Genomic DNA, 227693 nt, shown 5'->3' on the forward strand with positions numbered 1-227693 from the left:
ATCCTCTCTGCCCTGGTTCGGCGACTTGGCCATCAGGTTGTTGAGGCCAGGGACGGCGTAGAGGCGGTTGGCATGTTCTGTGACCATCAGCCGGATATCGTCCTGCTGGATGCGCTGATGCCCAGAATGGATGGCATGGAGGCGGCCCGGCAGATCAAGGCCCTGGCCGGTGAACGTCTGGTCCCCCTGATTTTCCTGAGTTCCCTGTCCGATGCCACTGAGCTGGCCCGTTGCCTGGAGGCTGGGGGCGACGATTTTCTGGTGAAACCCTATAACCGGGTGATCCTGGAAGCCAAGATCAATGCCTTCAATCGCATGCGCAAGATGCACCAGGTGTTATCAGACCAGCGGGACCAGATCCGCCGGCAGCACGAACAACTGGTCGAGGAACAGATGGTCGCCCGGCGGGTATTCGACAACGTTGCCCATACCGGATGCCTGAATGCACCCCATATCCGCTACCACGCTTCCCCGCTGTCTGTCTTCAATGGCGACGTACTGTTTGCTGCGGAACGTCCCGGGGGCGGTACGTTGATCTTTCTGGGAGATTTCACTGGCCATGGCTTGCCTGCGGCCATCGGCGCCATGCCCGTTGCCGAGATTTTCTACGGCATGGCAACCAAGGGGTTTGGCGCGGCGGACATTCTCTCTGAGATCAATCGAAAGCTGAAGAAGATCCTGCCGGTGGGGATGTTCTGTTGTGGGGCCATGCTCGATGCTGATTTCAAGCTGGGCCAGCTGCGCGCCTGGAATGGCGGATTGCCGGATGGCTGGTTGGTGCGTGCCAATGGCAAACACCTGACCATCCCCTCCCGGCATTTGCCGTTGGGGGTCCAGGCCCCCGATCAGTTCCAGGCCTCCATGACGGTGCTGCCTGTGCAACCTGGTGATCAGGTTGTCATCATGACCGATGGCTTCTCGGAGTCACGGAATGTCCGGGGTGAGCAATTCGGGGAAGCAGGCGTGCACCGGGTTCTGGCGGATCTTGAGCCACCAAAGGAGCCCTTTGATGCGCTGATGGAGCACATTCGCATGTTCACCGGAAAACCGGATGCCGCGGATGATCTGACGCTGTGTGTGCTGGAAATCATTCATCACGAACAGCTCCAGGCACGGACTGACCGGGCGCCGGAATCGGCGCTGTCAGGGCCGGTCGACTGGCACTGTGTCTATGAGGTACGAGAGCGAACGCTAGCAGATTTCAACCCGCTACCCCTACTGCTCCACATTTGTATGGAGGTCCCTGGTCTTCGTCGCAAGAGCGGTGAGGTTTACACCCTGTTGTCCGAGCTCTACAACAACGCCCTGGAACACGGCGTGCTCGAACTGCCGTCGGATTGGAAAACATCCCCCGACGGATTTGGTCACTATTACAAGGAAAGAAGACGTCGACTGGCCCATACCAACGGCCACTATATCCGGTTTGCCCTGAGCCACCAGCCCACGGATACCGGCGGTCGGTTGCATGTGGTTTGTGAGGATAGCGGGCAGGGCTTTGATTTTGAGAGTTATTCTGAGAAGGTGTTGGAACAGAGGTTGCCTCCCGGTACACGTTACGCGGGCCGCGGCCTTGAATTATTGCGCCGGATGACCCGGCAGCTGAGGGTGCATGGGCGCGGCAATCATGTAGAAATCGTTTATGATTGGGAGTCAACCGCACTCGCCGACAATGCGCCTTCCGGCCACAACGATACGCAGAGGATTGCAGATGACTGACAAACCACATCTTGACGAAGAGGCGTTGGCTGAATTGCAGGATGTCATGGAAGATGAGTTTGAAGTATTGATTCAGACCTATCTGGCAGACTCGCGAACGCGCCTGGACAGCCTCAGACAGACCCTGGAAGCAGGCGACGCCGATGCCTTTGCCAAAACCGCCCATAGTTTCAAGGGCAGCTGTATCAATATCGGTGCGCCGTGTCTCGGGGCATTGTGTATGGAGGCTGAGCAGGCGGGTAAGGCTGGCAACCTGGATGCGGCAGAGCCCATTGTCAAAGCCATAGAAGTGGAATTCTCTGAGGTGACCACACGGCTGAATTCCTTTGGTGAATCAACCTGACACCTGTTCTGGCATCGCTTTTGCAATCTTCTGCTCAGAGCCCGATTGCGGGCAATACAGGTTGATAAAGCGGCAAGAGGTTGCCATGCAGCAGATGATTCTTCCCCAGGCGCCAGCGCCGGGGGCACAGAAGGACACAGCGACCAACAAACCGGCGAGCAATCGGGATTCCGGCTCTGAATCTCGGTTTGACGAGGTCTCCCGCGCGGAAAGGAAGCGCCTGGACCAAAAGCAGGCAGACCGTCAGGACCAGAGCCGAGCGGTTCAGGACAAGCGCGAAGCCCGGCGTGCCGACAAGAAAGACGCCAATGCGCCCAAAGAGTCCACTGCCTCGGAAAGTGCCGATAAGCCGGGCGCCCCGGTTACAGCGGGTAAAGAGCCTGGTTCACAGCGCACGGCGGCCGAACAGGACGATCCTGCCCAGATTGATACAGTGACCATGACCTTCGCCAGTCTGCAGTCCTTGCTAACGCCCGCAGGCAATGCCTTGCCGGCTACGGATGCCGATCCCCTGATGAACCCCGCCCTGATGCCGATGGCTGGCATGCAAGGCGCCATCAATGGCCAGAACGGACAACAAGGCCCGGCTACCGCCACCATGAATCTGAGTACGCAACTAACTGACCTGTTGTCGGCCGGCGTGGCCGGTGAAAGTACAAGACCGGTTGATCCCGCCAACCTGTTGTCGGCCCCCAAATTCCAGGCAGCCCTCGAGGTTGCTTCACAACAGGCGGCGCAGCCCGCACGGCTGGCGGCAGAGGCTGCTGTGCCCCTGAAGGGATATGCCACATCGGTAGAAGTGCCCGTGGGGCAGGCGGAATGGGGCGACAAGGTGATGGGCAAGCTCAGCTGGCTGACCGCCCGAAACATGTCTGTGGCAGAAATTCACCTGACGCCGCCGGATATGGGACCGATGGAGGTAAAGGTTCGGGTACAGAATGACCAGGCCAACATCACCGTGCATGCCGCCAACCCGGTTGTACGGGAGCAGCTGGAACTCAACTCCCACAGGCTGCGGGATATGCTGGGGGAGCAGGGTTTGTCTCTGAGTCAGTTTGATGTTTCCGACCAGCCCGGCAGGCAGGGTGGTGAGCAGGGAGATGGTTCCGGAGAGCATGCGTCGGCTGGCGAAAGTGGCGGGCCGTTGACCGGAGATACTGATGAGTCCCTGCAAGAGATGGCTGGCCTCGACCTGGCCTGGAAGGGTGAGGTGGATGTGTTTGCCTGATCTTGTTCGTTTTCTGACCGCTTTGCGTTAACTCTCCAATCCTCTTTGCCCATCCCCTCCGGCAACGCTAAACTGCGGTTCTGAACCGGGGGGGATGGGAGTTCTGGCCCGCCCCTTGCATTAATCATGGAAAGTCAGGTGCAGATTGCCTGACTGACAAAAATCTGACAAAGCGGACATTATGGCTGAGAACACTGCTGCACCGGCACCCGCCAAGAAAGGTAAACTGAAGCTCATCATCATGCTGGTGGTGATCATTGTTCTGGCAGTTGCGCTTTCGGTCGCTGGAACGCTCTGGTTCCTGGGGGGAGGCCTTCCAGGTGGCGGAGAGGGAGAGCAGCAGGCCTCTCCGGCAGAGCCGGCCTTTGTCGCCAGCAGCTATATTGACCTGGAGCGCCCTCTGGTGACGACAGTTCAGGCCCAGGGGCGCCAGCGTTATGCCCAGGTTCACCTGTCACTCGAAGCGTCGGACCCAGCCGCCCTGGCCGCGGCGGAAACACACATGCCGTTGATTCGCAGCCAGTTGGTGATGGTTCTGGGGAACAGTGAATTCAATGAGCTGCAAACGCCGGAAGGGCGGTCAGCCCTTGCCGAGCAGCTGCTAACGACCGTTAATCAGGTGCTTGAGGAAGAAGGCGAGCCGTCGATCAAGCGGGTGCTATTCAGAAACTTTGTAGTGCAATAGGTACCCGATCGGGTAAACGAATCTCAGGGCAGGGTCAGGTATGCAGGATTTATTGTCACAGGACGAAATTGATGCGCTTCTCCACGGTGTGGATGACGGTGACATAGATACCTATGAAGAGACTGATGAAACCGGCGTAAAGACCTACGACCTGGCCAGTCAGGACCGTATCGTCCGTGGCCGTATGCCCACCCTTGAGATGATCAACGAGCGGTTTGCCCGCTACACCCGTATCAGCCTGTTCAACCTTTTACGCCGGAATGCTGACGTCTCCACCGGTGGCGTGCAGATCATGAAGTTCGGTGAATATATTCACACCCTGTATGTGCCCACCAGTCTCAACCTGTGCAAGGTGCGCCCACTGCGTGGCACCTCGCTGTTCGTTCTGGACGCCAAGCTGGTGTTCAAGCTGGTGGATAACTTCTTCGGCGGGGAGGGCAGGCACGCCAAGATCGAGGGCCGTGAATTCACGCCCACCGAAACCCGTATTGTCCAGATGGTTCTGAACCAGGTTTTCCACGACATGAAAGAAGCCTGGCATGCGGTCCTGCAGGTGGAATTCGAATACCTGAGCTCGGAAGTGAATCCGGCGATGGCCAATATTGTCAGCCCGAGCGAAGTGGTGGTGGTCAGTACCTTCCATATCGAACTGGATGGCGGTGGTGGTGAGCTGCACTTTGCTTTGCCCTATTCCATGATTGAGCCCATTCGGGATGTGCTGGATGCCGGGGTGCAGAGCGATATCGACGATGTTGATGAGCGGTGGGTTAATGCCCTGCAGGAAGACATCAAGGAAGTGAATGTTCCGATCAATACAACGGTTTGCCGGCGCAGGATATCACTTAGGGATATTGCCAGGATGAAGGCCGGGGATGTGATCCCTGTAGAAGTGCCCGAGCATTTGACGGTTACCGCCAATGGAATTCCGATCTACAAGGCCACACTGGGAACCCGAGACGGAAAGCTGGCGCTGAGAATTCATGAGCGGGCGACATTGCCCAAAGTAAAGAAACAACTGAAGGTGGGACGCAATGGCTGAGGACGACAAGAAAGACGATAAGGAGCTCAGCGAGGACGAAAAGCTGGCTGCTGAGTGGGAAGCTGCCATGGAGGAAACCGGCGGTTCTGAAGAGAGCGATGCGGATGGCCGTGAGGACGAATGGGCAGCCGCGATGGCCGAAGCCGAGGGAGCCGATGAGCCCGGGCAGGATGTCCGTGCCGCCCCGATGGAAGAATTCCCTGACGACGCAGGTATGGGTGGTAGCGGGGAAGCTCCGGATATCGACGTTATCCTCGATATTCCAGTGACCATCTCCATGGAAGTGGGCAACACCCAGATTCCAATCCGCAACCTGCTGCAGCTTAACCAGGGCTCTGTGATTGAGCTGGACAGACTGGCGGGTGAGCCGCTGGATGTGCTGGTGAATGGCACCTTGATTGCCCACGGCGAGGTTGTGATGGTGAATGAAAAGTTCGGTATCCGCCTGACCGATGTGATCAGCCCGGGTGAGCGCATCAAACGGTTGCAGAAGTAACATGGTGCGACTTCTGAACGGCCTGGTGCCCCTTATTTTTGCTGTTCCAGCATTCGCCGAGGAGGCCAGTGCACCGGCTCGGGACGCTGGCCGAAACGCGCCGGATACTCTGGGGACCATTGTCAGCCTGGGCCTTGGGTTGCTGGCGGTTGTCGCGGTGATCTACGGCTGTGCCTGGCTGATCCGGCGTATGAACGGCATGACCGGCATGAATAACAACGCGATCAAGGTGGTCTCTGTGCTGGCCATTGGGGCCCGGGAGCGGATTGCCCTGGTGGAGGTGGGTGGCCAACAAATATTGCTGGGTATTACCCCTTCCACCATTCGAACCCTGCAGGTGTTCGACCACCCGGTTGTGGATTCCGCCAACCCTCCCACCGGTGAGTTTGCCCGCCGGTTACAGGGCATGATCGGCAAGTCCTGGTCGGCACCGGAAAGGAAAGACTGACGCTATGACCGTGGCTCTGCTCAAACGCTGTCTGCCATTGCTTTTGCTGTTCCCCGGGTTGTTGCTGGCGCCTGCGGCTTTTGCCGACCTGCCAGGCATTCCGGCCTTTACGGTGCAGCCTGGAGAAAACGGAACCGAGGAATACTCGGTCACCCTGCAAATCCTGGCGTTGATGACAGCACTGACCTTCCTGCCCGCCATGTTGATGATGATGACATCGTTCACCCGCATCATCGTGGTCTTCGCCATTCTCCGGCAGGCCCTGGGTTTGCAGGCAACGCCATCCAACCAGATTCTGCTGGGTTTGGCACTGTTCCTGAGTATTTTTATCATGAAGCCAGTGCTGGAAGAAGCCAACCGGGTGGGGTTGCAGCCCTATATGCAGGAGGAGGTCACCTCCCTGGAAGCCGTGGAGCTGGCCAGCCAGCCGTTCCGCCGGTTCATGCTGGAGCAGACGCGGGAGTCTGATCTCGCGTTGTTTATGCGCATCGCGGATGTGCAGTATGAAACCCCCGAAGACGTTTCCTTCTGGGTGCTGATGCCGGCGTTTGTGACCAGTGAACTCAAGACAGCGTTTCAGATCGGGTTTATTCTGTTCATACCCTTTCTTATCATCGATATGGTGGTGGCCAGTGTTCTGATGGCCATGGGTATGATGATGCTGTCGCCCATCATCATCTCTTTGCCATTTAAAATCATGCTCTTTGTTCTGGTGGATGGCTGGGCCCTGATCATGGGTACCCTTGCCGCCAGTTACGGGATATAGGAGGCCAGCCATGACCCCAGAGACCGTGATCGACATTCTGCGCGAAGCGCTCTGGATGATCGTGTTGCTTGCCGCCGTCATTATCGGGCCGGGTCTGGTGATCGGTCTGGTGGTGAGTACCTTCCAGGCAGCTACCCAGATCAACGAGCAGACCCTGAGCTTTCTACCTCGCCTGTTGGTCACACTGATAGTGATCATTGCGCTCGGCCCGTGGATGCTGACCCTGCTGCTCGATCATGCCAATCGCCTGATATCCAGCATCCCTTTCCTGATCGGCTGACGGGATGGTACCGGCGGAGTTCAGTGCAGACCTGATTGGCCAATGGGTGGGCCAGCACCTGTGGCCGCTGTTCCGGCTGGCCAGTTTCCTGATGGTTATCCCTATCTTTGGCACCCAGCTGGTGCCCGCACGGGTGCGTCTCGGGCTGGCCCTGCTGATGACTGTCCTCATTGCCCCGTTGATTCCCGAAGTTCCCCAGGTTGAGGCGTTCAGTGCGGATGCCGTGGTGATCACCCTGCAGCAAATCCTGATCGGCGTTGGGCTGGGGTTTGCGCTGACCGCCCTGTGGCAGCTTTTCGTGATTGCCGGCCAGATGATCGCCATGCAGATGGGTCTTGGTTTTGCCTCCATGATGGACCCGGCCAATGGCGTCAACGTGCCGGTACTGGCGCAAATCTACACCATCACCATCACTCTGTTGTTTCTCGCCATGAACGGACACCTGGTGGCGTTCGAAGTGTTCATTGAGAGCTTCTACATCATGCCCATTGGCATGGAGGGGCTTGGCCAGGCGGGCGTGTGGGATCTTGCCCACCGGATCAGCTGGATGTTTGTGTCGGCCATTCTTCTGGCACTGCCCGCCGTCACTGCCGTGTTCATCGTCAATATCTCCTTTGGCGTGATGACCCGCGCCGCTCCGCAGATGAATATCTTTGCCCTCGGTTTCCCCATTGGCCTGATTTTTGGATTGTTTGCTATCTGGGTGCTGCACGCCAATTTTCTGCCGCACTTTGAGCAGTACACCCGGGAAACCTTTGATTTTATGCGGCAGCTGCAGGGGCAACCATAGCCATGGCTGAAGAGAACGATAACAGCCAGGAGAAAACCGAAGAGCCGACCCCCCGACGACTTGAGAAAGCCAAGGAGGACGGCCAGACTGCTCGTTCGAAAGAGCTGGCCACCATGTCGGTGTTACTGGCCGGTGCTGGCGGCCTTCTGATGTTTGGAGGCAGTCTTGGGGCAACCCTTGAGAGCATCATGCGGGATGCCTTTGTGATTGAGCGCGCCGCGATCTACGACACCCGCCACATGAGTGTTCAACTCATACTTTCTGCCAAGGCAGCTGCCTTTGCCTTGTCTCCCATTCTGATCATGCTCTTGGTGGCGGCCATCGCAGGCTCTATTGGCATTGGTGGTTTGTTGTTCAGCGCCAAGGCGATTGCCCCGAAAGGCAGCCGGATGAATCCCATCAAGGGTCTGGGGCGGATGTTCTCGATGCGTTCCCTCATTGAGCTGGTCAAGGCCATTGCCAAGGTGGGGTTGGTGCTTTCGGTGGCCATTCTGATTCTCAACCTGCGCACTGAGGACCTGCTTGCGATCGCTGAAGAGCCGGTTATTCCGGCCATGGCCCATGTGGTCTGGACCTTGGGCTGGAGCTTCTTTTTCCTGTCCTGTGCCACCATCATCATTGCCATGATTGATGTGCCGTTTCAGATCTACGATCACCAGAAGAAGCTGCGTATGACCAAGCAGGAGGTGAAGGACGAGTACAAGGACACCGAGGGTAAGCCAGAGGTAAAGGGCAAGATTCGCCAACTGCAGCGTGAGATGGCCCAGCGCCGGATGATGCAGGATGTGCCGACAGCGGATGTGGTGATTACCAACCCGACCCATTATGCGGTGGCGTTAAAGTACAACCAGGATTCGATGGGCGCGCCGGTGGTGGTGGCCAAGGGGGCGGATGAGATTGCCTTCAAGATTATGGAGATTGCCCGTGAGCACAAGGTAGAGATCCTGCGGACGCCGCCGCTGACCCGGGCGGTGTATCACAACACCGATGTGGGGCAGGAGATTCCCGATGGTTTGTATATGGCCATTGCTCAGGTGTTGGCTTATGTGTTTCAGCTTCGGCAGTTCCGCAAGGGGCGCGGGGCAAAACCGGGCATGCCTGATTTTCCGATTCCGCCGGAGATGCGGCGCGATATTTAGATCTTGGAGTTTGGCTCTGATTGTAGCCTGATGGTTTGGTGCGGCGAGCCGTCGGCATGGCCTCCCAAAAAACGCTACGAGCTCATCCATGAGCGCTTCGCTCCGGCCCTCCATGGCCTACGAGATTTTTGGGAGGCCATGCCGACGGCTCGCGACCGAATTGGCCAGTATAGGAATCAGAGCGTTCGTGAATTGAATCGGACAACGCCGGGATGGAAATCCGGCGGCTGTTAGGGGAGAGAGGTCAGGCCGAGCTCGTGTCGACCTGACCGGTTTCATTTACTAAGCCTTGGGCTCCTGAATTCGCTTACCCCAGGCTTCTTTCTCGCCTGGCAGGATCAGGTTCAAGGCGATCGCGACAACCGCGCACAGAGCAATACCTTCCAGCGTACCAACCACCATGTTGCCGATGCCGAACACCAGGGTCACGCCTACGATCACCAGGTTACGGGACTGGGACAGGTCTACCTGGTGGCGGATCAGGGTGTTCAGGCCGACCACGGCGATGGAGCCAAACAGCAGGCACAGGATGCCGCCCATAACCGGAACCGGAATGGTCTGCAGGGCTGCACCGAACTTGCCGACGAAGGCCAGGACGATGGCGGTACCGGCGGCCCACCACATGACTTTCGGGTTGAAGTTGCGGGTCAGCATCACGGCGCCGGTGACTTCAGAGTAGGTGGTGTTGGGTGGCCCACCGAGCATGGAGGCGGCGCTGGTGGCCAGGCCGTCGCCCAGCAGGGTGCGGTGCAGGCCGGGCTTTTGCAGGTAGTTTTTGCGGGTGACGTTGCCGATGGCCAGTACGTCGCCGATGTGTTCAATGGCCGGGGCGATGGCGACCGGGATCATGAACAGGATGGCGCCCCAGCTGAAGGCGGGTGCGACGAAGTTGGGAACGGCAAACCACGGGGCCTCCTGGACCGGGGTGGTGTCTACAATGCCGGCGAACCAGGACAGGATGTAGCCAACGATCACCCCGAACATGATCGGGATGAGCCGGAAGATGCCCTTGGCCCAGACCGACATGACGATGGTGACGGCCAGGGAGATCATGGCGATGACAATGGCGGTGTTGTAGGGCACCAGTTCGGCGGCGCCGTCTCCGGTGCGGCCAGAGGCCATATGCACCGCCACCGATGCCAGTCCCAGGCCGATGGTCATAATCACCGGGGCGATGACCACAGGCGGCAGCAGGCGGGTGACAAAGCCCGTGCCCCTTGCCCGCACGGCGCCGGCTAGGATGATGTACAGGATGCCGGCCGCCATCAGGCCCCCAAGAGTTTCTTCCAGCCCGAAGCGGCCTTTGGCGGCGATGATTGGTGCGATAAAGGCAAAGGATGAGGCCAGGAAGATGGGGATCTGGCCGCCGGTGACCACGTGGAAGATCAGGGTGCCGACGCCGGCAGTAAACAACGCGACGTTGGGGTCCAGCCCGGTGATCAGGGGCATCAATACCAGGGCGCCGAAGGCGACCAGTAGCATCTGGGAGCCGGCTAGTGCCTGCTTCCATACGGGTTCATTGGTGTGTTCCTGCATGCTCAGACGTCCTTCTGCTTGGTGCCGAAGATCTTGTCACCGGCATCGCCCAGGCCAGGCAGGATGTAGCCTTTTTCGTTCAGGCGCTCATCAACAGAAGCGGTGTAGATGGAAACGTCCGGGTGTTTCTCCAGTACTTTCTCGATACCCTCCGGGGCAGCCACCAGCACCAGGGCCCGAATTTCGGTGCTGCCGGCTTTCTTGAGCAGGTCGATGGTGGAGATCATGGAGCCACCGGTGGCCAGCATCGGGTCGATGATCAGGGCCATACGCTGGTCCAGCTCGCCCACCAGCTTTTCCAGATAGGTTTCAGCTTCCAGGGTGTCTTCGTTACGGATCTGGCCTACCACGCTCACTCGTGCCACCGGGATCAGGCTCAGCACGCCGTCGAGCATGCCCAGGCCAGCGCGCAGAATCGGCACGATGGTGACTTTCTTGCCGTGAATCTGTTCCACGGTCACCGGCCCGGCCCAGCCATCAATGGTCTTTTCCTGCAGGTTGAAGTCTTTGGTCGCCTCGTAGGTCAGAAGCGCGCCAACTTCCTGTGCCAGTTCACGAAAATTCTTGGTGCTGATGTCTGCGCGGCGCATCAGGCCGAGTTTGTGGCGGATCAGGGGGTGCTTCACTTCGTGGATCGGCATTGGGGTCACCTGTGTGTTCGAATGTTCGGGCTTGGATTCGGATGCAATAAATGGCGCAAGGATACCGTATCTGGGCGCCTGCGTCAGGCGCTGGTCGTGCCGTAAATATCAAAAATTGTAAGGCCTGGTACGGTTCTTGCGATGACTCTCCCAGATTGGCGCGCCGCGTCAGATTTTCGACCCTGACAGTTCCGGAAAGCACGGCAGAGCGGAGAAGTATCCAGCATGGACAGAGCGTTAGTTCTGAGTAACGTCAAAACCCTGACGCGGGGCAGTATCGGTATTCCGCTGATGCTGATGGGCTTGTTGGGTATGATGATCCTGCCCATGCCGGCCTTCCTGCTGGATGTGTTCTTTACCTTCAACATCACTTTGTCCATCGTCATCCTGCTGGTGTGTGTGTACGCGCTTCGGCCCATGGAGTTTGCGTCGTTCCCGACGGTACTGCTGGTTGCCACGCTCCTGCGCCTGGGGTTGAACGTGGCCTCTACCCGGATTGTCCTGCTCAACGGTCACGAAGGTGGCGATGCCGCCGGTAAGGTGATCGAATCGTTCGGTGAGGTACTGATCGGCGGTAACTACGCCGTTGGTCTGGTGGTGTTTGCCATCCTGATGATCATCAACTTCCTGGTAGTGACCAAGGGCGCCGGCCGGGTGTCGGAAGTCAGTGCCCGCTTTACCCTGGACGCCATGCCCGGCAAACAGATGGCCATTGATGCGGATTTGAACGCGGGCCTGATCAACCAGGACGAGGCCAAAAGCCGCCGTTCGGAGATTGCCCAGGAAGCGGATTTCTATGGGTCCATGGATGGTGCGTCCAAGTTTGTGAAGGGCGATGCCATTGCGGGGTTGCTGATTCTTGCGATCAATATCATCGGTGGTATCTCGATCGGCATGCTCCAGCATGGCCTGGACTTTGGCCTGGCGATGCAGCGGTACGCGCTGCTGACCATCGGTGACGGCCTGGTTGCCCAGATTCCATCACTGTTGCTGTCTACTTCCGCTGCCATCATGGTAACGCGGGTAACGGCCAGCCAGGACATGGGCGGGCAGATCATTCATCAGATGTTCAACGCGCCGAAGGCCATCGGTATTGCCGCCGTCATCCTGATTATCCTGGGCCTGATTCCGGGCATGCCCCATGTTGCCTTCCTTGGATTGGGCAGCCTTGCGGCCGGTGCGGCCTGGCTGATCTGGAAAAAGCAAAGCCAGACTGTGGAAGAAGAGGGCGTTTACGCCGGTCGTGGCGGCATGGCTGGTGGAGCGCCCCGTGCCGGTGGCGAGGTGGTTCAGGATCGGTCCGGCGCAGAAGGACAGGCGCTGCCGGCGCCCGGTGAAACCCGGGAGCTGGGCTGGGATGATGTGGCGACCGTTGACATCGTTGGTCTGGAAGTGGGCTACCGGCTGATTCCTCTGGTCGATAAATCCCAGGGCGGGCAGCTGCTCAGTCGCATCAAGGGGGTTCGCAAAAAACTGTCTCAGGATCTGGGTTTCCTGATGCCGTCAGTGCACATTCGGGACAATCTGGACCTGATGCCAAACGTCTATCGCATTACCCTGATGGGTGTGACCATTGCCGAGGCGGAGATTCACCCGGAACGTGAGCTGGCCATTGATCCGGGCCAGGTGTTCGGCAAGGTGGAAGGCATTGCCGGCAAAGACCCGGCCTTCGGCCTGGATGCCATCTGGATTGAGCCTGACAAGAAAGACCAGGCCCAGACTCTGGGCTACACCGTGGTGGATGCCAGCACGGTGGTGGCTACCCACCTTAACCAGATTCTGCAAAAGCACGCCCATGAACTTATCGGCCATGAAGAGGCCCAGAAGTGGCTGGACCAGTTGGAGAAAATGGCTCCGAAACTGGCTGAGGAGCTGGTGCCTACGACGATCTCCGTGAGCGTCCTGTTGCGGGTGCTTCAGAATCTGCTCCGGGAAGAAGTGCCGGTCAGGGATATGCGCTCCATTGCCGAAGCCATCGTTAACGTCCACCCCAGAAGCCAGGACCCGAAACTGTTGACCACCCTGGCTCGGCAGGCGTTGCGCCGAATGATCGTTCAAAGCATCTGTGGCAACGACACCGAGATACCGGTGATCACTCTGGATCCAGACCTGGAACAGTTGTTGCTTAAGTCAGTACAACAGAGTCAACAATCCGGCGGACAGGACGATATTGGCCTGGTGCTTGAGCCCAATATGGTGGAAAAGCTGCAGCGGTCCCTTCAGGACAGTGTTCAGCGCCAGGAAATGCTGGGCAAGCCGGCGATTCTTCTGGTTTCCGGGCCCTTGCGGCCAGTGCTGGCAAAGTTTGCCAGTTATGGGGTAGAGCGTTTGCATGTGCTCTCGTACCAGGAAATTCCGGATAACAAACAGATCACGATAGTCGCCTCTGTTGGTCAGTAAGGCCGGCAGGGCAAGGCGAACACCCGATTCGGGCACGCCGGTGGAGGATGAAGCGCTATGAAAGTACAACGGTTTTTTGCAAAGACCATGGCCGAAGCCCTGAAACAGGTCAGTCATGAGATGGGACCGGATGCCGTTATTTTGTCCAATCGCCGGGTGGACGGAGGCGTCGAAATTGTGACGGCCCTGGACTATGACGAAAATATGGCACGCCAGCGCCTTGGCGAGAAAGCGGCACAGGCCACCAACGGCTCGCGCCTGGCGGAGCTGCAGGCAGACCAGCATCGTCGGCTGGAAGAAGAGTTGAACCGATCACGCAGTCGCATTCGCGAAGTGCGGGAGAAGCGGGCGGGTGTCGGCGCGGAATATGATCGTGCACCGGCTGACGATCGGCCGGCTGCCGACTGGTCAGGTGAGTTGGCCGGGGGGTCGACCTCGGTGGGCAATGCAGGTGGCCGGCCAGCGGCGGGCTACTCGGATGAGTTGGCGAGCATGAGAGCGGAAATCAACTCCCTGAGAGAGATGGTCAGCGGCCGTACCTCGGTACCCGAGAAGCCTGCAGTCGCGGCATCCAATGCAGTTCAGCAGAGGCTTGCCGAGCGGCTGCAGGAATTTGGTCTGGGCGCGGAGCTGGCAACCTCTCTGTCCCGTCAGCATCGTGCCGGCAGGTTGGAAGACGGTTGGAAGCAATCCCTGAAGATGCTGGCCACCGGCGTACGTACCGCTCGGGAAGACTGGCTTGAGGCCGGCGGCGTCTATGCGCTGGTGGGGCCAACCGGGTCTGGGAAGACCACCACCATTGGCAAGCTGGCAGCCCAATATGTACTGGAGCATGGGCCGGATTCCCTGGCGTTGGTCACCACCGATCGCTACCGGGTGGCAGCCCATGAACAGCTATTCGTGTTTGGCCGTATTCTCAATGTGCCGGTCCGGGTTGTGGACGAGAGTCATTCCCTGGATGACATTCTGGACGAATTGTCAGATCGGCACCTGGTTCTGATTGATACCGCCGGGCTGACCAGCTCGGATCGCGGTTATCAGGAACAGCTGGCGGAGTTGGCCCGGAGCGATCACAATATCCGTACCCATCTGGTCGTGTCTGCCACCAGCCAGCCGCGCATCATGAAATCCGTGTGGCATTGCTATAAGATGGCAAACCTTGCAGGCTGCGTCATGACCAAGATTGACGAAGCGCTGACACTGGGTGAGTCTTTGGGCTTTGTCATGGAAACCGGCCTGCCAGTGGCGTGGTATACCGATGGCCAGAAGATTCCCGAAGACCTGCACTGGGCCGAGGCCATTCCTCTGGTGCGGTTGGGCGTAGAACGCCTGAAAACAATGCAGCACGGCCAGGCCGTTGCAGAAGGGGCCTGAGGCCCGGTGGTACAGCCGGTGCGCTGCCGTTTGTGCCCACACAAGAACGCAGTAAGAGACTGATAACAGTATGAGCAGACCACATCCGGTTCAGGTGATTGCGGTTACCGGCGGCAAGGGCGGTGTCGGCAAGAGTAATGTGTCCGTCAACCTCGGTATCGCGCTGGCCCAGAAAGGCCGGCGGGTGGTGTTGCTGGATGCGGACCTTGGCCTTGCCAATATCGACGTGCTGTTGGGCATTACCGCCAATCGCAATCTGCAGGATGTGCTCAGTGGCGAGTGCGACCTCAAGGACGTTCTGGTCAACGGCCCGGGTGGTATCAAGATTGTTCCCGCATCGTCCGGCACCCAGCGTATGACCCAGTTGAGCCCGATGGAACATGCGGGGCTGATCAACGCCTTCAGCGAGCTGGGTGACCAGATTGATGTGCTGATTGTTGACACCGCAGCCGGTATTTCCGAGTCCGTCGTCAGTTTCCTGCGGGCCTCCCAGGAATTGCTGCTGGTGGTGTGCGATGAGCCTACCTCGATTACCGACGCCTATGCCCTGATCAAGCTGATGAATCGCGACTACGGTACCAACCGTTTCCGTATTCTGGCGAATCAGGTGCGAAATGAGCAGGAAGGTCGGCATCTGTATGAAAAACTGACCCGTGTCACCGAGCGTTTCCTTGATGTAGCACTACAATATGTAGGTATCGTGCCTTACGACGAAGCCGTCAAAAAAGCCGTTCAGCGGCAGCGGGCCGTTCTGGATGCCTATCCACGGGCCAAGGCGTCGCTGGCGATCCGTGCCCTGGCAGAGAAAGTGGACAGCTGGCCGCTGCCATCATCGCCAAGAGGGCATCTGGAGTTTTTCGTGGAGCGGCTCGTCGAAGTCTGATCTGAATCCAGTCCTATAAGAAAACCGGATACATGACATTGGCGAAAAACCTGGGAATCTACCATCAGGCTGGCGCAAAAGGTCCCTCTCAGCTGATTGAGGAGCATGCGCCGCTGGTCAAGAAAATCGCCCTACACTTGATGGCCCGTTTGCCGGCCTCGGTTCAGCTTGAAGATCTTATGCAGGCGGGCATGATCGGCCTGCTGGAAGCTGCGCAACGCTATTCCACCGGCAAGGGTGCCACCTTTGAAACCTACGCAGGTATTCGTATCCGCGGTGCCATGGTGGATGAAATCCGCAAGGGCGACTGGGTTCCCCGCTCCGTTCACCGCAATGCCCGCCGTATCGCGGCAGCCATCAAGACGGTTGAAGACCGCACCGGGCGCGAGGCCCAGGATGTTGATGTTGCCGAAGAGCTGGGCATTGACCTGTCGGAATATCATGCCTCCCTGGCAGACGCCAACAGTGGCCGACTTTTTAGCCTTGATGAGCTCAATGAATCCGGGGAGCTGCCGATAGAAGAAACAGAGGCCAGCGATAATCCCCTGGATGGCATTGCATCAAATGCATTCCAGAAAAGCCTGGCAGAGGCAATTGAGGAGCTTCCTGAGCGAGAAAAGCTGGTGTTGAGCCTCTACTACCAGGAAGAGCTCAACCTGAAGGAAATTGGCGCGGTGCTTGGCGTCAGCGAGAGCCGGGTCAGCCAGATTCATAGCCAGGCGGCCCTTCGTCTCAGGGGACGGTTGTCCGATTGGCGGGAAGACGAGCCAGAATAAACCGGGCCGGCGCTGACCGCGCGGCGCGTAACTGTGTAGATTTTGGTAACCGGCGCTTTACAACGCGGCCAAACAACACACAATAAGCGGTTAAAGCAGCGGCCTGCTAGACTTTCAAAAGGCTTAATGAAATCCGGGTGTTACTGACTGGAGGTCCCATTGGACAAAAACATGAAAATTCTCATTGTGGATGACTTTTCCACAATGCGGCGAATCATCAAGAATCTGCTGCGCGATCTTGGCTTCACCAATACGGATGAAGCGGACGATGGCAACACTGCCTTGCCCATGCTCAGGAGCGGCAAGTACGACTTCCTGGTGACCGACTGGAACATGCCAGGCATGTCGGGTTTTGATCTGCTCAAGGCGGTGCGGGCAGACGAGAACCTGAAGAACCTGCCGGTGCTGATGGTAACTGCGGAGGCCAAGCGTGACCAGATTGTGGCGGCGGCCCAGGCCGGCGTTAACGGGTACGTCGTCAAACCCTTTACCGCTGCCGTTCTCAAGGAAAAGATTGAGAAGATCTTCGAGCGAATCCAGTAACCAGAGGTCGGATGGCTGTCATGACTGACAAGAACGAGAACCATCAGGGCCTCGACCCGGAGGTAACCGAAAAGCTCCAGCAGCAGAGTTCGGAGTTGGCCGAATGTATCAGTTCCGGTAACTACGCCCGGGCAATGTCGGTGATCAACGAGCTAAGTGAAGTTCGCGACCAGAGCCTCTATCGGGAAGTGGGGCGGTTGACCCGGAGCCTGCACGAGGCTATCCGGAATTTTCAGATAGACGCCCGCAGTGCCGAGCAGAAAGAAGCCTTGTCCAAGATGTCCGATGCCTCGGATCGGCTGGCCTACGTTGTCCAGATGACCAGCCAGGCGGCCAATCGCACCATGGACCTGGTCGAAGAAAGCATGCCGGTGGCGCACACCATGCGCGACGAAGCGACCGCCCTGCGAGACGAATGGCAGCGGTTGCGCCGTCGGGAAATGGAGCCGGCAGAATTCCGGGAACTGTACGGCCGCATTGATCGCTTCTTTGCGGGCCTGGCCACAGATTCCGATACCCTGTACAGCAATCTGTCTGAAATCCTTCTGGCCCAGGACTTCCAGGATCTTACCGGGCAGGTTATCCAGAAAGTCACGGCCCTTGTGAAAGAAGTCGAAGAGAACCTGCTTGGCCTGGTGGTGATGGCCAGCCACGTGGACCAGCTCACCGGCACCGTGCACCAGATTGAAGAAAAAGAAGAATCGGCCGAAAAAGGGGTAGGGCCTCAGATCAAGGCTGAGGAGCGTGATGATGTAGTTTCGGGGCAGGACGACGTTGATGACCTGTTATCCAGTCTCGGTTTCTGAACGATTATAGAGGGTGACGCATGGCGTTTGATGCCGACGAAGAGATCCTGCAGGACTTCCTGGTTGAGGCCGGCGAGATTCTCGAAAAGCTGTCCGAGCAGCTGGTAGATCTTGAGCAGCATCCGGATGACAGCAACCTGCTCAACGCCATCTTCCGTGGTTTCCACACGGTCAAGGGCGGTGCCGGGTTCCTGCAGCTCGAAGCGCTGGTCAACTGCTGTCACTCTGCGGAAAATGTGTTCGATATCCTTCGCAACCACAAGCGCAAGGTTACCTCCGAATTGATGGACGTGGTGCTGGAAGCCCTGGACCACGTCAACGCCATGTTTGATCAGGTTCGTAACCGTGAAGAGCCGACGCCGGCTCCGGACGAATTGATCGCCGCGCTGGATGAACTTGCCAAGCCGGAAGGCGACACGGCAGCGCCGGCAACGCCAACGCCAGAACCCGAACCTGCCGTGGGTGCCGGCAATGATTCCGGTGATATTACCGACGAAGAGTTTGAGCAACTGCTGGATGCCCTGGCCGATGAAAAAGGTGCGGAGCAACAGCCGGCGGCCGCACCGGAAAACACCTCTGCCAATGACGCCGGGTCAGACGGCGACGAGATCACCGACGACGAATTTGAAGCCCTGCTGGACCAGTTGCATGGCAAAGGCCAGTTTGCCGGCCCCCCGGTTGTTGATAACGACACCCCGCCGGAGCCGGAACCAGAAGAACCGGCAAAATCATCCACTGGTGATGATCTGATCACCGATGACGAGTTTGAAAACCTGCTGGATGAGCTGCACGGCAAAGGCAAGAGCCCTGGTGCAGCCCCCGCAGCGGAGACCAAACCTGAGCCTGCGGCCAAGCCTGAGCCAAAGAAGCCGGAGCCAAAACAACCGGAACCCGCCAAGCAGGAAGCCAAACCGGCAGCCCCCGCCGCCCCGGCAAGAGATGCGGCGCCCGCAGCCGAGACCACCGTGCGGGTGGATACCAAGCGCCTTGACGACATCATGAATATGGTGGGTGAGCTGGTGCTGGTCCGTAATCGCCTGCAGCGTCTGGGCTCCGAGAGCGAAGATGAACATATGCACAAGGCGGTCGCCAACCTCGACGTGGTGACCACCGATTTGCAGGCGGCGGTCATGCAGACTCGCATGCAACCGATCAAAAAGGTATTTGGGCGCTTCCCACGGGTGGTACGAGACCTGGCCCGAGGGCTGAAGAAAGAAATCAACCTGGTGATGCACGGGGAAGAAACCGACCTGGACAAGAACCTGGTCGAAGCGCTGTCCGACCCGCTGGTTCACCTGGTAAGAAACTCCGTTGATCATGGCATTGAAATGCCAGAGGTGCGGGAAAAGGCCGGTAAGCCCCGTGCTGGCACCGTTACCCTGTCAGCGGAACAGGAGGGGGATCATATCCTGCTTTCCATCTCTGACGATGGCGCGGGTATGAACCCTGATGTTCTGCGCCGAAAAGCGGTGGAGAAGGGGCTGTACGACCAGGATGCCGCAGATCGACTGACCGATAACGAGTGTTTTAACCTGATTTTTGCCGCTGGTTTCTCGACCAAGGAACAGATATCCGATGTGTCTGGCCGGGGCGTGGGCATGGACGTGGTGAAGACCAAGATCGGCCAACTTAACGGCCAGATCAACATCGTGTCTGAACAGGGCAAGGGCACCAGCATTATTATCAAGGTGCCGCTCACCCTGGCGATCATGCCTACGCTGATGATCATGCTGGGCGATCAGTCCTTCGCCTTGCCCCTGGTGAACGTGGTTGAAATTTTCCATCTGGATCTGTCGAAAACGAACATCGTCGATGGCCGGGAATGCATCGTGGTTCGTGACAAGGTATTCCCGCTGTTCCACATCAAGCGCTGGCTGGTACATGGCGCGGCTGGCCAGAAAGAGCCGGAAAACGCCCATGTGGTGATTGTGGCCATGGGTACAAAGCAGGTCGGGTTCGTGGTGGACCAGCTGATCGGCCAGGAAGAGGTGGTGATCAAGCCGCTGGGGCGGGCGTTACAGGGTACGCCCGGTATGGCCGGGGCCACCATCACCGGTGACGGCCGCATTGCCCTGATTATTGACGTACCCAGCCTTCTTCAACATTACGGTTAGCGGTGCCAGGGCAGACAACATGCAGGATTGTTTAGGAGAAATGGATGACAGTTTCTGTCCTGGTCGTTGATGATTCAGGGTTCTTTCGCAAACGGCTGACGGAAATCCTCACGGCCTCGGGGCAGATCGAGGTTGTTGGTGCGGCAACCAATGGCCGTGAAGGGGTGGAGCTGGCCGAAAAGCTGCGCCCTGATGTGATTACCATGGACTACGAAATGCCTGTGATGGATGGCATTTCGGCGGTTCGTGAAATCATGAAAAAGCACCCGACCCCGGTATTGATGTTCTCCTCTCTGACGTATGAGGGCGCGCGGGTTACTCTGGATGCCCTTGAAGCCGGGGCAGTGGACTTCCTGCCCAAGAACTTCGAGGAAATTGCCCGGGATACCAGCCAACTTCAGAAAATCCTCATCGATCGGATTCTTGACGTGGCCGGCAGCAAGCCCAGCGGTCGTTCTGCGGCTCCGGTTGCGCGCCCGGCAGCGCCGCGTCCCGGGGTTTCGCGCCCGGCTGCCCCGCAGCCTCCAGAGCGGCCCGCCAGACCGGTAACCCGCGACCGCTCAGCCCCGGTCCAGCCAGAGCCGACCCGCGAGCCGGAAACGCCAAGGCGGCCCTCCCGAAAAGCCGCACCAAGACACTACAGCGTGGTTGCAATTGGCACTTCCACAGGAGGACCGGTGGCGCTGCAGAAGGTCTTGACCGCACTGCCGGCGTCGTTCCCGGCTCCCATTGTGCTGGTGCAGCACATGCCTGCCAGTTTTACCCCGGCTTTTGCCGAGCGCCTGAACAAACTTTGCCGTATTCAGGTCAAGCAGGCAGAGGATGGCGATATCCTGAAGCCTGGTCATGCCCTGTTGGCGCCCGGCGGCAAGCAAATGATGATCGAAAATCGTGGCGGTCAGGCGAGAGTCAGGATCCTGCCGGGTGACGAACGGCTGAACTACAAACCCTGTGTGGATGTCACTTTCGGTTCTCTTGCCCGCAGCTTCCCGGGAAAAACCCTGGGCGTCATCCTGACGGGAATGGGAGCAGACGGTAAGGAAGGCTGCCGGATGATGAAGCAGTCCGGTTCGGTGGTCTGGTCCCAGGACGAGAAATCCTCGGTGATCTACGGCATGCCCATGGCCGTCGCCAAGGCCGGATTGAGTGACGAAATCCTGCCGCTTGATGAAGTGGGCCCCCGGCTGGTTGAAGGCGTGAGCTGATGGATATTCTGAGCCTGCTGGGCATCATCCTTGCCTTTGTAGCCATCCTGGGTGGCAATCTGCTCGAAGGTGGTGCCGTCGGCTCCCTGTTCAATGGGCCTGCCGGGCTGATCGTGGTTGGGGGCACACTGGCGGCCACCATTCTGCAAACCTCCTGGCCGATGCTCAAGCGTGCCATGGCGCAGATTCGCTGGGTGTTTGTGCCGCCCTACATCAGCCTGGAAGATGGTATTGGCAAGGTCATCGATTGGAGCGTCAAGGCTCGTAAGCAGGGTTTGCTGGGCCTTGAGGGTCTGGCAGAGCGAGAGCCGGAGAAATTTGCCCGCAAAGGGCTGCAGTTGCTGGTTGACGGCGCTGAGCCGGAAGCCATCCGCAGCATTATGGAAGTGGATCTGGAATCCCGTGAACAGCGGGATCTTGAGGCGGCGCGTATCTACGAAGCCATGGGTGGTTATTCGCCGACGATCGGTATCATCGGGGCGGTCATGGGCCTGATACAGGTAATGACCAACCTTGAAGACCCGCAGTCCCTGGGCAGCGGCATTGCCACCGCGTTCGTAGCCACCATCTACGGCGTGGCCCTGGCTAATCTGCTGTTTTTCCCTGTCGCCAACAAGTTGCGAAGTATCGTCAAGGAACGTACCCGCTACGAAGACATGATGATCGATGGCATCATCGCCATCGCTGAGGGTGAGAACCCGAAATCCATTGAACTGAGGCTGCGGGGCTTCCTGCAGTAATCAGGACGGAATAGCCTATGCGTCGGCGCAGACAACCCCAGGATGACCTGCACAACAAAGAGCGTTGGCTGATTTCCTACGCGGATTTCATCACGCTTCTGTTCGCTTTTTTTGTCGTCATGTACTCGGTGTCTTCGGTTAACGAGGGCAAATACAAAGTTCTGTCCGAAACCCTGACAGGCGTGTTTAACGCACCCCAGCGCTCGGTGCAGCCGGTCCAGGTGGGCGACCAGCCACTGCGGGTACGGACCAGTTCACCAGAAGACGTCATTCCCCCGCCAGTCACCGAAGCCCCTCGCAATCCTCAACTGGATGCCGAGAGCCGCACACAAGCCCTCAGAACCATGGCAGATCAACTGACTATGGAGTTTGATGAACTGATCAGTCAGGGCGTGGTCAGCCTGGAAACCAATGAACACTGGCTGGAGCTAAACCTGCCAAACAGCATGCTGTTCAGTAGTGGCGACGCCGAACCTCACTACGATGCGTTCCAGGTCATCGAAAAGATCGCGACAGTGCTTCGCAACCGCGATAACGCGGTCAAGGTGGAAGGGTTTACCGATAACCAGCCAATAAGAACCAGCCGGTTTCCATCCAACTGGGAGCTTTCCAGCGCCAGGGCATCGGCCGTGGCTCGTATGTTGATGATGGAAGGTGTAGAACCCGAACGCCTGGCCGCGGTTGGTTACGGCCAGTACCAGCCGGTGGCGAGAAACGATACCGAGGAAGGGCGGCGGCGTAATCGCCGGGTTGTACTTCTGATTTCCCGAGACGCCAGTATTCGTGGTGCCGTTCGCTGATCTGTCGGTGGCAGATGCGTATGGCCGAACTGGCACGCTTCCTGTATTACAGTCTTTTTATCATCCGGATCGGCAAAGGCTTGCCGCGTAAAACGGACAGCGGACAGTCAAGTTTCGGGTCCGCGTGCCGATATGGTCAGTAGCGGCCGGTATTTCTGTCGGGCATAGCCAAACTGGAGTAACAAGAGTGCGAATCTGGGCTGTAGCCAATCAAAAAGGTGGTGTAGGTAAGACAACCTCGGTGGTAGCCCTGGGCGGGTTGTTGGCCGAACGCGGCAAACGCGTGCTGGTGGTCGACCTTGACCCCCATGGCTCTCTGACCAGCTGGTTCGGGTATGACCCCGATTCGCTGGCGCACAGCGTATTCGATCTGTTCCAGCACCAGGGCAAGGTGCCGGAAGGCCTGCCTGCCCAGCTGATTACCGAGACCAGTTGTCCGAATCTGTCGTTGCTGCCGGCCAGCACAGCCCTGGCCACCCTTGAGCGTCGGATGATTGGCGTGGAGGGGATGGGGTTGATTGTTTCCCGGGCCCTGGCGCAACTCTGGGATGACTTTGATTACGTGATTCTGGACAACACCCCGTCGTTGGGCGTGCTGATGGTCAATGCCCTGGCGGCGGCCCAGCATCTGATCATTCCGGTACAGACCGAGTTTCTGGCGATCAAGGGCCTGGAGCGCATGCTGCACACCCTGCAAATGATCATGCGTTCCCAGAAGAACGAATTGGCGTACACCATTGTGCCCACGCTCTATGATCGCCGTACCCAGGCCTCAGTGAAGAGCCTGAATCTGTTGCGTAAAACCTACGGCGACAAGCTCTGGCGTTTTGCCATTCCGGTGGACACCAAGTTCCGGGATGCCAGCCAGGCCGGTGTTATTCCATCGGCACTGGATGCAGACACCCATGGCGTTCGAGCCTACCGGCATCTGCTTGACGATGTTCTGGCGTTAACCGCTACCGCGAAGGAGCGGCGGCATGGCTGACAAAAAAATGGCACAGCTGGCCACGCCCGATGCGGCGATCGCCAGCTACCTCGACGAACTTCTGCATACGGCAACCAGCAGCGCCCAGGTGCAAGAGCCTGAACAGGTTCAGCCGGCACCGGAACCGAAGAACGAAGCCAGAACCAGAGTCCGGGAAAAACCGGCGGAGATAGTAAAACCTGCCGAGATAGTAAAATCGGAGCCTGCCCCGGTTATCGAGAAGGCGCCGCCCGAGCCGCCAACCCGGCCAGATTGGTCCCATGGGCCGTTTGAGTGCCTGATTTTTACCGTGGCGGGGCTGCAGCTCGCGGTGCCTCTGGTGCTGCTTGGAGCCATTCATCGAATTGAAGAGGAAATCCGGCCAATTCCCGGCAGCCCCCGTTGGTATATGGGTATTCGCCCGGACCGGGATCATAACCTGCGGGTGGTAGACACCGCCGAGTGGATTATGGCGGGGCGGGTTCCAGCCGGTGCCCGTGATAATTATCGGTTTGTGATCCGTCTGGATGACAGCGATTGGGGGTTGGCCTGTGACGATGTTGCCCAGTCGTTCACCCTCAAGCCCGATGAGGTGCGCTGGCGCACCGCACGGAGCAAGCGGCCCTGGCTGGCGGGAACCGTGATTGATCACATGTGCGCGTTGATTGATGTCAGAACCATGGCTCACCTGTTGGTGAGGGCCGAGCGGGAGCACCATCTGGATCTGAGCTGAGGTGACCGCACAGGCGGAAACTGTACAAATTGGTTACTGAAAGAAACCGTGCAAGGCTGGCACGGTTTGTGCCCTTAACTATAGTATTGGGCACTGATGATGAATTTTTGACGATCAGGTTGCCCGCCGGGCAGCCGAGAAGGAGAGAGCGCTATGGCATCCCCGAGCGGACAAGTAAATCAGGCCCAGGATGATCAGGTACTGCAGTACGTGACCTTCCGCCTGGATGATGAGACCTATGGCATCAACGTGATGCAGATCCAGGAAGTACTGCGGTATACCGAGATTGCTCCGGTACCGGGTGCCCCGGATTACGTGCTGGGCATCATCAACCTGCGGGGCAACGTGGTTACGGTTATTGACACCCGTCGGCGCTTCGGCCTGGCGGACGCAGAAGTGACGGATGCCACGCGGATTGTAGTGATGGAATCCTCCAGCCAGGTCATGGGTATTCTGGTGGATTCAGTGGCGGAAGTGGTCTATCTCAAGGCCAGTGAAATTGAAACCGCACCGAACGTGGGTAACGAGGAAAGTGCCAAGTTTATCCAGGGCGTGTGCAACAAGAATGGCGAGCTGATTATTCTCGTCGAGTTCGACAAAATGTTGTCAGACCACGAGTGGGCTGAAATCGCATCGCTGTAAGGGCATCTCCTTCCAGCGCTCCCGATGGACGTCTTCCGTGGTGACACACAAGGGAGACGTCTGTCATGAGTTATACCATTCCTTCCTGGCTCCCCTGGGGCCTGACTGCAGTCGCGATTGTCCTGGTCCTGGTTCAGGGTGTCATCCACGGGCGTCAGATCAGCGCATTGCGAGCTTCAACAAAACAGCGATGCGACACCCTGGGCCGTGAATTGCACGCTACGACCAGCGGTAGCATGGGCGTCGGCCAGCGCCTGGTGGCCTGCGAAAGGCAACTGCACGAATTGCGTAACGCCCTGGATGAAATGCGCCAGAACGACCCACTGAGAATTTCCTACGACGAAGCAGCGCGCCTGGTTGATCTTGGTGCAGATATCGACGATCTTATGAATACGTGCGGAATATCCCGCCCCGAGGCCGAACTGGTGTCAGCACTGAAGAAACGTCAGGCGGCCTGATCCAAAGCTGTCACAGGCGCTGCTGAATGAAGAAACTCTACCCGAGAGCCGCCGAGGCTCTCAATGCTGTAGACCGGCGGGCGTTCGTCTCCGGTGTTGATATTGGCCCCTCGATTACTGGCCATTCCATTCCCAAAGAAGAAACCGTTGAACATCTGCTGGCACTTTGCCCGGAAATAGAGCCGGATCACGTGGTTATGCACATTGGCGGCGGGTCGGGCTACCTCACCGCCGTGCTCGCTGAACTTGCCTACCGTGTTCTTTACGTTGATCGCAATCCGGTTGTTGCCGAGAAGGCCAGAGAGCGTTTCACCCTCGGAGGTAAGCACAACGTCGAGGTGCTGGTTGCTGACGCGGGTAATGGGATAACAACCGACGAGCTATGTGACCTGATCCTGTGCACCACCTTTATTCCCGAGCCGGCGGCGATGGTGACCGTTTTGCGGGATGGTGGAAAACTGGTGTGCCTGGAAGGCCGGGCAGGCCCGGTGCCAAGCCTGGCCATGTTTCAGCGCAGTGGCACACGAATTGAGCGGGTTCGAACCCTGGGCTGGGTGGATTTCAATCGCAATGCCGAACAGATCCTGATTGATCTGGGGATTGTGGACGAAGCGGTTCTGGCGCAGGCCCGGGCGGAAGCGGCCGGGAAGAACGAACGCATTCTGGACGTGGTCCGGCGCAAGCTGAACCTGGAAGAGATTGATCTTTACCGGTCCCTGGCCCAACAACGGGGAATGACCTTCACGGATGCTGACGAAGTGCTCGGTAGCCTGCAAACCGAGCTGTTCAGACGGTTCTCCCGTACCTTCCTCGATCTTTCCCGGATGATCCCGGTGGCAGAGGAAGACGGTAGCCTGACGGTGGTCACCGATGACCCTGACGCCCACACCGATCAACTCGAGCGCCTGACACCCAGGCATCGGATCACCTGCCTGCTGGTCACGCCTACCGATTTCCGAAGGATCTGGTCAGCACTGGATTTGACCGTCAAAGGCAGCCGGTTTGTCGCAGAGCACGGCAAGACCGTTCCGGAAAACGAGAATGAACGCTCCCGGGACTTGCTGGGTGAGGATAAGGGTAACAACCGGAATATCAGCCCCTATCTGGTATCGGTGTATGAGGCCATCCTTCTGGATGCGGTCAGTGAGAAAGCCAGCGATATTCACATTGAGCAGTACGAAAACCGGGTTCGAATCCGGTTACGGGTGGATGGAGAGTTGCGCGACTTGCCGCAGTATCAGTTATCTGCCCGTGAAATCCGGGGTGTGATCAATGTGATCAAACTGCGGGCCGAACTCAATATTGCCGAACACCGTTTGCCCCAGGGCGGGCGTTCCCGATTGCAGCTGGGTAACACGTCCTACGACCTCAGAATCCAGACCCAGCCATCGCTGCATGGCGAAAATGCCGTCATTCGCTTATTGCCCCAGACCGGGCGGGCCATGACCATCGCCGAGCTCGGCATGTCTCCGGCCATTGGCAGCCGCTACCAACGGTTGCTGGATAACCCGGCGGGCCTGGTGCTGGTGGTCGGCCCGACTGGTTCGGGTAAATCCACAACCCTGTATGCCGGCTTGCAGACCCTTGCCGATGACGGCCGCCGTAAGGTGATCACGGTGGAAGATCCCATCGAGTATTCCATCGAGAACATCCAGCAAACCCGCGTGCGTGCGGACATTGGTTTCAGCTTCGCCGATGCCATGCGAGCGTTTGTGCGTGAAGACCCGGATGTCATTCTGGTGGGCGAAATCCGTGACCAGGAGACGGCTCTGGAAGCTATTCGAGCCTCCCAGACCGGGCATGTGGTGTTGTCGACGCTGCACTGTAATGATGCCGTAGATTCACTCCAGCGTCTTTACGATCTTGGGGTACACCCCAACTCCATTGCCGGCGAGCTGCTGGCGGTGATTGCCCAGCGCTTGGCCAAGCGCATCTGCAAACATTGCCGCAAGCCGGCCAAACCGGACCCTGCCATTATGGCCGAGGTGTTCCCGGATGGCGCCCCTGCGGACTTCCGCTGTTTCGAGGGTAAAGGCTGCGACAAATGCAACGGCCGTGGCACCCAGGGGCGGGTGGCCATTATTGAGTATATGGAAGTGGAATCCGATATCCGGAACGCCATCTCCAGCCAGCCACCTATCGGTGAGCTGCGTTGGCGGGCACTGGATGCCGGTCTGGTAACCATGCGGGACAGCGCGCTGGATCACGTTATTGAGGGGATCATCCCGTTGTCGGAGTTGCCTCGCATCATACCGAGAGAGCGAATGGCACCGGAAGTTCGCGGCGGTCGCAGGAGTATCGGATGAAACAGTACAAACAAGCAGCCCGCTCTGCCCAGCGGGAACCGGCCGAGGTGACCTACCGGGAAGAGCTCGAAAAACTGATCGCCATGGACCTGGGCCCTATTCCGCCTGGCTGGCAAATGTCTCCCCGTGGAGTGGAAAAATTCCTGCTGGGCGATGAGACGCTGGGCATCGAGCGCAAGTTCGTTGCCGATCGTGGTGTCGTGGTCCGTATTATTATTTCCCTGTGCACCAGCCGTGGTTGCTTGCTGGTTGGTGAGCCGGGAACGGCCAAGTCCTGGCTATCTGAGCTGTTGGCGGCAGCCATTTCCGGTAACTCCACGTTGACGCTTCAGGGCGGTGCCATCAGTCAGGTTAGCCAGCTGTTGTACAGCTGGAACGAAGCGATTCTGCACAGTGAAGGACCAACCCTGAACGCCCTGGTGCCAACACCATTGCTACGGGGCATGATGGAAGGGCGCCTGGTTCGCTTCGAAGAAATCGCCCGCTGCCCTCAGTCGTTGCAGGACGCCATACTGTCGGTATTGTCTGACCGGGTTGTGGTGATTCCGGAACTGGCCGGGGAGGAAGGGGTCATCCTGGCTCGGGAAGGGTTCAATCTGGTGGCTACCTCGAACAGCATCGATGAGGGCGTGCATAGTATGAGTGCCGCCCTCAAGCGCCGGATGGATTTCGAAGAAATCCGGCCTATCCGCCACCTGGCTGATGAAATGGACGTAGTCCTTCGTGAGGTGGCCAAGGCGAATCGGCGTGCCGGTGTCGAGGTGGCGCTGGATGAGCCAGTGGTTGAGGTGTTGGTGACGCTGTTTCACGAATTGCGCAACGGCCAGACCCTGGATGGACGAAGCACCGACCGCCTGGCGGGCGCCGCCCTTTCAACCGCCGAAGCTGTCTCGGTGGCCCACGCGGCCAGCCTGAATGCCTGGTACTACGGTGGCGGAGCCATGACCGTGGAGCACCTGATGCACCATATCATTGGTTCCGCACTCAAGGATCAGCCGGAAGACCGGCGGCGCCTAAAGCACTATTTCGAGACCGCAGTGGCGCCCCGCAAAGGGGATCATTGGCAGCAGGCCTGGGCCCTGCGCTCACTGATTAACTGAAGCGCTGCCCCCGATTGGCCGGGCGTCTCCGGGCGTCCGGCCCCGAATGTGAAACGCGAAAGCGAGTATTTCCGCAATCACCCGGTAAAGCTCTTCCGGGATTTCCTCGTTCAACGACAGTCTGGCGAGAATGCTGGCCAACTCGGCATTTTCATACAGCGGCACGTCGTGCTCCCTGGCGATGCGGATAATCTCTTCCGCCAGTTCCCAGGTCCCGGTTGCTGCGATAACCGGTGCCCGCTCGCCATCGTATTTCAGGGCGACGGCTGCCGGTATGGCTGTGTCAGTCTGTTTGTTCTTCATGCCTTGGTGTCCACCAGTCGGTGTTCCAGTCGGGTTTGTGTGCGCTGGGGGCTGCCGCGCCGGCAATCCAGGTCTTTTACCTCCAGCCCCAGGTCGGTCAGGCTCTGCCGAAGCAGCGGCAGTTCTTCGTGTACCTGGCGCAGGGTGCTCTGCTTTTCCGCCCACACCTGTGCACTGACCGATGGATACCGGAAAGAAACGTCGAAGTGAAGCGGCCCGGCTTCGTCCAGATCCATGGACAGCGCCAGCCGCCATTCGCTGACAGTGGCATGACCGGTGGCTTTGGCAGACGCCTCGTCCCTTTCATATTGTTCCAGCCGCAGTTGAGCCATTCGTGGTTCCTGATGCGGCGTCAGCCAGGGCAATTCGATCAGTAGCGTGTTGGTGGGTGTGCCGGGTTCGGCACCGGCCCTGGCAGTAAGCACCTGGCTATGGAGCTGATTGACGGTAATCCGGTTCAGCATGCCGGCCAGCAGGCGCAGGGCCTGTGCCACCGACAGCGGTTCGGCCGTGCTGGTTGATGAGGGGCCAGTGGTATTCGGGAATTGCAGAGGTGATTGAACCAGGTCGTGGCTGGCAAGCGGTGTCAGCCGATTGAAGTGTTCAGGCCCCTGGCCCTGTGCAGCCAGGAGTGCATCTGCAACCCGAGCCAGGGCCAGCTTCAGATCGGTCGGCGAACCCTGGGCCGGGCTGGAATGCAACAACCTGGATTCTGCGAAAACACCACTTTCGGTTAGCCATTGCCGGACCTGTTGGGCAATACCATCGGTCTTGCCCACGCCGGGTGCCAGGGCATCCGAGCGGGGCAGGCTGGCAAGCAGGTTCTGCAGTTGTTGCTGGGCCAGGGCAGGCAAGGGCTGGGTGGCATTTCCGGCCGGTGGTTGGCCAAGTTGTAGCGCAGGCTTCAATCCACTGGTCAGACTTTGCAGCAGTTGCCCGAGCCCGGCCTGCAAATTCTGTTGCCAGGGCAGCCTCTGGGCCAGTGCCCGCGCAATACTGGCATCTGGGCCCGGGGCCAGTTTGCCAAGCAGTCGCAGCTCGTTGCCGGCCCGCATCACCTTGATCAGATCGCCTGCGGACAGGCCTGCGGAATCCGGGCCGGTCGACACCGCCAGGGCACGGCCACGCAACTCCAGAAGCAGCTCATGGCCACCACCTTTCTGTTGAATAATGTCGGCCACACGGGCCAGGGCGGTTTCATTATTGCTGAGCCGGAGTTGCATTAGCTGCTGCTGTGCAGATTTGAGCGGGTCTGCCCGGGGCACAGACGTTGCACCGTCCCGAAGTTCAGGGGTAGCCTGCCCGGAGGAGCCCCGGGCCGCTGGCGCGTCCGGTGTTTTGACTGGAGGTTGTCCGCCGTTCAGCTTCATTGTCATGGATTTGATGTCGGGCAAGAGTATTCCGGTAACGCTTTCGTTATAATACGCCGCGCTGGCTGTGAATGCCGTGATTTCATGTTGGTACCTGCGTGACCTTCATCCATGCACCCGATGCCTGCTGCGCATCCTTCGTCCTGAAACGGGGCCACGATGTCCGAGCCGTTACTACAGGCGGTTGATCTCGAGTGTGAACGGGATGAGCGCCTGTTGTTCCAAAACCTGTCTTTCTCCATAGTGCCCGGTACGCTCACCCGTGTCGAGGGCCCCAATGGCTCAGGTAAAACCACTCTGCTACGTATTCTCGCGGGTTTGAATGATGCCTGGTCTGGAGACATTCTGTGGTGCGGGCAACCCCGGGGGCATGATCGCGAGTCGTTTCACCGAAACACCCTGTACCTGGGCCATCGGCCTGGTATCAAACCATTGCTGACGCCGATGGAAAACCTGCGGGCACTGATGGCGGGCCGTCGCCCGGTCAATGACGAGGTGTTGGCCCAGGCCCTGGCCGGCACTGGCCTGGCGGGCTATGAACATGTTCCCTGTCGCAACCTCTCGGCAGGTCAGCAGCGCCGGGTCGCGCTGGCCCGGTTGCTGATTGCTGACGAACCCCTGTGGTTGCTGGACGAAGTATTTACTGCCATCGACGCGGATGGCGTTCAGGCCATTGAAACCCTGCTCAGGCAGCGAGCGGCCGAGGGTGGCGCCATTCTGGTTACCACTCATCATGACCTTCAGGTTGAGGGGATGGGGCGTATTACCTTGGGTGGGGGGCAGTGTGATGAATAGCCCGGCTCACCCTTTGATAAAACCGGTGGAACAGGGCGTTGGGCCGCTCAGTGCCATGGTGGCGGTATTTGCTCGTGACGTCCGGGTTGCATTCCGGCAGCGGCAGGATTTGCTTAATCCTCTGTTGTTTTTCGTCATGGTTGTCACCCTGTTTCCCCTGGGCGTCAGCCCCGAGATAGGGTTTCTGAAACAGTCTGGAGCGGGCATTCTCTGGGTGGCAGCGTTGTTGTCGGTGTTGCTGTCCCTTGATCATCTGTTCCGGCACGACTTTGATGACGGTACCCTGGAGCAACTGGTGTTGCAGCCACAGCCTCTTTTCCTGCTCATCCTGGCAAAAACACTGGCGCACTGGATGCTTACCGGCCTGCCGCTGGTGGTGCTGACCCCGGTTTTGGGCGTTATGGTGCACCTGGACGGGAACTCTGTTGCAATTCTATGTCTAACGCTGCTGATCGGTACGCCGGTACTCAGCCTGATCGGCTCCATTGGTGCTGCGTTGACGCTGGGCCTACGCTCTGCGGGCGTGCTCTTGTCATTACTGATTATTCCGCTGTACATTCCCGTGCTGATTTTCGGTACCGGCACGGTGGCGGCAGCGGCTGAGGGTGCGCCGGTCGCCGGCTACCTGGCCCTGATGGGGGCATTTCTGGTGCTGGCCCTGACGCTGGCCCCGTTCGCGTCCGCGGCAGCGTTGCGGATAAGCATGTCCAACAGTTAAACGCCCCGGGTGCGCCCGCTGGCAAAATGAACAGTAAGACGGTGACCAACTGATGTGGCAATGGTTTCACAAATTGGGTTCCCCCAAGTGGTTTTTCGGGATTGCGACCCGGTTTATGCCCTGGCTCCTGGCCGGTGGCTTGCTCCTGCTGGCAGCGGGGCTGATTTGGGGCCTGGCGTTTGCACCCAAGGATTACCTGCAGGGCAATAGCTACCGGATTATCTTCATCCACGTGCCCAGTGCCTTCCTGGCTCAGTCCATCTACATTTCCATGGCGGTCGCGGCTGTCGTGACCCTGGTCTGGCGCATGAAGCTGGCGGATGTGTTTGTCAAAGCCATTGCGCCGGTTGGCCTGATCTTTACCTTTCTGTCCCTGTTTACCGGTGCGGTTTGGGGTAAGCCAACCTGGGGAACCTGGTGGGTGTGGGATGCCAGGCTCACCTCGATGCTGATACTGCTGTTCCTTTATGGCGGTGTTATTGCCCTGGACCGGGCGATCAACGATGAAAAATCTGCCGCCCGCGCCGTCGCCGTCCTGGTTCTGGTGGGGGTAGTGAATATCCCGATTATCAAATACTCCGTAGACTGGTGGAATACACTCCATCAGCCCGCCACGTTCAAACTGACCGAAAAGCCCTCCATGCCCATGGAAATGTGGGTGCCTTTGTTGCTTTCCGTTCTGGGGCTGTACCTGCTGTTTGGCTGGTTGGCCTGTATCCGGATGAAGACCGAGATTCTGATCCGCGAGCAGAGAACCCGGTGGGTAAAAGACATGGTACTGGCAGGAAGGAAATGACCGATGGCGTTTGATTCGTTCTCAGCATTTATTGCGATGGAAGGCCACGGACCCTACGTATGGGTATGTTATGCGGTCTTTGCCGTTCTGCTTGCCGGCTTGATGATCTGGTCGGTGAAACGAAATCAATCGGCCCTGGAAGATTGCCAGCGCAGACATGACACAGAAAGCCGGGCATCTGCCAAGGCAACGGGCAAAGCAGCGGCAAGCTTTACCCGAGTTGAAATTCCCCAAGACTGAAGAGCAGGTAATTCATGCATCCGATTCGTAAAAAGCGACTGACCATTGTGCTGTTCCTGGTGGCCGGGCTTGCCATCGCCGTTGGCCTGACTACCTATGCTTTGCGTCAGAATATCAATCTGTTCTACGACCCAAGTGAAATCGCTGATGGCAAGGCGCCGGTGGATGTCCGCATACGGGCTGGCGGCATGGTCGAAGAGGGCAGCGTGGTGCGTGATCCGGAGAGCTTGAAGGTGGAATTCCGGGTAACTGATTACTCCGCCTCCGTGGCCATGGAGTATGTGGGTATCCTGCCGGACCTGTTTGCTGAAGGTCAGGGCGTTGTTGCCATGGGGCGGCTCAACGCGGATGGCCGGTTTGTTGCTGACCAGGTGCTGGCCAAGCACGATGAGACCTATATGCCGCCGGAAGTAGCCGAGGCCCTGGAACGGGCTTCGAAAGGCAGGCACCAGGCTGCCGACGTAGAGAAAGCCGCGGAATCCACCGCTTACTAATCAACGACTCCGACCCCCTGTTGCTGGAGGAACCCGATGTATCCGGAACTCGGACAGCTTGCACTTATTATCGCGCTGCTGCTGGCAGTACTCCTTTCTGTTGTCCCGTTAGCCGGGGCATTGACTGGCCGTGACAGCCTGCAGGCGTTTGCCCGCCCTCTGTCGACCGGTATGTTTGTTTTTACCGGCCTGGCTTTTGCCGTTTTGACCCATGCGTTCATGGTGGATGACTTCTCGGTTGCCTATGTCGCCAACAACAGCAACAGCATGTTGCCCTGGTACTACAAGTTCAGTGCGGTTTGGGGTGGGCATGAGGGCTCCCTGCTGCTGTGGATTCTGATGCTGGCGGGCTGGACACTGGCCGTTGCGGTATTCAGCCGGAAGTTGCCGTCTACCATGGTGTCTCAGGTATTGTCGGTGATGGGCATGATCTGTGTCGGGTTCTTCCTGTTCATTATCGTTACCTCCAATCCGTTTGACCGACTTTTGCCGAACATTCCGGCTGATGGCAGCGATCTTAACCCGTTGCTGCAGGATATTGGTCTGATTCTTCACCCGCCCATGCTGTATATGGGATATGTGGGCTTCTCCGTTGCTTTTGCCTTTGCCATCGCGGCACTGATAAACGGTAAGCTGGATGCCGCCTGGGCCCGCTGGTCCCGCCCGTGGACCACGGTGGCCTGGGCGTTCCTGACCCTGGGGATCGCATTGGGAAGCTGGTGGGCCTATTACGAGCTTGGCTGGGGCGGCTGGTGGTTCTGGGACCCGGTTGAAAATGCCTCTCTGCTACCCTGGTTGTCCGGCACGGCGCTGATGCATTCGCTGGCGGTCACCGAAAAGCGCGGCGTGTTCAAAAGCTGGACCGTGCTTCTGGCCATCGTAACCTTCTCGCTGAGCTTGCTGGGTGCTTTCCTGGTCCGCTCCGGTGTGCTGACTTCGGTCCATTCCTTTGCCAATGATCCCGAGCGGGGTACGTTCCTGCTGGCCTTGCTGGGCATCACCGTGGTTGCCAGTCTGACTCTCTATGCCTTCCGGGCACCGGTGGTGCACGTTCGCTCCCGCTATGGCTCACTGTCACGGGAAATCTTTCTGCTGTTGAATAACGTGTTGCTGGTAGCGGCAACCATGCTGGTGGCGATCGGTACCCTGTACCCGCTGGTTCTGGATTACCTGAACCTGGGCAAGCTGTCGATCGGTGAACCGTTCTTCAACGCCACGTTTAGCCCTATGGCTGTGGCCACAGGCCTGTTGTTGGGCGCCGGGATCTTCTCACGCTGGAAGCGCACCGACGGTGGCTGGTTGGCCCGTAAGCTGCTCTGGCCCCTGGCGGTCAGTGTATTGGCGACCACCGCCGTTATGCTGGTGTATGGCAGCTTTGCCCCCTGGGCTTTTGCCGGTGTGTTCACCGCGGTTTGGGTGACCATGGCAACGGTTTGGGACCTCTGGGATAAATCAGCATCGAAGAACGGCCGCTGGCACGGTCTGAAGCGCCAGTCCCGCAGCTATTACGGCATGGTCTTCGGGCACCTTGGCCTGGCAATGGTCATTGCAGGGGCCACCGTGGTGTCCAACTATGGCATCGAGCGGGATGTACGCATGGTGCCAGGTGGTTCCGCTGAGGTCGGCGACTACACCGTGGTGTTCAACTACATCGGTGAGCGCCAGGGGCCAAACTTCAGGGCTGAGTATGGTGAGTTCGATGTGTTCCTGGATGGCAAGCAGGTTGCCAGCCTGCACCCCGAAAAGCGTCATTACCCGGTGGGCATGAGTGTGATGACCGAGGCGGCAATCGACGCCGGCCTGTTCCGCGATGTCTTTATTGCCATCGGTGAGCGCATCAGCGATGAAGCCTGGGCCATCCGCCTTCAGTACAAGCCTCTGGTTCGCTGGTTGTGGCTTGGCTCGTTGGTAATGGCCATCGGCGGCTTCCTGGCCATTTCGGACAAGCGGTACCGCATTCGGGTCCGCTCAGAGGCCAAAGACCCCGCATCGACTGGTGAAACCGGCGCTGCGGGCAGTAAGCCTGCGGGGGCCAACGCATGAGACGGGTAATGCTCTTCATGCCCCTGGTGGTTGCCCTGGTGGTGGGAATCTTGCTGGCCTCCGGCATTGGCAAGGATCCCTCGGAACTGGAGTCGGCCCTGATCGGCAAACCGGTACCGGAATTCAACCTGGAGAACCTTCGGGAGCCCGGGGAAATGCTGGACCAGTCCCTGTTTCAGGGCGAGGTTTCGTTGCTCAACGTCTGGGCAGAATGGTGCCCGGCATGCTGGGACGAGCATGAGGACCTGATGTGGCTGGCGAATGAGAAGGGCGTTCGTATTATCGGGTTGAACTACAAGGACCAGAAAGAAAATGCCTTCCGTTTTCTCGGCCGCCTGGGTGATCCCTATCACACCATCATTTTCGATCCACGGGGTAGCCTTGGCTTCGATCTGGGGGTGTACGGCGCCCCCGAAACCTTCGTGATCGACGCTCAGGGCGTGGTTCGTTACCGCCATGTGGGCGTGGTCAATGAGCGGGTGTGGGAAGAAATTCTGCTGCCTGTGGTCAACCAGGCCAGGGGGAATAGCTGATGCGTTCTATGCCGTTGATTCTGGTGATGCTGTTGGCGTTTGCACTCCCAGTATCTGCCGATGCGCCGGAATTCTACGATTTTGACACTCAGGCTGAGGAGCAGCGCTTCAGAAACCTGATTGCTGAATTGCGTTGCCCCAAATGCCAGAACCAGAACATAGCGGATTCCAATGCGCCTATCTCCAAGGATATGCGTGACCAGGTTTACCTGATGATGCAGGCTGGTGCCACCAATGACGAGATTGTTGGCTCACTGGTTGATCGCTTCGGTGAGTTCGTCAAATACAAACCGCCGGTTGATCGTCGAACCATCATACTTTGGGCATTTCCTGCCATTGCGGTGTTTGGTGGCCTGCTGATTGTCGCGGGTGTGGTGCTCAGGTCCCGGAGGCGGGATTCGAACGAGCCGCCACTGAGCCCGGAGGAAAAAGCACGAGTCGAACAGATGCTGGCTGACAAGGATCAGTCGTCACGTAGCTGATTCCGGTAATACATTTTCAACTGTGATGATATCTCCATGACCGAAACATTCTGGATTGCCGCAACGGTACTCATTCTCCTGGCTTTGGCGTTTGTACTGTACCCGGTCTTTTTTCATCGTTCGAAAGCAAGACTGGAAACCGATCTGAGAAACCAGAATCTGCTTGCCTATCGCAGCCGGCTGAAAGAGCTGGATAATGAGCATGAGGCGGGTATTCTCGATGACGAAACCTATGAACTGCTCAAAGACGAGCTGGCCGGTGCCATGCTGGATGACGTGCCGGAGAATGCGGTGCCGGAGAAACGCATTCCGGGGCGCAGAAGTGCGATGGTGGTGGGCTTGGCAACAGTCCTGTTGCTGCCTGCGGGTACGTTTCTGGCCTATGATCGCTGGGGAGCCATGGAGCAGCTTGAGCAGTACCTGACTATGCAGGAGATGAGCGCGTCTGATGGTGAGCAGGTGGCCCGGGTATCCGAACTGGCCGAGCAGTTGCGCACCCGACTGGAGGCCAATCCGGACAATGCTGACGGTTGGGCGATGCTGGGCCAGACCTACATGCGGATCGAACGCTATGAAGATGCGGCCCGAGCGTTCCAGCGGTTGGCGTCGGTTGTTGACGAAGACCCGGCATCCAGCGCAGTCGCCCATGGTCTTGCCGCACAGGCACTTTTCTTCACTACCCAGGGTGAGCTGACTCCGGAGGTACGGGAATCTATTGAGGCGGCGCAATCGCTCAACCCGGACGAAGTGAACTCTTTGGGATTGCTTGGCATCAGCGCGTTCAGTCGGCAGGATTATCAGGCGGCGATTGATTACTGGGAGCGGATTGTCGAGGTGGCGCCGGATCACCCACAGATTGCATCAATTCGCGGTGGCATTGACGAGTCCTATCGCCGCATGGGCCAGCAATCCCCGGCGTCAGAGCAAGCCTCCGAACCGGAGGCGGCCATTGGCCCGGGCGTATCTCTGCGGGTGTCCCTGGATAAGGAGCTGCAGGACCAGGTACCTGCCGATACTGCATTGTTCATTTTTGCCCGGTCAGCGGGCACCAGCCAGGGGGTACCGGTGGCGGTTGCCCGCCTGACCGCCGGTGCCTTGCCTGCAGATATCCGGCTGGATGATCGCTATGCGATGTCACCGGAAACCACCATTTCCGCCGAGCAGGACGTGGTGATTATTGCGCGCCTCAGTCGCAGCGGCAGTGTCAATCCGCAGCCAGGAGACTGGCAGGGCAGGGTAGAGGCCCAGGTGCTGTCATCGGATGCCCAAGGTGAGCCCGTTCAGCTGGTGATCAATCAGGAACTCACCAACTGATTCTTCGGATCCTCTGCGGCCGGCCCCGTCATTGTGACAGGCCGGCCGGATACAGTGGCGGCAAACCTGCTGTGTCGGTCGGGGCCACCTGACGGTTTCTCAGGTCTTCCAGGCATCTGGTCAGCTCTTTGGTCACCAGGTCGCCATGGGATGGTGAATGATTGGAGAACAGCCTTTCCTGAAATCGCCCGACCGCTTTCGCCAGGCCCGGGTCCCCGCTAAAGTCGATGACATCCTCCACAGTGACGAAACCCTGACCGGGAAATCGCAGTCTTGTCCATTTCACCATGAGCCCGGTGGTCTGGGCTGAGAGGCCATCAATGGCCGCCTTGAGCGTGGCGAAAGCCTGTTGTTCGCTTGCATCCTCCGGATGACTCTCGTGATGTGCTGGTGTATTCCGCTTGCGGGAATACCACCACAATCCTGCCGTGGCCAGCCACAAGACTGCCAGAACGAGGCTGGAGATGAACCAGGGTGACACCCCGGCCGCGCCAGATGGCATCGTCACGGTTGCCTCCGGCAGCGAGTCCGGCGTTGGTCCGGACTCCGATAAGGGCGCGGCGACCACGGCGCTTCCACCGGCGATGGCGTAATGGCGTGGTGGCAATTCCGCATATTCGAGCTCGTCGGTCTGGGTGTTCCACCAGGGGATACGGATTGCGGGCAGCACGGCTTCGCCGGATTGTACCGGCACCAGGGCAGAGACCTGCTGCAGGGTAGAGCGCAGGCCGTCTGTGGTGGTTTCCGTGTTTCTCAGTGGCTGTTCCGGGTAACTGCGGATGGCATCGGGTACCGCCTGGGGCAGTGCCGGCAGGGCTTCGGACGGCAGGCCAACGGCTTCCAGTGTCAGTTTTCGGTTCAGGTTGGCGCCCGCCTGAAGTTCACCGGAGGGTGGCAGTCCTTCATCGGTCAGGTTCAGTTGGCTGGCTGGCAGCCAGGTTTGATTGGCGGGATAGCTTTCGGGTACCGGCTTCACCCGCACGTCAAAGAGCTCCTGGCGGTCTCGCAGAAAGCGGAGCTGGCCGGAGGCGTCACGGGCTTGCCCTTCAAAACGGATCGGGGACAGCGTCAGTTCGCCCGGTTGTTGCGGGAAAATGGCATAGCGTCGCTCTACCACCCGGTAGCGAACCCCGTCGCGATAGCGAGAGTATTCCCGTTGTTTGCCCAGGGGCTCAATGATTGCATCGGGATGTTCGGGTTCCGACAGCTCGCCCCGTATCAGGTTTCCCGAGAAGAACAGCTGGATAGTCAGTACCAGTTGTTCCTGAACATACACTTCGGCTTTATCCGCTGCCAGCTCGATAAAGCTGTCCCTGGCAGCGGCGGGTTGATTGGGCGGGGTGCCGTCGGTTACCTCGACCGTGACCGGGGATGAGCTGGCGTCCTTGAAAGTCAGCTCAGGGATAGTCAGGGTGCCGGTGCGGGTGGGGGCCAGCTGGTAGGTCCAGGTGATCTCGCCGACCATTTCATTGTTGACCGTTTGCACGCTGTAGCGCTGATTCCGCGCAAGAATCTCGAAATCCGGTTCGACTTTCTCGATATCCGGTGATGGCAGCTGAGACAGATCGAAGTTGAACAGGTTGTTCAGGTTGATGTCGATTTTCATCGAGCCTTTGACCGTCAAGGTAAGCACTTCCCCCTGATACAGTCGGGTGCGATCTGGCTCCACCGATAGGGTGTCTGCCAGGGCCGGGGCGGCTATCAGCAAAACGAGTAGCCCAAGATGGCTGATGGTTGTGAGAAAGCGTTTTACCATGGTGTGTCGCCCTCGTCCGCTGTGGTCTGACGTTGTTGGTGTTGCTGCAGGAATTTGCGCTGCAGCAGTCCGCCGGGGTTGTCGGGTACGCGCCTGAGCCACTGTTCCTGGCCCTGGGTGAGCGGCTGTTCGGAGATGGCTGCCGGTGCCTCGGCGGTTTGCTCGCCGGTGTCCTGCTCTGTGTTCTCGGACGGTTCCTGCGGGTCGCCCTCGGCTGTGTCCGGTTCGGGCTCGCCATCGCTGTGATCGGTGTCATCGGGCTGATCAGCATCTGGCTGCCGGGATTGGCCTGGGTCATTGCCCTGATCGTTCTGTTCCGATTCTGAACCTTCGCCCTGCTGTGAATCCTGGCTCTGGTCACCGGAACTGTCTTGCTGGTCCTGATTATCCTGGCTCTGATCACCGTTTTGCGAACTTGAGTCCTGCTGTTGTTCCAACAACTGTTTGATCAGTTCATGGTTGGCCCGGGCATCTTCGAAGTCGGGCTGATCATTCAGGGCTTCTTGGTAGGCGTCGAGAGCCTGCTTCAGTTGCCCGGCCCGGGCCAGGGCATTGCCACGGTTGTAATGGCCAGCGGCGCCAGGTTGGTCTGCAAAGGCCTGGGCGGCGTCATCGAATCTTCCATCGCGGTACAGGGCGGAGCCCCGCCAGCCTGGTTTCTGGAGTAGATCAGCGGCCCGTGCCGGGTTCTGCTCGATCAACTCCGGACCTCTCTGGTCCTCTCGCTGCCAGAACCCGCCCCAGTCAAATGCCATGGCCGGGCGGGGAGTCAGGGCCAGGGGCAGTATGGCCAGTGCGCAGACGGCAAACGCCCCTTTTCTCCAGCCCAGCAGTAACAGGGGCAGTGCAAGCCACAACAACCAATAACCATCATCCTGCCAGCGGTTAACGGTCATACCATCCTCTCCCCGGGACCAGGCATCACTAACCTCGGGTTGCAATCGCAGTTGCCGGATGTCGGTGTCACCCAGAGTCAATTCGTGGCTGAAACCACGGTTTTCCCGGGCCAGTCTGGCAAGGCTGTCCGGATCGGCCCGGGTGATGACAATATTTCCGTTATCCCTGATGAAGCCTCGTTTGGCCAGGGGAATGGGACCACCCTCCCGGGAGCCCACTGCCAGGGTATTCAGGCTGTAAGGAGTGCCTTGCAACCGGGCGCGGATATCGCTGTGGTGGCGGGCCGGTACGTCATCAGTAATGAGCAGAATCCGACCTTGGCCCGGCGCCCCCTGTTCCAACAGCTCAACAGCGCGCCTGATTCCGAGGTCAGCCCGGTTGCCCTGGGCGGGCATAATGGTTGGCTCCAGCACGTTGAGCATGGCCTCGATGGTGCGGCGATCTTCGGTCAGAGGGGTCACGACATGGGCATCACCGGAATAGACCAACAGGCCGGTCAGGCCTCCTTCCCGGACACCAAGGATGTCCCGGATCTTGCGCTTGGCCAGAGTCAGACGGTCTGGTTCAACATCCGTGGCCAACATGGATAACGACAGGTCCAATACAATCACCAGGCTGTCTTCGGGCTGTTTCAACGGCGTTGGTGCCTGGCGCCAACTGGGGCCTGAAAGTGCTATCGACAGGGCGAGGATGCCGAGGCTGAGTGGCAGCAGGGGAGAGATGGTCCGGGCTCCGGGTTGCTGGCCCTGGCGACGGATCAATGGGTTCAGCAGCGCTGGCGGGATGTATTGCTCCCAGCCAGTAACGCCTTGCCGGAGCCGATGGCGCATCAGGTAAAGCAGGGGAATGGTCAGCGCCAGCAGTAGCCAAAGTGGGCGGATCAGGTGAAAATCAGCCATGGTCTGCCTCCTGATTATCCGCCTTGCGCCTTAGACCCGCGCCCAACCGTGTTGCCAAGAGGATAAGCCATAAGCCAATCGCTGCGCTGGCAGGCCAGACATAGAGTTCGGTGACGGGGCGATAGAATTGCCCCTCCTGTTCAATGGGCTCCAGTTGGTTGATGCTGTCGTAGATCATTTCGAGTTCCGGCAAGCTGCGGGCCCGGAAGTATCGCCCGCCGGTCATCTCGGCCATTCGGGTCAGCAGGTCTTCGTCCAGGTCGCGGGAGGGGTTGACCCGTCGGGTTCCCAGCAGTCCTCGCTGGACCATGGAATCCGCTCCGATGCCGACGGTATAGACTCTGACTCCGGCTGCCTGGGCAATCTCGGTGGCTTTGTCCGGCGTAATCTGGCCAGCTGTGTTGGCGCCGTCTGTCAGCATTACCACCACCCGTTGGTCCTGGGGTCGGTCACGCAGTCGTTTGACTGACAGTCCGATGGCATCGCCGATGGCGGTGGCCCTTCCGGCCATGCCTATGCCGGATTCATGCAACAAGGTGCGTACGGTTTCCCGGTCAAAGGTCAGGGGAGCCTGCACATAGGGTTCAGTACCGAACAGGATAAGCCCGAGCCGGTCACCCTCCCGGTGGTCAATAAACTCATCGAGTACTCGTTTTACCGCCTCCAGCCGATCGATGCCACGACCGTGCAGGACCATGTCTTTCTCATCCATACTCGGGGAGATGTCCACCACCAGCATCAGGTCGCGACCACTGACCGGCATCTGGATCTGCTCGCCAACATGCTGGGGCCTGGCGATGGCCACAACCAGACACAGCCAGGCCAGCAACAACAGTAGCTGCCGCCATCGCGGTGTTGCCTGACCACTGCTGCTGACGCCGGGCAACCCGGAAAGCCAATGGCCGACAGGAATCACCGGTGCGTCGCCAGCCTGCTTGCCATGCCGGCGGACCATCAGCAGTGCCGGTAGCAACGCCAGTAACAGAAGCCAGGGGTAGGCTAGGCTCATCATAACTGCGCCTCCAGCCATAGGGTGGCGAAATCCAGCGCCTGATGTGGGTTGGCCGTTGGGTTGGGTTGCCAGGTGCTGATCACCATGGCTTCCACCACTGGCCGAGAGGCAATCCGGTTGCTCGGCGCGGTTGCCAGCAAAAAGGCGATCCACTGCTCGCCAGACATGGCTTGCGGATTCTGTCCGGGGTGGCTCCGCCGCGCCACCCGCTTCAGCAATGCATTGAGTTCACTGAACCAGTCCGGGGTTTTGCTGGCACGGGCTTCAAGATCGGCCATCAGACGACGGGCTTCACGGCGCCATGCTGTATGTCGGCGTTGTCGGCGCCAAAGAATCACCGCGGCCACAAGGCCAGCGGCGCATAGCATCGCCAGAAGCCACCAGCCAGGTGCCGGCGGCCAGATTCCGCCCGTGTCCGGAAGGTGGATATCCCGTAGTTGGGCCAGTGGATCCTGTTCGTTCATCCGATACGACCTCCCGGACCCAGCAAGATACGCAGTGCGGCGGCAGGTTCCTGTTGAGTCAACACCGTGGCTGCCTGCACCCCGGAGGTGCGGAAGCAGTCGCCCAGTTGCTGTTCATGGGTGGCTACTTTTTCGCGCCATGCCCTCTGGAAGGCCGGGTTGGAGGCGTCGAACCAGATGGGGCCATCCGGGCCTGCAACGGCGAAACGCCCGCTAGTTGGTAACTCATTTTCCAGAGGGTCAAGAATACGGATGGCGCTGACGCTGTTGTGCCTGGCCAGTGCGCCCAACAGGCTGGTTGTTGTGTCTGTTACCGTCATGAAATCGCTGATCACAAAAATCCGACTGCCGGTATGGGCCACCCGGCGGGCCTCTGCCAGTGCGGTATCAAGCCGGTGTTCGTTAGCGGCGGACGGGGCGGGCGGTGAGTCCGACCGGTGCTGCAGGCCGGCCAGCTGGTCCAGCAGGCGCAGTACCGACTTCTGACGCCGTGCCGGGCGCAGTACTTCCAGTTTCTCGCTGTTGAACACCAGCCCACCTACCTGGTCGCCGGCCCACAACGCCAGCCAGGAGAGCAATGCTGTGAGCTGGGCACAACGTACCTGCTTATAGGCGCCGGCACTGGCGAAAAACAGGGTTGGGCCCAGGTCAGCGATCAACAGAACCGGTCGCTCCCGTTCTTCTTCGTACAGTTTGGTATGGGGAGCCTGACGCCGGGCGGTTACCCGCCAGTCGATACTCCGGATGTCGTCCCCGGGCTGATACTGACGAACTTCGGAAAAGGTCATTCCACGGCCTCGCTGGCGAGATTGCCGGAGGCCAGACTGGCGGGACCGCACCGGCCGTGCCGAAGGCAGCTTCAGTGCCCGGGCGTCAGCCTGGAGCCGCACCAGCTCTTGCAAGGTGATGTGGGTGGCGGGAATTGCGTTAACCATGCTGTCGTTACTGCCTCCTGCTGCAGGTAACTTCAGGCTGTCACCGGAACCTGGTCAATCAGTCTCTGGAGCACGGTGTCTGCGGTCATGCCTTCAGCCTCGGCTTCAAAGGTCAGCAAAATCCGGTGCCGAAGCACATCAAAGGCCATGGTCCGAACATCGTCTGGTGTGACGTAATCCCTGCCGTCCAGCCAGGCCAGGGCGCGGGCGCAGCGGTCCAGCGCAATGGTGCCGCGGGGGCTGGCGCCGAACGCGGTCCAGCGGGCCAGTTCCGGGTCCAGGCTGGCGGCATCCCGGGTGGCAAGAATCAGGGCTAACAGGTACTGCTCGACCGGTTCTGCCATGTAGATGTCCGATACCGCCTGGCGTGCAGACATCACCTGATCCTCTGTTAGACGAATGTCTACGTTCGGGATTCCCTGACGGTAGTCGCTGCGAGCAAGGTGCAGAATCTGTCTCTCGGCATCGGCAGACGGGTAGTGAATCACCACATGCATCAGGAAACGGTCGAGTTGGGCTTCCGGCAGCGGGTAGGTGCCTTCCTGCTCGATCGGGTTCTGGGTGGCCATCACCATGAACAGTTTGGGTAATGCGAAGGTTTGCATGCCAACACTGATCTGGCGCTCACCCATGGCTTCCAGCAGGGCGGACTGAACCTTGGCTGGTGCGCGGTTGATTTCATCGGCCAGTACCAGGTTGTGAAAGATGGGCCCGCGCTGGAACTCGAACAGGCCCGTCTCAGCCCGATAGATCTCGCTGCCTGTGACGTCGGAGGGCAGTAGATCCGGGGTGAACTGGATACGGTGGAAATCACCCTCAAGGTGGTCGGAGAGTGCTTTTACGGCGGTGGTTTTGGCCAGGCCGGGGGCGCCTTCCACCAGTAAATGGCCATCAGCCAGCAAGGCAATCAGCAGCCGGTCTACCAGTTTCTCCTGGCCGATGATGCGTTTTGCCAGTTGCTCACGGAGGTCACCAAACGTTTGCTGTAACGACATGAAATTCTTTGCTCTTGGTTCTTGATAGTCCAGCGGGCGCGGGACGAAATTCTGCGTAAGTAGTTGCCGCAGTTTTGGTGTCTGGCCGGCAAAAATCAAGGGCTTGACTATGCTTATGTGACGATACCCTGATTACGTTTATTTCACACAAACCAGAGGTTGGATATGAATGCGCTGACAATCGCCAGCAAGGATCAGTTTTTTGAACAGTTGGCCGATGCGTTCTCAGAGAAGATTGCAAAGACCGAGGCGAAAAAGATCGCGGAATTCGCCCGACAGCATTATGCGCATGTTCCTCTAGAGGAATTGGTGAGTCGCCGGTTTTCAGATACCTATGGTGCGATGCTTGCGGCGTGGCAGTTTATCCAGAAACGTAATGCCGAGGCGACACCTGTTTCAGTATTCAATCCCGATCTGGAAAGCGACGGATGGCAGTCCACTCATACCGTCATTTTCATCCTGCACCCTGACATTCCGTTTCTGATCGATTCGCTACGAATTGCTATTAATCAGCGTGAGATCGGGACGCACTCCATTCAATATTCCATCCTGAATGTGCAGCGGGACAAGGATGGCAAGCTCAAGAAGTTGTTATCCACTAAAAAGGCGACGGCCGGTGCCGCCTACGAATCGTTTATTGTCCTCGAGATAGACCGGCACAGCGCGCCGGAAGATCTGCGTAACCTTGAGGATGCCCTGCAGAATGTGCTCCACGAAGTGCGGATTGCCGTGGAGGATTTTCCGGTTGTCAAAAACAAGGTGAGTGAGATTCTTTCCGAACTCGAGGCCACGACGGCTGGCATCAGTGACGAAGGAAAGCAGGAGGCGAAGGCCTTCCTGCAGTGGTTGGTGGAAGATCACTTTACGTTCCTGGGCTATGACGAGTATGACTTCGCGAAGGACAAACAGGGCATGGTGGTCCGCCGGGTTGAAAATTCGGAGCTGGGCATTCTGAGGGTCAACAACGAACGCCCTGACAAGGTTCGCCTGAATGAGCTGCCCCAGCGAACCCGGCACGAGATGACCCGCACGGACGATATTTTCATCTTTGCCAAGTCGGCACAGCGTTCCCGGGTACATCGCCCGGCGTACCCTGATTATATCGCGGTCAAGAAATTCAACAGCAAAGGTGAAGTGGTTGGTGAGCGCCGGTTCCTGGGGCTGTACACCGCCAGGGTATACAACGAGCGGCCCGATGAAATCCCCCTGCTGCGCCGCAAATTCCAGAGTGTCATGAAGCGCTCCGGTTTCCTGACCGATGACTACGCAGGCAAGGAGCTGGAGCAGATACTCACTCTGTATCCCCGAGACGAACTGTTCCAGATTGAAACCGATGAACTGTTGCGGGTGGCCAAGAATATCCTGTATATCCAGGAGCGCCGTCGAATTGAGCTGTTCATGCGCGAAGACGTCTACGGCCAGTTTGTGACCTGTCTGGCGTTCTTTCCCCGTGATATCTACAACACCGAGCTGCGCTTGAAGGTTGAGCAGGTACTGCTGGACCGGCTGGAAGCGGAAGACATCGAATTCGTTACCCACTTCTCCGAATCGGTGCTGGCCCGTGTACAGTTCACCATCCGGGTGCCGCAGGTTGAAAACCGGCAGCTGCCGCTGGCGGAAATCCGGGACAAGGTCATTGAACTGGCGCAATCCTGGCGTGATGGCCTGTATGAGGCGCTAAGTGAAGCCTACGGAGAGGAATACGGTAACGAGATGTACCGGGTCTGGGCCGGTGGCTTCCCAGCGAGCTATACCGATATGTTCTCTCCCCGGCGGGCGGCTATTGATTTGGAACACATTGTCGCCTCGGCCCGTAACGATGACCTGGCCATGAGTTTTTACCGGGCGCTGGAGGAAGACGAGAGCACCTTGCACTTCAAGCTGTTCTACCCGGATGAACCGCTGCCCCTCTCGGATGTGATGCCGATTTTCGACAATCTTGGCTTTCGTGTCATCGGAGAGCACCCTTTCGAGGTCATCGACCGTACCGGCAAGACGGTATGGATTCACGATTTCACCCTGCAGGCTCATTCCGGCAGCGTGGTCGACATTCATCGCATTCGCCCGATCTTCGAGGAGCTTTTCCGCCGGGTATGGCACGGTGAGGCGGAGAACGACGCCTTCAACCGGATGATGCTGTCGTCCTACATGAGCTGGAGGGAAATCGCGCTGTTGCGGACTTACGCCCGCTATATGCGCCAGATCCGCTTCTCCAATAGTCAGACCTTTATCTCCAACACCCTGGTGAACCACGTCAATCTGACCCGGACACTGCTGGAGTTGTTTGAGATCCGTTTCAATCCGGACCGGTTCCAGAGCCGGGGCAAGTGCGAGGCAGCTCAGCAGAAGCTGGAAATTGAGTTCAATGCCGGCCTTGATGAAGTTGAGAACCTCAGTGAAGACCGGGTGCTGCGGCTGTTCATGGAACTGATGCAGGCCACGTTACGCACCAATTATTACCAGCCGGATGCCGACGGTCAGCCGAAGCCGTACATCAGCGTGAAGTTTGACCCAACCCGGATACCGGACATGCCGTTGCCCATGCCCATGTTCGAGATCTTCGTGTACTCGCCGAGGGTTGAGGGTGTGCACTTGCGTGGCGGTAAAGTGGCCCGTGGTGGCCTGCGCTGGTCCGACCGTTTCGAGGACTATCGCACTGAGATCCTGGGCCTGGTCAAGGCCCAGCAGGTGAAGAATGCCGTCATCGTGCCTGTTGGCGCGAAAGGCGGTTTTGTGGCCAAGCGCCTGCCAGATCCTTCGGACCGCGAGGCGTTCCAGGCGGAGGGTATTGCTGCCTACAAAACATTCATTCGCGGGCTGCTGGATATCACTGACAATCTGGTGGATTCGGCCATTGAGCCGCCGCAGCGGGTGATCCGTCACGATGACGATGATCACTATCTGGTGGTTGCTGCGGACAAAGGCACGGCGACCTTCTCGGACATTGCCAACGGATTGGCGGCCGAATACGGCTTCTGGATGGGCGATGCGTTCGCCTCCGGCGGCAGTAATGGCTATGACCACAAGAAAATGGGCATCACTGCCCGGGGTGCCTGGGTGTCGGTTGAGCGGCACTTCCGCGAAATGGGCATCAACCCCGCGGTAGACGAATTTTCCGCCATTGGTATTGGCGACATGGCCGGCGACGTTTTCGGTAATGGATTGCTGTGCTCCGAGAAAACACGGCTGGTAGCGGCCTTCAACCACATTCACATTTTCATCGATCCCAACCCGGATGCTGAAAGGAGCTTCAAGGAGCGTAAGCGGCTGTTTGAGTTACCCCGTTCAGCCTGGACCGACTACGATGCCAAGCTGATTTCCAAGGGGGGTGGCGTATTCAGCCGGAGCGCCAAGTCCATTCCGGTCAGCCCGGAGATGAAAAAGCTGCTGGGTATCAAGGCCGACCGTGTTCCGCCCAATATGCTGATTAGCCACATTCTTAAGGCGGAAGTGGATCTGCTTTGGGTGGGTGGTATTGGCACCTATGTGAAATCTGCCTCTGAAAGTCACTCCGATGTAGGCGACAAAGCCAACGATGGCCTTCGGGTCAACGGCGGTGAGCTGCGCTGCAAGGTGGTCGGAGAGGGCGGTAACCTGGGCTTTACCCAGCTCGGGCGCATCGAGTACGCCTTGAAAGGCGGTCGGCTGAATACCGATTTCATCGATAATTCTGGCGGTGTGGATTGCTCGGACCATGAAGTGAACATGAAGATCCTGCTCAATCGTGCGGTCGCCATGGGCGATCTCACCGGCAAGCAGCGCAATATCATGCTCGAAGAAATGACCGACGATGTTTCCGCATTGGTGCTCAAGAATAACTACCGCCAGACCCAGGCCATCAGCATTGCCAGTATCGATACGGCGCCACGCCTGGAAGAGTATCGCCGGCTGATGAATACCTTCGAGGGGCAGGGCAAGCTGAACCGGGATCTGGAGTTTCTGCCGGACGACGAAGCGTTGTCCGAACGCAAACTGGCCAAGAAGGGTCTGACCCGACCTGAATTGTCGGTGCTGATTTCCTATGTCAAAGGCGACCTGAAGCAGACCTTGATTGACAGCGACCTGCCGGATGACCCGCTGCTGGCCGGGGAAATGTACAAGGTGTTCCCGAAGGAACTCACCAAGCGGTTTTCCTCGGAGCTTGGCGAGCACCAGTTGCGGCGGGAGATCATCGCAACGCAGATTGCCAACGATATGGTTAACCACATGGGTATCACCTTTGTCGAGCGGCTGAACCAGTCAACGGGCGCGGATGCGGCATCCATTGCCCTGGCCTGGATTATTGCCCGCGACGTCTTCCGCATTGACAACTGGTGGGACCGCATTGAAGCACTGGATTACCACGTGTCCGCCAGTTTGCAGATAGAACTGATGCAGGACCTGATGCGCCTGATGCGACGGGCTGTGCGCTGGCTGCTTCGCAATCGCCGCGCAGAGCTCAATATCCAGAGCCATATGGAACGCTTTGCCGACAGCGTCTGGGCGATTACGTCCAGCCTGCCAGAGTACCTGGGTGAACAGGCTTGTGCCGTCTGGGAAAAACGCCATTCGGACCTGGCCAGTGCGGGCCTGCCAAAAGACCTTGCCCAGGTACTGGCTGGTACCGGGTATCTGTACTCATCCCTGGGCATTATTGAAGCTCAGGAGGCAACCAGTATGCCACTCAAGACTGTGGCCAACCTCTACTACGACTTGGGTGAGCGGCTTGATCTGAACTGGTTCGCCAACTCCATTGCGGTGCTGACACCGAATTCCCATTGGCAGGCGCTGGCCCGTGAGAGCTTCCGGGAAGATCTGGATTGGCAGCAACGGGCCCTGACGACGGGCGTCCTTAAGCTGGCCAGAAAACCCGAGGATGTCATGGACAGTGTGGACGCCTGGCAGGTGAAGCATCAGCCCATGATTGATCGCTGGAAAGCCATGCTGGCCGAGCTGAAGAGTGCCCGGGAGCCCGAATACGCAATGTTTTCAGTGGCTTTGCGGGAGCTGTTGGACCTGGCCCAGAGCACCATGCATCAGTCGCCCGAAGACGCCAAGACCAACTGACTATTGCGTTATGCCGTTGATTCCCGTTCAATCCCGGGCGGGAATCAATGCCGGGAGACGTGTGAATGCCACACCTGCAACATTTATTGGAGAAAAACCGTGCCTGGGCAGACGGTATCAAAGCGGGCGATCCGAAGTTTTTCGAGCGCCTGAAAAACCAGCAGGCACCGGAATATCTCTGGATCGGGTGTGCAGACAGCCGGGTGCCGGCCAACCAGATTGTCGATCTTATGCCGGGGGAATTGTTCGTCCACCGCAATGTGGCGAACGTTGTGGTGCATACGGATTTTAATTGCCTGTCGGTGCTTCAGTTTGCGATTGACGTGCTGAAGGTCAAACACATCATGGTTGTTGGCCACTATGGTTGCGGTGGGGTGCGTGCAGCGCTGCTGAACGAGGGCTTCGGCCTAATTTCAAACTGGCTGCGCCATGTACAGGATGTTCGGGACCGCCACCAGTCCGTTCTGGATGCCTTGCCGACGGTTGAGGACCGGGTGGACCGCCTGTGCGAACTGAACGTGTTGGAACAAGTAGCCCACGTGTGCCAGAACAATATTCTCCTGGAGGCATGGCGCCGTGGCCAACCCCTGACCGTTCATGGATTTGTCTACGATGTGGCTGATGGCCTGCTGCGCGACATGGGGCTGGCGATCACCGGTGAAGAGGAGCGGGAGAAGGTTCGTCAGAAAAACCTTCAGGCGCTGGTGGAGCGACCCGTTCGGTCAGGTCGTCAAAAAACATGACACCTTAAATGTCAAAAAGTGTCAAAGAATCGTGACGAGCGTCACTTGTTGACCCTTGGCGTCATCACAGATGGTCACCCCTGTGTTTGGTACAGTAGTTACTGTAGTAATGAGGGAGGTGACCATGAAAGAACTGATGCAAAAGGCGCTGAGTGCAATCGAAGCTCGCAGAAACGCGGCCACGACCATGAGCAGTAATCGGCAGGACAGCAAGCGAAGCGAACCCCGCCCCCAGGAAGACTGGGGAATGTCACCGGAAGATGCACTGCGTGTCGGCACCGTTGCTCGATACAAGTAAGGCCTTCACCAGGTGCCCACTGGTGTTCTGATTTACTGCTCCGTTTCCCTTTCTGATAAAGCCCTGATGTGCCGCGATGGCAGACTCAGGGCTTTTTTCCGGTTAGCATAACGCCTTTTACGATCTCCAACGGGCTTGCTATCCATGTCTGCACTGACCAATACCCACGACGTTCTTCTTCGTAACCGCGATCTGTTACAGGGACGGCTTGCCTTACTGGGTGTTACCGAGCCTCTTGTATTGTCCCAATGTGGTGACAGTGGCCTGGCCATGAGTGAGCATGCGGGCGTATACAGCGCACTGGCACAGCGGTCTGGCTGGAAGGCCTGTTTTGGCTACGACACCGATGGTCTGGCCGCCGCAGATTACGACACGGTTGTGGTTTTTCTGCCCAAGGCCCGGGCGGAGCTGGCTTTGCGCCTGACAATGGCTCGGTTTCTGGGTTGTGAAGGCGCCAGGTTGGTGCTGATTGGCGAGAAGAAAGAAGGCATCGGTGGTGCGGTCAAACAGTTCAACGAAGTGGCTTCCGATACGGGCAAGGTGGACAGTGCCCGGCATTGTCAGGTCTGGGTCGGCACCAATAGTCAGCCCCTGTCGGTGTTTGATGTTCGTGAATGGATCAGCTGGAGCCAGCTCGAGTGTGCAGGCGTTGAAATCGCCGTGGCTGGACTGCCGGGGGTATTCAGTGAAGGGGAGCTGGATGCGGGCACGCGGATGCTGCTTGAAACCCTGGCGGAGTCGCCCTTGAAGGCTGAGCGCGTGCTCGACTTTGCCTGTGGCGCCGGCGTGATCGGTAGCTGGTTGCAGGGCTTTGCCAAACGGCAGGGGCGCTCACCGGTGACAGTGGACGGCGTGGATGTCCAGGCCCAGGCTGTGCTTTGTTCCGAAGCCACCTATGCCAGGGCAGGCCTGGATGGCCAGATCTACGCTGCCGACGGGCTTTCGACCCTTGAAGGGCGGTGGCAGGCGGTAGTGACCAATCCGCCGTTCCACAGCGGGGTCAAAACCGACACGTCCATGACCGAGCAGTTTCTCCGGGATGTGGCTGGTCACCTGGTGCCCGGAGGGGAGTTGCGACTGGTGGCAAACAGTTTCCTGCCCTATGAGGGCGACATCCAGCGGCATATCGGGCCGGTAGAGCGACTGGCTCAGGATCGTCGCTTTACGGTTTATCGGGCTTTTCGCCGCGCCAGTGCCGGGTTGCGCCCATAAAAAAAGCCCCTGGGGTAAGGGGCAAAAGTGTATCTCCGGAAAAGTGCCGTTCGTCCGGGCATGAAGAGCCGGACTACGTAACCGGAAAGGGTGTTCGGCGTGAACAGTTTTAACTTAGGATTATTTTCTAGAGTAAACAGCCTAAAACCGGTCATTTTCATCAAACCTGAAACAGAGTGCCCAAAATGACAACCGCAACGTTAGAGTTCTCTGCTGGTCAGCGAGTGCTCTGTCGCCCCGGCGTGAGTGACCCGAACTTACGTGCCTGGGATGCAGCGGATGAGCTGCTTCTGGATGAAGCCATACGCCGAGTGCACGCTAGCGATCGTGTATTGGTGGTGGATGACCAGTTTGGCGCACTTACGCTCGGGTTGTCTGACTACGCACCGGTATCGGTGGCAGACAGCGCAGTTCTTGAGGGTGCATTGAGCACTAACGCCCCTTTGAATCCGGGTATACCTTCCCCTGCACAGCTGGCCAGTTGGCTGAATCCACCGCAGGGGCCCTTTGACCTGATCGTCATGCGTGTGCCGCGTCAGAGTGAATACCTGGCGTGGCTGCTGCGCTGGGTGAATTCCGCACTGGCAGGCAATGGCTGCCTGCTTGCCGGGGGCATGATCAAGCACCTTCCAGATCGCAGTGTTGACGTATTTGCCGAAGCCATGCCCACCGAAGCCGTTCTGCCAGCCCGCAAAAAGGCGCGTGTTGTGGTCTGTCGCCGGGGAGAGGCAAGCCTGGCGGGCTGGTCAGGGCTCTGGAAAGGTTATTCCGTTCCGGACGTTCCAGTCGCCGTGGAGGCCATGCCTGCGGTGTTTGCCCGGGACCGTCTGGACATTGGTACCCGTGAATTGCTGCCACTTGTAGCCCCTGCCGTTGCCCGGCTCCCAAAGGGTGCCCGGATACTGGATTTGGCTTGCGGTAACGGTGTTCTGGGGTTGGCGGCACTGGCCTGCCGCGACGATATCCGTGTGGAATTTGCCGATGTGTCCGCCCAGGCTGTGGCGAGTGTACGGCATAATCTGATGCGTTGCGGGTTTGAAGCAAGGGCCAGCGTCTGCCATTCCGACGGCGTCGACAGGGGCGCGGGAAACTATCAGCTGATTCTGCTCAACCCGCCGTTTCATGAGGGTGGGGTAGTAGGCGATCACATCGCCTTGAGGCTATTCCGGGATGCTGCCCGGCACCTGGAACCCGAGGGCACCTTGTTGATGGTGGGGAATCGCCACCTGGGGTATCACCGCTCCCTGAAACGCTATTTCAGCAGTGTGGTACAGCGGGCGGCAAGCCCGCGTTTCGTCGTTTTTGAAGCCTGCCTGTGAACCCTCAGCTCCCGGCTGTCGGCGGCCGGTCGTAGCCGAGCCGGGCCAGGGTGTCTACGATGGTCTGGGTCTGGCTGTCTACCTCAATGTTCACCCTTTGCCCTTGCTCAGCGCTTCCGAACGTGGTGGCGCGCAGGGTTTCCGGGATCAGGTGCACGTTAAACCGGTTCTCCTGAACCTCGCCGATGGTCAGGCTGGCGCCGTTGATGGCGATATAGCCTTTCGGGAACACGTACTTTTGCCACTCTGAAGGAAGTTCGAACCACAACGTTACGTTATTCTCTGGCCGAACGATGTCCACCAGGGTAGCCGTGGTATGAATGTGGCCGCTGAGCAGGTGGCCGCCGATCTCATCGCCAATGCGAGCTGCCCGTTCAAAGTTTACTGTGTCTCCGGGGGATAGCTCCCCAAGTGTGGTCAGGCGCAGGGTTTCCTGCATGGCGTCAAAATAAAGGTGGGTTCCGTCCTGTCGAGTGACCGTCAGGCAGGTTCCGTTAATGGCAACCGACGCCCCGATGGTCACGCCTTCAACCCGTGCCCCTGGAAAGTCGACTACCAGAGTATTCAGGCCCGGTGATGCAATAATCTCGGTGACTTTGGCGATACCCTGAACAATACCGGTAAACATAGTGGTGCTCCTGAACCCTGATGTGATCGAGCAAGGATACCGGTGGCCGGTTCGGTTGCCAAGAAAGCCCGCTGAACAAGCGTCGGCAAACAGGACATTCAAGAAACAGTCGTATTGGCCGATACTTGCAAAAGGAACGAACCGATAAGGTGGCCTCATGGCTGAGCAAACAGCAAAGAACCTGACAGACGATGCCAACGCTCCGGGCGCGGTCCTGAGGCCGGGCCGTGCGGCTGATCCGGTGCCCGACGCTGCGGGGTCTGCCCTGAACTCGGCTCAGCGCACTGCGGCTCTGCAAGCATCAGAGGCGGCGCGGTCGGAGTCTGATCGAACCCCGGAGCCCGCCGAACAGGAGGGGGGTGATGAGCAGGACAACGAGGCGGGGCGCGAGTCACAGGGTGACATAGAGAAAGCGCTGGCGGAATCAAAGCAGCGCAAGCTAAGACTGATGCTGCGCCAGTGTGATCGGGTGCTGCTGATGGATTTCGACCTGTTGTCGATGTCTGACTGGCCAACCAACTATCAGATGGCTGCCGCCCGCCGGAGTCGCGACCTGTGGGTGTTCAGTGCACTGGTGGCCGCCACCATTTTTCTCTCCGGGCTCACCGGTTTCATCCCGGCCTGGATTGCCGGTGGTGGCTTTGGAGCCTTCGTTATCATCCTGTTGCTGGGAGTGCCGATCATCCGGCGGATCTACACTGAGAAGCCGTCCTATCTGGACCTTGTGGTTAAGCGGCAGCGCCTGCTGCGTGATGCCCGGAAGCACGTGGAGCATCTGGAAGGCAAGGAGGGGTTGGTTTGGCAATGCGCCAGGATGGCGGAGTATAACCCTGCACTGAAGCATCCCAGGTTCAGCGATATTATCCGCTTGAGTGAACAGCGGGTTCTGGCCAGGCAACTTGTCCGGCGGGAGTATGTGCGCCTGTATCTGATTTACATGCTGGAAGCAGAAAAGGCGTACAGCCGCGTTCAGCAGGCGTTTTTCGATGGTAATCAGGAAGCCATCGATAAGGGTTGGCAATCGGTTGCCGCGGTGCCGGCCGAGCGAACTTGACATGGCGGGTCTTCAAACGTATGTTTCAAACAGACGTTTGCTAGAGGCACTGAAAACAACATGGCGCAGTCTGATACCGTTGACCGCATACTCGACGCTGCTGAGGAGCTGTTTGCCGAGCGGGGGTTCTCCGAAACATCACTCCGGATGATCACCAGTAAGGCTAAAGTAAATCTGGCCGCTGTCAATTATCACTTTGGGTCTAAAAACGCGTTGATCCACGCGGTTTTTGCCCGATTTCTGACGCCATTTTCGGCGACTCTGGAAACCGCCTTCGACGACCTGGAAGAGCGGTGTGACGGCAATCCCCCCACGCTAAACCAGACCCTCTGGGCGCTCACTGAGAGTGCCATACGGATGCCCCAGCGCAATGAGCGTGGCATTTCCATCTTCATGCGCCTGTTGGGGCTGGCTTACACCCAGTCCCAGGGCCATCTGCGAAAGTTCCTGGAGCAGGAATACAGCCAGCCGTTTGGCCGGTTCATGCGACTGCTCAAAGAGGCTACGCCGGAACTCACCGCCGTTGACCGTTACTGGCGCATCCAGTTCATGCTGGGAGCCACGGCGTTCACCATGTCCAGCAGTGATGCTTTGCGGGATATCCTGCAGAACAAACTGGGTGTTGAAACCTCCGTGCAGGAGATTGCCGCCAGGCTGGTGCCATTCCTGGCAGCCGGCATGCAAGCGCCCGATAAATTGCTGACTCCGCCACCTGAGAGCAAAGTCTCTGTTGCCTGAGGTTCCCCGCCTCGGGTAGGCTTCCCTCTGGTTTTTAACCGGAGGGAGCCGTGCCCCCTGTACACACACCATCCAGCCTGATCTCGCACATTGAGATTTCCATCACCGACCAGACCCTGGTGCTGGTGGATTCCAGCGGGCAGGCGTTAGCCCGTTACCGGATATCCACTGCCCTGAATGGTCCCGGGGAGCGTAACGCCAGCGGTTGCACACCTCGCGGTGAACACTATGTGCGGGCCATGATCGGCCGCGGCCTGCCGCTGAACACGGTGTTTATCGCGCGCAGGCCCACCGGTGAGCGCTATTCGCCGGAGTTGGCCGCGGCGCACCCAGACCGGGACTGGATCCTGTCCCGAATTCTCTGGCTGTGCGGCCGTGAATGGGGGCGTAATCGTGGGCCAGGGGTCGATACGTTTCGCCGCTTTATCTACATCCATGGCACTCCGGATACCGAGCCTATGGGCGTTGCCCGCTCCCATGGATGCATTCGCATGCGCAATCAGGACGTTGCGGACCTGTTTGACCGCGTTGCGCCGGGCACACGGGTCTTGATTCTTTAATTACTGACGTTCAGAGGGATACGATGATCGGAGAAACATTAAGCATTTTGAACAGCTGGATAAAAGATTTCGGAATGCTTTCGGAAGGGTGGCGTGCCGGTATTCTGATCTTCATGCTGGTGTTTGCAACGGCCACTGCGGCATTCATTGCATCCCGCGTGATCGTTGCCCTGGAGAGCAAGTTCAGTGCCACCCGTAATCTCTGGGACGACGCTGTGCTCCATGCCGCCCGCAAGCCGGTTGTGGCGTTTATCTGGTTGCAGGGGGTCTATTGGGCAGCTGAGGTGGCCCATCACTTCTCCGATGCTGAAATCTTCAAGGCGAACGGTACGCTGTTGCAGATCGGATTTGTCTGGGTGTTGGTCTGGGCCATGCTCAGGCTGGTCAAAGAGGCAGAAAAGATTCTGATCTCGCCCATGAAAATGCGCAAACCGATGGACTACACCACGGTGAACGCAATCAGCAAACTGCTGAGGGCAGTGATCATCATCACGGCGGCTCTGACCGCATTGCAGACCCTGGGCTTCAGCATCTCCGGGGTTCTAGCCTTTGGTGGTGTGGGTGGCATCGCCGTGGGTTTTGCGGCGAAAGACCTGCTGGCCAACTTCTTCGGTGGCTTTATCATCCATCTGGACCGCCCCTTTAAAGTGGGCGACTGGGTGCGTTCCCCGGACAGGAATATTGAGGGTACGGTGGAGCACATCGGTTGGCGCCTGACGACCATTCGCACGTTCGACAAACGCCCGCTTTACGTTCCCAATGCGGCCTTCACTACCATTGCGGTGGAGAATCCATCCCGGATGACCAATCGCCGTATCTCGGAAACCATCGGTATTCGTTACGCAGACGTTCACGCCATGAAGAAAATCGTGGATGAAATACGTGACATGCTCAAGAGCCATGAGGATATTGCCGCCGATGAGACGCTGATTGTGAATTTTCTGGCCTTCAATGCGTCATCCCTCGACATCATGGTTTATACCTTTACCAAAACCACCCAATGGGTCCGGTTCCATGAGGTCAAAGAGGATGTTCTGCTGAAGATCAGTGACATTATTGAAAGCCATGGCGCCGAAGTGGCCTTCCCGACCCGCACACTGCACCTTCCCGATGGCGTGAGGGTTAGTGGCAATGACAGCGAGGAGTCGTCAGTATCCGAGCCGGGAAATGAGGATAATCGGGAGCAAAGCGCAGGCAAACAGGTGGAGAGCAAGAATGACAGCAGTCGCTGATAGCAAGCCGGTTGGTATCATTGGTGGAACCGGGCTGACCAGCCTCAGTGATCTCACCATTGTGGGTGAGGAAACCGTATCCACCCGCTGGGGGGAGCCGTCTTCCGCCCTGGTTCATGGCGTGCTGGGGCAACAGAAGGTGATGTTTCTGTCCCGACACGGTAACCCGCACCGGATTCCGCCCCACCAGGTGAACTACCGGGCCAATATCCAGGCGCTCTATGATGCCGGCGTTCGAACCCTGGTGGGTGTCAACGCCGTTGGCGGTATTCACCCTGACATGGGGCCGGCTCATGTGGTTATTCCGGATCAACTGATTGACTACACCTGGGGGCGGCCGAGTACCTTCTTTGAAGGGGAGCTGGAGCACGTCACCCACATTGATTTCACCTGGCCTTACGACGAGCAGGCCCGGGCGTTACTGGTTGCCACCGCAAAGGAGGCGGCGGTTCCGTTCTCGGACTTTGGTGTTTATGGCGCCACCCAGGGGCCGCGGCTTGAAACGGCAGCAGAGATACGCCGAATGGAGCGTGATGGCTGTGATATCGTGGGTATGACCGGCATGCCGGAAGCGGTGTTGGCGGCGGAACTGGGAATGCGTTACGTGAGTCTGGGCCTGGTGGTGAACTGGGCGGCGGGCAAATCCGACCACATCATTACCATGGCGGAGATCGAAGAGGCCATTGAGCTGGGGATGTCCGGGGTGCGGTTGATCCTCGAGCGCTCAATGGCCGACCTGGGTCAGCTTGGGGTGCTCACTCCACCCGCTTGAAAAACACCAGCACGCCGATCGTGGGGGAATCGATGAAGTGGATTTCCTCACTGCGCATGCGGCGTGTTTCCCGGATCCAGGTAACCAGTTTAAGCGGCGAGACCGAGCTGGTTGCCTCGGGCAGCCCAAAGCTGGCGCCATTTTCTGTGCCTGGCCATGGGGCTGATTCTTCCGAGGCGCCAGGCTCCATGGCGTCTTCTGCAACGTTCTGTGTTACCTGCATAACTCGCGGCGCGCTCTCGTCAATCATCCAGTGGTTCAGATGAATGCCCACGTGCAGGAACCGCTGGCGGTCAATGGTGATGTGGCCTTCCACCGCTCGCAGGCCCGCTTCTTGTAGCCAGTCTCCCAGCGCAATCTCAAGCGGCTCGCCGTCGTAATCCGGCGGGAAGGTCTGGTACCAGCCCGTGGCCGCCAATACCCGATAGTTACCGCTGTTTTCAAGCCGTCGGGCAGCCTGGTTCAGGTGCAGCTCACTCTGTGGCACCAGCTTCAGATCGGATTGCCGGCGACCATCGGCCTGGTCTACCCACAGGGCTTTGTCGGGCCGAATGGTGGGCTCAACCTGTTTGCCGGACATTTTTTCTTCAATGCCGGACGGGTCAACCAGTCGTTCCAGGATAACGAATTCCGCTCGGTAGTAGTCCCGGGGTGTATTGCCTGGCTGGCTCTGGGCCATCAGGGCGGTCGGGGCTAGCATGAGGGCCGCTGCCAGAAGGGCACCGATCAGTGTGTGCCGTAAACAGAATTGCTGGGCTTGCAAGAGTCTTACTCCACCTGAGTCGTTGTTTGCTCACGACGCCTTGGCTGGTTTGGTGCCCGGCGTCAATTCCGTGAGCATGGCTGCAATGGCGTCGAGTTTACCACTGGTTGAATCATCATTCAGCCGGAAGCGGAAGCTGTTGGCGCCTTCCAGCCTGTAGGTGTCCGGCGCGGATTGCACTTTTTTAACCAGCACCAGAGGGTCCACCGGTGTGGTCGCACCGAACTCCAGTCGCACCCATTCCTTGCCAGCGTCCACTTTTCCGATGCCCAGAGCTTCGGCTTTCAAACGCAGCCGGGTCTGGTTGATCAGATTCTTGGCCGGTTCCGGTAATAATCCGAAGCGGTCGATCATCTCAACCTGAAGTTCTTTTAATTCATCTTCGCTCTGGACGCTGGCAATGCGCTTGTACAGCATCAGGCGGTTGTGCACATCGGGCAGGTAGTCGTCGGGAATCAATGCCGGGATGCGCAGGTTCATTTCGGTGCCGTGGCTCAGGGGCAGTTCAGCATTCGGGGTGCGGCCCTCGCGAATGGCTTTTACCGCTTCATCCAGCAATTGCATGTAGAGGGTGAAGCCAATACTTTCAATTTGCCCGCTCTGTTCCTCGCCCAGCAGCTCGCCGGCGCCTCGGATTTCCAGGTCGTGGGTGGCCAGCATGAAGCCGGCGCCCAGGTCCTGGGCTTCGGCGATGGCGTCCAGGCGTTTCTTGGCATCGTTGGAGATGCTTTTCGGTGGTGGCGTTAGCAGGTAGGCGTAGGCCTGGTGGTGGGACCGGCCAACCCGGCCGCGCAACTGGTGCAGCTGGGCCAGGCCAAACTTGTCGGCTCTCTCGATGATGATGGTGTTGGCGCTGGGAATGTCGATGCCGGTTTCCACAATGGTGGTACAGACCAGCACGTTGAAGCGCTTGTGGTAAAAGTCCGACATGATCTGTTCCAACTGCCGTTCCCGCATCTGGCCGTGGGCGACGCCCACCCGGGCCTCCGGAATCAGTCTGCGCAGATCTTCGGCGGTTTTTTCAATGGTCGACACATCGTTGTGCAGAAAATACACCTGGCCACCACGCAGTATCTCCCGAAGGATCGCCTCTTTCACCATGGCCTCTTCACGTTGGCGCACGAAGGTTTTGACCGACAACCGGCGGGCCGGGGGCGTGGCGATGATCGACAGGTCCCTCAGGTGACCCATGGCCATGTTCAGGGTTCTCGGGATCGGCGTGGCGGTCAGCGTGAGCATATCCACCTCTGCCCGCAGGGATTTCAGTCGTTCTTTCTGCTGAACACCGAAACGATGCTCCTCATCAATAATGACGAGGCCCAGATTCTTGAACTTCACATCGCCCTGCAGCAATTTGTGGGTGCCGATCACGATGTCTGCCTTGCCTTCCTCAATGGCTGTCATGGCTTTGGTGGTCTGGCTGCCGCTTCGGAAACGGCTGAGCAGTTCCACGGTGACCGGGGTGTCGGAAAAACGATCCCGGAAGGATTCGTAGTGCTGCTGGGCGAGCAGGGTAGTGGGCACCAGCACCGCCACCTGCTTGCCGGACCAGGTGGCCAGAAAGGCCGCACGCATGGCCACTTCGGTTTTACCAAAGCCCACATCGCCGCACACCAGTCGGTCCATGGGGCGTTCGCCAGTCATGTCTTCGAACACCGCCTGAATGGCTACCTGCTGGTCCGGCGTTTCCTCGAACGGGAAGCCGGCGGCGAAGGCCCGGTAGGCCTCTTTCGGGTCTTCAAACTGGAAGCCTTTGCGGGCTTCTCGGCGGGCGTACACGTCTAGCAGTTCGGCGGCGGTGTCGCGTATCTTCTCCAGGGCCTTTTGTTTGGCATTGCTCCAGCGGTCGGTGCCGAGCTTGTGCAGGGGCGCGTGCTCTTCGTCGGTGCCGGCGTAGCGGGAAATCAGGTGCAGGCTGGAAACGGGAACGTAGAGTTTCGAGCCACCGGCGTATTCCAGGGTCAGGAACTCATCGGCCTGGCCGCCGGCATGGATGGTTTCCAGGCCTTTGTAACGGCCAACGCCGTGGTCGATATGCACCACCGGCGAGCCGATCCGCAGCTCGGACAGGTCCCGGTAGCCGTGGTCGTCCACTTCCGTGGGCTTTTCACGCCGGCGCCGCTGCAGAACCCGTTCGCCGAACAGGGCGGTTTCAGTAATCAGGGCGAGGTTCTGCTCCGGTAGCACCATTCCCTGTTCCATCGGCGCAATGGTGATGGCCAGGGCAGCATTATCGCTCTCGTTAAAATCCTGCCAGCCGCTGACGGTGACAGGCTTTAGCTTGTGATCCCGCAGGTTCTCGATCAGGGCTTCGCGCCGACCGGAAGATTCGGCGCAAATCAGCACGCGGCCCGGGAATTCCTTGATAAAGCGTTTGAGTCGCCCGGCCGGGTCCGCGGCCCGGCCATCCATGGCCACGTCCGGTAACGGTGTGGCGCCGCAATTGGCAGTACCGGCGCCGTCCATGGCGTCGGGGGTGCAGGTGATGCGCGGGTATCGCTTGATCTGGCCAAACACTTCGTCCTGTAGCAGGAAAAGCTCGGCCGGCGGCAGAATCGGTCGCAGCCGGTCGTGCCGGCGGTCCTCGTGCCTGGCGCGGGTTTCCGCATCGAAAGCTGCAACTGCATCGTTCAGGCCGTCTGCGGTAAACACCAGTGTGGTGGTCGGCAGGTAATCGAACAGAGTGGCGGTCTGGTCAAAGAACAATGGCAGGTAATACTCGATGCCTGGCGGGGTAATACCGTTACTGACGTCCTGATAGACCGGGGCGTCTTTGTCGGCATGGGGGAAATGTTCAAACCAGCGGTTGCGGAAGCCGGACCGGGCCTCTTTGTGCCAGGGGAACTCATGGGCTGGCAGCAGTTCGATCTGTTCGATTCGGTCAATGGAGCGCTGGGTTTCCGGGTCAAACGTGCGCAAGGTTTCGATTTCGTCGTCGAACAGGTCAATCCGGTAGGGCAGGTTGGAGCCCATCGGGTAGATGTCCAGTATCGCCCCGCGCACCGCGTATTCGCCGTGCTCATACACATTTTCAGCGTGGTGATATCCCGCAGCCTCCAGTTGCATGCGCCAGCTGTCGATATCCAGGCTTTGGCCTACCTTTAATAGCAGGGTGTTGCCTTGTAGGTAACTTGGCGGCGCCAGCCGATGCATCAGGGTGCGGGCGGGCACCACCAGAACACCGTGGCGTGTGGATGGCAACCGGTGCAGGGTGCGGATACGCCTGGAAGTAATGTCCTGGTGGGGTGAAAACAGGTCGTAGGGCAGGGTTTCCCAGTCCGGCAGCGACAACAGCTCAAGGCCGGCTTCGGTCACCGTGGCGCCGTCTTCTTCCGGTGGCAGGTTCAGGAAAAACCGGATGGCTTGTTCCAGGCGGATGGCTTCATCGGTGCTTCGGGTGACCACCAGGGTCAGTCCTTTGTGCAGCTTGGCGCTCTCGCAGATGGCCAGGGCGTCACTGCAACCGTGAAGCTGGCCCCATTTGCGGTGGTCGGCGCTTTTATCCGGCAGCGTCGGGGCAATCAACGGGGCGGGTGAGGCCGCACGGGCGGAACCTTGGGGCATGAGCTGTCAAATCTCCTGAGTTGGCGCGTCTGGAACCGAGCGGCGCTATTCTAGCGTTCGGGGGTTTCAGTGTCATGGCTGGTACCGACAAATCGCTATTTGCCGTCGGGCGTCTTAAGTTGGATAATGTGCGCCTCAAAATTATTCCCAGTGCTATACGAGGTTCCAACCGTGAGTCACGAACAAATCAACCAGCACCTGTCCAACTGGACAGAAAGAGAGTCCACCGCCGAAGCGATGATCCCGCTGATTGGCCGCCTGTACCGCAAAAACAACGTTGTTACGTCGGTATACGGCCGGGCGATCATCAACCAGTCGGTGATCGACATCATCCGTGCCCATCGTTTTGTTCGTCAGGTTGAGAACAGCGAGCTGTCCGTTCACGACACGCTGCCGATCCTGCAGGCCATGGACAAGCTGGATCTTGGTCGCGCCCACGTGGACATCGGCAAGCTGGCGGTCAAGTTCAAGGCTGAAGGCGGTGACCTCACCGAATTCCTGAAGCGTGAAATCGGCCCGGTGGTTGGCCAGTATGCCAGTCAGTCAGAGCAGGACGCCCAGAACGAAACCAAAGACGTAGTGCTCTATGGTTTTGGCCGTATCGGCCGTCTGCTGGCCCGCATCCTGATTGAAAAAGCCGGCGGTGGTAACAATCTCCGCCTGCGAGCCATTGTGGTTCGCCAGGGCGGTGCCGAAAACGATCTGGAAAAGCGCGCCAGCCTGCTGCGCCGTGACTCCGTGCATGGTCCCTTCGATGGCACCATCACCGTTGATGAAGAAAACTCCGCCCTGATCGCTAATGGCAACTTTATCAAGGTGATCTATTCCGATGGCCCCGACAAGGTCGATTACACCGCCTACGACATCCACAATGCCATTGTGATCGACAACACCGGTAAGTGGCGTGACGAAGCCGGCCTTGGTCTGCACCTGAAGTCCAAGGGTGTCAGTCGCGTGATCCTGACAGCGCCGGGCAAGGGTGATATCAAGAACATCGTGTATGGTATCAACAACGACTGGATTACCGACGAAGACAAGATCCTGTCCGCGGCTTCCTGCACCACCAACGCCATTACACCGGTGCTGAAGGCCATCAACGACGAATACGGCATTGAAGATGGCCATGTTGAGACCGTTCACTCCTACACCAACGACCAGAACCTGATCGATAACTACCACAAGGGTAGCCGTCGTGGTCGTAGCGCAGCACTGAACATGGTTATTACAGAGACAGGTGCGGCCAAGGCTGTTGCCAAGGCGCTGCCGGAGCTCAAGGGCAAGCTGAGCGGTAATGCTATCCGGGTGCCGACGCCGAACGTGTCCATGGCCATCCTGAACCTGAATCTGAAGTCAGACGTGGATGTAGAGAAGGTGAACGATTACCTCCGCGACATGGCTCTGCACTCTGAGTTGCAGAAGCAGATCGATTTCGTGAATTCCCCGGAAGTGGTATCCACAGACTTCGTAGGCTCCCGCCACGCGGGCATTGTCGATGCCCAGGCCACCATCGCCAACGGTAAGCGCCTGATTCTGTACGTATGGTACGACAACGAGTTCGGTTACAGCGCTCAGGTTATCCGCTGTGTCAATCAGATGGCCGGCGTAACTTACCCGATCTTTCCGAAGCGGGCACGTGACTAAAGTCTAAGCCTGTTTCAGTTAAGTCGGATCAAAAAGGCCCCGGTAGCGTGAGCTGCCGGGGCTTTTTTACTACTTTGGAGGGATAAAACCATTTTCCTTACCGGTGGAAATAGGTTTCCTTAATCTCTATAATTGGCGCGATTTTGGGTATGTCTGGCCCCCATATTCTCGCCCCCGAGCGGCGGGGCCGGGCGTTAAAATCCACAGAAAAGTTTCTGATGATTGGATGAGGCTAATGATCAAGATCAAAAAAGGCCTGGATCTTCCCATCAGCGGCGCTCCCGAACAGACCATTACTGACGGCAAACCGATTCGCCACGTGGCATTGATCGGCTTTGACTACAACGGCATGAAGCCGACGATGGCTGTGAAAGAGGGAGACCGTGTCAAGCGCGGTACGCTGCTGTTCACGGACAAGAAGACCGAAGGCGTTCGTTATACTTCACCGGCAGCCGGTGTAGTGAAAGAAATCAACCGCGGTGAGCGTCGCGTGTTCCAGTCTGTTGTCATCGAAGTGGATGGCGATGAGGCGGAAACCTATGCCCGCTACAACGATTCCGATCTTGCCGGCCTGGAACGCCAGCAGGTAGTTGATAACCTGGTTGAATCCGGTCTGTGGACAGCGTTCCGCACCCGGCCTTACAGCAAGGTTCCGGAAATCGACTCCGCACCGAACTCCATCTTTGTTTCTGTCATGGATACCAATCCGTTGGCAGCAGACCCTACCGTTATTATCGGCGAGAACAGCAAGGCGTTCGAAAAAGGCCTGACCATCATCTCCCGCCTGACCAACGGTAAGGTATTTGTGACCGGCAAGCCCGGCTCCGACGTGTCTGTACCAAAAGCAGACAACATCGAAGTACACCAGTTCGATGGTGTGCACCCTGCCGGTAATGTGGGCACCCATATCCACCACCTGGACCCGGTTTCAGCCAGCAAGACTGTCTGGAGCATCAATTATCAGGACGTGATCGATATCGCCAAACTGTTCGAGACCGGTGAAGTGCCGGTTGAGCGCATTGTGGCTATCGGTGGCCCTAAAGCCCTGAAGCCCCGCCTGGTTCGTACCCGCCTGGGTGCCAGCCTGCCGGAACTGCTGGATGGCGAGATCGCCACTGATTGCGACGTCCGTGCCATTTCAGGCTCGGTATTCGGCGGTCGTCGTGGTGACGGCCCCTGTGCCTACCTGGGCCGCTTTGCCAATCAGGTGTCGGTGCTGGAAGAAGGCACCAAGCGTGAGTTCATTGGCTGGCTGTCTCCGGGCACCAACAAGTTCTCGGTGCTGAACATCTACCTGTCCAAGCTGACCGGTGGCAAGCTGTTCAACTTCACCACCACCACCAACGGCAGTGAGCGGGCCATGGTGCCTGTCGGTGCCTATGAGCAGGTGATGCCGCTGGACATCCTCCCGACTCAGCTGCTGCGAGCACTGATTGTTGGCGATACCGAAGTGGCACAGAAACTTGGCGCCCTGGAGCTGGATGAAGAAGATCTGGCGCTGTGCACCTTTGTGTGCCCCGGCAAATATGAATACGGTCCGATTCTCCGCGAGAACCTGACCCGAATCGAGATCGAGGGATAATACGATGGCTATCCGACAGTTTCTCGATGGAATCGAGCATCATTTTGAAAAGGGTGGTAAGTACGAGCGCTGGTATGCCCTGTACGAAGCCGTTGATACCATTTTCTACACCCCTGGCAAAGTAACTTCCACCACGGCCCATGTGCGTGACGGCGTAGACCTCAAGCGCATCATGATCACTGTGTGGTTGTGTACTTTCCCTGCGATGTTCTTCGGTATGTGGAACATTGGTTTTCAGGCCAACAATTTCCTGGCAGCCAACCCGGATGCCATGATTGCCGATGGCGGCCTGCGTGAAGCCTTTATCACCGCCCTGGCCGTGACCGGCGCCGGTGCCGGCTGGTGGGACAACTTCGTCTACGGCATGGCCTACTTCATTCCTATCTATGCCGTCACCTTTGTGGTGGGTGGTTTCTGGGAAGTGCTGTTTGCCACCGTGCGTCGTCACGAAGTGAACGAAGGCTTCTTCGTAACCTCCGTACTGTTTGCTTTGATCTGCCCGCCCACCATTCCGCTGTGGCAGGTGGCCCTGGGTATCACCTTCGGTGTGGTTATCGGTAAGGAAGTGTTCGGTGGTACCGGCAAGAACTTCCTGAACCCGGCCCTGACTGGTCGTGCCTTCCTGTACTTTGCCTATCCCGCGCAGATTTCCGGCGACACTGTCTGGACTGCAGTTGATGGCTTCAGTGGCGCAACGGCTCTGAGTTGGGCTGCCTCTGGCGGCCTGGAAGCACTGGAAACCCAGATCGGCTGGATGAATGCCTTCGTGGGTAACATTCAGGGTTCCATGGGTGAGACGTCCACCATTGCCATATTGATTGGTGGTCTGATCCTCCTGGCCATGAAGATTGCCTCCTACCGTATTGTCGGTGGTGTGTTGATCGGCATGATCGGTATGTCGCTGTTGCTGAACATTGTCGGGTCCGAGACTAATCCGATGTTTGCCATTCCGGCTCACTGGCACCTGGTTATGGGTGGCTTCGCCTTCGGCATGATGTTTATGGCGACAGACCCGGTATCGGCTGCGATGACCAATACCGGTCGCTGGATGTTTGGCATTCTGGTCGGTGTGATGACTATCCTCATCCGTGTGGTCAACCCGGCCTTCCCGGAAGGCATTATGCTGGCCATTCTGTTCGCCAACCTGTTCGCCCCGCTGATGGACCACTACGTGGTTCAGGCCAACATCAAACGGAGGCTCGCACGTGGCTAAGAAAAAAGAGACGGTCGGAAAGACCATTCAGGTCGCTTTCGCCCTATGTATCGTTTGCTCCGTGATTGTGTCTGCTGCAGCTGTATCCTTGCGCCCGCAGCAGGCCCTGAACCAGGAGCTGGACATCAAGTCCAATATCCTTCAGGCCGCCGGCATGGCGGAGCCTGGCGCCAATCGGGCCCGTATCGAAGAACTGTTTGGTCAGTTCGAGCCGCGCCTGGTTGACCTGCGTACTGGCCGGTTCACCACCCCGGAAGAGCTTGGCGTGCCTGATGTACTGAGCTACAACCAGTACCGCGCTGCCGGTGATCCGAACATGTCTACCCGCCTGTCGGGTGAGCAAGACACCGCCAATCTGCGTCGTCGTGCCCACGCAGCCACGGTTTACATCCTCGAGGAGGATGGCGAGCTGGTTCGTGTGGTGTTGCCGGTGCACGGTCCTGGTCTGTGGTCCACCTTGTATGGGTTCATTTCACTGGAAGGTGATCTGAACACCATCGAAGGCCTGGGCTTCTATGACCACGCGGAAACGCCTGGCCTTGGCGGTGAGGTAGACAACCCTCGCTGGAAAAGCCAGTGGGTTGGCCAGAAGATCTACGGTGACGACAAGAGTGAGCCCCAGATCCGCCTGATCAAAGGCGGTGCCAATCCGGACAGCGAGCATCAGATTGATTCCCTGTCTGGTGCAACGCTGACGGCTCGCGGTGTCGAGAACCTGATCAACTTCTGGATGGGTGAGAACGGTTTCGCGCCGTTCCTGAAAAATCTGCGCGACGGGGAGGCCTGATCATGTCTGACGTATCAGCCAAGAAGGTTCTTTTTGAACCGATTTTCAGTAACAACCCCATCGCCCTGCAGATTCTTGGGATCTGTTCGGCGCTGGCGGTTACCACCAGCCTGAGCGTTACGCTGGTTATGTGTGCTTCGGTTATTGCGGTAACCGGGTTTTCAAACCTGGCGGTATCGCTGATTCGTACCCAGATTCCAAACAGCATCCGGATCATCGTACAGATGACCATCATTGCGTCGCTGGTAATCGTGGTTGATCAGGTACTGAAAGCCTATGCCTATGAAATCAGCAAGCAGCTGTCGGTATTCGTTGGTCTGATCATCACCAACTGTATCGTTATGGGCCGCGCCGAAGGCTTTGCCATGCAGAACCCGCCGATGCTGAGTTTCCTTGACGGTATCGGCAACGGACTGGGCTACTCCATTGCAATCCTGTTCGTTGCGTTCTTCCGTGAGCTGTTCGGCTCTGGTGAACTGCTTGGTTTCACCATTCTGGCGTCCGTTAACGATGGTGGCTGGTATGTGCCGAACGGCATGATGCTGCTGCCGCCGAGCGCGTTCTTTATTATCGGTCTGGGCATCTGGGCATTGCGTACCTGGAAGCCGGATCAGGTTGAAGAGCCTGATTTCAAGATGTCAGCCCATAAAACCCGGGAGGCCTTCTAATGGATCATTATCTGAGTCTTCTGGTTACGGCCATTTTCGTTGAAAACCTGGCGTTGGCGTTCTTCCTGGGGATGTGTACCTTCCTGGCGATCTCCAAAAAGGTGGAAGCGGCGATTGGTCTGGGTATTGCCGTGGTTGTGGTACTGACTCTGTCTGTGCCGGTGAACAACCTGATTTTCAATACTGTTCTGCGTGAAGGTGCCCTGTCCTGGGCAGGTCTTCCAGATGTTGACCTGAGCTTTCTGGGACTGCTGACCTACATCGGTGTTATTGCGGCACTGGTGCAGATTCTTGAGATGGTTCTCGACAAGTACATCCCGTCGCTGTACGCAGCGCTGGGCGTGTTCCTGCCGCTGATCACCGTTAACTGCGCAATCCTGGGTGCGTCACTGTTCATGGTTGAGCGTGACTACAACTTTGGCGAGAGTGTGGTTTACGGCTTTGGCGCTGGCGTGGGCTGGGCCCTGGCCATTGGTGCCCTGGCGGGTATCCGCGAGAAGCTCAAGTACAGTGATGTTCCCAACGGCCTGCGTGGCCTTGGTATTACCTTCATCACTGTCGGCCTGATGTCGCTCGGCTTTATGTCGTTCTCCGGCATCTCGCTGTAATGCGCCCCCGGATCATCGGATAACTACGAGAAGGCGAGACCATGAATACAGAAATTATTCTTGGCGTGGTCATGTTTACCGTCATCGTGCTTGCACTGGTGGCGGTGATCCTGGCAGCGCGCTCAAAACTGGTCAGCACCGGCGACGTCACCATTGAAATCAATGACGACCCGGAACACACCATGAAAACGGAAGCAGGTGGAAAGCTGCTGAACACCCTGGCGGGCAACGGCATTTTCCTGTCGTCTGCCTGTGGTGGCGGTGGTACCTGCGCCCAGTGTAAATGTAAGGTTCTGGAAGGTGGCGGCGCCATGCTGCCCACCGAAAAGACCCACTTCACCAACCGTGAAGAAAAAGAAGGCTGGCGCCTGTCGTGCCAGGTTCCTGTAAAACAGGACATGAAGATTGAGGTACCGGAAGAGTTCTTCGGCGTGAAGAAGTGGGAATGCGAAGTGGTGTCGAACCACAACGTGGCCACCTTCATCAAAGAGCTGGTACTGAAGCTGCCGGAAGGCGAGGAAGTGGATTTCCGTGCTGGCGGTTACGTGCAGTTGGAGTGCCCTCCCTACGAAATCGATTTCAAGGATTTCGATATCGAGGAAGAGTTCCACGAAGACTGGGACAAGCACGACATCTGGCGCTATAAGGCGATCAATAAGGAAGACACCATCCGGGCTTACTCCATGGCGAACTACCCGGAAGAGAAAGGTCTTCTGAAGTTCAACATCCGTATTGCGACACCGCCTCCGGGGACTAATCACCCGCCAGGCATCATGTCCAGCTACGTGTTCAACCTGAAGCCAGGTGACAAGGTTACGGTCATGGGGCCGTTCGGTGAGTTCTTCGCCAAGAAGACCGACGCTGAAATGGTGTTCATCGGTGGTGGTGCTGGTATGGCACCCATGCGCTCCCATATCTTTGACCAGCTCAAGCGCCTGAATTCCAAGCGCAAGATCAGTTTCTGGTATGGTGCCCGCAGTGTGCGCGAAATGTTCTATGTGGAAGACTTTGACGGTCTGGCCGCCGAGAACGAGAACTTTGAGTGGCATTGTGCTTTGTCAGATCCGCTTCCGACTGACGACTGGGATGGCCCTACCGGCTTTATCCATAACGTGTTGTACGAAAACTATCTGAAGGACCACCCGGCTCCGGAAGACTGTGAGTTCTACATGTGTGGGCCCCCAATCATGAACGCGTCCGTTATCAAGATGCTCAAGGATCTTGGTGTAGAGGACGAAAACATCATGCTGGATGATTTCGGAGGTTAACAGGCTCAGATGACATCCCGCATGTTTGGACCCGTCAGGGTGGTTGTGATCGGCGTCTTTATGACGCTGATCATGGCTGCCCTGGCGGGTTGCTCGTTTCAGGAAAAGGAAAAAGTCTGGGAGATTTCCGGAGGTATCTTCGGAACGACCTATCACATAAACGTCGTATTGCCAGAAGACAGGGAACGCCTGCAGACTCTGGCGCAGGGTATTAAGAAAGAGTTGGACGCGGTGGATGCGTCCATGTCTACCTGGAAGCAGGATTCCGAGTTGTCACGTTTGAATCGCAAACAGGACCAGTCGGAGTGGACAGAGCTTTCTCCGGCCTTGTTTGAAGTGATACAGCGTTCCCAGGAAATTGCTGAACTGACTGACGGGGCGTTCGATATCACGATTGGCCCGTTGGTGAATCTTTGGGGCTTCGGTCCAGACGCCCGGCCCGAGACCGTGCCATCGGATGCGGCGCTGGAGAAAGCCCTGGCGGATACCGGTTACCGTTATCTGGAGCTGAACGCCGAGACCCTGGCGTTGCGAAGCGAAAAGCCCCAGTACATCGATTTGTCCGGGATTGCTAAAGGCTATGGTGTCGATGTGGTGGCCCGCTACCTGGACCGTGAAGGTGTGCAGGCGTACCTTGTGGAGATCGGTGGTGAGGTGAGGGTCAATGGGCGGAAACCAGACGGCGGTGCCTGGCGCCTGGCCGTTGAAGAGCCATCGGAGGGCGCGCGTCAGGTTAATAAGATTGTCGCGATGGACCAGCATGCGATGGCAACCTCCGGTGACTATCGTAACTATTACGAATCGGATGGTCAGCGTTACTCGCATACAATAGATCCATCGACGGGTAAGCCGATCACGAACAAGATGGCGTCTGTGACGGTGATTACCGAAGACAGTATGACCGCCGACGCGCTGGCCACCGCATTTACCGTGATGGGGTATGAGCGGGCACGGGCGCTGGCAACGCGGGAAAATATTCCCGCTTATTTCATCGTGCGAGGTGAGAGCGGCTTTGAGGTGCATGAAACACCGGCTTTCTCTTCCTTCGTGGTTCAGTAAAGGAGGGCAGTATGGGTACCTTTCTTCTCGTTTTGTTCATTGTAGGCATTCTGATTGCCGGTATGTCGATCGGCGTGATCTTTGGCCGCAAGCCCATCAGCGGCACTTGCGGTGGTATCGGTGCCCTGGGCATCAGCCAGTCCTGCGATATTTGTGGCGGTAACACGCAGAAGTGTGAGGAAAGCCGCAGCGAGACCGGGGCCTCTGAGAGTGGCGAAGACCTGGCCTACGACGCCTCGCGCACAGAAAAGTAAGCGACACTCATCAATAAATAAAACTACGCATTTTATGGCGTAGATAAGGAGTCACTGCGCACATGGCAGAGCATCATTACGACGTCGTCGTTATTGGCGCCGGCCCTTCCGGTGAAGGGGCGGCAATGAACGCGGCCAAGCACAACAAGCGAGTCGCCATCATTGAAGACAAACCGACGGTGGGCGGTAACTGCACGCACTGGGGCACCATTCCATCCAAGGCGCTGCGTCACTCAGTGAAGCAGATCATCACCTTCAACACCAATCAGATGTTCCGGGATATCGGCGAACCGCGCTGGTTTTCCTTCCCGAGGGTGTTGCAGAACGCGCAGAAGGTCATCGGCAAGCAGGTTAAGCTGCGCACTCAGTTCTATTCCCGTAACCGGGTAGACCTGATCAATGGCCGTGCATCGTTTGTAGACACGCATCGGTTGGAAATTCGTGGTAACAAGTCGGTTGAGACTATCCACTTCAAACAGGCCATCATTGCTACCGGCTCCCGTCCGTATCTGCCGCCCGATGTGGATTTCCGCCATCACCGGATTTACAACTCTGACTCCATCCTGAACCTGTCCCACACACCGCGCACCCTGATTATCTATGGCGCCGGTGTTATCGGTTCCGAGTACGCTTCCATTTTTGCCGGGCTGGGTGTAAAGGTTGACTTGATCAACCCGGGCAGTCGCCTCTTGTCATTCCTGGACGACGAGATCTCCGATGCGCTCAGCTACCACCTTCGCAACAACGGTGTGCTGGTTCGCCATAACGAGCAGTACGAATCGGTGAAGGGCGACGACCACGGTGTGGTACTTTCATTGCAGTCTGGTAAGAAAATTCGCGCCGATGCCTTCCTCTGGTGCAACGGGCGAAGTGGTAACACGGAAAACCTCGGGCTGGAGAATGTGGGCCTGGTGCCCAATGGTCGCGGCCAGTTGGCAGTTGATGACCACTACCGTACCGAGGTGGACCACATCTACGCGGCGGGCGATGTGATTGGCTGGCCGAGCCTGGCCAGTGCAGCCTATGACCAGGGCCGTGCGGCTTCGTCAGACATCACCCAGGACGAGTATTTCCGATACGTAGATGATGTGCCCACGGGTATCTATACCATTCCTGAAATCAGCTCCGTAGGTAAAACCGAGCGGGAGCTGACAGAAGCCAAAGTGCCATACGATGTTGGTCAGGCTTTCTTCAAGGACCTGGCGCGGGCACAGATAACGGGTGAAGCGGTGGGCATGCTGAAGATCCTGTTCCACCGTGAGACTCGGGAGATTCTGGGTATCCACTGTTTCGGTGACCAGGCGGCTGAGATTGTGCACATCGGCCAGGCGATCATGAACCAGAAAGGGGAGGCGAACTCCCTGAACTACTTCATCAATACCACCTTCAACTACCCGACCATGGCGGAAGCCTATCGGGTGGCGGCATTGAACGGCCTGAACCGGATCTTCTGATCCGGTCAGTTCCGTACCCGAGCCGGTATTACGCCGGCTCGGGCATTCCTTCCTTCGCTGGCAAGCTCAGAACGGCTCTGGCGCGGTTATCGAAGAACATCCGTGTGCTTGTGGGGTAGTCGGTAATAATGCTGTCTACGCCCATCTCTTCCAGCTTCAGCATGTCGTGAATGCGGTTCACCGTCCAGGTGGACACATGCATATTACGCTTGTGGGCCTGGGCAACCATGTCGGCATTGAGAATCTTCCAGTTCACGCAGAAATACTCACAGCCAAGGCGGGTAGCCAGGTTCAGCGGTTTTGGGAACTTTCGCTCGGCCACAAGGCCAATCCGGAGGTTCTTGTCACGGCGCCTCAGTTCCCTGAGGAACCAGGGATCGGATGAGGTAATGGCGGCGGTCTGGTAAAGGTTCCGGCGCTGGATAACTTCTGTCAGGCGGTTACAAAGTATGTTCAGGCGGGCCCGGTTGTCCTTCTTCACTTCCAGTTGCAGGTGCTCCAGGTCGTCGAACTGGTCGAGCAGGTTTTCGAGAGTGGGAATGCCCGCTTTGCGGGGCCAGGCGCTGGTGTTGCGCCGAGCGTCCATGTCGGCCAGCTCAGCGGCCGTGTAATGGCCGACATTGCCCTTCTGCCCGGTAGTCCGATCTACTGTCAGGTCGTGCACCAGCACTGGCACGCCGTCTTTTGACAGCACCAGGTCCAGCTCGAAGTGCCGGATACCATGCCGATAGGCATGGATAAAACCGGGCATGGTATTTTCTGGAGCCTCACCTTTGGCTCCGCGGTGACCATAAACGATCATTCTGCAGCACTATCCTTGAGGGTCTGGTAAATAGCCTGGCGTTTCTTCCAGGTGTCATGACACAGGCGTATATCTTCCAGGTACGCCGGCAACTCTCTCATCAGCAGGGCCTGGGGGCCGTCAACCAGGGCTTTCTCCGGTTTCGGGTGGAAGTCTACCAGCACCATGTTGGCGCCGGCGATCACGCCCTGAGCGGTGGCGTGCATCACGTCCAGAATACCATCCGGTGAGCGGTCCCGGCTGCCCACGGAGTGGGACGGGTCTACACACACCGGCATGCGCGTCAGGCGCTTTACCGCTGGTACATGGGCGAAATCCACCATATTGCGGTGCGGCTGGCCGGCTTCGGTTTTCATGCCCCTCAGGCAGAAAATCACGTTGGCGTTGCCCTCACTGGCCAGGTACTCCGCAGCGTTCAGCGACTCGTTCAGGGTAATACCAAAACCGCGCTTGAGCAGTGCCGGGTAGGTTTTCTGCCGGCCTATGGCTTTGAGTAGCTCGAAGTTCTGGGTATTCCGGGTGCCAATCTGCAGCATCACACCGGTGGGCCGGCCCAGTTTCTCCAGGCAGTTATCGATCTCTTCGATATGGCTTTCGTGAGTAATCTCCATGGCAATAACCTTGATGCCATGCTTGCCGGCTTTCTCGAAGACCCAGGGCAGGCAGCCCTTGCCGTGCCCCTGGAACGAGTATGGGTTGGTGCGGGGTTTGTAGGCGCCCATGCGGGTGCAGACCTCGCCATTGTCCTCAAGCGCCTGCATCATCTGCTCAACGTGCTCGGGCACGTCTACCGCACATAGCCCGGCAAAGATGTTCAGGTTGTTCTGGCTGAACTCGACGCCGTTGTAGGTGAAACCGCTCTGGCGGTGATCGTCTTTGTGGCGGCCCAGAATGCGGTAGTCATCAGAAATTCGGATGGCCCGCTCCACGGCGGGTAGCGCTTCAATCTCTTCCTTGTTCAGGGTTTTGGTGTCGCCCAGCAGATAAATCTCCGTCAGCCGCTGGCTGGCACCCTGAACCTCATGTACCCGAACACTGACGCCAGGCAGGTTTTCCAGGTAGTGCATGGTCTGGCGGTAGGCTTCGCTGTCCAGTTCTGTGTTGGGGTGAAGAATGGCTAACATGAAATCTCCTTGGGGTTAACCGGCGGCGTCTTCCGCTCTGTGCCTGGCCTGCATGAATTCCCGATGATTAAGATGCAGCAAGTCCGCAATCCGGCGAATAAGGTGTTCTTCGTATTTGTCGATACGGCCGTCTGCCAGGGCTACCCGCCAGATACTCTCCAGCAGGGCCTGTTTCTGGGGCTGGTCAAAGTGGTCGTTGATCTGTCCGGTGAACTCATACAACGACGTGGAATCCTCTGCGTGTGCCAGGGCGTCGGCAAGAATCTCTTCCGCTTCTTCCCGGGTAACCTGATGGGCCTGAACGGCGCAATCGACAATAATCTTCAGCTCGCGCTCGTCCTCGTGATTGTCGACACGGGCAAGCTGCACCATCAGGGCTGTGGCAGCCACAGCCAGTTGGTGGGCGTCGGTTTGCACAGGCTCGGATTCCGGCACTGCAAACAGTTTTTTCAGGCGATCAATCATACAGCGCCCCTTGGCTAAAGGTTGGGGTGTTGATCAGGCAGCCTCGGTCGCTAACTGTCGCACCCGGCTTTCCAGTTCAATCTGGTCTGCGGCAAACCGGCGAATGCCATCAGCCAGTTTCTCGGTGGCCATGGCATCCTCGTTGGACTCCCAGCGGAACCGCTTCTCGTCCACGTGGTGTGGTTTGTCGGCGCTGCTTGCGCTGCCCGCGTTCAGTCGTTGGGGCAATTCGCCATGATCGTCTTTCAGCTCCTGCAACAGGGCAGGGCTGATGGTCAGGCGATCGCAGCCGGCGAGCATTTCAATCTCGCCAGTATTACGGAAGCTCGCCCCCATCACCACGGTATTGAAGCCATTGGCCTTGTAGTAATTATAGATGCGTGTGACCGATTGCACGCCCGGGTCTTCCGCCGCCGGGTAGCTGTCGCGGCCCGTGCTGGCCAGGTGCCAGTCCAGAATTCGCCCTACAAACGGCGATATCAGATAGGCACCGGCTTCGGCGCAGGCGGCAGCCTGTACAAAGGAGAACAGCAGGGTAAGGTTACAGTGGATGCCTTCTTTTTCCAGCTGCTCAGCGGCGCGGATGCCTTCCCAGGTAGAGGCAATCTTGATCAGCACCCGGCTGGTGTCTACGCCCTGGCGGTCATAGTAGTCGATCAACCGGCGTGCGCGTTCCAGGGTGGCGGCGGTGTCAAATGACAGGCGGGCGTCTACTTCTGTGGAGACGACGCCGGGAATGAGGTTCAGGATTTCTTTACCGGCCAGCACCGCCAGCATGTCAGTGGCGATGGTCAGTTGTTCGGCGCCAGAGCCCCCACGCTGGCTGGCGAAGGCGACGGCCTTGTCCAGCATCGGGCGGTAGGCTTCCGATGCTGCGGCTTTCAGCAGCAGTGAGGGGTTGGTGGTGGCATCTTGTGGCCGCCATTGGGCAATGGCATCAAGGTCGCCGGTGTCGGCCACCACGGTGGTCATGGTCTTCAGTTGGTCCAGCTTGCTGTTCATTCGTCCTGTCGTCCCGGTTGTGCGGTGTTATGGCGGTATCCAACTCCAGAATACCTTTGTAACCCTACAATAACGGCAGCTTACGACAGGAACAAGACAACAAAAGGTATGGGGATGATCAACTTTCCGTAATGAGTTCCGGTTCCCTGACTTTGGCCAGAGCCTGCTCCACCACTTCCAGGCCGGAACCCGGCTTGTTGGCGTTCTCGCTCAGGTGTCGGCGGAACTGCCGCCCGCCCGGCTGGCCCAGGAACAATCCCATGATGTGGCGAGTCATGTGGGTGAGGTACACCCCCCGGTCCAGTTCCTGCTGGATGAACGGAAACATGGCGCGCAGGGCATCATGACGGCTGGTGACAGGTGCCGGCTCACCAAAGAATTCGGTATCCACGTCGGCCAGTAGCCAGGGATTGTGGTAGGCCTCGCGGCCCAGCATCACGCCGTCGGTGTGGGCCAGGTGCTCATGGCAATCCTCAAAAGTTTTGATGCCGCCGTTGATGATGATTTCAAGGTGAGGGTAGGCCTGTTTCAGACGGTACACCCAATCGTACTTCAGCGGTGGGATATCGCGATTTTCCTTCGGGCTCAGGCCCTCCAGAATGGCAATGCGGGCGTGCACGATGAACGTCTTGCAGCCGGCTGCAGCAACGGTTTCGATAAACTCGCACAGCTCATCCCAGGATTCGCGGCCGTTGATGCCAATGCGGTGCTTGACCGTAACCGGCAGATCCGTGGCCGCAATCATCGCTGCCACACCTTCCGCCACCTTATCCGGATGGCCCATCAGGCAGGCGCCGATCATGTTGTTCTGCACCCGATCACTGGGGCAGCCGACATTCAGGTTCACTTCATCAAAGCCAAACTGCTGCGCCAGCTTTGCGCAATGAGCCAACTCACCGGCATTGCTGCCACCAAGCTGCAGCGCCAGCGGGTATTCGGATGGATCATGGCGCAGAAACCGCTCGGTATCCCCATGAATCAACGCCCCGGTGGTCACCATCTCGGTATACAGCAACGCCCGGCGGCTCAGAATCCGAGCCAGGTAGCGAAAATGCGGCGTGGTCCAATCCATCATGGGGGCTACAGAGAACTTTCTTTCTAATGAAATCATGTGCTTACCTTATTTTCTGCGTCCCTGACGTTCCATTTTCGTACATTGATTTACAAGGAAAAACATTGCGTTCCAGTACCATGCTGTACCAGAATTGTACCAATGGTACACCGGGTGGCAGGCAAGGTTTCTGAAGTAGTGCTGCCCGGGACCGGCAAGGTTTCCAAAGTAACGAGGGCAGAGTATGGCGACGTTCCAGAAGCGGGGCAATAAGTGGAGAGCGATAGTCCGGAGGAAGGGGTACAAGACGGTCACCAGTACCCATAACACCAAAGCGGAGGCCCAACGGTGGGCAGCACGTATAGAAGGGGATGTGGAGAACCAGGAGGCCGCTGGTTTGGATATGCTGTTCTCCGACATGGTGGACAGATACCTGGATGAACTGGAATCCCATAACCCACCAGGAAGAACCAAGCGGGCAAGCCTGGAAATGCTCCGCCGATACCTCGGTGACCGCCGATCATCCAAACTGGATGCTGAAGCCCTGGTGAATTTCGCACGGGAACGGGCCACCTACTGTTCCCCGGCAACAGTGCAGCAGGACATGATCTACCTGCGGGGGTTGTTACACACGGCCAAACATATCTGGGGAGCCAGGTTCGACTGGACTGCCTACGACTCTGCTGCCACCCACTGTAAACGCTACGGGCTCACCGGGAAGTCGGTGGAACGGGATCGTCGGCCGTCGAAGGAAGAACTGAAGCGAATCCTGGAACACATCGACGGGAACAACTATTACCGGACACCGATGGGTGACATCGTTCGGTTTGCCATCGACTCCTGCATGCGCCTGGGTGAGATCACCACCATCCGGTGGGCAGACCTGGACACCGTGAAGAAGACGATTGTGATCCGTTCCAGGAAGCACCCGTCGCAGAAGGCATGGAATGACCAGACGGTGCCGCTACTCGGTGACGCCTTCAAACTGATCGACAAGCAACCCCGGAAGTCGGAGTTCATCTTTCCGTACCAGACCAAAACCATCGGCACCGCCTGGCAACGGGCAGTCAGGAATCTGGGTATCCAGGACCTACGGTTTCACGACCTCCGGCATGAAGGGATCAGCCGGCTCTTTGAACGAGGCTATGGTGTGATGGAGGTGGCCAAGGTATCCGGGCACCGGGACATCAATCAACTCCGGCGTTATGTCCAACTGAAGCCGGAAGAACTGCACCAGGGACCGAGTGGCAGGCGGGATTTCTGAAGTAAGGGACAGGCGGGCTTGCTGAAGTAGCCAGGGTGCCGAGTGGCAGGCAAGGTTTCTGAAGTAAGCTCGTCGTATACCGGCAGCGGTGCCGAAGTAATTTCCCCTCCGAAATTTTATACCGGCTGGAATCCTGGAATAGGGCGGCACGGTATACCTTCCAACGAAGAATCAATAACTTAGCGTTTTCCGTAATTAAAACAGTAACTTAGGCTGGTTTATCCTGATTTTCTGGTGCCGTGTTTCCCTAACCCGTTGTTTTATCGTTATTTTCGGTGATTCTGCAGCCTGGCGGGCCAGTGGTGCCCGTTTGCTATATAGAAGGGGTGAACTGTTGCCGTGGTTTTCTGGTGCCAAAAATTTTAAGTTTTCGATTCAACTAATGGTTGACAACCGTTAGTTATGGGGTTAAAGTTCACCCCAGATACAGAGAAAACGAGGGTTTCAACATGTTTAAAGCTACTTTGATTTATGCCGGTATCACTGCAACAGCCGCCTACGGTGCATTGTCTAGCGCCTTGTCTTCTATCGGCCTTTGATACAACTAGAAGTTGGTTAAACCACTAATAAAAGGATTGAAGCCATGCATGCAAACAACCTGAAATCCCGTCAAATCGACATCCTCGAAAACGGCACCCGTGAACAGGTTATTGATTGGCTGGCATGGAACGATGCGAACGGCGTTTACACCGACGAGGATAGCGCCGCTGAAGGTTATGAACCGTTGACACTAGAACAGGCCCGCGAACTTATGCGCGGACAGATTGAGGACTGAGACAATGAACACTGAATATGTAAAAGCGGTAAAGCTGCAGGCGAAATTAACACGACTGGCGAACATGAAAGGCAGTTACAGATTCCGGCTTTCCGCCATGCTGGCCAGCGATAACCGGCCCGGTAAAGTCTGGTAACAGGTACAACCAAAAGTAGAAACGACAAGGGGAAACAGAGCCGTGGATACCATTGAACAGAACATCAAGCGCATTATTGATCAAGAAATCTTTACTAACGCTTCAACCATGGTGGCGGATTTATCCACCGCTGACCTTTCTGAGACCATGCCTAATCTGTGCGAACTGCTAACCGCCTGCAGTGTATCGGATGACTGGGAAACACCGGTTAGGGACGCTCTGAACGACATTACACCGGCTGGCCTGGCGGACGTGTGCGGCTTTTTAGGTGTCGACCTGAAGACAAAAGACGGCGATATAGTCGGTGATTGGTTGGCGGAAACAATCGACCATGACGCCGTCGACCGTTCAGCGGTAATTGACCACATTGAAGAAAGTAACCAATGGTCAGAAGTCGGGGAGTATTTGAGCCTTGATCCTGAAACCATTGAAGCTCTGCAGCATTGGCTGGTGTCTGATTGGCTGGCGGAAAGGCTGGAAATAATAGGCGCGCTTATTTCTCAGGATGTCTTAGGTTTCAATATCTGGGGGCGGACTGATTGCGGTCAATCCCTTGAGATGAACAGCGATTTACGGAAAGTCGCTGAACTGGTTGAACGGGATTTACAGGACATCATGGGGCGGGATTAATCCGCCCTCAGATACAACTAAAAACAGAATTGAAAACCAAGGGGAATGTTTATATGTTTAGTTTTCATTGTGAAACAGTAACAGCGGTGCGAAAAGCTATTCTCTCAGTATATAACAGCGGTGCGCGTGTTCGTGTTTGGCTCGGTGATATTAACACCGGTGTGGCCTGGCCAGAAGAAAACGATTTAATGGGATACATTGGAAGATCGACAGGACAAATTAAAATTCCATTGTTAATTGCCAATAAAAGATCACTAGGCGGTGGTGGTTTGCTGGATCATTGCATTGTCAGGATCGACACAACAGACGGTCAAACGGTTTATAAACACCCTAATTTTTCAACCGGTGATTGGAAATTAAAATATAATCCTGATTCCACTGTTTCCGTATTACACGACGGGGAACTACACGCAAGTTTTGAATCCGAACATAAAGCCAGACTTTTTATTGCATTTATGCGCGGTGAACGGTACCGGAAATAATAAAGGGGTGATTTATGGAGAAAATAAAAGCCGGTTTTATCGCTTTCAATGGTTACGTTTTTACCCAGACTGACGCGGACGCTTATAACCGTGCTTGTTCTGATGTGGCGCGGGCTATCGCGTTAGCTGGCCCTAAACCGTCACCAATGGCACGGGACGCGATAGAAAGGGCACGGGATAACCAGAACCGCACGTTTAAAGTTATCATCGGTGAAATATAAAGGGGTTCTATCATGAAAAACAGTATCCGCAATCTGAACCGGCTGTATAACGTTATCTATCGTTCACTGTTCACCATAAACGGCCGGCTTTCATATGATCGAATTACCGACGGAATCATAAAACTGGCGGTAATGGTTCAGGAAACAGAAACCGATGAATTCACACTAACCGACATTGGCAAATATACAGAATGCTGCCTTGCGGATTTAATAGTCGGTGCCTTCTGGCATTACTCACAATGGCATGCTGGCCAGAATTCAAAAGGCTATAAGGCATTGTCTGAACTATCCGGCATTTATTCCCCTGGTATGGAGTGCGAACCCGAACCCGAAAGCGGAGAACATAGCGGTTTCCATATGTTGAATATTCTAGCAACCGCCAATAGTTCACGGATTTTTGACAATGGCGGGGAGAGTATCGACCGGTATACGTGTTTTCCTTATTTGAACAGTGACAGTGTAAGGGAAAGGGTAATGTATCTTGGTTTTAGTGAAAGCGGGTTATCTGTTTCTATGTGGGGAGAAATAAACCCGGGTGACCTGGTGAACCTTTCTTTTTTAGGTAAAGAAATTTCGTTTTCTGACCTATCACCAGAAAGCCAGAACCACGTAATAAACCGCATTCAATAAGCGAGGGTTAACCATGCGCCTATATCAAACAAGCCACACCAGAGACCGCCAGAACCGCACCATTGAAGCATTAAAACAGGTATTCACCATTGCTGCCGGCTCTGGTGATGGCATTGATGTATATCACGACAAAACACACGTTTACATATACAGTGAAAACAGCGGTTTAGGTTACGTTGGCTTAGAAGTATTTGAACGGGAAACAGGGGAACAATGTTTTGATATTTTCCTGCAGCATGATGACGGCAGCGAGGATATTGACTGGCTGTTAAATACAAGCCGTGTTCCCTCAAAAATCCGTTTTCTGTGCCAATGGTGGCAATAATGCGGATTTTAATTGTAGTCGTTTGTTTATCGCTCGGTTTAACCCTTCAGGATCAAATACCAGATACAGAAAGCGGCTTTTATAGCTCGGTAATACTCTGGCTTTTTATCGCGTTGCTGCTATCGCTGACCAAATAGAAACCCCTTTCTAAGTATTCCCCTTTTGCCGGCTATCATGCCGGCTTTTTTATGCCCGTCTTTTATGGCCATTGGCTGGCCTGGTTCACTGATCCCATACATTTAATGGCGTTGCTGTTGCAGTCTTGCCCTGTTGCCCTGTTGCCCTGTAGCCCTGTAGCCCTGTAGCCCTGTAGCCCTGTTGCCGTCGGTGGTCTGTTGCCCTGTTGCCCTGTTGCCCTGTTGCCCTGTTGCCCTGTTGTCGTCGGTGGTCTGGTGGTCTGATCAGCCGTCGCAACCTGGTTAAGTGGTTGATTATAAAGGCGCGGGTCCTTCCCCTGGAAAAACGAGTACCGCGGGGGTCGCTGAGCGCGGTTTTCGCCTATCTTCAAATTTTCTTAGGCTCCACAATCAGATGAGCCTGCATAAGTCTCATGTATGGTAAACGCTGGCTGTATAAACGGTGTGAATAACCGTTGGGGCTCAAGGGCTGGCGGGAAGATCGAAACCTGAAGTCAACTCGATTTAACAACCGTTGTGAGTCAACTACAGGTTGATCATTTTGAAAGGGCATTTTCATCAATCGTCCAGGTGAGTAGAACCACCGGTGATGTCATGCGCCAACAGGCCACACGCAATCAGGATTATCACGACAGCAGGGATGAACGACATCACTTGGCACCATTCACCCGGGCCAAACCTTCTTCCCGGAATTGGGCGAAATAGGCGTTGTAGACATCACGGTGGATGGCTCGAATCCGGCCGACACGAAACGTCTCCACCGGGAAGGCTCCGTTGTTGATCGCGTTCAAAGCTGATTTCTGAGTTCGGTACCCGAAATGGTCAAATACCTCGTTCACTGGTACCCACGGTTTCTGTCTGTCAGTCATTTCCAGTGCCCCATCTTCATCATGTGAAGGTTCATTTCAGAAAAATCGGTATACCCGTAACCTCGGGCTAACTGGTCCCGGGCTTCAGCACCGGTGATGTGTTCTTTGCGTTTGACCTTCTTCGCGGTCTCGTTGAAACGCTTTCTGCTTACCTGCGGGCAAATCATCAACTTCTCCTGTTATCAAAACAACCAATAGTTGTATTTAATTCCAAAACATAGCACTCCCGAGCACCGGGAGCAACTATGAAACATCACATTCCATGATTAGAGAATGTCGGATTCCTTCAATTGGGTCCAGATGCGCCCCTCGGTGTGGTAACCCTGGCGTTCTTTCTTGACGGTGACGTGGATCACGTCTGTCTTAGCCTCACCGTATTGGGCAACACCTTCCTCATCCATTACCAGGACATCACTGACTCCCGGCTCGATGTTGATCACGCACAGGTTCAGTCGCTTCTTCGCGTTCTCACGGACGGTGGCAATGTAAGTGCTTTTGGTCTTCTGGAATCCCACGGTGACGGAAACACCGATCTGCTTTCCACCGCGGATAGCGTAGAAGTCGACGCCTTCCTCACCGTCCTCCGCAAAGGCACAAGTGTATCCGGCTCCCATGAAGATACCGAACAGCATGTAAGCGGCGGCATCGGCCTTCTGGCTGTACTGTTTCCGTTCTTTGTCGGAAATGTCCGCACTCTTACCAAGTGCCAACCATGATTCGTCGACGTTCAGGATTTTGGCCAGTTGGGTCATCAGCTTCGGGCGAGGGCGACTTTGTCCCTCGAAATAACGGCGGACGGCTTCCTGGCTGATACCGAGCCTATCGGATAGCCACGTTTGCTGGCCTTTACCGAGTGCCGGCACGTCTGGTGAACGATCACAAGCCTGCTTCAGTCTTTGTGCGAAATCACGATGGTCGGCCATAGGCGGCTCTCCTAGCTATTCAACTAACGTCTTCGTTCATCGGCACCTTGCAAGGTGTATTTGTCAGGCGTCCGGCTGCAACGACTTGTTATGATCAAATTCCCTTAACAGCGAATTATACGACCACGTTCGTATAACTCAGGAAATTCAACCCTATAGTTGAATAATCAACCAATAACCAACTATTGTCAATTATTGGTTGATAACTAAATGTCAAATTAAGTATATCTACGCAACCATCTTCACTGCTTCTAACAATTCACGTTGTGTTGCTTCCTTTTGGCTAACAACCCGAAGCACTCGTTCATCAACGGTGTGACGGGCGACAATATGGTGAATAACAACTGTTTTTTGAGTTTGCCCCTGCCGATACAACCGGCCGATCAGTTGTAAGTAGAGTTCCAGTGACCAGTTCAACCCGAACCAAACAATGACATTTGAACCCTTCTGCAGATTCAGACCGTGGCCGGAACTGGCAGGGTGGGTGAGCAGGATCGGAATTTCACCATTGTTCCACCGGAGTTGGGTGTCCGGGTCATCGTCCATCACGATTGCCTGGGGAAATGCCTTCTGCAGTCGGGCAAGGTCAGACTTGAAGTTGTAGGCCACCAGGATTGGGTACCCGGCGTGTGACTCCACGATTTCCTTCAATGCCTCGATCTTCTCATCGTGCAACAATTCCCAATCCCGGGCCTCGTTGGTATAAATGGCACCGTTGGCAAACTGAAGGAGCTTCCCGGTGAGAGTGGCGGCGTTGTCCGCTTCCACCTCCAAGTCCAGTTCCTCCATTTCCAGGATCATTTCCCGTTCAAAGTTCTGATAATGAATGAGCTTGTCCCGGGGAAGGTCTACTTCGACCTTGTTGATGATCTTCTCCGGCATGTCCAGGTAATCCTCGGCGGACATGTGCATGGTGATGTCAGACACCAGAGTGTGGATTTCCTCGTCGGCAAAGTCCCGTGGAACAATCAGGTGTTTCTCCCGGTCTTCCATGAACCAGCGTTTCTTGAACGCTTTTTCCGAGGCACCTAGGCGTTCGCCTTTATCAAGCAGGTAAAACTGAGCCCAGAGGTCGATCAATCCCTGTGGGGCAGGGGTGGCCGATAGTTCCACCACCCGGGTGATTGCCCGAAGAACGGCCTTCAGTGCCTTCCACCGGTTGCTGGACTGTGACTTGAATGAACTCGATTCGTCGATGATCACCATGTCCCATGGCCACTGTCTCCCGACCATCCTCACCAACCACTGCACGTTATCCCGGCTGATGATGTGAATGTCGGCCCGTTGCAGGATTGCCGCAGTTCGCTGTTTGGCGGTGCCTGCAATCACCGAGAACCGCAGGTGCATCAGGTGATCCCAGTTTCGCAGTTCCAGTGGCCAGGTCGTCAGGGCAACCCGCTTTGGGGCAATGATCAGGACCCGGCCCACCGTGAAGTCGTCGAGCATGTCGCTGGCGGCGGTAGCGGTGCTGACCGTTTTCCCCAAGCCCATGTCGAGCCAAAGGGCACAACCATTTGCCACGTTGCCGGCAACATCACAGATGAAGTCCACCGAGCGGTTCTGGTACGGGTGCATCATGTCTCTGGTTAACAGCATGCTCACCTCGCCCAGATTCCGTCAGAAGTGGCTTGGGCGGCTGACGGCAGGCTCCATGCAAACCGGCTGAACAGCAGGCCATCCTCATACACCTGGTAACTCGGCTTGGACACCGTAGGCTCCCCGTGCATCAATTCCACTTCATCCATGTCCTCGTAATCCGTGGCTTCCGAGTGCCGGGTGATTTCCTTGGTCTCCGGGTCGAAGTGCGTTTCAAAAATTGTCATATCAACTCCTGGTTGTTATCGCAGACGTGGATTTCCTGAACACCGGCTTCTGTCAGTGCCTTCTCGCAGTCATCACAGACATAGGTGTGTCCCTCGATCACAGCGCGAACGGGTATCCGCCCACGAAGGTTCATCACGGCGACCTGTTCTGCATGACCGACCTGATCACAGATTTCGCGACAGAGGTGGTACCCTTCGCCTGACGGGAAACCTGCCCGGGGGCAGGTCTGTTGTGGGTTTCTGCACCAGTTCTCACCGGTTACGACTTCTCCGGATTCAGTTTCAATCCGGCAGATAACTCTCTGCTTCACACAGGTCATGGTTGATTTACCACCTTTGGTTGTATTGAAGGGCAAGCGTGTCCTTCACCGCTTCGATGAAGACGGTGGCCGCTTCCGCGTTGATGGCATTTCCATAGGCGCGCAATCGTCCCACTCGGGCGGGAGCCCCATGAGCCAGCGGGAATGTGCCGGGTTCAACTGGCCTCCACTTCCCATCCCGGCAGAAAAGCCAGTCAGCAGTTCCCCAGAAGCCGTTAGTCGGGCCGGGTTCGGGTTCTCTTTCAGGTGAAGAATATCCTCTGTTATGTAGCCCGATGTCCGTCCTGTCGCTACTCGACTGGGTCGTATCTTCTTCCTGTCCACCACGTCCATTGTGTTCGGTGTTGGCCGACCCGTTAAATCCGCTACCCGAGGGTCGGAAGGCGGAGCCAAAGCATCCACTACCTCCGTGGTTAGGGATTTCTGAGTCCCTTTCGTGTCCCCTCGACGACGCTGGTATCCAAGCCGAGCTTCGTGTGCAACCGGCGTGGCCCACCCAGTACGCTCGGTCCCGGATATTCGGGGCACCGATGCCCGCAGACGGAAACGGGACACACCCGAAGGCGTAGTCCAGGGCTTCCAGGTCAGCTTGTATAAGGTCGAACCACGGTTCTGCAGTCTTGCTTGCAACCTGTTCTCCAAGCACCGTTGTAGGTCTGCACTCGTCAATGAGCCAGTACCAGTGAGGCCATAGGTGCCGCTCATCAGCAAACCCAGACTTTTTACCTGACGTGGAGAAGGGCTGGCAGGGGCAGGAGCCGGTCCAGATTGGTCTGTCATCGGGCCACCCGGCCCTTCGCAGGGCAAGTGACCAGACACCGATTCCGGCGAAGAAGTGACATTGGGTGAATTCTCGAAGGTCATCTGGTGACACATCCTCTATGCTTCGTTCATCAACAACGCCCGGGGCAATCTCACCCATGGCAATCAGGTTCCGGAGCCATTCAGCGGCGTAGGGGTCAATCTCGTTATAGTAAGCAACCATTAGTTGTATCCTCGGTCACAGTTCGGCCGCGTATGCAGCCATTTGATCGACGATCTTTTTGCCTTGGTCGATGTCGTCCACCACGAACACGTTGAACCCCATTTCCCGTCGTTCCTGATGGTCGCGTTCCTGCTTCTCGGTGGCCTTCTTTCCAGGTGCCTTGAATTCGATGAAGAACACGACACCAACGTAAGGACCGGTGACACTGAACAACCGATCTGGCACCGCTCGTCGCCCGGGTGAGGTGAACTTCTCAGCTTTCATCTTGTAGCGGTCCCGGGCGTACTTGCAGACTGCGTTCTCGATGTCTTTTTCCAGGAGCTTTCGCTTTTCGACTTTCCCGTCTTTCTTCTCACCGTCAAGGTCGAGCATTGGGTCATCAATCATATCAATTCAACCTTTAGTTGTTTTTGCGGACATAGTAATCCCTGATCCACTGGACACGTTCAGGAACCAGATCAGCGTACTCAGGGTTCAACTCACATATCACCGCGTTCCGACCGAGGGTGACGGCTACACCTGCTGTTGTCCCGCTTCCACCGAACGGGTCAAGTACGGTTCCGCCTTCCGGGCATCCGGCCAATATGCACGGCTCGATCAGGTCGGCGGGGAAGGTGGCGAAATGGGCACCTTTGTATGACCTGACGGGCACAGACCAAACACTTCGTCGGTTTCTCTTCCCAGCCTCACCCCAAGTCCTACCGTCAAACTGATGTTTCCATCGTTCGTCAGGCACACCTTTGTATTTTTCATTGTCCGGGGAGTGGTATGACTTCTGTGCGTCTTTCTTTACAGCATCTTCTTTTGACGCCTTGTGGTCGTAGTAATACTTGGGTGATTTACTGAGCAAGAAAACGTACTCATGGGCCTTGGTGCAGCGGTCGCGCACGGACTCCGGCATCGGGTTCGGTTTGTGCCAGATGATGTCTTGGCGCAGATACCAACCATCGGCTTGCAGCGCAAAAGCTACGCGCCAGGGAATGCCGATTAACTCTTTCGGTTTCAGACCATCCGGTGTGTCTACTCGGCTGCTCATACTTCGGCCAGATTTGCTATCTTTGCTATCTGGAGCCCTCCATGTCCTTCCGCCGCTTGTGTAGCTATCACCGAGGTTGAGCCAAACGGTCCCGTCGTCACGAAGCACACGCCGAACCTCGCGGAATACGCGCACCAGTGCCTCCACGAACTCGTCAGGAGTGGGTTCAGCGCCAAGCTGGCCTTCCACACCGTAGTCGCGCAGGCCGAAGTAGGGCGGCGAGGTCACGCAACAGTTCACAGACTGATTAGGCAGTTCCTTCATTTTTTCCAGGCAATCACCAATCTTGACTTCGTACTTCGGCGGTTCAAGTCCAAGCGAGAGGTAGAACTGATCATCGACCATGTTTCACCTCCCGGACACTGGCGCACTCCACACAAAGGTCATACCCGTGCTGACGGCGACCCATGGGGATGTCGTTACCGCACTCCTGACAATCCTCCGGCCCGAGCTTTCCGACCTCCGGGATTTGACTGCGAATGCTGTTGATTTGGTTGTCTCTCAGCCAGAGCGTTGTCTGTTCATCACGCTCCAACATGCGTTCACTGGTACCGCTCATTGCGCGGAATCCTCCATGTCCTGGATCAACCGTTCGAGGTAGAACCGGGACTTCTTCAGGTCTTCAACACCGCCTTTCTCCATACACCGGGTTAGGTATTCCCAGGACCGGCTCCAATAGTCGGACTGACGGTGGTTCATAAAACCAGTGGTTGTAATCTTGTTTAACAGCACGTCCCGCACGTCGATCACCTCGACACCGGGGAGTAATTGGTAGTGCTTCGGGTTGTTTACTGCGTCGTCCGCTTCGGACGCTGGAATTATTTGATCGTTCATGCTTCTTCCCTCTCAGCAAAATTCACCAGTTTTTCGGCCTCGGCAACGTACCAGTCGTAGTTGATCAGGTCCGGGTCGATACCGGTGAAGTGGTTACAGACGTGGACTTTCCAGCCCTTGTTAATTGCCATCCGACGCCATTTTTCAGGGTCTTTCGGCAACGGCGGCATCACCTTGAAAAGCTCGGGGCCTTCATTGGCGATGTAGTAACGACTGATGTTCTGGTAGGTCTCGGTGAGCCCGAGGCCCCAGTCACCTTCCAGGTAGGACGACCGTGGTACTTTTGTCCGGAGCAGGAAATCCCAGTCGTTGTCGTGGCATTCGATGAAGTCGCGGATGTCGGTACCATCAACGATGTAGGCACAGGCGGCTTTCTGGACCACCAGGGAACTGTGGTTCTGGTGCCATCCCAATTCGGCACCGGGTTCGTCCGGGCGAATGAAGGCGTAGGCTCCCTTGCGCTTCACCTTGTCGGATTCAGCGTACTTGGCCACATAGTTGTTCACGTCCCGGATGTGCATGAAGTCGTAGGTGGCGTCTTCCAGATCGAGGCCGGTCACGGCTTCCCATTCGGACTTCACCTCAATCAACCGGTCAACCTGGTCCCGGGGTAACTTCACGGTGAGACCGTCAGTGTTCACCTGAATCAGGGACAACCCTTCGATCTTTCGCAGTTGCTCATAGAGCATGCACAGTGACAACTGGCCGTTAACCGTGATGGCCATGGTGTACTGAGGATCGTAGAACGGGGAGTGCTTGTTGTTGGAGTCACCGTAGACACCGTTGAGCGCCAGCTTCAACATGGCGTTCTCAGGGGTGCCCTTCTTGTACTTCAACCGTTGTGCCTTGATGTCCGCGTAAATGTCGCAGAACCGTTCCCCCAGATGCTCCGGATACACTCGGTTCACGATGGCCAGGGAAGGGTAGTAACTGGTCACGTCCAGGTCTATGATCACGTAGTCATCGTCTGATTCGATTCGCTTGTTGTGAACGGAGGCGTGGATGCCACCGGTGCCGAACACGAATTCCAGACCGTCCAGTATCACGGAGAGCCGGCGTAGGTCTTGTTTCACCTTGGGTTCAGTCGGCCATTCTTCACCTGTCGTCAGGGCTTCCTCGCAATTCGCCAGCCAGGTTTGCACCTTCTCCAATTCACCCACCGGGGAGTAGCCGATGAACGGCAACATGCTTTCCAGCGGCAATTTGCTGAATACACCCTTGGTTTCAGTGATAACCTGCTGGCGAAGCCACTGTTCAACCGCCTGGAACGGCTCTGTCTCGAAATGCACGTATTCAAAGATCACGTCATCCAGGGCAATCTGTTTCCGGATGGTCTGCCGGGGTTTCTTCTTACCACCTTCCCTGGTGAAACATGCCTGTTTCCCAAGGTACCGCTCCAACTGCATGATGAAGTAGTCCTTTCCGATTTTCGTGTCATTGTGGTTCAGGAAATTCCGGTCGTACTTGGCCGACAGGGATTCACGGAACCGGATCATCGGCAGTGTGTGACCATGGAACAGTTTGGTGGCGTCACCGTCGTGCTCGTTGTAGCCCACCAGGTGTTCGATCTGATCAAACGTCAGTACGGTCTCCGGGGAGAACGGCAGGTCCCGGATGTCCTTCATCCGCATGTTGAATTCCAGCATCTTCAGGCTGGTGGACTTGGCGACGTTGTCGAAATGGTGAATCTTGAACAGGTCGATCTGGGGAACGATCTGATCCCGGGGCCAGATCACATGGGCAAACCGTTTGAAGTGCGGAGCCTCGATAATCTGCTTCGACTTCTCGAACAGTTTGCGGTTCAGGGTCTCGACATCCCGGACATTGGCCAGTTCGGTCAGCAGGTAGTGAATCACCGGGTAGTCATACCCTTCATTGTTGTACCCGACCATCCGGCAACCCCGGGTCCTGATGCGCTCAATGAACGCCTTGAACGGACCCAGGTCATTCGTTCTCCGGCTGATTTCAAACGTCTTCGACCGACCTGTTCTGAGACTACCCACCCAACACGTCCAGACATTGGGGTATGTCTCAATGTCATAACAGTAATCGTTGGTTGTAATCTCAGACATGGTTAACCCCGGCCCCGTTCTTCAGTGCTCCCGAAACCACCATCACCACGTTCTGTGTCACTCAGGACATTCTCGATCTGGAACATCGGCTTGTAGAAGGGCACGAACATGATCTGGGCGATGTATTCTCCGGGGTCGATTCTCGCAACATTGTTCCCGAAGTTCTCCAAAGCGACGAACAGTTCACCACGGTAATCCGGATCGAGTAGACCTGGCGTGTTCGCCGGCCGGAGAAACCGCTTAGTGGATAGGCCAGAGCGAGGTAGGACCTGCATAGCGATCTGATCGGGTACCGCAAAAGCCCAACCGGTCGGAACCTTAACCACCTGACCTGGGTGAATCACAATCGACTTGTCACCCACATAGGCAACGTCCGTCGCAGCGGCCTGACTGGAACCGCGACGAAGTGGATGGGCGTCCGGGTGCAAACGGCGAATGCTGATGTTCTTGTGTCCTGTCATCATTGCTGACGTTCCTTATAGGAGAGAATGTTGTACTTCTGCAGTTCGGCATAGATCGCCTGCAGATAGCGGGCTTGCTGGCGGGCATCGTCGACAGCGTCGTGCTTTACACCATGGAACTCCGGTGGCCGGGTGATGTGCCCGTGCTCACCCTTGAAGGTACGGAAGCACCGGTTGTTCCAGAACTTCCACGGGGCCTGCATGCCGAATGATTCATACAGACTGGTCATGATGGTGTTGTCGAAGTCGGACCCGTTACCCCAGATCAGGTAGTTCGTGTCTCCCTGAGTGAGGAAAGCCGTGAGTTTGTTCAGGGCGTCTTCCATGGATGTCACGTTGGCCTGTTTGAAGATTCGCTTGGCGTCCGGCTCCTGACCTTTCCACCATGCGACCGTCTCTTTATCGACCGTCCGACCCATCATAATTTGCTCGTCCCGAAACTCTTTCTTGCCGAATTTCAGGTTGAGCTCCTTCATCTTCACCTTCGGTTCCCGGCGATTGAAAAGCACGACACCGATGGAAATGACGACCGCGGAAGGCCGGGTGTCCAGCGTCTCGATGTCTACCATTGCGTCGGTGTACGTGTGTTTCATCAGATGTCCACCCGCTCCATGCGCTTGAAACGATTGTGGGTTTTACCCTGGACGTGACGACGCCCCGGGCCTTTCTTCGTGTACTGAGGTTGTCGACCACCCCGATGACCTTTCTCCCGCAGTGCGTAGGGGTAGACAGCACGACCGGAGGTATTCAGACCATCGCTGCCGAAGGCACCGAGCATTGCCATGATTCGAGTAATTGGGTTCATCATTTCTATCCTTCTGGTCAAAACAAGCGGCCCCGAAAGGCCGCGTTGTCGATTCAATCAAAAGTTGTATCAGAGGTCGTCGAGATCACCCAGGGCGTCATCTTCGTCCAGACCCAGGTCTTCGTCGTCAAGATCATCCAGGTCATCGTCGAGCTCGTCGGCCAGTTCACCGTCGTCCAGGTCGTCGAAGTCATCGGCATCAACACCACCTGAACCGAATTCTTCACCGTCCTCATGGAAGCGGACACCCTGCAGAGAGCAACGGATGGCCTCACCGAACTGATTGTCCTGCACCCAGAAGTTGATGATCGCATCTACGTAACAGCCGGCGTACAGGCGTTGTTCCGCTTCGTCCGGGGTCAGCGGCGTCTTGTCGCGGTCGAACAGGGAAGGGCGCTTCTTGTTGTTCGCCACCACCGCGTACATGTTCTCGTAGCCGTCATACGGCTTTTTGGTCTGGGAGTTGGTGAAGATTTCACCCTTACCAAAGCACTCGATGGGTTTCATCTTCGGCGGCTTGGTACCCCAGGCTTCCTTGATCAGGCGTTCAATTTCACCTTTACACTGCTTCAACAGGGCCTTGTGCGTCGGGTCTTTCGGGTCCAGCAGGAAGTTGGCGCTGAACTTCGGTTCTGCGTTGTCGTAGCCCTTGGGAACATCAGCCTTGTGCAGGCTCGGGAACGACAGGCGCACACGCTTGAGTTGGATTTTGATGCCGGAAATGGATTTGCTTTGCTTTGCCACGTCATGTCTCCTTAATCGAGATCGTCGAATTCATCTGCCATTGCTTGATCTACTGACGGCCGTGGATCGTCCACCGGTGCCAGTGAGGGTTTACCGTCGGCCTGGGTGAACAGCTTTTTGAAGGCGTCATCCAGGTTCTTCCGACCAATAATCTTCTCGGCTTGCGCCGGACTGTGCAGGGTCTTCTTGTATCGCTGATCGTCGTCCAGACCCTTTCCTTCCAGGTACTTGTCGGCGGCTTTCTCATCCTTCCACTGACGGGTACCCTTTTTACCTTCGACCAGTTTGAGCCCGGGGTATGCTTCACCCTGAACTGCCCGGTCTTCCATGAATTTGCGGACGTTGGTCGCCCATGCACTGATGAACGACAACATTGGGTGCAGGCTGGCCAGTTCCTCGTTGGACATGGAATCCGGATTCTTGAAGGCATCGAAGGCATCCGCTTCCGGGTCCTCGACGATCCACGAATAGATACTTTCCTTCAGTGTCCGGCACCGGGCTCTGCGGTCGCAAAACCAGCAGTGTTCGCCGGCGACGTACTTCCGGCGTTCCGGGTCCAGTGACTCACCGTGCTTCTGGAAAGCCTCAACGCGGAACCGTTCCAATTCACCTTTCTCAAACACCCAGTTGTCGATGTTCTCAATCCGGGGTTGAACCACATGGAGCATGAGGTCTTTGATCGCGGTGCGGGCCTTGCGGTCCAGCAGGTGGTCGAAGGCACCAATCCCGTACAGCTTCATCTGGGAGTTATTGGTTACTTCGACACGCTTGCCTTTACCGTACTTCAGGTCGAACACATGCAGCCGTTTCATGTCTGCCGGCAGGATGACCACGTCAGCGGTACCCTTTTCACCGGGGAGGACCTTATCCAGCGGCATCTTCTGTTCAACCCAGACCTGAGCACCGGGGGTGACAAAATCCATGATGTACTCATAGGCTTTGTCGACTTCCTCGGCCATTTCCGGGTCAACCTCGGCTGTCTCTCCCAGGTCATCCACGAAGATTTCTTCGTACATGAAGTCCCGGGGAGACATCCGGAGATCGAGACACATCGCCAGGAGCGCATGGGCAACCGTTCCTTCCCGGGCATACTCACTGCTGTCATCGTCAGTGGCGATCAGTCCCGTCTTCTTGTCCCGCTCGATAGCTGCAGGACTGGCGGTGCAGACGGACCATTGATCGTACCCGGAGGGGCTACGGTTGGTGTGTCCCATGGTCGACTCCTTAGTTGCCGGCTTTCTTCAGAACCTTGCCGGCCAGGTCGTACAATTTCGGCAGGTCTTCTTTCTTCACCTCGTCGAAATTGCGGGCACCAACCTTCTTGAACAGTTTGAGGGCGTCTTCGCGGCCGACTTCACGCATCACACGCACCATGCGCTTTTTGACTTCGGTAGGGTCAAGTTCACCCTCGTCTTCGTCGTCATCCAGACCCAGGTCCATGTCACCGTCATCATCTTCAGAACCGGATTCTTCCTGTTCGCCTTCTTCCTCGGCTTCTTCTTCCAGGTCGTCGAAATCTTCAGCACCGTTGGATTCAACCTTCTTACCGGTTTCAACATCGAAGCCGTACTTCTCGGCCAGTTCTTCCCACTTGGTCTTGCTGACACGGGCGTAGTTGTCGCCCTGCGGGAGTTCTTCACCTTTCTCGATGATCTGGCCGGTCTTCGTGGTCTTGTCGAACACGTAGGTTTTGCGGCCGGCGACATCAGCATCAGATTTTTGGTTGTCAGAACTGCCTTTGGTTGTATCTTTAGAGGCAGGAGCTTTTTCTTCGGCGGGGTCAGCCTTGGAATCAGTTGTGGTTTGCGATGCAGCTACAGCAACCAGTGGGTTTGCAGAGTTCGCCAGCACGGCGGCAAGGGCGTTGGGGAGTTCGTTGATCGCCTTGGTCAGGTCCTCTAACCGTTGTTCAATACTCATGTTTTCTGTTCCTCGCTGGTTAAGTTTCATTGTATCGGTTAACAACCGATGGTTGTAATTTATGTTAATGGTTGTATGATTGTCAACACCTGATCACAACCAATTGAAAGAGGAAGAAAGTCGTGGACGAAAACACCGTAGAAGAAAATGTAGTGAGACGCGCCTTCACACTGGCTGTCGAGCGTTATGACTCCATGGCCATTGTGTGCGGCATCCTCGATGTCAGTAACTCCTACGTTTACATCGCCATGAATAAGGGTGAACTGAGCCTGCCTTGCAGTCTGAAGATGGAAGTCATGCTGGACGGTGAGATCACCTGGCGGGAGCTTTGCCCGAAAGTTGCGAAGGAAGTTGATGCTGTAAAAGATCGCGTGACCCAATACAAATAAGGTGTGTTCATGTCCGACCTTATCGAACCCCGGCTGGACCGGGTACCGGACGAACTCACCTCTGTGGATCAGTGGGTCGTCTGGAAAGCAGTAGAAATAACGAAGCGCGATGGCACGAAGAAGATCACCAAGGTGCCATACGACCCGAAGAACGGTAGCAAAGCCAGCACTCAACGTCGGAGCAACTGGGGTTCTTTCGACCAGGCATGTGAAGCCTTGTTGATGGACGGGTACAACGGCATCGGGTTTGTCTTCACCGCAGATGACCCTTTCGTGGGTATCGACCTGGATAACTGCTTTGATACCGAAGGCAACCTCCGGGCGGATGCTGAAGCTGCGGTAAATACCGTTCAGTCATTCACTGAGAAATCACCTTCCGGTAACGGCCTGCATATTATCTGTAAAGGTCGCCTGCCCGGTGCCGGCCACTGTGACAACAAGACCGGTCGGGAAATGTACCAGGAAGGCCGGTTCTTCACGATCACGGCGGAAACCGTTGGGCAGCACACAGCCGTCAACGAGAATCAGGACGCTGTCCGTTTCCTCTACGATGAATGGTTTGGTGCCACCAGCTATCAGGATTACACCGGTGTCGAGTTGGACTGGGACGGTGAACAACCGATCATCCCTTTGGATGACATGCCGATTTCCGACTACGTGAAGAACCTGGTGGCCAACGGCGAGGGCATGGAGGACTTCACCGACAACACCGGTTCCCCAGACCGATCACTGGCCCTGTTCATGGTGTGTCGTGAAATGATCACGGCCCGTGTGAACAAGGAATCCGTGCTGACCTGTCTCTCAGATGCCAGTAACTTCCTCGCCAGTGCTGCACTGGATCGTCGGGGAGGGGATGAGCAGTCGGCCCGGGCCTGGCTGTGGAAGTACACCCTGGCGAAGGTGGTCGCCAAATGGGAAGAAGAACAACAGTTGTTCGACGACCTTGAGGACGAGGACACCGATGGTGGTGAGAGCCCCGCGCCGAAGCCAGAGCGTGAACCAGGGACGAAGGAGAGCAAGGAATCAAAGGCAGACCGGGAGAAGCAGATTCAGAAACTCCCGTTCGAGAAGGGCAACCATGAGAAGAATGCCCTGTTGTTCCTGAAGCATGTCAGTCCGCTGGCTCGAGCCATGAAGCAGTATTTCCGGTTCAATGGTCAATATTGGCAACTGTATGGTGACGACCAGGTGGAGCGGGACATTCAGAAGGCCCTGCGCGGCCGGGATTTCCCCATGGCCACCATCAACAACACCATCACGACGGTTCGCCGGTTCAGCACTCAGGATGACTTCAAGCAGAACCCGACAATCATCACCTTCAAGAACGGCTGCATTGATCTGGAAGGTTGGGACATGGGGTTGGTGGACACCACCTTACTCCCGCACAACCGGAAATACCGTTCGACCTCCATGCTGGATTTTGAGTTCGACCCGGATGCCAAGTGCCCGGTGTTCGACAACTTCCTGAATGAGATATTCGAGGGTGACCAGGAGCGGGTGAGATTGCTGTTGATGTTCCTCGGGTACCTTCTGGTGTTCGATTACCGGTACCAGAAAATCCTGATGATGGTGGGTAAGTCCCGGTCCGGTAAGGGCACCATAGCCAACAACATCATCCCGGCGCTGGTCGGTCGTGAGTCGTTCGCAGCCACCACCCTGTCAAACCTGGCGGGTGATCACGGGCTGGCGGCACTGATGTATGCCAAAGTGGCAGTGATCGGGGATGCCCACCACGGGGTTCGTGATCGAATTGGCCGCGCCAAGGAAGTGCTGCTGAACATTTCCGGTGGTGACTATGTCTCGGTGAACCCGAAGAACAAGGACGAGGTCACCATGCGCCTTCCGTCCCGTCTGGTAATGAGTGCCAACGAGCAGCCGCGTTTCGCGGATGGAATGGATGCCCTGGCCAACCGGTACCTGATCCTGCCGTTCAACAAGTCGTTTGCTGGTAAGGAAGACCCGAGACTGGCCCAGAAGCTCCTGGAAGAAATGTCCGGCATCTTCAACCGGGCGCTGGAAGGGTTAATGGACCTCGGCAGCACCGGGTATTTCATTGAACCGAAGGCCAGCCAGCCGAAGCGGGAAGAATCCATGATGATTCAGAACCCGGAAGCCTTCTTCAACCGGAAGTTCCTGATACACACCGGGGATGAGGACGACCGTGTTGCCATCCGTGAGGTCTACGACGCCTATACTCAGTTCTGCCATGAGATCGACCGCAAGCCATCCGACAAGAAGTGGTTTAGTCGCCGCCTGGGTGAGCAAGTGGATGACCTGAAGGTGGGTCGGTTGCTGAAAGGGGAGGGGCGTCATAAAGCCTATATTGGCATCAAAGTGGATTATGAAGCCCTGCATGATTTCACGGACGATGAAGATTTATGACCGCCTGAATCCACACCAAAATGATGTCCTTTGACCGCCTTCGGGCGGTTTTCTTTTGCCTGAAAATCTGTCCTTTCACCTGTCACCAGTCATGTCCCTTGTAAGGGACACACAACTTTAATTCAACCAATGGTTACATCGTAAATCTTTAGTTCAACCATTGGTTATACTGAAGTTGAATCTGTCCCTTACTTACGAGGACACGTCCACCATAGAATTTTGAAATCGGGACACCGTAAGTTACTGATTTACTAATAAATAATACTCTATTGTCCCTTTGTCCCTTTAGATAACATATTAATAATATAATAATAATATAAAAGAGAGGGGCTGCGGCGGAATTCCCACGGTGTTGCTCTGGCTGAGTTACGGGTAAGTAGGTGCATAGCTAGGGACATGGAGACAGAGGGACAAGGCAACTTTAGTTCAACCATTGGTTAACAATCTGTGGTTGCGCTTGCCAGCACTGTGTCTGAACTTGCCGAAACAACCAAAAGTTGACTATGCACGGTTAGTGTGTATTCTTTGAGTCCTGGGTCGGCCCGCTCCGGGTGAAATTCAATCCTTGCTGACGGTTTCCGGGCGGGTGCAGACCTCAATTTCAACTCGGAAGTACCTCAACGACATGGGAACCAAGGCATCTGAATTCGCTGAACTGGTCAAAGGGGCCAGCGTTAACCAGTTGGCTCAACTGTTCGACCTCGACCGTCGGACGGTGGCGAACCGACTACGTGACGTGCAACCCTGCGGCAAGCGAAATTCGTTCCCGATCTACAAGATTTCCGAGGTAGCCGAGCTCCTGGTGGTTGGGTACATGACCGGTGACCAGGTCTCGGAAACCCAGAAGCGGCAACGGGCCGACAAGGAAAAAGACTACTGGGACGCCAAGCTCAAGGAGCAAAAATACCTTGAGAACATGGGCGACCTCTGGCGCACCGAGCGGATCGTCGAAGTGTTCTCGGTGGTGTTCAAGCAGATTCGAGAGTCGGTCACCGTGTTCCTGGATGCCCTTGAGCACGAATCCGGACTGCCTCCCAAGCAGATCGAGAAGGCCAAGTTCTTCGGGGATGCACTACTGGTGGAAATGCGTGACCACCTGATGTCGTTGGACCTGGACCCGGAAGGGGAGCATGTGCCACCGGAGGCACGGGGTGAACCTGATGACACCGAGCTCGAAGAACTGGGGTTGCTCTGATGGCCAGTTTCAAGAACGAATCCTCGATCAAGAAATACCGGTGCCTGCAGGAGATCATCAACGATCTGTCCGAGGTTCTGCTGCCGCCTGAGCGAATCAGCATTGCGGATGCCGCGGCCAAGTATCGCCGGGTATACAACCCACCGGCCTACGTCGGTCCCTGGTCGAACGAGACCGTCCCGTACCTGCGGGAGCCGATGGACTTGCTGGAATCCCGGGAACACTCCGCGGTGTGCGTGGTGGCTCCGGCCCAATCGGCAAAAGCGTTGGCACTAGACACTCCGATCCCAACCCCTGACGGGTGGACGACCATGGGTGAATTGTCACCCGGCGTGGTGATACTGGGTGAGAATAACCAACCTGTCGTTGTCACTTTGGCCACCGATGTGATGGTTAACCACAAGTGTTACAGGGTCGAGGTTGCGGGTGAACATTCCGTGGTGGCTGATGCTGGTCACCTGTGGACGGTTCACACACCGGACGGTTTTAGAACGATCACGACTGAGCAGTTGAAAACTGGTTGTCACTACGTACCAGCCGTTTTCAAAAACAATCGAATGGTTTTTCCGGAACGGGTTGTGACCAAGGTTGAACCTGTCGAAAGCGTACCCGTTCGGTGTATCCAGGTGGATAACCCAAGTCACTTGTTTCTCGCCGGTACAGGTTTGATTCCTACCCACAACACCGAGGTGATCCTGAACTGGATTGCCTACAACGTCCGCTGTGACCCATCCGACCTGATGGTGGTGGAGAAGGCTCGGACAGAAGCCCAGGCGTTCTCGAAGATGAAAGTTGACCGGTTACTTCGGCATTCCCCGGAGATCGGCCAACACCTGATCAGCCGGCGAACAGCGGACAACACGTTCGACAAGCAGTTTAAGTCCGGTACCTACCTGATGATCAACTGGCCAACGGAGAATGCGTTGTCCGGTAAATCCCTCCGGCGTGTGGCCCTGACCGACTACGACCGGATGCCCCAGGACATCGGTGGTGAGGGTTCACCGTTCGATCTGGCCCGTCGCCGGACGAACTCCTACAAGCGTCTGGGTATGACCTACGTGGAGAGTTCGCCGTCGTTCGACGTGATCAACCCCCGGTGGCGTGCTGAGACTCCCCATGAAGCCCCGCCGACCGAAGGGGTACTGGGTATTTACAACCGGGGCGACCGTCGCCGGCGCTACTGGCAGTGCCCACATTGCCGGAACTGGTTTGAGCCTCACTTCAACACCCTGCAGTGGCCACAGAGCGCCGACCCAATGGAATGCGCTGAACAGGCGTTCATGGCCTGCCCGCATTGCTTCCAGTCCAACGGTGCCGTGATCACCCAGGACATGCGTGAAGAAATCGACAACGCCGGCGTCTGGCTTCGCGATGGTGAGAAGATCGACCAGGATGGGAAGCGTTCGGGCACCGGGCGGCGATCTGACATTGCAAGTTTCTGGGTGATGGGGCCGAACACCGCGTTCGGGCAGTGGAAGACCCTGGTGCTGAACTACCTGCTGGCCATGCAGGAATACGAATCCACGGGTAACGACCGGCCGCTGAAAACCACGATCAACACGGATCAGGGGTTGCCGTACACGCCACCGCACATCGCTGAATCCCGGGCTCCGGAAGACATCATGGCCCGGGCAGTGGACATCGGTGATCGCGTGGTACCAACGAAGGTTCGGTTCCTGATGGCCGGCATTGACGTTCAGAAAAACCGATTTGTGGTTCAGGTTCATGGGGTTGTGCCGGCAACCAACGGTTTTGATCTGGTAGTGATCGACCGGTTCGACATCCGGAAGTCCGAGCGGTACGACCAGGACGGTGAGCGATTCTGGGTGAATCCCGGTGCATACCCCGAGGACTGGGACCGCATCACCGAAAAAGTCCTTGACAAAACATACCCTACGGATGAACCTGAGCCTCGACAGATGAGCATCCGTGCGGTATTCTGTGACTCGGGTGGTCGTGCCGGCGTTACAACCAACGCTTATGATTACTACCGAAAGCTGAAAACCGAAGGGTACGGCGGACGGTTCTGGTTGGTCAAAGGCGACGGCATGAAGACCGCACCGAGGGTTCGGAAGACGTTTCCGGACTCCGGCCGGAAGGACCGGAAAGCCGGTGCCCGGGGTGAGATTCCCGTCCTGATGCTGAACACTGACTTGCTGAAGGATTGGTTGGACAAGGCCCTGGATCGAACGGAACCTGGTGGCGGTTACATCGAGTTCCCGGATCACCTGGACCTGAGTTTCTACAAGGAGCTCTGTGCAGAGATCAAGAACCCGCAGAACGGAAAATGGGAAAACCCGAAGAAGCTGCGGAACGAATCGACCGACTTGATCAATTACTGCTACGCTGGATGTATTTTCTTCCGGGTTGAGAAGTTGAATTGGGATGACCCGCCAAGTTGGGCGGACGAGTGGGACAGAAACCCACTGGTGACATCCGCAGGAGAGGACAACCCGGTGAAGCCAGTTCAGCAAGCCGGGAACGACGTGGACAAGCTCAGACAGCTTGCCAGTCAACTTGGGTAGAGATACAACCAAAAGTTGTTTTGGGAATTTGCGATGACGACCGTTGCTGACAGATTGGCAGAAGCAGAGAGCGAGTATCACGCCTTGATCACGGGCAATAAGCCCCGCGTCGTGGTGGATCAGAACGGTGAACGGGTCGAGTTCACTGCTGCTAACGCCGGTCGTCTTCGCCAGTACATCGAGAGCCTTCGGGCTCAACTGAGCAGCACAACCCGCGGACCAATGCGAGTGTATTTCTAATGGCAGACCAGTTGGACCTGTTGCAGGACAAAATGCCGTCGAAGCAGATGGCATCCAGCTTTGAGGGGGCCAGTCACGTAAACCGCGAACTGGCGATGTGGCATCCACCCCTCCGGTCTGCCGACGCTGAAATCATCCCGGGTAAAGACGAGATCGACGCCCGGGCTCTGGACCTTCAGCGTAACGACGGGTACATCCACGGTGCTGTTCAGGGTCAGAAAGATTCCATCGTCGGTGCCTTCTACCGACTGAACTCCAAGCCGAACTACAAGTATCTGGGGTTGGACGAGGTCTGGGCTGAAGAATTCCAGGAAGCCGTGGAAGCCCAATTCAGTCTCGCCGCTGAATCACCGGATTGCTATTTCGATGCAGCCGGCCAACTCACCTTCTCGGAAATGATCCGCCTGAGCATTGGTGTTTCCATGCTGGCGGGCGAAGACCTGAGCACGGTGGAGTGGATTCGTGAAGGTCGTCGGCCATTCAAAACGGCCATTCAGATGATCGACCCGGTTCGGTTGAGTAACCCCTACGGTGAGGAATGGAGTACCACCTGGCGTAAAGGCGTTCGGAAGGACAGCCGGGGTCGCCCTGTTGAGTATTCGATTCGCTACACCATGCCGGGTGACAACTGGGACTTTGAAAACGAGTTCCGCTGGAAGATGGTTGCCGCCCGGAAGCCGTGGGGCAGGAAGCAGGTTCTTCACTATTTCGAGCCGTACCGCGTTGGTCAAACCCGTGGTGTGAGTGATCTGGTGTCGATTCTGAAGCAGAGCAAGATGGTCGGGAAGTATCAGGACATTGTCCTGCAGAACGCCGTCCTGAACGCCACCTATGCAGCGGCGATTGAATCAGACCTGCCACCGAGTGAAGCGTTTGAAGCTCTCGGTGGTGGCGAGGACCAGATTCAGAAGTGGGCACAGAATTATCTGGAATCCATTGCCGCGTACACCGGCAACAGTAGGAACCTGCATATTGACGGGATCAAGATTCCACACCTGTACCCGGGCACCAAGCTCAAGCTGCAAAACGCGGGACAACCTGGTGGCCTCGGTACCGGATTTGAGGAATCCCTGCTTCGGCATCTGGCGGCTGGTCTCGGTATGAGTTACGAGGAATTCAGCCACGACTTCACGAAGACGAACTACTCGTCTGCCCGGGCGGCAATGGGTGAGACACATAAGCGTCTTCAGGGTCGCAAGAAGGCCGTTGCCGATAAGAAGGCCACGGATATTTTCCGCCTGTGGTTCGAGGAACAACTGAATTCCGGTGCCTTCAACGATGTCCTGCCTCGCAACGCCCCGAACTTCTACGAGCGGTTGAACGCAGACGCCTTCTGTGCCTGTTCGTGGATCGGTGCTCCGAGAGGGCAGATTGACGAATTGAAGGAGACCCAGGCGGCGATTTCCCGAATTGAGGCTGGACTGAGCACTTATGAGAAGGAAACGGCCAGATTCGGTGAGGACTTCCGGGAAGTATTCCGTCAACGCCAGCGTGAACAAAACCTGGCGGACGAACTGGGTCTGACCCTGAACACGAAAGGTAGCTCCGGCACCATGGATGCTGGCGGGAACGCTGCCAATGAAAGCCCGAAGCGGGGTGGAGAGGATGACAGCGATGAGTAAGCAGATCGACCTGAGAAGCCGGCTTCTGAACACGCCGTTGATGATGAGCCAGGAGCATGCTGAATCGTTTGCCGCCCTGGCCCCGGAATCGTTCCTGATCGACGCAGAGCCGGCAAACGCCGATGAAATGATGTTCGATTGGGCTTTCGGCAGCGCCCGGTCGAAACCGTACAAGATGATCGGTTCTCTGGCGGTAATCCCGGTCACCGGGACTCTGCTGCATCGGTTCAACTGGTCATATGGGTTTGCCACTGGCTACGACTACATTCGAGCCGTGTTCGACATGGCTCTGGTGGACGAAGACGTGGAAGGGATCGTTTTCGATGTCCACTCAGGCGGTGGCCAGGTAGACGGTGCCTTTGAACTGGCCGACCACATTTTCGAGAACCGTGGCGTGAAACCGAGCATTTCGGTGGTGAACTCCCATGCCTATAGCGCCGCCTACTTGATTGGCAGTGCAGCCGGGAAGATGACCGTGCCGAAGACAGGTGGTGCTGGTTCCATTGGTGTTGTGACCATGCATGCGGACATGTCGAAGATGCTGGACAACATCGGCATCAAGATCACGTTCATCCATGCTGGCAAGCACAAAGTGGATGGCAACCCTTACCAAGCACTCCCGGAAGGGGTGCGGAATCGAATTCAGGCGAAGATTGATGAGTCCTACGGCATGTTCGTTGAAGCCGTTGCTCGACATCGGGGCCTGGATACTGAGGCGGTACGGAAAACCGAGGCACAGACACTCAGTGCCCAGGAAGCCGTAGACCTCAAACTGGTGGATGCTGTCGCTTCTCCTATGGAAGCCATGACAGCGTTCGTAGCCGAACTGAACGGTGAGTCAAAGGAGACCGTTATGGCAGATCAAAATAAGGCCACCCAGAAAGCCGGTCAGCAGGCCGCGGACGCGGGTGGCGAAAACCAGACTTTCACCCAGGCCGACCTCGATGCAGCGAAAGCTCAGGGTGTAACCGAAGGACGCCAGATGGAGCGTGACCGTTATGCAGCGGTGATTGGCTCCGAGCATTACGCCGGCCGTGAAGGTCTGGCAAGCAAGATGCTGGCGAAAGAGGCTTTGAGTGCTGATGAAATCAACGAAATGTTGGCAGATGCACCAAAGGTTGATAAGACCGCGCAAACCGATGGTGGTAGCAACGCCTTCGAGAACGCCATGAACAACTCCGACAACCCCAACCTGGGTGAGGAAACTCAGCAGGAGCAGGGTGCGGAGTCGGAAGGTGGCTCTCTCTGGGATAACTACGCCCGAGTTGCCGGCGTAAACCAGTCCTGATCGCCGCTGGCGGTCACTGAATCCTCTGGGAAGGAGAAACGACATGAGCATTCTTGCTGGAACTGAAACCAGTTCGCACACGCCGCGTGAACTGTTCGCCGGTGATGCACCGATCATCACCAACGCCCGGATGTTTGCAACCGGCCTGGAACTGCCTATCAACTCGGTTGTTGCGCTGAACACCAGCAACGAACTGGTTGAGTGGGCACCTGGCGCTGCAGACAGCACAGCCGTTGCTGTGGGCATTACCTGTGAAGCCGTGAACACCACCGGTGGTGCAGCGATGAATCCGATTTATGAGGGTGGTTTCTTCAACACCGACGCTCTGAATTGGCCCGCTGGCGCAACTGCCGTACAGAAGGCGAACGCCTTTAACGGCACTGATATTCACCATCGGTCACTCGGTTACTCCGGTTAACCGATAACCCTTTGAAGCTCTGACAGGAGAAAGGCCATGAGCTACACGCCTTATAGCACTCACGAAATGCTCAAGGTTATTCGGAACGCACCGAAACCGAGTAATTTCTGGTTGAACCTGCTGTTCCGACAGCAAGTGAACTTCACCACCCAGTACATCGACTTCGACAAGATCGACAAAGGTCGTCGACTGGCACCGTTTGTTGCCCCGACGGTTCAAGGTAAGCCGATGAAGTCCGAAGGGTATGACACCCGTCGCTTCGCACCGGCCTACGTGAAACCGAAGCATGTGGTTGATCCGGAGCGCATCATCACCCGTCGAGCAGGTGAGCCGTACACCGGCAATCTGTCTCCTGCTGGTCGCCGTGACGCCATCGTTGGTGACATCATGGTGGAACAGCGCGATATGATCATGCGTCGTTGGGAATTGATGGCTGCGGAAGCTGCGATCAACGGTGCCGTTACTGTTGAGGGTGAAGACTACCCAACCCAGTACATCGAATTCGGTCGCGACCCCAATAACACGGTGACCCTGAGTGGTACCGATCTGTGGTCAGATACCGCCAATTCCGATCCGTTCAAGGACCTGGAAGACTGGTCTCTGGACATGGCTCGTTCCAGCGGCTACCCGGTAACTGACTGGGTGATGGGTACCAACGCCTACCGTGCGCTGATCAACCATCCCAAGGCTGAGAAGCAACTGGATACCAACGTCAAGAACTCGTCCCAGATTATGCTGGACCTGGGTATCAATCAGGCCGACGAGAACGGTGCGATCATCCAGTTCAAGGGTACTGTGGGTTCCGGCATTCGGGTCTGGGTGTACTCTGACATTTACGAAGATGATCAGGGTAACCAGGTTGAGATCATGGACCAGAATGCGGTCGTTGGTCTGAACCCGGCCGGGGTTGAAGGTGTGCGTTGCTTCGGTGCCATCATGGACGCCCGTGCCGGCTACCAGGCGCTCGACATCTTCCCAAAAACCTGGATGAACGAAGACCCCTCCGTGGAGTACGCGATGTCACAGTCCGCTCCGTTGATGGTACCGCGTCGTCCGAATGCCACGTTCAAGGCAACTGTGGTATAAGGAAGTCTGAATCCCCGGGGTACTTTTGTGCCCCGGGATACAACTAACAGTTGTAATTAAGGGTGATCCCGATGAAACTAGAAGCATTGAACCGAGTACAAGGTGTGAAGGTTCTGGCCGGAAAAGGTAAGGGTGGTAAGACCGCCTATGCAGGTGACGTGTTTGAGGCCAAAACCGACGCTGAAGCTGAACGTCTGATCGAGAACGGTGCAGCCCGTGAGTATGTCGTTGAGGACAAACTGGCTGGTTCAGAAGAACCGACTGCGAAAAAGTCTGGTGGCCGTAAGCCGGCAGCGAAGAAGTCTGATGTTCAGAAAGCCGATGATGGCTCTGACACTGCCGATGACAGTGACCTTGGCCTGGGTGGCTAAGTGAACTGGGCTCGTACCAAGCAAAAAGCCCGGGATGCCGTCCACGGGACATTCTCTGTCCCGGGCTTTTACACCGACTCTCAACAGACCGACCTGGAAATCAAGGTGCGTCTGCATAGGAAGTCGGCATATCTGGGTGATAACTACGATGAGTTTTCACCGGGTTATTTCTCAGAGATCAACCGGGTCATTGTTGATCTGCGAGAAGTGACCCCTGAACGTGGGGCAACGATCCGGATTCCGGATTTTGAGAACGTAGAAGTGAGCGTTGAGAACTACAACCGCCAGGGTGAGCACTACGCTCTGTGCGAGGTGAGGGCATGACGGTCGGATTGAGACTCGGCATCAAGGGTGACGACACCTTCGTTCGATACCTGCGGGAGTACCCCAAGGTGGCGAGGAAGGCTGGCAAGCTGGCGATCAACGATACGATACGCCGCGGTCGCCGGATGTTGAAGCAGGAGATTCTTCAACAGGTTAACCTGCCTCCGAGCTACCTGAACCAGACGCGATTGACCGAAAACTACGCCAATGAGACCAACCTGACCGGTTCCATTGTTGGCCGGCGTCGCCCGACCTCACTGGCACGTTTCGGTGCCGAACAGCTTTACCAGCCGAATAAAACGCGACCGGGCCGGAAGAAAGCCGGTGTGAGTTTGAAGGTGAAAGGTCGCCGCAAGGTGATCCCCCGGGCCTTCCTGATCGACCTGAAATCCGGCAGCAAGGATGGTGGGAACGTCGGTTTGGCCATGCGATTGCCGAAAGGTCAGAAACCGGAGCGTCGGTTCCGGGCGAAACCGCTCTATAAGAGTCGGGATACAAACGTGTGGCTACTGTATGGCCCTTCCGTGAACCAGGTGATGAGTTCCGAGAAGAAAGGCCCGAGTCTTGTGAGCAAGATGCAACAACCACTCACCAATTACATGAATCGAGAGTTCAGGCGACAATTCGGGAGGCTCTACGGTGGCTGACAGTAAGCGGCTTCAGATTCTCAAGGCACTGACTACACACCTTGAGACATTGGTCAATTATGACGTGAACGGGAAGGTGTGGCGTGGTCGGACACGGCCGGCAGATGAAAGCGATCAACCGTTCATCTGCATGTTTGAAATGCCACCGGAGTATGAAGATCAGGCGGATAACCTGGTGAGCTCAATGCCATGGTACATCGGTCTACAGGGTTATATTCGACCGGACAAGACACATCCGACCGACCCTGCCCACAACTTCATGGCAGAAGTGAAGCAGAAGCTCGGGGAATTGGCGAACGACGGTGGTGCCGACCGTCCCGGGGAGAACTTCATGCTCGGTGGTCTCGTTGAGGACATCGAGGTTGATGGGGGTATGTGCTTTGAGGCTGATGAAACAACCAATTGTTGTTATTTCGCTTTGAAGTTGACCCTGACCATAGCGGAAAATCTAGGAGACCCGTATGCGTAAGCAAGAAGAACAGACCCAGGAAGTGAAGTCTGGGGAAGTGGTCACTTCGCTCAAGGAATACACCCTGAAGGAAAAGATCACCTACAAAGGTGAATCCAAGGGTCCTGGGGCAAAAGTGAAGCTGAATGCCCGACAGGCCGAGCGGCTGAAAGAGTCGGGGCACATTTAACCAAGTAGGAGATCGTGGCTATGGCTACCGATAAAAAGAACTATGTGCTCGGGCGGGGCAAACTGTACTTTGACCCTTTCGCGCCGGGTACCAAAAACAAGACTGGTGAGCGTTACTTTGGTAACACCACCGAGTTCAACCTGAACGTGGAATCCGAAGCATTGGACCACTTCAACAGTGATGAAGGTGTCCGAACCAAGGATGACTCCGTTATCCTGGAACTGACCCGTACCGGGGCACTGACCACCGACAACATCAACGAGGAAAACGCGGCTCTGTTCGTCCTCGGTGAAGTTTCTGACGTGGCCCAGACTGCAGACCCGGTTGTTTCTGAAGACCTCGGTACTCCGCTGCCAGACCGCTTCTATCAGTTGGGTGCAACGGCCGCTAACCCGCAGGGTGTCCGTGGTGTGACCGCTGTATCCATCACCGTTGACCCCGGTGGCACTGCCACTGCTGCGGTTGAAGGTACTGACTACACCCTGGATGCCGAACTGGGACGAATCTACATCCTGGAAGGCGGGGCGTTCGACGGCACCAAGGCGGCATCTGCGGATTACACCCCTGAAGCCAACAGTCGTAAACGTGTGACCACCAACGCCGCCGCATCAGTGGAAGGCGCACTGCGGTTCGTGGCGTTCAACGCCAAGGGTAAGCAGAAGGATGTATACATTCCGTATGTGACCCTGCGACCGACCGGTGACTGGTCACTGAAAGGTGACGACTGGCAGAACATGGGCTTCTCTGTGGAAGTCGGTGAACTGGAAGGTATGGCTGCGATGTATATCGACGGTCGACCTGCGGCCTAAGTTACAACCAATAATAGGGCGATCAACCCATGACTGATTTTCTCTACAACACTCAGGAAATTAAGTGGGGCAGAGAAGGTAGTGAAAAGGTCCTGACTGTTCGAGGATTGAGCACTCAGGACCTCACCATTGCCATTCGTACCCACAAGGATTCACTAACCAAGGCGTTCCAGATGGCAGAGGGACGGCTTGAGAACAACAGCGATTTGAGCGAGTTCGGCTTGGAACTGATGGAACAGTTCCCCGGGTTGGTAGCTCAACTGATCGCCCTGGCTACCGATAAGCCGAACCGGGCCGGGGAGATTGAACGTCTCCCTGCGCCTGTTCAACTCCGGCTGATGCTGGCGGTCTACGAGCTCACCATTGAGGACACGGGAGGTCTTCAGGATTTTTTGCAACAAGTGTTCGCGATCCTGGACCGGATCAAAGCGACGACCCACTCGCTGAATTCGCGTCCGAAACCGGCGATGGAAGCGAACACTGGTACTTAACTCTACGCCGGTGCGTCAGTGCGCTCAAATCCAACGGGCACCCTGACGCACACCTTTACCCGGTGGGTACGTTGCTGGTCGAGACAAGGCTGACGGAAGAACACCTCAACAGGCAACTGGCAACGACGGCCATTGCCACACAGGCGGCGATAGGGTCTGTCCTTTCCAAGGAAGGGCACAAGGCATTCAAGCAGCTAATTGAGAGGTTGACCGATGGCAACTAACAGAAAAGGCGATGTGGAACTCGTCGTCTCGGCCAAAAACGAAGCTACCCAGACCATCAACGAACTGGTCAAGTCTCTGGAAAACCTCGGCAAGGAAGCCGGCCAGTCTGGAATTGGTGGTCTGTTCCGAAAGCTGGCTAAGGCCAGTGGTGATACCACCAAGCGTCAGGACGAACTGACTGACGCTCTCAACCGCACTCGTCAGGCTCAGAATCAACTTCAGAAAGCGAACGATGAGCGGGAGAAGGACCTGCAGCAACAGCGGGATTCTATCGACAAAACCCAACGCTCTCTGGACCGACTGAATGCCAAGTACCGGGAATACGCCGATGAAGCTCGGAAAGCCCGGACCCCTTCCGACTCCCTGGTGCAAACCTTCGAGAAGCAGCAACGTCGTCAGTCTGAACTGGCTCAGGCGGTTGATGAAACCGGCCGGCAACTGGGTGAAGCTCAAGCCCGGTTTGAGCAGAATCAGGGTGTTGATGAGACTGCTACCCGCAACATCGAGGACTACCGTCGTCGTGTGATTGAACTGGGTGACTCCTGGCGGGAGACCACTCAGGCGGTGGCTCAGGCACAGAAGGTGCTCTCGCAACAGGCCAAGATTCGTGATACCGCTGATGCCGGCCAGAAGGATGCTCAGGCTCGTCTGGACAGTCTACGTCAGGAATTGAAGGTCGCCCGGGAGCTTGAGAAAGAACAGCGCCGGATCGTTCGTGAAGCCGACGAGGCGACAGATGAGCAGGTGCAGGCGAAGGAAGAAGCGATTGCTGCCACCAAGCGTTTGAAGGAACAGGTGGAGCAGCAAGTATTGGTGGAGCGTGAGGCCCGTGCAGAACGGAATGCATCCGCCAAGTCCTATCGTGACCAGAGTCGTGAAGTCGACAAGCTGGTGAAGCAGGCGGACAAACAGAAAACCGCCTACATCGACCTCAAGGCCGGCCTGGATGAGTATACCCGCGCCCAGGAGAAAGCCGGCACTGAGCGTCAACAGAAGAACATTGAAAAACTCACTGCCTCCCTGGAACAGTTGCAGACTCAGTACCAGGGTGCGGCCACTCGCCTTGAGAAAACTCAGGAGCGACTGAACAAAGCATCCGGCCCGGACCCGAGGGCGGTTCAGCGATTCGAGAACCTGCAGCAGAGTATCAAGGATACTGAAGCGGAGATCGTTGAGCAGACGGCCACTCTGGAAAAAATGCAGCGGGAGTACCAACAAGCCGGTGCGTCTGCTGACCAGTTGGCCCAGAAAGAACGGGAACTGGAACGGGTTACTGAACGACTGACCTCCGAGCAACGGGAGTTGCAGGCTGAGACCGGGAAGACCGCTACTGCCACCGACCGGGCGGGGAAGGAAGCCGCTGAAGCCGCTCGTCGATTCCGCCTGTGGGGTGAAGACAGTCGCCAGGCACTCTCCTGGTTGCAGCGTATCCGGGGTGAACTCCTGTCCATCGCCGCAGCATATGGTGGTGTCTACGCCATCGGTGGTGCTGTCCGGTCGATCTATGACGCATCGGTGCTGACCCAGAAGGCCACGGCTAGACTTGCCGCCAAGTTCAACGGTGACTTCAACGCAATCGAGCAGGAAATCCGGTTCGTTCGGGAAGAAGCCGACCGACTGGGTATTGAGTTCGAGACCTTGCTTGAGCAGTACACCCGGTTCGTGAACAACGTGCCAGATGGTGTTCTGAACATTGATCAGATCAGGTTCACATTCACCGGTATTGCTGAAGCCTCCCGTGCTGCGGGCCTTGGTACCCAGGACATTCAATCGGTGTTCGTGGCCCTCGGACAAATTGCCGCCAAGGGTGCTGTGCAGCTTGAAGAACTCCGGCAACAACTCGGTGAACGAATCCCAGCCGCTATCGAGAATACGGCGAAAGGTCTGACTGAAATGACCGGGGAACTGGTCACCACGGAAGAATTGCTACAACGGATTAACCGGGGTGAAGTGAGCTCCACAGCCATCGTTGCACTGGCACAATCATTGAGGTCTGAATTCGGGCCGGCGCTGGAAACCGCCCTTGATTCACCTCTCGCTGCATTGGCCCGTTTCCGGAATACGCTCTATGACATCCGGATTGAGATTGCGAAGTCCGGGTTCATTGACCAACTCACCCAAGGATTGGAAGAACTCAACAAGGAAATGCGGACGCCGGAATTCCGCAATGGTATGAGAGAGTTTGCCAACGCATTGAGCGGTGTTGTTCAGTTCGGGGTTCTGGTCATCAAGAATCTGGACACCGTGACGGCAGCACTGAAGGCCCTGGTTGCCATCAAGGCGGCTGGCTACCTTCGCAGCGTGACCGCACAGATCGCTGCTATGAGCGCGGCATCCCTGACGGCCTCTCGTCAGGTGAAGACAGCAACAACCGCCGTGGGCAAGCTCCGTGGTGCTGTCATCGCTCTCTACAATGCTGTCCTACTTCTGCCGGCTGCGTTTTACGCTGGTCTCACGGTGGGTGATTACCTGCAGGACCAGTACCCGGAGCTCCGGAAGTTCGGCGCTACCCTGGTGGGTGTGTTTGAGAAATCCATCATCCGTTCCAAGGAGACTTGGGATACCTTCCTAATCCAGATGGAGGGTGGCTGGAAATCCGTGGTGAAGGAAATCGCCCGGGCATTCGTGACTGTCATCCCAACGGTGATCTGGCGGTCAGTGGAAACAGTGGGTAACGCTGTTGGTCTTGTCAACGAATCATTGGGTAAGTCCATTCAGGAGTTCGCTGTTGGCTCACTGAACGAGGTGAACCAAGCCGCCGACGGTTTGATGGACAAGTTGCTCGATACCACTGACGTTGATGCGCTGATTGCCGAAGTCCGGAAGAAGGCAGATGCCGAGGCTGCAGCCGTTGACCAGATCATCACTCAGATGTTCTCCGACATCGACAAGCTCGGTGGTGATGTGGTTGAGCCGGAAGAAGGGAAGAAGGCTGGCCATGAGTACGGTGAGGAATTCCTGCAGGGCCTCCGGGAACTGGATTACTTCCAGACAGGTGTCAACGCCGGTAAAAGCCTGGGTGAAGGACTGCTGACCCAACTGAAGAACATTCGGGATGCCCTGGCTGAAGAATCAGCAACCGGCCTGGAAGACCGACTGAAGTTGATTGAAGCCGAGTTCAAGGACTTCATGGAGGGCATCAGTCAGTTCCAGACTGAGGGTGACCAGAACATTCTGGAGATTCAGGAGAAAGCTCAGGAGCGGATTGGTCAACTGCGTGAGAACCAGAACATCGACGACGCGGTTCGCAAGCGGGAGATTGCCTCTATCGAAAAACGGGCAGCACAGGAGGTTGCCCAGATTCGTGAGAGCCAGTCGCTCCTGGCGGACGCCCCGCAGGTGGTCCAGCAGTTGATCAACATCCGGAAGGAGAAGGAACGCCAGAAGTACATTGACGAGCAGATCGAGAAGACCCAGAACCGCATCAACGGGTTGAACCAGGATCGCCAGGATGATCTGGACCGGGTGAATGAACTGGCACAGCTTGGGTTGATCAGCACTGAGGAACAGGGCGAGAAGGTCAACCAGATCAACACTGAAATGATCGGCAAGCTGAAGGAGGCTGTTCAGGAGGCCCGTAATCTGGCCGAGGCCACCGGTAACGCCGACTTGAGCCGTTTCGTCGATCAGTTCGATAACTTCGAGGAAGTAGAACGCCGTCGGGCCGCTCTGGAAGACCTCAACCGCCTGGAACAGCGGATCAATGATCAGTACAGCATCCGTGAGACCAAGCTGGACACGATCAATACGTTGCGTGAAACCGGTGCGATTGACGCGGCGACGGCAGAGCAGCGGGCTCGGACAATCCTAGATCAGAGTAATCAGACACTTGGTGAAATGATCGACAAGGCAATCACGCTGGCTGAGAAACTGGGTGATGAAGGACTGGTTGCCAACCTGAAGAACATGAAGGCGGGCCTGCAGGAGGTCAAAGACCAGTTGTTCTCAGGTGACCAGTTGGCGGAAGACTTTGCCTCGGGATTCACCAACGCTTTCAACCAGTTCATCGACGGGACAATGTCGATGGCCGATGCCTTCCGGCAGTTCGCCGCGGACTTCCTACGTCAGATTGCGAACATGATTCTGCAGCAGATCATTTTCAACGCTGTGCGAGGGGCCATGGGTGGTGTGGCCGGAGGCTTGAACGCGGTCGTACCCACCAATCACACTGGGGGTATTGTAGGGCAGGATGGCAAAGGTCGCCTGGCAGACCTGAGTTGGTTCGCCGGCGCTGTCCGGTATCACTCCGGTGGTATCGCCGGCTTGAAGCCGAACGAGGTTCCGACAATACTTGAGAAGGGTGAGGAAGTGTTGACCGCGTCCGATCCGCGCCATAGAAACAACCAAGGGTCGGATAATCAATCAACAGGTGTTAAGATCATCAATGCAATCGACTCGTCTTCCATCGTTTCTGAGGGTTTGAACAGTGCTCAGGGTCAGAAGGCGATTATCAATTTCATTCGGGCCAACAAGGCCCAGGTTAAATCGGTGCTTGCGTAATGGCTTGGGAAACGGGAACTGCTGCGAACCACGTTGATCTGTTCAACAAGATCAGGGATTTCCTGACGACGAACACCGATCTGGTGAACGCCGGGGAGAACTGGACACAGGTGCTCGGGCCATCGGGTACCCTGGTTCACGGGGATCAGATTACCCTGAAGGGACCAGGGTTGACCGGTACGGACAACATTTACTTCGGCATGGACACGTTTGAAGACTCCGGTGCGGACACCTACAACATGCGGTTCTGGGGTCATGCGGGCTTCTCTGTGAACCAGGCACCACGTTCCCAGGCTCTCATGTCGCCGGATCAGTACGTGTTGTTGTGGAATCAACCCATGACGTACTGGATTGTCGGGAATGGTCGACGATGGATGCTGGCGGTCAAGGTAGCCACAGTGTACTCATCGGCATACTGCGGATTTATCATGCCTTATGGGTCACCGAGTGAATACCCATACCCGATGCTGGTGGCTGGTATAGCAATGGGTAACTACAGATGGAGCGATGAAGACGCCCGCAACCGATTTTTCGCCAGTCCGGGTTACAACACCATGGCTTTGTATTATCCAGACAATGTTTGGCGTCGGGTTGGTAATTACAGGAACAACGGTGTTAACAATGAAGTAGTGGGTGGCAATACGGGTGACCACTCCGCTTATATGTTCCCGACTAGAAACTACAGCGACATGTTCAGAAACAGCCCAACGGATGAAGAGATTACGTTCAACACAGGTAAGTGTTTTGACGGTTCATACCTTCTCAGGGATTTGACCATAATATCATCTGCACAGGGTGGCCCGTATCACGCCATGATGGGTGTATTGGATGGGGCATACTGGGTCTCTGGTCGGGAGAACTCATCGGAAAACATCGTAGTAAAGGATGGTGTTGACCATCTTGTTGTTCAAAACCTGTTCCGTAATGGTTTCAGGGACTACATGGCACTGAGGTTGCAGTGATGGCTTATCAAAATATCCCTGTTACAGATGGTTATCAGGTGGTTCAGCAGATTGCGAATTTCGCGTCGAATGTCGGGTGGACGGTACATCGAAATTCAGATCAGGTTGATGGTCCAAGTACACATCGTGAAGTGACTCTGTCCTTCAATGGGTACCCGGGCTACGTAACTCTTGCCGGGTACCCGGGTACCGGAGGTATAAGACTGAATGGACACCGATCATTCGACAACACCAAAAGATGGTGGGAGCAACCGGATCAATTCCTTGCATATAACGGTGACGGGAATTATCAAGATGATTATAACGAGTACACAACACGATGTTTCGTGGAACTTCGTGTAACCCCAATCCTCTCTGTTCACCTCTTCGGGGGGAACTCTCCGACTCCTTACCTGTATGCTGCAGTAGAGAAGGAGCCAGGGTATTACCGGCACTTGGTAATTGGTCATCTTCAGAAGTTCGGAACGGCATTAGGTGGTTTGTTCTGGGATGTGTCGTCTCGGGAGACTGGTAACGGATACCAAACTTACTATGAACAACACCGGGCTCCTTTTTGCTACAACATGGATAGTCAAACAACTGATTATAAGTTTCGGGGAGGCTGTGACACTCAGGATTCAAATGGTAACCCTAGATTTTGTGTTTTCAGTAACAATCGACCGAACACCCACTTGCTAGGCGGCCAATGGACAAACGAACTTTGGTCTATGCACACTGGGACACCTATACAGTTCAATGGTAGAACAGGGTTTTTAACTCCCACAGTTAATGTGGTTGCTGACACATTTCATCCATTCGGATCACCACCAGCTTTCCGATACGTCAACTTAGAGTATTTCGAGGCAGGGGATGAATTAGTGATCGGCAGCGAAACATGGAAAGTATTTCCGTGGGCGAGACGCACCCCTGGTGTTAGGACATCCGCGAACCCAACATATTACGGCCCGGAGTATGAGGCCACTGACAAGTTGGGTATTGCCTACCTGAAGGATTGATCATGCCTTACGTTGAGAACGAGATCATTACCTCGCATAGTTGGATGAACCAAGGTCGCGTTGTGCCTGAACCCAACTATCCGGGTGACTCAACCCCTGGTGTTCTGACGATTGATGATTTCGGTCAAGGTCCCAATCAATTCGTTGATCTTGATGTGTTTTCTTTCCCTTTCACAGGGCATAGGGAACCGACGTTCTTCGATGACTTGTATTTCCGGGTCCACTTCGACCCGGGGCAAATTGACCTCGGTAATGTGTTGTCAGTTCAAACTGAGGAAATCCGGGTCTGGAATGCTTATCTATCCAGTAAAGTAATGAGTGATTTTCTCGCTCCGTCTGCCCAAGGTTTAAGTGTCACAGCGCCGATTACAACACCCTACACAATGGCTGCGTTGGAAGAACTGTCGTATATTGTTACTGTCTCAACTGACGGTCCACCGCAGTTCTCAGAGCAGATTCTATGGACGGTCGACGGTGTTGAGTATTCGGTGCCAGTAACCGGTCAAAGGGTTGTCGTGTGGCCCTTCGGGCCGAACTGGGACCAGCCACTCAATGAATCCCTGGAATGGAAGACAGATATTATTCGGGCATTCGACGGTACCGAGAAACGCAGGCAGCTTCGGTCAAAACCCCGACGCAGGATCGGTTACCGACTGACCCTCCATGGTAACGAACTTAATCAGTTCCAGAACCTTCTGTTCGGATGGCAGGATCGACAATACGCGATGCCTGTCTGGCAGGACAAAGCCGTGATCCAGGATCGAATCCATGCGGAAGACACGACTGTTCCTGTGGATACAACCACCCGTAGCTTCTTCAAAGGTGGGTTGGCTCTGTTGATGAGGGACACATACACCTTCGAGGTGTTTGAAATAGGGGAGGTATACCCCGATCACCTGGTGTCATCGAAACCACTTGAATCCACCTGGGACAGACTTACCCGATTATACCCTGTGAACCTGGGTACACTGCCCGCAAACATCCCGACTCAACGGCTGACAAGCAAGGTGATGGTCGGTCAGATCGAGTTCATGGCGGACCCTGTGAAAACGGACCCGTTTATACCCGGTGAGCCGGCCGTGGAGACGTTGGACGGGATTGAGGTCATCTACAGGAAGCCGAACTGGTCATCCCAGGTGCAGTATGAAATGGGGTCGGATTTCGACATGCTCGACTTTGACACGGGTGGTGTTCAGCAGGTTCAAAAGCCAGGGCACCCGCAGCAGGTTCGACGTGTCAGATGGTTGCTGAAAAACAGGGATGACATTGCTAGTTTCAGGGCGTTATTGGGTAGAAGAAAAGGGCAGGCTATCCCCGCCTACGTTCCAACCTGGTTCAGCGATTTTGAGGTTGCTGAAGGTAATGCCTCCGGGTCTTCCGCGTTGCGTGTGAAGCGATCCCAGTACGATGCCTTGGTTGGTGTTGCTGACACACAACATGCAATCCTGATCCGTATGAGAGACGGCACCCGGTTGTTGAGGAAGATCATCGGAACGAGCAAACCTGACGCCGATACTGAAATGTTGAGTCTGGATGACTCTCTGCCATTCGAGGTTACACCTCAGAACACGATGATGGTCTCACTGGTTCATCTTTGCCGTCTGGCTCAGGATGGGGTTACAATCAACTATCAGTCGGATTCAGTAGCAACAGTTGAAATGTCTATGGTAACGGTGAGAGCGTGAGCGACGTTGAAATTTACACAGTGACCTACGACTTTAACCGGTGGCGGTATACCTCTGCCGATGAAAATGTCTACGTTGAACCGGTCACGTTTCGAGCGGTTCCAATCACTCGGTCAAACATCGAATTGAGCACCGATGAGACTGGTGCCAGCTTCACCGTGAGTTTCCCGTTGGACGCTGAGTTTCTGGAATTATTCCGGGTGTCGCCGCCTTCAGGACTGGTCACCTTACTCTGTGAAAAGTTCGATGTTGAGTCAGGGCAGACGGTGGAGATCGTTTTCAAAGGTCGGATTGTCAACGTGACCTGGCAGGAAGATCACGCCGAGGTGACCTGTGAGAGCAGCAGCCAGGCAATTCGCAGGATGGGGTTGCGCCGGCACTATCAGTACGGATGCCCTCACATGCTGTTCGGTGGTGAATGCCGGGTTGACCGTGAGCAGTTCGTGACGGTCGGCAATGCCACCAACCTGACGAACATCGGATTCGACCTGTTGGAAGCTGCAGGGAAGGACGACGGGTATTACGCCGGCGGATACGTTGAATATATGCATTCCGAATTGCAGACCACCGAGCGAATCGCCGTGGCGGAATCCGAGGGGGCTAGTGGACGCATCACTCTGTTTTCATTCCCTATCGGGTTGGTAGCAGGGGCAGAAGTCCGACTGTATGCCGGTTGTGACCGCACCCTTCAGACATGTGCCGGCAAATTCAACAACGCCGAGAACTACGGTGGGATGCCTTTCATTCCAACCAAGGACCCGTTCGGCGGCGATCCGTTGTACTGAGGTGATGACATGTGGGTAGCACTAGCAGTCAGCCTTGCACTTCAGGTGGTGGCGTACATTCTCTCCCCGAAACCAGAGGGGCCAAAGAACGCCACTGCCGGCAAACTGGATATTCCGCATCCGCCGATGGGTGAAGAAATACCCGTCGTCTTTGGCCGGGTGTGGGTTAAGGACGCCGGTGTGATCTATTACGGCAACAAAGATACGAAGTCGATTAAGTCCGGGGGCGGCAAGAAATGATTGTCACTCACCGGGACCTCCGGGCTCTGAAATACTGCAACAACGGTTCGCGGGAGTTCTTCCGTCGCCACGGGTTGGACTGGTCGGAATTCGTGAAGGTCGGGTTGCCTGAAGAAGAATTCCTCTCCACCGGTGATGCCATGGCTATTCGACTGGTGGAGTTCGCACGGGAACAACGGGAGAAAGGTAAATGAGCGGTGGTGGTAAAAGCAAAGAGGTAACTGTCGGTTACCACTACTACATGAACATGCATTTCTCCCTGGCCCACGGCGGTGTGGACGAACTGCTGGAAATTCGGGTGGGTGACAGAACCGCCTGGGCGGGTTCCCTGACATCCGGCTCTGCCATGGTCAACCAGCCCAATCTGTTCGGTGGTGAGAAGCGGGAGGGTGGTGTTCTCGGGTTTGCCGACTTTATGCCCGGTGGCCAAAGCCAGCCGGTGAATCCGTCGTTGAGGTCAGCAATTGCCCGGGCGACCGGTTCAACGGATGTGCCAGCCTACCGTGGCCTGACCACTATCTTCTTCAAAGGGTTCGATAATATCGACATGACTGGAACCCCTTGGGACACAACTCACAAAGGGATCGCTGATAACACACCGGTGTTACCGTCATCGTTGAGTGTGAAGGATGTCTTTAACTACCTGACTCAGGTTTCCAACTGGAAGAAGTTGGCCCGGTCGGCGTTCCTCTGGTCATCCATGAACCCGTACTTCAAACCACCTGAGTTCCTGGTTCGTCGGGTCTGGAAAGGGTGGTACCCGGAGAAGGCGAAGATCGGGGAGCACGTCAACCCGATTCACATCATCTATGAGTGCCTGACAAACAAGGTTTGGGGGTTGGGGTATCCGAGTCAGGACATTGATGACAGTAGCTTCCGTGCGGCCGCTGACAGGGTCTACAACGAAGGCTTCGGGCTTTCGATGAAATGGACGAACCAGACGCGGGTTCAGGAGTTCATCGAACTGGTGTCTGCCCATATTAATGCCAACCTGGTTGAGGATCGACAGACCGGCCTTTGGCGAATGATCATGGCCCGGGATGACTACGACGTTAACACTTTGTTCGAGTTAAACGAGAGCAACTGCGTTGTTGAGACATTCCAGCGCAAAACCCTCGGTGAGACCATCAATGAGGTGACAGTCGCTTACACCCGTCCGGATGATGGCTCCACGGATACGGTGACTGTCCAGGACCTGGCCAATTTCTCGAGTACCGGTCAGATCAACTCGCAGAAGAAAGAGTACCCAGGTATTAACGATCCAGACCTGGCATTCAAGGTAGCACTGCGAGACCTTAACACTTTGTCGAAACCAATCGCCAAGTTCACTATCCGGTGTAATCGGGACATCATCGGTCATTACCCGGGTGATGTGGTGAAGGTTAACTGGCCGCGTCTCGGGCTCAACGGTGTTGTCATCCGCATTGGCACCATGGACCTCGGTAACCTGCATAAAGGTGAGATTCAACTGGAAGCCATCGAGGATGTGTTCGGGTTACCGCAGAGCACATATGCCAACCAGCAACCGATAGGGTGGGTGGACCCGGCCCGGAATCCGGAACCAGTTACCGATCAGAAGCTCTACGAACTCAGTTTCTATGAGCTGCATACCTCGACGAGTTCTGCCGACCGGGCTGATTGGCCGGAGGATGTTGGGTTTGTGGCTGTTTCTGCTGAAGCACCTAACTCAGACTCAACAGTTTTGACTCTGTATGACAATGTTTCAAATGAAAGAGTCGGTAATGGTGAGTTTACTCCACAGTTAACTTTGACACAAAAGGTCGGTTACCTTGATGGCTCGTTACATGTTGATTTCAGTGAGTTCGATGTACTTTTGCTTGCCGAAGGTGGTCTGGCGTGGCTGGGGGATGAACTAATAGAGGTGACCGGGTTCGACGTTGCAAATGAGACGATTGCTGTTAACAGAGCCATGATTGACACAGTTCCCCAACAACACCCAGTTGGTGAGAAAATATGGTTGTATCGGCAATCTGATTTTGCACTTGATAATACGATCAGGGTCAATGGTGAGACGGTCGAATATAAGTTGTTGACCGGTACATCGAAAGGGGAGTTGGATGTCAGTTTTGCTCCTGCAATCAGTTACCTACTTCAAAACCGGCAAGCCCGACCGTATCGCCCTGGGAACTTTCTGGTTAATGGTCAATCCTTCCCTGAATTACTACCTGCAGATGAAAACCTATCCTTCTCATGGTCTCATCGTGACCGCACTCAGGAATTGACCGTATCACCTACCATTTTCACAGCGGGTGATATTGGCCCAGAATCAGGAGTTACGTATACGTTAGAGGTCGTCAATGAGGATGGTGTGACTCAGTTGCTTGAGGCTGGATTGATCAACAGCAGTTACGAGTACACCACGGAAGCGGAAGATTTAGGTAAGAATGAACTGGCTCCAACTGGGATATTCACAATCGTAAGTGGTACTCCGGTAACTCCGAAACCCAGATATAACACCGAGGTCAGGGTTAAGCTGAAATCTGTGCGCAATGGTCTTGATTCATTTCAGGAACTTGATTTCATCGTTGAACGAGCCGGGTACGGTTACAACTACGGAAACTATTATGGAGGGGTGGTCTGATGCCAGCCAAACAGGAACCGAACATTGGAATCAATTACGGGTGGACCGGGGGTGAGTCCGGAATCAATCTGCAGTTGGATGAAAACTGGCGTGCAATTGGGGCACTTTTACAACTCACGGTTTTATCAAAAACCTCGGGTGTCCCTGCCTCGCCAAACCCAGGTGATCGCTACATTGTCCCAATCGGTGCAACAGGGGTATGGGCTGGTCTGGACAACAAGGTAGTTCGATACATTGAAGGTGTGTGGGAAGTATATACACCACTGAACGGATGGTTGGCTTATGTTTCGGACGAAGATTTGTTCCATCAATTCAACGGGTCGATCTGGAAAGGGGCACCTTTTCTTGCTGCTGCGAATGTTTCTTATGATCCAACTGGAAACACTCTTTCCGGCACGAATGTGCAGGCGGCAATAGATGAATTAGAGGCAAGTCTTTCAGCGGGTGGCGTTGCAGACGGTGGTGTTCAGACCATCAAACTTGCCGACTATGCTCTCGATCCGGGCACCACGACAGGACTGACATTCGGCTTTAAAGGTGGTCGAATGAGTGTCGGTTCGACAATAGTTGTCACTCCAGCAGGTACGGTCAGCCTTTCAGCTTCAAGTACCAATTACATTGAGGTCGACAAGTCGGGTGTCGTGTCAGCAAACATCATCGGTTTCACAAACGGCAGTGTCCCGCTTCATATCGTAACAACCGATTCTTCGGCTATCACAAGTCAACAGGACCGAAGATCATGGATCAATGTTGCTGACATGAAACCCGGAATCAACAATCAGACCGGCACCAGTTACACCCTGGTTCTGTCAGACGACAACAAGGTGGTTCGCTGTGCCAACGCTTCCGCAATCAACGTGACGGTGCCGGCTGAAGCAACAACGGACTTCCCGGTGGGGGCGATCATCCAGGTACGTCAGGTTGATGCTGGTCAGGTGACCCTCGTTGCTGACACAGGCGTGACTTTGATCACCCCTGAAACCCTGAAAACCCGGAAACAGGGCAGCACGATTGCACTGATGAAGGTGGGTGCGGATGAATGGGATGTGACAGGTGACATGGAGGGTGCGGTATGAGTCTGTTTGCGCTGAGTGCCGTCACGGCAGCGATCAGGAAGGTGAATCAGTCTGTAGAAGGTGATCCGCATTGGGACAAGGTGGTGGCGTTGTTGCATTTTGATGGTGCCATTGGTAGCAGCGATTTTGAGGATGAGTCGGGGTTTTATCACGTAATAACGGTAGAGGGTACGCCCACCCTTGAAGCCACTTCAGTATTCGGTCAAGCCGGTGAATTTATAGTTAATGAGGGTTTGATCTTCCCAGATCACCCGAGTCTGAGGATGGAAGATCAAGATTTTACCATAGAAGGTTTTTTCCAACCTGCATCACCGGGGGCTCTTTCAATTGTCTATATGAAAGGACTGAATACATCTGATGGTATGTTGCTCTCGTTCAGCACCTCTCAGATATTCATGCGTAACGTAGATAACGAAACTGATCTCATAAAAACGGTCTCGTTAGACTCAAACACGTTTTACCATGTGGCTTTCCAGCGTGTCGGGAACCTGCGTCAAATTTGGTTGGATGGGCAAAAAGTCGCTGAAGACTCTGTAATTTTCAATCATTCCTCAATTGAACCAATGACCATTGGTGGGTATCACCCGGGTGTTGCGTCAGGTGCTTACTTGTTCGATGGTAGGATTGATGAATTTCGCATAACCAAAGGCGTAGCCCGTTATGTCAGTAACTTCAATGTACCTACTGCACCCTTTTCAAATCAGGGAGTGGTGTAGTCCATTTTAGCGATCAAAACAACCAAAAATTGCACCAACAAAAAACGGTTGATATTATGCACGGAAACGGAATTCCGTATCGAGTCTCGGAGGTTGTTGTGGGGAGCGAACAGGTGTGGACGATCCTCGGGTTCGTCGTCGGTTTGGGTGTGTTTGGGTTCGGCATCGTCAAGGTGTTGGATCGGAAAGCTGAGACCCGGGCCGACCGGATGGAGCAGCGTCACGCCGAGGAAATGAAGGCGATCCGGAAGGACCATGACTCTATCCGTCAGGAAATAGCTGACAAGCATTACAGTCTCAATCTGGACATGCAGAACATTCACAGCCGGGTCAACGATGTCAAAGACCACTATGTGAAGCAGGAAGTCCACGACCGGGACATCGCCAACCTCCGAGACTCTTTCACCCAGTTCCGCACGGAAATCAAACAAGACCTGGCCAACGGTATAGCCACGTTCAACGAAGGGCTTAACGCTATGCGCCGGGATTTCACCGAGTACCTGATGAAGCTGTCCGACAGGAGCGGTGATTCAAAGTGACGGGAGGCCACCATGGCTATTCTCCGCTTGACCAGGTTCAACGACGGACCTGAGCTACCATCCAAGGTTGCCGGCATGTTCGGCACTCTCATTCTCCCATCTGGCCGGGAACTCTACACCTGCGAACCACCGTGGGTGGGGAACGCACCGTTCAAGTCCTGTATCCCAGATGGTGTCTATCTGCTGAAGAAGCGGCTTTCCCAGGTGGTCGAAGATACGACTGCTGGTAAGTACACAGAAGGGTGGGAAGTCACTGCGGTACCCGGGCGCACGTTCATCATGTTTCACCCTGGTAACTGGCCGCACAACTTCAAAGGGTGTATTGGTCCCGGCCTCAGTTACGGACTTATTCCAGATGCCCAAGGTACCTATCGCCTTGGTGTCGGTAGCAGCATGGATGCCTTTGAAATCCTGATGGCTGAACTGGAAGGCGAGGATGAGCACGAACTTCACATTATGCCCCGGCTGCGGGAGTACCCATGACTGAGCACCTGGTGTTTCTTTCGATCATGGCACTCGGGCATATGGCTCACACGTTGAAGGCAGTGGTCCAGATTCGTGAAGCCGACAAGACCATGACCCTCCGGAAGTACATCGCGGAGCGTCCGTATAAAACCGGGCTCTCGGTGGCCGGCTCCCTGATCGGCTATGTAATGCTGGCGGACACGGGCCAGTTAACCCTGGTAGCGGCAATGGGAGTCGGGTATATGGCGGATTCCGTGTTCGACGTTGCAGCCAACAAGACAAGGACACAGATATGACTCTGACTTCTGATTCTCCTGCCAGTATCACCGATACCAGGGCGCTGTCTTTGGCTTTGGATAATACGCCGGTTGATCCGCCAAGCGGACTTTCGTTTGCGGCTGAACCTGGCTTTTCATTAACTGGCACTGTTGGAGACCTCGAAACTCTGACGATTTCTGGCCAGGACTTCGGCACTAAAGCCCCGCCTAGACACTTCGATCGTATTGATCGCTACTGGGCAAACGGCACCGAGTATCCGTCACCTTATGGCTCAATCTCTGATGGCGATGCGCTGAAAGTTGGCTCTGGCTATCCGTTCCTTGGGTTGCAGGGCAGCGATCTTAGCGGGTGGCGATTCCGTGCTGAAGCTGCACGGCATGGGCGGGCTTTAGGTTATCAGATTGAATCAGATGCGTCCGGCGCCATGGAAGGCAACGGTATCGGCTACACAAATGATGGATTTGCGGGATGGCCGAGAGCCCAGCGAGATTCTGAGGAAGTTTACCTGCGTTGGTGGAGGTTTCAGCGCTACTTCGGCACAGATGCCGGGGTTAACCCGGCTATGGCACTTGCGTCGGGGCTGACCGCTGGCGCTACACGTGCGACCGTGGATGTAAGCAATCCAGAGATTGCTGATAGTGACATGGAGGAGTTTTACATCGAGCTTGATAGCGGTGAACTCCACCACTGCATCCAGCAAAGTCCGGCTGTCTCAGATACGGTTTTTGACTTTTCACCGGCGCTACCCGGCCCGGCATCCGCAGGCAATAAGGTCTACATGATCAAGATTGCTGTGAACAAGCATGCGCGTATGCAGGATGACGGTATTGCCAATGGCAACTATAACGCTTGGACGTTCTCAGGCTTTAACGGTGAAATCTCAAACGATAAGTATGTCCTTCTCCCAGGCCGCCCACGGGCAAGATGGGAGGCCGGTGTGTGGGAGTTGCACGAAGTTTATGTCAAAGCTCCGAAGGATCAGGCCAGCTCAGTAGAAGGGCTTGTGAAGTTTGCCAGAATTAATGGCGAGATAAGGCTTCATCGCGAGGGCTCAAACCTTATCGTAGGTGCGCAGGGCTCGGACGGGGCCTTGCAAGACCCGGCTGTCGATGGATGGCCGTCCTCCGGCTTGTCAGTGACTCTGTTCGGCTACGAAGAAGATAGAACACACCGAATTCCAGGCAACAAATACCGCGTGTCAGATGTGTATGTTGATAACTCCCGCCAGCGCGTAGAAATCGGCATCGGCAATGACGACCTGTACCAGTGCGCCAAGCGAGAGTGCTGCCCCATCAATTCATGGAGCGGATCAATCTCTGCCAAGCTAAATGCCTTGCCATTTACTGAAGCGGAGCTGGCACAGGCACGCATCTTTGTGGTTGACGAAAACGACATCGCTACGCTCGTCGGGAGGATTCAGTAATGGCTGTGACTGTTATTGGCGTACAGCTAATGCCGACGGGTAGTGGTACGGCTCAGGCTAATTGGAACAATCTGGAAAATCCCGCAACAACAGGGCTCCGCGTTGCCGATCTGATCGAACTAGATGCTGGCACATCAACCGGATTCACACTTACCCAAAATGGCGCGTTTGCTAATGCTATTGAGGGTGCGGGCTTGGCTACCAGTTCCCCAGATCCACGATTTGATGTTCAGGTTTTCAGGACAGCCTGGTATGTCGGGCTGGCAGATGACGATGCGGCAAGCTTCACTGTAGGCAACCTACCTGTCGGCTCAACTGTCACACTTGAGGCAGCGGCATGTTCGGGAAATTCCAGCCGCGACACGACATTCCGCCTGGTAGGCGAGACCACGGTTGAAGCACTGTATGACGTTGGCGCAATTGATCCAGTGCCTCAGCCCACCTTTTTGCAGGTCACGGTGCCAGCGAGCGGGGAGGTCACGGCGCAAAACATCGGCGTTTCGACGTTTGCCTATAACAACGGCTGGATACTTACTGTCGATGATGGTGCATCTTCCACCCCCTCAATCACCACCGCCGACAACGTAACCAGCGAAGGCCAGACGGCAACCTTCACTCTTTCGGGCAACGAGAATGCGCCAACAGGCATCACCATCAACGGTGAAGTCGGCAGCAATATCACGTTCGTGTCCGAAGACACCGGTGCCGGCACCGAAACCTACAGCTACGAACCACCGCTGATCGCCGACGATGACACGGCCGATCTGGTGGTCAGCGTGGATGGCACTACCGCCGGTGCAACCATTGCCTACGCCAACAGCTACGACCGGGACCAACTGACACACCCAGCGACCGAGGCAGAGTACAGCGAAAACTCGCTGAGCTATCCCAACGCCTACGCTACCACTCAGCCCTATGAATGGAAGGTGATCGCGGATGCCAACGCTTCTGTGGTCACTATCGATTGGAACGACCTGGAAGCCGACGATGGTTTCCACAAGGACATTGCCAGCTATGCCACCCCGGTGGCCAATGGTGTAACCGCCGTCACGTTGGGCGTGTTTGTTCCAGAGACCGGCCAGGCCTATCAGTTCGACCGGACCATAGAGGTAACCGATACCTCGGTGGTTATTGGAGAGTCAAACCGACTTCGTCAATCGTTGAAAGAGTCACTTAGATCATCGCTGAACGAAAATTAAAACTGAAATGGGAGTAAACAACTATGTCCGGTAAATACAGTGAATCAACGGTTTTAGATGGTATTACCACCGATGGTGTGTACCCGCCTGTTGAAGATGATGCAATCAATATTTCGGGCGATGTGATATTGGGCTTCTACGGGTCTTTTGGTCCGGCAACTGTCAAGATTATCTTCGAGACTGAGAAACCGAATGGTGAAATGGAGCAACTACCGGAGCACCCGGATTGGGTGTTTACTGAGAAGCCTGGTCCAGAGAAATTCCGATTCTCGAAGACGCTACCTTTCCGCCTGGTGGTATCTGGTTCGGACGGTAATACAAACTTCGGTCTCAATATTCACAACCTGGACTGACCATGGCACTCCCACTGGCTCCGGCCGCACTGGCACTCGGCAAAAGGATTCCCTGGAAGTACGTGGGGGTTGCTGCCGTGGTTGCCGGTGTCGGCTTCTATGTCTACCACCTGAAACTGACGGTGGCCAATCTGCAGACCACGGTGGCAGAGCAGGAGACCACCATTGCCCGAAAGGACTCTGAGATTGTTGGCCTGAAGGGGTCTGTCGTCAGCCAGAACAACGCGGTGGAACAATGGCGACTCATCGCCCAGGCGAAACAGAACCAGGCTGCTGACGCTCTCCGTGAAGCCGAGGAACAATCCGCCCGGGCAGATCGGATGATTGAACGCCTGCAGACCTCCGGTGCCAAAACCTGTGAGGAAGGAATTAACCTGATCGACGAGGCACTAGGGTTATGAAGTCACTGATTCCGTTCATCACTGTTGCCCTGTTGACCGGCTGCAGCACTCAAACCCGGGTTGAGACGGTGGAAGTGAAGGTTCCGGTACCCGTGCCGTGCGTAGACCGTGAAGACGTGCCTGCCATCGTCCCTGGTGCCGAGGAATCAGTGACCAAGGATTCCCTACCTGGTGAGAAAATAAAAGCCGTCCTCATCGAGAGAGAACGGCTGAGAGGGGCAGACGGGAAGCTCCGCGCCTTGATTCAGGGTTGCCTGTTATAAGTCCACCGAGAAATCTTCCTCGATACCACCCATGCTCTCGATCAGAGCCTCGAACAGCGTCCGGAACTGACCGGTCATCAGGAACAGGGTTGCCTGGGCATAGGATAGGCCGGCGTCAATATCCTCGTCTTCCGGTTCGTAGTTCAACACGTCTTCCTGGAAGGTATCGAGGAACTTGATTTTCTTCACCCGGAAGTCGTCAGTCAGAGTGAAAGCCAGTTGATCTTCCCGGGACAACCGGAGGCTGTTAACCATCATCCCTGATTCGGTGATGTGGTCAGTGACTTCCTCCATGGTGAGGTCCATATCCTTGAAGCTGGCCTTCTCACCATCAACACCGACCATGGTGCATTCCTCACCGAGGGTGAAGTAATTGGTTAGGTACGAACCGATTTCCGGTTGCAGTGTGTTCGTCAGAACCAACCCCGGGTTCAACTCCAACGCTGGCGGACGGACAGGCAGGCTTCCCAAAGTCTTCCGGAGGAACGACGTGAAATCCTCGGCGGCTTTGAAACTACCGGCCTCGACAATGAGCCACTGCTTCTGCAGGTCGATGTACCCCACGGTGTAAGTGGAGTCGACCAGGGCGTGAGGCAGGTGTTTCAGCATCACTTGATCCCGCAGTTCGTCCTTTTCTTTCTTCCGGACTTTCCGACCCTGTTCCCGCTCGATTGCCGCGGCCAGTTCTTCCACCTCACGGTTAATGGCAGAGGACTTCAGGATTTTCTCGTCTTTCCGGAGCCGGAGGAAAATGCAGTTGTTGGTCTCGAACTGGAAGTCCTCATTGCCAGGTAGAGCCGCGACCCACCCTGTGCGACTTTTCTCCTGTGGCCCCACCGGGTTGAAGCGTTCGTCCCAGAGTCGGGCTGCAAATTCCTCAATGTTACCGGCGAAGTCGATGGTTTTGGTGAACGAATAGATCACCGCGTTTTTGAACAACATAGTTGATCACCCTATAGTTGGTTGTAATTCCGGACGCACCTATCCTATGGATACGTCCAACGGTACCGGCCGTGGATTAGACAGCCGTTCGCCAGCCTGTACTCCATGTCGGCTGACTTGGTAGCGATGAAACCGGTGCGTGTTGCCGGCACCAGGGCTTCACCCACTTCGATCAGCAGGGGGCAGTCCACCGGGGGTAAGTTCCCGCTGCTGTTCAGCCAGACGTTTACGCCGTGCCTTATTCTGACGTTGCCGCCTGCGCCGGTTCCGGAGAAGTTCTTTTCTCTCCGGTGTATAGCGATTGACATGATCGCGGATGATCTGACGAACGACGTTTGGATGCTCATTGAGTTCATTCCAGATTTCCTCAGTCTCATAGCCCATGTGCCGCATGAGTAGGACGATTTGCTTGAGCCCTGTTCGGTGTGGTTGCTTGCTCATTCTTCACTGCTTCCCATCCAAGTTGGCCAGCCTGGGACTTCGTCATCACCGGTGTTTCAACCGCCCGGGCAACTGACCATGACTTCTGGTGGATTCTACAATAGATGGTTGTATGTTTGATCCCAGAGAACTCGGAGAGCTCCTTCAGTGTCCACCTGCGACCCTGGTACCAGTAGTAATTCGGCACCTGGCCCGACCAGTGACGGGTTTTGGCGACTCTCCGTTTGAGGTTGAATTTCACCCCAATGTAATACGCTGCTGCGCGGAGCCGTGTTTCTTCTATGCCGAAGAAGGCAGAAACGTCCGACCATGTCTTTCCCTGTTCCGCCATCATCTGGATTTCCTTGACCCAGCAGCGCCCGTTCTCAACCTCCCAATCTTTAAGAATCTTCGACGCCGACTTTTTCATGGTTGTGACCTGAATCATTAGTTGTATTTTGCACCGAATCCGAATGGAGTGCCTTGAACCCTGCCCATGCTGTCTGGGTTGACTGATCCAGGTAGAACCCCGGGTGGTCTGGGTCACGACGCAGATCAGCGTTCGGCAGGTATTGTTTCACCATAGTTTCAAAGTGTTGTTGTACGTCCATAGGTTCATTTGTCTCGCTTCAATTGTTGGGAAGGTGGGCACGAAGTGTGCCCTTTATTGGCGCTAACTTATTACTTGACGAAACCGTACCAGGAATACAGTTCCAACGTGCCCTCGTCGGTGTAGACACGAATCTTTGCCCACTCCTGCGGGTTCTCAGGGTGGTTCACGTCGATCACGCTGTACTCGGTGCCGGCTTCAGCGTAGAAGCAGTGACCTTGTTCGATCAGATAGCCCATACCCCGGGTATCGTTGCGCTTCTTCGCCTCGTTCGCCTGTTCCAGGTAAGTCAACTTGGTGCATACCGGTGTGTCGTCCACCATAACGCCTGCATTGGCAACGGTAGACAGGGAAAGCAGAGCGGCTGTCAAAAACTTCTTCACGATAAACCTCCATCCTTGTTCCTTGTCATACTGTATATAAATACAGACTGGAATTAGTGTCAACCATCGGTACACAACCTATTGTAAAGAACGGTTAAACGCCTGGTCCGTCCTCCACTGGCTTGTCATCCCGGAACCGCACGAACCGCGGATGTCGCAGGGAGCCATCGGGTGTTTTTTCGTGGTATTCGATTTCGATGAGACCGGTGAACATGGAGCGATAGCCGGCGTGAGCTTTCTGCCAGATTTCCAATCGTTGTTCATCGGTGAACCCCGAACCAACCCGAACTTCCACACCATCGAGGTCAACGATAACCGCGCCCAACATACCCTGGTATTTCCCGGTGCCTTCTTCCAGGCCAATGATCGGAGCATCCACCGTCTGCTGATCTTTGATCTTCAACCAGGCCCGGGACCGCTTACAGTGGTATTCACCACTGGTGGGTTTAACAATAACACCTTCGCCGCCCTCGGCCCGGACACCGTTGTAATACTCCATCACCTCCTGGTGGTTGCCGGCGTACCAGACGGGTGTCCGACGGACGTGGTTGTGGTTGATGTCCACGATCCAGATGGCCAGGCATTGCTGACGCTCATGGTATGGGGCGGGGTCGTGGCCTCGTTTGAAGTGGTCGGAGCGAAGCATGTCGAACGCCATGAAGTGAGCGTTGCGATACTCGGATTTACCTCTGGCCGCGCCGATGCGGTAGAAGCTGCCTTCCGGGTCCACCAGTTCCCCGTCAATGATCATGCCGGACATCGGAGTGACCAGGGCATTACGCTCAACGAAAATCCACTGGTGAATCTCATCGGCCAGCCATTGCACGGCGTCGTAGGGCTTCCCGGTGCGAGAGACGAACTGGCCACCTTCGGGTTCAAGGATGAGCAATGCCCGCATGCCGTCGTACTTGGGCTCCACGGCCACCGGCCACACGTCTATATGACGCTCATCATATTTGTGGGCAAGCATGCAGTCGAAAGTAGGGATGGTACCCGGAGCCACGGCATTGATGGTTTTCGCTGTCACACCACACCGGAGGTCTTTGGTGAGAATGCGCTTCAGGAGCTCGTAGCTTTTGGCGTTTAATGTGTCGCCCCAGAATTCGACATCTTCTCTTGCTGAATTACCGGTCAAGGATCGGGAAGCGTACTGGTCCAGTGCAAACCATGTCTCATCGGTGAAGTCGAATTTACCAACGTAAACCTGGTTCGGCACCTTGTTTACACCGAATGTGATGAATGGGTCCAATGCTAACTTGATTGCTCTACTGAAGGTTGTATCTGTGAGCAAGTCCCGGAGTGCCGACTTCTTCTGAGTCGGTGTCATGTCCGCTAACCTGTCCAGGTTTTGAAGTACCTCGGTGCTGTTCACTGGTTGTTCTCCTGTTCTGTGAATTTCTGTGAACTTTATGCACTGAAACTTTTATTGTCAACTAAAGGTTGTAAATAAATTGTGTTTCGTCTACATTGAGAATCATCGAAGAACATTCACAGCAACGGAGAACCATTGTGACAGCAATACAACCAAAAGGAGAGGTGACAACCAATGGTGACGCAGAAACGCCTTGAACGACGGTTGCAGTTGAACAAGCGGCGGCAGGTGGACGGTCTTCTCTATCGAGGCTTCACCGTCGTCACCCGGGACCCACTGGTGCTCCGGAAAGGCCGGCAACTGGCCACTCTGGATGGAGGGCAAATCAACTATGAAAACACGGAGGTCAGACGTGACTGAGAAAAAACTGGAAGACCGTATCCGGGCCTGCCGGGAAATCGACGCCGAGGTGACCATGAAGAACATGGCCGACTTCTTTGGTGCCATGGCAACGCCGGTTGATTTCAATATCGAGGGTGAGTCAAACACGGTGTCAGCGGAGAGCCTGCTGGACCAGATCGAGGATGCTCATCAGCAAATCAGTGAGGCCCGTATCAAAGAAATCCGTGAGGTCCTGAAAGTGTTGAGCCCTGGTGTCGAGCAGGATGTTCTGGACCGGATAACCGACCGCAGTTTGATCCTGGTGCCGGCTCACATGATCGAGCCAGACCTGGTGGATGGCTTGCCGAGTTACATCGCAGTGCATCGGATGCTGCCGAGGACCAGGTGGTGTTGATCTTCGACGCCGATAACAACTTGTTGGCTAGTGCCAACGTGAAGCATTGAGGTGGTGTGATGACTGAAGGTGTACTGAAAGCGGCGGCGGAAAAGATGGGTGCCAGGTTGCAAAAGGAGCAGTCAGTGTTCCTCTCACCTGAAACCCTCACCAGCCTTTGTCAGACGGTCATTCACACCGTTCTGAATAATGATGGTCAGTATGGTCTCCACGTTGGGTGGACTGGTTGGTATACACGGAAGGGTGGTGAACGTTGGTTTTGGTGCCGGATTATCGCGTTTGACAACGGTGACCCGGTAATCAAGACGATGACAGGCAACTATCACCGAAGACCGACTCATTCTTTCGAGTTTAGCAAGGAACTAGAAGGAGAGTGACAGTGAGAAGAATCACACCTATTCAGGAAAAAGATTGCCCGGAGTGCGGGAATCCAATGCGTTGGAAAGGTCTTGATCAACCACGTTGTGAATCATGTAACCCGATGAATGGGGTTCCGGTGAAGAACCACGACGTTCGCCAGTTGGACCAGATCATCAAGCAGTTGTCGATTCTGAGAGACGGTATTGAGAAAGGACTGATCCACGTTCACAAGGGAGGACTGACCCTTTCCGAGCAGACTGAAATAGTCGAGTCGGATTGCACTGAGGGTCATGTTTACCAGGTGCCGGGTAAGCGAACGTGGCGAGTCAGTGGTGATCTGGTGCTGTGTAACCAGGAGAAGGAGAACACCGATGAAACTCATTGACTGGATAGCCGACGGCCTCAACCGCTGGCGGAAACGAATCGAGAACATGCAATACAACGACGGTGTCACCTGGGCATACTCAGCCTTCTATGATGGTGGGTGGAGCCTGGAAGAAGTGGAGAACCAGTCACACCCGTTCGGCGGTGGACCACGGAATGCGTTTGAGCGCGGGGTACTTCAAGCCGTCCTCACCATCGAGGCTCAACTGGCCGCAAAGAACCTCCGTGCCAATCAGAATGGTGAGCCGGTGGATGTGCCGTTCTTCATTCACCCAAGTAACATCTGGTCGGAGGACGCGCCTTATCAATGTGACGAACATGAAGGCCCAGCCTTTAACCTGGAGCAAGGCAAGGTGAGTCGATATGAACCACCTTGTCAATTTAAGACGGGCGGTTTGGTGGAAGAAGGCATGGGGTCGCGACCTAAAAGCGGGGTGAGAGGTTGGAAGCAAAACGGCTTCGCTGTGAGACGGTGGTCGCAGTGGACTAAAATGAGGCCAAATGCCTAAGAATGGAAAGAAAGGAAATTTCACACTGTACCATTAGTGTACCATTCGATTTCAGACCCCTCTGAATCCCTTGTCCTGCAAGTCCTGACGTTCTCTGTAGTTACTATCCATCATTGGTGCAACGCAGAACCGACGAGACGGCTCCAGTTCAGCAATAGCGCCCCTTCTCGCTGAATTTCCTGCTCTTTCTTCGCTGCCAATATAGACCATTTCTTGCCCGTTTTTCATCATTTTTGTAGTGTCGGTGCTCCAAAAGTGCTCCAGAAATCGGTTTGGAGCACCGCAACAGGGAGCATGGAGCGCCGTGCCTACGATTACTGTCAGAACCCGTGCCGATGGTACCAAATCATACCGGGCGGCAATCCGCTTAAAGCGTAAAGGGAAGGTAGTATACAGTGAAAGCCGAACCTTTGACCGTAAGGCTTTGGCGAAAGATTGGGCAACCAGGCGTGAGCTGGAGTTGCAGGAGCCCGGAGCTCTTACCCGGGTTCAGCACCGTGGTATAACCATCGGCGACCTCATCAAGCGGTACCAGAAAGAGTTTGGCACCAGCTTTGGTCGGAGTAAGGCCAGAGATATGGATCGCCTGCAGGGCTATGACCTGGCGGCCATCGATACAATGGAGGTGACCAGTCAGGATTTCGTGGCCCACGTGATGTGGAGGCTCAAAACCGTCAAGCCGCAGACTGCCTCTAATGACCTGATCTGGCTGCGGAGTGTGTTCAAGACTGCGCGCAGTGCCTGGGGTATTCCTGCAGCGATCGATGCCCTGAATGATGCAGCGGAAACCTGCCGGCGTGAGCGGCTGGTTAGCAAGCCTGATCAGCGCGATCGGCGGCCAACCCTTGGTGAGCTGGAGAAACTTCTGGAGTACGGAAAGAGCACAGAGGCCAGGCGCACCACGCCAACCACTTAGATCATCCTGTTCGTTCTGTTCTCAGCTCGACGGCAAGATGAGATCACAAGGATTCGCTGGTCGGACCTGGATAAGCGCACCCAGAGCATTATCGTTCCGGAGATAAAGCACCCAAGCCACAGGATGGGAAACCATCGGCGGGTGTATCTCACGGACGAGGCCTGGGCCATCACCCCGCGTCAGCCTGAGACTGATGAGCGAATCTTTCCTTTCAATTCGAAATCCATCAGCACCCGGTTCACTGAATGGTGCAAGTTCCTGGGTGTTGAAGATCTGCATTTTAATGACCTGCGGCATGAATGCATAAGCTGGCTGTTTGAGAGGGGGTGGGATATTCCCCGGGTGGCGGGAGTGAGTGGGCACACCACCTGGTCATCTCTTCAGAGATATACGCACCTGAGTCAGCATGAGCATCATGATAAATACGAGGATTGGTTCTGGCGACCGACCAAAAAAAGCGGTGGGTAACCACCGCTTTGTACTACTTCCTCAGCCGTTGTCCGGAGTTCTCTTAATTTGCTTCCAGAAATGGCCTGGTTGGGATGTTGGTGGAAGTGGCTTATTATCAGGTACGGCTGCGTAGTTTTCTTTAGCGCCTCCGCGTGGTCCGGTTTCCTGATAAATGCCGCCGTTTTTTCCGGTATTCTGACCGGGCTTCTTTGAACCAGCCATGGCTGGATACCTCGCTACTGAATGTACCCAGCAGAAGAATCGTAAGATATGAAGAGTTGAAAGTTTGCCGTTGGTAAACTACTCTTCACATCCGATTGCTACATCGGTGGCGGCTGCTGAGTATTTTCTCTGGGCCCGCCCTGCCGTGTTGGGGCTGCAACCCCGGCACGGCTATTCCTGCCCATGCTAAGCAGTTCTATCGATAGAGCTGCCTAAGTCTAATGATGTATCTTCTGTAACTGTTCGTCAACTATATGTGTACTTTTTTTTCCCGTTTGCCACTACCAGTTGTGGTTTGGCTGGGTTCTAAGTGCTTATGGCTCGCCAGCAAAAACATTGTTAAATGTTGATTCAAGCCCTCTTGCATCTCCAAAGACTCGTTGTAGTTTGACTGCGTGGCCACAGTTTTTCTTTCAATCTCAACGGAGTATAGAGATGCAAATGGATGAGAAGTTGAATAAACGGGTTCCGTGTGAGGATGTGCTCGTGGCCATCGGGGATATAGCGAGTAGTGGCGCTTCGCTTCAGAAGGTATTGGCTTCAGGTGTGGTCTCGGGTCGTGTCGCCGATGCTTGCTGCGATCTGTTCGAGGAGATTGCCGAGCTGGCAGGGACGATTGAGTCGGGTGCTCGACACTAAAAGCCAAGAGTTTGAGGTAGTTGATCCCAGCTCGATGATTCGAGGCTGGGATCTTTTCGTCAGAGCGCCGCAGCTGTCCGTTTGGGGAACGCAGGAGCGGCTTTTTCCTCAGCCCGTTGTTGGATGTCTGCGAATGCGGGAAGTCGGCAATGAGTTGAGGCTACAAGAAGTTCTCTCCCGAGTTTTGCCCTCTGCATCAGATAACTCAGCTCAATCACACCTCTGGTTCTCTCTGCGTAAAGCCTGTGTATCAGCTCGTGGTCATCATATGTAATCAGCCACTTCCAATTTTTGTCTTTGATATAGCCAGAGAGGCGTTGGTGATCTTCCTCTGAAAAGCAGTGCTCTTTGTATAGGTTTTTGCCTTGAGCAACATATGGGGGGTCAAGAAATATAAGCACTTCGCCGTTAAGAAGGGGGCTCAAACGCTCCAGCATGTCGCAAGCATCTAGGCACGTCACTCTGATCTTATCTCTGTGAGCGGCTATCGTTTCTATTCGCTTAACGAGGCCGGCTCGATTGAATCTGCAGTCGATTTTATAGTTTCCAGTTTGGTCTAGCCCCCCAATGGGGCCGCCGGAAAGCAATCCCGAGCGATTGCAGCGGTTTAGAAAAAAGGCAGAGAAGCCCAACTCAAGCCGAGAGGCTTGTTCTTTGTGATTGAATACTTCTTTCCAGCGGTACCACTGATCGATAGTTATAGGGGTCGTTAGCACCAATGACACAAGAGCGTCAGTATCTTCGATCAGTGTTTGCCAAAACGCCGCTATGGCAGGATTTGCGTCGTTCAGGTGGAGCTCGCTGATAAGCCCTGCTTCCAGAAGGGGGATTGAGGCACCTGCGCCTCCGCAGAATGGCTCGATCATCGGCTTACCGGAAAGCTCGTTCTGCAGCACGACATTGGCTAGGAAGTATTTCAGAGATCCCTTTCCGCCTGGATATCTCAAAGGAGTAAGGTCTCGCGGAAGTGCCTTTTTCCCAGAGAGTTCCTGAAAGCTTTTTAGCCAAAGATCCTTTTGGTTGATGTTCTGTTTCTTCCGCCGAGAGGGCATTTTAAGTCCTTATTCACTGAGCAAAAAACGGAGAATCGGTTCTAGCCGGGTGGCGATGTCTCTCACATCGCTGGGCACCAGAATGTGATGATCATTGTGGGTCGCAAGATTCAGGAACGTCCGCGGCATCGCCTTGTCATTGCTAAAAGCTTTGCGGACGTTCTCGTCGGGTATTGTTTTACGGCACGTTGACGCGAATTTTATCATTTTCTCGAGGCCGGGAACGAAGCCTTCCGTCTTCTGGTGCTTAGCGATGAAATCCGCCCATGTGTTGGCGTGTCTCATTCTTGCCACGAGGCTAATCTCAAGGAGCGATCTTATTAAGAAGGCCGTTCCGTGCGGATAGTCCTCTGGCTTTATGACTTGAAGCTCTTCAAGTAGTGTTCGGGCTTTGTCGTGCTTGAGAGTGCATTCAATGTCGGGAGCCAGAGCTGGGGCGTTACGCCTTGACCGGCGTTTTGGCTTCGGTTTTGGTGTGGGCTTCTTCTCCGTGGAATCGTTTTGCTTCTCATCTTCTGGAACGAAGTCGGTCGCAGGCGTTGCTTTCTTTGATTTCGTCGGCCGAATTTCTTCAGGAAGCTTATCCAGATACTCGGCAATTTGATCTTTGTTATTTGCGGTTCGGCTGTTCAGCTTTGCTTTCCCGCTTGAGCTGAAATGAGGTATTGCGTCATAGACCAGTCGTTTCAGAAACGGCTGTATTAGTGATTCTTCCCAGTTAAATTCCGGCCACCCTTTATCATTAAAATTCACTTTACCTATTTTCTCTGCGGTGGCAGGGCTCTTCAGAACCCTAGATAGAGCTTCAATCGGAAAGGTGTCAACTGACTCCATCAGGAACGATTTCTCCTCAGGATTCCAATCCAGCTTTAGGAAGACATCGAAAAGCCGAGCTTCTTGAACGGCTTTTTTAATGTCACTTATCTTTAGGCCGGTTTCCTTTTGAACATCTTCCAAGTCTTGGCCGCCTTCAAGGGCGTTAATGGCAAATTTGCCCTGAGCGAACCGGGACCAAGGTTTTACGGGAGCTTGATTTAAGTGCCTGGAGACAATCAACTCTGTAGCAGCGGCTCGTGAGGGAGCAATGACAACGGGAATTCTGGAGAAGCTGCTTGCTGCAGCTCCGATAGAGTCTCTCCACTTGTTGACAAAACGCTCGTATTTTTGGGGAGCGAGATTTGGTTTTTGGAGCACGCGGCATGCACATACGCGCCGATTTCCCTCAACGACGACGAACTTGCTTTTGACGCCAGGCTTCCGAATTACCACGACTTGCTGATCTGGAAAGTAGCCAGACTTAGCAATTGAGCGGATCATTTCCTTAACTTTTCCAGCTTCAAACATTTCTTGGAAAACGTCCGTCTGGCTGGCGTCGTGTGGTAATCCGGGAAGCCTGGGATTGTCAGGATCGAGATCAATCGACTGTGGGGAAATGAATTTGTGTGGCCATTTTTCGTATTCCATGTGCAGACGGCTCCCTACGCTCGCATTTTCTTAGAATCGCTACCCAGTTATTGCTTTTGTGAATATGAAAGATAACTTTAGTTCCGTAAATGACGCAGCGCAAGCTAACTGTTTTTAACTGCGGTTTTGGGTGGGTGCAGTTGCCGGGGTCTGACCCCAGTACATTTGACCGGGCGAAATGTCTTGGGGTCTGACCCCAGCATGTATAATCCGCGGTGGATGAACCGGACAACAGGATATTGAATGACCATCACAGCCTTTGACGCCTTAGCCTGCCCCCTGGACGGCGCTGCCTTGCAGCGGGAGTCGGGTTCGTGGCGGTGTGCCAGTGGCCATAATTTTGATGTGGCGCGGCAGGGCTATGTGCATCTGTTGCCGGTGCAGAAGAAGCGTTCGCTGGACCCGGGTGACAGTAAGGTGATGGTGGCGGCACGCCAGCGTTTTCTTGAGGCAGGGTATTACCAGCCGATTGCCGAGGCGGTGTCGCGGGCAACGCTGAACGATGCGCCGGCCAGCACCACACTGAGTTGCCTGGATGCCGGTTGTGGTGAAGGCTATTACCTGCGACAACTGGCCCGGGCGGCGGGCGAGGAACGCGCCCTGGCGCTATTGGGCCTGGATATCTCGAAATGGGCGGTACTGGCGGCGGCCCGTGAAGACAAACGGCCGAGCTGGGTGGTGGGCAGTAATGCGAATCTGCCGGTGCTACCTGGCTCACTGGACCGTATTCTCTGTCTGTTTGGCTTTCCCGTGTACCCGGAATTCGGCCGTGTTCTCAAACCGGGCGGCAAGCTGATTCAGGTGGACGCAGGGCAGGATCACCTGCGGGAGCTGCGGGAAATTATCTATCCTGAAATCCGGAGCGAATCGAAGAAAGTGATGCCAGGCCCGGAAGGATTTCGCCGAGTGGCTTCGGAAGATGTTCGGTTTTCACTGCATCTGGCGGGGGCGGAGCCCATCGCAGACCTTCTGGCGATGACGCCCCATTTCTACCGGGCAAACGCGGAAGGCCGGGAGCGGGCGGCTGCCCTGAACTCCCTGTCACTCACGGTAGATGTTTGCCTGCACACCTTTGAGCGGGTTGCTGAGGGCGATTAATCTGCGTTTTCCATGCCCAGCCGGGTACCACGGGCCTTGAGCCGGTAAAACTCCTCAACAATACCAGCCATGGCCTCCGGGCAGTATTCCCGGAGCCCGCCCAGCATCAGGCGTTTGGACACTTCACCAACCGAGCTGCCATCAGACATCAAGTGGTACGAGAGGGTCACATTGCCGCGCTTGCCCGCCACTTCCAGGTCCGCCTTGTTCAGTTCCAGGTCTGGCTGAAGATTGTCCTGTTTATTGATCGCCACGCTCATGCTTTCATACATCACCATGGGGCGGTCCGGGTTGAACATGACCCCGTGGGATTCCATCAGCGGTTTGAGCGTGTGGGGGAAATTCTTGCCAGAGGCCGCCACGTAGGCGCGGGTGAAGTCATCAATCACTTGCTCGTCCCGGATTACCGCACCGCTGCGGCTCACTTCCAGGTAGACCTTGCCGGCTTCGTCGCAGACTTCGATGGTGTCGTCACCGGTTTCCCGGAACTCCAGGGGAATTTCTGCCCCCAGCAGATTGCGGAAACGGAATGTCATGTTCTCTGATAACCCAAAGCGCCCGACCACAATGGCAAACAGCAGGTCACCGGGCACGCAGAAACGGCGGGCGTCCGGATCGTGGATAGGGTTGAAGTCTCCGGCAATCTCTTTGGCAAAATGGCTGGCCTGGGGCGCAGTAATAACAATGCGTCCGTCCTGGACGGTATAAAAACGTTCTGAAAGCATGGTGTACCTTTTACGGATCGCAGAGATGAGGGAGCGAGATGTTTGTCGGTCCGCAGATTGATCCTGCCATTCTAAACGATTAAACGCCGCAGGGCCCTCCGGCTTTCGTACAATGCCCGGTGGCAACGTCAGTCTTCGTCTTCGGCATCCCGCAGGCGCTCCTGGCGCTCCCATTCTTCTTCCTTGGCGGCTTCAATTACATCGAGCAGCTCATCCACGTTCGCGCTTTCGGTGTCGTGCTCAAAGCAGCCCGTCAGCTGGCTGTCGGGGTGCAGGTCGCCGGCTTCATAAAGCGCCCAGATCTCCTTGCCATAATCGGTATTCAGCAGTTCCGGGGCAAAGCGGCCGAAATAGCGGCGCATGTTGTCTACATCCCTCTCGAGCATGCGCTCCGCGCTGTTATTGCCAGCTGCATTAACCGCCTGGGGCAGGTCGATAATGACCGGACCGGTGGCATCAACCAGAACATTGAATTCGGACAGGTCGCCGTGAATCAGGCCGGCACTGAGCATGCGCACGACGTCGGCAATCACCTTGCTGTGGTAACTGCGGGCCTGTTCGGGGGTGAGGGTAACGTCGTCCAGCCGGGGCGCGGCCTTGCCTTCACCGTCGGCAATCATTTCCATCAGCAGCACGCCGTCGACAAAACCGAAAGGTTCTGGCACGCGAACGCCGGCGTCCGCCAGGCGGTAGAGGGCGTCTACTTCGGCGTTCAGCCAAGCGTCTTCCTGCTCTTTCTGGCCATAGCGGGTTTTCTTGCTCATGGCCCGTGCGCGACGGCTGTTCCGTACCTTACGACCTTCCTGGTACTGAACGGCCTGTTTGAAACTGCGTTTCTGGGCCTCTTTGTATACCTTGGCGCAACGCACCTGGTCGCCGCAGCGCACCACAAACACCTGGGCTTCCTTGCCGCTCATCAACTGGTACAACACCTCATCCACCATGCCTTCATCAACGAGGGGTTGTAATCGTTTTGGTATCTTCATATAAGTTTCTGTGCCCGGTTCAACTTGCTGGCTCTGTATGGTCATGGCCAGCGTTTATCGGCACATACTACCTGATTGTGAGCAAAGGAGTGTTGTATTGATCCCGCGCGGACGATTTCCATGGCGATCGCTGATCATCCTGTTGGCCTGCTTGCTGTGGGTGCCGTCAGCTTCCGCGCTGGACTGGTCGTTCTTGCTGCAGCAGGGGCGAATGGGCATTGCCCTGCCGGATATCGAGACTGCGGATTGGCGCGTGACCGGCATCCGGGCTGAGGTGGTTAACTCGGTTGAGGCAGACAACCAGGCGGTTATCGTCCGTTTTAAACCCGGTTCAAGGCTGACGGCCGCCACCCTTGCACAGAACGCCGGAGATTCTTCGGTTTTCTTAAATAACGTGCAGCTGGATCTGACCGATGTAACCGTCACCATCAACCTCGGTGGCGTCGAAGCCCTTGTGGACCGCACTGCGGTGGCTGGCCAGGTCACCATTGAGATTGAAGACTTGCAACACCCCAGCCTGAAACCCCAGGGTTGGCGGTTCGACGGGCGGGTGAGTGGCGCTGTGTCTGATCTCAGCCTTGAGGGCCAGCTGCGATCAGATTCCGGCCTGTTGGCGGAGGTGGTGTTGAGAAACCGGACTGGGGAGTTCATGGCTGGCCGGGTAGCTATGGCCATGGCCGCTGAACAAGCCGGCACGGCAATCGCTGATACACTCGCCCAGTGGCCCCCGTTGCTCACGTTAAACCATGGTCAGCTTGAGGCGGCCGCTAGCTTTCGGCAGGAACCGGATGCCCCCCTCGCACTGGATGCCCGGCTGAATCTGGCGGGCGTGAGTGGGGTCTTCGATCGAACCGCGTTTTCCGATATGAGTGGCCGTTTGTTATTCAACCTTGAAGATGAATCACTGGCTGCCCGCCTGCGCGACATCACCATTGCCCAGATCAACTCCGGCATTGGCATAGGTCCGGTGCGGTTGCTGGCGGATTATCGAGCGCCGGCCGCCGAGCCGCTCACTGGCCAGTTAGAGGTTCAGCAGGCCACAGCCGAATTTCTCAATGGCCGCCTGAGAGTCGCACCGCAATCCTTCGATCTGGCCAATCATCCCGTTAACGTCCCGTTGGACGTCTACGAGTTATCGCTTGAACGGCTGTTGGAAGTTTACCCAGCCGAAGGTTTTGAGGGCACCGGCAGGCTAAACGGCCGGATACCGCTAATGATCTCCGGCACATCGGTAGAGGTTGAGCAAGGCACCATGGCGGCTATTGTTCCGGGCGGCCGCTTGCGGTTACCGGGCGAGCGCCTTCAGGCCATGTTGGGCGGTAGCCAGGCCGTGGACCTGGTGGTGCAAGCTTTGCAAAACTTTCACTATTCGGTGCTGGATAGCACGATAGACTACGATAAGAATGGAAAGCTGATGTTAGGCCTGCGGCTGGAAGGACAAAGCCCGGGCGTTCGCGGCGGCCAGCCGGTGGTGCTGAACATCAATCTTGAAGAAGACATTCCTGCGCTGTTAACCAGCCTACAGCTGAGCGGCAGGGTGAACGAAGCGGTTACCGAACGCGTTCGGGAGCGGCTGCAACAGTCCGGGCAGGAGGCAAAACCATGATCAATGTGTGGCGGTCACGCAGGCCGCTGGCGATGAGAGTTCTGATGATATCGGTCCTGCCTTTGGCATTCATTGCCTGCACGCCAACCGTACAGATGGCGGCACCGAAAGAGCCGATTACCGTGAACCTGAACGTTAAAATCCAGCACGAGATCTACGTTAAAGTGGACAGGGAAGTGGATGAACTGTTCAGTGATAAAGGCCTGTTCTGAACAACAGCGGCCTGAACAAGGGCAGATCAAGGGGTTGAAGATGAAACGACTGATGCAACTGGGCGCCTTCCTTCTGGCCATCGGCATGGCACTGCCGGCGCTCGCCATGAGCCTGGAAGAGGCCAAGCAGAAACTGGAAACCGTCAAACAGCAGGGCCTGGTGGGCGAAACGCCGACCGGTTACCTGGAAGTGGTGCGCGCAGAAGGCGATGCGCCTGCGGTGGTGCAGGCCATCAACAACGCGCGCCGGGATGAATATGCCCGCATTGCCGAGCGGCACGACATACCGGTTACCCAGGTGGAAACTGTGGCTGGCAAGAAAGCTATCGAGAAAACACCGGCCGGGCAGTTTGTTCAGGTCAATGGCCAGTGGGTGAAGAAATAACGCTTACTCCAGCTCAAGGATCAGTGGCTCCATCAGCCTGTACACCCAGGCTGATCGGCCATCCTTCAGTGTTAACTCCACCCTTTCGTAGCGCACGCCTAGCCGCTCGTACCTGTCCAATGCCCGCAATTCACTAGCGCTCACTTCAATCACCTCTCCGGCTACGCTGGCATCAGCGTCCGGCTTTATATCCAGTTTTTCCTTGCGAAAACCCGGGAGTATTGCCAGTTCGCTGCTGCCGGCACGCCCCGTCACCAGCCAACGCACCCAGGGCCGGGTGAGGGTGCCGTACACAAACACCGAATAGGTTTCGTCCTCGTCGATGGCAGGCAGCTCCGCCGTTGGGTTATAGCCAAAGCTGCTGACAAAGGTCAGCCAGAGATAGGCAATGCCCACCATCAGCAGTGTCAGAATCAGCGCCAGGGAGCGTTTGATCGATTTTCTCATAAATTACTACACAGTCTCTCCGGCATGGCTGATCAGCACCCCGGGCGCACCGGTTTCCAGCTTGTCTTTCAGGCTGCCTGGAATGACGGCCTTGGCCATCTTTGAAGGCTGGATAAGCACGTAGGTGATGTCTGCATCGGCGATAAACTGCCCGTCACCGTGCCGGAAGAATTCCAGGTGCAGCGTGAAAGACGTATTCCCCAGCCGCCCGGCCTTGATGCGGGCTTCCAGCACATCGTCAAACTTCGCTGGTGCTTTCCAGTTAACGGTCATGCTGACTACCTGGATGTCCAGGTCCTGATCAAGCAGGTGCTGGTAATCACCAAACAGCGTGCGGATATACTCATTCACAGCAATATCCACGAAATCTGCATAGCGGGCATTGAACACCACGCCCTGGGCGTCGCATTCGCCATAGCGCACCCGGAAGCGAAAACGGAAAGGCTGTTCCGACATGAAGACTCCTAAGTTAATACCGATTGGCCAGGTCAGCTTTCCATACTTGACGATGTGACCCATTATTGTAAAGCGGTCTCCGAACTGTGTTTGAATATAGAAGCAAGTAGTGGGCTAAGGAATTAGTCCGACAAGACACATAGTGTTGGTGTGATTGTACAAAGGGAATAATTATGACTGCTGTAAGGAAAGGTGTGCGTGGCTTGGCAGTGTTATCCAGCGTTACCTTGTTGGCGGCCTGTGGTGGCGGCGGAGGTGGCGGTTCTGACGGGCCAGACCTGACTCTGGATAACGATAATCTGGCGGAGCAAACGGTTGAGGTTGGTCCGGAGTCGGATGTTCGCGGTATCCTGGGGCTCTACGATGATGTTGATTACGGATCGGAGTTGATTGTTGAAGTTCAGGACATACTCGCGACTCAGAGCGGGGGAGTCTCGGGCACCACAGACTGTGACGGCGGGGGTACTGCCACGGTGACCTACGCGGGAGCCGACGATAATAGTGATGAGACCTGGACATTGCAGGGTTGTGTAGTAAACACGAGTGGGTTCGGTGCCGTCACGCTAAACGGTGATTACCGCTATGTCGATACGTTAACGGAAACCAGCATCAAAGGGTTTGAAACCTACAACATTAACGGCCAAGTGCAATCAGGAGAAGGGGCTGAACAGCTCCTCATGCGCGGTCGGGTCGATTTTGATTATTCGGGAACGGAAGACTCCGCTCGCTTTATCGATACCATCAGCGTATTTGAGCTCAAGATTGGAGAACGGTACGTCGCGGTCACCGATGGTGAAACGCGTTTAATATTTAATGGATCTGAAGCAGAGTATTCCAACAAAGCCAAACTGATTGGCTCTGCGATTGGTGGTTATATCCAGCTCACAACACCCGTGGTTGTTGAGTTTGTCGAAGGCCAGGAATGTCCGGTCGCTGGCGTGTTTCGAGTTGCGAGTAATGGCACCGCGGAGATTCGCTTCGGCACCAGCACTGGAGGAACTGGCGTAGTGGCGATCTGGATTGATAATCAGCTCGTTGAAAGCTATGACAACTGCAGCGAGATCGGCGTCGTTCCCGCACTCTGATCACTAAGGGGTGAAGGCCAAGCCTTCACCCCTAGCCCCTCAAAGATCTTCGGCCAACTGTTTTACCAAATCCCCAGCCGAAACCTCCCTACAACCAGCGGCATTCTGCCCACACCATAAAGGCGAGAAATCCTCGGAGCCCTGTGCCTCGGCGGCCGCCCGCAATGGTGCTATGGCGTTGGTGGCCAATGGGAAAGCGGGAGCCAGGGCTGATATCGGCCCCAGCTCTCGCATCACTCGGTTCATAATGCCTCTTGCCGGGCCCCCGGAGAACAAATTAGTGATGGCCGTGTGCCGGGCCGCATCGCTCTTTAGCGCCTCGCGATGAACCGCCCGGGTTGTGGCTTCCGGACACAGCATAAACGCCGTGCCCACCTGGGCCGCCGCAGCGCCAAGTGCCAGTGCCGCCTTTACGCCCCTGGCATCGGCAATGCCACCGGCTGCAATAACCGGCACACTCACCGCAGCAACCACCTGGGGTAAAAGGGCAAACGTTCCCATCTGCGTGCTCATGTCCTTTGTCAGGAAAATACCCCGGTGGCCACCGGCCTCAAGCCCCTGGGCAATAATGCCGTCGGCTCCGTTGCCCTCCAGCCAAAGGGCTTCTTCTACCGTGGTAGCCGATGACAGCACCGTAGCTCCAGCGGCTTTGACCCGTTGCAGCAACTCGGGCGCAGGCAGGCCAAAATGGAAGCTCACAACGGCTGGCCGGAATTCCTCCACAATGGCAGCCATCTCGGTGTTGAAGGGTAGCCGCCCGGGGCCATTGGCAATAACGCCTTCGTCCAACCCGTATTCCCGATAGTAGGGCGCCAGCGCCGCCCGCCAGGACTTTTCCGCTGAGGTATCAGGTTCTGGTGGAGTGTGGGCAAAGAAATTCAGGTTGAATGGCCGGTTTGTGCTGGCTTTCAAGGCTTCAAGCTCTGCCCGGAGTGCAGCCGCGGTCAACATCGCGCAAGGCAGCGATCCGAGCCCGCCGGCATTGGAAACCGCTGCCGCCAGCCGGCTGTCTTGAACGCCTGCCATGGGCGCCTGAATGATGGGTAAATCTGTTCCCAGAAAGTTCAGCATGACGTTTTCCTATCCTGCATGACGGGACCTGCTGTTGCTGTGGACCACAGCGGGTAGGGGATGCCGGCCAAGCGATTCATTACAAAAGCATGCGCCAGCAGCAAGCCGACACCGGCCATCAGTATAGGTAATTGGGCCGGGTCTGGCATCAGCCCCAGAGAAACGATCAGCGCCGTAGCGCCCGCTGGTGGGTGCGCTACCCTGAACACCACCATCAGGCAGCTGGCCAGCCCCAGAGACAGGGCCGCTGCGCCCACCCGAGGCAAGTCGACACCCGTCATAAAAGCGGACGGCTGATCCAGCAAACCGAACAGGTACAGGCTGAACAGCCCAGTGAGAGCGCCAATGAGGTGTCCGCACAGGGTGTTTCTTGGTGAAGCGGGTTGGGCCATGGGCACATAGAACAGAATAAAGGCGGTGGCGCCGAGCGAGGGAAAGATAAACGCTTCCTGGGTGACAAGCGCAACAAAAGAGACCAGCGCAATACTGAAACCACCATTGATCAGATTGAACACAGCCATAACCGTGGTTCGACTGTACCGCGTGGCCAGTCGTTCCAGATGAAGTGCATTCAGCAATCCTTTGGCCAGCTGCCAGCGCAGCTGCTCGTTCCTGCGTCCCATGATCTTGGCTTGCCCTGATTTGGTGCATTAATTGAAAGGGGCGCGATGGTAAACACTGATGAATATCAAGGCAAACAGGGATTTTCGATATGGGTTAAGGGTAATCTGGATAATGTGCGGGCTTGAACCTCAGAGTGAAAGGCCAAGGTTGCCTGCTCTGCAAAACTTGTGGAATTTCTTGGAAATATGAGCCTTGAAGGCTAAGGTTCGATGATGAGTTCGTTAGCAAGCAATCATGACAGTCAGCGATCTCAGCGTTTAGCCGATGGTCGTCGTCAACACGGAATGTAATGGATGCAACAAACTGGAATTTACGAGCAGCTAATCACCAAGCTCGTCGAGAGTCGACTGGACAGAGACAAGTTCTACGTCGGTGAACGCCAGCTCAATAACGCCGAAGCCTCAGTGTGGCTGTCACGATTCCTTTCCAGCATCCTTGAATTTGCCATTGAAGCCGTGCCGTCGGGCGATGATCGGCTGCAAGAGCAAATCAAACTCTCCAACCAGCTGCTGATGTGGCTCAAGAGCCAGATTTCTGACGAAGGCTTTATTGCGGAAAACCTTCTCGATAGCCAAGGCAAGCTTCTCACCGCGCTTTACGAGCTGAAAAACCCTGTTGCTGCCAACCTCAAACAATACGTAGAAGACATTTTTCCGCTAACAGGCCTGACGCAGAGCGAGCTGTTCTCTGGCAGCAATGCCGGCTTGTCACTGGAATCCGAGCTCAAACGTGAGATTCTGTCCGCAGACAAGATTTATTGGCTGGTGTCGTTCATCAAGTGGGCCGGCATCCGCATTTTCCGGAAAGAGCTGGAAGCTTTCACCACCAGTGGTCGTGAGCTGAAAATCATCACCACCTCCTACATGGGGGCAACGGATGCCAAAGCCGTTGAGTATCTGGCCAGCCTGCCCAATACCGAAGTGAAACTGAGCTACAACACCGAGCGCGAAAGGCTTCACGCCAAGAGCTATTTGTTCCTTCGGAACACTGGCTTTCACACGGGTTACATTGGTTCATCTAACCTGTCCCGATCGGCATTAACCAACGGCCTCGAGTGGAATTTGAAGATCACCTCGCAAGAAATTCCTCACATCATCAACAAGTCTTTGAGCACTTTTGAGACGTACTGGGCATCAGACGAATTTGAGGGTTTTGATGGGCAGGCGGAGAGCACTGAAAAGCTAAACCGAGCTCTTAAGCAGCAAAAAGGGTTGGATGTTCCCGGTGTCTCCCACTATTTCGAAATCACCCCGTTCGCCCACCAGAAGGACATTCTGGAGCAGTTATCTGTCGAGAGGGACGTGCATCAGCGTTTCCGAAACCTCGTGGTGGCCGCCACAGGCACCGGCAAGACGCTGATTTCGGCGTTTGATTTTCAGCGGTTCCTGAAAGCAAAACCGAATGCCCACTTTCTGTTTGTGGCGCACCGGGAAGAAATCCTACGGCAAGCCCGCGAAGCCTACCGAGGCGTGCTGCGAAACAATGCCTTTGGCGAACTCTGGGTGGGCGGCCAGTTGCCAGAGCACTACCGCCAGTTGTTCGTGTCGATCCAGACATTAAACAACCAGCTGGATCAGCTAAAGCTCACTGAAGACTATTACGATTACATCGTGATCGACGAAGTGCATCACATTGCCGCATCCAGTTACCGGGCGGTACTGGAGCACTTTTCGCCTGAGATACTGCTGGGGCTAACTGCCACACCAGAGCGGCATGACAATGAGGATATCCTCAGCGACTTCGACGGTGTGATTGCCGCCGAACTCCGCTTGCCGGAAGCTATTAACCGTCGGCACCTTTGCCCCTTTCAATACTTTGGAATAGATGATGACACCGACCTGCGCACCATTCCTTGGAGTCGTGGGCGTTACGATATTGCTCAGCTGACGAACTTGTATACGCACAACCAGAATCGCGTAAAAAAGATTCTGCGAAGCTTGCGGGAAATCATCACTGATATCGAAAGTATGAAGGCTTTGGCTTTCTGTGTGGGTCATGACCACGCAAACTTCATGGCGCAACAGTTCCTACTGCACGGTATCAAAGCGGATGTGCTCACCAGTGACAACAGCCACGAGCGCCAGCAAAAGCAGCAAGCCATTCGATCCGGGCAAATCAACGTTCTGTGTGTGGTCGACATATTCAACGAAGGCGTCGATATTCCGGAAGTCGATACCTTGCTGTTCTTGCGTCCAACCGAGAGCCTGACCATCTTCCTGCAACAACTCGGCCGTGGACTGCGTTTGGCAGACGATAAAGACTGCTGCACGGTTCTGGATTTCGTGGGCAACTCCCGGCCTGAGTACGACTTTGCCAACAAATTCCGGGCACTGGTGGGTAAGTCAGAACGCTCGATTACGGAGGAACTCAAGCAGGGCTTCCCGCATGCACCGCTGGGTTGCCGGATTGAGCTCACCAAGAAAACCCAGGAAATGGTGCTGAGCAACATACGGCAAGCCACGCTGACCATGAAGCGGCTGGTGTCTTTGGTTCGTCAGTTTCCTCAGCATTCCACGCAGCCTCTCACGCTGAAAAACTTTATAACCCATCATCCTCATATCGACCTGAACGAACTATACAAACGGGGCAGTTGGGCGGAGTTGGTAAGCAAAGCGAAAGAAGAAGACGTAGCCGATGATTCGCCGTTCAAGCTCGCGAAGAAGGCCATCTATAACCGGATTCTGATCTGTGACGATCACCAGTATCTGCTGTTCCTCCAGAAGCTATGCCAAGCCGGCTTTAGCTGGGATAACGCCAACGATCGCCAAGCCCTTATGTGCCATTACGATTTCTGGCAGAAAACAGGGCCGGAGCTGGAATTTGATTCGCTTGCCCAAAGCCTGGCAGAACTCAGCAAGCTGGGGCTGGAACAGGAGCTGGTGGACGTGCTCGACTGGAAACTGACGAAAACAAAGCACGAACAGCTGGCCATGCCGGGGTTGCAGGAAGTGCCGTTGCGATTGCACGCCCGCTATTCCCGAGAGCAGATTCTGGTTGGCTTTGGTGCCATGACCTTCGAGCACCAGCCACCATCGAGGGAAGGTGTGTATGTCATCCCGAATCAGAACATCGAGCTGCTGTTTGTCACCTTGGACAAAAACGAAAAGCAGTTCTCACCAACCACCATGTACCACGACTACGCGATCAGCGAGCAGCTGTTTCACTGGCAGTCGCAAAACAGTTCCCGGCCTGACCGGGGCAAAGGGAAGGACTATATTCAACACCAATCCATCAACAAGCGGTTGTTCCTGTTTGTAAGAGAGCAGGCGAAAGATGAATATGGTCGCACGATGGGGTTTGTGAATTATGGTGAGGTGGATTACGTGTCTCACACTGGTTCCCAGCCCATGAGTATTACCTGGAAACTCCGAACCCCGATGCCAAACTTTATGTGGCATCAGGCGGCTAAGCTGGCGGTGGCATGAGTTACGGTCCCTACAACAAAAACGCCCCAAAATTCTTCACCCAATACCAGTCCCTGACCTTCGAACAGGTCCACCGCGACTGGCTTCCCCAGTTGGACAAGAAAGCCGGTCTGGCGCTGGATGTGGGCGCTGGTAGCGGCCGAGATGCACTGGCACTGGCAGAGCGTGGTTGGGACGTAGTGGCGGTGGAACCGGCAGCGGAATTGCGCCGCCTGGGCGAGGTGGCAACCGCTCATCGCAGTATCCAGTGGGTGGACGATGCCCTGCCGGACCTGAGCGAAATCCGCAAACTCAGTTACCGATTTGATCCGGTGCTGGTGTCGGCGGTGTGGATGCACCTGCCGCCTACGTCTCGAGAGCGGGCGTTCCGTATTTTGACTGAACTGCTGGCGCCGTCTGGCATGTTGGTGATCACTCTGCGACACGGACCGGGGGATGGTGAGCGCCAGTTCTACGAAGTGTCAAAAGCCGAGCTGGATAGCTTTGCCCGCCACCGGGCCGTTATGCCGGTGCCTTTGCCGGATAGGCCGCGTGCCGATCAGCTGAACCGTGCCGATGTGTGGTGGGAGATCGCTGTGTACCGGGCTTAATTCTGTTGCCTTGCCTTCCCCTAAACCCCACTTACAATGAAAGTAGCTACCAACCGGAAGCCAATGACAACCAGGAGGCAGTTATGTCCAAGAAAGCTGAGAAAAACCTGAAGAAAAAGATCAACGCCCGCAAAGCCAAGATCGAGAAGCACGAAGCAAAGATCAAGTCACTGAAGAAGAAGCTGAAGAAAGCTTCCTGATGCCGTATAGGGCCGCCTCAGCGGGGTGGCCCGTTTACCAATCTCCGTTTACCTGTTCCTCCAGCGTACGTTCCCGGATGTCGTCTTTCACGCCTTCGCGCTCCAGCTCTGCCAATACCCGTGCCAGTTCCCGGGCAAGGTTGCCGTGCCGGCGGTTCACGTAGTGGTAAAGCTTGAAACGGATAACCGGTTCCGGCAGCACGGTGAATTGGTTCCAGTTGTCGGATGTCAGTGGCGACAGCCCTTCAATGTCAGACACCAGGGCAAGCTCCACGCGCCCCCGCTCAAGCAGTTGGTGCATCTGCTCGTAGCTTTCGGTATGCAATGGCTCCATGCCAAGTGTATCGGCGGTTTGCTCGGCGATGATGACGCCGCGGCGAACGGCCACTTTAAGCGGCTGATCGCCAGGCTCTGGCATGGTTTGCGCGTTGGGGTCGCGCACTACCGCGAATAATCCACCCTCCAGCAGCGGGTAATCAACCTGCGTGAGGTTTGGATACTCAGCCGCCACGCTCTCAATGCGGAACAAGTCTCCGTCCAGCTTGCCGTTGTCTGCCATCATCAGGGCGCGCCGAGAGGGTGCCACCAGGGTTCTCATCTCCAGCCCCAGGCGTTGATAGGCAACCTCCAGTAATCGCACCGCCATGGTGGTGCTGGGTATGTCGTCGATCACAGCAATATAAATTCTGTTCTCGTGACCATCGGCATAGGCGGTGGCCGGTGCCATGCTGGCGATGGCCAGCGCCGCGGCTATAAAAAGGATTCTGGAATGCATTAAATTTCCCCTCTACTCCCTTGAAGGGTTTATCTGAATACTAGTTCCAAATCCTGCAAATGCCTGTGACTTTCTGTTAACGAACTTTGCGGCCGGTGTAATCGGAAAAATCCGGCTTTTGTGACCGGTGATTGTCGTCGGTCATGTAGGCGGAGGTCAGCACGAACTCTGCGGTGGCGCGGTTGCAGGCAACCGGGATGTTCCAAAGGGCGGCGATGCGCAGCAGGGCTTTGATGTCGGGGTCGTGGGGTTGGGGTTCCAGTGGGTCCCAGAAGAATACCAGTAGGTCGATTTCACCCTCGGCTATCTTGGCGCCGATTTGCTGGTCGCCACCCAGAGGGCCACTTAACAGGGAGTGCAGGTCTTCACGTTGCAGGCTTTCTTTGAGCAGGCGGCCGGTGGTGCCGGTGGCGTATAGACGCAGCGGCGCGAGGCGGGTGCGGTTTTCGTTCGCCCATTCAACCAGTTCTTTCTTCTTGTTGTCGTGTGCCACCAGGGCGACGGATGTTACGGCCATTGTGATGGTTTGCTCCTTTGCTGTGCCATGAAAGTGGTCAAGTGTTTCACAATCGGTAAGCACGGGGAATAGTACAAATGGGGCGGGCAACACAGTCTGTAGGGCTGGTCAATAGCCCCGCCGTCGGCTGCCATATGGGCGCCCGGGGCATGGGGTGCGATTTCCGGGGGCGATATGCTTGGGGGTATAACAAGACAACCCGGAGAAACCTCATGGTGCAGCAGGTCTATATCACCGGCGGTGCAAGCGGCATCGGCCTTCATTTAGCGCGAACATACCTGGGTTTGGGGGCGGCCGTTACGTTGTTCGATATTCAGCCGACCGCGCAGGCGGTAGCGGAGCTGTCGGCTATTGCCGGGCCAGAACGGGTGCGCGCCTTTGCTATGGACGTCACCAAACCGGGTGAGGTGAGAATCGCCTTTGCCCAAGCCGCTGAAGGCGGGCAACCCGATGTGGTGATTCATTGCGCGGGCATTGCCATTGCTGCGGATTTTGAGGCTATCGATGACGACGCCTATGCCCGGGTCATCAACATCAACCTGATTGGCTCGCGTAATGTGGTGGCTGGCGTACTGCCCCATATGGCCGCTGGTTCGCACCTGGTTTTGGTGGCTTCAATGGCGGGGTTGGTGGGCTGCTACGGCTATGCGGCTTACTGTGCGTCCAAGTACGGTGTGGTTGGCTTGGCCGAGGTGTTGCGCATCGAGCTGGCAGCCAAGGGTGTTGATGTATCGGTGGTGTGCCCACCAGAGGTGGAAACCCCGATGGTAGAGGCCGAACGCTTCAATCGCCCCAAGCAGACTGAAGCCCTGAAGCTGATGGCCGGCACTTTGCAACTGGATGATGCCGTGGCACAGATCCGTAAAGGCATCGACCGCCGACGATTCATGATCATCCCCGGCTGGCGCGCCCGCAGCCTCTGGTTCACCAACAAACTCCTGCCAGGTTTCCTTACCCGAAAATTCACCGACTTCCTGGTCAGCCGCTGAAATTGGGGTCAGACCCCAAGACATTTCGTTGGGTGAAATGTCCGGGGGTCTGACCCCAAAGGTTATGGGATCAGTTCCAGTTCTTTGCGCATTTCCTCGGCGGTGGGTCGCAGTTGGGTGAGGCCTTTTCGGGATCGACGTTCGCTCAGGTAGTAGAGAATGGGCGAGGCTATGAACACAGAGGAGCTGGTGCCGATGACGATTCCGAACAGCATGGGCAAGGCGAAGCTGGATACCGCAGCACCGCCGGCGATGCCCATGGGCAACAGTGCCAGGAAGGTGGTCACGGAGGTGAACACGGTTCGGGTTAGGGTGGAGGAGATGCTGCGGTTTAGCAATTCCAGCATGGGCATGTCCGGTGTTTGCCGCAGGTTTTCCCGGATACGGTCGAACACCACCACTTTGTCGTTCACGGAATAACCAATCAGGGCCAGCAAGGCGGCCACGGCGGTGAGGTTGAACTCCACACCGGCCAGGGCGAAGAAGCCGATGGTTTTGGTGAGGTCCAGGGCGATGGTGATGGTGGCGGCCAGGGCGAAGTGGGATTCAAAGCGAATCCACAGGTAGGCCAGCATGCCGGCGCCTGCCAACAGGATGGCCAGGATGGTGGCATCGCTGAAGCCGCCGCTGACTTTCGGGCCGACCACGTCCACTTTCGGGAAGCTGGCATCCGGCTGCAGGCTGGTGACGGCGGATTTCAGGGCGTCTACCGGGTGTGCCGCGCCTGTGTTGGAGCTGGCATCCGCCGGGAGCCGGATCAGGAAATCACCGTCCTGGCCGAACTCCTGAATGGACGCAGCGCCCAGTTGCTGGCTTTGCAGGGTTGTTCGCAACTCATCCACGGAGACAGAAGGCGCGCGCACTTCCACCAGGGTGCCGCCGGTGAAATCCACGCCGTAATCCAGGCCGGGTTGGATGAACAGGGCGATGGAGGCAATCGACAGAACGCCAGACAGCACCAGGCCAATCACCCGGCCTTTCATGAAGTTGACGCCCCTCTCGCTTAGGCGATCCAGCCAGGCAAACCCTGCAATGGTGAGCGGCTCCCGCTCCCGGCCCTTGATCCACCATTCCATGACCAAGCGGTTGAAGGCGACGGCGGTGAACAGGGAAGTGAGCAAGCCGATGCCGATGGTTACCGCGAACCCTTTTACCGGGCCGCTGCCAAACATAAACAGCAGGCTGACGGCAATCAGGGTGGTCACGTTAGAGTCCAGAATGGTGCTGTAGGCACGCCCGAAGCCTTCCCGGAGTGCCATCCAGGCGACTTTGCCTTTGCGGGATTCCTCCCGGATGCGTTCGTTGATCAGGATGTTGGCATCGACCGCCATGCCAATGGTGAGGATGATGCCGGCAATGCCCGGCAGTGTCAGTGTGGCCCCGAGTATACTGAGCAATCCCAGAACCAGGCCGATGTTCACGGCTAATCCGGCACAGGCGATCAACCCCCAGCGGCCATAGATACCAAGCATGAAAGCGATCACCAGGGCTGCGCCGAGCAGGCCGGTGCTCACACCCATGGCGATGGCATCGCTGCCGAGGTCCGGCCCTACCGTGCGTTCTTCGATGACGTGCAGAGGCGCGGGCAGGGCGCCGGCTCTCAGTAACAGGGCCAGGTTGCTTGCTTCCGCGGTGGTGAAGGAGCCGCTGATTTCGCCGCTGCCGCCGGCAATCACGCTGCGGATGACCGGCGCGGTGATCACGTGATTGTCCAGCACGATGGCCAGTGGCCGGCCGATGTTCTGGCGGGTCATGTCGCCGAACAGGCGGGTGCCCTCGGAGTCGAGTTTGAAGTTGACCACCGGTTCGGTAGTGTCTTGGTTAAAGGCCATTTGGGCATCGCTGATGTGTTCGCCCTGCATGGCTACCCGTTTCTCCAGCACATATTCCTGTTCGCCAGTGGCGTCGGTTAGCCGGAGAACGGCGGAGCGCCGGCTTTCATCCGGCTTGGCAACCCAATGGAAGGTCATCTGGGCGGTGGTGCCTAAGAGTTCGCGGATATGAGCCGGGTCGGCCACACCGGGCATCTGCACCAGGATATGGTTCTTGCCCTGGCGGGTAATGCTGGGCTCCACCAGGCCGGTTTCGTCCAGGCGCCGGCGTACCACTTCGAGGCTGCGTTCTACGGCATCTTTGAGGAGCAGGTCTTCCGGTTGGCCCGGGTTGTTGGCGAGCAGTTCGGTGGCGTCAACTTCCAGCAGCAGGTGCGAGCCGCCCTGCAAGTCGAGCCCGAGTGACAGGGTGTTCTCCAGGTACCAGTCCGGGAACTTGTCGGCCAGGTTGGCCGGCAACAGATTCGGCATTGCGCTCAGTAGCCCGAGCACAATCACCAGGCCATACACCATGGCCCGTGAACGTAATGATTTCATCGGTAATCCTTGATAAACCGGGTCGCGGTCAGACAGGCGTTACGGCCGGTCTGCGTGATGTTCTGTGCAGGGGATTACGCGATGGGCGGTGCCCGCAGGGGCGGCGTGGTGAAATCGGTGAGGGAAGCGGCTCGCTCGGCGCGGTAGTCGACCGCCGGCACCGGAGCGCGGGATTGCGACCAGAGCACTGCATCAAGAAGCCGGACCAGCTGCTCTGGGCTATCGAGGAACGGCTCGTCTTCCGCTGAGCCGGTTTCTGCCACCGCCAACGCCGGGTTGTGGCTGGCAACCACCAGATGGTCCAGGTGATTGACCACAACCTTGCCTGCCGGGCTCGGCTGGGCGTGCGCTTGGGTGATTGAACACAGAAGAACCAGGGCAAACACAGCCACAGCAAAACCGGACACCATCTGGCGCCAGGGCGGCAACTGCATTGCGAGGGATCTGTTCATGGAAATGTTCCCGGAAGATTCCTCGATTATTGGGGCAAGGCCTCCGGGATTCAAGATGGGGTCAGACCCCAAGACATTTCACCCCTTCAAATGTCCTGGGGTCTGACCCCAAAGATTATTGCGGGTGGCGGTTGAAGATGCCGATGATCGGGGTGCCATGGGCTCGCAGGACCGGTTCGATCTCGCGGTGCAGGGCGTGGTACCGGTAAAACGGTACTCTCGGAAACAGGTGGTGGATTGAGTGCAGATTCTGCCCGAGCCAGAACCACTCCACCGGTTTCATGTAGGCGGGCATGATCAGGCTGTTGGTGTTGCGGTAGCGCTTTGGCTCCTTGTAGGGCAAGTGCGGCCGGTAGGCAAACCAATAGGCGGTGAAGGCGCCGCCAATCAAATATCCGACCAGAACAACCGCCATTGCGCCGCTCTGGCTCACCAGCGACAGAAACAGGATTCGCCAACCGATGGAGACAAACAGTTCGGTGCAGTAGATGACTTTTTCCCTTCGGGATGCGCTGCCCCAATGTTGGCGGGCGAAGAAGGTGTTTTGTACCCAGAGGAACCTGAGCACCGTCAGCAGGGCGCTGAAAGGCCCCTTACCCATGCCGCTGATGAGGAAGTCCGGGTCTTTATCCGGCTGGTTGGTGTAGCGGTGATGGGTGAAGTGCTCCAGCCGGTGTGACTGATAGGGCACGGCAATCAACGGAGCAACCAGATAACCGCAAAGATGGTTGAGCCAGGTCAGCTGGTCGTGTTCACCGTGGATATTGTTGTGAACGGCCTCGTGCAGCGGGGTGTAGGAGAAATACGTCAGCGCTCCGATCAGCAGTGTGGCAGCCCAGACAGGCAGAGCCCCGGCCATGAATAATGCCAGGGTGAGCACGAAAGAAACGACGGTGGCAAAGGTCAGTGCCACGGTGGGCCAGGCTACCTCGCCCATGTGCTGTTTTGCGGCGGTGATGGCCTGCTTGTTGAGGGTGGTGAGGTCTTCGGTCATCGGGTGCTCCGGGTTGTTCTGACAATGCCTACAATAGACTTGGCGCGCCAGTGCAGACAGGGCAGCTATGGCCAATCAACAGGCATAAACGGCCTTGGCACCTTGTGCGCTTGTCCGGCTTGCGGGGGCGGGGCATACTCCCGAGCTATGTCAAATTCCGATACCCTTTTGCACCCAGTTACCATCAGCCAGGTCATGATCAACTTTGCTGTCAGGCAAGGAGTAGATCGCGAGACCTGTTTGCTGGGTACCGGCATTGCAGAGGAGGACTTGCAGGCGGCTGATGGCTTGATTACCCGCGCCCAGGAAATGCGGCTGATCGAGAACCTGATCCTGGCACTGCCAGACACGCCGGCTTTGGGGTTCCGTATAGGTCTGCAATACAGCGTGTCGACCTTTGGAATCTGGGGCTTTGCGTTGCGCACCAGCCGAACCTTGCGGGATGCCACCGTATTAGCCCTGCGATACCTGCCGCTCAGTACCGCCTACTGCAAAATGCAGACCTTTGTGGAAGGCGATGACTTCGGCGTTGCGTTTGATCCCGATGATATTCCCCGCCATTTGCGCCAGTTTCTGCTGGAGCGGGATCTGGCCACGGGGCTTAATCTGTTCAAAGAGCTGAGCCTGGCAGGCTTTGACGTGCAGGCGATCGAACTGAAAGGCGAGCCATTGCCCTATGCCTCCTGCTTAGAGGAGCTGAGCGGCGTGAGGCTGACGTTTAATCGGCCGCGCAACGCACTGGTTATTCTGCGGGCGGATGCCGATCGTCCTCTGCCGACCTTCGACCCGCACCTGGTGCAAGTGCTGGATCATCAATGCCGTCAACAACTTGAGCGGCGACAAACAGGCGGCTTTGCCGGACAGGTGCGACAGCAGTTACTCGGGCCGCTGGGATTGGTGGCATCGCTGGATGAAGTGGCAGGAACCTTGGCCATGTCCCCCCGCAGTCTCCGGCGCAAGTTGGACCTGGAGGGCACCAGTTTCCGCAAACTGTTGGAAGAAGAACGCCGCCAACTGGCGTTGCAGCTGCTGAAGAACAGCGCCATGAAGCTGGACGAACTCGCCATTCACCTAGGCTATACCGACACCGCCAGTTTCACCCGAGCGTTCCGCCGCTGGATGCATTGCTCCCCCGGCGAGTACCGCAAAACTTCGTCACCAACGCAGGACTAAATCAATCTTTGGGGTCAGACCCCAAGACATTTCACCCCTTCAAATGTCCTGGGGTCTGACCCCAAAGTTTACTTCAGGGCCTGGTTGAGGTCGGCGATTAGGTCCTGGGGGTCTTCCAGGCCTACGGACAGGCGCAGCATGCCGTCGCCGATGCCGCGTTTCAGGCGTTCTTCCCGGCTCAGGCTGTGGTGGCTGGTGGCGCTGGGCTGGCTGACCAGGCTTTCTACGCCGCCAAGACTGGTGGCCAGGAGGAAGATTTTCAGGGAATCCGCCACACGTTCGGCTGCTTGCTGGCCGCCTTCCACTTCAATGCTGAGCATGCCGCCGAAGCCGGTCATTTGTTGTTTGGCCAGTTCGTGGCCTTCGAAGGAGGGCAGGCCGGGGTAGTGGACTTTGGTGATTTTCGGGTGCTGTTCCATGGCCCGGGCCACCGCCATGGCATTTTCGTTGTGCTGGCGGATTCGTACCGGCAAGGTTCGCAAGCTGCGGGAGAGCAGGGCGGCGGTTTCCGGGGCGATCAGCTGGCCGAGGTTCTTGCGCCAGGCGGCGACCGGTTTAGCCAATTCGGCTGAGGTCATCAGAGCCCCGGCGGTGATGTCGCTGTGGCCGCCCAGATATTTGCTGGCGCTGTGCAGTACCAGATCCGCCCCCAGTGTTAGCGGTTGCTGATTAATGGGGCTGGCGAAGGTGTTGTCCACCGCCACCCGGGCTCCGTGTTGGTGGGCGGTTTCGGCGATGGCGCGAATATCCAGGAGCGCCAGGTTCGGGTTGGCGGGTGTCTCGAAGTACACCAGTTTCCCGGGCACATCCAGCCGGCTTTCCAGCAGTGCCCGCTCTTCCCTGAACAGGAATTGCACATCAATACCCAGCGCCATGCAGTGGTTTTTCAGCAGCTCCTGGGTGCCACCGTACAGATCGCCCACGCAGACAATGCCGTTGCGGCCATGGGTGAGCAGCGTGGCGGAGATGGCCGCCATGCCTGAGGCAAACGCCAGCGCCGCTTCCGCCTGTTCCAACCCTGCCAGCCCCTGTTCCAGCTCATTGATGCTGGGGTTGGTGCCCCAGCGGGTATAAAGATTACCCTCGGTGCGCTTCTCAATCACATCCAGCAAGGCTGCCGTGTTCTCGAACCGGTAAGTGGTGGTGTTGTATACCGGTGAATAAGGGCTGCCGAACGCATCCTCGTGGCGGCGGTTGTGAATGATGCGGGTGGCGGGGCCTTGGTTCTCTGGCTTGGTCATGGGCGTTCCTATCTAATTTGGGGTCAGACCCCTTATCCAATCTACTGGAAAGCCATACTATCAAAGTTCTCAGTACTCAGAAGGATCAAACCTTGGCCATCAAAGTGACTCAGTTCAGCCACGGTGCGGGATGTGGCTGTAAGATTGCTCCGGACGTACTCGATAACCAAGCCTCTGGGCGTGGGGGTTCTCACCAGCGCCTCCAAGAAGGGCAAGGTGACGCCACAGGACCTGGCGGTTGCCGTAGAGAACATGGCCACTCTGAACAAGGTGGGCGAAGCCCTGGTGCTTACCGAAGACTGAATCAGCTGGGGTCAGACCCCAGCACATTTGATGGGTCAAAATGTCTTGGGGTCTGACCCCAAAAATTGGAGGGGGAGGTAGTTGAAGCCGCCGGTGGGGAACATGGCCCGCTCGGGGGCGTCGCTACCGACCACTTCGATGCCATTAATCTGCTTCAGCAGCTCTTCCATGAAGACTCTCAGTTCCATCCTCGCCAACGGCGCCCCTGGGCATATGTGGATGCCGGCGCCGTAGAGTAGATTCTTCGGGGCGTTCTGGTGCGGGCAGAAGTTGTCCGGGTCGCCGAAGATGTCCTCATCCCGGTTGGCCGAGGCCCACAGCAGGGTGATCTTTTCGCCGGCGGGAATGTGGCGACCGCCGATATCCACGTCGCGGGTGGTGATGCGCCGGTTGGAGATCAGCGGGGCATCCATCCTCAGGATTTCGTCGATGGCCTCGGGAAGCTGCTCGGGTGCAGCCTTGAGATCGTTGAACAGGTCCGGGTGGTGGGCCAGGTAGTTGGTCAGGATGGAAATGCTGGCGGAGATGGTGGCCAGCTCACCCACGGTCCAGTTGCGAAGCAGGCTGACCAGCTCTCCATCGGTCATCGGCTGGCCGTTGACCTGTTCGCGCAGCAGCCGGGTGGTAACGTCATCCGCTGCCTGGTCGCCAGCCTGGCGTCGGGTATCCAGCAAATCACGGATGTAGCCGTCGAACTCTTCTGCCACTTCCGCCATGGCGGCACGGTCGGCGGCCAGGGTTGCCCGGTGATTCTTCATCACCCACTGCGCCAAGGGCTGGTGCAGGCTGTCGGGCCAGCCCATAAAGGCGCACTGGATTTGCAGGGCGAACGGGCGGCTCAGGGCGTTGACCACATCCACCGACTGGTTCTTTTGCAGATCATTGACGAGCCCCCGAGCGACGTCCCGGCATTGAGGCTCAAACCGGGCCATGGGCTCCGGGGCGAAATAGGGCTCAATCGCTTTGCGGTAGGGCGTGTGCTCGGGCGGGTCCATACCGTTGGGCACGGAAAGATGGGCCGAGACGGCATTGCTGAAGGTGTCGTGGTCTTCCAGAACACGCATCACATCGGCGTGGCGGAACAGCGTCCATTGTTGGTAGTCACTCCAGGCCGCCGGGCAGGTCTGACGCATGTCATCGTAGGCCCGGATCTGATCCTGCTGGACGTCTTTGGCTCTGGGGTCCCAGTCCTGGTGACGCTGTTCTGCCATACGGCCTCCTCGGATTATTCGGTTAGCTTGGTGGAAGCCTAACACCGGAGGCCGTCGAGCCTTTGGAGAAATATCAAGTGCTGATATTTGTAAAGGAAACTGCTTATGCTTTTCGGGTAACGCTGACCACTTTCAGGTGAATCGGCTTGCGGCCTTTCATTGGCCATTCAATGCTGTCGCCAATGCTCAGGCCCAGCATGGCGGCGCCGGCCGGGGCCAGGATAGACACCTTGTGGTCGGCGTCTCCCACTTCGTGGGGGTATACCAGCATCATCTCGTGTTCTTTGCCGGCGTCTTCGTCTACGAAGCGCACCATTGAGTTCATGGTGACCACGCCCTCGGGCATATCCGCCAGTGGCTTGAGGTCTGCACGGCTCAGTTCTTCCTCCAGGCCGTCGGCCACTTCCGATTTGCCGGCCATGCGCTCCAGCAGGGTGCTGAGGCGGTTGTAATCTTCTTCGGCAACAGTAATCGCAGGTAAATCAGACATAGTAATCTCCGGAAAAAAGGTTCAGGTATGTTTGGTTAAGTGCTGAATCCGGGGAGGTGTTTGGAGGGATTCAGCGAAATCAGAGACGGACAGAAGCCCTGCCGGTGTTCGCAAAGGAAGACCGCAGTGCCGGAGGGAATGTGTGAATGCTGGTGCTAGGTTTGTTCACGATGAACTCATCACACGGGAATAGACAATTATCTGAAATCTACCCGCTGTGTCTGAAAAGAGCAACGTGCAATTGAGGCCCGGCCGGTTTATACGGATGGCCGGGCCCTGAGTCAGGTGGGGTTATTTTGGCAGGCAGTTGGTAACGGCGTCGGCGATGCTGTACTGGAAGTTGATGTAACCCTCCGCATTGCTTTCGATGTCGGTCGCCAGCGGGTCCCAGGTGCTGAAGGTGACATCAAGGCCTTCGGTGATGGAACGCCACCACTGCCGGTTGAACTGGGGCTCCGTGAGCAGGCAGGGCTGGTTGGCTTGCTGCAGCTTGCGCTGAACCTCGGCGATATGCCGGGCGCCGGGAGACAATTCCGGATTCAGGGTCAGTACGCCGTCCAGGGTCAGGCCGTAATGCTCCGCATAGCGGGTGAAGGCGTCGTGGTAGGCGAACAGGCTGATATTCTGTGCGCCACTGAGTCGAGCGCGAATGTCCTGCTCAGCCTTGGCCAGGCTTTCTTCAAAACGCGCCAGGTTGGCATCAAGTTGGTCGGCATTCATGCCGTCCAGAGTGGCCAGCCTGGTACGAACGTCTTTTGCCATCTCCAGTGCCAGCGCAGGATCAATCCATATGTGGGGGTCTTCGCCGTCGCCATGGTCATGGTGGTGATGATGGGCATGCGCGTCTTCCCGGTGGCCATGATCGTCATGATGATCGTGGTGGCCGTGATGATCATCATGATGGTCGTGATGATCCTCTTCGTTATCGGTTTCAGGTCCTTCCATGAAGGCCATGGCGCGATCCTGGAATTCCCGGCCGCTCAGCAGCCGGTTCAGGAAAGTTTCCATCTCCGGCCCTACCCAGAAAATCACATCGGACTGCTCCAGGGCCCTGCGCTGGGACGGCTTCATGGTGTAGTTGTGTGGGCTGGAGCCCGCGGGGACCAGGGTAGTTACCTTGGCCTCGTCGCCGGCCACCGCCTTGACGATCAGTTCCAGTGGTTTGATGGAGGTGACAATGTTGGCTGCTGCAACCGGAGCTGAGGCAACCAGGGCACTCAGCCCGAGGGCGAGGTAAGACGCTTTGATTTGCATGGTGGAGGACTATCCTGATGGCTTTTTCGATACGTTATAATATTACACTTCAGGTGCGCTGTGCAAAACCGGATCATGCGAAAACCAGCCATGGCCGCTATAATGCCGGCTTTATTCACTGGTCAGTTATTTTCAGGATGGTTTCATGACTGTACGCACCCGAATTGCCCCGTCGCCCACCGGTGACCCACACGTTGGTACTGCCTACGTGGCCCTGTTTAATTTGTGCTTTGCTCGCCAGCACGGTGGTCAATTCATTCTGCGCATTGAAGATACCGACCAGGCCCGCAGCACGGCAGAATCTGAGCAGGATATTCTCAAGGCGTTGCGCTGGCTGGGCTTGAACTGGGATGAGGGCCCCGACGTAGGCGGCCCCCACGGCCCCTACCGCCAGTCTGAGCGTAAGCATATGTACGGTCAGTACGCGGAAGACCTGGTCACGGCCGGCCACGCTTTTTATTGCTTCCGCACACCGGATGAGCTGGATGCGATTCGGGAAGAGCGCAAGGCCCAGGGCCTGAACCCGGGCATCAAAGGTGACCTGGAGCTGCCCCAGGAAGAAGTGAAGCGTCGACTGGACGCCGGCGACCCTTACGTCATTCGCATGAAAGTGCCGGACGAGGGCGTGTGCGAAATTCAGGATATGCTCCGTGGCACCATCGAGATCGACTGGGCCCAGGTGGATTGCCAGATCCTGCTTAAATCCGACGGCATGCCTACTTATCACCTGGCCAACGTGGTGGATGACCACCTGATGGGCATTACCCATGTGTTGCGCGGTGAGGAGTGGATTAACTCCGCGCCCAAACACAAGCTGTTGTACCAGTACTTCGGTTGGGATATGCCGGAGCTGTGCCACCTGCCGCTGCTGCGCAACCCGGACAAGAGCAAGCTGTCGAAGCGCAAGAACCCCACCAGCATCAACTTCTATGAGCGCATGGGCTTTTTACCAGAGGCGGTTACCAACTACCTGGGCCGTATGGGCTGGTCCATGCCGGATGAGCGCGAGAAGTTCACCCTGGATGAGATGATCGAGAACTTCGACATCCAGCGTGTATCCTTGGGTGGCCCGGTGTTCGATGTGGAGAAGCTGCGCTGGCTGAACGGCCAGTGGATTCGTGACGAGCTGAGCGATGAGCAGTTCATGGAGCGCATGCACCAGTGGTGGTTCAACCGTGACGATCTGCAAGCGCTGGTGCCGCACATCAAGGGCAGGACAGAAGTGTTTTCTGACGTGGCCCCCATGGCCCAGTTCATGTTCAGTGGCATGCTGAACCTGAAACCGGAAGACTTTACCCATAACAAACTGGATGAAGGCCAGATCAAGCGGGTGCTGCAGTTTGCCCTGTGGAAGCTGGAAGCCCAGCGCCACTGGGGCAAGGACACCATCTTTGCCGACATCAAGGCTCTGGCTAAAGCTATGGATCTGAAGATGGGGGATTTCATGTTCTCCATATTCGTGGCCATTGCCGGAACGCCTAATTCCTGGTCCGTGATGGACTCCATGGCGTTGCTCGGCCCGGACATGACCCGCTCCCGTTTGCGCCACGCCCTGGACGTGATGGGTGGCTTTTCCAAGAAAGAAACCAAGAAAGTGGAAAAGGAATACGCCGCTCTGGGTATTTGATGAGCGGTTTGTTGGTTAATTGAACGACACGGACAGGGATGTCCAAAAAACTTTAAAAAAAGCGGAATCGGGTGTTGACGCCCTAGGGGCGGATCCTTAATATACGCATCCGTTGAGGGGCCATAGCTCAGCTGGGAGAGCGCAACACTGGCAGTGTTGAGGTCAGCGGTTCGATCCCGCTTGGCTCCACCAATTTCTAGTCCCCTTCGTCTAGTGGCCTAGGACTCCGCCCTTTCACGGCGGCAACAGGGGTTCGAACCCCCTAGGGGACGCCAATTCGGCTTGACGGTTTAGTCCACCGGAAAGCCACAAAAAAACCGCCTTCGGGCGGTTTTTTTATGGGGTTTTAAAGGGTCTGTCCCCGAACGGGGACTGACCCCCATTTGCCCGTCTATTGCACCAAATCAGAGCCCATGGGAAAACCAGACCTCCGCCGGCAGAAGGGTGGGGTCTTCAGGTTTGGTGCCATAAAAAGGGTCAGTCCCCATGCGGGGACAGACCCCTGAAAACCCATTGGTTCTGATTGGGTGCTTAAGACGGGCAAAGGTGGGTCAGACCCCGTTCGGGGTCAGACCCGGCTGGCAATAGCCCCCTTACCAACTCCCTCGTAGGCCTTCACCCGAATCTCGTCCTCCGGGAACTCGGCTTTGAGTTTGTCGGCGATATGGGCGGCGATGAGCTCTACAGTGGTGTCGGTGTCGAGCATGTACACGCGGCTTTCCGGCAGGGTTAGGGCGAATTCGCCCTGGTTGGCTTCGTATTCGAAGGTGATGTAGCCAACGCCGTCTTCGCCAACAAAGCGCCGGGTCACGTCTTCTTCGGTGCCAACGTAGATGTCTTTCCATAACTTGGCCCAGCGGTTTTCCAGCTCGTAGTCCCGGTGGCCATTGCGGTCTATGCGAATCGGGGATCGATGGCCGTGGGCGATGCGCTGGCAGTTGCCCAGGTGCTTCTTCAGGCCATGCACGTAGTGGTAGTAAGCGCCTTCGATCACATCTTCCCGCAGGTTGATCTCAACCGACGTGACGTTGCCGGGCAGAACGGCTTTCAGTTCTTTTTCCAACAGGGCCGCCACGGCAGACGGCACTACCCGGTCGGAAGACAGCCACACCACGGCTTCGTCGGGGGAGCGGTGTTCAATGTGGCTGCCATCGGTCAGGTTCCAAATGAAAGCATCTGGTGTCTCTTCGTCCCAATTCAGGCCTTCATAGCCACGCGGAATCACCAATCGGTGATCGACCCGTTCATCGATTACCCGTTTGATGGTGCGTTTTACCAGGCTGAAATCGAACACCATACCCTGGTCGTCCAGTTCACCGCCCAGGACTACGTCTGTAATCCAGCTTTCACCCACAAGGCCCCGGGCCGGGTCCAGGTAGGCAAAGTCAATCACGGTGATATTGTCGACAAAGAGGTGGTTCATGGGTGGTCCGGCTGATTTGGTTGCATGGTGGCGGAATTCTAGCAAAAATCGGGTGATTCAGCAGTTTACTGCGGCTTGCCTGGATTCCCGCATACCAAGGAGAAGGATATTTTAACCAGCAACGGTGTTACTCACGATCAGCAGTTTCCGGCATTGGTGCTGGCCGCTGGGCGAGCCTCACGGATGGGGCGCACGAAGCAACTCCTGATGCTGCCGGGTGGTGAATCGTTGTTGTCCAGAGCCGTTGGTCAGGCTCGGTTGCTATCCCAACAGGTCAGGGTAGTGGCCGGTTGTGGTTACCCCCTGGTTCGATACCGCTGCGCGCTGCAGCCGGGCGCCTGGATCTATCATCCGGACTGGTCGCAAGGACTGGCCGGATCACTGGCGGCGGGTATCCATCAACTGGGGCGGCAGGCTCTGGGTGTGTTTGTGGTCTTGGCAGATCAGCCACTGCTGGCGCCTGAAGGGTTGAAGCAGCTGGCAGCGCAGGCTCGCGCTGAGCCAGAGCGGCCATGGGGAGCTAGTTATGGGGAACGCGTGGGGGTGCCTGCCTGGATACCCCGGTCACTGTGGCCGCAAGTGGTGGCTCTGACGGGGGACGCCGGAGCGGGGCGGGTTCTGAATCGTTCAGGCGCTGGAGCCATTGATATTGCCGGAGTGCAACCGGATGTTGACACCCCGGAAAGTTGGCAGGAAGTCAGGCGGTTATTAGCCGAACAAACCTGACAGCCAGGCAATGCCCACAGTGAATATGCCGAGGCTGACCGCCAGTCCCAGAGTGTAGATGCGGGAGTTGGCAGAGCGCTGTTGCGATACATACAGATCAATGGTGCGCTGGGCAATGTCTTCGGCGGTTTCACGGGAGATCTCGTGGGCCTGCTGAATGGCCTCAGACTGCAGGGTCTGCCAGAACTCGGTGTCGATGGTCTGAACGCTGGTGATGTGGTCTTTCAGCTCTGCCATGTGCTCAGCGGTGAAGCCCGCATTTTTCGACAGTTCCTTCTTCAGCCGCGCCAGTTCCTGGCTAAGGCTCAGGTTGACCTCGGCGGCAACGTCATCCCGAAGGTTGCGGGTGCGGTCATCCAGCAGCTTGGTGAGCTCGTTCAGCCGTTCTTCTATGGCTGCGTCCTGTTTGCTGCGGTTTTCGTCCAGGGCCCGTTTCAGGTGATCAAACTGTTCGTCGAACAAGTCACTGAGCAGTTCGTGCAGGCGGTTGTTGATGTGGGTTTTTACCGCAGAACGGGCAATCTGCTCGATCAGGTCGCTGGTCAGCGGCACCACGTTCGGGCTGGTATGTCCGTTAGCGCCGATATCGCCTTTCGGTGACATCTCCACTGACGCATCTGTGGGTATGTGCAGCAGTTCGTCTTCAGTATCCGGCAATTCGGCATCGTTTGCGGTGGTAACGTTGGGAGGCAGTGTTCCCTGTTCCACATCACTGGCCAATTGGTCCAGAACCAGGCTGAGGCCATCAGTCTGCGGGGGCTTGGTCAATATGTTGTACACCCCGAAATTGCGGGCCTCTTCCATAAACGAGGAGGACTTCTTCGAGGTGCACATGATGATGGGGATGCCGGCGGTGTCCGGGTTCCCCTTGATGGCTTTGGTGGCCTCAACGCCATTCATGCCGGGCATCAGGTGGTCCATAAAGATCACGTCCGGGCGATCATGGCTTTTCAGGAAGTCCAGTGCTTCCTCGGCAGAGCCCGCCATGTTTACTTCCATGTCCCGACCCTCAAGTAGTTTGCTGAGCGCAAATCTTGCTACTTTTGAGTCGTCCACCAGCAGAGCGTTTTTGATTGCCATGTCACTACCTCAACCTGTTACTGCAAACACGTGGTTACTGCGGCCGGGTGGTTACCAGCCTTCCAGTTGCGGGCATTGCGTTGCCCGATAACTCTTGTCCCGATAACACACACCGGGTTCTGTGGTGCGGGCGGTAAAGACTTCGCCAGCCGCAGTGGTCAGGCGCACCTGTCCGTAGGGTTCGCCATGCCGGAACGTAGCCTCGATCGAACTGCCGTTCGGGTTGCGCAGCAGGCCCCTTCCATGGAATCTGCCTTCTATGTACTGGCCGTCGTACTTCTTGCCGTCGGCAAACACTTCCGAGCCCTTGCCGTGGAATTCGCCGTTGGAGAATTCGCCCTCATAGGAGCGGCCGTCCGGGTAGGTCAGGGCGCCCTGGCCATGGAATTCGTCGTTGCGGAAGCCACCAACGTAAAGCATGCCATCGGCAGTGGTGAGCGAGCCATGGCCATTCATGCGGCCGCGGCTCCAGTTGCCGGTGAGGATGTCGCCGTTGTCCAGGGTCAGGGTGCCTTTGCCGTGGAACTGGTCCCGTTCGAACTGACCGGTATAGGCTGAGCCATCAGCGCTGCGCCATTGGCCCTCACCGTGGCGCTCGCCATTGTCCCAGTCGCCTTCGTATCTGCTGCCGTCGGGGTACCGGGCCTTGCCGGTGCCATGGAACTTGCCGTCAACAAAGTGTCCTTCGTAGCGAAGGCCGGCCTCGTCCTGCCAGGTGCCGTCGCCGGTTCGTACGTCACCAACCCACTCACCATTGCGATAATTGACCGTGGTGTAGGCTTCCAGGCGGCCCACCAGCGTCAGCTCCTGGCCAGCGGTCAGTGCTACGCTGTTGGTCCAGGGTTGGTAACCGGGTTTTTCGATGGTTACGTCATAGCGGCCAGGCTTCAGTTCCAGATCAAGCCGGGTGGCGCCGTAAGTTTTGCCGTTGATCGTAACCTGGTCGCCCACCACGTTGGAGCGCAAGACCAGTTTGCCAGTACTCGGTGGCGGCGGCTCTTTTGCCTGTTCCGGGGCAGGTTGCTGAACAGGGCGTTCAGCCTGAGGAGTGTCCAGCCGGGTGTTGATGGCTGAAACCGGTTCTGCCACGGCAACCATTTCCGGCTGTTCCGGCATGGGGGGCAGGGTAAAGGGAGTAGCGCTGGCGGTTTCAGAGACCGGTTGCGCGGGCTGTTCGGGTTCCGGTAAGGCAGGTTCCGGTGCTGGCTGTGGCTCTGGTGCCAAGACCGGCTCCGCCGCCGCGGCTATGGTTTCAGCCACGCCGGGAACGGTTACTTCGGGCACGTCTTTTCTGACCGAGGCGAAGCCGGCGGTAACCAGGAGCATTAACGCAAGGGCGTTTACGAACAGTAGTGGTCTGAAATCGACCATGACGAAACCTCGTGATCCAAACTTACCGGATACTTTCTTATGGTTTCATCTTACCCACTGTCTGCAACGTTATGTAACAGAAAGTGTCTGAAGTTAGCCAGAATGCTGGCCAAATCACATTTTGTCCGGAAGCTGATCATGATTGAGCTGCTCCCAGGACTTCATGTACACATCGGCTTCGTATTGATACGGTGACCGAAATGGCGTCAGCACGAAATCGAACACCAGGAAGAAGGACCCGATCGACAGCCAGGCAATGGTCAAGGTGCTGATGGTGGTGGCCTGTTGTTCAGGGTTGGAATTCACAAACCCTTGCAGCAGGGGGATCATATCCGACGCCATCACCACCGGGTTAAAACTGGACAGAACGAACGGTAGCCAGAAAGCGATGAAAATCGGGAAGAACCCGAACGACCACAGCAGGCGGCGCAGCAGGTAAATGGCAACTTCTCGCCAGAAGCGCTGTCTTATTTCGGGCACCTTGCGGATTCGCTCCAGGTACTGGCGTCTTTCCGCCCACCAGGCGGCTACTTCCGGGGCGTCGATATGCTTGGGGGTGCGGTCTGTCATAATTCGGCAGGCTACCTTGTTGAGTCCGTTCCGTGCATCATATCTGATACTACGTGTTACCCTGTAATTCTCCAATTGTTCAATACACAGGATTGTCTTAATGGCTGCAGCGACCGATAACGCAATTCACCCGGCCTTCGAGAAACTTCGCAGTCACCGGATCAACACGCTGAACCTTGAGGTTGAGGAATATCGCCATAAGAAAACCGGCGCCCGCCACCTTCACCTGGCGGCGGACAACGACGAGAACGTCTTCTTCGTGGCGCTGCGCACCTTCCCGATGGATTCCACCGGGGTGGCTCATATTCTTGAGCACACGGCGCTGTGTGGTAGCGAACGTTATCCGGTCCGCGATCCTTTTTTCATGATGATCCGGCGTTCGTTGAACACCTTTATGAACGCCTTCACCAGCAGCGACTGGACCGCCTATCCGTTTGCCAGCATGAACCGCAAGGACTTTGACAACCTGCTGTCGGTGTACCTGGATTCGGTGTTTTTCTCAAAGCTGGACCCGCTGGATTTTGCCCAGGAAGGCCATCGTCTGGAATTCGATAAACCGGACGACCCGAGCAGCGACCTGGTATACCGCGGCGTGGTCTACAACGAGATGAAAGGAGCCATGAGTGCGCCTACCTCCCAGTTGTGGCAGAACCTGAGCAGCCACCTGTTCCCGACCACTACCTACCACTACAACAGTGGTGGTGAGCCGGATCATATTGTTGATCTGACCTACGACGACCTGGTGAAGTTCTATAAGCATCATTACCACCCGAGCAACGCCATTTTTGCCACCTACGGCAACATTCCAGCCCGGGAGCACCATGAGAAGTTCGAGGAGCTGGCGCTAAAGCGGTTTGATCGTCTGGATATCGAACTGCCGGTCCGCGACGAGAAGCGTATGTTTGCGCCCCTGCGGGTGGAGCAGGGCTATGCGGTCAATGACGGTGAAGGCACAGAGAAAAAAACCCACATTGTGATGGGTTGGTTGCTGGGCCACAGCTTTGACCTGCAGGAGAACCTGGAAGGCCAGTTATTGTCTGCCGTATTGCTGGAAAACAGTGCCTCGCCGCTGATGCGGGCTCTGGAAACCACCGATATTGGCCATGCTCCGTCGCCCATGTGTGGCCTGGAAGATTCCAACCGGGAAATGACCTTTGTGTGCGGCATTGAAGGCAGCGAGCCAGATAGTCGGGCAGAGCTGGAAGCACTGGTTGAATCCACTCTGCAGAGCGTGGTGGATCAGGGCGTGAGTCAGGACCGGCTGGAAGCCATTCTGCACCAGCTTGAACTGCATCAGCGGGAAATAGCAGGGGACAGCTTCCCCTATGGCCTGCAGCTGATCATGAGCGCGATTGCGCCGATGGTGCACGGTGGTGATCCGGTGGAGTTGCTGGATCTGGAACCTGTACTGGCCAGCCTGCGAGAGAAAATCAAAGATCCGGAATATGTGCCCGGCCTGATTCGCCGCAAGCTGCTGGACAACCCACACCGTGTGACCCTCACCTTGCGCCCGGATGAGAAGCTGGAGAGCCATCACCAGCAGGCCATTCGTGAGGCCCTGGCGCGCCGCAAAGCCAGCCTGACGGAAGAGGAAGTGAAGGCGATTGTGGAGCGTGCTCAGGCCCTGGAACAACGCCAGCTGCGTAAAGATGACGATTCCATTCTGCCAAAGGTCAGCCTGGACGATGTACCTTTGCAGATGCCCGAGCCAGAGGGCAGCTACGATGCCGACATCGGAGCAACCGTGTATTCCCGGGGCACCAATGGCCTGGTGTACCAGCAGGTTGTATTGCCGGTACCGGCGTTGTCAGAGCAGGAATTGTTACTGTTGCCTTACTACACCACCCTGGTTTCCGAAGTGGGTTGTGGTGAACTGGATTACCTGCAGATGCAAGACAGGATTTCCGCGGAATCCGGCGGTATTGGTGCCTCATTCAGCGCCAAGGGGCGTATTGATGATGTGCAGGACGTGTCTGGCTACCTGATTTTCAGCGGCAAGGCCCTGGCCCGCAACGGCAAGGCCCTTACCCAGTTGCTGAAGGATGTATACACCGGCGTCCGGTTTGATGAGAAAGAGCGTATCCGAGAGATTATTGCGCAGGTGCGGGCGCGCCGTGAGCAGGCCGTGACTGGCAGTGGCCACGCCCTGGCCATGGGCGCTGCGGCTCAAGGGTTGAGTGCCGGCTCCTGGCTGACCTTCCGTTTGGGTGGCCTGGCGGGTATCCGTGGGACCAAAGAGCTGGATAAATCCCTGAAGGATGACCAAGCCCTGGCTGAATTCTGTGCCAGCCTGGCGGCGCTGCACGACAAAATCCGCAACCAGCAACGGCAGTTCCTGCTGATTGGCGAAGATGGTCAGTTGGCGCCCATGCTGGATGATCTCAAATCCTGCTGGCAGGGTGATTCCGGTCGGGCGGGCGATGCCTGGGCCATGGCACCGGTTAATTACAGCACCCGTGAGGCCTGGTTGACGTCAACCCGGGTGAATTTCTGTGCCAAGGCCTACAGCACCGTTGCGGTGGATCATCCGGATGCTGCCGCGCTGACGGTTCTGGGCGGTTTCCTGCGCAATGGCTTCCTGCATCGTGCTATCCGGGAAAAGGGCGGTGCCTATGGCGGCGGTGCCGGCCAGGACAGTGTCAATGGCGTATTCCGTTTCTTCTCGTACCGAGACCCGAGGCTGGCGGAAACCCTCGACGACTTCGACGGTGCCCTGAACTGGCTGCGCACGGAAAACCACGATGCCCAGTCCCTTGAAGAGGCCATCCTCGGTGTTATCGGCCAGTTGGACCGGCCGAGGTCACCCGCCGGTGCCGCTCGCCACGCGTTCCATAACAAGCTGTTTGGCCGCACGCCGGAGCAGCGGGCCCGGTTCCGGGAGCGAGTGCTCGCGGTGACGCTGGACGAGCTGCAACGGGTGGCCGATACCTGGCTGGTGCCGGAAAAGGCCAGTGTGGCGGTCGTCACCAACCCTGATAATCGCGGCGTGGCCGAGGGCCTGGGCATGGCGATTCAGGAACTCTGAGGTAGAGTCGCAATAACTGCCTCTCAGAGAATTGAAAAGGGCCCGGAAATCTGATTTCCGGGCCCTTTTCGTTTAAGCCTTTTGGCGGGTATCACCGGTGTCGCTTCAGGCCGGTGGTGACCATGATACGGGTGGATATTTCCTCAACCGAATAGGCCGTCGTGTTCAGGTAGGGAATGCGTTCCCGCTTGTACATCAGTTCAATTTCCTCGATTTCGTGCATGCACTGCTGAATCGAGGAGTAGCGGGAGTTCGGTCGCCGTTCATTGCGGATGGTTGCCAGTCGTTCCGGTTCAATCGTCAGCCCGAAGATCTTCTCTTTGTGGGGGCGCAGAGCCGCAGGCAGTTTCTGATCCTCCAGATCTTCCTCAGTAATGGGGTAATTTGCCGCCTTGATGCCGTATTGAAGCGCAAGGTAGAGGCACGTCGGTGTCTTGCCACTTCGGGAGGCGCCCACCAGGATCAGGTCTGCTTCACTGTAGTGTCTTGTGCGGGCGCCGTCGTCGTTATCCAGTGCAAAGTTCACCGCGTTGATCCGGCGCTCGTAACTGCCTTCGTTATTGATGGCGTGGGATTTGCCCACGGTGTAAGACGACGATGAGTTAAGTTCCTGCTCCAGCGGACTCAGGAAGGTGCCAAAAATGTCGATCATGAAGCCGTCGGCGGTACTGATGATTTCACGGATACTGCTGTTAACGATGGTATCGAGAACCAGGGGCGCGGCACCGTCTACCTCCGCAGCCTTGTTGATGCGTTTGACCAGGTCATGAGCCTTTTCTTCATCATCAATATAGGGCACGGTTATACGTTCAAAATCGATTTTCTCGAACTGGGCAAGCAGGGCATGGCCGAGTGCTTCTGCCGTCAGGCCTGTGCCGTCCGAAATAAAAAAAGCGGTTCTTTTCATGGCTGTATCCGGTTTGGTTTTGGCTGATTGCCGGGAGTTGTTCCGCAGCTCCCTAGGTAATTTCCGCAGGTTACAGTATCATACACGCCAGATTCGAGACTCCGCGCTACACAGACTCAAGGGAGACGTGCTTTGGAAGATTACATCATCTGGTTTGACCACCTGGGAATGTCCGATGTTGACCGGGTTGGAGGCAAGAACGCTTCCCTCGGTGAAATGATCAGTAATCTCGCCAATGCAGGCGTTACCGTTCCCGGTGGTTTCGCCACCACTGCCTATGCCTATCGCGAGTTTCTGGCCACCGATGGCCTGAAAGACAAAATCGACCAGGCTCTTGATGCCCTTGATGTAAACGATGTTAACGAGCTCGCTCGTGTCGGTGCCCAGATTCGCCAATGGGTGGTTGATACTCCGTTCCCCGATAGCCTGGATAATGCCCTGAAAGAGGCCTTTGCGAAACTCCAGAATGGTAACGAAGACATGGCTGTGGCGGTTCGCTCGTCTGCCACGGCAGAAGACTTGCCGGATGCCTCCTTTGCCGGCCAACAGGAAACCTTCCTCAATGTGTCTGGCCTTCAGCAGGTTCGTACCTCGGTCAAAGAGGTGTTTGCCTCCCTGTTTAATGACCGGGCGATTTCCTACCGTGTTCACCATGGCTTTGATCATAAGCTGGTGGCGCTGTCGGCGGGTATCCAGAAGATGGTTCGCAGTGAAACCGCATCCAGTGGTGTGATGTTTACCCTGGATACCGAATCCGGCTTCCGCGATGTGGTGTTCATCACGTCGTCCTACGGCCTGGGCGAGACGGTCGTGCAGGGCGCGGTTAACCCGGATGAGTTTTACGTGCACAAGCCTACGCTCGAGGCCGGCCGTCCGGCGGTACTGCGCCGGAACCTGGGCAGCAAGGCCATCAAGATGGTTTACCATTCCGAGCCGGGCGAAGGCCAGTTCGTGGAAACCGTCAAGGTAGAGCAGGAAGACCGTAACCGCTTCTCCATTACCGATGCGGAAGTGGAAGAGCTGGCCAAGCAGGCCATGATTATCGAACAGCACTACCAGCGCCCGATGGATATTGAGTGGGCCAAAGACGGTGACGACGGCAAGATCTACATTGTTCAGGCCCGCCCTGAAACCGTGAAGAGCCGCGCCTCAGCCAACGTGATGGAGCGCTACCTGCTGAAAGAGACCGGTAAGGTGCTGGTGGAAGGCCGCAGTATCGGCCACAAGATCGGCAGTGGTCCGGTCAAGATTATCACCAGCATTAACGAGATGGACCGTGTTCAACCCGGTGATGTGCTGGTCACCGACATGACCGACCCGGATTGGGAGCCGGTGATGAAGCGCGCTTCCGCCATCGTCACCGACCGTGGTGGCCGTACCTGCCACGCGGCGATCATCGCCCGTGAGCTGGGTATTCCTGCAGTTGTGGGGTGCGGCGATGCTACTGAATTGCTGAAGGATGGCCAGGACGTCACCGTATCCTGCGCCGAAGGCGACACCGGCATGATCTACGAAGGTGCCCTGGACTTCGAGCTGCGTGAAAACACCGTGGATTCCATGCCCAACATTCCGTTCAAGATCATGATGAATGTGGGCAACCCGGACCGGGCCTTTGACTTCCAGGCGCTGCCCAACGAAGGTGTTGGCCTGGCTCGCCTTGAGTTCATCATCAACCGCATGATTGGTGTGCATCCAAAGGCGTTGCTGAACTACGACGGCCTGCCCCGTGATATCAAGCAAACGGTCGACAAACGTATTGCCGGCTACGCATCCCCGGTGGATTTCTACGTCGACAAGCTGGTTGAAGGTATTTCGACTCTGGCCGCAGCATTTGCGCCGAAGAAAGTGATTGTGCGGTTGTCTGATTTCAAATCCAACGAGTACGCCAACCTGATTGGTGGCACCCTGTATGAGCCGGACGAAGAAAACCCGATGCTGGGCTTCCGTGGCGCATCGCGTTATATCTCCGAAACTTTCCGCGACTGTTTCGAGCTGGAGTGCCGGGCGCTCAAGAAAGTCCGTAACGACATGGGCCTGACCAACGTTGAGGTAATGGTACCGTTCGTGCGCACCGTGGGCGAGGCCGAACAGGTGGTTAATCTGCTGGCGGAGAATGGCCTCAAGCGTGGCGACAATGGCCTGCGGGTTATCATGATGTGTGAGCTGCCGGCCAACGCGATTCTGGCTGAACAGTTCCTGGAGCACTTTGACGGTTTCTCAATCGGCTCCAACGATTTGACGCAGCTGACTCTGGGCCTCGACCGGGATTCCGGTATCATTGCGCATCTGTTTGACGAGCGGAATGATGCCGTCAAAGCCCTGTTGTCCAACGCTATCCAGGCCTGTAAAAAGGCTGGGAAGTACATCGGCATCTGCGGTCAGGGCCCGTCTGATCATCCGGACCTGGCCAAGTGGCTGATGGACGAGGGTATCGATACGGTATCCCTGAACCCGGATTCCGTGCTGGATACCTGGTTCTTCCTGGCTGACGAGAAGATTGACTGAGCGCGAATATTTCGGAAAAGCTAACATTTCGGAAAAGGAGAGTAGCAGGTGAGCAAGATCATTACGCCGGATCTGTGCGACGAGTTTCCGGAAGTACAGGTGGTTGAGCCTGGCTTCAACAATTACGGTGGTGTGCGCCAGTTTGGCGGCGAAATCGTTACCGTGAAGTGCTTTGAAGACAACTCCGTGGTCAAGGAGCAGGTGGGCCTGCCGGGCAACGGTCGGGTAATGGTGGTAGACGGTGGTGCGTCCAAGCGCAATGCGTTGCTGGGCGACATGCTGGCCGAGAAAGCCGCAGAGAATGGCTGGGCCGGTCTGGTAATTTACGGCTGCATCCGGGATGTGGACGAAATTGGCCAGACCCACCTGGGTGTTCAGGCGCTGGGTACGGTTCCCCGGAAGACTGAAAAGCGTGGTATTGGTGACCTGAACATTCCGGTTACCTTCCACGGCGTGACCTTCCATCCGGGGCACTACGTGTATGCCGATAACAATGGCATCATCGTATCCGAGAAACCCCTGGTTTGACCCGGGGTTGCCCTGTAGTAATACAAAGCGGCGGCCTTCTGGCCGCCGTTTTTTATTGGGTAACTTCTGTGATGTTGACGCCGATCAGATAACCTTCGCCCTCTGGCTCGCAACGAATGACCTCACACACGGTCTCCAGCGGGGGTAGCTGGTTATCTGCGCCTTCCAGGCGGGTTCTGAGTTCACTGCCCACGGCGACAGCCTCGTCAATGAACAGCTGCATGCCCGCGGCGCTCAGGTCCCGGCAGATGCCGGTGAATGTATCGCCCCTGGCATTGGTGATTTCAATGCGGCTGTTTACCTGCATCCGGTGAAAGTCACGTTTTTCCGAGTAATCTTTCATGGCATTTAGGCCCAGTTGTCGGTTTTTCTTGTTGGTTTGAGCATCGGAATGAGCAGGGCCAGCAGAACACCGCCAAGCACCAGGCCGGCGCCTAGCAGCATGAAATCGGAATCCTTGCTGGCTTCAAGCCGTTCATTCTCTGCCGTCAGTACTTCCAGATCGTTACGCAGTTTCTGATTCTCTTCGCGCAGCTCCCGGTTGCGTCGCTCCAGGTTGATGGAGTCCGCCGCGATATTCTTGATGCGGGTGAGTTCTTCCTGAAGTTCACCAGCGCGGTTGGAAAGGCTGCTTTCGGCGTTCTGCAGGTTGTCACGTTCTTCCGTAACCTCTGACAACTGCTCGCGGACATTCGTGAGCTCTGAGCGCGCCTGCTCCAGTTGCTGGGTGGCGCGTCGTAACCGGTCAGCGGCAATCGGCTGGTTGCTGAGATACTGGCTTGAAACCCAGCCTTCAGTGCCTTTGGGCGTTCTCACCTTGGTGTAACCATCGCCGACTTCCAACACCTCCAGCGGTGTGCCGCTGGGAACCGCGTTTTCAATAATCCGGAACTGGGAACCGGCTCCGGATCGAACGGGCAGGTAGAGCTTGTCGTCAACCCATACGGTACGGGCTTGAGCGACGGAAACCGAAGCGATGATAAGCAAAAGGCTGAGAAGAAGACGGAGCGATGTCACGGGTTACGTTCCCTGGTATGGTCTATTGACGGTCATTCAAACACGCAATTCTGTCACACAGTGACGGGTATTCAAGCAATCGCGGGTTACAATCCGCTCATGCAGTGCTGTTGTCTGGTTACGCTGTCACCAGCTCAGGGCAGCACAACCTTGTAGGGCTTGACGGACACGGATTGATACACCCCTGCTTCAATGTACGGGTCGGCATCCGCCCACGCCTGAGCCTGTTCCAGTGATTCAAACTCGGCGATGACCAGGCTGCCGCTGAACCCGGCTTCGCCCGGGTCCGGGGAGTCGATGGCCGGGTGGGGGCCGGCTACCAGCAAACGCCCCTCGGCTTTCAGTGCTTCCAGCCTTGCAACATGAGCCGGGCGGGCGGTCATCCGAAGGGCCAGGCTGTTGGGGACATCTTCGCTGATAATGGCGTAATACATGGGTGCTCCGGTACAAATCTCGGTTTGGTTAGGGCCGGATAGCCAACACTGGTACACTGGCGGCTATCGCCCAGTTCAGGACTGTTTGTGACTATACCTCAAGACCCGAAACCGTGCATTGATCTGCATTGCCATAGCACCGCATCCGATGGCGCGTTAACGCCGGAAGACCTGGTTGCCCGGGCGTCAGAGCAGGGTGTAAGCCATCTTGCACTGACCGACCATGACACCATTGCTGGTCTCGCTCAGGCCCGCGCCCGGGGGCAGGAACTGGGGCTGTCACTGATTAGCGGTGTTGAGCTGTCTTGTGTCTGGCGCAGCCACACCATTCATGTGGTCGGCCTGGACTTCGATGAAGCGGATCCGGCGTTTCTGAAAGCACTGGCGCGGCAGAATGACAACCGATGGCAGCGGGCGCGGTCGATTGCCGATAAGCTGGCTCGTCTGAAGGTTGACGGGTTGTTGGAGAAAGCGACAGCCCTGGCCGGGGGTGATGTACCCGGGCGACCACATTTTGCCCAGGTTCTGGTGGAAGCAGAGGTGGTGCCAAAGACGGCCCATGCGTTCAAACGCCACCTTGGCTCAGGTAAGCCCGGTGATGTGAAGGCCTGCTGGCCCGAATTATCTGAAGTGGTGCAATGGATCACGGATGCTGGCGGCATCGCTGTGCTTGCGCATCCCCGAAAATACCGGCTGACGGCAACCCGCCTGCGTGAACTGACAGCGGATTTTCGCCGGGCTGGTGGTCGGGCCATTGAGGTATCGGTATCCGGGCAGTCCAGTGGCGATCTCGGTTTTGTAGCAGAGCTGGCAAGGCGGGAGCAGTTGCTGGCTTCTCAGGGCAGCGATTTTCATTTTCCCGGCGCGCCCTGGTGCGAGCTGGGCCGTATCATGAAAATGCCAGAGGGGCTGGAGCCCGTCTGGCATCATTTCAGGCAACCGGTGAACGCTTAGTCCGGTGCGTGGAACAGCAGGTAGAGGTCCGTCAGTGAATCCGGAATGGCTTCCGCCATGCGGCCTGATAACTTCTCATCGTTACGCACGTTCTGGAAGTCCTCGTCCTCGAACAGGCCAGACAGGGTAAGCATCGGCACCATCAGGTCTGCGACGTCTTCCTCGCTGGCGGCATCGAGCCAGGCCTCTTCATTTTCCAGGAAGGTATCAACAAACCCGGCGCACCAGTTTTCCAGTGCGTTCATGGGGTCGCCGTCTTCCGGTTCCGGCAGTTCCAGCGGCTGGCCCATGTCCAGGGCGTGGGCCATATCAGAAGCCAACACCTTCACACAGTGCGCGAAGACCTCCGGTACCTTGCCGTTTGGCAGGGTGTCTGCGCCGGTGGCGAGGCGGAAGAGATCTTCCGCCTCCAGGCTGACCGGGCCGATAACGCTGGCACACACCACGCCGTGGAATCCGAAGAAATCCAGGGCTTCATCTCCCCAGGGCTCAGCGAACAGTATGTCTTCCAGCGCCTCGATATCCGAATTGGTCAGCATATTCAGTTACTCCCGGCCTTCTTGGCTTCGGCGGCCGCACGCTGGCGCTTACGGACCTCACGTGGGTCATTGTATGCACGGCCCGGAGTGACCGGAACGTCTGGCATTTCGTCCTGTGCGGGGGCGTTCTGCGCATCGTCGGCTTTTACTTCTGCCTTGGGCTCTGCGTCAGTCTTAGCCTCAGCTTCCGGTTCTGCCTTGTCAGCCTTGGCCTTGGGCTCGGGGCTCTCTGGCTGGGCTTTTGGCTCTTCGCTCCTGGGCTTCTCGGTGGTTTCAGTCTGTTCCGACTTTTCAGCCTTCAGAGCATCCGCCGTTTCGCTATTTTCTGCCTTGCTTTCGGTCTTTGAAGCTTCTGTCGCTTCAGCAGGCTTGCTCTCGGACTTCGGCGTTGCTTCCGGCTTGTCAGTTGCCTCTGTTGCTTTTGCTTCGCTGTCGGTCTTGGTGGCCGGCGCTTCAGCATTGGCGCTATCTGCAGCCTTGTCTGCGGCTTTCGGTTTGCGCTGACGGTTTGCCGGGCGAGCCTTGCGGGGTTCCCTGGGCTCCTTGTCCTTCTCGGCGTTACCGGATTCAGGCGCGTCAGCCGGCTTCGCGGCGTCAGCCTTGGCGTCGGTTGTTTCGCTCGCCTTCTGGCCGTCAACCTGGTTGCCTTGCTCTGCCGGCTGGGCAGGTTGTTCGGCTTTCTCTTCCGGCACCTTGTCGGCTTTCGGCTGTTCCTGCTTGTCAGCCTTGGGTGTCTCCACCGTGGCCTTGTCTTCGGCGGCAGCGCTCTTCGGTGCTTCAACCTTCTTGGGCTGTTCAACCGGTTGCTGGGCTGGCTGTTGCTTCGCCTCTTCCTTACCGGTCTCTACGCCTTTCTCGGGCTGAGTGTCCTTCTGGTGCCTTTCGCTCCGTTCTGCCTTGCGAGCGGCCGGTGTGCTGGCCGGAGACTCGGCAGGTGAGCCGTCGCGATTACGCTGGCGGCGCGGCTTACGACGCTTGTCGTCGCCACCTTGCTTGTTCTCGGCCTGGGCTTTTTGGCCATCCTGCGGCTCGCGGTTGTCTTTCTGGTCTTTTGCGTCGCGCTGAGGACGATTGCGGTTCTGGTTGCGACCCTGTGAATCCTTGCGGTTATCCCGACGGTTCTCACCGCCCTTGTTATCGGTACCACGGTTATCGCCACCCTTGTCCTGCGGCCCTGAGCGATTCTGGGCGGCACGGGACTGGTCTTCGTTGCGGTTGCCGCGATTACGGTTGCGGTTGTCATCGGCGCGGTTTGGCTGGCCACCCTGTCGGCGGTCGTTGCCGGTGCGATTGCCACCCTGGCGCTGGTCGTCACGGGCTACCCTTGATTTACGACGGTCCTGGCGGCCCTGATTGCGACGGTCTCCGGCGCGGTCACGGTTGCCGGCGGCTTGTTTGGTGTCGGTTTGCTCCTGCTCGCCGCGGAAGAAACAGGCGATTTTCTTGCCGAGCTTGCGGAACAGGCCTTCCTCCGGCTCCGCTGGTTCAGCGGCGGCCTGGGGGGCTGTCGGGGCAGGGGCTGTGGGGCGGATGGCCTTCACGGCAGCCTGCTCACGAACCGGCTTTTCGGTGGTCGTTACTTCGGCGCTTTCTTCTTCCCGCTCGTTGTATTCCTGGGCAACCTGATGGCTGGCAATGTGCTCAGGGGTTGCTTCATCCTGACGCAGGCGGATGATCTCGAAGTGCGGTGTTTCCATATTTGGCACCGGGGCAACCACCACGGAAACGCCCTGGCGTGCCTCGATGTCGGCCAACTGCTTGCGTTTTTCGTTCAGCAGGAAGGTAGCCACGGACACCGGCACGATGGCGCGGACTTCGGCGGTCTTTTCCTTGGACGATTCTTCGTAGATCAGTCGCATGATGCTCAGGGCCAGGGATTCAATACCCCGGATGGTGCCCTGGCCTTCACAGCGAGGGCACACTTCGCTGCGTGTTTCACCCAAAGATGGGCGCAGGCGTTGACGGGACATTTCCAGCAGGCCGAAACGGGAAATCTTGCCGACCTGAACGCGGGCCCGGTCGATTTCCAGGGCTTCACGCATTTTCTGCTCGACTTCGCGCTGGTGCTTGGCCGGGGTCATGTCGATGAAATCGATAACGATCAACCCGCCCATGTCTCGCAGGCGCAGCTGGCGGGCGATTTCTTCTGCCGCTTCCAGGTTGGTCTGCAGGGCAGTCTCCTCAATGTCGTGGCCTTTGGTGGCGCGGGAGGAGTTGATATCAATGGAGACCAGTGCTTCGGTGGGGTCGATCACAATGGAGCCGCCAGAGGGCAACTTCACTTCCCGCTGGAACGCGGTTTCGATCTGGCCTTCGATCTGATACCGGCTGAACAGGGGAATCTCATCCTTGTAAAGCTTGATCTTGTTCTCGAAGGTGGGCATTACGGCGCGTACAAAACTGAGTACGTCTTCGTAAACGCCGTCAGCGTCGATCAGGACTTCGCCGATGTCCTGGCGGAGGTAGTCACGAACCGCCCGGATGATAACGTTGCTTTCCTGGTGAATCAGGAAGGGCGCCTTGCGCTCCCCGGCGGCCTGGGTGATGGCTTCCCAGAACTGCACCAGGTAATCAAGATCCCACTGGAGCTCTTCGGTGGTGCGGCCAATACCGGCAGTACGCACGATGATTCCCATGGACTTGGGAACCTGTACGCCGTTCATGGCGTCTTTCAGCTGCGCCCGGTCATCGCCTTCAATGCGACGGGAAATGCCACCGGCGCGGGGGTTGTTGGGCATCAGCACCAGGTAGCGACCGGCCAGAGAGATAAAGGTGGTCAGGGCTGCGCCCTTGTTGCCACGCTCTTCTTTATCAACCTGCACGATGACTTCCTGTCCTTCAGACAGAACATCCTTGATGTTGATTTTGCCTTCGATCTGGCCGGGAGACTTCTTGAAGTACTCTTTGGAGATTTCTTTCAGCGGGAGGAAGCCGTGGCGCTCTGCGCCAAAGTCGACGAACGCCGCTTCAAGGCTGGGTTCTACGCGGGTGATACGACCTTTGTAAATGTTGGCTTTTTTCTGTTCACGGGTGCTGGATTCGATATCCAGGTCAAAAAGCCGTTGGCCGTCTACCAGAGCTACGCGCAACTCTTCAGGGTGAGTTGCATTGATCAGCATTCTTTTCATGGAAAGAAAGGGTTCCTGTCGTTTGTTAGTGACAGAAAACCGGGAGCGTTCGCATCAGCGAAGCGGGATGTGCGTGCCGCGGGCCCGTTACAGCAGGGCGGCCGGCGGCCAGACGGATCAAACCCTTATGGGTTGCGATCCTGTAAGTCTGAGACCACCGCCGACAATCCGCCTGCCTGACAGCAGGGAGAGGTCGAATAGGGTGAATGTCTGTTGACGCATAATATCCGTTTTCAGGTTCACACAAACTCCTGGGTCTCACGTCGTATTGGTTTGCTGGACGGCCCGGGTTTGCATGGTAGTGATTCTTCGCGATGTCGCCCGACGGTTTTCCGGTCGGTTTTTCCTCTCCCGGAGCAGGTCGCAGCCTCTCTGGGTCTGCCCTGTGGTCCGGGAGTTTGTTTCACGCCGGGCCCGGTAATGATTGGGCTTCGGCGTTCAATCTCTTAATCAGTGTCGGTATACTGCTGCCGCTCCGGCTTCTGACCAGAGTTCGTCAGGCCGTAGACAAACGGCAGAGCACGCCGGAATATAACAGTAAAGCGGTGTTCGTTCAATCCCGCGTTTATCACCCAGGAAAAGGTATCCCATGTCGCGCAAGCCAGCAGCCCGTCGTCAGCCGCCGAAACGCGGCAATCCGTCCCATGGGGGATCGGGCCGGGCAGGGCCGGTGTCCTCTGATGGGCGTCGCGGAGAGTTGCTGGCAGGCCAGGTGCAGACGGGTGTCCAGTGGGTGACGGTGGACGAGGATATGGCCGGCCAGCGCGTAGACAACTTTCTCCTCGCCCGCCTGCGGGGTGTGCCCAAAAGCATTGTGTATCGAATCGTTCGCAAGGGTGAGGTGCGGGTTAACAAAGGTCGAGTAAGGCCGGATTCCCGCCTTCAGGCTGGCGACGTGGTGCGCATTCCGCCGATTGTCCAGAAGAGCAAGCCGGAGTCGCCTACGCCCGGTGATCGGGTGCAATCGGTTATGGAAGCGGCCGTGGTCTTTGAAAATGACGATATGCTGGTGGTGAACAAGCCCTCGGGTATTGCCGTTCATGGTGGCAGTGGTCTGAGTTTTGGTTTGATCGAAGTGCTCAGGTCGGCCCGGCCGCAGGCAAAGTTCCTGGAGTTGGTGCATCGGCTGGACCGGGATACGTCCGGTTTGGTGATGGTGGCTAAAAAACGCTCGGCGTTGCGTTTTCTTCAGGATGAACTGCGGCACAAGCGCATTCGTAAGCATTATCACGCCCTGGTGGCGGGCACCTGGCCAGCGGCCATTGGTCGGGTTGATGAGCCACTCCTGCGCTATGAGATGCCGAATGGCGAGCGGCGGGTGAAAGTAAGTCCCGAAGGCAAGGAATCGCTGACGCTGTTTCGCTGTTTGCAGCAGTACCAGGGGTACAGTCTGGTGCAGGCGTCGCCGGTAACCGGTCGCACGCACCAGATTCGCGTTCACAGTGCCTCGGCTGGTCACCCGATAGCCGGCGATGACAAATATATGGACGACGCCAGTCTCAAGGCATTTCGGGCCATCGGTGGGCAGCGGCTGATGCTTCATGCCAGGGCCCTTGAGTTCACATTGCCGGGATCTGATGAGGCAATGAGTCTCGAAGCGCCGTATGATGAGCCATTCGCCAAGGTGCTCAAAGAGCTTGAGCAGCGTAGCAAGGGTAGTTATTGATGGATGTAAAGGTTGTTATTTTTGACTGGGACGGAACGCTCATTGATTCCGTGGACCATATCGCCGACAGCTTGCACCAGGCTGCGACTGAGCTGGGGTATCCGGAGCTGGAGCGCGAGGCCTATCGGGATATTATTGGGCTGGGCATGATCGAGGCTCTGGAACGTCTTTACCCGGGGTTGAGCCGCGAGGAAATGATGCGGATTCGGGAGGGTTATGCAGGTTACTTTTTCCAGAAAGTGACCACGCCCCAGAACGTATTCGAGGGTATGGCGGACATGCTGGCGGACTTGCGTGGCTCTGGCCGGAGCTGTTCGGTGGCCACCGGCAAGAGCCGACGGGGGCTGGAAGTGGCACTCACCTCCAGCGGGCTGGGCACCCATTTCGACATTACCCGGTGTGCTGACGAAACCAAATCCAAGCCTGACCCGCTGATGCTTGAGGAAATTCTGGATTTCTACGGTTACCGGCCGGAGCAGGCGGTGATGATCGGTGACACCCGCTACGACCTGGATATGGCTCGCCGTATTGGTATGCCGGCGATCGGGGTTGAGTGGGGCGTGCATAAGCGTGACGTGCTGGAACAGTATGATCCCCACGCAGTAGTGAGTTCTGTTGACGAGCTTCGGCGTACGCTGGGGCTATGATCGTTTGTGGTTAAGGAATAGCGGATGAGTGACTGGGAATCGGATAAGGAGCCGGGCTGGGGTGACAAGCCTGCAGAGCCTGAGCAGAGTGCGCCGGCGCGAAAGCGAGGTTTGTTTGGCAGTAAAGAGCCGGCGTTGCCGCCGGAATCGGGGCGCGACTGGCGACTGATCGAGAAGCTGGTGATGTCACTGCAGGCCGAGCAGCGCCGAAGCCGTCGCTGGGGGATCTTTTTCAAGATTTTGACTTTTGGTTACCTGTTCGCGCTGCTGTTCTTTATACGTTCGCCTCTTGGTGACAGTGTTGATTCCGTTGCCGGTCACCACACCGCGTTGGTGGAGGTCAGGGGCACTATCGCCGCAGATGAGCTGGCGAGCGCCGATAACCTGGTGACATCGCTGCGCAATGCCTTTGAGGCTGAGCGCTCAAAGGCGGTGGTGTTAAGGATCAATAGTCCCGGCGGCAGCCCGGTGCAGGCAGGCTACGTCTACGATGAAATCAAGCGCCTGCGGGAAGAGTATCCGGATAAAAAGGTATATGCCGTCATTTCGGACATCGGAGCCTCGGGAGCCTATTACATCGCGGCGGCGGCTGATGAAATCTACGCCAACCGTGCCAGTCTGGTGGGATCGATCGGCGTAATTGCCGGCGGATTCGGGTTCAGTGAAATGCTGGACAAAATCGGTGTGGATCGCCGCCTCTATACCGCCGGCGAGAGCAAAGCTTTCCTTGACCCGTTCTCGCCAGAGCGCGATGAGGATGTTGCGTTCTGGCAGAGCGTGCTGGAAAACACTCACCAGCAGTTCATTAGTGCCGTAAAAGAGGGCAGGGGTGATCGCCTGGCAGACGACGAGCGGTTGTTCAGTGGTCTGGTGTGGAGTGGCGAGCAGGCTGTTGAACTGGGGCTGGTGGACGGGCTGGGCAGTACCTCCTGGGTGGCCCGTCAGTTGGTGGGTGAGGAGAACTTGGTGGACTACAGTCGCCGTCGCTCGCCCTTCCGTGAGCTTGTGGACCAGTTGGGCGTCTCGGTCGGCGAGGGTGTCGCTACCCGTATGTTGGAATCGCGCCTCGAATTGCGTTAATCGTCTGCTACACCCCGGATGATGGTTCGGGGTGTAGCAGCGGGTTGTTACCGAGCCGGATCAGAATCTCGTTCAGGGCAATCAGTGGCAATCCAATCAGGCTGTTGGGATCTCGCCCTTCCAATCCCTTGAACAGGGTTATGCCCAATCCCTCCATCTTGAAGCTGCCGGCGCAGTCATAGGGTTGCTCTCTGCGCAGGTAATTGCTGATTTCCTCCCTGGTAAGGTCGCGGAAATGTGCAATAAAGGTTTCGCAGCAGTGTTCGAGAGCGCCTGTCCGGGTGTCGAGCACCGCCAGGCCGGTGAGGAAGTGCACGCTTTTCCCGCTGCTCTGGCTGAGTTGTTCAAACGCCTGCTCATAGCTGCCTGGTTTGCTTAACAGTGTGCCGTTCGGCAGGGCGGCGACCTGGTCCGAGCCGATGATGAGTTTTCCGGGGTGCTCCGGTGCAAGCGCCTGGGCTTTCTGGGTGGCCAGTCGAACCGCCAGAGCATCCGGTAGTTCGCCTTGTAGCGGCGATTCGTCGATATTTGGGCTGGCTGTCTCAAAGGGCAGGCCCAGCTGTTCGAGCAGGCGTTTGCGGTAAGGGGATGATGACGCTAGCAAAAGGCCGGATGAGGTCATGGTTGCCTTGTAGAGGTGGTGGGTGGATGGATCTGGTCAGGTTTGCCGGTCCATATCGTAAAATACCCCTACACGGAGCGGAACCCCCGGCAGAAAGTGGATTAAGTCTTTGACAGAGGCGGGTCGCGCCCCTAAAATTGCGCGCCTATGTCTAAAGCGCCGATCGCCGAACTGCCGAAATCCGTTGACCCTATCCGGTTGGCTGAGCAGAACAGAACACTTGAGGGGGTAGTTCCACTCAAGGGTCTCGCTCGTTTTCGAGAAGCAGTTCCTGGCTTGCAGGATGGCAGTGAATGCCATGTTAAGCTGTCCTTTTATCAGGATAGTGAGCGCCGAAGGGTTGTGTCGGGCGAGCTGTCTGCGCCGGTCACACTGGAGTGCCAGCGTTGCATGACGGATATGCATACGACACTGGAATCCCGTTTTGATCTCGGGTTGGTCATCAACGATGAGCAGGCCCAACGATTGCCGAAAGCACTGGAACCCTTTCTGTTCGAGGACTTCAGCGCAGACTTGTGGGCCATGGTGGAAGACGAGCTATTGCTGGTATTACCACCCTTTCCTCTTCATGAGAGGGACGAATGCCCGGCAAAGGAAGACCTGGAGGCACTGGAGCCATCAAAGGCTGCCAGTGAGCCAGAGGTAAAGAAAAGAGAAGACAACCCGTTCAGTGTGCTGGCGGGTCTCAAGACGACAAAGCATTAACGTTTTCGTAAATAGGTCAGGAGCATAACCATGGCTGTACAGCAAAATCGCAAGACCCGTTCCAAGCGTGGCATGCGCCGTTCGCACGACGCACTGAGCGCCGCCGCTCTGTCCACAGACGCAACCACCGGCGAAGTTCATCGTCGTCACCACGTCTCTCCGGACGGTTTTTACCGCGGAAAGCAGGTTGTTGAGGCTCGCGACGAGTAAGATCGTCGGGATACCCTTCTGACCCGTGACGCATGGACGAGCGGTGAGTAAACCGGTCACCATTGCTATCGACGCCATGAGCGGTGATCGTGGCGCCGAGGTGGTGGTTCATGCTTCGCTGGAAGCAGTGCGTGAAAATGAGGCCTTGAGTCTTGTTCTGGTGGGAATCCGGAGCGAGCTCGAGGCCTTGTTGATTGATGGGCACGAACGGATTCGCATCGTTGAGGCGGCGGACGTGGTGCGCATGAACGAGCGCCCTTCCCATGCCATTCGTCACAAGAAAAACTCCTCCATGGCCATTGCGCTCGGACTTGTCCGGGACGGCGAGGCCCAGGGGTGTGTCAGTGCTGGCAATACCGGCGCCCTGATGGCGTTCGGCCGGTCGATTATCCGCATGTATCCCGGTATTGAGCGGCCGGCCATTGCCAAGCTTATTCCTTCCCTCCGTGGCCGTTGCCACGTTCTGGATCTCGGTGCGAATGTCGATTCCACGGCGGAGAACCTGTATCAGTATGCGCTGATGGGGTCGCTCATGGCCTCGGCCATTTGTGCTCAGCCTGAGCCTCGTGTTGCTTTGCTTAATGTTGGCGAGGAAGAGATCAAGGGCAACGAGCAGGTTCGCCTTGCCTCTCATATGTTAGCCCAATGCGACACTATCAATTACATTGGTTATGTCGAGGGCAGTGACCTGTTTCGGGATGTGGCCGATGTAGTAGTCTGTGACGGTTTTGTCGGCAACATTGCATTGAAAACCGGCGAAGGTGTCGCCGGGTTGTTGATAGAGCTTCTTGAGCAGGCATTTACCCGCTCGCTTTATGGTCGCTTTGTGGGCTGGTTGGCAAAACCGATTATCGGCCGCCTCCTTCAGTTGATGGACCCGTCCCGTCATAACGGTGCGAGCCTGCTTGGGCTCCAGGGTGTGGTCATTAAAAGTCATGGCAATGCCAACGAGCGCGCCATGCTGGCCGCTATTCGCCAGGCCGTTCGGGAAGTAGAGCTCGAAGTGCCACGAAGGATCAACGAAAGACTCGATGATCTGATGTTATGATGCCTGTCCCGGTCGGGTCCCGACTAAAGTAGACCCGCATTTTCAGGGTTAATCGCGGATAATTGGCCTGAATTGTACTATTGGCTAATCTCCAGTAACCCATCAATGACGATAAGATTCCGCTTATGAAATCAGCGTTTATTTTCCCCGGACAAGGCTCCCAATCGGTCGGCATGCTTAAGGATGCTGCCGAGGCGTGGCCAATGATTAGCGAAACCTTCGATGAGGCGTCTAACGTTCTTGGCTACGATCTCTGGCACCTGTGCCAGCACGGTCCTGCTGAAGAGCTGAATCAGACCATGGTTACCCAGCCGGCCCTGTTAACCGCCAGTGTTGCCCTGTGGCGCCAGTGGTGTGTCTCGGATGGGCCACGTCCTGATTTCGTCGCAGGTCATAGTCTGGGCGAGTACAGCGCGCTGGTGGCCGCGGAAAGTCTGGACTTCATTGAAGCAGTCAAACTGGTTCAGCTTCGTGGCGAACTTATGCAGGATGCTGTCCCTGCCGGTGAAGGTCGCATGGCTGCCATTCTGGGGCTCGAGGACGCAGACGTTGTTGCGGCCTGTGAAGAGGCGGCCCACGGCGATGTAGTGGCTGCGGTGAACTTTAACGCTCCGGGGCAGGTGGTTATTGCCGGCTCCGCCGCTGCCGTTGAGCGGGCTATTGAAGCCTGTAAGGGCCGCGGGGCGCGTAAAGCGATGCCGCTGCCGGTGAGTGTGCCGTCCCATTGTGCCCTGATGAAAGGTGCTGCCGAACAGTTGGCCGAAGCACTGGAAGATGTCCGGTTTAACGATGCTGTCATCCCGGTGGTCCAGAATGTGAATGCTACTGTTGTCAAAGAGGCAGACACGCTCAAGAGCAATCTGCTGAAGCAGCTATACTCTCCTGTGTTGTGGACGGACTCGATCCGCACGCTCAGTGATGAAGGCGTGACGGTAGCGGTTGAATGCGGTGCTGGTAAAGTGCTTGCCGGGTTGATTAAGCGGATTGAGCGCGGTTTGCCGGTGCACGGTATTGAAGATCCCGATTCTCTGGCCGGCGCCCTGGCGGCATTCGGCCAGTCCTGATAAACGGAGTTGTTTATGTCTTTGGAAGGCAAGGTTGCGCTGGTTACCGGCGCAAGCCGTGGTATTGGGAAAGCCATTGCCCACGAGCTGGCCCGCCAGGGTGCAGAAGTCATTGGTACCGCGACCAGCGAAGCCGGCGCAGAAGCCATCACCAGCGGACTGAAAGAAGCCGGCTACCAGGGTTATGGCATCGTGATGAACGTGGCCGAACCGGAAAGTATTGAAGCGGGCCTGAAGCAGCTGACTGAACAATCCGGTGCGCCTGCGATCCTGGTCAACAATGCCGGTATCACCCGTGATAACCTGCTGATGCGTCTGAAAGACGATGACTGGGCTGCCGTGCTGGAAACCAACCTTTCCAGTGTGTATCGCACCAGTAAGGCGGTGCTTCGCGGCATGGCCAAGGCCCGTTGGGGCCGGATTATCAACATCAGTTCGGTGGTCGCCGGTATGGGCAACCCCGGGCAGGGTAATTATTGTGCAGCCAAGGCCGGAGTGGAGGGTTTCACTCGTAGCCTGGCGAAAGAGATGTCTAACCGTGGCATTACCGCCAATTGCGTGGCACCCGGTTTTATTGACACGGATATGACCAAAAAACTGGACGATAAGCAGCGTGAGGCTATGCTGGAAATCATACCGGCTGGTCGCCTCGGGTCACCGGAGGAGGTTGCCTCGGTGGTGGCGTTCCTGGCATCGGAAGGCGCTGCTTACGTTACCGGAGAAACCATTCATGTGAATGGCGGCATGTACATGGGTTAAGCCCGTTGCGGGCTGATGTGCAACCCCTTGTCGCACAACATGTTTGACAGAATCCCTGCTTGTTTGCAGGTAGGGTTTAAACTAAACTGGCAGCCATAGAGTTGCTTGGTTGACACATAAAGTGAGGACATTATGAGTACAGTTGAAGAGCGCGTTAAGAAGATTGTTTGTGAACAGCTGGGCGTGAAAGAGTCCGAGGTTCAGAACACATCTTCTTTTGTAGAGGATCTTGGCGCTGACTCACTGGACACTGTTGAGCTGGTTATGGCCCTGGAAGAGGAATTCGAGACTGAAATTCCTGATGAAGAGGCCGAAAAGCTGGGCACGGTTCAGGACGCGATCGACTACATCGTCGCGCACACCTGATACTCTGCTGATCAGATAGCCAGGCTAAAGCCGTCCTTTGGGGTTGATGAAGGACGGCTTTTTTATTGGTGGAACGAAAGTCTCAGTGTTTGGATGTTACACGGAATAATCGGGTGAACAGGGTTATGAGTAAACGACGGGTTGTTGTCACGGGCATGGGAATGCTTTCTCCGGTGGGGAATGATGTACAGTCGTCATGGGCGGCCATCCGGGCAGGGCGCAGCGGTATCGGGCTGATTGATCGGTTTGATGCATCTGACTACGGCACCCGGATTGGAGGGGCAATAAAGGATCTTGATATTGAACCCTATCTGTCCAGCAAGGAAGCGCGCAAACTGGATGCCTTTATCCACTACGGACTCATTGCTGCCCAGCAGGCGGTGGACGACAGTGGCCTGGAGCAGTTTGGCGATCTCGACAAGGAACGGGTTGGTATTGCTATCGGATCCGGCATCGGTGGCCTGGAGTACATCGAGAAGAACGTGATCCAGATGGAGAAATCCGGCCCCCGTAAGGTGTCTCCGTTTTTTGTGCCCGCCTCGGTTATCAACATGATCTCTGGCAATGCTGCCATTCGCTTTGGGTACAAGGGGCCGAATATTGCCATTGTCACCGCCTGCACCACAGGTACCCATAATATTGGCTACGCTGCCCGAACCATCGCCTATGGCGATGCGGATGTCATGCTGGCTGGTGGCTCGGAAATGGCGACAACCCGCTCTGGCGTGGCGGCCTTTTCGTCGGCCCGTGCTTTATCGACCCGTAACGATGAGCCGGAAAAAGCCAGCCGTCCCTGGGATAAAGGCCGTGATGGTTTCGTATTGAGTGACGGTGCCGGGGTGGTCGTGCTGGAAGAGCTGGAGCATGCTCGGGCTCGCGGAGCCACCATCTATGGCGAGGTGATCGGTTTTGGCATGAGCGATGATGCTCATCACATCACGGCGCCACCCGCCAGTGGCGAGGGTGCCGGCCGGTCCATGGTCAACGCTATCCGTGACGCGGGTCTGCAACCTGAGCAGGTTGACTACATCAATGCCCACGGCACCTCCACCCAGGTCGGGGATGTAGCGGAAGTGGCTGCGGTCAAGGCGGTGTTTGGTGCGCACGCACACAAGCTTGCTATGAGCAGCACCAAGTCCATGACCGGCCATTTGCTGGGGGCCGCTGGCGCTGTCGAAGCGATTTTCTCGATACTGGCCGTGCGCGACGGGGTTTTGCCGCCGACCATCAATCTGGACGAGCCAGACGAGGGCTGTGATCTGGACTTGGTGCCGCACAAGAGCCGAGAGGCGGACGTCCGGATTGCTTTGTCGAATTCGTTCGGTTTTGGCGGCACCAACGGTACGCTGATTGTAAGTCGTTACGAAGACTGACCCTACCGTGTTTGATCTGTATTGGGCCGAAGACGGTGGTGTTCCACCGGGAGACCGGGGCCTTGCCTATGGCGATGGTCTGTTCGAGACCATTGCCATCATGGGCGGTAGGGCCAGCCTGTTGGGTTATCATCTTGACCGGTTGGTCCGGGATGCCGGCCGGCTTGCCATCCCGGTGGCGCGCCCGGAACTTGAAGCAGCCTGCACCCGCGCTCTGGAACGGTATTCCGGCCTGTATCCGTCCTTGAACTGGGTGCTCAAACTGACCCTGACCCGTGGTTCGGGTGGGCGGGGCTACCGCCCGGAGCCACGCATGAAGCCGTCTCTCATTGTGTCCCATTCCGCTTTCCCCAATGTTCCCGGGCCGGAAGGTGTGGTGGCCGATTTCTCCCGTGTTCCGCTGACAGTGAACCCGCTTCTGGCCGGGATCAAGTCGTTGAACCGACTTGAGCAGGTGATGGCGGCCAGGGAGCTTCAAGGGGATGTCTTTGAAGTGCTGATGAGCAATCGTGATGGCCATGTGGTGGAAGGCACCCGGACCAATCTGTTCATGCTGTTTGAAGACGTATGGCTGACACCGCCTGCCTCAACCCTGGCGGTTGCCGGTGTGATGCGTCGTTACGTGCTTGACCGGCTGAGAATTGCCGGCCACGAATTCCGGGAGATGCCGCTGACGCTCGATACACTGTTGGGTGGCAGCTGTCAGGGGCTTTGGCTCAGCAACAGTGTTGTCGGGGTGGTGCCGGTTCGCAATCTGGCCGGGCACGATTTGCCTGTTGACCAGCGACTTGCGACAATCGTTGGTTCACCGGCAAGACTGGATTGATTCGCGTGTTCAAGAAGTTACTGATCGTTGTTGTTGCTGTATTCGTGCTCGCTGCTGCCGGCGGTGGCTTGTGGGCCTGGCAGGGTTTGCAAACCCTGAAGCAACCCGTCGCACTGGGCGAGCCGGTGCTGTTTAACGTGCCGGCAGGCACAGGGTTCAGCCGGGTGGCACGGCAGCTGGAGAATGAAGGCTATGTGTCGGATGCGCTCTGGCTCAGGCTCTATGGCCGCCTCTATCCGGACCAGACCAGGATCAAGGCGGGTGACTATGAATTCTTGCCCGGCATGACACCGGTTGCCATGGTAGACGCCATGGTCGAAGGTAAGGTAAAGCTTTGGTCGGTCCAGTTTATCGAAGGCTGGACGTTCCGCGACATGCGTGCTGCGCTGGCGCGTTCTGAGCGGCTCAAAAAGGTCACCAGTGACTGGACTGATGAACAGGTCATGGCGGCGGTTGGCGCGGAAGATCAGCATCCTGAAGGCTGGTTTTTTCCGGATACCTACATGTTCAGCTCCAGTGAGTCTGACCTGGATATTCTCAAGCGTGCCCACAATCGTATGGTGAGCGTGCTTGAGGAAGAATGGCAGAGCCGGGCCGAAGGTTTGCCCTACGATACCCCTTATGAAGCCTTGATCATGGCTTCTATTGTTGAGCGGGAAACTGGTGTGCCCTGGGAGCGTGGGGAAGTGGCGGGCGTGTTTGTGCGGCGACTGCAAAAAGGAATGCGGCTGCAGACCGATCCCACCGTTATCTACGGCATGGGGGACCAGTACCAGGGGCGTATTCGCCGCAGCGACCTTCAGACCTACACCCCCTATAACACTTACCGAATCAACGGTCTTCCGCCCACACCGATTGCGCTGCCCGGGCGGGACTCTGTGCACGCCGCTTTGCATCCGGAGGACGGCGATACCCTCTACTTTGTTGCCCGTGGTGATGGTAGCCACAAGTTCTCCCGAACCCTGGCGGAGCACCAGAAGGCGGTCAGGGAGTATCAGTTGAATCGCCGTGAGGGCTACCGCTCGTTTCCGGCACCGGGAACTTTGAACAACAGCCGGGAAGAATGATGCACAACAGAGGCCGTTTTATTACCTTCGAAGGCACCGAGGGCGTTGGCAAATCCACACAGCTGGAAAACGCTGCGAACTCCCTCAAGGACCTTGGCATCGATTTTATCGTTACCCGAGAGCCCGGTGGCACGCCTATGGCGGAAAACATCCGGGAGTTGTTGTTGTCGCCCCGGGAGGAGCCGGTTCATGAAACCACAGAATTGCTGTTGATGTTCGCAGCGAGGGCCCAGCACCTGCATAACCGGATTCTTCCGGCCCTCGACAAGGGGCAGTGGGTACTGTGCGACCGCTTCACCGATGCCACCTTTGCCTATCAGGGCGGCGGCCGGGGTGTGCCCGCCGAGCGTATCGCGTTGCTGGAAACCCTGGTTCAGGGTGAGGTACGGCCAGACCACGTCATCCTGCTGGATGCGCCCGTGGAAACCGGTATGGCCCGGGCGAAAAAGCGGGGAGAGCTCGACCGATTTGAACAGGAAACCCTGGCCTTTTTCCAGCGCATTCGCGATACCTACCTGGCGCGGGCTACGGCGATGCCTGGCAACTACCATGTGGTCAATGCAGCATTGCCGCTGGAGCAGGTATCGGCCAGTGTGTCGGCGTTGTTGGCTGCCCTGGTTAAAATGGCGGAATCCGCCTGATTAACCGGAGTACGGCCATAGTTGCGTCGATTTCGTGCACTTTTTGTAATGTTCTGCTTTAATTGATGTACATTCTCAGTTAACGGCCGGCAGCATTAATGCTCAACGCGAAACTTCTCAAGCTTCCCATCGCCGCTCACCAGCATCGGCACGAACACCACCAGATTGTGATCGGGGTGAGGGGAGAGGCTGAGTTGAGCGTCAGTGGCACCGGGGCTCACCTGGATACCTGGAAGGCCTGTGTTGTACCCACTGAGGCAAGTCACGACTACTGTGGCGACGACCAGAACCACGTTCTGGTGATCAATCTTGACCCACTGACCCCCGCGATCAATACCCCTGCCCATGCTGATTACGAACGGATGATGCGGTTTTTCGAGAAGCCGCGCACCCTGCAGATGGACAGCCGGTTACAGGGGCTGGTCCAGTTTACCGCCGGTGAATTTGACCGCGCGCCAGACAACCTCACCCTGCAGCAGCATCTGGCTTCGAGTATTCTTTACTGCATGGCGGACCGCATTGTGGACCGTCAGGTCCAGTCTTCCAGCCGGGCAAGCATCAGCCCAGAGGTGATCCGACGTTATATCCTGGCCAACCTGCATCGAAAAATTACTGTCGAGGAAATGGCCAGTGAGGCGTGCCTCAGTGTCAGTCGATTCCATGAGGTTTTTCGGGAGGTGGCGGGCATAACCCCTCATCAGTTTCTGCTGCAGACCCGCCTTGAGCAGGCCGCTCACCTGCTCGCATCATCGTCTCTCTCGGTGTCGGAAATAAGCTACCGAACCGGGTTCTCCTCCCAGAGTGCCTTGACCAATGCGTTGCGCAAATACAAGGGCACAACACCCTCCAGATTGCAGATTAATGAAAGTGTTGCCTGAACTGGGCGGTAAATTCGGTAGTCCCGTAGGATTATGCAAAAGAATCGTAGGATTTTGTAAGCCGTAGGTCCGTAGTAATACTAACTTAATGCATCTGTAGAATCGCACTTTTTGCTCGGCAATCCTGGTCGTAAAGGTGTGAATAATAACTATAGTGAAGGAGTGGCTGTGCGGGGGCTTGCCTCGCTCCAATTCGGATGGATTTTGGGTAAACAAGAACAACGGCCAGTCAACCAACAGTGATGTGGTACCTGTGCCTTAAGAGCGGACTCAGTCCGACTCAATAAACCGGAGGAGCCTTATGGCTATTGGCGTTTGGATCAGTCTATTTGCGTATTTTGCGATTATGATCGGCATTGGCGTTTACGCCATGCGGAAAGCCTCGGCGACAGCTGAAGATTATATGTTGGGTGGACGTGGGCTCAGCCCAAAAGTAGCGGCTTTGTCGGCCGGTGCTTCCGACATGAGTGGCTGGCTGCTTCTGGGCTTGCCCGGGGCGTTGTTTGTTACCGGCCTGGCGGACGCCTGGATCGGTATCGGCCTGTTTGTGGGTGCGTTTATCAACTGGGTGATTGTTGCACCCAGGTTGCGTGAACAAACCGTTCACTACGGTAACGCCCTGACTATTCCGGCCTTCCTGGCCAACCGTTTTCCGACCAAGGCGCTGCCGCTACGCACGGTATCGGCGATTGTTATCGTTGTATTCTTTGCGGTCTACACGGCATCTGGTCTGGTTGCAGGCGGCAAGCTGTTTGAAAGTGCTTTTTCCGGCATCTTCAACTTCGGCGGTTTGAGCGACTATGGCGTAGGTATCGTGATCACCCTCGGTGTCGTTCTGGCGTACACCGTGGTTGGTGGTTTCCTCGCGGTGAGCATGACCGACTTTGTACAGGGCTGCATCATGATGCTGGCTCTGGTGTTGATGCCTGCAGTGGTATTGTTCGGTGAAGGCGGCGGCGGTTTCGCTCAGGCGTCTCAAACCCTGAACAGCGTTGATCCGACGTTGCTATCGTGGACCGAAGGATTGACACTGATTGGCTGGCTCTCAGCGGTAGCCTGGGGTCTGGGTTACTTCGGCCAGCCGCACATCATTGTGCGTTTCATGGCAATCCGTACCGTGCACGAAGTGTCTGTGGCCCGTAACATCGGCATGTCCTGGATGGCCATCTCACTGATTGGCGCTATCTCCCTGGGCGTTTTCGGTCGCGCTTACGCTATCCGGAACGGTATGGACGTGGCTGACCCGGAAACCATTTTCATCATCCTGGCGGACCTGCTGTTCCACCCGTTGATCACCGGTTTCCTGTATGCGGCTCTGCTGGCAGCGGTTATGAGTACCATCTCCAGTCAGCTGTTGGTGGCTTCCTCATCCCTGACCGAGGATTTCTACCGCCTGTTCCTGCGTAAAGAGGCTTCCGACAAGGAGTGTGTGAACATCGGCCGTGCCTGTGTTGTTGCGGTGGGTCTGGTTGCAGCGCTCATTGCTTCTGATCCCAACTCTCAGGTTCTGGCGTTGGTCAGTAACGCCTGGGCAGGCTTTGGTGCCGCCTTCGGCCCGCTGATCATTCTCGGCCTGACCTGGTCACGTACCAACGGGGCCGGTGCACTTGCTGGTCTGATCGTGGGTGCTGTCACGGTAATGGCGTGGATTGCTCTGGGCTGGAACGGCAGCTTCATGGGTGGCCCGGGCGTCTATGAAATCATCCCAGGCTTCATCGCTGCGTTCATCGCTATCGTAGTAGTCACCCTGGCTACCAGCGATGCTGGAGAGTACCAGCATATCGAGCGGTAACAGCAGTCACTGATACTATTCAGTGATCTGATAAGGGCTCCCTGCGGGGAGCCCTTTTTTTGTACCTGAAAACTGCACATGGTTCAGCGCTGGCGGCGGGGTGGGGGAGTCTTTTCTGCAGGGAAAAAGATGTCTGAGCGAAGCGAGTTGTTTTTCCCGGAAGAAAAGACTCCCCCACCTCGGGGCCAGCTCACTCCGAAACCTGAACCCCAGAGGCAGCCAATTCCAAACTAGAGACATAAAAAAACGCCAGCCCGAAGGCTGGCGTTTTCAGATCAGAGGTAAGCTACCTCAGAAGGTCTCAGGCTACAGAAGCCTCAGACGCCTTCTTGGTGTACTCGTCCATCTGGTCGAAGTTGAGATACTTGTAGATCTCTTTGGACATGCTGTTCAGGTCCTTGGCGTACTCCATGTACTCCGCCGGAGTCGGGAGTTTGCCCAGTACCGCGCCCACAGCTGCCAGTTCCGCAGAGGTCAGGTACACGTTGGCACCATCACCCAGGCGGTTCGGGAAGTTACGGGTAGAGGTGGACAGAACAGTCGACTTCGGCGCTACACGTGCCTGGTTACCCATGCACAGGGAGCAGCCCGGCATTTCGGTGCGAACACCGGCAGTGCCGTAAGTGTTGAAGTAGCCTTCCTCCATCAACTGGGCCTGGTCCATCTTGGTGGGCGGAGACATCCACAGACGGGTGCTCAAGGGGCCTTTGTGCTGCTCAAGCAGTTTGCCGGCGGCACGGAAGTGACCGATGTTGGTCATGCAGGAGCCGATGAACACTTCGTCTACCTTGTCGCCAGCCACTTCGGACAGGAACTTGGCATCGTCCGGATCGTTCGGGCAGCAAACGATCGGCTCTTTGATGTCGGCCAGATCGATCTCAACCACGTGAGCGTACTCTGCGTCTTTATCAGCACGCATCAGCTTCGGATCAGCTAGCCATTCTTCCATCTGCTGGGCACGACGCTCCAGGGTGCGCGGATCGCCGTAACCTTCGGCAATCATCCAGCGCAGCATGGTGATGTTGGAGCGCAGGTACTCGGCAACAGACTCTTCAGACAGGTTGATGGTACAACCGGCTGCAGAGCGCTCAGCGGAAGCGTCAGACAGTTCGAACGCCTGCTCAACGGTCAGGTGCTCCAGGCCTTCGATTTCCAGGATACGACCGGAGAATTCGTTGATCTTGCCCTTCTTCTCAACAGTCAGCATGCCTTGCTTGATGCCGTATAGCGGAATGGCGTGTACCAGGTCACGCAGGGTGATGCCCGGCTGCATTTCGCCTTTGAAGCGAACCAGAACCGATTCCGGCATATCCAGCGGCATAACGCCGGTGGCAGCAGCAAACGCAACCAGGCCAGAGCCGGCCGGGAAGGAGATGCCCATCGGGAAACGGGTGTGGGAGTCACCGCCAGTACCTACGGTGTCGGGCAGCAGCATGCGGTTCAGCCAGGAGTGGATGATACCGTCGCCCGGACGCAGGGATACACCGCCACGGGTGCGGATGAAGTCCGGCATGGTGTGCTGCATTTCTACGTCTACCGGCTTCGGATAAGCGGCGGTGTGACAGAACGACTGCATCACCAGGTCAGCCTGGAAGCCCAGACATGCCAGGTCTTTCAGCTCGTCACGGGTCATCGGGCCGGTGGTGTCCTGGGAGCCTACGGTGGTCATGTGCGGCTCACAGTAGGTGCCCGGGCGCACGCCCTGGCCTTCATCCAGACCGCAGGCCTTGCCGACCATCTTCTGGCCCAGGGTGAAGCCCTTGGTGCCGGCTTCCGGATCTTTTGGCAGACGGAACAGATCAGTTGCGCCCATGCCCAGTGCGGTACGGGCCTTGGCGGTCAGGCCACGGCCGATGATCAGCGGGATACGGCCGCCAGCCTGAACTTCGTCCAGGATCACGTCAGACTTGAACTTGAACTCGGAGATGGTTTCACCGGCTTCGTTCAGGATCTTGCCTTCGTACGGGCGGATTTCAATCACATCGCCCATGTTCATGTTGTCGACCGGTGCTTCGAATACCAGGGCGCCAGCGTCTTCCATGGTGTTGAAGAAGATCGGGGCAACCTTGTTACCGATACACACACCGCCGGCACGCTTGTTCGGCACGCCCGGGATGTCTTCGCCGAAGAACCACAGTACGGAGTTGGTGGCAGACTTACGGGAAGAGCCGGTACCGACTACGTCACCGACGAAAGCAACCGGCAGGCCGCGGGATTTGATTTCGTCGATCTGGCTCATCGGGCCGGTTACGCCGGGCTCTTCGGGCTTCAGGCCGTCGCGCTCCATCTTGTAAGCGGCGCGGGCATGCAGCGGGATGTCCGGACGGGACCAGGCATCCGGAGCCGGAGACAGGTCGTCGGTGTTGGTTTCGCCAGTCACCTTGAACACCACCATCTTGGTGCTTTCGGGAACCTTGTTCTTCTTGGTGAACCACTCGGCGTTGGCCCAGGACTCAACCACAGACTTGGCAACGGCGTTGCCAGCGTCCATCTTTTCTTTAACGTCGTTGAAGGCGTCGAACATCAGCAGGGTGTGCTTGAGTTCTTCACCGGCCAGCTCGGCCAGTTCGCTGTCGTCCAGAAGGTCAACCAGAGTCGCGATGTTGTAGCCGCCCTGCATCATGCCCAGCAGCTGCACAGCTTTCTTTTTGTCGATCAGAGGAGACGTTGCTTCACCCTTAACAATCGCGGTCAGGAACGCAGCTTTAACGTAAGCTGCTTCGTCCACGCCCGGTGGTACGCGGTTTTCCAACAGGTCAACCAGGGTGGCTTCTTCGCCGGCCGGCGGGTTTTTCAGCAGCTCGATCAGACCAGCAGTCTGCTCGGGGTTCAGGGGCTTGGGTGGGATACCCAGGGCTTCACGTTCGGCAACGTGTTCACGGTAGGCTTCTAACACGATATGGACCCTCATCAGTTGGAATGTCCCGCGCCGGAGGCAAGCTTGCCTGGCGGGAGGTTTTTTGGCGAAAAGGCCGCAGGAGCCTCTGAATAACGCCTCAAATCACCGATGGGGTTTCAGGATTTATTCAGAGACTCCTTGATCTGGCGCTGCATTCTATAGGAAACCCCTTATAAAGTTAAGTTGGACAGAGGTCGGAGAGATCTGCTAGCTGCGCTATACTGCCGTGCTTGATGAATCAGACTGCTGCTGAAGCCATGAATGACGCCCTGAAAGAGATACACGAATTTTTGCCCTGCCGCACGCCGGTACAGTGGATTGAGAATGCGCTGGCCAATCAGGATGTGATGCTGATTGACCACGCCCACTGCGAGAAGAAAGCGGCCTCCACCGCGCTGAGCCTGATGTACCGCTATGTGGACAACACCGATCTGCTCAACAAGATGTCCCGCCTGGCCCGGGAGGAGTTGCGGCATTTTGAGCAGGTGCTGGCGATCATGAAGAAGCGGGGGGTGATTTATTCACATCTTTCGCCGGCCCGTTACGCTGCAGGCCTGCGTGAAGCCGTTCGCAAGGATGACCCTGGCCGCTTGGTGGATGTGTTGATTGTAGGCGCCATCATCGAGGCGAGATCCTGTGAACGCTTTGCCGCCCTGGCGCCGCACCTTGATGACAAGCTGGCGGAGTTCTACAACAGTTTGCTGAAATCTGAAGCGCGGCATTACCAGGATTATCTGGTACTGGCGCAGCGGGCCAACGGTGGCCCGGTGCAAGATCGGGTGGCGGAGTTTATGGCCATCGAGCAGAAGCTGATTGAAGAGCCGGATACGGAATTCCGGTTTCACAGTGGGCCTCTCGCTTACTGACTCTTCGCCACGGACATTCACAGACGCTCACGGACAAAAGAGAAAGAAATCTCTAAAGCTCCTCACACAGCGTCATCCACCGGGCAATCCCCGCACTTCGGTATTTCTGCTTGTGCAGGATGAAGTAGAAGTGCCGGTCGAACTGGCGGTGAGGGATGGCCAGGGGCACCAGGCTGCCGCGTTTGAAGGCGTCGGCCAGGACCACCTCTGACAGGCAGCCGATGCCCAGGTTGGCTTCTACTGCCCGCTTGATGGCCTCGGTGTGTTCCAGTTCCAGTAGCACGTTCAGGTCTGGCAGTAGCCCGTGCATGCCCCGTTCGAAGCTCTGGCGGGTGCCGGAGCCCTGTTCCCGGAGAATCCAGGTGGCGGCGCGCAGATCGTCGTCGGTCAGTTCGCCCTTGCCGGCCAGCGGGTGGTCAGGGGAGCAGAAGGCCACCAGCCGGTCTTCTCGCCAGGGAATCACTTCCAGCTCCGACGCCTGCAGTTCGCCCTCGATCAAACCGATATCGAGTTCAAAGTCTCGAACCCGTCTTGCAATGGTGCTGGTGTTGGCAACTTCCAGAGAGACTTTCGGGTGGTTTGGCGAGCTCATGTACTCGGCCATCACGCCTACCGCCAGGTAATTGCCGATAGTGAGTGTGGCACCCACTTTCAGAGCGCCGACCTCGGAGTGTTTGCTGAAGGCCTGTTCCAGCTCCCTCGCCTGAGCCAGCAGGGCTTCGGCTTTCGGCCGATACAGTCGGCCCAGCTCGTTCAGTTGCAGCCGTTTGCCCACCCGGTCAAACAGCTGGATATCGAACTGGGATTCCAGCTCCTTGAGGGCACTGCTGGCCGCGGATTGCGACATGGCAAGGGATTCCGCCGCCCGGGTGATGTTCTGGAAATGGGCGGCGGCGAGGAAGACCTCGAGTTGGCGGAAGCTGTACTTCATAATCGACCAGGTCGGATAGATGAAAGAAAATGTCCTGTCTGATCGATACGTTAGCCGGTCACTGCCGCCAACACAACCGTGATGGCCGGTTCAGGGGATCATCAGTACCGGGTAGGGGCTGCCGGCCGCCACATGTTCCGTGGTACTGCCGATCATGATCTCCTGAATGGGTGTTGAGCCCCGTTTCCCCATAATGGTCAACAGGGGGCGGGTGTCATTGATGGTTTTCAGGATCTGGTCCACCGGCCGGCCGGTCAGGATATTCCGGTGTACGTTTGGGTGACGCTCTGCCAGTTCATTGATCCTCTGTTCCGTGGCTTCATCAGATTGTTCCGGCTCCTCGGAATGTGCCCATACCACGCGCCCGGTGCGCTGGTTGGCCATGAGCTTTTCAAAGACTGCCTGGGCATTGAATGACGCCTTTGATCCATCGGTGGCCAGCAAAATCTCCTCTTCGGCCGCCGGTGGCTCGTCCTGGACCGGAATGATCAAGAGCGGAACTTTGGTCATTCGGGCGAGGTTCAGGGCGGTGTTTCCGAAGAACAGTTCCTTGGCTGCCCGATGGCTGCGGTTGCACGCTACGACGCCGTCGGCGTTGAGTTTCTTGGCCAGAGCCTGGACTTCCTGGGCAACAAAACCCTTGGAAACGTGGGTGGCGGTTTCTATGCCCAGGCTGTTCTTGAGGTGTTCCCCGATCCTCCGTAACCGTTCTGTAGCCGAGCCTTCGGTGTCGTCCGGATGCAGTCGTTTATGGGTCTGCAGGACATAGGTGAGCGTAATCTTCCGGGTGCCCAGGAGTTTGAGCAAAGCTGGCAGCTGTTCCATAGCCTGTTCCCATTCCTTGGTGTAGTCCACGGTCAGAATCAGGTGATCGAGCATGGTGTTCTCCCTGGTGGTTGTTTGTTCTGGGACCAATTTCTTTCAGGCTAGTTCAGGAGTAACCTGAAGACCATGACCCCGGTCAGTTTGTTATCGATGTATATCTATAAAATCGAACACATATATGAGTATTGCCTGTTTTGTCGATTTAACCTGTCGGGTTAAACTTTACCCATTGAATTCCCATATAACCTGTATGAAGTCGCAACAACGAGGCTGCCATGAGTAATCTGATGAAAGAAACGGTCACCAGCGTTCACCACTGGAACGATACTCTGTTCAGTTTCAAGACCAGCCGGGACCCGGGGTTCCGTTTCAAGAACGGGCACTTTGTCATGATTGGTCTGGAAACAGACGGCAAGCCGCTTATGCGGGCCTACAGTATCGCCAGCGCCAACTATGAGGAAGAGCTTGAGTTTTTCTCGATCAAGGTTCCGGACGGCCCACTGACGTCACGACTGCAGAAGATTCAGGTGGGGGATGAAATTCTGGTCAGTCGTAAGCCCACCGGCACCCTGGTGCTGGATAACCTGTTGCCGGGACGCAACCTCTGGCTGATCAGCACCGGCACCGGGCTTGCGCCGTTCATGAGTATTATCAAAGACCCTGAGGTGTATGAAGCCTACGACAAGGTCATCCTGACCCACGGGGTACGGTATGTGTCTGAGCTGGCTTACCAGCAGGATATCCAGGACCTGCCGGAAAACGAGTTTTTCGGTGAGATGGTGCACGGCAAATTGCTGTACTACCCGACGGTCACCCGTGAGCCCTTCCGCAACCAGGGTCGCCTGACCGATGCCATGGAGACTGGCAAGATCACCCGTGATCTCGGTTTGCCCGATTTTGATGTGGAGCAGGATCGCTTTATGATTTGCGGCAGCCCGAGCATGCTCAAGGACACCTGCAGCATTCTCAATAACATGGGCTTCCGTGAGGCTCGCGGCGGCGACATGGGCCACTACGTTATTGAACGGGCGTTTGTGGAGCAGTAAACCGCCTTTGGGCCTGCTGCGGTCTACCTCAGCCAGTTGCGGATCTGCATTGCCAGGCGCTCACCATCGCTGAGCGCCGCGCGCTCTGCCATCAGCTCAGCCAGCACATCCGGGCGGTCGGTAATGATGTTATCGACGCCCATATCCAGAAAGCGCGCCATGTCGGACGGTTGATTGACAGTCCACACATGCAGCTCATTGCCCGCCTTGTGCGCCCTGGCGACCGCTGCCGGGGTGGCCCGGTTCAGGCGCAGCGCCAGAATGTCGTAACGATCCTGCCACAAGGGGCCTACCACGAACTGTGCCAGCAACGCGGTTTTCAGGCCCGGTTCCATTTGCTTTGCCAGTTCCAGGCTGGGCCAGTCAGCTGCTGCAATGATAGTGCCTTCCACGGCATTATTTTCTTGCAGGGTCTGGACAACGGCGGTTACCAGTGCCCGCTCGTTGCGGTTCGGTTTCAGGTCAACAAACAGTCGGGCCTGGCCACGGGTGGCCTTGACCGCTTGCTCCAGCGTTGCGATACGCTCATGGGCAAAGTGATCACCAAACCATGAGCCGGCATCCAGATGATGGATGTCGTCATACCGGACATCGCCAATCCGTTCCGGCTTTCCGAATATCCTCGCCATATCCTGGTCGTGCCAGAGCACTGGTACGCCGTCTGCGGTCAGTTGGACATCAATTTCAACGTAGTCGGCACCGTCCTCTACAGCTTGGTGTATGGCGCTGAGAGTATTTTCCGGAGCTTTGAAGGCGCTGCCACGGTGGGCCGTTATGGTCGCTTTGTCTTGCTGGTTCAGCGAGTTGACCACTTGAACGCTTTGGGTCAGTACCAGCGCGATGATCACGACCTCGAGCAGCCAAAGCCGGCGCCCGGTTTTTGCATCCTGTCGGTCCGGAGACGGCTGCTGCCATTGCAGCTTGCGCCCGGGTATTGCTTTGTAGCGGGCGACGATGAGGGTGCCCAGTGCCGAGCTGGCCAGGAAGGTAAGGGCAAGACTGACGAGAAGGTAGCTCCCCACCAACAGGATAACCACGGGCAAGAGGATACTGGCTTTCGCTGGCACAACCCTGAACACACTGGCCGCCAGCAAATCAAACACCAGCGTTACCACGGCCGGCATGGCCAGCACCGCGACAATACCAAGCGACAGGAGACCGACCGTTTCGCGATGAGCGCCGCGGGTGTCGCGGGCACTCTGTTGAAGGGCCGCCATCGGTGTTTGTTGGTCCAGCATCAGGGCCGGGATGGAAAGAATCCAGCGGAGAAACAGGGTGCCGTTGGCCACCACAATGGCACCCAGCATGACCAGACAGAAGCCAAGGAACCACCAGAGAATCGGTGGGCGCTCAAGGTTTAGCAGGTAAGGGTCGAAGTTGTTGAGCAACAGATGTGCGGCGAAGCCCATGGCCGCCAGAAATGGCAAGGCAATCAACAAATGCGCCAGGGTTTGAATGATGGCCAGTAGAGCCAGTTGCGGCAAGCGCCGACCAATCCCCACCAAGGCACGGATGGCTGCCCTCGAGGTGTGATTGCCAGTCTGGGCGGCGATCAAAGTAACCCCGGCCAGTTGGAGGACGATCAGTACCGCTGCAAGTAACAGGGTTACCAGCAGCCAGAGCACGCCGCCCGGCGATGCCAGAAAGTCCAGCAGGCCACCGGTTGTGATGGCCGCGTCACCGGTGAGTGGCCTGAGCAGAGACACCGCGGCAGTAATCAGCGGTGTAAATACCGCGATGGATAAACCGGTGAAGGTCAGGTAGAGCGCAAGCAATGACCGATGATGGTGGCGGAACAGGGCCAAGCCTTGTCTTAGCAGGGGTAGCACGTTATTCGCCTTCCTGGGTCAGCAGTGTGGCTTTCTCCAGCAGTGCCAGGCGCTCATCGAAGGACAGGAAGGGTTCGTCTTCGGTTTGTTGCAGGCTTCCGAACAGTCTGTCTGGATCGAACGCCCAGTTGCTGCAGCGGGTAGTCAATTCGGTACAGGCGAGTAGGGTGCCGGATTCCCGGAGAAAGTACTTCATGCCGGTGTAGGTGTCGGCCAGCATCAGGTCGCGAGCAGGCTCCGTCGGCTCAGACAGCAGGCTTCGGCCAAGCATGTCCCCGGCCAGGTGGCCGTTGCCCGTAGCATCCAGAATGGTCATCGGGATGTCGAACTGGGCAACAATCCGGTTTTCCGGTGCGAATTCACTGAGGTCTGGCCGGCCCGGCGAGCGTATGGCCAGCACGCCGAGGTTGCTGTTCAGCGGCAAGGTCTCATGGTCGTCGCGAACAAAGCCGCCGGATTCATCGGATGTGACAATCACCAGAGTGTTGTCCAGCAGTCCTTCCTGCTCAAGCTGTGTCAGAAAGCGTTCTAGGGAGTTGGCCATGACCACCATGGCCTTTTTGCGAGCCATCTGGGTGGCAGGGAGCCCCGTTGTTTCTTCAGAAGGAGATTGGTTGGCCTGCTCGGCTTCCAGTTCCTGTTCGGCTTCTGGTCCGATGTTGAACGGATGGTGGGTGCCGACATTCAGGGTTGTGACAAACCAGGGGCCGCGTTGGCTATCCAGTTCACTCAGGCGTTCAGCAATGTCCGGGAAGAACGTCGGGTCTGGCGGTCCCCAGCCATCCTGTTCCTGCGCGTGACCAAATGCCTCTGCGCCGGTGACGTTCTCATAGCCCGCCCGGGGCATGAACTGATCTTTTTTCATGTATTCGATTGGCGCAGCTTGCCAGTAAGCGGTGGTGTAGCCCTGATCTTTCAGCTTCCCCGGAAGGCAGTCGGGATTGGCTTTGTCTTCCGCGACGGCCAACATCTTCTCCGATGGCCGGCGCAAGTCGGGGTAGCGCCCACACACCAGGGCAAAGGTGCCGCGATCCGTCTGCCGTTCCATGCTCAGCACGTTGTTGTAGACCCGGAAACCGAAGGCGTCGAACGTCGCCTCCAGAGTGTCGAGAGAGACGATGGGCTGAAGGTTGTGATATTGGCTGATTTTCGGCAGGTAGCCTCCGGACAGCCCCTCGATCATGATCAACAGAACATTGGGTGGCTCGGGATTCTGAAAGTTGCTGGTTTGTTGGTGGAAAAAGTTTGTTCGTCTGTCCAGTTGCTCACTGAGTTCAGTGGTTTCGTCACCGATAGCAGTGCCAACCGGATTGAGCAACGTACCTGGAACCTGGGCGACAGTGCTGGCCACCACATTATTGGCGGGTGTCGTCAGGCTCGGAAACGACAGAGTGTAGAGGCCGGTGACCAGAACGGCGGAACTGATAAGCAGGACTGGCGCACGCTCTGAAGTGGGCACCCATTTTCGATGCAGCCAGTGCAACAGCCAGGCCAGCACGAGGTAGCCCGGGAGGGTTATCAGATAGATGTTGAGCAGGCTGCCGGTAATGAACGTACTGTCCATACCCTTGCCGGCGAAGGCCAGTTGGAAAAGCGTGCCATGGGCTGTCAGGTGCATGCCGGCCACATAGAGTGCGACGCCCAGGGCGGTGATCAACAGGGCGCGGACAACGCCAACCGATAGATGCAGGAATACTGCCAGCAAAAAAGCCCCGGCAACGTCGCCGCCCAGGGTACCGGGCAGGCTCGGGAGTACCCCGCTTTGAATGATCAGCAGGCCGCGAATCACTGCCAGCCAGATCCAGGCAAGGAAGAAGGTGCGTATGAAACAGGCTGCAAGAGAAGCCCGGTTCCCTGTCATAGGGTTCACTCGTGTCAGTTGCGTTATATGAACAGTATGAGGCAAGAGGCTTGTGCTTCAACCGCTGGAGCTTGCTAAGGTAACGGATCAGATGGCCGGGAAGTTTCTGAAAATTCCTTCGTTATCAGAGCCTTTGTCAGAAAATCATCATTACGGGAAGCGCAGGGGAATGAAAAAAAGTGTCCAAATCGTAATTGCGGGAGCCATCGCGGTGGTGTGCGGCGCGTTTCTCGGCAGTCTGGTGCAGACTCAGTTCAACCTGTCGGCGTTGTCGGCCCTTGGGGCCTCGTTCAGCCTGGTGGATCGCCTCGTTGTCATGGGGCAGGACCTGGTTGGGTTCGCGCCTGTCTATGGGGTGCTGCTGGCCGCTGCATTGGTTCCGGGCTTCCTGGTAACTGCGGGATTGCTCCGGTTGTTGGGCTGGCCCTACCGGGATTTCTGGTATGCCCTTGGTGGAGCTCTTGCGTTGTGGGCAACGCTGGCCCTGGTTGATGTGTTGGCGCCCATGCCGACACTGATCGCAGCAACCCGAACCCTGCCCGGGCTGTTGGCGATGCTGGGGACCGCAGCGGTAGCGGGATGGGTGTTTGCGCAACTGACGGGCAAGATGACCATGACCGTGGCCCGTCATGGTCTGATAGCACCTTTCTTGGTATTGGCCGGCGTGGGCGCTCCGGAGCCGACATTGGCCCAGGAAGCGGCCGATTATCGGATAGACGTGGTCGCTGAAGGGCTTGATCACCCGTGGTCGCTGGCGTTCCTGCCAGGGGGTGATTTTCTGGTGACCGAGCGCGCTGGAGAACTGAAAAAAGTATCGCCGGATGGGCATCAGGTGCAGGTGTCGGGTGTCCCGGACGTATTCGCCTCCGGCCAGGCCGGATTGTTTGATGTGCTACTCGAGCCCGGCTTTGATGGCAGGGCGGGGGATGATCGACGTCGTGGTGTGTTCCTCGCCTATGCCTGTGGCACGGTTCGGGAAAATCATCTGTGCGTCGCCCGTGGCCAGCTTGTCGGAAGCGAACTGATGCAAGTGCGGGAAATCTTCAGGGCCAGGCCGGGTAAATATGGTGATGCCCATTACGGTGGGCGCATGGCCTGGCTGGCCGACGGCACCTTGCTGGTAACCCTGGGGGATGGCTTCGATTTTCGGGAGGAAGCACAGAAACTGTCCAGCCATCTGGGCACCATCGTGCGACTGAATCCGGACGGTTCCATTCCGGCGGATAATCCGTTCGTACAGGTGGACGGCGCTCTGCCGGAGATCTTCAGCCTGGGGCATCGAAATGTTCAGGGGCTGGTCTACGATGCCGGTAATGACCGGGTCATCGCTCACGAACACGGCCCCCGTGGCGGTGACGAGATCAACCTGATCCGGGCCGGGCGCAATTACGGCTGGCCGTTGGCCACCGATGGCCGTGACTATACCGGTGCCATGGTAACGCCATTCAAACGATACGAGGGTACCGAGCAACCCCTGTGGTCATGGACGCCGTCCATCGCACCATCGGGCCTGACATTGTATGACGGCCATCAGTTCCCCCATTGGCGAGGCAACCTGTTTGTCGGCGCCCTGGCCAATAAGAGTGTGCATCGGGTTGTTCTCAGCGAGGGCCGGGTTGTGGAAAGCGAGCGCCTGTTTTCTGAGCTTGGTGAGCGTATCCGCGATGTGCGGCAAGGGCCCGACGGCGCCCTGTATCTCTTGACCGACTCAGCCGATGGGCGGTTGCTGCGAGTGTCGGGCCAGGTGCTGGAGCAGGCACAGGCCATGACGTTGACGGCCGAAGAGCTGGCCTGGGTTGGAGAACGAATTTTCCGAAACGAATGTGCCGGGCGGCATGAATGCCTGGTGCACTGGAATGAGGGCGAAGCGTTTCCTTCGTTGGGGATTGGCCACTTTATCTGGTATCCGGAGGGCGAAAGCGGACGTTTTACCGAGAGTTTCCCGGCGCTTCTGGACTTTATGGTTGATCGCGGTGTGCAGCTTCCCGGCTGGCTGGAAGACGCCCGCACCCAAGGCGCGCCCTGGCCAGACCGTGCCGGTTTTCTCAGTAGTTCGAGTGCGACCGATGAGGTAAAGGCGCTGCGGGCACTCCTGTATGAAACCCGCGGTTATCAGGTGCGCTTTATCCAGGAACGCGCCGCCCGCTCCCTGGAAACGGTGGTTAATGCCGCGCCCGAAGCGCAGCGGCCGGTTATTCGGGAACGCTTGTGGCAGCTTGGGCAAACGCCCGGTGGTGTCTACGCGTTGATGGACTACGTCAACTTCAAGGGCGAAGGGCTTTCAGAAACGGAGCGCTATGAGGGCGAAGGTTGGGGGTTGTTGCAGGTCTTGCAGGCTATGGATAAGAGCCCGGGGCTTCGCCCGCTGGATCGCTTTCGGGAAGCCGCGGGCCGGGTGCTTACCCGGCGCGCCGAGCTGGCAGAGCAGGCCATAGAGCGGGAACGCTGGTTGCCGGGTTGGCTGCGCCGTCTGGAAACCTATCGGGAGCCCACCGACGGGTAAGGCCTGAGGAAGGGGCGACCCCTGCGGCATCAAGGCTGCAGGGGCTGCTTTTTCAACTCAGCTTCCTTGCCGGGCTGTACTTCCAGCCACCAAAGGTGGCTGTGCCAGTCACCGAGCACAATCCGGCGCGCTGGTTTGTTATTGGCTTCGAGGTGGTGCACGGCCGGACGATGGGTGTGGCCATGAATCATCAGCTGAACGCCGTGGGCTTCGAGCTCCTTGACTACTTCCTCTGGCGTCACATCCATGATGTCTTCCGCCTTGCCCTGGTTCTTGGCCATCGACAGCGCCCGTAATTGCTTTGCCATTTGCTGGCGGTCTTCCAGGGGGCGGGCCAGCATCATCTTCTGCATCTGCGGGTTGCGCATGTTGGCGCGGAATTTCTGGTATTCCACATCGGCAGTGCACAGGCTGTCGCCGTGCAGCAGCAGAGTAGGCGTTCCATACAGATCGATCACCGTCGGGTCGTCCAGCAGGGTGGCGCCGGACCGGTGGCAGAATTCTTCTCCGATCAGGAAGTCCCGGTTGCCATGCATCAGGAAGATATGGGTGCCGCTGTCGCTGAGGTGCTTCAGGGCGCCAGCAACCTGCTCCTGAAGCGGTGTGCGCTCGTCGTCACCAATCCAGGCCTCAAAAAAATCGCCCAGAATGTAGAGCTGCTCAACCCCTGCTGCCTTCTCTCGCAGGAACGTCAGGAACGCGTCCGTAATATCCGGGCGCGACTCCTCAAGGTGCAGATCCGAGATAAACAGCGTGGTCACGCGTCCTCCAGAACCTCGGCCTTTTCAATAATGACGTCCTCAAATGGCACGTCCTGGTGGCCGGCACGCATGGTGGTGCGAACGGCGCGGATGTTGTTTACGGTCTCCATGCCGTCAACCACTTTGCCGAACACACAGTAGCCCCATCCCTCGGCATTCTTGGCGGTGTGGTCGAGGAATCCGTTGTTCTCCACGTTGATGAAGAACTGGGCCGTAGCGGAGTGCGGGTCCATGGTGCGGGCCATGGCAATGGTGCCGACCATGTTGCTCAGGCCGTTGTCGGCTTCGTTCTGGATGGGGTCGCGGGTTTTGCGTGGGGTCATGCCCGGCTCAAAGCCGCCACCCTGAACCATGAAGTTGCTGATGACACGGTGAAAGATCAGACCGTCGTAAAAGCCGTCGCGAACATACTGCTCAAAGTTCTTTGCGGTTTCCGGGGCTTTTTCGTAGTCCAGTTCCAGTTTGATATCACCGTGGTTGGTCTGCAGCAGAATCATCAGGTCGTCCTGTTAAATAGGGGTTGTGGGTCTGAAGGTTGCATTGTACTCAAGAGTTTCGTCCTGTGCATGAGTCCGGCAACGATTTGTGAGTATAATAGGCGGTTTAAGGGAGCCGGACCGTGCTCCCCGGATCCATTCCCCGTTGACAGAGATTGTATGAGCGCCGAGTCGAAGAAAGCCCACAATTTTATTCAGAGCCTGATCGAAGACGCCATCGCCAAGGGTGAGCACACTGGCAAGGTCGTTACCCGTTTTCCGCCGGAGCCCAACGGCTACCTGCACGTTGGTCACGCCAAGTCGATCTGCTTGAACTTTGGTATTGCGCAAACCTTCGGTGGCGAGTGTAACCTTCGCTTTGACGACACCAACCCGGAAAAGGAAAGTCAGGAATACATCGATGCCATCAAGCAGGACGTCGAGTGGCTGGGCTACGAGTGGGCGGACGACGTACGTTACGCCTCAGATTACTTTGACCAGCTGTACGCCTTTGCCGAGGAGTTGATCGAAAAAGGCAAGGCCTATGTGTGTGCACTGAATGCTGAGCAGATGGCTGAATACCGTGGTTCCCTGAAGGAGCCCGGCAAGAACAGCCCATACCGGGACCGCCCGGTGGAAGAAAGCCTGCAGTTGTTCCGTGACATGCGCGACGGTAAGTTCCAGAACGGCGAGTTGGTGTTGCGGGCCAAGATCGATATGGCCTCCCCGAACATCAACCTGCGGGACCCGATTCTTTACCGCATTCGCTACGCCGACCATCACCAGACCGGAAGCAAGTGGTGCATCTACCCGATGTACGACTTCACCCACCCGATTTCTGATGCCTTGGAGGGGATTACTCACTCCCTGTGTACGCTCGAATTCGAAGACCACCGCCCCCTGTACGACTGGGTGCTGGATAACATCACCGTTCCGTGCCATCCGCGCCAGATTGAGTTTGCGCGGCTGAACCTGAATTACACCATCACCAGCAAACGCAAGCTGAAGCGCCTGGTGGACGAACATGTGGTAGACGGATGGAACGATCCGCGTATGCCGACTATTTCCGGCATGCGCCGCCGTGGTTACACCCCGGAATCCATTCGCAGCTTCTGCGACATGATCGGTGTTAACAAAGCTGGTGGTACCGTTGATGTGGGCATGTTGGAGTATGCCATCCGGGAAGACCTGAACGACCGGGCGCCCCGCGCCATGTGCGTCATGCGCCCGCTAAAAGTGACTCTCACCAACTACCCGGCTGATCAGACCGAAACCCTGACCTTGCCGGTGCACCCGCAGAAGCCGGAGATGGGTGAGCGGGACGTCACCTGGAGCCAGACCCTGTACATTGACCGGGAAGACTTTGAGGTGGAGCCGCCGCGTAAGTGGAAACGTCTGGCGCCGGAGCAGGCGGTGCGCCTGCGCGGCGGTTACGTGATGACCTGTAAAGAGGTGGTGCGCGATGACAGCGGTGAGATCGTTGAACTCAAATGCGAGTACGATCCGAACACGTTGGGTGTGAACCCGGAAGGTTACAAGCCTAACGGCGTGATTCACTGGGTATCGGCCAATGACAGCATCGAAACCGATATCAACCTGTATGACCGACTGTTTAACCACGAGAGCCCGGACAGCGACAAGGAAGGTGACTTCCTGGATCACCTGAACCCGGAGTCTCTGGTGGTGCTGAAGGGCGCGCGGGTTGAGAAAAGTCTGGCCGAGCCAAGGACCGATTTACCGTATCAGTTCGAGCGTGAGGGCTATTTCTTCTGTGATCAGGAGCTGACAGCCAAGGCCGGCAAGCCGGTGTTCAACCGGACAGTCACACTTCGGGATTCCTGGGGCAAGGGAGGCAAGTAATGCGTATCTACAATACGCTGACGCAGCAGAAGGAAGCGTTCAAGACCATCGAGCCGGGTAAGGTACGCATGTACGTGTGTGGCATGACGGTCTACGACTACTGCCACCTGGGCCACGCCCGGGTGTTGGTGGCCTTCGATGTGGTTACCCGTTACCTGCGCCACCGTGGCTATGATGTGACTTACGTGCGTAACATCACCGACATCGACGACAAGATCCTGCGCCGGGCCGATGAAAATGGTGAGGTCTACACCGACCTGACCGACCGCATGATTCACGCCATGCATGAAGACGAAGCTCGCCTGGGTGTGCTGGCTCCCAGCGATGAGCCGCGGGCTACCGCCTACATCGACGATATCATCGCCATGATCCAGACGCTGATTGCGGGCAACCATGCCTACGCGGCTGATAACGGTGACGTGTATTTCGCGGTGGATTCCTTCCCGGACTACGGCAAACTGAGCAAGAAAAAACTCGAAGACCTGGTGGCCGGTGCCCGGGTGGATGTGCAGGAAGCCAAGCGTAGTCCTGCGGATTTTGCCTTGTGGAAGGCCGCCAAGCCTGGTGAAGTGAGTTGGCAGTCTCCCTGGGGCGATGGCCGGCCGGGCTGGCATATCGAGTGCTCGGCTATGTCCACCAAGTGCCTGGGCGAAACCTTCGACATTCACGGTGGCGGGCCGGATCTGCTGTTCCCGCACCACGAGAACGAAATTGCCCAGTCGGAATGTGCCACCGGCCACAAGTTTGTACATACATGGATGCACGCCGGCGCCATTCGGGTGAACAAAGAGAAGATGTCCAAGTCTTTGGGCAACTTCTTTACCATCCGGGAAATCCTGGAAAAGTATCCGGCGGAAGTGGTGCGCTACTTTCTGGTCTCCAGCCATTATCGCAGCCAGGTGGACTATTCCGAGGAAAGTCTTGCTGAGGCAGGGCGGACGTTGACCAAGCTGTATCATGCCCTGCGGGGTATTACCCCGGCCAAGGACAGTGACGTGCCGGAGACCGACCACGATCACCGGTTCGCCGAAGTGATGGACGACGATTTCAATACCGCCGGTGCCATCGCGGTTTTGCATGCCGTGGCCAACGACATCAATCATCACCGCCGTGAAGGCGATGACGAGCAGGCCAAGCGCAGCGCAGCCATTCTGGTTCGTCTGGGTGGCGTGCTGGGGCTGCTTCAGCAAGACCCGGAAGCTTTCTTCCAGGCCGATACCGGTAGTGAACTGACGGCTGAAGATATTGAGGCCATGATTCAGGACCGCGCCGATGCCCGCAAAGCGAAAGATTTTGCTGGGGCCGATCGTATCCGGGATGAGCTGCTCGAAAAGGGTATTATTCTGGACGACAGTCGCGAAGGCACCACCTGGCGCCGGGCCTGAATCGCACCATTACACCTAAAGCCGCATTGTGCTGCATGGGAATGACCTTGTAGGGAATTTCACGTACAATGCGGCGCTCAAATCAGAATGCCCCGCGCCCGTGGCGCTAGAAGGGGAGTCGGGAACTACAAACCCATTGAGGCAAGCAACGATGACAGAACGCGTTCAAGTTGGCGGCATCCAGATCGCCAAGAATCTGTACGATTTCGTAAATAACGAAGCGATCCCGGGCACCGGTGTTGACGCTGACAAATTCTGGGCCGAGTTCGACAAAATTGTGAACGAACTGGCTCCGCGCAACCGCGAATTGCTGGCCAAGCGTGACGCCCTCCAGGAAAAGATGGATGCCTGGAACCGTGACCACAAGGGCCAGAAGCTGGACATGGCTGAGTACAAGGCGTTCCTGAAAGAGATCGGTTACCTGGTCGATGAGCCCGCCGATTTCAAAATCTCTACTGCCAACGTAGATCCGGAAATCGCTACCATGGCCGGCCCGCAATTGGTTGTTCCGGTGATGAACGCCCGTTTTGCCCTGAACGCCGCCAATGCGCGCTGGGGTAGCCTGTACGATGCGCTGTATGGCACCGATGCCATCTCTGAAGAAAACGGTGCCGAGAAAGGCCGCGGTTACAACCCGGTACGTGGTGCCAAGGTTATCGAGTGGGCCCGTAATCTGCTGGATGGCTCAGCGCCCCTGGCGTCCGGCAGCCACAAGGATGCCGCAAAATACTACATTGATGGCGGCAAGCTGGCGGTGAAACTGCAGAATGGTGAAGTCACCGGCCTGAAAGACGAGTCCGGCTTTGTTGGCTACACCGGTGCCGCCGATGCCCCTACTGGCGTTCTGCTGGTGAAGAATGGCATGCACTTTGAAATCCAGATCGATGCCAGCCATCCGATCGGCAAAGACGATGGTGCCAACGTCAAAGACGTGCTGATGGAATCTGCCCTGACTACCATCATGGACTGCGAAGACTCCGTTGCGGCGGTAGACGCAGACGACAAGGTAGTAGCCTACAAGAACTGGCTCGGCCTGATGAAAGGTGACCTGGAAGAGTCCTTCGAGAAGGGCGGCCAGATGATGACTCGCCGTATGAACGGCGACCGCACCTACACCGGTGCTGATGGCAGCGAACTGACCCTGAAGGGCCGCAGCCTGCTGTTCGTTCGTAACGTTGGCCACCTGATGACCAACCCGGCCATCCTGCTGAAAGACGGTAACGAGATTCCGGAAGGCCTGATGGATGGCCTGGTCACTTCACTGATCGCCATTCACGACCTGAAGGCTGATGGCAAGTTCCAGAACAGCACCAAGGGCTCTGTTTACATTGTTAAGCCCAAGCAGCACGGTCCGGAAGAGGTGGCGTTCACCAACGAATTCTTCGGTCGTGTTGAAGATGCGCTTGGCCTGCCGCGCTTTACCCTGAAAGTGGGCATCATGGATGAAGAGCGCCGTACCACGGTGAACCTGAAAGCCTGTATCCACGCTGCCAAAGATCGCACCGTGTTCATTAACACCGGCTTCCTGGACCGCACCGGCGACGAGATTCACACCTCCATGGAGCTGGGTCCGTTCATCCGTAAGGGCCCGATGAAGCTGGCTACCTGGATCAACGCCTACGAGCAGTGGAACGTAGATATCGGCCTGGAAGCGGGTCTGTCTGGTGTAGCGCAGATTGGTAAGGGTATGTGGGCCATGCCTGACCTGATGGCCGGCATGCTGGAAGCCAAGATTGGCCACCCGAAGTCTGGCGCCAACACCGCCTGGGTTCCGTCGCCGACGGCCGCTACCTTGCACGCCACCCACTACCACCAGGTGAACGTGTTTGATGTGCAGAAAGAGCTGGCTAACCGTCAGCGGGCGTCTCTGGACGACATCCTGACGGTTCCGGTGATGGACGATCCGTCTTCACTGAGCGCGGAAGACATCCAGCAGGAGTTGGACAACAATGCCCAGGGTATCCTTGGCTACGTTGTACGCTGGATCGACCAGGGCGTGGGCTGTTCCAAGGTGCCGGACATCAACGATGTAGGCCTGATGGAAGACCGCGCGACCCTGCGTATCTCTTCACAGCTGCTGTGCAACTGGCTGTACCACGGTATCTGCTCCGAAGAGCAGATCATGGAAACCATGAAGCGCATGGCTGCCGTAGTAGACAAGCAGAACGCCGGTGATGCCGCGTACCGCAACATGGCCCCGAACTTCGACGACAGCATCGCCTTCCAGGCAGCTGTGGATCTGGTTCTGAAAGGCCGTGAGCAGCCGGCTGGTTACACCGAGCCGCTTCTGCACGCCTACCGCCAGAAGGCCAAGGCCAAGTACGGGCAGTAATCTGCTCCGCGTTCAAAAAAACCCGCTTCGGCGGGTTTTTTTGGGTCTGACCCCGAACGGGGTCTGACCCACCTTTGCTGACTTCCACTCGTGGACTGACGCTGGGTATTGGGGGCTGTCCCCCAGGGTCTGTCCCCGCATGGGGACTGACCCATTTTGGACCCATGGGCTCGAGCTGCGGGGCAGGGACGGGCAAAGGTGGGTCAGTCCCCTTTGGGGACTGACCCTTGTGGCACTGACCCTTTTTAGACCCATGGGCTCGAGCTTGAGGGCAAGGACAGGCAAAAGCGGGTCAGTCCCCGTTCGGGGACTGACCCTTGTGAAGCACATTCGCCGCGTAAAGGGTGTTCTCCAGCAGGGTGGCGATGGTCATGGGGCCTACGCCGCCCGGCACCGGGGTGATGTAGGCGGCGCGTTCGGCGGCTGCGGCGAAGTCTACGTCGCCGCAGAGCTTGCCGTCGTCCATGCGGTTGATGCCCACGTCAATCACGGTGGCGCCGGGTTTTACCCACTCGCCTTTGATGATGCCGGGCTTACCGACGGCGGCAATCAGGATGTCCGCCTCACCCACAAACTTCTCCAGATTGCCGGTGAACCGGTGGCATACGGTGGTTGTGGCGCCTTTCAGCAGCAGTTCCATGCTCATGGGGCGACCCACGATGTTTGAGGCGCCCACAATCACCGCGTGCTGACCTTTGTAGGGCGTGCCTATGGAGTCGAGCAGGGTGATCACGCCGGCCGGTGTACAAGGGCGCAGGCAGGGCTTGCGCTGCATCAGGCGGCCGATGTTGTAAGGGTGAAAGCCGTCCACGTCTTTATCCGGGCGAATCTTCACCAGAATCGGGTCGGCGTCCAGGTGTGAGGGCAGGGGGAGCTGAACCAGGATGCCATCTACGGCGGGGTTTTCGTTCAACTCATCAATCAGTGCTTCCAGGGCCGCCTGAGAGGTGTCTTCGGGCAGGTCATAGGACAGCGACAGAATGCCCGCTTCATCGCAGGCTTTGCGTTTATTGCCCACGTACACGTGGGAGGCGGGGTCGTTGCCCACCAGAACCACTGCCAGGCCGGGTGCTCTCAGGCCTTTGGCTTTCCGGGCCTGTACGCCCGCAGCCACCTGTTGTCGAACCCGGGCGGCGATCTCTTTTCCGTTAATCAGTTTGGCGCTCATGTTTCCGTCTTGTCGGTTGGGCATGAATAGTGAAGAAGTGAAGGCCGGGCATTGTCTCATGCTTCAGCATTTACGCCAATGCGCTGAACCGGGACTCAGGCAAAGCTCCGTGGGGAACTTTTTGTGCCTGCCCGGGTCTTCTTAGGCAACGTTATCTCTATGATTTTTGAAATCGTTGTTGACGGATGCCTCAGCCGCCGGTAATATGCGCGCCAACTTTGCTGAGGCACTTGTTGTTCAGTCGAAACGGGGTATAGCGCAGTCTGGTAGCGCGCCTGCTTTGGGAGCAGGATGTCGGGAGTTCGAATCTCTCTACCCCGACCATTTTCTGGATATTCAGGTGGGCGAACGGTCAAGCGCCCGTAGCTCAGCTGGATAGAGCATCCGCCTTCTAAGCGGATGGTCGCAGGTTCGAGTCCTGCCGGGCGCGCCATCAAGTCGTGAGTCCGGACCGGATCGCCAAACCAGCAAAGTTGAAGCAAGCAGTAGTGAGTGCCAAAGGCACCTCCCTGATGTGGTGGACGTAGCTCAGTTGGTAGAGCTCAGGATTGTGACTCCTGCGGTCGAGGGTTCGAACCCCTTCGTCCACCCCACTTTTCCCCTTGTTTGTTTTTCTGCCTGTCTGTACGGCGTTTGGTCGTTTCGGTACAGTGCCAGATACGCGAGAGTGGCGGAATTGGTAGACGCACTGGATTTAGGTTCCAGCGGGGCAACCCGTGAGAGTTCGAGTCTCTCCTCTCGCACCACCCTTTCTTTTTTCAGTAATGTCCCCATTTTTGTCTATGTCGGTTGTGGCGCTGGTCTCAAAGCGATATTCAGCCTTACCGGGTGATTCTCTCGGTGGGGTAAACCGTGATAAACTACCGGCTTTTAATTTTGCGTCCCTTTCGGGCTTGTCGCTTTGAACAGGGTTTTGTCTTAATTTTCATTCACCTACAGAATCTGTAATTTGAGGAACTTCCATGCAAGTGTCTGTTGAAACGACCTCTAACATCGAGCGTCGCATGACGATTGGTGTGCCCGCCCAGGAAATCGATCAGGCGGTTCAGAAACGCCTGCAGGAAACTGCCCGTTCCGTGCGCCTGAACGGTTTCCGTCCTGGCAAGGTGCCCATGAGCGTGGTCAAGCGTCGTTTCGGTGACAGCGTTCGCCAGGAAGTGGTTGGCGAGGCCATGCGCGACCATTACATCAAGGCACTGCAGGAGCAGGATATCAACCCGGCTGGCTGGCCGAAGTTTGAACCGAAAACCATGGAAGAGGGCAAAGACCTCGAGTTCGTGGCCATCTTCGAAGTGCTGCCTGAAATCGAGCTGGGTGACCTGTCCAAGGTTGAGGTAGAGAAGCCGGTTGCTGAAGTGACCGACAAAGACATCGATACCATGATTGACAACCTGCGTCGTCAGCAGGCCACGATGAAAGAAGTCAAGCGCAAGTCCAAGAACAAAGATGTTCTGACCATCGACTTCAAAGGCTTCATCGAAGGTGAAGAGTTTGAAGGCGGCGCCGCTGAAGGCCATCGTCTGACTCTGGGTTCTGGTCAGATGATCCCGGGCTTCGAAAAGGCCATTGTTGGTGGTAAGGCCGGTGAAGATCTGGAAATCGAAGTGGAGTTCCCCGAGGACTACCACAACGAAGACCTGGCTGGTAAGCCTGCCAAGTTCGATATCAAGATCCACAAGGTAGAAGAGCCGCAGCTGCCGGAACTGGACCAGGAGTTCTTCAAGAAGTTCGGTATTGAAGCCGAAGACGAAGCGACCTTCCGTGAAGAAGTGAAGAAAAACATGGAGCGCGAGCTCAAGCAGGCGGTGTCCAACAAGGTCAAGAACGACGTTGTTGACGGACTGCTGGAAACCACCGAGCTGGAGATTCCGGCTGCCCTGGTGGATCAGGAAATTGATCGCCTGCGTCAGGATGCCGTTCAGCGTTTTGGTGGCCAGGTTGACTTCCAGCAGCTGCCCAAGGAAATCTTCGAAGAGCAGGCCAAGCGCCGCGTGAAGACTGGTTTGTTGTTCCAGGAAGTGGTCAAGAAGAACGACCTGAAGGCCGAGCCGGCCCAGGTGGATGAAAAGATCCAGGAGATCGCATCTACGTATGAACAGCCTGAAGAGGTTGTTGCGCACTTCACCAACAACCCGGACCAGAAAGCTCAGATCGAGTCATCTGTTCTGGAAGATGCCGTGGTGGAATATGTGCTTGGTCAGGCCAAAGTGAAAGAGAAGAAAATGAAGTACGAAGAAGCGGTTCAGGCCGGTCAGCCCCAGCGCTGATGGCCCCGGGCCTGGCCCGGAGTCGCTTTCTGGAAACAGCCGGCGTGTCCGGCTGTTTTCATCTGGGCTCACTGGTGGCAGAGTATAAGGGTATCCTGACGATCACTTCCGGATATCCTGCCACAGGAGTCCATGCCCATTGTCCATAAGGAGTTCAGGCGCACATGACGCAGAAACCGTTTGATGGCCCTACAATGATAACCAACGCCGGTCTGGTGCCGATCGTAATTGAACAGACGGCACGCGGAGAGCGTTCCTTTGATATCTATTCCCGGCTGCTCAAGGAACGGGTGATTTTTCTGGTTGGCCCGGTCGAAGACCACATGGCAAACCTCGTCGTTGCTCAGCTGCTGTTCCTGGAATCCGAAAATCCGGACAAGGACATCCACCTTTATATCAACAGCCCAGGCGGCTCTGTGACTGCCGGTATGTCCATCTACGACACCATGCAGTTTGTAAAGCCGGATGTTGCCACCTTGTGTATCGGCCAGGCGGCCAGCATGGGCGCCTTCCTGCTGTCAGGGGGCACCAAGGGTAAACGGGCGTGCCTGCCGAATTCCCGGGTGATGATTCATCAGCCGCTGGGTGGTTACCAGGGGCAGGCGACGGATATCGAGATTCATACTCGCGAAATCCTGAAGATTCGCCATACCCTCAACACCTTGCTGGCGGAACACACCGGCCAGGATCTGGAGACCATCGCGCGCGACACTGACCGCGACAATTTCATGGATCCGCAGCAGGCGAAAGAGTACGGGTTGATCGATACAATACTTGATAAGCGCGTACCGAATAAATAATACTGAAAGTCATCGCATCATCCCTGGTCGGCGTATTGTTTGATTGCGCCGACCAACGAAGAACAGAGGTATTTCAATGGCAGATGAAAGAAACGGCAGAGGCGACGATAACGGCAAGTTGCTGTACTGCTCGTTTTGTGGAAAGAGCCAGCATGAAGTCCGTAAGCTCATTGCAGGGCCCTCGGTGTTCATCTGCGACGAGTGCGTTGACCTGTGCAACGACATTATTCGCGAAGAGATTCAGGAAAACGCCCAGGAAGAGGCCAGCGATCGTCTTCCCACGCCGGCGGAAATCCGCGAGACCCTGAACGAATATGTGATTGGCCAGGATCGCGCCAAAGTTGTGTTGTCTGTCGCGGTTTACAACCACTACAAGCGTCTGCGCTATGGCGAAGGCAAAAGCGACGTTGAACTGGGTAAGAGTAACATCCTGCTGATCGGTCCGACCGGGAGTGGCAAGACCCTGCTGGCTGAGACGCTGGCCCGGATGCTGAATGTGCCGTTCACCATTGCAGACGCCACCACGCTCACCGAAGCCGGCTATGTGGGTGAAGATGTCGAGAACATCATCCAGAAGCTGCTGCAGAAGTGTGACTACGATGTAGAAAAGGCGCAGCGCGGCATTGTCTATATCGACGAAATCGACAAAATTTCCCGTAAATCCGATAACCCCTCCATCACCCGTGATGTGTCGGGTGAGGGTGTGCAGCAAGCGCTCCTGAAACTGATCGAGGGTACGGTCGCGTCGGTTCCGCCCCAGGGTGGTCGCAAGCATCCGCAGCAGGAGTTTCTGCAGGTAGACACCACCAACATGCTGTTTATTTGCGGTGGCGCTTTTGCCGGCCTGGAGAAAGTGATCCAGGAGCGTTCGGAGCGCAGTTCCATAGGCTTCTCCGCAACGGTGAAGAGCCAGGACGACAGCAAGAATACCGGTGACATCATCCGCGATGTCGAAACCGAGGACCTTGTGAAGTTTGGCTTGATTCCGGAGTTTGTTGGCCGTTTGCCGGTGGTTGCTACGCTGACAGAGCTGGATGAAGAAGCCCTGGTGCAGATCCTCACCGAGCCCAAGAACGCGCTGACCAAGCAGTATCAGAAACTGTTTGATATGGAAGGCGTGGAGCTGGACTTCCGGGAAGACGCACTGCGTGCCGTGGCGCGCAAGGCGATGGAGCGTAAAACCGGCGCCCGGGGCCTCCGTTCAATCATGGAAGCCACACTGCTGGACACCATGTATCAGATTCCATCTGAACATGATGTCTCCAAGGTGGTGATTGATGCCAGTGTCATCAGTGGTGACTCTGAGCCATTCAAAATCTACGCAAGCAGTGACCATGCCAAGGCGGTACCCGAGGACTGACTCTGTTCTGTGGGTATTTGGCAGTGCATTGAAAAGGGGCGACTATCGCCCCTTTTTCATGACAGCCGAATGCTGTTCCTGCCCATCGGTTCCTTTCGTAAAAAGATTGCAATTTTCGCCGCCGCCCCAATGATGGGTGATATGCTGAATAAAATGCTGTCAGAGGATTCCCTATGACCCGTATATCTGAAGAAACCGTGCAAGACTACCCGTTACTCCCGCTGCGGGACGTAGTGGTGTTTCCGCACATGGTGGTCCCGTTGTTTGTGGGCCGGGAGAAGTCCATCCAGGCACTGGAAGCCGCGATGGAGGGCAGCAAAGAAATCCTTCTGGTCGCCCAGAAAGACGCCTCAACCGATGAGCCTGGTGCCGTGGATGTATTCTCCATGGGTACTTTGGCCACCGTACTGCAGATGCTTCGTCTGCCGGATGGTACCGTCAAGGTGCTGGTTGAGGGCAATGCCAGGGCCAGCATTACCGATATTTCCGAGGGTGATTTCCTGTCAGGACAGGCCATTCTGATGGAAGAAGAGTCTTTACCTGAGCGCGAAGAGGATGTGCTCACCAAGACTCTGATGGACGAGTTTGAAAAGTATGTGAAGCTTTCCAAGAAGGTGCCGTCAGAGGTTTCCAATGCCTTGACGGGGATTCAGGAGCTGGAGCGCCTGGTGGATACCATGGCGGCCCATCTTGAAATGCGTATTCCCGAGAAGCAGGAACTGCTGGAGGCGCTGGACGTTCGCAAGCGTGTTGACCTGCTGCTGGGCAAGCTGGACGGTGAGATCGACCTGATTGAGGTGGAAAAGCGTATTCGCGGACGCGTCAAGAAACAGATGGAGCGGAGCCAGCGCGAGTATTACCTGAACGAGCAGATGAAGGCCATCCAGAAAGAGATGGGCAATCTGGGCGAAGGCAATAACGACTTCGAAGAGCTTGAGCAGAAGCTCGAGGAAGCGGGCCTGCCGGAAGAGGCGCGCAAGAAAACCGAAACAGAACTCAACAAACTGAAGATGATGTCGCCCATGTCAGCGGAAGCCACCGTTGTGCGGGGTTACATCGACTGGATGCTGGCGGTGCCCTGGAAAAAACGCAGCCGCGTGCGTCACGATCTGGAGAAGGCCCGTGAGATCCTGGATAAGGACCACTACGGCCTGGATGAGGTGAAGAAGCGCATCCTTGAGTACCTGGCAGTGCAAAGCCGTGTGAAGAAGGTCAAGGGGCCTGTGCTTTGCCTGGTTGGGCCTCCCGGCGTAGGCAAGACGTCGCTTGGGCAGTCCATCGCTAAGGCGACCAACCGCAAGTATACCCGGATGGCCCTGGGCGGCGTTCGGGACGAAGCAGAGATTCGCGGCCACCGGAAAACCTACATCGGCGCGTTGCCAGGCAAGCTTTTGCAGAAGCTGTCGAAGGTTGGCGTGAAGAACCCTCTGTTCCTGTTCGATGAAATCGACAAGATGGGCATGGACCACCGGGGTGATCCGGCGTCTGCCCTGCTTGAGGTGCTGGACCCTGAACAGAACCACACCTTTAACGATCACTACCTGGAGGTGGATTACGACCTCTCTGACGTGATGTTCGTGTGTACTTCCAACTCCATGGATATTCCGCCGGCCCTGCTGGACCGGATGGAGATCATCCGGATTCCGGGCTACACCGAGGAAGAGAAGGTCAATATCGCTCTGCGCTACCTGTTGCCCAAGCAGATCAAGGCGAACGGTTTGCGCAAGGACGAACTGAAGATTCCCGAACAGACACTGCGTGACCTGATCCGCTACTACACTCGTGAGGCGGGTGTGCGGGGCCTGGAGCGGGAAATCGCCAAGATCTGCCGGAAAGTGGTCAGGGAGCACGTAGAGGCCAACGACAAGGCCTCTGTGACCCTCTCGCCCGAGATGCTGGAGGACTACTCCGGCGTCAAGAAATTCAAGTATGGTCTGGCGGAAGAGAAGAACGAGATTGGTCAGGTGACCGGGCTTGCCTGGACCCAGGTGGGTGGCGAGTTGTTGACCATCGAATGTGCTCTGACCCCAGGTAAAGGTCGAGTGGTCAAGACCGGTTCATTGGGGGACGTCATGCAGGAGTCGATTCAGACGGCCCTGACGGTGGTTCGCAGCCGGGCTTCTGGCCTTGGCATTGCCGATGACTTCCACGAAAAGCATGATCTCCACGTGCATGTACCTGAGGGAGCAACGCCAAAAGATGGCCCCAGTGCCGGTATTGGCATGTGCACAGCGCTGGTGTCTGCACTGACCAAAATTCCGGTCCGGGCCGAGGTGGCCATGACCGGTGAGATTACCCTTCGGGGTAAAGTTCTGGCGATTGGCGGGCTCAAGGAGAAGCTGCTGGCAGCCCATCGGGGTGGCATCAAGACCGTCATTATTCCCGATGAAAATGTCAGGGATCTCAAGGAGATACCGGATAATATAAAAGACTCTCTTGAGATTCGTCCGGTGAAGTGGATTGACGAGGTTCTGGACATTGCACTGGCTTACCAGCCGGAACCGCGCACCGCCGATTCGGCAAAAGAGGGCGCCTCGTCGAAAGCCGGAGACGACGCCGGCGATGCTGCCGAGCGCATAAATACACATTAAACCCCCGATGAGTTGTTGACATGCCTGAGAGCCCGTTGGTATAACTGTTTCGCCGTGAAGCAGCCAATACCAAGGGCTCCCGCGCAGTAAGTGCCTATTCCGAACACCGGTGTACTACCGAAAGGAATAAGAAAACTGAAGAATGGAATTCTCCGACCGCATATGCGATAGTCGGGAACGTCCTCGAAAAACAAACCGACCTATAACATCTTCAACCTGAAATCGAAGGGGTTTAGTGTGAACAAGTCCGAACTTATCGATGCAATTGCAGAGTCCGCAGATATCTCCAAAGCTGCAGCTGGCCGTGCGCTGGATGCCATGACCAACTCCATCACTGGAGCACTGAAGAAAGGCGATCAGGTTACCCTGATCGGCTTCGGTACCTTTTCTGTGAAAGAGCGCGCCGCCCGTACTGGCCGCAACCCGCAGACTGGCGCTGAAATCAAGATTCCGGCCTCTAAAGTGCCTGGATTCAAAGCAGGCAAGGCCCTGAAAGACGCCGTTAAGTAAAGGCTCTTTCTTTGGCAGCTTTCGCTTGCGAAAGCTGCCGCAAGAATTCAAGGCGCATTCCGGACAGGGTGCGCCTTTTTACGTTAAAGTGCAGCCGCCTCACCAATAACACCAGCACGACCTTGAACAGGGATTCAGGAACAACATGCTTCAAGATATTCGGGATAACGCCCAGGGTACTATTGCAAAGGTTATTATCGGCCTTCTGATCATTTCTCTGTCAATCTGGGGGATGGACGCCATTGTTGGCGGTTTTTCCGGTGAGCCGGAAGTGGCCACTGTTAACGGAGACTCCATCACCGAGCGGGAGTTTTTGCGCACCGTGCAGCTGGAAACACAGCAGCGGCTCATGCAGATGGACAGCCCGGATCCCTCCATGCTGGATGAAGATCAGATCCGTCGGGATGTGCTGGAATCCCTGATCCAGGAGCGGGTGCTGACCCTCGACGCCCAGGCCCAGGGACTGGAGCTGTCGGATGCCGACATCGATGCGCTGATTACCCAGATGCCCCAGTTCCAGGTAGACGGTCAGTTTAACCGTGACCGGTTTGTGGCGACTGTGCGCAATGTTGGCATGGGCGTGGGTGAATTCCGCGAGAACATGCGGAAGAACTACGTGGTCAACCAGATTCGTGCGTCCATCGCGCAGACCGGTATTGTGGCCAGTGAAAACGCCGCACAACTGTTACGTATCCAGAATCAGACCCGCGATTTCCGTGTGCTGACCGTCAACGCAGACTCCCTGTCTGAGCAGATTACGGTAACCGAGGAAGAGATTCAGGCGTTTTACGACGACAACGCCGATCAGTTCCGTGAGCCCGAGCAGGTTAACGCGGCATACATTACGCTGTCGTTGGGCGCCCTGGCGGATGCGATCGAAATCTCCGAGGAAGACCTGCGGGCCTTTTACGATGAGCAGGCCGAAGAATACGCCCGTGAGGAGCGGCGCGCTGCCCATATCCTGATTGAAGACGGTAGCGACGCTGAAGCCACCATCGCGTCCATTCAGGAGCGTTTGGAGGCAGGTGAATCGTTCGCGGACCTGGCCGAGGAATTTTCCGCTGATACGGTTTCCGCCCGTGACGGTGGTGACCTGGGTTATGCCGGCCGTGGTGTCTACGATGAGGCCTTCGAGAACGCGCTCTTTGCCCTGGAAGACGGTGAAGTGTCCGGCCCTGTTGAAACCAGCTTTGGTATTCACCTGATCCGACTGGAGGGCGTGCGTCGTTCCGATGTGCCGTCGTTTGAGTCGTTGCGGGACGAGCTGCGTGATGAACTG

The 227693-nt window shown here is 56.7% G+C and carries 225 protein-coding genes and 6 tRNA genes (2 of these 231 cut by a window edge); 154 read left to right on the top strand and 77 right to left on the bottom strand.

Going from position 1 to position 227693, the window contains the following annotated elements; all coding sequences use genetic code 11:
* The 11 genes from FIV08_RS06615 to flhB all read left to right on the top strand — a co-directional run.
* A protein-coding gene (locus FIV08_RS06615) for a SpoIIE family protein phosphatase (protein WP_416376906.1) crosses the window boundary here: on the top strand, positions 1-1716 show its 3' portion. The gene continues 78 nt to the left of window position 1, outside the view; the window shows 1716 of its 1794 coding nt (coding positions 79-1794); its start codon lies off the left edge, out of view; it ends in the stop codon at positions 1714-1716.
* Positions 1709-2059, top strand: a complete 351-nt coding sequence (locus FIV08_RS06620) for an Hpt domain-containing protein (RefSeq protein WP_152437757.1) — start codon at positions 1709-1711, stop codon at positions 2057-2059. Before FIV08_RS06615 ends, FIV08_RS06620 begins: the two co-directional genes overlap by 8 nt.
* A gap of 85 nt (positions 2060-2144) precedes the next feature.
* Positions 2145-3287: a flagellar hook-length control protein FliK gene (locus FIV08_RS06625; protein ID WP_152437758.1), complete on the top strand. Its 1143-nt coding sequence runs from the start codon at positions 2145-2147 to the stop codon at positions 3285-3287.
* Positions 3288-3468: 181 nt separating this feature from the next.
* Entirely contained in the window at positions 3469-3972 is a 504-nt protein-coding gene (locus tag FIV08_RS06630; protein ID WP_152437759.1) for a flagellar basal body-associated FliL family protein, read from the top strand.
* Between the two features lie 40 nt (positions 3973-4012).
* Positions 4013-5011, top strand: coding sequence for a flagellar motor switch protein FliM (gene fliM / locus FIV08_RS06635; RefSeq protein WP_058090166.1), 999 nt, complete (start codon positions 4013-4015; stop codon positions 5009-5011).
* Positions 5004-5507, top strand: coding sequence for a flagellar motor switch protein FliN (gene fliN / locus FIV08_RS06640; protein ID WP_058090165.1), 504 nt, complete (start codon positions 5004-5006; stop codon positions 5505-5507). Before fliM ends, fliN begins: the two co-directional genes overlap by 8 nt.
* Position 5508: 1 nt before the next feature.
* Positions 5509-5955, top strand: a complete 447-nt coding sequence (gene fliO / locus FIV08_RS06645) for a flagellar biosynthetic protein FliO (protein WP_152437760.1) — start codon at positions 5509-5511, stop codon at positions 5953-5955.
* Between the two features lie 4 nt (positions 5956-5959).
* Positions 5960-6721 carry a flagellar type III secretion system pore protein FliP gene (fliP, locus tag FIV08_RS06650; RefSeq protein ID WP_072677662.1) on the top strand — a complete coding sequence of 254 codons (762 nt, stop codon included), beginning with the start codon at positions 5960-5962 and terminating at the stop codon, positions 6719-6721.
* Positions 6722-6731: 10 nt separating this feature from the next.
* A complete protein-coding gene (gene fliQ, locus FIV08_RS06655) occupies positions 6732-7001 on the top strand; it encodes a flagellar biosynthesis protein FliQ (protein WP_106695404.1) in 270 nt (89 codons plus the stop codon).
* Positions 7002-7005: 4 nt separating this feature from the next.
* Positions 7006-7791 carry a flagellar biosynthetic protein FliR gene (fliR, locus tag FIV08_RS06660; RefSeq protein ID WP_072677661.1) on the top strand — a complete coding sequence of 262 codons (786 nt, stop codon included), beginning with the start codon at positions 7006-7008 and terminating at the stop codon, positions 7789-7791.
* Between the two features lie 2 nt (positions 7792-7793).
* Positions 7794-8930 (top strand): flagellar biosynthesis protein FlhB, encoded by a 1137-nt coding sequence (gene flhB / locus FIV08_RS06665; protein WP_152437761.1) that lies wholly within the window; start codon positions 7794-7796, stop codon positions 8928-8930.
* 282 nt (positions 8931-9212) lie between these two features.
* On the opposite strand, the gene FIV08_RS06670 is transcribed toward flhB, so the two are convergent.
* Positions 9213-10466, bottom strand: coding sequence for a uracil-xanthine permease family protein (locus tag FIV08_RS06670; RefSeq protein ID WP_152437762.1), 1254 nt, complete (start codon positions 10464-10466; stop codon positions 9213-9215).
* Positions 10467-10468: 2 nt separating this feature from the next.
* Positions 10469-11107: a uracil phosphoribosyltransferase gene (gene upp, locus FIV08_RS06675; RefSeq protein ID WP_058090158.1), complete on the bottom strand. Its 639-nt coding sequence runs from the start codon at positions 11105-11107 to the stop codon at positions 10469-10471.
* Positions 11108-11332: 225 nt separating this feature from the next.
* Here upp and flhA point away from each other — a divergent pair, with 225 nt between their 5' ends.
* From flhA to FIV08_RS06755, 16 genes are all read left to right on the top strand, one after another.
* The gene (flhA, locus tag FIV08_RS06680; RefSeq protein WP_058090157.1) at positions 11333-13507 is read left to right on the top strand and encodes a flagellar biosynthesis protein FlhA; all 2175 of its coding nucleotides are present in this window, start codon (positions 11333-11335) and stop codon (positions 13505-13507) included.
* A 57-nt stretch (positions 13508-13564) separates the two neighbouring features.
* Positions 13565-14881 carry a flagellar biosynthesis protein FlhF gene (gene flhF, locus FIV08_RS06685; RefSeq protein ID WP_152437763.1) on the top strand — a complete coding sequence of 439 codons (1317 nt, stop codon included), beginning with the start codon at positions 13565-13567 and terminating at the stop codon, positions 14879-14881.
* A 70-nt stretch (positions 14882-14951) separates the two neighbouring features.
* Entirely contained in the window at positions 14952-15764 is an 813-nt protein-coding gene (locus FIV08_RS06690) for a MinD/ParA family protein (RefSeq protein ID WP_058090155.1), read from the top strand.
* Between the two features lie 32 nt (positions 15765-15796).
* Positions 15797-16540, top strand: a complete 744-nt coding sequence (locus tag FIV08_RS06695) for an RNA polymerase sigma factor FliA (RefSeq protein WP_061331817.1) — start codon at positions 15797-15799, stop codon at positions 16538-16540.
* Between the two features lie 159 nt (positions 16541-16699).
* Positions 16700-17083 carry a chemotaxis response regulator CheY gene (gene cheY, locus FIV08_RS06700; protein ID WP_011785448.1) on the top strand — a complete coding sequence of 128 codons (384 nt, stop codon included), beginning with the start codon at positions 16700-16702 and terminating at the stop codon, positions 17081-17083.
* A 20-nt stretch (positions 17084-17103) separates the two neighbouring features.
* The gene (locus tag FIV08_RS06705) at positions 17104-17889 is read left to right on the top strand and encodes a protein phosphatase CheZ (protein ID WP_138436592.1); all 786 of its coding nucleotides are present in this window, start codon (positions 17104-17106) and stop codon (positions 17887-17889) included.
* Positions 17890-17909: 20 nt separating this feature from the next.
* The gene (locus tag FIV08_RS06710) at positions 17910-20003 is read left to right on the top strand and encodes a chemotaxis protein CheA (RefSeq protein WP_152437764.1); all 2094 of its coding nucleotides are present in this window, start codon (positions 17910-17912) and stop codon (positions 20001-20003) included.
* Between the two features lie 44 nt (positions 20004-20047).
* Positions 20048-21208: a protein-glutamate methylesterase/protein-glutamine glutaminase gene (locus FIV08_RS06715; protein ID WP_152437765.1), complete on the top strand. Its 1161-nt coding sequence runs from the start codon at positions 20048-20050 to the stop codon at positions 21206-21208.
* Entirely contained in the window at positions 21208-21948 is a 741-nt protein-coding gene (locus FIV08_RS06720; protein WP_061331820.1) for a flagellar motor protein, read from the top strand. Before FIV08_RS06715 ends, FIV08_RS06720 begins: the two co-directional genes overlap by 1 nt.
* A 17-nt stretch (positions 21949-21965) precedes the next feature.
* Positions 21966-22748 (top strand): flagellar motor protein MotD, encoded by a 783-nt coding sequence (gene motD, locus FIV08_RS06725; RefSeq protein WP_152437766.1) that lies wholly within the window; start codon positions 21966-21968, stop codon positions 22746-22748.
* A 187-nt stretch (positions 22749-22935) separates the two neighbouring features.
* Entirely contained in the window at positions 22936-23733 is a 798-nt protein-coding gene (locus tag FIV08_RS06730; protein WP_061331822.1) for a ParA family protein, read from the top strand.
* Positions 23726-24445 carry a chemotaxis protein CheW gene (locus FIV08_RS06735; protein ID WP_152437767.1) on the top strand — a complete coding sequence of 240 codons (720 nt, stop codon included), beginning with the start codon at positions 23726-23728 and terminating at the stop codon, positions 24443-24445. The genes FIV08_RS06730 and FIV08_RS06735 overlap by 8 nt, the downstream gene beginning before the upstream one ends.
* Before the next feature lie 153 nt (positions 24446-24598).
* Positions 24599-25087 carry a chemotaxis protein CheW gene (locus FIV08_RS06740; RefSeq protein WP_072677648.1) on the top strand — a complete coding sequence of 163 codons (489 nt, stop codon included), beginning with the start codon at positions 24599-24601 and terminating at the stop codon, positions 25085-25087.
* A gap of 65 nt (positions 25088-25152) precedes the next feature.
* Positions 25153-25545: a DUF2802 domain-containing protein gene (locus FIV08_RS06745; RefSeq protein ID WP_152437768.1), complete on the top strand. Its 393-nt coding sequence runs from the start codon at positions 25153-25155 to the stop codon at positions 25543-25545.
* Between the two features lie 26 nt (positions 25546-25571).
* Positions 25572-27851 (top strand): ATPase, T2SS/T4P/T4SS family, encoded by a 2280-nt coding sequence (locus FIV08_RS06750; RefSeq protein WP_152437769.1) that lies wholly within the window; start codon positions 25572-25574, stop codon positions 27849-27851.
* Positions 27848-28951: an ATP-binding protein gene (locus FIV08_RS06755; RefSeq protein WP_152437770.1), complete on the top strand. Its 1104-nt coding sequence runs from the start codon at positions 27848-27850 to the stop codon at positions 28949-28951. Before FIV08_RS06750 ends, FIV08_RS06755 begins: the two co-directional genes overlap by 4 nt.
* On the opposite strand, the gene FIV08_RS06760 is transcribed toward FIV08_RS06755, so the two are convergent.
* Positions 28937-29254 (bottom strand): EscU/YscU/HrcU family type III secretion system export apparatus switch protein, encoded by a 318-nt coding sequence (locus FIV08_RS06760; RefSeq protein ID WP_152437771.1) that lies wholly within the window; start codon positions 29252-29254, stop codon positions 28937-28939. The two genes, FIV08_RS06755 and FIV08_RS06760, sit on opposite strands and share 15 nt — an antisense overlap.
* Positions 29251-30648 carry a flagellar hook-length control protein FliK gene (locus FIV08_RS06765; RefSeq protein WP_228715506.1) on the bottom strand — a complete coding sequence of 466 codons (1398 nt, stop codon included), beginning with the start codon at positions 30646-30648 and terminating at the stop codon, positions 29251-29253. The genes FIV08_RS06760 and FIV08_RS06765 overlap by 4 nt, the downstream gene beginning before the upstream one ends.
* Positions 30649-30783: 135 nt before the next feature.
* On the opposite strand from FIV08_RS06765, the gene ccmA reads away from it, so the two are divergent.
* Genes ccmA through ccmI form a run of 9 tightly spaced genes read left to right on the top strand, consistent with a single transcriptional unit; the run spans position 30784 to position 38039 of the window.
* Positions 30784-31419 carry a cytochrome c biogenesis heme-transporting ATPase CcmA gene (gene ccmA / locus FIV08_RS06770; protein WP_152437772.1) on the top strand — a complete coding sequence of 212 codons (636 nt, stop codon included), beginning with the start codon at positions 30784-30786 and terminating at the stop codon, positions 31417-31419.
* The gene (gene ccmB, locus FIV08_RS06775) at positions 31412-32137 is read left to right on the top strand and encodes a heme exporter protein CcmB (protein WP_152437773.1); all 726 of its coding nucleotides are present in this window, start codon (positions 31412-31414) and stop codon (positions 32135-32137) included. Before ccmA ends, ccmB begins: the two co-directional genes overlap by 8 nt.
* Before the next feature lie 52 nt (positions 32138-32189).
* On the top strand, positions 32190-32933 hold the full coding sequence (gene ccmC / locus FIV08_RS06780) for a heme ABC transporter permease CcmC (RefSeq protein WP_152437774.1): 744 nt from the start codon (positions 32190-32192) through the stop codon (positions 32931-32933).
* Positions 32934-32936: 3 nt separating this feature from the next.
* Positions 32937-33173 (top strand): heme exporter protein CcmD, encoded by a 237-nt coding sequence (gene ccmD, locus FIV08_RS06785; protein WP_106695421.1) that lies wholly within the window; start codon positions 32937-32939, stop codon positions 33171-33173.
* 14 nt (positions 33174-33187) lie between these two features.
* On the top strand, positions 33188-33667 hold the full coding sequence (ccmE, locus tag FIV08_RS06790) for a cytochrome c maturation protein CcmE (protein WP_152437775.1): 480 nt from the start codon (positions 33188-33190) through the stop codon (positions 33665-33667).
* A gap of 36 nt (positions 33668-33703) precedes the next feature.
* Positions 33704-35710, top strand: a complete 2007-nt coding sequence (locus tag FIV08_RS06795; protein ID WP_152437776.1) for a heme lyase CcmF/NrfE family subunit — start codon at positions 33704-33706, stop codon at positions 35708-35710.
* Positions 35707-36243 carry a DsbE family thiol:disulfide interchange protein gene (locus FIV08_RS06800; RefSeq protein ID WP_152437777.1) on the top strand — a complete coding sequence of 179 codons (537 nt, stop codon included), beginning with the start codon at positions 35707-35709 and terminating at the stop codon, positions 36241-36243. The genes FIV08_RS06795 and FIV08_RS06800 overlap by 4 nt, the downstream gene beginning before the upstream one ends.
* 8 nt (positions 36244-36251) lie before the next feature.
* Positions 36252-36725: a cytochrome c-type biogenesis protein gene (locus tag FIV08_RS06805; protein WP_416376918.1), complete on the top strand. Its 474-nt coding sequence runs from the start codon at positions 36252-36254 to the stop codon at positions 36723-36725.
* Positions 36726-36761: 36 nt separating this feature from the next.
* Positions 36762-38039 carry a c-type cytochrome biogenesis protein CcmI gene (gene ccmI, locus FIV08_RS06810; RefSeq protein ID WP_152437779.1) on the top strand — a complete coding sequence of 426 codons (1278 nt, stop codon included), beginning with the start codon at positions 36762-36764 and terminating at the stop codon, positions 38037-38039.
* Between the two features lie 28 nt (positions 38040-38067).
* Here ccmI and FIV08_RS06815 read toward each other — a convergent pair whose 3' ends face one another.
* Genes FIV08_RS06815 through FIV08_RS06840 form a run of 6 tightly spaced genes read right to left on the bottom strand, consistent with a single transcriptional unit; the run spans position 38068 to position 44997 of the window.
* Positions 38068-39795 carry a BatD family protein gene (locus FIV08_RS06815; protein WP_152437780.1) on the bottom strand — a complete coding sequence of 576 codons (1728 nt, stop codon included), beginning with the start codon at positions 39793-39795 and terminating at the stop codon, positions 38068-38070.
* Positions 39789-41591, bottom strand: a complete 1803-nt coding sequence (locus tag FIV08_RS06820) for a VWA domain-containing protein (RefSeq protein ID WP_152437781.1) — start codon at positions 41589-41591, stop codon at positions 39789-39791. The genes FIV08_RS06815 and FIV08_RS06820 overlap by 7 nt, the downstream gene beginning before the upstream one ends.
* Positions 41584-42603 (bottom strand): vWA domain-containing protein, encoded by a 1020-nt coding sequence (locus tag FIV08_RS06825; RefSeq protein ID WP_152437782.1) that lies wholly within the window; start codon positions 42601-42603, stop codon positions 41584-41586. Before FIV08_RS06825 ends, FIV08_RS06820 begins: the two co-directional genes overlap by 8 nt.
* Entirely contained in the window at positions 42600-43067 is a 468-nt protein-coding gene (locus tag FIV08_RS06830) for a DUF4381 domain-containing protein (RefSeq protein WP_152437783.1), read from the bottom strand. Before FIV08_RS06830 ends, FIV08_RS06825 begins: the two co-directional genes overlap by 4 nt.
* On the bottom strand, positions 43064-44002 hold the full coding sequence (locus tag FIV08_RS06835) for a DUF58 domain-containing protein (RefSeq protein WP_152437784.1): 939 nt from the start codon (positions 44000-44002) through the stop codon (positions 43064-43066). Before FIV08_RS06835 ends, FIV08_RS06830 begins: the two co-directional genes overlap by 4 nt.
* A gap of 32 nt (positions 44003-44034) precedes the next feature.
* Complete coding sequence (locus FIV08_RS06840; protein ID WP_152437785.1) at positions 44035-44997, bottom strand: AAA family ATPase; 963 nt, start codon at positions 44995-44997, stop codon at positions 44035-44037.
* A 165-nt stretch (positions 44998-45162) separates the two neighbouring features.
* Between FIV08_RS06840 and FIV08_RS06845 the strand changes: the two genes are divergently transcribed.
* From FIV08_RS06845 to FIV08_RS06860, 5 genes are all read left to right on the top strand, one after another.
* Complete coding sequence (locus FIV08_RS06845) at positions 45163-50043, top strand: NAD-glutamate dehydrogenase (RefSeq protein WP_152437786.1); 4881 nt, start codon at positions 45163-45165, stop codon at positions 50041-50043.
* Between the two features lie 65 nt (positions 50044-50108).
* Positions 50109-50786, top strand: coding sequence for a carbonate dehydratase (gene can / locus FIV08_RS06850; RefSeq protein ID WP_061331843.1), 678 nt, complete (start codon positions 50109-50111; stop codon positions 50784-50786).
* A gap of 124 nt (positions 50787-50910) precedes the next feature.
* On the top strand, positions 50911-51084 hold the full coding sequence (locus FIV08_RS19695) for a hypothetical protein (RefSeq protein ID WP_172972251.1): 174 nt from the start codon (positions 50911-50913) through the stop codon (positions 51082-51084).
* 144 nt (positions 51085-51228) lie between these two features.
* Positions 51229-52296, top strand: a complete 1068-nt coding sequence (locus FIV08_RS06855) for a class I SAM-dependent methyltransferase (protein WP_152437787.1) — start codon at positions 51229-51231, stop codon at positions 52294-52296.
* Between the two features lie 185 nt (positions 52297-52481).
* The gene (locus tag FIV08_RS06860) at positions 52482-53615 is read left to right on the top strand and encodes a class I SAM-dependent methyltransferase (RefSeq protein ID WP_152437788.1); all 1134 of its coding nucleotides are present in this window, start codon (positions 52482-52484) and stop codon (positions 53613-53615) included.
* Between the two features lie 4 nt (positions 53616-53619).
* Here FIV08_RS06860 and FIV08_RS06865 read toward each other — a convergent pair whose 3' ends face one another.
* The gene (locus tag FIV08_RS06865) at positions 53620-54243 is read right to left on the bottom strand and encodes a riboflavin synthase subunit alpha (protein ID WP_152437789.1); all 624 of its coding nucleotides are present in this window, start codon (positions 54241-54243) and stop codon (positions 53620-53622) included.
* A gap of 157 nt (positions 54244-54400) precedes the next feature.
* On the opposite strand from FIV08_RS06865, the gene FIV08_RS06870 reads away from it, so the two are divergent.
* The 5 genes from FIV08_RS06870 to FIV08_RS06890 are packed head-to-tail and all read left to right on the top strand — an operon-like array spanning position 54401 to position 58599.
* Positions 54401-55297, top strand: a complete 897-nt coding sequence (locus tag FIV08_RS06870; protein ID WP_106695436.1) for a hypothetical protein — start codon at positions 54401-54403, stop codon at positions 55295-55297.
* Positions 55298-55357: 60 nt separating this feature from the next.
* Positions 55358-56035, top strand: a complete 678-nt coding sequence (locus FIV08_RS06875; protein ID WP_061331848.1) for a TetR/AcrR family transcriptional regulator — start codon at positions 55358-55360, stop codon at positions 56033-56035.
* 50 nt (positions 56036-56085) lie between these two features.
* Complete coding sequence (locus FIV08_RS06880) at positions 56086-56595, top strand: L,D-transpeptidase family protein (protein WP_416376907.1); 510 nt, start codon at positions 56086-56088, stop codon at positions 56593-56595.
* A 23-nt stretch (positions 56596-56618) separates the two neighbouring features.
* Positions 56619-57827, top strand: a complete 1209-nt coding sequence (locus FIV08_RS06885) for a mechanosensitive ion channel family protein (RefSeq protein ID WP_106695437.1) — start codon at positions 56619-56621, stop codon at positions 57825-57827.
* Complete coding sequence (locus FIV08_RS06890) at positions 57811-58599, top strand: S-methyl-5'-thioinosine phosphorylase (RefSeq protein WP_152437790.1); 789 nt, start codon at positions 57811-57813, stop codon at positions 58597-58599. The genes FIV08_RS06885 and FIV08_RS06890 overlap by 17 nt, the downstream gene beginning before the upstream one ends.
* On the opposite strand, the gene FIV08_RS06895 is transcribed toward FIV08_RS06890, so the two are convergent.
* Positions 58583-59362: a CsiV family protein gene (locus FIV08_RS06895; RefSeq protein ID WP_216646178.1), complete on the bottom strand. Its 780-nt coding sequence runs from the start codon at positions 59360-59362 to the stop codon at positions 58583-58585. The two genes, FIV08_RS06890 and FIV08_RS06895, sit on opposite strands and share 17 nt — an antisense overlap.
* 30 nt (positions 59363-59392) lie before the next feature.
* Entirely contained in the window at positions 59393-62926 is a 3534-nt protein-coding gene (mfd, locus tag FIV08_RS06900) for a transcription-repair coupling factor (RefSeq protein ID WP_152437791.1), read from the bottom strand.
* Positions 62927-63097: 171 nt separating this feature from the next.
* Here mfd and FIV08_RS06905 point away from each other — a divergent pair, with 171 nt between their 5' ends.
* The 10 genes from FIV08_RS06905 to sthA all read left to right on the top strand — a co-directional run bounded on the left by FIV08_RS06905 (position 63098) and on the right by sthA (position 73460).
* Positions 63098-64567, top strand: coding sequence for a glyceraldehyde-3-phosphate dehydrogenase (locus tag FIV08_RS06905; protein WP_061331854.1), 1470 nt, complete (start codon positions 63098-63100; stop codon positions 64565-64567).
* A 235-nt stretch (positions 64568-64802) separates the two neighbouring features.
* Positions 64803-66149 carry a Na(+)-translocating NADH-quinone reductase subunit A gene (locus tag FIV08_RS06910; RefSeq protein ID WP_061331855.1) on the top strand — a complete coding sequence of 449 codons (1347 nt, stop codon included), beginning with the start codon at positions 64803-64805 and terminating at the stop codon, positions 66147-66149.
* 4 nt (positions 66150-66153) lie between these two features.
* Positions 66154-67362, top strand: coding sequence for an NADH:ubiquinone reductase (Na(+)-transporting) subunit B (locus tag FIV08_RS06915; RefSeq protein WP_061331856.1), 1209 nt, complete (start codon positions 66154-66156; stop codon positions 67360-67362).
* Positions 67355-68149, top strand: coding sequence for a Na(+)-translocating NADH-quinone reductase subunit C (locus FIV08_RS06920; RefSeq protein WP_061331857.1), 795 nt, complete (start codon positions 67355-67357; stop codon positions 68147-68149). The genes FIV08_RS06915 and FIV08_RS06920 overlap by 8 nt, the downstream gene beginning before the upstream one ends.
* A gap of 2 nt (positions 68150-68151) precedes the next feature.
* Complete coding sequence (locus FIV08_RS06925) at positions 68152-68817, top strand: NADH:ubiquinone reductase (Na(+)-transporting) subunit D (RefSeq protein WP_058090112.1); 666 nt, start codon at positions 68152-68154, stop codon at positions 68815-68817.
* Positions 68817-69425, top strand: coding sequence for an NADH:ubiquinone reductase (Na(+)-transporting) subunit E (gene nqrE, locus FIV08_RS06930; RefSeq protein WP_072677623.1), 609 nt, complete (start codon positions 68817-68819; stop codon positions 69423-69425). Before FIV08_RS06925 ends, nqrE begins: the two co-directional genes overlap by 1 nt.
* A gap of 41 nt (positions 69426-69466) precedes the next feature.
* A complete protein-coding gene (gene nqrF / locus FIV08_RS06935; protein ID WP_061331858.1) occupies positions 69467-70693 on the top strand; it encodes an NADH:ubiquinone reductase (Na(+)-transporting) subunit F in 1227 nt (408 codons plus the stop codon).
* Positions 70694-70702: 9 nt separating this feature from the next.
* Positions 70703-71752 carry an FAD:protein FMN transferase gene (locus FIV08_RS06940; RefSeq protein ID WP_152437792.1) on the top strand — a complete coding sequence of 350 codons (1050 nt, stop codon included), beginning with the start codon at positions 70703-70705 and terminating at the stop codon, positions 71750-71752.
* An 11-nt stretch (positions 71753-71763) separates the two neighbouring features.
* On the top strand, positions 71764-72006 hold the full coding sequence (nqrM, locus tag FIV08_RS06945) for a (Na+)-NQR maturation NqrM (RefSeq protein ID WP_152437793.1): 243 nt from the start codon (positions 71764-71766) through the stop codon (positions 72004-72006).
* A gap of 62 nt (positions 72007-72068) precedes the next feature.
* On the top strand, positions 72069-73460 hold the full coding sequence (gene sthA, locus FIV08_RS06950) for a Si-specific NAD(P)(+) transhydrogenase (RefSeq protein ID WP_061331861.1): 1392 nt from the start codon (positions 72069-72071) through the stop codon (positions 73458-73460).
* A 28-nt stretch (positions 73461-73488) separates the two neighbouring features.
* Here sthA and FIV08_RS06955 read toward each other — a convergent pair whose 3' ends face one another.
* The 5 genes from FIV08_RS06955 to dusA form a co-directional block, all read right to left on the bottom strand.
* Positions 73489-74262 carry a glycerophosphodiester phosphodiesterase gene (locus FIV08_RS06955; RefSeq protein WP_152437794.1) on the bottom strand — a complete coding sequence of 258 codons (774 nt, stop codon included), beginning with the start codon at positions 74260-74262 and terminating at the stop codon, positions 73489-73491.
* Positions 74259-75386 carry a 3-deoxy-7-phosphoheptulonate synthase gene (locus tag FIV08_RS06960; protein ID WP_152437795.1) on the bottom strand — a complete coding sequence of 376 codons (1128 nt, stop codon included), beginning with the start codon at positions 75384-75386 and terminating at the stop codon, positions 74259-74261. Before FIV08_RS06960 ends, FIV08_RS06955 begins: the two co-directional genes overlap by 4 nt.
* A 15-nt stretch (positions 75387-75401) precedes the next feature.
* Entirely contained in the window at positions 75402-75851 is a 450-nt protein-coding gene (locus tag FIV08_RS06965; RefSeq protein WP_061331864.1) for a TerB family tellurite resistance protein, read from the bottom strand.
* 33 nt (positions 75852-75884) lie between these two features.
* A complete protein-coding gene (gene tal, locus FIV08_RS06970) occupies positions 75885-76853 on the bottom strand; it encodes a transaldolase (protein WP_152437796.1) in 969 nt (322 codons plus the stop codon).
* 118 nt (positions 76854-76971) lie between these two features.
* Positions 76972-77964: a tRNA dihydrouridine(20/20a) synthase DusA gene (gene dusA, locus FIV08_RS06975; protein WP_152437797.1), complete on the bottom strand. Its 993-nt coding sequence runs from the start codon at positions 77962-77964 to the stop codon at positions 76972-76974.
* 184 nt (positions 77965-78148) lie between these two features.
* On the opposite strand from dusA, the gene FIV08_RS06980 reads away from it, so the two are divergent.
* The 8 genes from FIV08_RS06980 to FIV08_RS07010 all read left to right on the top strand — a co-directional run bounded on the left by FIV08_RS06980 (position 78149) and on the right by FIV08_RS07010 (position 82367).
* Positions 78149-79168 carry an integrase gene (locus FIV08_RS06980; RefSeq protein ID WP_152437798.1) on the top strand — a complete coding sequence of 340 codons (1020 nt, stop codon included), beginning with the start codon at positions 78149-78151 and terminating at the stop codon, positions 79166-79168.
* Positions 79169-79751: 583 nt separating this feature from the next.
* Positions 79752-79943, top strand: a complete 192-nt coding sequence (locus FIV08_RS06985) for a hypothetical protein (RefSeq protein ID WP_152437799.1) — start codon at positions 79752-79754, stop codon at positions 79941-79943.
* A 4-nt stretch (positions 79944-79947) separates the two neighbouring features.
* Positions 79948-80079: a hypothetical protein gene (locus FIV08_RS19895; RefSeq protein WP_267313119.1), complete on the top strand. Its 132-nt coding sequence runs from the start codon at positions 79948-79950 to the stop codon at positions 80077-80079.
* A 42-nt stretch (positions 80080-80121) separates the two neighbouring features.
* The gene (locus tag FIV08_RS06990; protein ID WP_152437800.1) at positions 80122-80709 is read left to right on the top strand and encodes a hypothetical protein; all 588 of its coding nucleotides are present in this window, start codon (positions 80122-80124) and stop codon (positions 80707-80709) included.
* A 53-nt stretch (positions 80710-80762) separates the two neighbouring features.
* The gene (locus tag FIV08_RS06995; RefSeq protein WP_152437801.1) at positions 80763-81191 is read left to right on the top strand and encodes a hypothetical protein; all 429 of its coding nucleotides are present in this window, start codon (positions 80763-80765) and stop codon (positions 81189-81191) included.
* A 14-nt stretch (positions 81192-81205) separates the two neighbouring features.
* Positions 81206-81412, top strand: a complete 207-nt coding sequence (locus tag FIV08_RS07000) for a hypothetical protein (protein ID WP_152437802.1) — start codon at positions 81206-81208, stop codon at positions 81410-81412.
* 12 nt (positions 81413-81424) lie between these two features.
* Complete coding sequence (locus FIV08_RS07005) at positions 81425-82042, top strand: hypothetical protein (protein WP_152437803.1); 618 nt, start codon at positions 81425-81427, stop codon at positions 82040-82042.
* 13 nt (positions 82043-82055) lie between these two features.
* Positions 82056-82367 (top strand): hypothetical protein, encoded by a 312-nt coding sequence (locus FIV08_RS07010; RefSeq protein WP_152437804.1) that lies wholly within the window; start codon positions 82056-82058, stop codon positions 82365-82367.
* A 787-nt stretch (positions 82368-83154) separates the two neighbouring features.
* Here FIV08_RS07010 and FIV08_RS07015 read toward each other — a convergent pair.
* The 18 genes from FIV08_RS07015 to FIV08_RS07095 all read right to left on the bottom strand — a co-directional run bounded on the left by FIV08_RS07015 (position 83155) and on the right by FIV08_RS07095 (position 95296).
* The gene (locus FIV08_RS07015; protein ID WP_152437805.1) at positions 83155-83373 is read right to left on the bottom strand and encodes a hypothetical protein; all 219 of its coding nucleotides are present in this window, start codon (positions 83371-83373) and stop codon (positions 83155-83157) included.
* Positions 83370-83540, bottom strand: coding sequence for a hypothetical protein (locus FIV08_RS19700; RefSeq protein WP_172972252.1), 171 nt, complete (start codon positions 83538-83540; stop codon positions 83370-83372). Before FIV08_RS19700 ends, FIV08_RS07015 begins: the two co-directional genes overlap by 4 nt.
* Before the next feature lie 99 nt (positions 83541-83639).
* Positions 83640-84296 carry a helix-turn-helix domain-containing protein gene (locus FIV08_RS07020; RefSeq protein WP_152437806.1) on the bottom strand — a complete coding sequence of 219 codons (657 nt, stop codon included), beginning with the start codon at positions 84294-84296 and terminating at the stop codon, positions 83640-83642.
* 228 nt (positions 84297-84524) lie between these two features.
* Positions 84525-85892 (bottom strand): DEAD/DEAH box helicase, encoded by a 1368-nt coding sequence (locus FIV08_RS07025; RefSeq protein WP_152437807.1) that lies wholly within the window; start codon positions 85890-85892, stop codon positions 84525-84527.
* Positions 85893-85894: 2 nt separating this feature from the next.
* Positions 85895-86119 carry a hypothetical protein gene (locus FIV08_RS07030; RefSeq protein WP_152437808.1) on the bottom strand — a complete coding sequence of 75 codons (225 nt, stop codon included), beginning with the start codon at positions 86117-86119 and terminating at the stop codon, positions 85895-85897.
* A complete protein-coding gene (locus FIV08_RS07035; protein ID WP_152437809.1) occupies positions 86116-86439 on the bottom strand; it encodes a hypothetical protein in 324 nt (107 codons plus the stop codon). The genes FIV08_RS07030 and FIV08_RS07035 overlap by 4 nt, the downstream gene beginning before the upstream one ends.
* Before the next feature lie 7 nt (positions 86440-86446).
* Positions 86447-87424 carry a DNA cytosine methyltransferase gene (locus tag FIV08_RS07040; RefSeq protein ID WP_152437810.1) on the bottom strand — a complete coding sequence of 326 codons (978 nt, stop codon included), beginning with the start codon at positions 87422-87424 and terminating at the stop codon, positions 86447-86449.
* A gap of 15 nt (positions 87425-87439) precedes the next feature.
* The gene (locus FIV08_RS07045; RefSeq protein WP_152437811.1) at positions 87440-87811 is read right to left on the bottom strand and encodes a VRR-NUC domain-containing protein; all 372 of its coding nucleotides are present in this window, start codon (positions 87809-87811) and stop codon (positions 87440-87442) included.
* A gap of 13 nt (positions 87812-87824) precedes the next feature.
* Positions 87825-88724 (bottom strand): DNA-methyltransferase, encoded by a 900-nt coding sequence (locus FIV08_RS07050; RefSeq protein ID WP_416376919.1) that lies wholly within the window; start codon positions 88722-88724, stop codon positions 87825-87827.
* A gap of 70 nt (positions 88725-88794) precedes the next feature.
* A complete protein-coding gene (locus FIV08_RS07055; protein ID WP_152437813.1) occupies positions 88795-89019 on the bottom strand; it encodes a hypothetical protein in 225 nt (74 codons plus the stop codon).
* Positions 89016-89294 carry a DUF3310 domain-containing protein gene (locus tag FIV08_RS07060; RefSeq protein ID WP_152437814.1) on the bottom strand — a complete coding sequence of 93 codons (279 nt, stop codon included), beginning with the start codon at positions 89292-89294 and terminating at the stop codon, positions 89016-89018. The genes FIV08_RS07055 and FIV08_RS07060 overlap by 4 nt, the downstream gene beginning before the upstream one ends.
* On the bottom strand, positions 89291-91366 hold the full coding sequence (locus FIV08_RS07065; protein ID WP_152437815.1) for a hypothetical protein: 2076 nt from the start codon (positions 91364-91366) through the stop codon (positions 89291-89293). Before FIV08_RS07065 ends, FIV08_RS07060 begins: the two co-directional genes overlap by 4 nt.
* A 2-nt stretch (positions 91367-91368) precedes the next feature.
* Positions 91369-91830 carry a dUTP diphosphatase gene (gene dut, locus FIV08_RS07070; protein ID WP_152437816.1) on the bottom strand — a complete coding sequence of 154 codons (462 nt, stop codon included), beginning with the start codon at positions 91828-91830 and terminating at the stop codon, positions 91369-91371.
* Positions 91827-92420, bottom strand: a complete 594-nt coding sequence (locus tag FIV08_RS07075) for a 3'-5' exonuclease (protein WP_152437817.1) — start codon at positions 92418-92420, stop codon at positions 91827-91829. The genes dut and FIV08_RS07075 overlap by 4 nt, the downstream gene beginning before the upstream one ends.
* A complete protein-coding gene (locus FIV08_RS07080; protein WP_152437818.1) occupies positions 92420-92635 on the bottom strand; it encodes a hypothetical protein in 216 nt (71 codons plus the stop codon). The genes FIV08_RS07075 and FIV08_RS07080 overlap by 1 nt, the downstream gene beginning before the upstream one ends.
* A 66-nt stretch (positions 92636-92701) precedes the next feature.
* Positions 92702-93376, bottom strand: coding sequence for an ssDNA-binding protein (locus tag FIV08_RS07085; protein ID WP_172972253.1), 675 nt, complete (start codon positions 93374-93376; stop codon positions 92702-92704).
* An 11-nt stretch (positions 93377-93387) separates the two neighbouring features.
* Complete coding sequence (locus FIV08_RS07090; protein ID WP_152437820.1) at positions 93388-94590, bottom strand: DUF2800 domain-containing protein; 1203 nt, start codon at positions 94588-94590, stop codon at positions 93388-93390.
* A 10-nt stretch (positions 94591-94600) separates the two neighbouring features.
* Positions 94601-95296, bottom strand: a complete 696-nt coding sequence (locus FIV08_RS07095) for a hypothetical protein (protein WP_152437821.1) — start codon at positions 95294-95296, stop codon at positions 94601-94603.
* A 122-nt stretch (positions 95297-95418) separates the two neighbouring features.
* Between FIV08_RS07095 and FIV08_RS07100 the strand changes: the two genes are divergently transcribed.
* The 33 genes from FIV08_RS07100 to FIV08_RS07255 all read left to right on the top strand — a co-directional run bounded on the left by FIV08_RS07100 (position 95419) and on the right by FIV08_RS07255 (position 128429).
* Positions 95419-95685, top strand: a complete 267-nt coding sequence (locus tag FIV08_RS07100) for a hypothetical protein (protein ID WP_152437822.1) — start codon at positions 95419-95421, stop codon at positions 95683-95685.
* A 9-nt stretch (positions 95686-95694) separates the two neighbouring features.
* Positions 95695-98067 (top strand): phage/plasmid primase, P4 family, encoded by a 2373-nt coding sequence (locus FIV08_RS07105; RefSeq protein WP_152437823.1) that lies wholly within the window; start codon positions 95695-95697, stop codon positions 98065-98067.
* Positions 98068-98692: 625 nt separating this feature from the next.
* Positions 98693-99262, top strand: a complete 570-nt coding sequence (locus FIV08_RS07110; RefSeq protein ID WP_152437824.1) for a DUF1441 family protein — start codon at positions 98693-98695, stop codon at positions 99260-99262.
* The gene (locus tag FIV08_RS07115) at positions 99262-101787 is read left to right on the top strand and encodes a terminase gpA endonuclease subunit (protein WP_152437825.1); all 2526 of its coding nucleotides are present in this window, start codon (positions 99262-99264) and stop codon (positions 101785-101787) included. The genes FIV08_RS07110 and FIV08_RS07115 overlap by 1 nt, the downstream gene beginning before the upstream one ends.
* Before the next feature lie 33 nt (positions 101788-101820).
* The gene (gene gpW / locus FIV08_RS07120) at positions 101821-102027 is read left to right on the top strand and encodes a gpW family head-tail joining protein (RefSeq protein WP_152437826.1); all 207 of its coding nucleotides are present in this window, start codon (positions 101821-101823) and stop codon (positions 102025-102027) included.
* Positions 102027-103649, top strand: a complete 1623-nt coding sequence (locus tag FIV08_RS07125; RefSeq protein ID WP_152437827.1) for a phage portal protein — start codon at positions 102027-102029, stop codon at positions 103647-103649. The genes gpW and FIV08_RS07125 overlap by 1 nt, the downstream gene beginning before the upstream one ends.
* Complete coding sequence (locus FIV08_RS07130) at positions 103642-104937, top strand: S49 family peptidase (protein ID WP_172972254.1); 1296 nt, start codon at positions 103642-103644, stop codon at positions 104935-104937. Before FIV08_RS07125 ends, FIV08_RS07130 begins: the two co-directional genes overlap by 8 nt.
* Before the next feature lie 43 nt (positions 104938-104980).
* Entirely contained in the window at positions 104981-105355 is a 375-nt protein-coding gene (locus tag FIV08_RS07135; RefSeq protein WP_152437829.1) for a head decoration protein, read from the top strand.
* 36 nt (positions 105356-105391) lie between these two features.
* Complete coding sequence (locus tag FIV08_RS07140; RefSeq protein WP_152437830.1) at positions 105392-106441, top strand: major capsid protein; 1050 nt, start codon at positions 105392-105394, stop codon at positions 106439-106441.
* A 71-nt stretch (positions 106442-106512) separates the two neighbouring features.
* Positions 106513-106812 (top strand): hypothetical protein, encoded by a 300-nt coding sequence (locus FIV08_RS07145; protein WP_152437831.1) that lies wholly within the window; start codon positions 106513-106515, stop codon positions 106810-106812.
* Positions 106813-107136, top strand: coding sequence for a hypothetical protein (locus FIV08_RS07150; protein ID WP_152437832.1), 324 nt, complete (start codon positions 106813-106815; stop codon positions 107134-107136).
* Positions 107133-107783, top strand: a complete 651-nt coding sequence (locus FIV08_RS07155) for a hypothetical protein (RefSeq protein WP_152437833.1) — start codon at positions 107133-107135, stop codon at positions 107781-107783. Before FIV08_RS07150 ends, FIV08_RS07155 begins: the two co-directional genes overlap by 4 nt.
* Complete coding sequence (locus FIV08_RS07160; RefSeq protein ID WP_152437834.1) at positions 107776-108252, top strand: hypothetical protein; 477 nt, start codon at positions 107776-107778, stop codon at positions 108250-108252. The genes FIV08_RS07155 and FIV08_RS07160 overlap by 8 nt, the downstream gene beginning before the upstream one ends.
* Positions 108245-108421: a hypothetical protein gene (locus FIV08_RS19705; RefSeq protein ID WP_172972255.1), complete on the top strand. Its 177-nt coding sequence runs from the start codon at positions 108245-108247 to the stop codon at positions 108419-108421. Before FIV08_RS07160 ends, FIV08_RS19705 begins: the two co-directional genes overlap by 8 nt.
* A gap of 20 nt (positions 108422-108441) precedes the next feature.
* Positions 108442-109230: a hypothetical protein gene (locus FIV08_RS07165; RefSeq protein WP_152437835.1), complete on the top strand. Its 789-nt coding sequence runs from the start codon at positions 108442-108444 to the stop codon at positions 109228-109230.
* A 29-nt stretch (positions 109231-109259) separates the two neighbouring features.
* Entirely contained in the window at positions 109260-109721 is a 462-nt protein-coding gene (locus FIV08_RS07170; protein ID WP_152437836.1) for a phage pre-tape measure protein, read from the top strand.
* Positions 109722-109934: 213 nt separating this feature from the next.
* A complete protein-coding gene (locus FIV08_RS07175; RefSeq protein WP_152437837.1) occupies positions 109935-114446 on the top strand; it encodes a tape measure protein in 4512 nt (1503 codons plus the stop codon).
* Positions 114446-115408 carry a hypothetical protein gene (locus FIV08_RS07180; protein ID WP_152437838.1) on the top strand — a complete coding sequence of 321 codons (963 nt, stop codon included), beginning with the start codon at positions 114446-114448 and terminating at the stop codon, positions 115406-115408. The genes FIV08_RS07175 and FIV08_RS07180 overlap by 1 nt, the downstream gene beginning before the upstream one ends.
* A gap of 997 nt (positions 115409-116405) precedes the next feature.
* Complete coding sequence (locus tag FIV08_RS07185) at positions 116406-118088, top strand: hypothetical protein (protein WP_152437839.1); 1683 nt, start codon at positions 116406-116408, stop codon at positions 118086-118088.
* A complete protein-coding gene (locus tag FIV08_RS07190; RefSeq protein ID WP_152437840.1) occupies positions 118085-118873 on the top strand; it encodes a phage BR0599 family protein in 789 nt (262 codons plus the stop codon). The genes FIV08_RS07185 and FIV08_RS07190 overlap by 4 nt, the downstream gene beginning before the upstream one ends.
* A gap of 9 nt (positions 118874-118882) precedes the next feature.
* Positions 118883-119113 (top strand): hypothetical protein, encoded by a 231-nt coding sequence (locus FIV08_RS07195; protein ID WP_152437841.1) that lies wholly within the window; start codon positions 118883-118885, stop codon positions 119111-119113.
* Positions 119110-119307, top strand: a complete 198-nt coding sequence (locus FIV08_RS07200; RefSeq protein WP_152437842.1) for a hypothetical protein — start codon at positions 119110-119112, stop codon at positions 119305-119307. The genes FIV08_RS07195 and FIV08_RS07200 overlap by 4 nt, the downstream gene beginning before the upstream one ends.
* Positions 119304-121715 carry a phage tail protein gene (locus FIV08_RS07205; protein WP_152437843.1) on the top strand — a complete coding sequence of 804 codons (2412 nt, stop codon included), beginning with the start codon at positions 119304-119306 and terminating at the stop codon, positions 121713-121715. Before FIV08_RS07200 ends, FIV08_RS07205 begins: the two co-directional genes overlap by 4 nt.
* Complete coding sequence (locus FIV08_RS07210) at positions 121715-122791, top strand: DUF2793 domain-containing protein (RefSeq protein ID WP_152437844.1); 1077 nt, start codon at positions 121715-121717, stop codon at positions 122789-122791. The genes FIV08_RS07205 and FIV08_RS07210 overlap by 1 nt, the downstream gene beginning before the upstream one ends.
* Positions 122788-123507 carry a LamG-like jellyroll fold domain-containing protein gene (locus tag FIV08_RS07215; protein ID WP_152437845.1) on the top strand — a complete coding sequence of 240 codons (720 nt, stop codon included), beginning with the start codon at positions 122788-122790 and terminating at the stop codon, positions 123505-123507. The genes FIV08_RS07210 and FIV08_RS07215 overlap by 4 nt, the downstream gene beginning before the upstream one ends.
* 98 nt (positions 123508-123605) lie before the next feature.
* Entirely contained in the window at positions 123606-124046 is a 441-nt protein-coding gene (locus FIV08_RS07220; RefSeq protein WP_152437846.1) for a hypothetical protein, read from the top strand.
* A 12-nt stretch (positions 124047-124058) separates the two neighbouring features.
* Positions 124059-124529 (top strand): DUF5675 family protein, encoded by a 471-nt coding sequence (locus FIV08_RS07225; RefSeq protein ID WP_152437847.1) that lies wholly within the window; start codon positions 124059-124061, stop codon positions 124527-124529.
* Entirely contained in the window at positions 124526-124807 is a 282-nt protein-coding gene (locus FIV08_RS07230) for a hypothetical protein (RefSeq protein ID WP_152437848.1), read from the top strand. The genes FIV08_RS07225 and FIV08_RS07230 overlap by 4 nt, the downstream gene beginning before the upstream one ends.
* A complete protein-coding gene (locus FIV08_RS07235) occupies positions 124804-126213 on the top strand; it encodes a hypothetical protein (RefSeq protein WP_152437849.1) in 1410 nt (469 codons plus the stop codon). Before FIV08_RS07230 ends, FIV08_RS07235 begins: the two co-directional genes overlap by 4 nt.
* Positions 126213-127412 (top strand): hypothetical protein, encoded by a 1200-nt coding sequence (locus FIV08_RS07240; protein ID WP_152437850.1) that lies wholly within the window; start codon positions 126213-126215, stop codon positions 127410-127412. The genes FIV08_RS07235 and FIV08_RS07240 overlap by 1 nt, the downstream gene beginning before the upstream one ends.
* Before the next feature lie 23 nt (positions 127413-127435).
* Positions 127436-127765 (top strand): hypothetical protein, encoded by a 330-nt coding sequence (locus FIV08_RS07245; protein ID WP_152437851.1) that lies wholly within the window; start codon positions 127436-127438, stop codon positions 127763-127765.
* Between the two features lie 2 nt (positions 127766-127767).
* Complete coding sequence (locus FIV08_RS07250; protein ID WP_152437852.1) at positions 127768-128166, top strand: hypothetical protein; 399 nt, start codon at positions 127768-127770, stop codon at positions 128164-128166.
* The gene (locus tag FIV08_RS07255) at positions 128163-128429 is read left to right on the top strand and encodes a hypothetical protein (RefSeq protein ID WP_152437853.1); all 267 of its coding nucleotides are present in this window, start codon (positions 128163-128165) and stop codon (positions 128427-128429) included. Before FIV08_RS07250 ends, FIV08_RS07255 begins: the two co-directional genes overlap by 4 nt.
* Here the strand turns inward: FIV08_RS07255 and FIV08_RS07260 are convergent.
* The 5 genes from FIV08_RS07260 to FIV08_RS07280 all read right to left on the bottom strand — a co-directional run bounded on the left by FIV08_RS07260 (position 128424) and on the right by FIV08_RS07280 (position 132156).
* Positions 128424-129371 (bottom strand): recombination-associated protein RdgC, encoded by a 948-nt coding sequence (locus FIV08_RS07260; protein ID WP_152437854.1) that lies wholly within the window; start codon positions 129369-129371, stop codon positions 128424-128426. The genes FIV08_RS07255 and FIV08_RS07260 overlap by 6 nt on opposite strands.
* A gap of 44 nt (positions 129372-129415) precedes the next feature.
* Positions 129416-129727, bottom strand: a complete 312-nt coding sequence (locus FIV08_RS07265; protein WP_152437855.1) for a hypothetical protein — start codon at positions 129725-129727, stop codon at positions 129416-129418.
* A 17-nt stretch (positions 129728-129744) separates the two neighbouring features.
* A complete protein-coding gene (locus tag FIV08_RS07270) occupies positions 129745-130221 on the bottom strand; it encodes a hypothetical protein (RefSeq protein ID WP_152437856.1) in 477 nt (158 codons plus the stop codon).
* Positions 130222-130472: 251 nt separating this feature from the next.
* A complete protein-coding gene (locus FIV08_RS07275) occupies positions 130473-130784 on the bottom strand; it encodes a hypothetical protein (RefSeq protein WP_152437857.1) in 312 nt (103 codons plus the stop codon).
* A 94-nt stretch (positions 130785-130878) separates the two neighbouring features.
* The gene (locus FIV08_RS07280) at positions 130879-132156 is read right to left on the bottom strand and encodes an RNA ligase family protein (RefSeq protein WP_152437858.1); all 1278 of its coding nucleotides are present in this window, start codon (positions 132154-132156) and stop codon (positions 130879-130881) included.
* A 174-nt stretch (positions 132157-132330) separates the two neighbouring features.
* Between FIV08_RS07280 and FIV08_RS07285 the strand changes: the two genes are divergently transcribed.
* The 8 genes from FIV08_RS07285 (at position 132331) to FIV08_RS07325 (ending at position 136372) form a co-directional block, all read left to right on the top strand.
* Complete coding sequence (locus FIV08_RS07285; RefSeq protein WP_152437859.1) at positions 132331-132516, top strand: hypothetical protein; 186 nt, start codon at positions 132331-132333, stop codon at positions 132514-132516.
* Positions 132509-132892 carry a hypothetical protein gene (locus FIV08_RS07290; protein ID WP_152437860.1) on the top strand — a complete coding sequence of 128 codons (384 nt, stop codon included), beginning with the start codon at positions 132509-132511 and terminating at the stop codon, positions 132890-132892. The genes FIV08_RS07285 and FIV08_RS07290 overlap by 8 nt, the downstream gene beginning before the upstream one ends.
* Positions 132893-132951: 59 nt before the next feature.
* The gene (locus tag FIV08_RS07295) at positions 132952-133269 is read left to right on the top strand and encodes a hypothetical protein (protein WP_152437861.1); all 318 of its coding nucleotides are present in this window, start codon (positions 132952-132954) and stop codon (positions 133267-133269) included.
* A 104-nt stretch (positions 133270-133373) separates the two neighbouring features.
* Positions 133374-133637 (top strand): hypothetical protein, encoded by a 264-nt coding sequence (locus FIV08_RS07300; protein WP_152437862.1) that lies wholly within the window; start codon positions 133374-133376, stop codon positions 133635-133637.
* The gene (locus FIV08_RS07305) at positions 133624-134145 is read left to right on the top strand and encodes a hypothetical protein (RefSeq protein WP_152437863.1); all 522 of its coding nucleotides are present in this window, start codon (positions 133624-133626) and stop codon (positions 134143-134145) included. Before FIV08_RS07300 ends, FIV08_RS07305 begins: the two co-directional genes overlap by 14 nt.
* A gap of 304 nt (positions 134146-134449) precedes the next feature.
* Positions 134450-135061, top strand: coding sequence for a hypothetical protein (locus FIV08_RS07310; protein WP_152437864.1), 612 nt, complete (start codon positions 134450-134452; stop codon positions 135059-135061).
* A 15-nt stretch (positions 135062-135076) separates the two neighbouring features.
* Positions 135077-135529: a site-specific integrase gene (locus FIV08_RS19965; protein ID WP_416376920.1), complete on the top strand. Its 453-nt coding sequence runs from the start codon at positions 135077-135079 to the stop codon at positions 135527-135529.
* Positions 135530-136168: 639 nt separating this feature from the next.
* Positions 136169-136372 (top strand): hypothetical protein, encoded by a 204-nt coding sequence (locus FIV08_RS07325; protein WP_152437866.1) that lies wholly within the window; start codon positions 136169-136171, stop codon positions 136370-136372.
* A gap of 59 nt (positions 136373-136431) precedes the next feature.
* Here the strand turns inward: FIV08_RS07325 and FIV08_RS07330 are convergent, their stop codons facing one another.
* Positions 136432-137424 carry a DNA adenine methylase gene (locus tag FIV08_RS07330; RefSeq protein WP_152437867.1) on the bottom strand — a complete coding sequence of 331 codons (993 nt, stop codon included), beginning with the start codon at positions 137422-137424 and terminating at the stop codon, positions 136432-136434.
* 9 nt (positions 137425-137433) lie between these two features.
* Positions 137434-138888, bottom strand: coding sequence for a hypothetical protein (locus FIV08_RS07335; protein ID WP_152437868.1), 1455 nt, complete (start codon positions 138886-138888; stop codon positions 137434-137436).
* Between the two features lie 243 nt (positions 138889-139131).
* Between FIV08_RS07335 and FIV08_RS07340 the strand changes: the two genes are divergently transcribed.
* Positions 139132-139986, top strand: a complete 855-nt coding sequence (locus tag FIV08_RS07340; protein ID WP_152437869.1) for a putative RNA methyltransferase — start codon at positions 139132-139134, stop codon at positions 139984-139986.
* On the opposite strand, the gene FIV08_RS07345 is transcribed toward FIV08_RS07340, so the two are convergent.
* Positions 139983-140711, bottom strand: a complete 729-nt coding sequence (locus FIV08_RS07345) for a DUF3581 family protein (protein ID WP_106695447.1) — start codon at positions 140709-140711, stop codon at positions 139983-139985. The genes FIV08_RS07340 and FIV08_RS07345 overlap by 4 nt on opposite strands.
* 128 nt (positions 140712-140839) lie before the next feature.
* Positions 140840-141697 (bottom strand): PA4780 family RIO1-like protein kinase, encoded by an 858-nt coding sequence (locus tag FIV08_RS07350; protein ID WP_152437870.1) that lies wholly within the window; start codon positions 141695-141697, stop codon positions 140840-140842.
* Positions 141698-141794: 97 nt separating this feature from the next.
* On the opposite strand from FIV08_RS07350, the gene FIV08_RS07355 reads away from it, so the two are divergent.
* The 3 genes from FIV08_RS07355 to FIV08_RS07365 are packed head-to-tail and all read left to right on the top strand — an operon-like array spanning position 141795 to position 143900.
* Positions 141795-143303: an intermembrane phospholipid transport protein YdbH family protein gene (locus FIV08_RS07355; RefSeq protein ID WP_228715509.1), complete on the top strand. Its 1509-nt coding sequence runs from the start codon at positions 141795-141797 to the stop codon at positions 143301-143303.
* Between the two features lie 32 nt (positions 143304-143335).
* Complete coding sequence (locus FIV08_RS07360; RefSeq protein ID WP_058092783.1) at positions 143336-143515, top strand: YnbE family lipoprotein; 180 nt, start codon at positions 143336-143338, stop codon at positions 143513-143515.
* Between the two features lie 40 nt (positions 143516-143555).
* Complete coding sequence (locus FIV08_RS07365) at positions 143556-143900, top strand: YdbL family protein (protein WP_061331870.1); 345 nt, start codon at positions 143556-143558, stop codon at positions 143898-143900.
* Positions 143901-143903: 3 nt separating this feature from the next.
* Here the strand turns inward: FIV08_RS07365 and FIV08_RS07370 are convergent, their stop codons facing one another.
* On the bottom strand, positions 143904-144347 hold the full coding sequence (locus FIV08_RS07370) for a gamma-glutamylcyclotransferase family protein (RefSeq protein ID WP_152437872.1): 444 nt from the start codon (positions 144345-144347) through the stop codon (positions 143904-143906).
* 6 nt (positions 144348-144353) lie between these two features.
* The gene (locus FIV08_RS07375; protein WP_152437873.1) at positions 144354-144803 is read right to left on the bottom strand and encodes an acyl-CoA thioesterase; all 450 of its coding nucleotides are present in this window, start codon (positions 144801-144803) and stop codon (positions 144354-144356) included.
* A gap of 173 nt (positions 144804-144976) precedes the next feature.
* Between FIV08_RS07375 and FIV08_RS07380 the strand changes: the two genes are divergently transcribed.
* The gene (locus FIV08_RS07380) at positions 144977-145888 is read left to right on the top strand and encodes a hypothetical protein (protein WP_152437874.1); all 912 of its coding nucleotides are present in this window, start codon (positions 144977-144979) and stop codon (positions 145886-145888) included.
* A 39-nt stretch (positions 145889-145927) separates the two neighbouring features.
* Here FIV08_RS07380 and FIV08_RS07385 read toward each other — a convergent pair whose 3' ends face one another.
* On the bottom strand, positions 145928-146959 hold the full coding sequence (locus tag FIV08_RS07385) for an NAD(P)H-dependent flavin oxidoreductase (protein ID WP_152437875.1): 1032 nt from the start codon (positions 146957-146959) through the stop codon (positions 145928-145930).
* Complete coding sequence (locus tag FIV08_RS07390) at positions 146953-147582, bottom strand: HPP family protein (protein WP_152437876.1); 630 nt, start codon at positions 147580-147582, stop codon at positions 146953-146955. The genes FIV08_RS07385 and FIV08_RS07390 overlap by 7 nt, the downstream gene beginning before the upstream one ends.
* Positions 147583-147876: 294 nt before the next feature.
* On the opposite strand from FIV08_RS07390, the gene FIV08_RS07395 reads away from it, so the two are divergent.
* Positions 147877-151008, top strand: a complete 3132-nt coding sequence (locus tag FIV08_RS07395; protein ID WP_152437877.1) for a DUF3427 domain-containing protein — start codon at positions 147877-147879, stop codon at positions 151006-151008.
* The gene (locus tag FIV08_RS07400; RefSeq protein ID WP_228715510.1) at positions 151005-151598 is read left to right on the top strand and encodes a class I SAM-dependent methyltransferase; all 594 of its coding nucleotides are present in this window, start codon (positions 151005-151007) and stop codon (positions 151596-151598) included. Before FIV08_RS07395 ends, FIV08_RS07400 begins: the two co-directional genes overlap by 4 nt.
* A gap of 234 nt (positions 151599-151832) precedes the next feature.
* On the opposite strand, the gene FIV08_RS07405 is transcribed toward FIV08_RS07400, so the two are convergent.
* Positions 151833-152573, bottom strand: a complete 741-nt coding sequence (locus FIV08_RS07405) for a transporter substrate-binding domain-containing protein (RefSeq protein WP_152437878.1) — start codon at positions 152571-152573, stop codon at positions 151833-151835.
* A 76-nt stretch (positions 152574-152649) separates the two neighbouring features.
* The gene (locus tag FIV08_RS07410; protein WP_106695455.1) at positions 152650-153090 is read right to left on the bottom strand and encodes a methylglyoxal synthase; all 441 of its coding nucleotides are present in this window, start codon (positions 153088-153090) and stop codon (positions 152650-152652) included.
* Positions 153091-153302: 212 nt separating this feature from the next.
* On the opposite strand from FIV08_RS07410, the gene FIV08_RS07415 reads away from it, so the two are divergent.
* Positions 153303-154079, top strand: a complete 777-nt coding sequence (locus tag FIV08_RS07415) for an SDR family oxidoreductase (protein WP_152437879.1) — start codon at positions 153303-153305, stop codon at positions 154077-154079.
* 62 nt (positions 154080-154141) lie between these two features.
* Here the strand turns inward: FIV08_RS07415 and secD are convergent, their stop codons facing one another.
* The 3 genes from secD to FIV08_RS07430 all read right to left on the bottom strand — a co-directional run bounded on the left by secD (position 154142) and on the right by FIV08_RS07430 (position 157894).
* On the bottom strand, positions 154142-156448 hold the full coding sequence (gene secD, locus FIV08_RS07420) for a protein translocase subunit SecD (RefSeq protein ID WP_152437880.1): 2307 nt from the start codon (positions 156446-156448) through the stop codon (positions 154142-154144).
* A 74-nt stretch (positions 156449-156522) separates the two neighbouring features.
* Positions 156523-156900 (bottom strand): hypothetical protein, encoded by a 378-nt coding sequence (locus tag FIV08_RS07425; RefSeq protein ID WP_152437881.1) that lies wholly within the window; start codon positions 156898-156900, stop codon positions 156523-156525.
* Positions 156901-157015: 115 nt separating this feature from the next.
* Positions 157016-157894, bottom strand: a complete 879-nt coding sequence (locus tag FIV08_RS07430) for a fatty acid desaturase family protein (RefSeq protein ID WP_152437882.1) — start codon at positions 157892-157894, stop codon at positions 157016-157018.
* A gap of 147 nt (positions 157895-158041) precedes the next feature.
* Between FIV08_RS07430 and FIV08_RS07435 the strand changes: the two genes are divergently transcribed.
* Positions 158042-159067: an AraC family transcriptional regulator gene (locus FIV08_RS07435; RefSeq protein WP_152437883.1), complete on the top strand. Its 1026-nt coding sequence runs from the start codon at positions 158042-158044 to the stop codon at positions 159065-159067.
* Positions 159068-159135: 68 nt separating this feature from the next.
* Here FIV08_RS07435 and FIV08_RS07440 read toward each other — a convergent pair whose 3' ends face one another.
* Positions 159136-160308 (bottom strand): trans-sulfuration enzyme family protein, encoded by a 1173-nt coding sequence (locus FIV08_RS07440; RefSeq protein ID WP_152437884.1) that lies wholly within the window; start codon positions 160306-160308, stop codon positions 159136-159138.
* A 132-nt stretch (positions 160309-160440) separates the two neighbouring features.
* Between FIV08_RS07440 and FIV08_RS19710 the strand changes: the two genes are divergently transcribed.
* Complete coding sequence (locus FIV08_RS19710) at positions 160441-160611, top strand: hypothetical protein (RefSeq protein ID WP_172972256.1); 171 nt, start codon at positions 160441-160443, stop codon at positions 160609-160611.
* A gap of 35 nt (positions 160612-160646) precedes the next feature.
* Here the strand turns inward: FIV08_RS19710 and FIV08_RS07445 are convergent, their stop codons facing one another.
* The 3 genes from FIV08_RS07445 to FIV08_RS07455 form a co-directional block, all read right to left on the bottom strand.
* On the bottom strand, positions 160647-161822 hold the full coding sequence (locus FIV08_RS07445) for a cytochrome P450 (protein WP_152437885.1): 1176 nt from the start codon (positions 161820-161822) through the stop codon (positions 160647-160649).
* A gap of 103 nt (positions 161823-161925) precedes the next feature.
* Positions 161926-162312, bottom strand: a complete 387-nt coding sequence (gene rnk / locus FIV08_RS07450; RefSeq protein ID WP_152437886.1) for a nucleoside diphosphate kinase regulator — start codon at positions 162310-162312, stop codon at positions 161926-161928.
* A gap of 291 nt (positions 162313-162603) precedes the next feature.
* The gene (locus FIV08_RS07455; RefSeq protein ID WP_152437887.1) at positions 162604-163566 is read right to left on the bottom strand and encodes a zinc ABC transporter substrate-binding protein; all 963 of its coding nucleotides are present in this window, start codon (positions 163564-163566) and stop codon (positions 162604-162606) included.
* A gap of 145 nt (positions 163567-163711) precedes the next feature.
* On the opposite strand from FIV08_RS07455, the gene gltX reads away from it, so the two are divergent.
* The 3 genes from gltX to FIV08_RS07470 all read left to right on the top strand — a co-directional run bounded on the left by gltX (position 163712) and on the right by FIV08_RS07470 (position 165468).
* Entirely contained in the window at positions 163712-165193 is a 1482-nt protein-coding gene (gene gltX, locus FIV08_RS07460) for a glutamate--tRNA ligase (protein ID WP_152437888.1), read from the top strand.
* 116 nt (positions 165194-165309) lie between these two features.
* Positions 165310-165385 (top strand) — tRNA-Ala (locus tag FIV08_RS07465).
* A gap of 7 nt (positions 165386-165392) precedes the next feature.
* Positions 165393-165468: transfer RNA gene (locus FIV08_RS07470), tRNA-Glu, on the top strand.
* 293 nt (positions 165469-165761) lie between these two features.
* Here FIV08_RS07470 and FIV08_RS07475 read toward each other — a convergent pair.
* Complete coding sequence (locus FIV08_RS07475; RefSeq protein WP_152437889.1) at positions 165762-166616, bottom strand: 6-pyruvoyl trahydropterin synthase family protein; 855 nt, start codon at positions 166614-166616, stop codon at positions 165762-165764.
* A gap of 156 nt (positions 166617-166772) precedes the next feature.
* Here FIV08_RS07475 and FIV08_RS07480 point away from each other — a divergent pair, with 156 nt between their 5' ends.
* Entirely contained in the window at positions 166773-167342 is a 570-nt protein-coding gene (locus tag FIV08_RS07480; protein WP_228715542.1) for a nucleotidyltransferase family protein, read from the top strand.
* Here FIV08_RS07480 and FIV08_RS07485 read toward each other — a convergent pair.
* The 3 genes from FIV08_RS07485 to FIV08_RS07495 form a co-directional block, all read right to left on the bottom strand.
* Entirely contained in the window at positions 167325-168422 is a 1098-nt protein-coding gene (locus tag FIV08_RS07485; protein ID WP_152437891.1) for a response regulator, read from the bottom strand. The genes FIV08_RS07480 and FIV08_RS07485 overlap by 18 nt on opposite strands.
* A gap of 51 nt (positions 168423-168473) precedes the next feature.
* Complete coding sequence (locus FIV08_RS07490) at positions 168474-169793, bottom strand: PEGA domain-containing protein (protein ID WP_152437892.1); 1320 nt, start codon at positions 169791-169793, stop codon at positions 168474-168476.
* A 114-nt stretch (positions 169794-169907) separates the two neighbouring features.
* Entirely contained in the window at positions 169908-170363 is a 456-nt protein-coding gene (locus FIV08_RS07495; protein ID WP_061331891.1) for a hypothetical protein, read from the bottom strand.
* A 100-nt stretch (positions 170364-170463) separates the two neighbouring features.
* Here FIV08_RS07495 and FIV08_RS07500 point away from each other — a divergent pair, with 100 nt between their 5' ends.
* On the top strand, positions 170464-173388 hold the full coding sequence (locus tag FIV08_RS07500; protein WP_152437893.1) for an insulinase family protein: 2925 nt from the start codon (positions 170464-170466) through the stop codon (positions 173386-173388).
* Between the two features lie 91 nt (positions 173389-173479).
* On the opposite strand, the gene FIV08_RS07505 is transcribed toward FIV08_RS07500, so the two are convergent.
* Entirely contained in the window at positions 173480-174295 is an 816-nt protein-coding gene (locus tag FIV08_RS07505; RefSeq protein ID WP_058090402.1) for a pyruvate, water dikinase regulatory protein, read from the bottom strand.
* Between the two features lie 132 nt (positions 174296-174427).
* Between FIV08_RS07505 and ppsA the strand changes: the two genes are divergently transcribed.
* Both ppsA and rraA read left to right on the top strand, forming a co-directional pair.
* On the top strand, positions 174428-176800 hold the full coding sequence (gene ppsA, locus FIV08_RS07510) for a phosphoenolpyruvate synthase (protein ID WP_152437894.1): 2373 nt from the start codon (positions 174428-174430) through the stop codon (positions 176798-176800).
* A 48-nt stretch (positions 176801-176848) separates the two neighbouring features.
* Positions 176849-177328 carry a ribonuclease E activity regulator RraA gene (rraA, locus tag FIV08_RS07515; protein WP_061331895.1) on the top strand — a complete coding sequence of 160 codons (480 nt, stop codon included), beginning with the start codon at positions 176849-176851 and terminating at the stop codon, positions 177326-177328.
* A gap of 52 nt (positions 177329-177380) precedes the next feature.
* Here the strand turns inward: rraA and FIV08_RS07520 are convergent, their stop codons facing one another.
* The 3 genes from FIV08_RS07520 to FIV08_RS07530 all read right to left on the bottom strand — a co-directional run bounded on the left by FIV08_RS07520 (position 177381) and on the right by FIV08_RS07530 (position 178779).
* The gene (locus tag FIV08_RS07520) at positions 177381-177671 is read right to left on the bottom strand and encodes a PilZ domain-containing protein (protein ID WP_061331896.1); all 291 of its coding nucleotides are present in this window, start codon (positions 177669-177671) and stop codon (positions 177381-177383) included.
* A gap of 5 nt (positions 177672-177676) precedes the next feature.
* The gene (locus tag FIV08_RS07525) at positions 177677-178345 is read right to left on the bottom strand and encodes a TIGR04211 family SH3 domain-containing protein (protein WP_152437895.1); all 669 of its coding nucleotides are present in this window, start codon (positions 178343-178345) and stop codon (positions 177677-177679) included.
* A gap of 134 nt (positions 178346-178479) precedes the next feature.
* Entirely contained in the window at positions 178480-178779 is a 300-nt protein-coding gene (locus tag FIV08_RS07530) for a YciI family protein (RefSeq protein ID WP_152437896.1), read from the bottom strand.
* 87 nt (positions 178780-178866) lie between these two features.
* On the opposite strand from FIV08_RS07530, the gene FIV08_RS07535 reads away from it, so the two are divergent.
* A complete protein-coding gene (locus tag FIV08_RS07535; RefSeq protein ID WP_152437897.1) occupies positions 178867-179733 on the top strand; it encodes a PHP domain-containing protein in 867 nt (288 codons plus the stop codon).
* On the opposite strand, the gene FIV08_RS07540 is transcribed toward FIV08_RS07535, so the two are convergent.
* A complete protein-coding gene (locus FIV08_RS07540) occupies positions 179730-180272 on the bottom strand; it encodes a YecA family protein (protein ID WP_061331899.1) in 543 nt (180 codons plus the stop codon). The two genes, FIV08_RS07535 and FIV08_RS07540, sit on opposite strands and share 4 nt — an antisense overlap.
* Before the next feature lie 2 nt (positions 180273-180274).
* Positions 180275-183400 (bottom strand): ribonuclease E, encoded by a 3126-nt coding sequence (rne, locus tag FIV08_RS07545; RefSeq protein ID WP_152437898.1) that lies wholly within the window; start codon positions 183398-183400, stop codon positions 180275-180277.
* Between the two features lie 589 nt (positions 183401-183989).
* On the opposite strand from rne, the gene rluC reads away from it, so the two are divergent.
* The 3 genes from rluC to FIV08_RS07560 are packed head-to-tail and all read left to right on the top strand — an operon-like array spanning position 183990 to position 186793.
* Positions 183990-185066: a 23S rRNA pseudouridine(955/2504/2580) synthase RluC gene (gene rluC / locus FIV08_RS07550; protein WP_152437899.1), complete on the top strand. Its 1077-nt coding sequence runs from the start codon at positions 183990-183992 to the stop codon at positions 185064-185066.
* The gene (locus tag FIV08_RS07555; RefSeq protein ID WP_061331902.1) at positions 185066-185713 is read left to right on the top strand and encodes an HAD family hydrolase; all 648 of its coding nucleotides are present in this window, start codon (positions 185066-185068) and stop codon (positions 185711-185713) included. Before rluC ends, FIV08_RS07555 begins: the two co-directional genes overlap by 1 nt.
* Positions 185714-185737: 24 nt before the next feature.
* Positions 185738-186793: a S49 family peptidase gene (locus FIV08_RS07560; protein WP_061331903.1), complete on the top strand. Its 1056-nt coding sequence runs from the start codon at positions 185738-185740 to the stop codon at positions 186791-186793.
* Positions 186794-186800: 7 nt separating this feature from the next.
* Here FIV08_RS07560 and FIV08_RS07565 read toward each other — a convergent pair whose 3' ends face one another.
* Positions 186801-187415, bottom strand: a complete 615-nt coding sequence (locus tag FIV08_RS07565) for a Maf family protein (RefSeq protein ID WP_152437900.1) — start codon at positions 187413-187415, stop codon at positions 186801-186803.
* A gap of 147 nt (positions 187416-187562) precedes the next feature.
* Here FIV08_RS07565 and FIV08_RS07570 point away from each other — a divergent pair, with 147 nt between their 5' ends.
* From FIV08_RS07570 to putP, 12 genes are all read left to right on the top strand, one after another.
* Positions 187563-188120, top strand: a complete 558-nt coding sequence (locus FIV08_RS07570) for a YceD family protein (RefSeq protein WP_072677582.1) — start codon at positions 187563-187565, stop codon at positions 188118-188120.
* A 30-nt stretch (positions 188121-188150) separates the two neighbouring features.
* Positions 188151-188330, top strand: coding sequence for a 50S ribosomal protein L32 (gene rpmF, locus FIV08_RS07575; RefSeq protein ID WP_011785345.1), 180 nt, complete (start codon positions 188151-188153; stop codon positions 188328-188330).
* A gap of 43 nt (positions 188331-188373) precedes the next feature.
* Positions 188374-189378, top strand: coding sequence for a phosphate acyltransferase PlsX (gene plsX, locus FIV08_RS07580; protein ID WP_216646179.1), 1005 nt, complete (start codon positions 188374-188376; stop codon positions 189376-189378).
* Between the two features lie 125 nt (positions 189379-189503).
* On the top strand, positions 189504-190442 hold the full coding sequence (gene fabD, locus FIV08_RS07585) for an ACP S-malonyltransferase (protein WP_152437901.1): 939 nt from the start codon (positions 189504-189506) through the stop codon (positions 190440-190442).
* 15 nt (positions 190443-190457) lie between these two features.
* Positions 190458-191201 carry a 3-oxoacyl-ACP reductase FabG gene (gene fabG / locus FIV08_RS07590; RefSeq protein ID WP_061331907.1) on the top strand — a complete coding sequence of 248 codons (744 nt, stop codon included), beginning with the start codon at positions 190458-190460 and terminating at the stop codon, positions 191199-191201.
* A gap of 132 nt (positions 191202-191333) precedes the next feature.
* Positions 191334-191567, top strand: coding sequence for an acyl carrier protein (gene acpP, locus FIV08_RS07595; RefSeq protein WP_008938713.1), 234 nt, complete (start codon positions 191334-191336; stop codon positions 191565-191567).
* Between the two features lie 125 nt (positions 191568-191692).
* The gene (gene fabF / locus FIV08_RS07600; RefSeq protein ID WP_152437902.1) at positions 191693-192940 is read left to right on the top strand and encodes a beta-ketoacyl-ACP synthase II; all 1248 of its coding nucleotides are present in this window, start codon (positions 191693-191695) and stop codon (positions 192938-192940) included.
* Positions 192941-192947: 7 nt separating this feature from the next.
* Entirely contained in the window at positions 192948-193766 is an 819-nt protein-coding gene (pabC, locus tag FIV08_RS07605; RefSeq protein ID WP_152437903.1) for an aminodeoxychorismate lyase, read from the top strand.
* Between the two features lie 5 nt (positions 193767-193771).
* Positions 193772-194833, top strand: a complete 1062-nt coding sequence (gene mltG, locus FIV08_RS07610) for an endolytic transglycosylase MltG (RefSeq protein WP_172972257.1) — start codon at positions 193772-193774, stop codon at positions 194831-194833.
* Complete coding sequence (gene tmk, locus FIV08_RS07615; RefSeq protein ID WP_152439611.1) at positions 194833-195474, top strand: dTMP kinase; 642 nt, start codon at positions 194833-194835, stop codon at positions 195472-195474. Before mltG ends, tmk begins: the two co-directional genes overlap by 1 nt.
* 98 nt (positions 195475-195572) lie before the next feature.
* The gene (locus FIV08_RS07620; protein ID WP_152437904.1) at positions 195573-196352 is read left to right on the top strand and encodes an AraC family transcriptional regulator; all 780 of its coding nucleotides are present in this window, start codon (positions 195573-195575) and stop codon (positions 196350-196352) included.
* A gap of 301 nt (positions 196353-196653) precedes the next feature.
* On the top strand, positions 196654-198144 hold the full coding sequence (gene putP / locus FIV08_RS07625; RefSeq protein WP_138436473.1) for a sodium/proline symporter PutP: 1491 nt from the start codon (positions 196654-196656) through the stop codon (positions 198142-198144).
* A gap of 301 nt (positions 198145-198445) precedes the next feature.
* On the opposite strand, the gene FIV08_RS07630 is transcribed toward putP, so the two are convergent.
* A complete protein-coding gene (locus FIV08_RS07630) occupies positions 198446-201040 on the bottom strand; it encodes a bifunctional aconitate hydratase 2/2-methylisocitrate dehydratase (RefSeq protein ID WP_152439612.1) in 2595 nt (864 codons plus the stop codon).
* A 260-nt stretch (positions 201041-201300) separates the two neighbouring features.
* On the opposite strand from FIV08_RS07630, the gene FIV08_RS07635 reads away from it, so the two are divergent.
* Positions 201301-201909 (top strand): tRNA-(ms[2]io[6]A)-hydroxylase, encoded by a 609-nt coding sequence (locus tag FIV08_RS07635; RefSeq protein WP_072678239.1) that lies wholly within the window; start codon positions 201301-201303, stop codon positions 201907-201909.
* A 52-nt stretch (positions 201910-201961) separates the two neighbouring features.
* On the opposite strand, the gene FIV08_RS07640 is transcribed toward FIV08_RS07635, so the two are convergent.
* Entirely contained in the window at positions 201962-202840 is an 879-nt protein-coding gene (locus tag FIV08_RS07640) for a LysR family transcriptional regulator (protein ID WP_061330953.1), read from the bottom strand.
* Positions 202841-202930: 90 nt separating this feature from the next.
* Complete coding sequence (locus tag FIV08_RS07645) at positions 202931-203719, bottom strand: universal stress protein (RefSeq protein ID WP_061330954.1); 789 nt, start codon at positions 203717-203719, stop codon at positions 202931-202933.
* Positions 203720-203940: 221 nt separating this feature from the next.
* Between FIV08_RS07645 and FIV08_RS07650 the strand changes: the two genes are divergently transcribed.
* Positions 203941-204711, top strand: coding sequence for a ferredoxin--NADP reductase (locus tag FIV08_RS07650; RefSeq protein WP_061330955.1), 771 nt, complete (start codon positions 203941-203943; stop codon positions 204709-204711).
* 23 nt (positions 204712-204734) lie between these two features.
* On the opposite strand, the gene FIV08_RS07655 is transcribed toward FIV08_RS07650, so the two are convergent.
* Both FIV08_RS07655 and FIV08_RS07660 read right to left on the bottom strand, forming a co-directional pair.
* Positions 204735-206516, bottom strand: a complete 1782-nt coding sequence (locus FIV08_RS07655) for a glycerophosphodiester phosphodiesterase family protein (protein ID WP_061330956.1) — start codon at positions 206514-206516, stop codon at positions 204735-204737.
* A 25-nt stretch (positions 206517-206541) separates the two neighbouring features.
* Complete coding sequence (locus FIV08_RS07660; RefSeq protein ID WP_152437905.1) at positions 206542-208401, bottom strand: LTA synthase family protein; 1860 nt, start codon at positions 208399-208401, stop codon at positions 206542-206544.
* A 169-nt stretch (positions 208402-208570) separates the two neighbouring features.
* Between FIV08_RS07660 and FIV08_RS07665 the strand changes: the two genes are divergently transcribed.
* Positions 208571-210904: a PQQ-dependent sugar dehydrogenase gene (locus FIV08_RS07665; RefSeq protein WP_152437906.1), complete on the top strand. Its 2334-nt coding sequence runs from the start codon at positions 208571-208573 to the stop codon at positions 210902-210904.
* Positions 210905-210933: 29 nt separating this feature from the next.
* Here FIV08_RS07665 and lpxH read toward each other — a convergent pair whose 3' ends face one another.
* Both lpxH and FIV08_RS07675 read right to left on the bottom strand, forming a co-directional pair.
* Positions 210934-211665, bottom strand: coding sequence for a UDP-2,3-diacylglucosamine diphosphatase (gene lpxH / locus FIV08_RS07670; protein WP_152437907.1), 732 nt, complete (start codon positions 211663-211665; stop codon positions 210934-210936).
* Positions 211662-212162: a peptidylprolyl isomerase gene (locus FIV08_RS07675; protein ID WP_061330959.1), complete on the bottom strand. Its 501-nt coding sequence runs from the start codon at positions 212160-212162 to the stop codon at positions 211662-211664. Before FIV08_RS07675 ends, lpxH begins: the two co-directional genes overlap by 4 nt.
* A gap of 159 nt (positions 212163-212321) precedes the next feature.
* Between FIV08_RS07675 and FIV08_RS07680 the strand changes: the two genes are divergently transcribed.
* The 3 genes from FIV08_RS07680 (at position 212322) to FIV08_RS07690 (ending at position 217718) form a co-directional block, all read left to right on the top strand.
* Positions 212322-214001 (top strand): glutamine--tRNA ligase/YqeY domain fusion protein, encoded by a 1680-nt coding sequence (locus FIV08_RS07680; RefSeq protein WP_152437908.1) that lies wholly within the window; start codon positions 212322-212324, stop codon positions 213999-214001.
* A complete protein-coding gene (gene cysS / locus FIV08_RS07685; RefSeq protein ID WP_152437909.1) occupies positions 214001-215386 on the top strand; it encodes a cysteine--tRNA ligase in 1386 nt (461 codons plus the stop codon). Before FIV08_RS07680 ends, cysS begins: the two co-directional genes overlap by 1 nt.
* Positions 215387-215537: 151 nt before the next feature.
* The gene (locus FIV08_RS07690) at positions 215538-217718 is read left to right on the top strand and encodes a malate synthase G (protein ID WP_152437910.1); all 2181 of its coding nucleotides are present in this window, start codon (positions 215538-215540) and stop codon (positions 217716-217718) included.
* A gap of 292 nt (positions 217719-218010) precedes the next feature.
* Here the strand turns inward: FIV08_RS07690 and folD are convergent, their stop codons facing one another.
* Entirely contained in the window at positions 218011-218886 is an 876-nt protein-coding gene (gene folD, locus FIV08_RS07695) for a bifunctional methylenetetrahydrofolate dehydrogenase/methenyltetrahydrofolate cyclohydrolase FolD (protein WP_152437911.1), read from the bottom strand.
* Positions 218887-219133: 247 nt separating this feature from the next.
* Between folD and FIV08_RS07700 the strand changes: the two genes are divergently transcribed.
* From FIV08_RS07700 to FIV08_RS07745, 10 genes are all read left to right on the top strand, one after another.
* A tRNA-Pro gene (locus FIV08_RS07700) sits at positions 219134-219210 on the top strand.
* A 32-nt stretch (positions 219211-219242) separates the two neighbouring features.
* Positions 219243-219319: transfer RNA gene (locus FIV08_RS07705), tRNA-Arg, on the top strand.
* 84 nt (positions 219320-219403) lie between these two features.
* Positions 219404-219479: transfer RNA gene (locus FIV08_RS07710), tRNA-His, on the top strand.
* Between the two features lie 68 nt (positions 219480-219547).
* Positions 219548-219632 (top strand) — tRNA-Leu (locus FIV08_RS07715).
* Positions 219633-219848: 216 nt separating this feature from the next.
* A complete protein-coding gene (gene tig / locus FIV08_RS07720) occupies positions 219849-221153 on the top strand; it encodes a trigger factor (protein ID WP_152437912.1) in 1305 nt (434 codons plus the stop codon).
* Between the two features lie 164 nt (positions 221154-221317).
* Positions 221318-221953, top strand: a complete 636-nt coding sequence (gene clpP, locus FIV08_RS07725) for an ATP-dependent Clp endopeptidase proteolytic subunit ClpP (RefSeq protein ID WP_058090435.1) — start codon at positions 221318-221320, stop codon at positions 221951-221953.
* A 76-nt stretch (positions 221954-222029) separates the two neighbouring features.
* Positions 222030-223313, top strand: a complete 1284-nt coding sequence (gene clpX / locus FIV08_RS07730) for an ATP-dependent Clp protease ATP-binding subunit ClpX (RefSeq protein WP_106695492.1) — start codon at positions 222030-222032, stop codon at positions 223311-223313.
* 173 nt (positions 223314-223486) lie between these two features.
* Positions 223487-225904: an endopeptidase La gene (gene lon, locus FIV08_RS07735; RefSeq protein ID WP_106695493.1), complete on the top strand. Its 2418-nt coding sequence runs from the start codon at positions 223487-223489 to the stop codon at positions 225902-225904.
* 237 nt (positions 225905-226141) lie between these two features.
* Positions 226142-226414 (top strand): HU family DNA-binding protein, encoded by a 273-nt coding sequence (locus FIV08_RS07740; protein WP_008174603.1) that lies wholly within the window; start codon positions 226142-226144, stop codon positions 226412-226414.
* A 145-nt stretch (positions 226415-226559) separates the two neighbouring features.
* On the top strand, positions 226560-227693 hold the 5' portion of the coding sequence (locus FIV08_RS07745; RefSeq protein ID WP_152437913.1) for a SurA N-terminal domain-containing protein. 720 nt of this gene lie beyond the right edge of the window; 1134 of the gene's 1854 nt are visible here — the first part of the coding sequence; it begins with the start codon at positions 226560-226562; the stop codon falls past the right edge of the window.

Origin of the sequence: Marinobacter sp. THAF197a (genome assembly GCF_009363275.1) — a bacterium.
Classification (GTDB): Bacteria; Pseudomonadota; Gammaproteobacteria; order Pseudomonadales; family Oleiphilaceae; genus Marinobacter.

Excerpts from the sequence above, each read along its gene's own strand:
- folD (WP_152437911.1), bottom strand. The coding sequence starts at position 218,886 with ATGAGCGCCAAACTGATTAACGGAAAAGAGATCGCCGCCCGGGTTCGA.
- FIV08_RS07185 (WP_152437839.1), top strand. The coding sequence starts at position 116,406 with ATGCCTTACGTTGAGAACGAGATCATTACCTCGCATAGTTGGATGAAC.
- FIV08_RS07055 (WP_152437813.1), bottom strand. The coding sequence starts at position 89,019 with ATGAGCGGTACCAGTGAACGCATGTTGGAGCGTGATGAACAGACAACG.
- FIV08_RS07225 (WP_152437847.1), top strand. The coding sequence starts at position 124,059 with ATGGCTATTCTCCGCTTGACCAGGTTCAACGACGGACCTGAGCTACCA.
- rne (WP_152437898.1), bottom strand. The coding sequence starts at position 183,400 with ATGAAAAGAATGCTGATCAATGCAACTCACCCTGAAGAGTTGCGCGTA.
- FIV08_RS07180 (WP_152437838.1), top strand. The coding sequence starts at position 114,446 with ATGGCTTGGGAAACGGGAACTGCTGCGAACCACGTTGATCTGTTCAAC.
- can (WP_061331843.1), top strand. The coding sequence starts at position 50,109 with ATGCCACACCTGCAACATTTATTGGAGAAAAACCGTGCCTGGGCAGAC.
- FIV08_RS07530 (WP_152437896.1), bottom strand. The coding sequence starts at position 178,779 with ATGTATTACGCCATTATCAGCGAAGATGTCCCCAACAGCCTGGCCCTT.
- FIV08_RS06995 (WP_152437801.1), top strand. The coding sequence starts at position 80,763 with ATGTTTAGTTTTCATTGTGAAACAGTAACAGCGGTGCGAAAAGCTATT.
- FIV08_RS07675 (WP_061330959.1), bottom strand. The coding sequence starts at position 212,162 with ATGATTCTGCTGCAGACCAACCACGGTGATATCAAACTGGAACTGGAC.
- rluC (WP_152437899.1), top strand. The coding sequence starts at position 183,990 with ATGTCGCGCAAGCCAGCAGCCCGTCGTCAGCCGCCGAAACGCGGCAAT.
- ccmE (WP_152437775.1), top strand. The coding sequence starts at position 33,188 with ATGCATCCGATTCGTAAAAAGCGACTGACCATTGTGCTGTTCCTGGTG.
- FIV08_RS06955 (WP_152437794.1), bottom strand. The coding sequence starts at position 74,262 with ATGATCGTTTATGGTCACCGCGGAGCCAAAGGTGAGGCTCCAGAAAAT.
- fliN (WP_058090165.1), top strand. The coding sequence starts at position 5,004 with ATGGCTGAGGACGACAAGAAAGACGATAAGGAGCTCAGCGAGGACGAA.
- FIV08_RS07505 (WP_058090402.1), bottom strand. The coding sequence starts at position 174,295 with ATGAAAAGAACCGCTTTTTTTATTTCGGACGGCACAGGCCTGACGGCA.
- FIV08_RS07455 (WP_152437887.1), bottom strand. The coding sequence starts at position 163,566 with ATGCAAATCAAAGCGTCTTACCTCGCCCTCGGGCTGAGTGCCCTGGTT.
- FIV08_RS06735 (WP_152437767.1), top strand. The coding sequence starts at position 23,726 with ATGGCTGACAAAAAAATGGCACAGCTGGCCACGCCCGATGCGGCGATC.
- mfd (WP_152437791.1), bottom strand. The coding sequence starts at position 62,926 with ATGCCCCAAGGTTCCGCCCGTGCGGCCTCACCCGCCCCGTTGATTGCC.
- FIV08_RS07305 (WP_152437863.1), top strand. The coding sequence starts at position 133,624 with ATGAAACTCATTGACTGGATAGCCGACGGCCTCAACCGCTGGCGGAAA.
- tal (WP_152437796.1), bottom strand. The coding sequence starts at position 76,853 with ATGAACAGCAAGCTGGACCAACTGAAGACCATGACCACCGTGGTGGCC.
- gltX (WP_152437888.1), top strand. The coding sequence starts at position 163,712 with ATGACTGTACGCACCCGAATTGCCCCGTCGCCCACCGGTGACCCACAC.
- FIV08_RS07300 (WP_152437862.1), top strand. The coding sequence starts at position 133,374 with ATGAATGGGGTTCCGGTGAAGAACCACGACGTTCGCCAGTTGGACCAG.
- FIV08_RS07425 (WP_152437881.1), bottom strand. The coding sequence starts at position 156,900 with ATGAACAGATCCCTCGCAATGCAGTTGCCGCCCTGGCGCCAGATGGTG.
- ccmD (WP_106695421.1), top strand. The coding sequence starts at position 32,937 with ATGGCGTTTGATTCGTTCTCAGCATTTATTGCGATGGAAGGCCACGGA.
- FIV08_RS07395 (WP_152437877.1), top strand. The coding sequence starts at position 147,877 with ATGCAACAAACTGGAATTTACGAGCAGCTAATCACCAAGCTCGTCGAG.
- FIV08_RS06755 (WP_152437770.1), top strand. The coding sequence starts at position 27,848 with ATGAAACAGTACAAACAAGCAGCCCGCTCTGCCCAGCGGGAACCGGCC.
- FIV08_RS07265 (WP_152437855.1), bottom strand. The coding sequence starts at position 129,727 with ATGAACTCAATGAGCATCCAAACGTCGTTCGTCAGATCATCCGCGATC.
- FIV08_RS06870 (WP_106695436.1), top strand. The coding sequence starts at position 54,401 with ATGGCTGAGCAAACAGCAAAGAACCTGACAGACGATGCCAACGCTCCG.
- FIV08_RS07410 (WP_106695455.1), bottom strand. The coding sequence starts at position 153,090 with ATGGCCGTAACATCCGTCGCCCTGGTGGCACACGACAACAAGAAGAAA.
- FIV08_RS06855 (WP_152437787.1), top strand. The coding sequence starts at position 51,229 with ATGTCTGCACTGACCAATACCCACGACGTTCTTCTTCGTAACCGCGAT.
- FIV08_RS19705 (WP_172972255.1), top strand. The coding sequence starts at position 108,245 with ATGCGTAAGCAAGAAGAACAGACCCAGGAAGTGAAGTCTGGGGAAGTG.
- FIV08_RS07565 (WP_152437900.1), bottom strand. The coding sequence starts at position 187,415 with ATGACCTCATCCGGCCTTTTGCTAGCGTCATCATCCCCTTACCGCAAA.
- FIV08_RS06695 (WP_061331817.1), top strand. The coding sequence starts at position 15,797 with ATGACATTGGCGAAAAACCTGGGAATCTACCATCAGGCTGGCGCAAAA.
- tig (WP_152437912.1), top strand. The coding sequence starts at position 219,849 with ATGCAAGTGTCTGTTGAAACGACCTCTAACATCGAGCGTCGCATGACG.
- FIV08_RS07175 (WP_152437837.1), top strand. The coding sequence starts at position 109,935 with ATGGCAACTAACAGAAAAGGCGATGTGGAACTCGTCGTCTCGGCCAAA.
- FIV08_RS07110 (WP_152437824.1), top strand. The coding sequence starts at position 98,693 with ATGGGAACCAAGGCATCTGAATTCGCTGAACTGGTCAAAGGGGCCAGC.
- FIV08_RS07065 (WP_152437815.1), bottom strand. The coding sequence starts at position 91,366 with ATGTCTGAGATTACAACCAACGATTACTGTTATGACATTGAGACATAC.
- FIV08_RS07090 (WP_152437820.1), bottom strand. The coding sequence starts at position 94,590 with ATGGGACACACCAACCGTAGCCCCTCCGGGTACGATCAATGGTCCGTC.
- upp (WP_058090158.1), bottom strand. The coding sequence starts at position 11,107 with ATGCCGATCCACGAAGTGAAGCACCCCCTGATCCGCCACAAACTCGGC.
- FIV08_RS07400 (WP_228715510.1), top strand. The coding sequence starts at position 151,005 with ATGAGTTACGGTCCCTACAACAAAAACGCCCCAAAATTCTTCACCCAA.
- FIV08_RS06840 (WP_152437785.1), bottom strand. The coding sequence starts at position 44,997 with ATGTCGTTACAGCAAACGTTTGGTGACCTCCGTGAGCAACTGGCAAAA.
- secD (WP_152437880.1), bottom strand. The coding sequence starts at position 156,448 with ATGAAATCATTACGTTCACGGGCCATGGTGTATGGCCTGGTGATTGTG.
- FIV08_RS07115 (WP_152437825.1), top strand. The coding sequence starts at position 99,262 with ATGGCCAGTTTCAAGAACGAATCCTCGATCAAGAAATACCGGTGCCTG.
- FIV08_RS06980 (WP_152437798.1), top strand. The coding sequence starts at position 78,149 with ATGGCGACGTTCCAGAAGCGGGGCAATAAGTGGAGAGCGATAGTCCGG.
- FIV08_RS06985 (WP_152437799.1), top strand. The coding sequence starts at position 79,752 with ATGCATGCAAACAACCTGAAATCCCGTCAAATCGACATCCTCGAAAAC.
- FIV08_RS07140 (WP_152437830.1), top strand. The coding sequence starts at position 105,392 with ATGAGCTACACGCCTTATAGCACTCACGAAATGCTCAAGGTTATTCGG.
- fabF (WP_152437902.1), top strand. The coding sequence starts at position 191,693 with ATGAGTAAACGACGGGTTGTTGTCACGGGCATGGGAATGCTTTCTCCG.
- FIV08_RS07335 (WP_152437868.1), bottom strand. The coding sequence starts at position 138,888 with ATGGAATACGAAAAATGGCCACACAAATTCATTTCCCCACAGTCGATT.
- FIV08_RS07270 (WP_152437856.1), bottom strand. The coding sequence starts at position 130,221 with ATGAAAAAGTCGGCGTCGAAGATTCTTAAAGATTGGGAGGTTGAGAAC.
- FIV08_RS07245 (WP_152437851.1), top strand. The coding sequence starts at position 127,436 with ATGTCCGGTAAATACAGTGAATCAACGGTTTTAGATGGTATTACCACC.
- ccmB (WP_152437773.1), top strand. The coding sequence starts at position 31,412 with ATGAATAGCCCGGCTCACCCTTTGATAAAACCGGTGGAACAGGGCGTT.
- FIV08_RS07145 (WP_152437831.1), top strand. The coding sequence starts at position 106,513 with ATGAAACTAGAAGCATTGAACCGAGTACAAGGTGTGAAGGTTCTGGCC.
- FIV08_RS06670 (WP_152437762.1), bottom strand. The coding sequence starts at position 10,466 with ATGCAGGAACACACCAATGAACCCGTATGGAAGCAGGCACTAGCCGGC.
- FIV08_RS07095 (WP_152437821.1), bottom strand. The coding sequence starts at position 95,296 with ATGAGTATTGAACAACGGTTAGAGGACCTGACCAAGGCGATCAACGAA.
- FIV08_RS07230 (WP_152437848.1), top strand. The coding sequence starts at position 124,526 with ATGACTGAGCACCTGGTGTTTCTTTCGATCATGGCACTCGGGCATATG.
- FIV08_RS07650 (WP_061330955.1), top strand. The coding sequence starts at position 203,941 with ATGAGTAATCTGATGAAAGAAACGGTCACCAGCGTTCACCACTGGAAC.
- FIV08_RS07020 (WP_152437806.1), bottom strand. The coding sequence starts at position 84,296 with ATGGCCGACCATCGTGATTTCGCACAAAGACTGAAGCAGGCTTGTGAT.
- FIV08_RS07435 (WP_152437883.1), top strand. The coding sequence starts at position 158,042 with ATGTCAAATTCCGATACCCTTTTGCACCCAGTTACCATCAGCCAGGTC.
- FIV08_RS07170 (WP_152437836.1), top strand. The coding sequence starts at position 109,260 with ATGACTGATTTTCTCTACAACACTCAGGAAATTAAGTGGGGCAGAGAA.
- FIV08_RS06965 (WP_061331864.1), bottom strand. The coding sequence starts at position 75,851 with ATGATTGATCGCCTGAAAAAACTGTTTGCAGTGCCGGAATCCGAGCCT.
- FIV08_RS06890 (WP_152437790.1), top strand. The coding sequence starts at position 57,811 with ATGACAGCAGTCGCTGATAGCAAGCCGGTTGGTATCATTGGTGGAACC.
- FIV08_RS07010 (WP_152437804.1), top strand. The coding sequence starts at position 82,056 with ATGCGCCTATATCAAACAAGCCACACCAGAGACCGCCAGAACCGCACC.
- FIV08_RS06885 (WP_106695437.1), top strand. The coding sequence starts at position 56,619 with ATGATCGGAGAAACATTAAGCATTTTGAACAGCTGGATAAAAGATTTC.
- FIV08_RS07325 (WP_152437866.1), top strand. The coding sequence starts at position 136,169 with ATGCAAATGGATGAGAAGTTGAATAAACGGGTTCCGTGTGAGGATGTG.
- FIV08_RS06805 (WP_416376918.1), top strand. The coding sequence starts at position 36,252 with ATGCCGTTGATTCTGGTGATGCTGTTGGCGTTTGCACTCCCAGTATCT.
- FIV08_RS07440 (WP_152437884.1), bottom strand. The coding sequence starts at position 160,308 with ATGACCAAGCCAGAGAACCAAGGCCCCGCCACCCGCATCATTCACAAC.
- FIV08_RS07665 (WP_152437906.1), top strand. The coding sequence starts at position 208,571 with ATGAAAAAAAGTGTCCAAATCGTAATTGCGGGAGCCATCGCGGTGGTG.
- nqrE (WP_072677623.1), top strand. The coding sequence starts at position 68,817 with ATGGATCATTATCTGAGTCTTCTGGTTACGGCCATTTTCGTTGAAAAC.
- FIV08_RS07555 (WP_061331902.1), top strand. The coding sequence starts at position 185,066 with ATGGATGTAAAGGTTGTTATTTTTGACTGGGACGGAACGCTCATTGAT.
- FIV08_RS07060 (WP_152437814.1), bottom strand. The coding sequence starts at position 89,294 with ATGAACGATCAAATAATTCCAGCGTCCGAAGCGGACGACGCAGTAAAC.
- fliQ (WP_106695404.1), top strand. The coding sequence starts at position 6,732 with ATGACCCCAGAGACCGTGATCGACATTCTGCGCGAAGCGCTCTGGATG.
- flhB (WP_152437761.1), top strand. The coding sequence starts at position 7,794 with ATGGCTGAAGAGAACGATAACAGCCAGGAGAAAACCGAAGAGCCGACC.
- FIV08_RS07360 (WP_058092783.1), top strand. The coding sequence starts at position 143,336 with ATGAGAGTTCTGATGATATCGGTCCTGCCTTTGGCATTCATTGCCTGC.
- FIV08_RS07520 (WP_061331896.1), bottom strand. The coding sequence starts at position 177,671 with ATGAAAGATTACTCGGAAAAACGTGACTTTCACCGGATGCAGGTAAAC.
- FIV08_RS06825 (WP_152437782.1), bottom strand. The coding sequence starts at position 42,603 with ATGATGAGCCTAGCCTACCCCTGGCTTCTGTTACTGGCGTTGCTACCG.
- FIV08_RS07380 (WP_152437874.1), top strand. The coding sequence starts at position 144,977 with ATGACTGCTGTAAGGAAAGGTGTGCGTGGCTTGGCAGTGTTATCCAGC.
- FIV08_RS06830 (WP_152437783.1), bottom strand. The coding sequence starts at position 43,067 with ATGAACGAACAGGATCCACTGGCCCAACTACGGGATATCCACCTTCCG.
- FIV08_RS07235 (WP_152437849.1), top strand. The coding sequence starts at position 124,804 with ATGACTCTGACTTCTGATTCTCCTGCCAGTATCACCGATACCAGGGCG.
- putP (WP_138436473.1), top strand. The coding sequence starts at position 196,654 with ATGGCTATTGGCGTTTGGATCAGTCTATTTGCGTATTTTGCGATTATG.
- FIV08_RS06630 (WP_152437759.1), top strand. The coding sequence starts at position 3,469 with ATGGCTGAGAACACTGCTGCACCGGCACCCGCCAAGAAAGGTAAACTG.
- FIV08_RS07620 (WP_152437904.1), top strand. The coding sequence starts at position 195,573 with ATGCTCAACGCGAAACTTCTCAAGCTTCCCATCGCCGCTCACCAGCAT.
- FIV08_RS19695 (WP_172972251.1), top strand. The coding sequence starts at position 50,911 with ATGAAAGAACTGATGCAAAAGGCGCTGAGTGCAATCGAAGCTCGCAGA.
- FIV08_RS07215 (WP_152437845.1), top strand. The coding sequence starts at position 122,788 with ATGAGTCTGTTTGCGCTGAGTGCCGTCACGGCAGCGATCAGGAAGGTG.
- nqrM (WP_152437793.1), top strand. The coding sequence starts at position 71,764 with ATGGGTACCTTTCTTCTCGTTTTGTTCATTGTAGGCATTCTGATTGCC.
- FIV08_RS06715 (WP_152437765.1), top strand. The coding sequence starts at position 20,048 with ATGACAGTTTCTGTCCTGGTCGTTGATGATTCAGGGTTCTTTCGCAAA.
- fliM (WP_058090166.1), top strand. The coding sequence starts at position 4,013 with ATGCAGGATTTATTGTCACAGGACGAAATTGATGCGCTTCTCCACGGT.
- ccmC (WP_152437774.1), top strand. The coding sequence starts at position 32,190 with ATGTGGCAATGGTTTCACAAATTGGGTTCCCCCAAGTGGTTTTTCGGG.
- FIV08_RS07430 (WP_152437882.1), bottom strand. The coding sequence starts at position 157,894 with ATGACCGAAGACCTCACCACCCTCAACAAGCAGGCCATCACCGCCGCA.
- FIV08_RS07025 (WP_152437807.1), bottom strand. The coding sequence starts at position 85,892 with ATGCTGTTAACCAGAGACATGATGCACCCGTACCAGAACCGCTCGGTG.
- nqrF (WP_061331858.1), top strand. The coding sequence starts at position 69,467 with ATGAATACAGAAATTATTCTTGGCGTGGTCATGTTTACCGTCATCGTG.
- FIV08_RS07015 (WP_152437805.1), bottom strand. The coding sequence starts at position 83,373 with ATGACTGACAGACAGAAACCGTGGGTACCAGTGAACGAGGTATTTGAC.
- fliR (WP_072677661.1), top strand. The coding sequence starts at position 7,006 with ATGGTACCGGCGGAGTTCAGTGCAGACCTGATTGGCCAATGGGTGGGC.
- fliP (WP_072677662.1), top strand. The coding sequence starts at position 5,960 with ATGACCGTGGCTCTGCTCAAACGCTGTCTGCCATTGCTTTTGCTGTTC.
- FIV08_RS06750 (WP_152437769.1), top strand. The coding sequence starts at position 25,572 with ATGAAGAAACTCTACCCGAGAGCCGCCGAGGCTCTCAATGCTGTAGAC.
- FIV08_RS07370 (WP_152437872.1), bottom strand. The coding sequence starts at position 144,347 with ATGAGAAAATCGATCAAACGCTCCCTGGCGCTGATTCTGACACTGCTG.
- ccmA (WP_152437772.1), top strand. The coding sequence starts at position 30,784 with ATGTCCGAGCCGTTACTACAGGCGGTTGATCTCGAGTGTGAACGGGAT.
- FIV08_RS07635 (WP_072678239.1), top strand. The coding sequence starts at position 201,301 with ATGAATGACGCCCTGAAAGAGATACACGAATTTTTGCCCTGCCGCACG.
- FIV08_RS06940 (WP_152437792.1), top strand. The coding sequence starts at position 70,703 with ATGACATCCCGCATGTTTGGACCCGTCAGGGTGGTTGTGATCGGCGTC.
- motD (WP_152437766.1), top strand. The coding sequence starts at position 21,966 with ATGCGTCGGCGCAGACAACCCCAGGATGACCTGCACAACAAAGAGCGT.
- FIV08_RS06835 (WP_152437784.1), bottom strand. The coding sequence starts at position 44,002 with ATGGTTAACGCAATTCCCGCCACCCACATCACCTTGCAAGAGCTGGTG.
- flhA (WP_058090157.1), top strand. The coding sequence starts at position 11,333 with ATGGACAGAGCGTTAGTTCTGAGTAACGTCAAAACCCTGACGCGGGGC.
- FIV08_RS07125 (WP_152437827.1), top strand. The coding sequence starts at position 102,027 with ATGGCAGACCAGTTGGACCTGTTGCAGGACAAAATGCCGTCGAAGCAG.
- FIV08_RS06690 (WP_058090155.1), top strand. The coding sequence starts at position 14,952 with ATGAGCAGACCACATCCGGTTCAGGTGATTGCGGTTACCGGCGGCAAG.
- FIV08_RS07105 (WP_152437823.1), top strand. The coding sequence starts at position 95,695 with ATGTCCGACCTTATCGAACCCCGGCTGGACCGGGTACCGGACGAACTC.
- FIV08_RS07390 (WP_152437876.1), bottom strand. The coding sequence starts at position 147,582 with ATGGGACGCAGGAACGAGCAGCTGCGCTGGCAGCTGGCCAAAGGATTG.
- FIV08_RS06620 (WP_152437757.1), top strand. The coding sequence starts at position 1,709 with ATGACTGACAAACCACATCTTGACGAAGAGGCGTTGGCTGAATTGCAG.
- FIV08_RS07330 (WP_152437867.1), bottom strand. The coding sequence starts at position 137,424 with ATGCCCTCTCGGCGGAAGAAACAGAACATCAACCAAAAGGATCTTTGG.
- FIV08_RS07260 (WP_152437854.1), bottom strand. The coding sequence starts at position 129,371 with ATGTTGTTCAAAAACGCGGTGATCTATTCGTTCACCAAAACCATCGAC.
- FIV08_RS06720 (WP_061331820.1), top strand. The coding sequence starts at position 21,208 with ATGGATATTCTGAGCCTGCTGGGCATCATCCTTGCCTTTGTAGCCATC.
- FIV08_RS07570 (WP_072677582.1), top strand. The coding sequence starts at position 187,563 with ATGTCTAAAGCGCCGATCGCCGAACTGCCGAAATCCGTTGACCCTATC.
- FIV08_RS07645 (WP_061330954.1), bottom strand. The coding sequence starts at position 203,719 with ATGCTCGATCACCTGATTCTGACCGTGGACTACACCAAGGAATGGGAA.
- FIV08_RS06795 (WP_152437776.1), top strand. The coding sequence starts at position 33,704 with ATGTATCCGGAACTCGGACAGCTTGCACTTATTATCGCGCTGCTGCTG.
- FIV08_RS06860 (WP_152437788.1), top strand. The coding sequence starts at position 52,482 with ATGACAACCGCAACGTTAGAGTTCTCTGCTGGTCAGCGAGTGCTCTGT.
- sthA (WP_061331861.1), top strand. The coding sequence starts at position 72,069 with ATGGCAGAGCATCATTACGACGTCGTCGTTATTGGCGCCGGCCCTTCC.
- FIV08_RS06910 (WP_061331855.1), top strand. The coding sequence starts at position 64,803 with ATGATCAAGATCAAAAAAGGCCTGGATCTTCCCATCAGCGGCGCTCCC.
- FIV08_RS07030 (WP_152437808.1), bottom strand. The coding sequence starts at position 86,119 with ATGACAATTTTTGAAACGCACTTCGACCCGGAGACCAAGGAAATCACC.
- FIV08_RS07485 (WP_152437891.1), bottom strand. The coding sequence starts at position 168,422 with ATGGCAATCAAAAACGCTCTGCTGGTGGACGACTCAAAAGTAGCAAGA.
- FIV08_RS07075 (WP_152437817.1), bottom strand. The coding sequence starts at position 92,420 with ATGAAACACACGTACACCGACGCAATGGTAGACATCGAGACGCTGGAC.
- dusA (WP_152437797.1), bottom strand. The coding sequence starts at position 77,964 with ATGATTTCATTAGAAAGAAAGTTCTCTGTAGCCCCCATGATGGATTGG.
- FIV08_RS07205 (WP_152437843.1), top strand. The coding sequence starts at position 119,304 with ATGAGCGGTGGTGGTAAAAGCAAAGAGGTAACTGTCGGTTACCACTAC.
- FIV08_RS06705 (WP_138436592.1), top strand. The coding sequence starts at position 17,104 with ATGACTGACAAGAACGAGAACCATCAGGGCCTCGACCCGGAGGTAACC.
- rnk (WP_152437886.1), bottom strand. The coding sequence starts at position 162,312 with ATGTCTGATTTACCTGCGATTACTGTTGCCGAAGAAGATTACAACCGC.
- tmk (WP_152439611.1), top strand. The coding sequence starts at position 194,833 with ATGCACAACAGAGGCCGTTTTATTACCTTCGAAGGCACCGAGGGCGTT.
- FIV08_RS07050 (WP_416376919.1), bottom strand. The coding sequence starts at position 88,724 with ATGAAGGAACTGCCTAATCAGTCTGTGAACTGTTGCGTGACCTCGCCG.
- FIV08_RS06845 (WP_152437786.1), top strand. The coding sequence starts at position 45,163 with ATGAATGCGCTGACAATCGCCAGCAAGGATCAGTTTTTTGAACAGTTG.
- cysS (WP_152437909.1), top strand. The coding sequence starts at position 214,001 with ATGCGTATCTACAATACGCTGACGCAGCAGAAGGAAGCGTTCAAGACC.
- clpX (WP_106695492.1), top strand. The coding sequence starts at position 222,030 with ATGGCAGATGAAAGAAACGGCAGAGGCGACGATAACGGCAAGTTGCTG.
- FIV08_RS07415 (WP_152437879.1), top strand. The coding sequence starts at position 153,303 with ATGGTGCAGCAGGTCTATATCACCGGCGGTGCAAGCGGCATCGGCCTT.
- FIV08_RS06875 (WP_061331848.1), top strand. The coding sequence starts at position 55,358 with ATGGCGCAGTCTGATACCGTTGACCGCATACTCGACGCTGCTGAGGAG.
- FIV08_RS07640 (WP_061330953.1), bottom strand. The coding sequence starts at position 202,840 with ATGAAGTACAGCTTCCGCCAACTCGAGGTCTTCCTCGCCGCCGCCCAT.
- flhF (WP_152437763.1), top strand. The coding sequence starts at position 13,565 with ATGAAAGTACAACGGTTTTTTGCAAAGACCATGGCCGAAGCCCTGAAA.
- FIV08_RS07660 (WP_152437905.1), bottom strand. The coding sequence starts at position 208,401 with ATGACAGGGAACCGGGCTTCTCTTGCAGCCTGTTTCATACGCACCTTC.
- FIV08_RS07250 (WP_152437852.1), top strand. The coding sequence starts at position 127,768 with ATGGCACTCCCACTGGCTCCGGCCGCACTGGCACTCGGCAAAAGGATT.
- FIV08_RS07005 (WP_152437803.1), top strand. The coding sequence starts at position 81,425 with ATGAAAAACAGTATCCGCAATCTGAACCGGCTGTATAACGTTATCTAT.
- FIV08_RS06710 (WP_152437764.1), top strand. The coding sequence starts at position 17,910 with ATGGCGTTTGATGCCGACGAAGAGATCCTGCAGGACTTCCTGGTTGAG.
- FIV08_RS19895 (WP_267313119.1), top strand. The coding sequence starts at position 79,948 with ATGAACACTGAATATGTAAAAGCGGTAAAGCTGCAGGCGAAATTAACA.
- FIV08_RS07210 (WP_152437844.1), top strand. The coding sequence starts at position 121,715 with ATGCCAGCCAAACAGGAACCGAACATTGGAATCAATTACGGGTGGACC.
- FIV08_RS07680 (WP_152437908.1), top strand. The coding sequence starts at position 212,322 with ATGAGCGCCGAGTCGAAGAAAGCCCACAATTTTATTCAGAGCCTGATC.
- FIV08_RS07345 (WP_106695447.1), bottom strand. The coding sequence starts at position 140,711 with ATGCTTTCAGAACGTTTTTATACCGTCCAGGACGGACGCATTGTTATT.
- FIV08_RS07200 (WP_152437842.1), top strand. The coding sequence starts at position 119,110 with ATGATTGTCACTCACCGGGACCTCCGGGCTCTGAAATACTGCAACAAC.
- FIV08_RS07195 (WP_152437841.1), top strand. The coding sequence starts at position 118,883 with ATGTGGGTAGCACTAGCAGTCAGCCTTGCACTTCAGGTGGTGGCGTAC.
- FIV08_RS06925 (WP_058090112.1), top strand. The coding sequence starts at position 68,152 with ATGTCTGACGTATCAGCCAAGAAGGTTCTTTTTGAACCGATTTTCAGT.
- FIV08_RS06800 (WP_152437777.1), top strand. The coding sequence starts at position 35,707 with ATGAGACGGGTAATGCTCTTCATGCCCCTGGTGGTTGCCCTGGTGGTG.
- FIV08_RS07000 (WP_152437802.1), top strand. The coding sequence starts at position 81,206 with ATGGAGAAAATAAAAGCCGGTTTTATCGCTTTCAATGGTTACGTTTTT.
- FIV08_RS07350 (WP_152437870.1), bottom strand. The coding sequence starts at position 141,697 with ATGAAGATACCAAAACGATTACAACCCCTCGTTGATGAAGGCATGGTG.
- FIV08_RS07540 (WP_061331899.1), bottom strand. The coding sequence starts at position 180,272 with ATGCTGACCAATTCGGATATCGAGGCGCTGGAAGACATACTGTTCGCT.
- fabG (WP_061331907.1), top strand. The coding sequence starts at position 190,458 with ATGTCTTTGGAAGGCAAGGTTGCGCTGGTTACCGGCGCAAGCCGTGGT.
- FIV08_RS06915 (WP_061331856.1), top strand. The coding sequence starts at position 66,154 with ATGGCTATCCGACAGTTTCTCGATGGAATCGAGCATCATTTTGAAAAG.
- FIV08_RS07165 (WP_152437835.1), top strand. The coding sequence starts at position 108,442 with ATGGCTACCGATAAAAAGAACTATGTGCTCGGGCGGGGCAAACTGTAC.
- FIV08_RS07080 (WP_152437818.1), bottom strand. The coding sequence starts at position 92,635 with ATGATGAACCCAATTACTCGAATCATGGCAATGCTCGGTGCCTTCGGC.
- FIV08_RS07490 (WP_152437892.1), bottom strand. The coding sequence starts at position 169,793 with ATGGTCGATTTCAGACCACTACTGTTCGTAAACGCCCTTGCGTTAATG.
- FIV08_RS06740 (WP_072677648.1), top strand. The coding sequence starts at position 24,599 with ATGGCATCCCCGAGCGGACAAGTAAATCAGGCCCAGGATGATCAGGTA.
- FIV08_RS07375 (WP_152437873.1), bottom strand. The coding sequence starts at position 144,803 with ATGTCGGAACAGCCTTTCCGTTTTCGCTTCCGGGTGCGCTATGGCGAA.
- FIV08_RS07385 (WP_152437875.1), bottom strand. The coding sequence starts at position 146,959 with ATGCTGAACTTTCTGGGAACAGATTTACCCATCATTCAGGCGCCCATG.
- FIV08_RS07255 (WP_152437853.1), top strand. The coding sequence starts at position 128,163 with ATGAAGTCACTGATTCCGTTCATCACTGTTGCCCTGTTGACCGGCTGC.
- FIV08_RS06745 (WP_152437768.1), top strand. The coding sequence starts at position 25,153 with ATGAGTTATACCATTCCTTCCTGGCTCCCCTGGGGCCTGACTGCAGTC.
- FIV08_RS07690 (WP_152437910.1), top strand. The coding sequence starts at position 215,538 with ATGACAGAACGCGTTCAAGTTGGCGGCATCCAGATCGCCAAGAATCTG.
- acpP (WP_008938713.1), top strand. The coding sequence starts at position 191,334 with ATGAGTACAGTTGAAGAGCGCGTTAAGAAGATTGTTTGTGAACAGCTG.
- FIV08_RS07035 (WP_152437809.1), bottom strand. The coding sequence starts at position 86,439 with ATGACCTGTGTGAAGCAGAGAGTTATCTGCCGGATTGAAACTGAATCC.
- FIV08_RS07560 (WP_061331903.1), top strand. The coding sequence starts at position 185,738 with ATGAGTGACTGGGAATCGGATAAGGAGCCGGGCTGGGGTGACAAGCCT.
- FIV08_RS07135 (WP_152437829.1), top strand. The coding sequence starts at position 104,981 with ATGAGCATTCTTGCTGGAACTGAAACCAGTTCGCACACGCCGCGTGAA.
- ccmI (WP_152437779.1), top strand. The coding sequence starts at position 36,762 with ATGACCGAAACATTCTGGATTGCCGCAACGGTACTCATTCTCCTGGCT.
- rpmF (WP_011785345.1), top strand. The coding sequence starts at position 188,151 with ATGGCTGTACAGCAAAATCGCAAGACCCGTTCCAAGCGTGGCATGCGC.
- FIV08_RS19700 (WP_172972252.1), bottom strand. The coding sequence starts at position 83,540 with ATGATTTGCCCGCAGGTAAGCAGAAAGCGTTTCAACGAGACCGCGAAG.
- FIV08_RS07295 (WP_152437861.1), top strand. The coding sequence starts at position 132,952 with ATGACTGAAGGTGTACTGAAAGCGGCGGCGGAAAAGATGGGTGCCAGG.
- clpP (WP_058090435.1), top strand. The coding sequence starts at position 221,318 with ATGACGCAGAAACCGTTTGATGGCCCTACAATGATAACCAACGCCGGT.
- FIV08_RS07405 (WP_152437878.1), bottom strand. The coding sequence starts at position 152,573 with ATGCATTCCAGAATCCTTTTTATAGCCGCGGCGCTGGCCATCGCCAGC.
- FIV08_RS06960 (WP_152437795.1), bottom strand. The coding sequence starts at position 75,386 with ATGTTAGCCATTCTTCACCCCAACACAGAACTGGACAGCGAAGCCTAC.
- FIV08_RS07340 (WP_152437869.1), top strand. The coding sequence starts at position 139,132 with ATGACCATCACAGCCTTTGACGCCTTAGCCTGCCCCCTGGACGGCGCT.
- fabD (WP_152437901.1), top strand. The coding sequence starts at position 189,504 with ATGAAATCAGCGTTTATTTTCCCCGGACAAGGCTCCCAATCGGTCGGC.
- lon (WP_106695493.1), top strand. The coding sequence starts at position 223,487 with ATGACCCGTATATCTGAAGAAACCGTGCAAGACTACCCGTTACTCCCG.
- FIV08_RS07155 (WP_152437833.1), top strand. The coding sequence starts at position 107,133 with ATGACGGTCGGATTGAGACTCGGCATCAAGGGTGACGACACCTTCGTT.
- FIV08_RS06815 (WP_152437780.1), bottom strand. The coding sequence starts at position 39,795 with ATGGTAAAACGCTTTCTCACAACCATCAGCCATCTTGGGCTACTCGTT.
- FIV08_RS07040 (WP_152437810.1), bottom strand. The coding sequence starts at position 87,424 with ATGGTTGCTTACTATAACGAGATTGACCCCTACGCCGCTGAATGGCTC.
- FIV08_RS06820 (WP_152437781.1), bottom strand. The coding sequence starts at position 41,591 with ATGGCTGATTTTCACCTGATCCGCCCACTTTGGCTACTGCTGGCGCTG.
- dut (WP_152437816.1), bottom strand. The coding sequence starts at position 91,830 with ATGATGACAGGACACAAGAACATCAGCATTCGCCGTTTGCACCCGGAC.
- FIV08_RS07495 (WP_061331891.1), bottom strand. The coding sequence starts at position 170,363 with ATGACAGACCGCACCCCCAAGCATATCGACGCCCCGGAAGTAGCCGCC.
- FIV08_RS07500 (WP_152437893.1), top strand. The coding sequence starts at position 170,464 with ATGGCTGCAGCGACCGATAACGCAATTCACCCGGCCTTCGAGAAACTT.
- FIV08_RS07045 (WP_152437811.1), bottom strand. The coding sequence starts at position 87,811 with ATGATTGATGACCCAATGCTCGACCTTGACGGTGAGAAGAAAGACGGG.
- FIV08_RS07240 (WP_152437850.1), top strand. The coding sequence starts at position 126,213 with ATGGCTGTGACTGTTATTGGCGTACAGCTAATGCCGACGGGTAGTGGT.
- FIV08_RS06760 (WP_152437771.1), bottom strand. The coding sequence starts at position 29,254 with ATGAAGAACAAACAGACTGACACAGCCATACCGGCAGCCGTCGCCCTG.
- FIV08_RS07475 (WP_152437889.1), bottom strand. The coding sequence starts at position 166,616 with ATGAACCACCTCTTTGTCGACAATATCACCGTGATTGACTTTGCCTAC.
- FIV08_RS07365 (WP_061331870.1), top strand. The coding sequence starts at position 143,556 with ATGAAACGACTGATGCAACTGGGCGCCTTCCTTCTGGCCATCGGCATG.
- fliO (WP_152437760.1), top strand. The coding sequence starts at position 5,509 with ATGGTGCGACTTCTGAACGGCCTGGTGCCCCTTATTTTTGCTGTTCCA.
- FIV08_RS06865 (WP_152437789.1), bottom strand. The coding sequence starts at position 54,243 with ATGTTTACCGGTATTGTTCAGGGTATCGCCAAAGTCACCGAGATTATT.
- FIV08_RS07285 (WP_152437859.1), top strand. The coding sequence starts at position 132,331 with ATGGTGACGCAGAAACGCCTTGAACGACGGTTGCAGTTGAACAAGCGG.
- FIV08_RS07445 (WP_152437885.1), bottom strand. The coding sequence starts at position 161,822 with ATGGCAGAACAGCGTCACCAGGACTGGGACCCCAGAGCCAAAGACGTC.
- FIV08_RS06625 (WP_152437758.1), top strand. The coding sequence starts at position 2,145 with ATGCAGCAGATGATTCTTCCCCAGGCGCCAGCGCCGGGGGCACAGAAG.
- FIV08_RS07130 (WP_172972254.1), top strand. The coding sequence starts at position 103,642 with ATGAGTAAGCAGATCGACCTGAGAAGCCGGCTTCTGAACACGCCGTTG.
- gpW (WP_152437826.1), top strand. The coding sequence starts at position 101,821 with ATGACGACCGTTGCTGACAGATTGGCAGAAGCAGAGAGCGAGTATCAC.